The organism is Wolbachia endosymbiont (group A) of Cephus spinipes (assembly GCF_964026895.1).
In the GTDB taxonomy this organism is placed as follows: Bacteria; Pseudomonadota; Alphaproteobacteria; order Rickettsiales; family Anaplasmataceae; genus Wolbachia; species Wolbachia pipientis.
In genome coordinates, this window is record NZ_OZ034713.1 from 980,416 (window position 1) to 1,211,101 (window position 230,686).

A 230,686-nucleotide genomic window follows, 5' to 3' on the forward strand; every position below is an offset into this window, starting at 1 on the left:
AAGATAAAAGAGCTGCTTATGGCACACTTGCTCAAGAGATGATGGCTTGGCTCAATCAATTTCAACACATCAGAGATAAAGACATTATCATAGTTGGCACATTAGGTCAATATCTTGATGACTGCAATCGTCCAACTTGGTTACCTCAATGTGAAGGGGCTAAAACTGCTAGTGAAATTCCAGGTATTGTTGATGAAGTAATTAGTATGGTTGGAATCAAGAAAGATGATGGCACAGAGAAACGTTCATTTGTCTGTCAGACTATTAACTCTTGGGGATATCCAGCTAAAGACCGCAGTGGCTGCCTGAATATGGTTGAAGAACCGCATCTGGGTAAATTACTTGCGAAAATTAAAGCCAAAACTTTGGCTCCTATTGCTTAATTAAAAATTGGAGAATAATTATTATGGAACAAAGCTTTTTCAATATCGGTCAAAAAGTTCCCTTTTTCAGTGTGAAAGAATATTTGGATGATCAATCACCGATACCAGAAGATATAATCTCACCAAGGATTCTGACAAAAAGAGGTCTATTAGTACTGGGTGGCCCTCCTAAAATTGGCAAAAGCGATTTTCTAATTTCATGGCTCGTCCACATGGCTGCTGGTAGATCATTTCTCGGTATGACACCAAATAAACCTTTGAAAATTTTCTACATGCAAACTGAAATTGAATATGAATATATGAAAGAACGGTTGCAACAACTTCAACTGAATAAAGAGCTTTTGGACATAGCTGCCAATAACTTAATTATCACGCCAAGAGTGCAATTATCATTTAGCAGTGAAGAAATAGATGAAATCAAAAATGTTGTCAAAGAGCGTTTTAAACCTGATATTATTGCGATTGACCCTCTTCGTAACATTTTTAACTCAAGTGAATATGGCAATGAAAACGACAATAGCGCTATGTTATTCTTCTTGCAAAAAACACTTGAAAGACTGAGAAATGTTATCAATCCAGATTCAGGCATAATACTCACCCACCATACAAAAAAACTATCCAAAAAAATGTTAGAAGAAGATCCATTTCAGGGTTTAAGCGGTGCTGGATCTTTAAGAGGATTCTACAGTACTGGCATGGTGATGTTTTCTCATGATGAAGAAAGCACTACCCGTCAAATAGTATTTGAGCTTCGTAATGGTGAACGTGTACCAAACAAACTTGTCGATAAGATAAATGGCAATTGGCAACTCGTAGACCAATGGAGTTGATTCTTTTTTTACTTAATTTATAGGAGACAATATGCTAGCAGATTTTTTAACTGATTTTAATAACGCAAAACTGCAAAGCAGTTTAATACCGAAAGGTACAATAGTCAAGGTAAAAATGGCAATAAAGCCTGGAGGTTATGAGAATTGGTTCACGAAAAGCTACACTACTGGTAGCATCTATTTAAACGCTGAATTTACTGTCACTGAAGGTCCATATGCAAAACGTAAGATTTATCAAGTAATTGGTATTAAAAGTGGCAAAGCAAGCGTTGAAGGAGAAGATACTTGGGGAGAAATGGGTCGTTCTATGCTTAGAAGTATTTTAGAGTCAGCACGGAACATTCATTCAAATGACACTTCAGAAAAAGCAGTTATTGCTAGAAAAGTCAACTCTATAGCTGATTTTAATGGGTTAGAGTTTACTGCAAAAGTTGGTATTGAGGCTGATCGATATGGAGAGAAAAACAAGATTGCTACGGTTATTACTCAAGAGCAACATCAAAATACTGAGCGTGATTGGATACCTTTCTAAAGCTGCTGTGTTTATTTGAAACAATTTTTATAGATGAATAAATCCCAAAAAACACTATTGATTTAAAGAATGTCTGTCTTATTTATCGCCTGGTATTAGTGATATGAATGCTGAACAACAGGTTTCTAAAGATAAAAACGGGGATATAGCTGAATTTTTGAGTTCAATTATAAGTGACATAAACCTTGTTAAAGAATTACTTACTAAACATAAAGGAACCATACGCTGGAAGAGAGAATATGATACTGTTTTACAGTTAATTAATGAGGAAGCGAGTAAGAGACGCTTTTTTACTAAAACCCAATTTTGCTATTTTTTTGAATGGTCTTAAGAGTCATCATTCTATTCTTAGATATATTAATGCCTTAGTTACTGAAGGTTATATAAAATTTCGTGAAAAAGAAGTACCAAGAAATAACAGACGCGTTAAAGTTATGTTACCATTAGACTGTTTTTAGCAATAGGGCTAGCTAGCACTTAAGTTAATGGTAGATGGATTAAGCCGATAGCCTGACCAGTTACACGCTTGTATCACATCATCGCGTTTTATATTTAGTCCCAAGGTGCTAGCTAGCTTTTCTGCTATTGTTTTTTGCATTCTGTTAAGAGGTCTGCGTACTTGCTGTTCTGGGTCTTCAATACCTAAACTATCTGCTATTTGAATGATACTAAGAAATTTATATTCTTTAACTGCTTCCAAGTCACGCAAAAATTGTTTAAGTAATACTCTAAAGATGCGGATGCTCGAAATTGCTTGTTTGCCTATAATTTCAATGTCATTAACATAAATAGTATTATCTTCAACTTTTAATCGCAGTATCTTTTTTTCTGGAAGAGTTGTTTCTTGCAGTGGAACATAAGGGAATGCTTGAAAAGAAACATTAGGTAATAGCTCTGGTACTCCTTTTTCAACTGCTTCGCTTAGTATTTGATTTAGAGTTTGATGTTTACAAATTAAATCAGCCATGGAAACAGTGTATAGGCTTAACAATATTTTTAAGTCTGCCTTTCCAAAAGTTATAAGAACAGCAACATTAGTTCTTAACCTATCTACAGTTAAATATGACTTATCAGTACATAAAGTTGGTATAATAACGCTTACTATTTTACTTTTAAAGCTTATATGATATATCCCATTTGCCGCCTTTTCCCATATGAGCCCTATTAATAGTTTTTCAAACCAACTTATAATTTTTTCCGTATTAAGTTTAATTGAAAGCACAAGATAACGCTGTTTTTTATAAGTATCAGGAAAAATATCACGACCACAATCCTCGCAAGCTAGATCATCACACTCTTCATCAAAATCATGAGAAATGATAACCTCGTTTTTGCAATAAGGATTTTGTATATTTGGAAAATCAAGATCTAAATCATTAGCGCAAATAACGAAGTAATGCTTCTCAAGTTTAACAAAATCAATCTGGTTGAGATACTCTGCAGCATCTATATAGTTCTCATCAGGATCTACCCAGGACCTATTTACTAACATAGTATCAATATCTTGAGAGTGTTTTCGACAAAACGGTAATTCCATAGCTATCTCTAATTAAAGACTTAAAATCATCTCGTTCTTTTCTATTGAGAACATATTCTGAGTAATCAATTTCTATATAATTTGCGTATTGCGTGTCTGTCTGAAAGGATAAAGTAACTTTTTTACTTTTGAACAATACTTTGATATGCTGAACAAGCGAAACATCATGCAGTACACTACCAACCGAAGGCTCTATCTTCTGCAACCACTCTTCAATATTATCCGTGTTTAACGTAAGATTAGTTTTAGATTTAGATGGACCAAATTTCAATTCAAATAGGCGAATATCAGGTACATGTTGTTTTACACAGTCATTCAAAAAAGTACTCACTTGTGCTGTTGTATTTTGGTGGCGCATGTTAGTAAATGAACATTCTCGTTGAAAATAACAGCTTGCTATTCTATTTGCTATTTTTAATCCTTGATCAAAACTTTGAATAGATAGATTTACTTGGTTAGCATTTAAAGCAAAGTCAATAATAATTCTACTAGGTTTATAACCGTGTATTACCTTATTTGAACTCATTACCAAATCTTCATCTTTACTAGCACGTCGTATAAATAAGTAAATACTATTTTGGTAGTAAAAGAGTTCTTGAAACTGACTTTCAAAACTATCATTTTCGAATAGATCATGCTGTTTTAATATTTCCTGTATCGTACTTTTTGATAAAAAATCCTTAAATGAAGTGGACTTTTGTCTTGGAGGATTTTTTAATACGAAAGGTAAAAAACCTTTTTTCTGCACTTGATTAAAGCAGAAAATTTGTTTCAGTAAGTTATGATTAATTATAAAGAGAGTAAACAACAAGGACTTTTTGTCATATTTGTTATTTTGCAACAGAAATGATTTCAGAAGATCTTGGCTTAATACAGACTGTGCTACTTCAGCTATAGTTGTTTCTGATTTTGCACGACTAAAACGATTGACTAAGTAATAATCAAACAGAGATTCAGAAATTTTAATAAGCATCTTACGCTTTTGCTGAGTTGAAATATCATCGGATTTTTCGTAGTCTTTAAATAATTGCCTATTTTGCTTATTCTGAAAATAGTGGTTAAAAATCACACTTAATTGTCTACCAGAAAGAGAATTAAGCCAACTTTCACGTAAACTTGGATTTTGAAAGTCCTTAAGCAAAAAGGATACTGGCATTTCTAAATTATTTTCCCAAAATTCCTCACTAGCTATCATATATCTAAAAGTAAATATATTATGTCTAAAATAGATTAAAGATTAGTCAACAAAAATTTATTATGAAATAAAAGAAGAATTTTCCTAAAAAAACTGAACAGTTTTTGTAATTTTGGTGAATATATATACAGGGGTCAAACTTTAAAATGTCAATACTCACACAATCAGGAAGAGCAGCAATAGCAGCAAGTATAAAAGAGCAGTCTATCCACCTTGCTTGGGGAACAGGTGATACGAGCTGGGAAAGTAGCCATCAGGTCGAAAAAGTTTTTATTGAGGGTGAAATAGCTCTAGATTACCACACTATTAAAGATGTAAGGGTTTTTACAGGACAAACAGTGTATCAATCCAGTATTGACTATATAGTTGAGAGCAGTAGTGGTATAATAAAACGTACGAAAAACAGCTCTATTGTAGAGAATAGTACAGTAACTATAGAATACATTCAAGACACACCACCAGAGTCCATTACATCTCAAAAACTGCTCAATGAGCTTGGCAGACGTACTGCAGATGAAGTGCTATTCTGCACAGGTGATGAAAACGGCGAACTTATAACTCCTTCTGGAAGGTTTAGGCCCTCAAATGTACCAACTAATAATCTTTTTCTCAAATTTACTTTCGATTTCACGGACGCAGCAAATCAAGTTATCAGGGAACTCGGGGTTATGGTTGGTACAAAGGTAAAGGAGAAAGCACCTCCTGGACAGAGATATTTTGAGCCAAAAGACGTGGAAAATCCTGGAATTTTGTTAGTTTTAGAACACACGGTACCACTGATCAGAACCGCAGCAACCCGGGAAACTTTTGCCTTTGTCGTTACATTCTGAAGAGGGGAAAAGAATGACTTTGAATAGCTATTATAATCGCTTTAATCCTGACAAAGAATACGAAAAAAGCTTATTTCTTGCAGGAAGAGGTCTACAGTCTGCAGAACTAAACGAGACTCAGGAATATGCTCTCTCTAAGCTTAAAGGTATAGGCGATGCAATATTTCGTGATGGTGATGTTATAACAGGAAGCAATTGTATTATAGATAGAGAAACTGGTAAAGTTACGCTTGAATCAGGAAAAATCTATCTTCGTGGAGCAGTTAGAAAAGTCGAAAAAGAAGAATTTTTTATTCCACTGAGTACCACAGTTCGCATAGGTGTTTATTATGTAGAATCTACGATTACAGAACTTGAGGATGAAAACCTTCGTGATCCTGCTGTTGGTACAAGAAACTATCAGGAAGTAGGAGCAGCAAGGCTTAAAGTTTCCACCATTTGGGGTTATCAATCTGATGGTGTTTCTTCCCCTTTTTCTGTAAATGGAGAATTTTATCCAATTTACCATATTGAAAATGGAGTATTAATAGAACATTCACCGCCACCACAAGCAAATATAGTAACTACTGCTCTTGCTCGTTATGACAAAGAAGCAAATGGTTCCTATGTCGTAAATGGCCTTGAAGTAATGTTCCTGCAAAAGGAAGTGGGAGAAAGAGGAAAAAAAATATTTGTGATTAATGAGGGCAAAGCTCATGTTGATGGCTATGAGATTGAACTTCCTCACAGTATTCGTGTTTCTTTTGATGAAGATCCGGATATAAAATCAGTTGAATCAGAACCACATACTTTTCAGCCAAATAGCCAAAGAGTAATGGAACTGAAGGTTAATGATTTTCCAATAAGTGAAATTAAAAAAGTAGATATAACTGTTCAAAAAACCATTACCATTACTCATGGTTCATATTCTGGAGCTATTGATCCGATACCTGATTCTGCAGTACTTGAGATTATTCAAGTTAAACAAGGCAATGTTATTTATGAAAATAGTATAGACTATAAGTTAAATGCAGGAAACGTTGATTGGTCATTACCAGGCAAAGAACCAGCTCCTGGAAGTAGTTATCAAATAACCTATCGCTGCCGCACTCATGTAAGCCCTGAAGATATAAGTGAAGAGGGATGTAAAGTAAGAGGTGCAGTTGATAACAGCTTGGTTCTGGTTGATTACACCTGGAAAATGCCCCGCTATGATTTAATTACTATCGATAGCAAAGGGGTGGTAAGAAGAATAAAAGGAATTTCTCACCCTTGGCGACCATCAATGCCAAAAGCACCTAACGGACAACTTTTGCTCTGCTATATTCATCAGACATGGAAAGAAGGCGAAAAAGAAGGGGTAAAAATAGTGAATAATGCTATTCATGCAGTGCCCATGAATGAGCTTGAAGCAATGAAGAAGGGAATAAATGATCTTTATGCGCTGGTTGCAGAGGAACGTTTACGCAGTGATGCAAATTCAAGAGAACCTACCACCAAAAAAGGAGTATTTGTAGATCCATTCTTTGATGATGATATGCGCGATCAAGGAATCTCACAGTCTGCAGCAATAGTAAACAAGGAATTAATTTTACCAATAGATGTAACGATTGCTGATATTGATGGAGGAGAAAAAACTTATTTGTTGCCGTATGAACTTGAACCGGTACTGGAGCAGCTTTTACAGACCAAAGGAGAAAAGATCAATCCATATCAAGCTTTTGATCCAGTCCCGGCACAAATTACTCTAAATAAAAATATAGATCACTGGACAGAGGTTACCACGAATTGGAAAAGTCCAGTAACAAGAGTATTTAATGTTAAAGAAACAACAGAGCTGCTGTCAAGTACCTCATACGAAGCTGAATTTATGAGAGAAGCAGTACAGAATTTTGAAATTGAAGGTTTTGAGCCAAGTGAGGAGCTTAAAGAGATAAAGTTTGATGGAATTTTTATTCAACCTCAAGCATAGAAAATATTTGAAAGAAAAACATGAACGCAACATTCATTGCAGATAATCAGGGAAAAGTAAGAGGAAAAATAAAAATACCAGCGGATATTCCAGCCGGTACTAAATTAGTGCAGTTCTTCGGTGATAAAGGCAGTTATGGAGAAGCAACTTATACTGGTAAAAAAACTATTACCATAGAAGAAAGAAGAAGAGTTATCGCGGCAAGAAGAGTTGATCCTTTAGCGCAAACATTTACTTTAAATGAAAGTAGGCACATAGGAGGCGTGGAACTATGGTTTGTAAATAAAGGCAAAAAACGTGTTGTTGTGCAGATTAGAGAAACAGCAGTGGGAATGCCCTCGCAGACTGTCATTGCTGAAAGTTATGTTGAGCCAAAAGATATAAAGATAGATGGCACAGCAACACGTATAGAGTGGTCACCAGTGTTTTGCCATGCAGGACAAGAGTATGCAATAGTGCTACTCACTGATGATGCAGATACTGCAGTAAAAATAGCAGAACTTGGCAAATATGATACAGTAAATATTCGTTGGGTAACAAGTCAACCATATCAAGTAGGAGTATTACTTTCATCAAGCAATGCAAGTACCTGGACTCCACATCAGAACTTAGATTTAACGTTTCGGCTTTTGGCTGCAAAATTTAGCGAAGTTTCTCACATTATTGATCTTGGCAAGGTTACTGCAAATAACGTATCAGATTTAATTGTTTTGACGAACGTCGAAAAAGTAGCATTTGATACCAATGTGGAATTTATTTTAACAGATGAAGAAGGAAAAGAAAATTTTTTGTCTGATAATTTGCCGCTCGCACTGCGTGAAAGAATAAATGGGGAATTAACGGTAAAAGCAAGCCTAAAAGGAGGGCGAGAAAAAAGTCCAGTTCTTTATCCTGGGTTACAGCTAGTTATGGGTAATATAGGGGAAAAAGGAGATTATGTTACAAGAAGCATTACAGCAGGAGCTAACACTAAGATTACCATAACATATGATGCGCTAATACCTGGCACTGCAGACGTAAAAGCATATGTGCAGAAAAGCGTCAAAGAATGGCAGCTAGTAAATTTAACCTCGGGAAAACCAATAGGGGAAAATTGGGTAGAGAGAACTCATGTGCTAACAAACTTTAATGGTAATGAGACAAGGATAAAATTAGTTTTAAGTGGAACAGTTGTCTATCGTCCTAAAGTCAAAAATTTGCGAGTGATTATTACTTAAATCAATGCCAAATGACCAAAGCAAACGAGGATATACACTACCACATCCAGAAAATATTGCTGTGCAGGATGTTGTTCGTATCCGTACCACAATTGAGAAAATAGATGAAGATATTACCGAAAGAGAAGATGAGCATAATCAACTTAAGAGTAATTTTGAGCGGTTTAATTTTGAGACTTTTTTAAATTTTTGGAAATGAAAGAAGCAATATACCAAAGGATAAAGGATTTAGCAGCAAACAGCACACCTAATCAATTGGCATATCTTGCAAAATCGCTGGAATTGATAGCAGATAAAAAAGCTATTTCTAATATTGTGCAAATGGCTAAAATAAAAGAAATAATTGACGCACTACAGAGAAGGCTTAAGGATTTAGCGGCAAATAGTACACCAGATCAATTAGCATATCTTGCTAAAGCACTTGAATCAATAATCGGCAAAAGTTCAGTTTCTGAAATTGTACAGATGACAGATGGTAAGTTAAATGAACTTTTAAGCGCTGCAAGGACGCACTTAAGTGACATAAATAGCAATAAGGAAAATTCAATATCGGCGATAACTGTAGCAAAGACAAAGTCTGTAAATGAGATCAATACGCTAAAAACTAATACCTTGGATACTTTAAAAGCATCATCAGATTCACATATATCACTACTTGATACAAGAAAGAATGCCAATATTGCAGCAATAAACAGTGTTGGCAATGATCATAAAGATGGTCTAAAAGGTTTAGTGAATAACTTCCGTACTGTTAATGATGTACCAAGCGGCTCATCAATCATGAAAGAAGTAAGAAATCGTCATATGATTGAACCTGGAGCATTACCTTTTTTATTTGGTGTACTAAGTAGAAAAAATAATTACTTTGGCCACGGAACTTTTACAACTGAGCTTGGTCAGTGGAGTAGTGATGTAACAAAAACAGACTATATGCTACAACTACTAGCAGGTACTCACACATATGATACAAGCTATGTTAGTTTTTATCGGCCAAGACAACTCAGTTTTTTAGAAGGAAGTAAAGGTACATTTATCTATGGAGAATCATACCCAAGATTCATGTATGATGGATTTTCGGAGCAATTCAATATGCTGAAATACCCTTATGCTGCATTGGGAGTAATATTCGTAAAAAACACAAGTAATGTAGATATAAGTAAAACTCTAAACTTTGTTGGATCTGCAATGTGGTATAAAGATGAAGTTAATTATGGAGGAGCAGGATTATTTATAGGTACACCTGATAAAACTAATACAAGGAAGTCAGAGATTTCGAGAATTACTTGGACACGTATTTACCAGCATGAAATTAGCAGTCCTGAATTTATTGCATCAGGTAACATAATCATTCCAGCAGGAAAAACCGTTACAGTGTTACTTTATACGTCATCTAATCTTCACTCAGAAGGTGAAAGAGTTGGTGAGACACCTGAGTTCTTTGCAAGTGAGCACACGTATAGCACAATCTATGGTCAATTTATTCAGTGGGGAATATATAACTTTCGCAGCAATTTTCTGACTACAGGACTTGAAATAGATGTAGAGAGAACACTAAGAGCGTGGCAATGCCCAGGATTAGATGCCACTCATAAAATTTGGAATTAAAAACGGAGAAAACCAATGCCAATTTATATTAGATTTGAACATAACAAACAAGTAGAAACAACAACGCTTGAAAGTAAGCCAACTGGAAATGATTGGTATGAAGCGCCAAAGAATTTCGACTGGCAAAAGAGTTATCAGTTAACAGAAGGAGGAGAAATTGCTCAGCGTACTAAAGAAGATATACAAAAGGAGTTACTGGATAATGCGAAGCTTTGTGCATTTGATAGTATGCGTTTCTATTATGATAATCATACTCACCAATATGCAGGTTATTCTCACCAAAAAGCTAAATCTTATGAGATTCAAGCGGAAGCCGCAAAAAGCATTCTAGCAGCACCAGAATCTATAGATGAAAAGGATAAAGAAATTATAGAGCCTTTAGCAAAAGTCCGTGGTATTACAATTATCGAAATGGCAAGAATAATTGAAGAAAAAGTAAAAAAAGCAGTAAAAGAAATAATTAAATGTGAAGAGTTGGAAGACATTACCAAGAAGAAAATTGCAGAAGCCAAAAGTGAAAATGAGCTACAGACTTTGCTCGATGATTTCAGGAAAAAAATACAAAGAAATGGCTGAAGAATTTTTACACGGAGTAAATGTTATTGAGGTAACCTCAGGAGCAAAGACAGTACGTACAGCTAAATCATCAGTGATAGGTGTAATTGGTACTGCTCCTGAAGCAGATGAGCAAAAATTTCCACTGAATAAAGCCAGTGTTAATTGCAGGAAGCTTAAAAGAGGCTGCGAAGCTTGGTAAAACAGGTACCCTTCCACAAGCAGTAAGCTCTATCTTTACACAAGTTGGTGCAACAGTAGTAGTAATTCGAGTTAAAGAAAGTGAAAACAGTGATCCAAAATTAAAAGAAGAAGAGACGCTGAAGAATATAATTGGCGGTGTTGATAAAGAAACCGGAGAATATCAGGGAATTGAGGCATTTCTCAGCAGTGAAAGCATAGTTCATGTTGCTCCAAGAATATTAATTGCACCTCAGTTTACTCATCAGTTACCTGAAATAGATGGAGTAAATCCAGTAGTGAGTGCTTTAATTTCCATAGCAGAAAAATTAAGAGCAATTATTGTTGCAGACGGACCAAATACTGTTGATGAAGAAGCAATCAAATGGAGAAAAAGTGTAGGCAGCTCAAGAGTTTACGTAGTTGATCCATGGGTTAAAGTATTTATTGAAGAAGAAATTTTGCCTCCAAGTCCGTTTGTTGCAGGATTAATTGCAAAAATTGACAATGAGCATGGGTTTTGGCACTCACCTTCAAATCAAGAGATAAATGGTATTGTTGGAACAAGCAGGCCTATTGATTTTACGCTCGGTAATACAAATTGCAGAGCAAACCACTTAAATGAAAATGAAGTAACAACGATAATTCATCAAAACGGCTATAGGCTTTGGGGAAATAGAACATGTTCAAATGACTCAAAATGGGCTTTTCTGTCAGTGAGAAGGACTGCAGATTTAATCAATGATAGTCTACTTCGAGCTCATTTATGGGCAGTTGATCGCAATATCACCAAAACTTATATAGATGATGTGATTGAGGGGGTGAATTCTTATTTGGCCAATTTAAAAGCGCAAGGAGCTATTATCAGTGGAAAATGTTATGCAACTCCCGAACTCAATACACCGGCAAATATTGCAAGCGGGAAAGTGTATTTTGACTTCGAGTTTACACCACCGTATCCGGCTGAGCAAATAATATTCAGATCTCATCTTGTAAATATAAGTTAGGAGAAAGCAAAGTGTTACCAAAAATACTGAGAAATTTTAACGTATTCGTTGATGGTCGTGGTTATGCAGGAAAAATAGATGAAGTAACCTTGCCAAAGCTCACCATTAAAACAGATGAATATAGAGCTGGTGGTATGGATATTCCAATAAATATTGACATGGGTATGGAAAAGTTAGAAGCAGATTTCACTTTTGCTGAATACGATACAGAGCTCTTTCGGCTATTTGGGTTGATAAATGGAAATTCGGTATCTTTGACGCTCAGAGGTGGATTACAAGGCAGCGGAAGCAATGATATTGAAGGAGTAATTATCAACCTCAGGGGCATATTCAAAGAATTTGACTTTGGTAGCTGGAAACCTGCTGAAAAAGCAACGCTGAAGTGTACTGTAGCTGCTCATTACTATAAACTTACTATAGGTGGTAATGAACTGATAGAGATCGATGCTGAAAATATGATAAGAAAGATAAATGGTGTTGATCAAATGGCCTTGCTACAAACGATTCTAGGGATCTAATATGGTTGACAAAATTACATAAAAATGTTAAAATATAAGAAGTTGTAGGTATATAGTTAATATGGATTCTAAAGCTCATACAAATTCCATAGAGCAGCTAACTGGTTTACTTGTTAGTGTAGCACAATCTCAGGACAAGTCCGTTTTAAAGTTATTAACTGAATTAATGGAAGAAGAAATTGAAGATATGGAATTATCTAAGATTGCTGACGAACGCTATAAAGAAAAGAGGGTTAAACATCAAGATGCCTTCTGGGATTAAGCCTTACAATATAGACTATTCAGAATCTGTTATAAAGAGAGACATTCCGGCTCTTCCAGCAAAAGTAAAGTTAATGATTAAGAAGGCAATAATGGAGCGTCTAACAGTTGATCCAATTGGACTTGGAAAGCCATTAAAGCATAACTTAAGTGGACAACGTAGTCTACGGGTGAGGTATACTTTATTATATAGATGTACCAGAACATACAGTAGTTATTACTTCAATTGAACACAGAAAAGATTCTTATCAAAGCTAATCCTATTTATAGCACCATACAAAGAAATTAGTTATGTAAAAGCCGATATAGACTTTTATTTAATTAACTTTTTAAGGAGGAACATGCAAGCTATAACACTTAATAACCCAATAACAGTTGACGGGATTTCTGTCTCAGAATTATCGATGCGTGAACCTAAAGTAAGAGATTTACTTGCTATAGAACGCATAGAAGGCGAAGCTTTAAAAGAAGTAGCTTTAATTGCTAATCTAGCATCAGTACCAAAAGAAGTAGTTGAAGATTTATGTATTAAAGATTATGTAGAAATACAGAAGGTGCTAAAAGGTTTTTTGTCGCCGCTGGAACAGAGGAGTTAAGATTCAATATTTTAAAACTTAGCTCAACAACAGGAAGTGGAATTGAGCAAATTATTAATATGAGTATAAAAGAGTTTCTAAAGTGGTTAGAAGTAAGTGAAGGAGTAACAAAAAAATGTCAATGCTTTCAATAAAAATAGGTGCAACGTTAGATGGCAGTTTTAATAATGCAATGACAGGTAGTGCAGCAAAGCTTTCTAAGTTGGGTGATAGTATAAAGCAGCTTGATTCGTCAATGAAATCGGTTTCCAAATTTAAGCAACTAAATCATGATGCCCTTGAAGCTATGAAGAATTGGAAGGAAGCGGAGAAGAAAGCAAAAGAATCAGCCGCAGCAATTGCTAAAGAGAAGAAGGAAAAAAAAGAGCCAAGCAAAGCACTGAGAAATGAATTTGAAAAATTGAAAGCATCAGCATCAAAGGCAAAAGAGGCTTATATTAAAAAGAGAGATACACTTCACACATTGAATGAAGAAATCAGGAAAAGTGGAAAGGATATTAAATCTTTAGTGAGGGATCAAACTAAACTTGGTTCATCTATTGAAGTACTTAAAGGAAAATACAGTAAATTAGGATCTGTAATACAAAAACAGCAAAATGCTTTGGCAAAAAAAGCGCATTATAGATCACAAGTAATGGAAACTATAGGACTAGGTCTTTCACTTGCAGCACCAATTAAAGTTGCGATTGACTTTGAAAGTGCTATGGCTGATGTTAAAAAGGTAGTAAATTTCAAGGATGGAACAAATGAAGCCGAAGAATTTGCTCAAAAATTGAAGAAATTATCCCGTGAAATACCATTATCAGCTGCAGAGTTAGCACAAATAGCTGCAAGTGGTGGACAGCTTGGTATCAACAAAGGTAAGCTGCTTGAATTTACCACAACAGTAGCTAAAATGGCCACAGCATTTGATATGTCTGCCGAACAAGCTGGTGATTCCATAGCTAAACTCGCTAACATTTATGGAATTGCAGTAGAGAAGATGGAAGGAGTTGGTGATGTTATAAATTACCTATCAGATAATACTGCAGCTAAGGCAAACGATATGATTGAAGCACTTGCTAGAGTGGGTGGTAATGCAAAACAATTTGGTTTAGATATTAATCAGACAAGTAGTTTAGTAAATGCCTTCATTAGTTTAGGTAAACAACCTGAAAAAGCAGCAACTGCTGTCAATGCTCTGCTTTCTAAACTTCAAACTGCTGAAGGGCAAGGAAAAGAGTTCAAAGCAGCATTGGAATCGATAGGTATCACTGCAGAGGAAATGTCACAAAAGGTTGCTGAAAACGGGCAAAACGCTCTACTTTATTTTTTTGAAACTCTAGAAAAAGTAGATAGACAGGAACGTTCACAAATCCTTCTCAATCTCTTTGGTCAAGAATATCAAGATGATATTGCATTGATAGTTGGAAGTTTGGAAGAATATAAAAAAGCAATAGATTTTGTGGCTGATAAAGAAAAGTATAACAAATCTATGCAAAAGGAATTTAATAACCGTGCAAGTACTACAGCAAATAATTTACAGCTGCTTAAAAATACAATAGCAGAGCTAGGAATGAACTTAGGGTCAGTTATGCTACCTCCTTTAAATTGGATAAGTAAGATTTTGAGGTCTATATCTACAGGTATAGCTTGGTTCGCAGAGAAGTGTCCAATTTTAACTACAGGAGTTATGAGCATAATTTCAGCTCTTATTATTGGCAAGATTGCAGTGGTAGGTTTTGGTTATGCATTTGCATTGGCTGGAGGTGGAATATTAACTTTTAAGGCTATTTTGCAGGGAACACTCTTGCCAGTATTAACTTCGTTATCAGCTCGAGTAATTCCAGCAGTAATCATGGGACTGAAAGCCTTAACGTTAACCAATCCTATAGGAGCTGCTGTTGCTGGACTATCAGCTGGTGCAGCGCTTGTAATCTCTAATTGGCAAAAGGTGAAGGACTTTTTTTCAAGTATCTGGAAATCAATTGCAAAACCTATAGAAAATTGGATTAGTTTGGGAAAATTGTTTAATGATAATCCAATAAAAGCATTAGAGAAGCCAGTAAAAGCAAAAATAGGCGGTACAACTAGTAAAAATAATGTTTTTAGCAAAGGAAATCCTTTACTGCACAATAATGCTTTTAGTGGAATTTCGAATAGTAGAACGAATATTGAAAGTGCTAGCGTGATTACAGAAAAAAGTTCTGTAGGAAATAATTCAGAGAAAGTTTTAAAAGACTCTGAAAAGTGTGAACAAAAAATTTTCAATCAAACTTTTACATTTAATATAAGTATTAAAGCAGAACCTAACCAAGATGTACGTAGTCTTGCTGATGCAGTAATAAAAAGAATAAGGGAAAAATCACGTGACGTTCTATTTGATTCAATAGAGCCGATTTACTAATGCTATCGTTTGGTCAACATAAGCTTTCTCCAACAAGAGTAAGGTACAGTAAAGAAAATCGTTGGAGTACTATTGAGTGCATTGGTAAAATACCTTCATTACAAAATATTGGCCAAGGCACAGAAAATATAGACTTAGAAGGAGTAATTTATTTCCATAATCTCAATGATTTAAATCAATTAAAAAGTATGAAAGAAGCAGAAGAACCACATACTTTAGTAGACAGTTTAGGTAATGTTTTAGGGAGGTTTGTGATTGTACGGATAGAGAAAAAACAAACATCATTTTTTCCTTGTGGATTACCAAAAAAGGTTGAGTTTAGTTTAAGTTTGAGGAGATTTAACTAAAAATGGCAACATATTACTGGAGTAAGGAAGGAGAGATGATAGATCTAATTTGCTGGAGGCATTATGGAGCAACTAGAGGAGTAGTGGAAGTAGTTTTAGAGGCTAATCCTGGTCTTGCGGAGTATAGTGGTTCTTTGCCATCTGGGTTAAGGATTAAACTGCCTTTAATACAAAAGCAATTAAAAAAATCGAAGTTAAAAGTGTGGGAATAAATGAAACCTGAATTTAGCATTGAAGGAATAAAAGATCATGTAATATCGGTGCATCTTGCTGATGAATCTGGTACTATAGATGATGTCGCAGAGGTATGTGTTGATTATGGAAATGAAAATGTAGAAATTCCAAATGAATTGAACATAGCACTAGGTTATAAGGAAACGGGAATCTTTCCAATGGGTGTATATACAGTCAATGAAGTTACGATACAAGGCCCACCTAAGACCCTACTAATAAAAGCTCATGCAACAAATTTAAGAATATCTTTAAAAGCAAAGGTATCAAAAGAATGGCATCAAATTACCATAGAAAACTTAGTGAAAGAAATAGCTCAAAAACATGGATATGGATATAAAGTTGCTGAGGAATTTAAGAATGTATTAATACTCCATATTAATCAGGCAGATGAAAGTGATATAAGTCTGTTAACAAAGATCGCAACAGAGCGTGAAGCAATGGCAAAATTAGCTGGTGGGTATATATTGTTTATTTCAAAGAATATGGCAAAATCAGCCACAGGAAAAGCTTTAGGAACAACGACTATTAGACCTCAAGACACAATTAATTGGAAAGTGCATTTTACCGTACGTGATAAGTATAATTCAGTAGTAGCAAAATGGCACAGCTATGAAAAGGGTGAAACTATTAAAGAAACAGTTGGTAGCGGCGAGCCAAGTTATATTATGCTGGAACTTCACTCAAATGCAAAGTCAGCACTAAGTGCAGCAAATGCTAAGTTTAAGCAACTACAGCGTAATAATGAAACTTTAGAAATGACAATCCCAGGTAATCCGGAGTTATTTGCAGAAGCTAAACTTAATCTTATAGGTTTTAATCAAGCAGTAGATGGTGAATGGATAGTTAATAGAGCGGAGCATACTTTAAATAGCTCAGGTTACCTTACTATGTTGTCAGCATCTTTGAGTAAGTAATGTTAATAAAAAATGAGTAAATGATCTATTTAATATTAAAAAGATGTTGAATATGGATAAATTGGGTCAAGATACAAAAAACAAGCTGCATTTTTGGTGGCTTATAACAGTAATAGTATGTATTATTGCTACCTATTCCTACATGAAGGCAAAAGCTGAAGGTAATTATAAAACGATACTACGCATTGCTTCTCAAAATTGTAACTTAGATGTAGTAAAGTTTTCAGTAGAAAATTTATTAAGTGTGAACACACAAGTTCCTAAATTAACAGCATTACATCATGCATCTGATTCAGGATGCTTGAAAGTTACTAAATTTTTAGTATACCAAGGAGCTGACATTAGTGCATTAGGTGAAAATGAAAGATGGACAGCATTACATTTTGCTGCATTAGAAGGGCACTTAGAAGTAGTGAGTTTTTTACTGGAAAGAGGTGCAAATCCTAATGTTAGAGATAGAAGTGGAAAAAACCCTCGAGATGTAGCTGTAATAGAATCAAGGCAAAACAAAGACAAGCCCTACGATCAAATAATAAAGCTACTTGCAGAAGCAGAGAACTGATAACATAAAGAAATCACTAAAGCTGTAAGTTTTCTATAATCTATATATAAACTTCTCAAGCTATCCATAATAGATTAATACCTTCACATGAAAAAGCAAAAAATCCCAATAGCGGTAATAATAACAATAGTTCTACAGACTGTAGGATTCATATGGTGGTTGGCAACACTCGACCTACGTGTACATATCCATGATAAATTTGTAGAGAAGAACCAAGAACTAATAGAAATAGTCTATCGACTTGAAGAGAGAGTGAAAAACCTCACTGAAGAAGTCAACGAACTTGAAGCTATTCACAAACACAAATAAGAACTAAATTTTCAGTGACAAAGTACATTTTATCTGTAGATGGAGGTGGCATTAGAGGGATAATACCTGCCATTATTCTAGCAGAAATAGAAAAGAGGGCAAAGAAACCGATAGCTGAAATCTTTGATCTTATGGCAGGAACCTCAACTGGTGGGATTGTTGTAGCAGGATTATGTAAAAAAGATAAACCTCAATATTCTGCTAATGATTTAGTCAAGTTCTATCGGGAATATGGACCATATATTTTTAAGTCTTCATTCTTCAGGCGATCAATATTATCTTGGTTTAACTGTACACAATACCCACATAAAAATATTGAATTTGTACTGGATAAATATTTTGGAGAGGATATTCTAAAAAACACATTAAGTAAGGTACTGATAACAAGTTATGATATTAACAACAACTATCCTTTCTTTTTTAAGAGCTGGAGAGAAGACAGAAATTTTATCAGGCTAAAAGATGCACTCAGAGCTACAACTGCAGCGCCCACTTATTTCATACCAAAACATCTAAAAATTGATCAGATAGACAGAGTATTAGTAGATGGTGGGGTATTTGCCAATAATCCTGCGGCTTGCGCATATGCAAGTGGTAAGAGGTTATTTCCAAATGATGAGATTATACTGTTATCAATAGGTACTGGCAGAACAGATAGAAGCATAGAGTATGCCAATTCAAAGAGATTTGGAAAAATAGGCTGGATAAAACCTTTGTTAAATGTGATGTTTGCCTCTGGATTGGACTGCGTAAATTATCAGATGAATCAAGTAATAGGCAATAGATACGTAAGAATACAATCGCAATTGAAGCTAGCGTCGGCTGACATGGATAATATTACATCAAAAAATATCAAATCTCTTCAGCAAGAGGCAAAGGCAATGATAGAGGATAATCAAAAAGTGATAGAGAAATTCTGTGATGTTTTATCTTGATACGTCAAATTCTGCAGAGCTAAACAAGTTTTTAGAATAGATATATTAAATACATAACTATTTTTACTTATATCTTAATATATTATTTAACACAATTCAATTTTCAAACTCATCAGTAGTTAAGCCACTTGCTCGCACAATAATATCAATAGCAACACCTGCCTTTGCTAGATTTTTTGCAACTTTGATCCTTTCTGTTTTTTTAACTTTTTCCTTGCCACTTTTCATATCTTCAGATAGAGATTTGACTAATGATTCTTGTTCTCCGTACTCATCCATTAAACTCAATAGCTTTTTGCTTTCTCTTGTTTTAGGTAGCAGAACTTTAATATTCACTGATAATGCATCTGATATTTTATATAATTTATCAAATGTTATAGCAGTATACCCTCTTTCATATTCGTGTATTTCCTTGAGTGTTAAACCAACTTTATCAGCCAAATCTTTTTGAGTGTATCTCCTTATCAATCTCCATTCTCTTATTCTTTGTCCTATTCTGTAATATATAGAATCAGTGCAGATTTCTCTCTCTGTACTATCATACTCGTAAATAGATAAACCCGTTGCCTGGGAAATAACATCAGTAGAAACTTCTTCTTTCACTAGATTTTTTGCTATTTCCAACCTTGCCTCTTCTTGATTAATTTTTTCGCTAATATGAACAAACCTGACTAATGAAGGTACTATTTTGCCTAACTTTTGATTCTCGTATATTTTTGTTAGATAAAGTATTTCCTCGTCTTCATCTTCATACTCTCTTACTGTTATTGATTTAGGTAATAGATCTACAACATTAACTGACAACACTCTTGCTATTACATATAGTACTTCAATTGGAATAGCGCTATAGCCATTCTCATAGCTGTTCACTTCTTGGTATGTTAAACCTATTTGACCTGCTAATCCTATTTGAGTATGACCTCGCATTAACCTACAATTTTCTATTTTTTGCCCTATTCCATAGCTAACATTGCTTGCAGAAACAAACACATATACCTCCTTTTAAGAAAAAAACTTTATTACTATAATTTTTTTACGAGCTATCCATCTAAAACCATATCAATAGATAAACCTACCGCTTGCAAAATAATATCAATAGAAATTCCACCTTTTACTAGATCCTTTGCAGCTTTGATCCTTTCCGCTTTTCTCACTTTTTCTTCACAAATCCTTATACCTTCAAACAGAGACTCTCTTAATGCATTACGTAGTTCTTGGCTCTCAATTTCTTTGTATTCTTTAATCAAATCAGGTAGCTCATTTTTCACTTTACTCCCTTCCTCTATTAGTAGATCCGTAATATTAATCGATAATGCTTCTGCCATTTCATATAATTTATCAAGTGGAACAGCAGTCCTTCCTTGTTCATAGTTACTTATTTCGTCACGTGTTGTGCTCATTCTCTCTGCTAAGTCCTTTTGAGTATACTCTCTCACTAGCCTCCATTCTTTTATCTTTTTTCCTATTTGGCAGTAGATAGAACCAACTTTTTCTTCAACACATTCATCAGCAGAGAGACCGATTGTTTTTGCAACAACATCAACAGAAATTCCTGCTTTAACCAGATCCTTTGCAATTTTTATTTTTTCCGATTTTCTACTACTTTTTTCACTGACTTGGACAAATTTGGTTAGCAAACAAAACATTCTACGTAACTCCTGATCGTTAATCTTTTTATATTCTCTTACTAGATTTAATATTTCTCCTTCCTCATTCTTAAAGCCGATTTTCTCCTTTGATGCAGGAATGAGATCAGTGATACTTACTGACAATGCTTCTGCTATAGCGTACAACCTTTCGATTGAAATTCTACGGTTCCCTTTCTCATATTGCAGTATTACCCAGTACTTTACACCAATTTTTTCAGCTAAATCCTTCTGAGTATAACCTCTCTCTAACCTCCAATTTTTCACTTTTTCCCCTACTTCACAGTCTAGACTTTTTTCCACGAAAACAACCATGCGTATAATATTTTCTACTATGGCTCAATTTTGTTAAGGCTCCAGATATAATGGTAAGAAAAAACCTCTGGAACCTTAAAGTTGACTGTAGACACATTAAAGTTTTCTAAAAGTTTCTTTACTACCTTCACGTATCCTATTTACCCACGGAGACAATACTTCATCATTACTAATCTCTTTTATAGCATACTTTTCATTCCATATGCCACATCTAGTGAAATTACCTCTTTCTACCACTTCCTTAAGCTTCACTCCCCCAAAGAGGCAATTTTTTCCTATTTCTTCGCCTCTTTTTTGTAACTCAGCCCACATTTCCTTGTTTTCTACTCTGACTTGTACTTGATCATATTTTTTTACATCGTGGTACAATATAACATTTAGCTTACCAATGCTCGTAGGAAATTCTAATACAACAGAACTTCCATCTGACATATCGGTATAGTTTCTTACACCTCCTTTCTCACTTTTAACCTCAACTGCATCATTACCAATTTTTAAAATACTACTTCCTAATTCTCTCAGTATTTTGGCTACTTCTATCTTACTATTCCCAGAAAATTCTATATACGATGTTGTATTATCTATCTCAACATCTATTAATTCTCCTTCTTGCACAGCACTTTCGCTAGCCTTCTCTAGTTCTTCTAGTCTCTTATCTATCTGTGGCTGAACTTCTGGCTGTAGCTCATTATAGATTTCACCTATCAATTTATTCTCCAATAAAGTATCATGAAACTCTGCACCGTTTAGCATTAATTTACGCATTATCTTTTTTCGATCAGTCTTATCAAATTTATGAAAATGTGTACCCAATACTACATACTCTGCAATGCTCCATTCCCCATCATTACATGCATTTAGCCTTGCTCCAGCAGCTAGCGCTTCGTCTACAGCCTTGTGCAGTTCATTTAGACTTTTTGCTCTTACCACAGCACTTTGAAGCCAGCTCAACTTTTCTGCACTTGGCTTTATTTTTTGCAAAGCTGAAGCAAATGGATTCAACCCTTCTGGATAATCTGCTTGATTACTCAAAGGTTTTGTGCCATATATGTAGTCAAGTCCTTTTCCATAGTTGATTTTGTTTTCGTGAACGTTTCTGCTAGGGAAAGGCATTGTATCTTCCGGTTTTATCTCCTTCTGATTATTAATTTTGCTCACAAACTTAGACTGCTTTATATCAACGCCTTCAAGAGCACCAAATATTTTCTTCAATAACTTGTCTTTACTAGTCATATAACCCCCATATTAAAAATACTTTTTAAGTATATAAATCTTAGTTTATACATTCTATTACTCAGTATAAATTATAATGAGTAGATTTGCAAATACTTTCTACTATAACAATCCGTTCTCTCGAAAGCTGAAATAGCCTCCACTTGTGATGATAATATGGTCAAACAATTTTACGCTTGCAGTACTACATGCTGCTGCTAAGCTCTTCGTTACTGCTTGATCTTCTTCTGACGGCTCTAAGCTTCCTCCAGGATGGTTATGTGACATTATTATTAATGTTGCATTTTTTATTAATGCTTTTTTTATAATCTCCTTTATGTATACCGGTGCTTTTTCCATTTCACCAATATAGGATTCTTCTCCGATTAGTTGGCGCCTTTTATTCAAATACAGTATTTTTACACATTCCCTTTCTGAGTGGCCTATACTTACGTTCAAATACTCTACTAGCCCTTGTAAGTCCATTATTGGCTCACTCTTGAGCTTTTCTCTCAGTACTCTTTCTAGTGTTTCCTTAACACACATAATCATTGCTACTGCAGAATCAGTTACTCCTTCTATAACTTTCAGGTCATCCATTTCTCTACCTAAAATCTTTCCTACTCCCGTATAAGTATTCACCAGATTTTTAGCAATTTCTTGAGCCTGTGGCCTTTCATGTACTGCACTTAGAAATGTTTCCATTATTTCACGATCAAGTAGTGCTTTGCCTTTGCTTTCTAATATTCTGAATTCGATTTCTTCTTTACTTTTATTCATATAATTTACCCTTCACTAACAACAAACTTTTTTTAGATATTTACTGCTGTTTTTTATCAGCATTGGCATAGAGCCATAGCTTCCGAGTGAAGTCAAATCAATTTTTCAATCTTTTTTACTTATTTTTTCATGGATAGGTTAAGATATTAATATATGATGATTTTTTATTGTTGAATTTCGTCTAAAGAGATGCCTACCGCTTGCAAAATAATATCAATAGAAATTCCTCCTTTCACTAAGTCTTTTACAATTTTGATTCTTTCTTCTTCTCTAATTTTCTCCTCACAAATTTGTATGCTTTTAAACATAGATTTTATTAGTACATTACGTAGTTCTTGGCTCTCAATTTCTTTGTATTCTTTAATCAAATCAGGTAGTTCATTTTCCACTTTACTACCTTCATCTTCTTCTATTAGTAGATCTGTAATATTAATCGATAATGTTTCCGCTATTGCATACAATTTTTCCAGTGGAATAGCCACACGTCCTTGTTCATAGTTGCTTATTTCGTCACGTGTTGTATCCATTTTCTCAGCCAAATCCTTTTGAGTATACTCTCTCACTAGTCTCCATTCTTTTATCTTCTTTCCTATTTGGCAGTAAATAGAACCTCCTTTTTCTTCAACACATTCATCAGCAGAGAGACCAATTGTTTTTGCAACAATATCAACAGAAACTCCTCCTTTAACCAGACCTTTTGCAATTTTTATTCTCTCCGTTTTTTTACTATTTTTCTCACTAACTTGAACAAATTTGGTTAGTAAACAAAACATTCTACGTAATTCCTGATCATTAATCGTTTTATATTTTCTTACTAGATTTAGTTCCTCATCTTCAAAACAGATTTTTTCATTTGATACAGGAATTAGGTCTACAATACCAATCGACAATATCTCTGCTATAGCATACAACTTTTCAATCGAAATTTTACGTGTTCCTTTTTCATATTGTAGTACTATTTGATACGTTACGCCAATTTTTCCCGCTAAATCTTTTTGAGTATAACCTCGCTTTAACCTCCAGCTCCTTACTTTTTGTGCTATCTGATACTTTATCAAGGTATTTGCCATAAATATTATACAGGTTAATACTACCAAATAAAGATATACAAAAACTTCTACGTTTCAATTTTAGTTGAATATTTCTTCACAATTGTGTATAATTATTAATGCTTTTTAGGTTAATTTATCATGGCTTTTTCTAAATTTCTTGATGCACGCAATGATTATGCCTTCAAAAGAATATTTGGCACCGAGAAGAATAAAGATATCCTCATTCATTTCTTGAACGATATTTTAGGCTTCACTGGCTTAGCTGCTATTCACGATGTTGAATTCTTAGCTACCATTTTGGATCCTGAAATTGCCGCTAAAAAGCAAAGTATTGTCGATGTTCTTTGTAAAGACTCTCAAGGTTCAAGATATATTATAGAAATGCAGTTCACCAAGACCAAAGGCTTCGAAAAGCGTGCTCAATATTATGCTGCTAAAGCCTACTCAAGTCAAGCTGATCAAGGTGATAATTATCATAATCTCAAGGAAATTATCTTCATAGCTGTTGCTGATTGTATTATTTTTCCAGATAAGACTGAGTACAAATCTAATCATGTCATTTTAGATCAAAATAGCTTTGAACATGACTTAAAGGATTTTTACTTCGTATTCATAGAACTACCTAAATTTACAAAGACAAAAGAAGACCAACTAGAAAATATAGTAGAAAAATGGTGTTATTTTTTCCGATATGCAGCAGAAACAAGGGAAGAGGATCTAGATAAGATAGTTGGTAGTGACGTAATAATAAAACGAGCTTATGAAGAGATGAATAAGTTTAATTGGTCAGAAGAAGAGTTACTAGCATATGAACAAATGAAAAAACGCATAATGGATGAGATTGCTGCTTTTGCTCAAAAATTTGATGAGGGTCTTAAAGTTGGTCAAGAAAAAGGTAGACAAGAAGGTAGGCAAGAAGAAAAAATCGAAGTTGCAAAAAACTCACTCAAGGCCGGTGTCTCTATTGATGTTATAGCTCAAATTACCGGTCTCTCTCATTCTGAAATTTCACAACTCAAAGAAAAAACATAATACTCCTACTTATTCACTTTAACATTTATGAAAACCTTTTCTAAGTTAGACATATCCCCTAATTAAGAGTCTAATGAACTGTCTAAAATAGCTATAAAGATTACACATAGAATTACATAGATTACTATCATAACGAAACCCTCCTATTCAGCCTTCCATATCAAAAATAAATACTGTAAGTTTAATATGGAGAGTACATTACCACTTATTTCCTAATCCCAGTCTTGTACCTCTAATTTATGCTTCATCCATTTAGGACCCTCAAACTTGCTGCTGGTCTCCCTAATTTTTTGGCTAATTCTACAGCCTTTACTTAAAATTCTACCGTAAATTTTCTACTACTTGGCATATTATAGCTCCACCTCTTATATTATAACCTACCTATTGAGATTACCTCCGAGCTTGGTTATTCCTATCTCAGAAAGACAAGTTGATACTTTATCCTTTTTGGTAGGGACATTTGTACAAAAGCACTTCTTGCACTTTTCTAAAACATCATCTAACCCAACATTACCACTAAATTCAACTCCTCTTTCCAAGCTTGCTATTATTTCTGGATACGCACCTTTAAGTTCAACACGTATTCTAGCTTGTTCTTTTGAGTCTAGGTTTCTTATTTTACCTTCTACAAATGAATCAAATTTCCTAAGAGCAAACTCAACTGCAACTTTTCTACTTGGTATAACTTCTATTCCTTTACTTATTAAATTTTGATAGCGTCTACTTGGAGTATTATCTAACGCATCGGCAACACAATTCGCAAGAGCAATATTTTCATTATTTAGGAAATTATTCCAACCAACAGATGATGTACTTTTTGGTATGTTTTTATTATCACTTTTTACATTATTCTTATCTGCAATGTTGTATTGAGTAGGTAATCCAGGAATTATAGAAAAAGTGCTAGCTGCTAAGTTTTTTGCCCAAGAAATACAACTACCCATCCATGAAGATGGTCTTATGCCACTACTTGCTGCTATCTCAGGTTGATCACTTAAATCCACGGCAAGATGAAGGAGTTTGCGTTGTGCAGGGCTTCCTCTTTCTTGATTAAGCTCTTTCTCTAAATAATTGATAACATTATTATGTCCTCTATCTCTAGCAATATCTAGCGTTGTTTTACCAGCCTTGCACTTAGCATTAATGTTGGCTCCCTTACTTATAAGGTATTTTACTACATCTAAATAACCAACAGCAAGGTGTAGAGGGGTATCATCATTGTTATCTTTAACATTAACATTAGCTCCCTTGCTTATCAGATCTATAACTTTATTAAGATCACCACCTTTTGCTGCGATTAACAATTCTTTATTCAAATCTAATTGTGCTTGTTCTAGATATTTTACAACATCATTATGTTTTTGATCGATAGCAACATTTAACGGTATTTTACTGCCCTTATCTTTGGCATTAATATTAGCCCTTTTATCTACAAGATACTTTGCTACATCTAGATGACCACCCCAAGAAGCCCAATGTAGTGGTGTCCAGTAACCATTATCTTTTATATTAACATCAACTTTCTCTTCATCTATAAAATACTTTACCATATCTAACTTACCGTTGGAAGCAGCACAGTGCAGGGGAACTCTGCCACTATTATCTCTAATTTCTAAAATATTTCTATTACCTATAGAGCATTTCATTACATGTAAATGATTCTTTAAAGGAGCATTACATGGAAGAGTGCTACCATTATTGTATTTAAATATTGAATTAGCATATTCTTCTATCAAGAATTTTGCAACCTCTAAACGCCCTCTCCATGCAGCATAGTGCAGTGGTGTGTAACCTTGCTTGTCAGTATCATTAATACCTACTCCCTTGCTAAGAAAAAACTCTATGATATCTTTACTATTATTCTCAGCAGCAACATGTATAGGCTTTTTACCATAAGGGCCTTTATCTGCAGCATTAATATCAGCGCCTTTTTTTATCAAAAACCTTGCAATTTCTAAATGATCTTTAAATGTAGCCCAATGTAGTGGTGTCCAACTGTATATATCTGTAGTATTAACATTAGCATTCTGACTAACAAGATCCTCAACTTCATTGAGATTACCATCTCGTACTGCAGTCAACAATTCTTCATCTAAATCTGATTGTCTTTGTTCTATCATTTGTACTATGTTTGTGTAACCTTCTTGCTTAGCTAAATCTAAAGGTGTCCTATTACGGCTGTCTTTAACTTCAATACGAGCACCCCTATTAAGAAGAAGCTTGACTGTACTTGGTTTATTTCCTTGTGTAGCTACATGCAAAGGTGTTGAACCATTATTATTTACATCATTAATGCCACTAGCATTTTTATCTAAAAGAAATTCGACTATTTCAAGCTTACTATCATACTGAGCAGCCACATGTAAAGGTGTATTGCCATACACATCTTTAGCTTTGATATTAGCGTTCTTATCAAGAAGAAACTTAACTATGTCGAACTTGTTGCTAGAAGCAGCAAAGTGTAAGAGTGTCCAATCATTATTATCTTTAGTATCCAAGCTAGCACCTCGATTTGCAAGGCCTTCAACTTTATTGAGATCTCCATCTTGCACTGCAGTCAATAATCCTTTGTCTAAATCCAACTGTGCTTTTTTCAAAAATTCTATTGTATCTACGCAATTCTTTTGAACGGCTAATTCTAAAGATGTTCTACCGTCAGCAGTTAAAGCATTAATATTAGCACCTCTCTCAACAAAATACTTAACTACATCTAATGAACCCAATTGAACAGCCCAATGAAGAGGCATCCAACTTTCATTATCTTTGGCATTAATATCAGCACCGTTATTTACGAGAAGTTTAACTATATTTAAATTATTCTTTTGAATTGCCCAGAACACAGAGGCCCAACCCAGCCTACTTTGAGCATTAACATTAGCACCTCGTCTGATATTGTCTTTAACTTTGCCAAGATCTTCTTTTTCTACAGCAATCAATAACTCTCTATCCAGATTTAATTGTGTTTGTTTTAAAATTTCTACTATATCTGTGTAACCCTTTTGCTCAGCCAACTCTAAAGGTATTTTACCATCTTTATTTTTAGCCTTTAAACTAGCTCCCTTGTCGATGAGATATTCTACTACCTTCAAGTGACCATTACTACAAGCATTATGTAAAGCAGTATTATCGTTAGTCTCTAAATTGGCACCTTGAGCGATAAGATCTTTTACTTTATCAAGATTACCACCCCTTGCATTAATTAATAACCCTTGATCCAACTCCGCCTTCTTCAAAATTTCTATCATATTTCCTTTAGTAGCTAAACCTAAAGGCGTTTGGCTATTCATGTCCGTAACGTTGACACTAGCACCTCTATCAAGAAGGAGTTTGACTACACTCAACCTGTTCGCATCAACAGCAAGATGCAAAGGCTTTTTATTATCTTTGTCTTGAGATTCGATGACAGCACCTTCATCAAGAAGAAATTGAGCTATATCCAAATTACCCCCTTGAGCAGCAAAATGTAAAGGCGTTCCCTGATACGTTATCTCATTATTAAATTTTGCACCGTTACTAATAAGAAGTTTTACCACATTCCATTTACCTGACTGAGCAGCATAAAGTATTGGTGTCCAAGCAAGCTTGTCTTGAATTTCAATATTAGCGCTTCTGTCAAGAAGGAATTGAACCATATCTAAATTATTCCCTGACGCAGCAAAGTGTAAAAGTGTTTGACCTTTCTCATCTTGAGCATCAATATTAGCTCCTCTATCAAGGAGTAGTTTTACTATACTCCATTTACCTGACTGAGTAGCAAGAAATATTGGTGTGTACCCAAATTTATCTTGAACTTCAATATTAGCACCTCTATCAAGAAGAAGTTTCACCTTATCAAATTCACCCGCCTCGGAAGCAAGATGCAACAGTGTTCTGTCAAGTTTACCTTGAGCATTTATGTTTCCACTGTTTGGAACCTCTGAATGTATAGAACTCTCTTGTGAATTAACAATAGAACTCACATTATTTAATTTATCAATACTGTCTGAATTATTTATTTTATCTATTTCGTTACTTAATAATATCTCTTTGTCAGTAAATTTTATAGTTAATGTTTTCATTTTAGATTCTTTATAGAAATCCTTAAACCGTATAATACATAACTCGCTTGCTTCTACATCAGCATTAAAGGCATTGGTAACTATCAAGTCGTACTTATCATGAAGATAGGTATACTGCCCTGCTTTTTTAGATATTACTAATTTATTCTTTTCTTCTATGTCTTGAGGTGTTACTACAATAATTTTTTCATCAGAAATAAAGAATGAAGACTTTAAATCTAAATTATCATCTATTTCCACAGGGGTATTATCAAAAATAATTTGTAATTTTTTATACCACTTATTTATAAGTGCACCTTTCATCCTGACTGTTATTACATCTTGCTGCAAGCCAGTAGCCGATATAGATAACTTAATTAATAAATCACTTTTGTCTTTAATAACTGTTGGTATCGGTTTTATACTCAAATCCCTATTTACTTGTTTCACTAACTGATGCAAATCTAATGTTCTTTTTACACTTTTCTTTCCATTGACATCATCATTAATCACTACTTCTTGAATAGGGAAGTTTTCAATATCAAGTGTTTCATAACCTGAAGTAATTGCACATACATCGTTTCTGCTTAGAACAATATTTCTTCTCCCACTTGCATTGAGTTCACTACACACGTCTCTCCTCATAGAACCCGCAGCATCGCTTCTCTCTCTATTATTTAAATAACTATCTAAATCTAACTTATTTTTTGACTGATTTAAAAAGGTGTGCCTTTCAACATCTTCAACTATAGCAGATATTCTACTTGCTATTTGCTGACTATTTTCTTCAGTCAATATTGACTGATAGTTTACTACAGTTTGATTATAACCATTTGATTCTTGTATACTACGTCTATTGCGAGTAGATCCACAATTTTCAATTTTCCACTTAAATTGACCACCTTTTCCATTTGAAGGCCAGGTAAACACATACCGCCTATCCCTGTCACAATTGTTTAAGTGGTACATACAATCATTATTAGGTGAGTACAAGTACCTTCCATACTTAACATTTTTTAGATACACATTACCCCCATCAAGCTCAACTTTCCACTTAAATTGATCATTATTTCTATTTGAAGGCCAAGTGAACACATACCGCCTGTCGCTGTCACAATCGTTTAAGTGGTACGTACAATCATCATTAGGTGAATACAAGTACCTTCCATACTCAACATTCTTTAAATATACATTATCGCCATTAAACTCAACCTTCCACTTAAATTGACCATTTCTTCCATTTGAAGGCCAGGTAAACACATACCGCCTGTCGCTGTCACAATCGTTTAAGTGGTACATACAATTATTATTAGGTGAATATAAGTACCTTCCATACTCAACATTTTTAATACATATCGCTGAAGAAAATACTGCATTCCTCACTGATTCTGGTAATTTGTTTTTTAGCTTTTCAAGATAAGATTTCTCTTCTGAACTGACCCTAGGTATTTTCATGGTCTCTCTAATAAAGTAAGCTAATTTAAACATTGCACCATCATTCTTTGGTATTTTATCAAATACAGCTATATATCCTGGAATAAACTGGCCAATATAATGGTGACTGCTTATAAACTTTAATATTCCTTTTATACCTACACCTGCGTATGTGTCATTCACAGCTTCCTTAATTGCTTCATTAAACAACCTTTCATCGAAATTATAAACCTTATCTATAAGTTCAATAGTCGAAGCATTACGACTATGCAGCATACCATCCTTTAACACCTTTTTTGCTGCACTTTTTATTGAATCTCTTAAACTACTTATACAAGACTCTACCGATCTTTTTGGATTAGATGGAATATTTGCTTGGTTAACAACTTCCTTCTTTAAAAATTCAACCTGTTTTATCATTTTAAATGCATCATTACTTTTAGTCTTGATCCTGTTACAAAGAAGCTTGATTATATCTGAGTCATTATTGTAAGCGGCTAAGTACAGAGGTGTTTTACCATCGTTGTTTTTAGCCTCGATATCAGCACCTCTATCAAGAAGAAGATTAATTATGTTTTGCTTGGATTCTTCAACAGCCAAATGCAGAGGTGCCTTACCTTTCTTACTTCTAATTTCAACGTTAGCACCCTTATCTACAAGAAAGCTAACCATATCAAGATTGCCGTAATGAACAGCATAGTGTAAAAGTGCCCAATTATCATCGTTGCAACTAGTTAAGGCATTAATGTCACCTTTCTTCTCTAAAAATGATTTAAATATACTTTCGCTTAATTTCACATTACCGTTGTAAACAGCATAATGCAAAGGCGTCCATTTTTCCGAACACTGACTTTTATGTTCAACATCATCCTTACTTTTTTTAGCAGTTTTATCAAGAAGAGTTTTAACTTCATTCCATTTACCTTCATAAATTGCCGTGCTTACCAATGGTTTTAATACCCCCAATCCTGAAGTTATCATCCACTTATTGCACTGATCTATTATGTTTGAATCATAACCATTCAGCAAAAGGTTGTTTTCTAACTTTTCAAGCAATGTTAAAATCTGATTACTATTTGACGTTATATTTTTGAGTTCCTCAATTTGCTCTAAACTACAGGAATTTTCTGTAAAGCTAACCTGGTTTTGCAGTGAAGGAAAACCAAGACACTGATGTACTGGATCTCTATTTCCTCTTTCAAAATCGTCAACTGACATTAAACATTTAAAGTCGTTTTCTACTTTCAGAGTATATTTATCCCTATTCTGATAATTTTCTGAAGCTTTACCAATTAAATACTGTATTTTTCCTACCTCAGATAAGCTAAATCTACCTAATTTACGGAGTGTTATTGGTTCTAAGCCTGGATCAAATTCCAATGTAGAAATCCTATAAGATTCGTTATTATCCCAATCTTTTATATTGATCGTATGATTAGACTTCTTATCACGAAATATCAGATCTGTACCACTACTAGAAACTTCAACCTGATCCGGAGTAATATTCTTTAACATCATTACTCCTATGCGTTCTTTGTCTTCTCCTACGAAAGTAGAAACATTTTTTTCCAACTTTTGATTGTGCTGAATAACACTAGTAGAGTCACTAAAATCTTCAACATATTCTTTTACAATTCTTTCATAATCATCTCTAAGTTTATTCTTATGCTCCATTACATTATCAACATTTCCTAATAACTCAGGAGATGGAAAAAGATCATTGTTATTCCAGAGAGAATAGGAAATATTCTCCCATTTACTTCGATCAGTATAAAAACCTTCTATTCTAATGATAAAAGGATTTCCACTTTCTCTTATTAATAAAAGATCTTCTCTATCTTTATATTTCTCAATATCTTCAAGACGAGAATCTATTACTACATGATCACCTTGAAAATCCTTAGGTAACAAAAACATATTCTGAGTTTGTGTAGCCTGTAAAAAAGGAGCTAATTTACCCTTTCCCGAAGAAGAGGGAGAACAAGACATTGATTGTATATTGGGGATAAAAGTTTCTCCTTTTTTGTTCATAATTATAAGATGCCTATAATTAGGATCTTGAAAGTAGTTTTTCACTCGAATGTTACTATTATTGTATTTTAAATACAGATCACATTGCTGAATTGAAAAATCTTTCTCAACTGCCGACATAAATAGTGTATCTAGTTTTTTATCACTTGAGTTATTATCAATTTTAACTTCTCTACTATTTATATCATTACCAATAATGTATACATCACTTCCTTCTCCGCCTCTAGCAAACATGGTGCCTTGATCAAAGTTAATTACATCTTCTTCTAAAGAACCAAAAACCATATGTAGAACTGCACTATTACCCTGATTCTGTACTCTATCTCTGATAACACTAAAGACTTTGTAATCCTTGTTATTGTTTAGAATTTTCTTGTAATGACTTTCAACATTGTCAAAATTATCTAGGGAATGTTCTGAATGTAATTCAAATGAAGTAATTTTTATAGTTGATGAGTCTGATCTTTCAATCTTAGGAACAATATTACTACCATTTTTATCTATTAGTGCAAAGCGAGGTTTATTACTGCTTTGCTCAACATAATTTTTTACATCAAGAGTAAATTGATTGTTTTGACCAAAATTTATTTTTAAAGATAAAGTATTACTGTTTTTAAAGTAAGTTATTTGATCACAATCACCTAATAAATTAATTTCCGGAAAAATTACAGTTCCTGTTCCATCTACATCAATTTCTGAATGCAAACCCTTACCTTTGTAGTCTGCAGCTTTTACGTAAAAAGTATAGTTGCTCTTTCCACCCTTGACTGTAGTATACGGCAAAATAATTACTTTTTTGCAATTTTCAACTATATCTTTCTCATTGTTGTTAGAGCCACCACCACTATCTATGATAACCTCACGATCATCGATTCCTGTAAAGTGTTCAGAGTAACCCATGCACAAAATCTCATCCACCTTGTTCTTTCTTCCAACATAGTAGTAATTAAAGATGCCATTATTATCAATTTGATCATTGATTAGCCAACGACCATTTACTCTTGCCTTTAATGACCCAGAGGCACTAGGCTTAAAACGATAGTTAACATTCACTCCTATAACTGTATCTTTCAATTGGCTCAAATCAAGTATATTAACAGAGTTACTTTCACCAATAATTTTACCTGAGAAGTCAACGTTATTTACAACAAACCTATTTACTACCTTATTACTACCACCAGTTATGTTTGCTGTACCTGAGCCAATTAGAAAATTATTGTTCCACTCGTTACTTCCAACGACGATACCTCTGTCCACATTGCTTAAATCATAAATAATTGTTTTGTCCTTTTGCATCATATTTACTCTCTTATCATGGCTAATAACCATTGCATTATCACAATAGTACTTAGCCGATGGAACTGAGCTTTTAATACCCTTTTCGTAATCTTGACTAGTACTGTGTGGCAAACAAATCATGCTAGCACCTTCAATATAATCAGGTATAACACGCGAAAGATCTTGTGTATTGGCATTTTTCCTATTCATCATAATCGTTGCATAATCTGGACGAAGAGTATTACCGTTTATTTTTCCAAGACCAATACCATAAGCAACAACATTACTAGGGTCATTATTTAAAGCTTTCCAAACTCCTTTAGCTAGACTATTAACCATTTCCTTTCTTGCTGCAAGATGTTGTACATCTTGTGGTACAGGTTGAAAAGCAAATGTATGCCAAAAAATACGCCAATTTTCATCATGGGTTGTATCATACTTTTTCTCGTACTCCACGATATTGCTAACACCACTATAAACTCCGGAAGCTACCATCAATGCAACTCCAACTGCAATGCCGATTCCAGGCATACCAAGTGCTGTAAGAGCAACACCAGACATAAACGATATAGTGGAAAAAGATATAGTTGCTATATTATCTCTTATTTCTTTCTCTCCACATGGATTATCACTATTCTCTCTTTTTTTACAATCAACAAGATTGTTTGCTGACATGCCTATATCAACAATATCAAAGACGCCAGTTATAGCTCCTGCTGTACCTCTTGCTATTGTACTTCCAAATTTTACTCCCACAACTCGAATAGCAAATTTTGTCTGTTTACCTAAAGTACCTGGTATAATTTTTCCCACAACCTTTTCAGCTGATGCTACAACTTTTGGAGTAATTTTAACCATTACATTTTCAATCGGTTGAGATGCAAAAGACCATCCTATTCCGCCTAGATTTAATCCACAATCTGTGGCTGTCCCTTCCTTGCAAGATACGATAGCACCATGGATCCCTCTTATTAATTGTATCCCACCAGCAGCATTCATTAACCTGCCTTTTAATTTTGAGCCTTTTGTTGCACTGCTAGCTTGCTGTGAGATATCTCCATGCAAATTCTTAACACGTTCATTCTGAATATAACGTTCATATCCTTGATCTTCAGTTACCTTGTCAAGTAAGTACTTATGATCCCCTTCAATACTTTTGTCCCCAACAAACTCTATTAACTGAGCATTTTTCGCTTCATCTTGACTACTTTTAACATAAGTTAGAAATTTTTCGCTATCAATTATAATTTTGTCTGCATTATTTTCATCCACTTTGCCTTTACTAAACTTTTCTACATCACCCTTTGAAAATAAACAAGGATTAATACTTCTTCTACTTCCACCTCCTCCTACGCAACTATTTAGGTCGAATTTTGGTTGTTGTGTCCCAGCAAGTACAGCCTCTAAGTTAGCTATACGTTGTGGATCTATACTTAATGTGTTTGAAATACCTTCTCTCATACGTATAAAATGATTTTCTCTTCTTTGAATTCGCAAATGGTTACGTATTTCATCAGGAATATTACTTAATCTACTTCCTTGCAACACAGTATTAATATCTCTAGCGTTTTCTAACGCCCATAAGCCGCAATTATAACCATCTCTTTGTTGAGTAACAGAAACATCATTAACGGTAATTTGAGCCTGTTGTAAAACTTGACGAATATTATCTGGAACATTATTACCCAACGAGTCTACATAGTATCCATTATACTGCCCATTTTGATGGGAGATGACTAACGTAACCCAATGGTTATTATTTAAATTAACAATTAAAGTTAATGGCCTTCTTTCACCTCTTGTTGCTACGCTATCTTGAAACTGTTGCACCTGATTAACTATGTGTTCCGGTGATCCCACTATTTCAAATAATGTGTCAGCTCCATCAGTTCCATAACCATATTTTATTCTTGCAATATCAGCTATATCATGTTGTTGAAGCCAATAACGATAATCTTTTTCTGCTGTTGCAGATTCTAATGTACGTAAATTCTCTTCTTGTATACCAATATTTTTGAGCCTCTGCGTTACCTCTTGTATTTCCTCTAAATGTTTTCTCTTAGCTATGTCAATAGAACTATGAACTACTATAGCAGGAACAAACTCATCACTCGTTAATATTAAAGAATTTTTGTCTTTAGCCTTCACATTCACAACCACACCCATGAAAAGCATTTTATCACTATCTGTTATTGTTTTCAGCGCAGCCCCTTTAGCATATCTAATATTTTGTTCCTTTGTTAATTTATCAACCTCTTTTTTCATTCCTTCTTCATCTAAGTTTTTATCTATAAGCTTAAATTCCAGCGCTATAGGAGTGTATTCTTTAGCACCTTGAGACGAAGGACCAACACCTTGAATTACCATATCAACACGACCACCTGCTCCTACTTGAAATTCAGGTATAATTACAATTTTTGCAGAATCCTCTTGTTTCGCAGAAGTCTCTTTTAGCTTCAAATCACTGTAACTACTAAGCAAGCCATTAAGCACAGCTTGCAATTTGGCTTCATCAGTTATCAAACCTTTAATAGGATAAATTGTATCTGCTATATCAGTAAGTAGCTTTTTATAATCTAGTAATAAATCTTTACTATCAGAGGAAGTAGCATGCTGAGAAGTAATTGCTTGATCAAATTTTGCCTTTAATTCATCAGAATTAGGTATCTTGAGAAAATTGCCTGTAAATTGCTGGTCGTTACCACTTGGGTTATATTTACTTATTTGTTTTATCTCAAAAAGGTCTTTGAAAGGTGAGTTTTCTTTATACTTTTTCAAACCCATCGTAACTTCTATAACATTAACATTTTCTATTTTTCCAACTTCAGGTATATCCATAACTGGAATTTTTTTTGGGTTAAGATTTTGTATTTCTGTTTCTTGTTCAATTATATGAAAAACAAATGCTGTTTTATCTTGTTTCTTATCACCTTTGATAAATACTAAGGTAGTTACAGGCCTTTCTTTTGACTGTGCTCCGCCTCTTGTCTTAGATTCTAAAGGATACTCACCATAAGAAAAGACATACTTTTCTACATCAGTTCCATCAAATTTATCAACTAAGATTGATTGACCTACAGTATATCTGCTAAAATAGTAAATGTCCCTTGTCTCCTTATTTGCCGTGAAAGTATAGTATTCACTCGATAACAAATCTGTTGCCTGCTGCTTAAAAATTTCCTCAGAAACTTGTTGATCATTCCATTTGCTAGCTAATTCTATAAAATCTTCCATCAAAGATGATGGTTGTTTAATAGGTTCTACTTCAGTTTTAAATGGTTCTTTGAAATCTAAATTTAACCCAACAGCAATGGCATCACCTGCATTGGTTAAAATCCGCATCTTATTTGGTCTAAAACCTTTAACATAGTCTTCAGCTTGCTTCAGTGCATCACTTGTAGTAACTGGCCCTTCAGTTCCAGCTTTAAGTTCAATAAGAATTGGTACTGAATCAACAGCACGGTTAGGTCCACGAACAAGTAAAACAATATCAGCATAACCTCTACCAGCAAATTGCTCCAGGTAGATCTTGGTATTATCACGATATCGAAAGTTATCAAATATTCCTGCTACAAAACCATGTTGATCAGCTTCACGAGCCTCATGGCCGTAAACACTATCTTGTAAGTCTAAATTAGTATGAACTTCTTTAATATGATTTAGAATGGCTTTGAGATTTTCCTGAACTTGCTTTTCATCTGGACTAGCAAGCTTTTCAATATAACTTTCTAGATAGACAGACTTACCTAACTTTTTTGTCACTTTCTGAAACTTTACTGTAGGCTCGATGGGCTGATTTACGATCTTCTTTTTGCTTTCTACCTTAATGTTTATTTTTTCATCTTCTCCATCACTCTTTAAGGTATATCCCTTTGCTGACGTGATTCTTGATAACTCCTTCCTAACATCATCACTAAGATCTTTGCCTGACTTATCTAGAAACTGCTTGATTTCATCAAAAAATTTATCTTTAAACGCATTATTACCTTCTAATTCATCACGATTAATTTGTATTGTTTGAGTATTTCCACGTATGTCCTTAGCTTTACACTCTAATACCTCATTCTTCTTAAGGTATAAATGTAATTTCTTTGACTTAACATCCTTGTCTGATTTAGGCTTGCTTTTTACTAACTCATACTTATCTTTCAAAATTTTTATTACATCAATTTGAAGCTTACGTGAGTCTAATTCAGCATAATCTCTACCAATTACACTCTTAAATTCACCTGTAGTAAATTCAAAATGCTTAGTACGTGCTTGTTGAGATTCAGCATGTTGAGCTTCTATATCCTCAGTGAAAATAAAAACATGTATTTTATCTTTTGTTTCTGCTACAACCTTTAAAGTTCTTGATCCCTCAAAACGAAAGTGCAACTTCTTTATGCCTAGCTTATCATTAAGCTTAGTATCTAATACACTAGAAAACCAACCTAAAAATCTATGAGGAAAAAAACCAGCCTTTTCACTAGAATGCAAATAAGATTGTATTTGATCAATCAATGACTGAAATCTTGCTTCAAAAGATTTATCTAATTGATCTGCTGCATTGGAGCTCGTGTAGGGTACTTTCTGAAAAAGCAGCTCTATCAATTCAAAGTCTTGTGGTTTTTCTTGTTGTTGATTGTTATTAACCATAACTGCCCCCTGATTTCAACCTTTTACAACTTTTACTCTTACCTAAACTCTTTGCACACTTTCGTTTAAGTCTAAGTAACTGAATTTCCTAAAACAGAAACACTACACTTTGCTTACAACATCAGTCACCTCCTGCTGTATAGTTTCTACATCTAATAATGAACTTGGTAACTGACTATCACCTCTACCATCCAATTGCTTGTTTCTGACTCTAGTGAATACCTCATATTCTGACTTATTGAGTTCCATAATAGATTGCATTTGCTCTTGATTAAGAGAGTTAACGATTTCAGACAATATTTCAACAGCTTTGTTTTCCTTAATGAGAAAAACAACCAAATCTCTGGTTGATGAGAGTTGTTCGCTTAACTTATTTAAATAGTGTTGTCTATGAACTTCAAAGCCAGGACGATTCCACATAGAGGTAAGCATATTACTACCAGACTTAATAAAACTATCATCTGGCATGGAAACAATTGAGTCTAACGCTGCAAACATTAACGTAGAATACTTATCACGGGATAAATATTCTGGATTCAAACGCTCAAACAGCTTTTTGGCATTTTCAAAAAAATAATTTCCTTTTAATGTATTTAAGGTATAGTAATAACTATTTTTTCTAAAATCTCTTTTCAATAATTCAGGGTATTTGTCTTCATGAAGGTGACGTAGACAAAAGTCAACCATGCCAACATTATCAGCAGAAAAATGTCCTTTATTATATGCTGCTTCCATTAATAAATCTTCTTTCCTTTCCAAGGATACGGAATCAATTGATTGTAACTTATTCCAAAAGAACTCCAAGGCTTCTACGTGCTTTTCTATCATTGCACATCTAAAAGCATAAACGCATGGATGCTCATTATTTAGCTTTAACTGATGTTCCTGGTTATTCATAGCATGTGACCAGTAGATCATTAAAGCTCCATCATCAAGCTTTCTCACTAAATTCTTCCATGATTCATCACTTTGTTCTGATTTAAATTCTTCGAAAATAGCTTTTATCTCTTCTTCAAAGCAACACCAACAAGCAATCCTATAGCGATCAAAGCGACTGAGGAGAATTTTTTGCCCATCTTCAGCTTTTAATGTTAACAACTTTTTCCCAACAGTATATCTATTGAGTTTAACTTGACCTGAAGCACCTTCTACTTCCCAACAAGTTTCATTTTCTAAAATTTTCTTAAGAAAAGGTGGTATTATTGTTCCATCCCATCTACGCAGCAATGTCTGATATGCAATACAATACCTCTTAATCTCTAACCCTTTAAACCCTTTATGAGGATCATCCTCTTTGATGGAAGTTAGTAATACTCTTTGTACATTTTCGTAATCCATACTTACCCCTAACAAGATTTAATATATTTTAGGCATGTTGCTCTACCTTTAAAACTTTGTCAATTACTATTTTAGAAAAATTTTCTAACCCAAAATAACTTTCGATAAAAGCCTCTTAACAGGCTCAATACATAGCCTTTTATTACTTTTAAATTCTGTTTTATCATAAGCTTGTCTTAATTATTCTTCTGCAAGCAAATTAATATTAATTTAGCAACACATATTGCTAGTAACTTAAACAATATAACTATCTCCAGCGTTCAAAACCAAGGGCGGTGAGAACATTTTTCTTTGGGATGCGTTGGTCTACCGCTTAAACCGTTTGAACTTTTCTTTATAATAATTTTACTATACCGTAAAACCAGCTATATTAGCCTACTTTTGCCATATTTAGATATAAACTAATACACCTAACTTTATTGCAACAATTTTACGTTTTTATTTTTATAACGCCGCTTTTATTTAAATTATTCTCACAAATATACTTACTTTTTTGCGTTTTTGGGGAAAGTCAATAATTAAAAATTTTGTGATGCTGAAGAAAGGCATGTTTCTATTGAATTGCACAAATATGCTCCTTCTACCGATCAAGCAGAGCAACTAAAACAATCGCTCGTAATTTTCAGGAAGACATATAAAATTCTTGACTTTTGTATCAGGCATATAATGATTAAAGCGGTTTTAAGCTAAGGTAAAATTATGAATTTAAGTGAGTTGCAAGAGATATTAAGAGCAATAATACAAGATGGTGTAGATGAGAGTAATGTTATTGATAGAATAGAAAATCAGCTAAAAGAACAAGATTTTGACATAATATTTTCCGATATGGATGTAAAGACTACTTTACTGCATGTAGCTGCTTCCATGGATCGCTTAAGAATAGTTGAATATCTTGTAGGTAAAAAAAATGTTGCTATTGATTTACAAGACAAGGATGATCATACTCCCCTACACAGTGCTGTTCGCAAGAATAATTTCAGTATAGTTGAATATCTTATAAAAAATCATGCTGATCCTAATGCAAAGAACAATCACGGCTTTACTCCTTTGTACTTTGCTGCCTTTAAGGGTTACTTAGACATAGTTAAACATCTTGTAAAAAACGGAGCTACTCTTGATCTACAAGACAAGGATGGTGATACTCCTTTATATGCTGCTGCTTCAGAGGGTTACTTAGATATAGTTGAATGTCTTATAAAAAAAGGAGCTAATCCGAATATGAAGAACTATCGTGGCACTACCCCCTTACATGCTGCTGCTAAAGGTGGTTACTTAGACATAGTTAAATATCTTGTAGAAAATGGAGCTGACGTTGATGCAGTGGATGTTAACAAAAAAACTCCTTCAGATATCGTTGATGAGTATAGTCATCCAGGTGTAGTTGAGTTTCTTAATAAAAAGCGTGTTGCTTCTGATGCAAACAATAATGTTCCTTCACAGGCTGCTAAAAGAACTAAACTGGATAAAGTGCAAGAAGATAATATTGAGTTACTTATAACATCCATTTCAAAATTAGGTCGGACTGGAGGTATCACTAATAAGATGTAGCATTAAAGCCTAGTAATAGGCTAAGCGAGTCCAACGTAAGTAGGCAACATCCACTGATACATCTTGACAGTAGATGGGTTTTTGTATAGCTAATTGTGTTTAGTGACAAATTAAATATGGAAGAGCTAAAAAAATGTGGTTGTGAGACAAGTGCTGCTAGGTGTAGTGGTAAGAGCTAAATATAAACAATTCAATAGCATAGGGTAGAAATATGATACATTATAAGTGGTTAGAAATATTAAGTGCAATAAATTCTGACAATGATTTAAATAGGGATAACATAATTGAAAAAATAAAAGAGAAGTTAAAAGCAATAGATCCAACCACGTATAAAGAGTGGAAAAATTTTAATTTTAATGTGAATTATTGGATAAACAATTGCGCAGAGAGATGTACTCTATTGCATATCGCTGCTGGAAATGGTTATATAAAGGCAGTGAAGACTCTATTGGAAATAGGTGCAAAGGTCAATGCAGTAGATCTAGATAGGATGACTCCGTTACACTTAGCTGCCGAAGGAGGTCATGCAGAGGTAGTAAAAATCTTAATAAACGCAGATGCAAAGGTCAATGCAGTAGATCTAGACAGGGTGACTCCGTTACACTTAGCTGCCGAAGAAGGTCACGCAGAGGTAGTAAAAATCTTAATAAACGCAGATGCAAAGGTTAATGAAGTGGATAGAATGAAGCGTACTCCATTGCATATGGCTGCTAAAAATGGTCATATAAAGACAATGGATGCTCTATTAGAAAAAGGTGCAGAAATTAATATAATAGATAAAAAGGGGTTGACGCCATTATTTCTTGCTGCCGAAAATGGTCATAAAGAAGCAGTATGTGCTTTAATGGAAAAGGGAGTAGATTTTTTATTGGGAAATAAAAATAGAATCCTAAAGTACTTAGAAAAACTAACCAAAAGTGATAATTTAAAACAGTTTCGAAAAGAGCAAAGGGATGATGAATATGAATCACTTAAATACTCATTGCTATGTCGTGATGATCATTCTTTAGTTGATATTGTTGGAGGAGATATATTCAATAGCTTAATGCATATACGGCTTGCTGGCATATCTGGTCTAACACCAAGTCAAAGAGAATTAAATAAAGAATTATTCAGTATCCTCCAAGCATACCTGTCTTTTAGTGATGAAGGTGATTATAATGAACATGGTTATATTGTGAGACTTAGAAATTTTTTACAAGACAATGGAGATAATCAAGATCTAGAAAAAGTCCTTAATCTTAGAAGAGGAGAATCTAAATTAACAGTATTACACATAATATCAAGTATAGCTGGGGTAGAAAAAGAATATGACGATTCTGTAGCTTTACTTTTGAAGGCAGGAGCTAACCCTAATGTAAAGGATGATAGAGGAAAGACACCCTTGCATTATGCTACTGGACCTAATAGTATAGCTTCTCTTATGGAAAAAGGAACTAATCTTAATGAGCAGGATAATGAAGGAAAAACACCCTTACATTGTATTGCAAGCACTGATTACAATGATCTCATCTCTTCACTTCTGGATAGTGGAGCTAGATCTGATATATGTGATAAACAAGGAAAGACCCCACTAGACATAGCAATTGATAATTGTAACTACTATGCTGAAGGTTATCTTTTAACTGAGGATCACAAAAGGTTGCAGCAAGAATTAGACTGTATTCTTGGTGGTGTTGACAAAGATAACCCTCCTTCTCTAAGTAAAGGTCTTACTGTATTAGAAAAGTTTTTGAATGAACGCAAGGGTACTCAAGACTTAAAGAGAGTTTTAAGCCTTCATAACAATAAAGGGAAGTTACGAATCTTTCAATATATCAGAGATGTTTTTCATAGTGATGAAACTTGTTGTAAAGAAGCAGAAAGATTGTTGCTGGCAGCAGGAATAAAAGATTTCAAAGGGTTAGATAGTGAAAAGCATCTGCTTAAATCTAGGACTCTATGGGATAATTTAATACTAGACCAGCAGGCAAAGTTAGAAGTGTTTTTAGATGAAGTAGGTAAAGCGCAAAACATGAATCAATTAGAACAAGTTGTAAACGAAGCTATAAAGTCTGGAATAAGGTTTAATTTTCCTCATCAAGGAAAGCTATATGGAAAGATGTATGAAGATAAGTATAACTTTATGGATTGTGTGATGAAAAGAATAAAAGAGATTAGTGAATTAGAAAAGAACTCCAAGGTTGCTAGTGATATAATATGTAAATTAGTATCAAAAGGAGCGGTGTGGTATGTTGTAGATAGTATGTATGTGCTCAATACACTGGAATTAGAATTTGAAGATCATGAAACTAATATGATAAAAGCTCATGGAAGTTGTGCAAATCTTACTCTCAAGTTTATGGAAGTTGTTAGAGGTGCAACTAATGGTAAGTTAAAAGATGCAAAAATGGACAACTCTACTTTCTACTTAGAGTATTCAGAGGATAGCATAATAGATGTCGCAAAGATAACAGATGGGGCAAGGAGCTTAGGGTTAACTCAAGGAAAAATAGAATACGGAAGAGATATAGTAAAGATCGGTAAAAGTGAGGTAGAAATTATAACGGAAAATGGCATAAGGCATTACACTAATCTTGCAGACAATAGTAATATAGTGTTAACTTTCTCTACTAGTTTAGGAGAATTAGAAGTTAATTTGTACCCTGACAAGCAAGATAAAATAATAGTAGAAGTTAGTAACAAAAAGGAAATACTGGAAAAGTTCAAAAATTGTAAAGAAGAATTAGGTGAGAATTGCTCGCTTGGTGGATATTGGGTCTACGATGCTATTAAACAGGGATATTTTGAAAGGTCTGGAAAACTTTGTCAATCTTTTGAAACAATTAGTCTATCTAAAAAAGTCTCAGAAGGAGTCAAAGCAGCGGTAAAAGGTTTAAAGTGTGGTGATATAGTGAGTTCTTCATCCAGTAATATATTTTCTCCAAAAGCGATTATGTAGGAAGGTAAAGCAAGAGTACCAGGAGCATGAACTCAAAGTTGCTTAGGGTCAAGTTTTGAGTATTTTACTAAAATAGCTTTAACATTTTTTGGGGAATGTTTTAAATCCTATGGTGATGTTAAGTTAATAGCTTAAGAGATATTCTAAAGGAGTTATCTTATTTAAAAAATTACTTGGACGCTTATAGTTTTTTGAGCATAGCCTTTCATGTTAGATTCAAAGAAGACTGAATAGGCTGCTCCACACTTTCTACTTTCTCGAGCTTGGTGTTGGGCTTAAAGGTATTGACCTTACCCAGAAAAAGTGGAGAGAAAGTTTGGAATGTTTTTCACAAAGAGAATGATGAATCAAAATGCTCAAGAATGCAATAGTTAATAGTGACGTTGTTTGTTATAAAAAATTTCTATGTATTCAAATATTGCAGTTCTAGTTTGTTGAGCAGAGTGTTGTGAAGTATCAATAAGTATTTCTCTTTTCAATGAGCTAAAGAAGCTTTCTGCAACAGAATTGTCGTAACAACAGCCTTTATGACTCATCTATGTTTTTTATGGATAAGAGATATTGATAACCTTGCAAAGTATATTGTGAACCTTGATCACTATGTAATAGTAGATTTTTGGCAGGTTTACGCTTGTTAACGTCCATTAATAAAGAGTCCATAACCAATTGTTTATTTATTGAACTGCTCATTAACTACCATGCGTGAATATAGATCGATTATTGTTGCCAAATATAGCCATCCTTCTTTGGTTTTTATATAAGTAATCCCATACTTTATTTGGTTGATCGACAATAAAGTTTTGGTCTAATATATTGGGAGCTACTGTCCGTTTGTTGTTTCTTAATTTTAAATTTTCTTCTCAATATAGCCTGAATACCATTTTTCTGCATAATACTTTGCACTGTTTTTAAGTTGCAACTTTTACCCAAAGCCTTTAATTCAGCATGAATTTTAGGAGCTCCATATCTACATTTAGAAGCTTGATATATTTTTTGAATATCTGCTAATAACTCTTTATTTGCTGATTCTCTACTGCTTATTTTCCTTGTAGTCCACTTATAGTAGCCACTAGCAGAAAACCCTACATAATTCCTGCACTTTATAGTGTTTACTATGCTCTTTTATGAAAAAATATTTTACTCTTTTTGACTGGCCAGGGCTTTTTTTAAAATGTCTCTTTCTCTTGTTACTTTTGCTAACTCTTTCTGTAAATCAAATCTCTCTTTGTCATAAGGTGCTACATCTGGAAATGCATTTGCCGCTGACTTTTTTTCGTTATATTTCTTCATCCATTTTCCTAATACACTATCCCTTATTCCTAGATCTCTTGCTACTTTTGCAACTGGTTGACCTACCTTTCTTTGTTCATTTGTCAGCTTAACAGCTTCCAATTTGAATTCTGCCGTATATTCTCTTGCCATTTCTAATCCTCCAAAATTTTATTTTACCCGAAAAAACTCCTTTCTTTCTCTCCACTTTTTCTGGGTAAGGTCAAGAAGCCTATTGTCTAATTATGTACCTAAATTTTATTACGGCACTTTCACTACTACTTTAACGAGTGAGCTACCTTTCTATAAAAGACCTATCGACTGTTGCAATTATAGGCGTAAACAAGAATGATAAAAGAGTACGAGATTGAGTAACTATGTACACTTCTGCTGGCATACCAGGGTATAGGTATACGTTTTTAAACTGAGCAAGCTCTGGTTTTGGTATCACTACACGTACTGAATAATAACGCCCTAGCCTTGGATCATCAAGGGCATCGGGAGAAATATTGCTTACTATACCATTAATTAAACTTAAACGACGTGCACTGTAAGCACTTAAACGAACTTTAACCTTTAGCCCTTCTAGCCCATCAATAGAGACTATGTTGCTATCTTTCTTTTGTGCTGACAGTATCTCTTCTATGTTTCTGGTCTGAATTTTAGCATCTATTATTAGGTCATCATCCGATGGCACTACGCTCATGATCGGAACTCCAGATTGTATAACACCACCTTCAGTATGGTATCTTATATCTGTGACTATCCCATCTTGAGGCGATTTAATTATTGTACGTGCTAATGAATCTTCAGCAACCATCAGTCTCTCTTTCAAGTCTGCAATAGACGTACTAACTTCCTTAAGTTCAGCGTTTGCTCTTTCTTGAGAATCATTTCTCACGTTTATAATTTCTAATTCGTTCTCTCCAATTTTTTGCTGCACTTGAGATATTGCAGAACGGTAATGTCCAACTCTGCCTTCAATTTCAGCAAACTGCTTTTCTAAAGCTAAAATGTGTGGTTTGCTTATATGGCCACTATCAAGTAATTGTCTTTTTGTTTCCAACTCCTCAGTTATCAAGTCATATTGCTTATGAGCTGCATTTAGTTGAAAGTTTAGCCCCGCTAATTCATCATTTAACTGCTTTATACGTTGTTGCAGTATGTCTGTTTTTCCCAATATGCTCTTTCTCTGAGAGTTGAACAACTTTACTTGATTCTTTATCGCTTTATTTACAAGTTCATCGTGAGATAATTTTTTAACCTCATCAGGAAACTCGAGCGTGTCCAAATCTACTCTGATTGCAAGAAGCCTTGCTTCTGTTGCTAAAAATGATAAGAGCTTCTCTTTGATGATACTTAAATTCGCCTTCTCGTTAACATCACTCAACAAAACTAGAGGCTCATCTTTTTTAACTGCTTGACCCTCTTTTACTAAAATTTTGCTTATTATTCCTCCACCCAAGTGTTGAACTATTTTTCTATTTGAAGATACAATAACTTCTCCACTTGCATGCACCGCACCGTCAATTGGAGCTATAGCCGACCAAATACCACCTATCCCAAAAAAGATGAGTATTACTACCAGACCAAAAAATAGTGGTCCCCACGTTACTTTCAGGACTTCATTTACGTTATTACTTTCGCGTTTTAAAATAAAATTTATCACTGCATCAATCAATGCAAACGTCTTATCCAAAAATTTTGGGTACTTCTTCTTTTTATTTTTTGCTCCTTGCATATTTATATTATCACCATGGCCAATCAAGCCTGTCAAAGAAAATCCAGCGCTAAGCTTTTTTAACTTACTTATCATAATACTACTGTGAATTTGTGTTAACTCAAGATAACACACAAAAACAAAGAATCTATAATTTAAGCATTCCATTTAGACTGTAGAGCACCAGAATAAACTATTTAGTAACAATTCCTGCATCAACTATGTTTTTAAAATTTTTTGACGTTTAACTTTATTATAACTTTTTCTTTATTTTGTGAATATCTGAGTTACTTATATTATGTAAGAAATCTATTGCCAACTAGTCAATATTCTGTTAGGAATTAAGATAATATAAAGTTATTATGCTTAAATTGGAAAGCAGAAAGTTCCTGATTACTGGCGCATCAGGCGGAATAGGGCAAGCAATTGTAAAAATTATGCACAAAGCCGGAGCAACTTTATGTATTTCTGGCACAAAAAAAGAAGTGCTCGAAGAAGTTGCTAAACAATATGAAAAAAACATGCATGTACTCCCTTGTGATTTATCAAATGCTGAGGAAGTAAATCAACTAATAAATAGAGCAAGTGAGCTGATGGAAGGCTTTGACGGGCTCGTATGCAATGCGGGTATTACGCGAGACAGTTTATTATTGAGAATGACAGATGAAGCATGGCAGAAAGTAATTGATATTAACTTGAGCTCTACATTTAAGCTGAGTAGAGAAGCATGCAGAAAACTAATTAAGAATAATTGGGGAAGAATTATAAATATTTCCTCAATAATAGGGCTGACAGGAAACGCCGGGCAAGCAAATTATGCGGCGTCTAAAGCTGGAATAATAGCTATGAGCAAATCCATAGCAAAAGAAGTTGCAAGTCGTAATATAACAGTAAATTGTATTGCTCCTGGGTTTATAGATACTAAAATGACTGAAGTTTTAAATGAAGGACAAAAGGGAAAAATATTAGATAATATTCCAATGAAAAGAATGGGAACAGGGGAAGAAATAGCAGCAGGGGTCTTGTTTTTAGCAAGTGATGAAGCAAAATATATAACAGGGCATGTGCTTAACATTAATGGTGGGTTATTTATGTAGCAACACTTATGTATGGACAAATTATAATTTTTACTTTAAAATAAAAATATGTGTAGGTTTAGGTTTGCGTTAATTTATTATTTAGAGGCAAAAAAATGAGCTCTATAATAGGATTTTTTGGTGTTTTGTGTGTAGTATTGCTTTTCTCTTTCTCAGGTTATGCAGATAACCCTGGTGTTGATATGGATGACACAACTAAAGTAATATGCAATATTATTGGTTATGTTTGGGGGATAGGCGGTCCACTTATGACGGTAGTAATAATTGGTGCAGCTTTGCTTGCAATATTTGGCAGGATGCCGTGGCCAGCCCTCTTTGCTCTTGGCATGTTCTGTGGTGTATTTTTTGGCGCTAAAACTATCATAACGAAAATTATGCCCAACGTAAGCGATGAAGCAAAAACTATGTTGGAAAAGTGTGGACAAAAATAATCCAAAAAGTGCAGAAATGCTTTTTTGTTATCCATTAAACCGCTTCATATCTTCAACTTGCAACAAATAAGGGCTATCTTTTGGTAGAGTTTTAACAGCTAACTCAGCGTATTTCATAAATTGCTTTAAATCACCTTCAATACAAGCCTTTTTTGTCAAGGCAAAATAATGCATTGCCGTATCAGCTTCACATTTATATGCAATGCTTAAATATTTCCAGACAAAAGCGTTATTTGGTTCTACATTCAAAATCTGCTCCAGGTAAAAAATCGCCTTTTTTGCATCACCGTGTAATAATAAAGTATGAGATAATGCAAGTTTCACTAAATAACTGTTTTTCTCAGATAAATACCTAAGCGATTCCTCATACATTTTTATTGCTTCACTTAAATTTCCGGCCTTGTATAGCATTTCTGCTTTTAATTCATATAGGTATGGATCACTGTGTGATTCTTGAATCAATGAGTTAACTTTAGCAATAGCCTCTTCTATCTTTCCTTGCCTATAGCAAACTATAGCATTTACATACTCAGAATTATCTTCATATTTATTAGATAACACATGAATAGGAGCAAAGAAAGAGTCTAGCTTTGCAACCACACGCTCAAACTTTAGTAACTTATCCGCAAAAATTGGTTTTACGTTGTTTTTAACCTTATAATTTTGTACAGCAAATATGCGTTTCTCACTAAGTGGGTGAGTGCGGAAATATTCCTCGGTGTTCTCATGCTCAATACTTTTAAAATAATCAAAAATCTCTTTCATACCTGAATTATCATAGCCAGATTCATCAAGATACCTTAAAGCATAGCTATCTGCTACACTTTCTTGCTCTTGAGAATAGTTAAAAAATAGCCTTGAACTAAACGCTACACCACTAAGCAAAATTGCACCAGCAACCTGAGGGTTAATGATAATACTAGAAACTAATCCTACCATATAACTAATCATTGCTATCGATTGAAAATAACCCATAGCACTACTCATTTGCAATATATGACCAGCAGATATGTGAGCAATCTCATGTGCTAATATACCAAGCAGGACATAAGGTTTAGCCGAATATTGTAAAAGTCCTAAATGAATGAAAATACTGTTATTGTTAATTACAAAAGCATTAATCGAATTGTCATTAATTATAAAAACTTTTATTTGCTCATGATCAATATCCGCAGCAGAAAATAAAGGTTGCGCTAGCTCTTTCACTATTGCTTCCACTTCACTATCTCTAATAATGTTAATAGAGTAAGCATTATTACAATATGCAAAAAAGAACAATAAGGTCAAAAACTTAGCAACTCTAAACATGAAAATTCTGTGCTTGTATAATTTATAGAAATCCTATATTTTAACACTTAAATTATACAAATTTATAAACGCTAGTTTAAATTTTTAACGTAACTGATAAGTTTGTCGATGGTAGTTAACTTAATTTTATGTTGTTCAGCAAATTTAAGTAACTGAGGTAAGCGCATCATAGAGCCATCATCATTCACTAATTCACAAATAACTGCTGAATGATCAAACCCTACTAACTTCGCCATTTCAACACTCGCTTCAGTATGACCAGCACGTTGTGCCACCCCACCTTTATGTGCAATTACAGGAAAAACATGACCTGGAGTTATGATGTCATCCTGAGTACCATCCTTGTTGATAGCAGCATGTATAGTTTTCGTTCTATCCTCTGCTGAAACACCGGTTGTAATGCCATAACGTGCATCAATTGATGTAGTAAATGCGGTATGATTTTCACCAATATTTTTCTTTTCCATGAAATTAAGGCCCAACCTTTTCATGTGAAATTTAGTCATTGCTAAGCAAACAACCCCTGTACCGTACCTAACCATAAAAGCCATATGTTCCGGCTTTATTTTCTCAGCTAAGACAATCAAATCGCCTTCATTTTCTCTATTTTCATCATCAACTAAAATGAATAATTTACCGGAACGAGCATCCTCTAATACATCTTCCACAGAAGAAATACCTGGTAGACTCATTGAAGCATAAGTGGCCTGTACCATAATAATTTACTTAAATTCAATCTTAACTATTTTATACAATTTCTCTCCATTTGGCACTGTCACTTCCACATATTCACCGACTTTTTTGCCGATTAAGGCACTCCCAAGTGGTGAACTAGTAGATATTAACTGCTTTGAAACATCAGCTTCATATTCGCCTACAACCTTATAAACATATTCCACTTCACCGTTATTATCACTTAACATGCTTAATGTCACAGTTGCACCAAACATTACTGAATCACCAGACAAATTTTTTACTTCTATTACTTCCGCATGTGAGAGCTTACTTTCTATCTCCATTATACGGCCTTCAATAAAACCTAACCTTTCCCGTGCTGCATGATACTCTGCGTTTTCAGACAAATCACCTTGATCACGAGCATCAGAAATAGCCTGTATCACAGAAGGTTTTTCTTCCTTTAATTTTTCAAGTTCGGCTTGCATATTCTCAAAACCTTCCCTCGTCATAGGAAATTTATTAATAATGGATGAAGCCATAATCACCACCTAAACGCAATTAAATTGAGTAACGAAATTACTCACAATGTTAAAAATATCACCTTTTATATCATCACTCATGTCATTTGACAACTTTTTTAAAACCCCAGGGTGTACAGTATGAAAATAATTAATAAGATCATGTTCAAATTTATTAATGTAACTTATTTGTATTTTACTTAACTGATTATATAGGTTAGAAAAAATATACATCAGCACTACTTGCTCTTCTATTGACATAGGTAAATGTTGTTTTTGCTTTAATAACTCGACAAGATATTTACCCTTATTCAAGGATAATTGAACACTAGCATCAAGATCAGAACCAAATTTTGCAAAATCTTCTAATTCTCTATACTGAGCTAAGCTTAGCTTTATAGAACCAGCAACTTTCTTCACAGACTTTAGTTGTGCAGCAGAACCAACCCGTGAAACTGACAAACCTATATTTACTGCAGGTCGAAATCCTTTATAAAATAATTCAGACTCAAGAAAGATCTGCCCATCGGTAATTGAAATAACATTTGTTGGCACATATGCAGATACATCACCAGCTTGAGTTTCGACAATTGGCAAAGCAGTTAAAGAACCCTGCCCTTTTTTATCAGACATTTTAGCAGCTCTTTCAAGCAAGCGAGAATGTACATAGAATATATCTCCAGGGTAAGCTTCACGACCAGGAGGACGTCTGAGCAATAAAGACATCTGCCTATATGCCACAGCATGCTTAGATAAATCATCATATATAATCAAACAATGCATTCCATTGTCACGGAAAAATTCCCCAATAGTGCAACCAGCATAAGGTGCTAAAAATTGCATAGGCGCGCAGTCAGATGCACTAGCCACAACTACAGTTGTATACTCTAATGCTCCGCTTTCTTTCAGCTTATTTACCACTTTTGCTACTGTTGAAATTTTTTGCCCAATAGCAACATAAACACAGTAAACTTTTTGATTTTCGTTTACCTCATCGTTAATCTTCTTCTGATTGATAATAGTATCAAGCGCAATAGTAGTTTTACCAATTTGTCTATCACCAATAATTAATTCACGCTGCCCTCTACCTATTGGAATTAGCAAATCTATAATTTTAATTCCTGTTTGCAGTGGCTCATGCACAGACTTACGATCAATAATGCCTGGCGCTTTAGATTCTATATCCATTCTGTTTTTGGCTCTAATTTCCCCACCGTCGTCCATAGGATGGCCCAACGCATTTACAACTCTCCCTAACAATTCATGCCCTACAGGCACCTGCACAACATCACCACTACATTTTACAACGTCCCCTTCTTTCACATCACGGTCATTACCAAGCACAACTATTCCAGCCGTATCATGATCTAAATCGAGAACTATTCCTTCTACACCACTTGCAAAAAATACCTTTTCACCGAATTTTGCTTTTTCCAGCCCATAAACCAATGCGATACCATCTGTTACTGAAATTACTTCACCTATATTTTCCCGCTTTATAGGATTATCAAACGTCTCAACCTTTTCTCTTATTATACTTGCTATCTCAGAAACATTCATACTGTTCTTCATACAAAATTCCTTACTTTTAATATTTCCATTTTACTTAAGTCAACTAACCTATCCAAGTAACTTTTTAGCGAAGCATCGATCAAATTAAAACCATACCTAACTACGAAGCCACCTAGTATAGAAGGGTCAACCACATTGCTTACTTTTATTATTTTACCAAGAAAGCTCAAAGATTCAGTAATTATTTTTATATCAGATTCCTTTAAAGTTTCTGCTGACTTTATAGTAATTTCGAATTCATTTTCATTTTCTCTTGCAAGACTTAAGAATTTTTCTAATATAAGGATCAATAAACTAGAGCGTTTATTTGCAAATATAACCATAATAAATTTTACTAAATTCTCACTCAAGTGCTCATTTATAGAAAGCATCACTTCTTTTTTGTGTGCAAAAGAAATCATAGGATGAGATAGGTACACAAAAACATCACGTTGATCCTTAAAAAAAGCCAACAAAAATTCTACTTCTTTCCTTATAATACCTAACCTGCTTCCTGAGACATGAAATAGCACTCTAGCGTAAGATGAAACTAAATTATTGTATTGGGTCTTTTTCATATTAAATCCAGTAAATCTAAATTAATTCAGCTACAAATCTTTCATTCTTCAATCCAAGCATTTTTTATATAAACAGGCCTTCTCTTTAAGGAAAGAAAATATAAATCATATCTGACTGAATAATCTAAAAAACTAAGGTTTTTACTTAAGAAATACTTAGAAGAATTTATAATAGACTGACATTGAAGATGAGATATCGGTATTTCTTTTCCAAGTAAACTTGTTTTAACTTCTATAAAAATCAGCTCCTTTTTTTTAGATACAATTAAGTCAATTTCACCGAACTTACAACGGTAACGGCGTTTTATAACATTATACCATTTCAGTTTTAAATATACTAAAACTAATAACTCGCCAAAGTAACCTACAAAGTAGCGTAACCTACTTACCACAAGAAGAACAATTATGATAACAATTAACTTTGTGTAACTACTTTGCCTCCTTCTTTATTTTTACTATAAACCTTACCTCTTGCTGCAATATCCCTATCAACCAGTTCTATCACTGCCATTGAAGCGCAATCACCCTTTCGAGTGCTAAATTTTATTATTCTAGAATACCCACCTTTACGATCTTGATAACGGCTGGCTAAGACGTTTAATAACTTATCAACTGCTAACTTACTATTATGAAGGCGTGAAAGCAAAAGTCTTCTACCATGTAAAGTATTCTTACTCTTAGCAATTGTAATAAACTTTTCGACATATGGACGAAGTTCCTTAGCTTTTGGTAAAGTAGTTACAATCTGCTCATGGTTAATTAATGAGATAGATAGATTCTTTAACGTCGATAATCTATGTTCAGTACAACGAGATAGTTTACGTTTTTTTATTCCATGTTTCATATATCACCTAATCTTCATCAGTATGTTGTTTAGCCAACTCATCTATATCCTTAGGTGGCCAGTTTAGCACATTCATACCCAAAGACAAGCCAAAATTAGTCAAAACTGCCTTAATCTCATTCAAAGACTTTCTGCCAAAATTAGCAGTTCTTAACATTTCACCTTCTGTCTTTTGCACAAGATCACCTATATAAGTGATGTTTTCGTTTTTCAGACAGTTATGAGACCTGACAGATAATTCCATTTCATCTACCTTACGCAATAAGACAGGGTCATAACCCAAATCTTTAGCACCACTAGACGAAGAAACCTGCGATTTTTTATAACTTACATCAGAACTAATAAAGGGCTGAAGTTGCTCCTGTAATATTCTTGCAGCAGAGTCAACAGCTTGACTCGGAGAAATTGTACCATCAGTTTCAATTGACAATATCAGCTTATCCTTATCAGTCACTTGGCCAACACGACTGTTCTCTACCCTGTACGAAACCCTGTTGACAGGGCTATACAAAGCATTAACTGGAATAAAACCAATTAAATCCTGTTCACTCATAAGCTTCAAAAGTTCATTTTCTTTATATTTAGTTACAGGAAGATAACCTTTTCCGCTAGCCACATATATGGTCATGTTAAGCTCCACATTTTGCCCCAGCGTACATATTAACAAATCTTTATTAACAATAGAGCATTGATCATCAGTTTCTATCATCCCAGCTAATACCTGGCAAGGCCCTTTAGCGTTTAAATTTAAGCATTTATTAGAAGCACCATTTAATTTACACCTCAACATACCCATATTTAATACTATATCAGTTACGTCTTCTCTCACCCCTTGAATTGAAGTGAACTCATGAGTTACACCTTCAATTTTTATTCCATAAACAGCACTACCTTTAAGAGAAGATAACATTACACGTCTTAATGCATTACCTAATGTTAAAGCAAAACCACTTTCCAACGGTTCTAGCACTATATCACTTTTTTCACTTGAATCATCTGATATTACCTTAACTGAACTAGGTTTAATCAATTTATCTAAATTGCTACAGAGAGAAACATCATTATTATAATACATAAAACAACCTTTTCAAATATCCTATACTCTTCTTTTTTTTCTTAACCTGCACCCATTATGAGGAATTGCGGTTTTATCTGCAATTGAAGTCACAGTCAACCCACAGCTCTGAAGTGCTTTAACCGCAGCTTCGGTACCAAAGCCAGGACCGCGAATTATTACAGAGACAACCTTCATACCAAATCTCTCCATTGCGTTCTTCGCAGCAGACTCCGCAGCCTTACCTGCAGCATAAGGTGTGGATTTTCTCGAACCTGAAAAACCACATGCACCCACAGAAGTTTGACATAGCGTATTACCATGAACATCAGTTACATTTACAAAAGTATTATTAAAAGTTGCACGAATATGGACAACACCAGTAATAAACTCCTTCTTACTCTTACTAACCGTTTTGACTTTTTTCATTAAAACTCACAATAATAATAAATTTTATTTTTTCCCAGCAATAGGCAACCGAGATCTACCTTTACGAGTCTTAGCATTAGTATGAGTCCTTTGCCCTCTCACAGGTAAACCTTTTCTATGTCTCACCCCTCTATAGCATCCCATTTCCACTAAAGATTTTATGTTCATAGCCACTTCTTTTCTGAGCTCACCTTCTATAACATAATTTTGTCTAATGAAACCGCTGATCTTTTCTATATCTTCATCTCGTAATTCTGAAACACGTTTGCGCTTATCAACTTCGCAAGCGTGACAAATTACATTCGCAGTAGCAATACCTATACCATATATATAAGTTAATGCAAAAGGAACACATTTCCTCACTGGAATATTTATGCCTGCAATACGTGCCACTGGTACCTCGATACTTTATTAATAACAACTCTTAATTTATACCATAAAACAACTCAGAGTCAAACCAAATTACAAGAAATTTTACTTTCAATCTCTTGCGTTACCTCATCAACACTCAAATTAGCGTCAATTGTTAATAATTTGCCTTTATAATACTCGCGTAAACCTTTCATTTGAAGGTGATATTCACTTATTCTCTTATTAATTGCAGACATATCAGCATCATCAATTCTTTTCTCTAACCTCGTACTTTTACATTTAGCACAAGTAGTACTCTTAAAAGAAGATACACTATATATGCTTTTACAGTCCAAACACGCGAGACGATTTTTTAACCTATCGATTGCAATATTATCGTCAAGCTGCAGCTCAACTACAATGTCAACATCCCTATTATATTTTTCTTGCAAAACTTGAGTCAAAAAATGAGCCTGGTTTAAATTTCTCGGAAAACCATCTAATAAGCAATTATCATCCACTAATGCAAGCTGGTCACGTAATAATCCACATATAATTTCATCTTGAATTAAATTACCAGATTCCACGGTACCCTTTATTTTTTTACCTAACTCACTACTGCTAGATATAATATTCCTTAATAAATCCCCTACTGAAATTAATTTTAAATTATATTTTGCTATTAACAAGCTTGACTGAGTACCTTTACCAGAACCTGGAGGACCAAAAATCGTAATGATCATCTTACTTTCCTCGTTTTAGACTCATATTTCTTTATCCAGTTGTCGTACCTATTTGAAAAAATATAAGATTGTATTTGCATAATAGTATCAGTAATAACGTTCACTATAATCAGTAAGCTCGTCCCACCAAAAATAAATGGTATATCATAATAATATCTCATAACTTCAGGTACAGTACATATGACTACCAAATACGCAGAGCCAATGAATGTCAACTTAAAAACTATATCTTGAAGGTAATCAGAAGTATGTTTCCCAGGCCTTCTACCAGGTATAAAACCACCATTTTTTTTAAGAAAATCTGCGTTTTCCTCTGGATTAAATATAAAATTGGTATAGAAAAAATTAAAAAATACTATCAGCACCAAATAGGCTACAATATATACTACTTTATTTGCCATAAAGTAATTCAAAATAAAATCAGAAAAAGCGTGCCCCTTATAGAAATTTGCAATTGAAATAGGTGTCAATAAAATTGCATTAGCAAAAATGGTTGGTACTACACCAGATAAATTAATCTTCAATGGAATATAAGTAAAATCGTCATTATGTAATCTTTTAAATTGCTTTTTAGGATGTTGAACAATAACCTTTCTATAAGAAGACTCTACAAAAATGACTAAGAGTAGCAGCAAAAAAAACAATACCAAAACAAAAAGGATAATAAATAACGATACGCTACCGTTTTTATTTAACGTTAACAAAGATGACAAAGCGCTGTGTAACTCTGATATTATACCCGTGAAAATGATTAATGAGATACCATTGCCTATACCGCTAGCGCTGATTCGTTCACCAAGCCATATTAAAAGCATAGTTCCACCTAAAAGGCTGAAAACACCTATTGTACGAAACATAACACCAGGTTCGATTACAACCAATACCCCTTCCCTATTCATCCCTTCCAATCCAACCAAAATTGGAATTGATTGAAATACACAAATTACTATGGTCAGATAGCGTATATAAGAATTCATCTTTCTACGGCCTGACTCTCCATCATTCTTAACTTCCTTCATTCCTTTAATCGCAGAAGAAAGTAACTGAATAATGATAGAAGCCATTATATATGGCATAACGTTCAATGCTAGAATTGTCATTCTAGCCAATGCACCACCAGAAAATAAATTAAATACTCCAAAAACGCCTGAGCCATCTTTGGGAAATATATCATTAATTACATCAAGATTAATTCCAGGAATAGGCACATAAGTACCCAAGCGATAGCAAATTAAAGCTATTAGCGTAAAAAATATACGCTTTAATAAATCGCCTTTATATAACAACGTAGGATCCAAGCTATTAAATGCTGATTTATTGCCCATGACTTACGATAGTATTTCCACACTACCACAAACTGAAGCTACAGATTTTTTTGCAGCTTCTGACGCAAAATCAACATGAAACACAAATTTTTCGCTCAACTTACCTTTATTAAGAAGTTTAATTTTATCCTTAATAGACTTTATAAAACCTAATTTATACAGCCTCTCCTTATCTATAACAGAGTCTTTCACTATTTTTTTAGCTTCCATTAAGCGCTGTATATCGCCAACATTAATTATAGAGTATATGCTCCTACGTATAGGCTTAAAACCTCTTTTAGGCAAACGAGTATATATAGACTGTTGTCCACCCTCAAAACCATTTATAGAAACTCCACTTCTAGCCTTCTGCCCTTTATGCCCTCTACCGGATGTTTTACCTTTACCACAACCGATACCTCTACCCAGCAACTTAGGCTTCTTTTTCTTAGATAATTTAGTAAATATAGAGTTTAATTTTACAGCATTATTCATACTTTACCTGTTTCCAACTATCTCGCTAATCTTTTTGCCTCTTTTGCTTGCTACCTGACGAGGAGATAACATACTATCAAAAGCCTTAAACACCGCACATATAACGTTATGAGGATTATTTGATCTAGTGGATTTAGCTACCACATCCTTTATACCTAACACCTCAAAAACTGATCTAATCGCTCCACCAGCAATAATACCTGTTCCGGCTCTTGCGGTTCTTAAAACTATCTCACCAGAACAAAATTTAGCTTTAATATCATGATGCAAAGTTCTACCTTCACGCAAGTACACTCTAATCATTGATTTCTTTGCAGCATTTACAGCTTTGACTCTTGCTTCAGCAACTTCTGCGTGCTTACCTATTCCACACCCTACCCTACCCTTCTCATCGCCAACAACAACCAAAATTGAAAATGAAAATCTTCTACCACCTTTGGTAACCGTTGTCACTCTTCGTACCGAAACTAAAAGCTCTGATAAATCATTATTATTTTGTAAATTCTTTATAGCCATATTCAAAACCTTCTAAAATTCAAATCCAGAACTTCTTAAAGCCTCAGCAAATTGAGAAACTAATCCTGTGTATTTATACGCTCCACGATCAAACGTAAGCTGCTGCTCTAATTTCATGCCAGACAGACGCTCAACCATTAAAGAAGAAACCTGTTTTATAGTTTCAGCGTTGACTTTCCCTTTACATACATCCTTAATTTTAGCATCCAAAGTAGAAGCTGAAGTGAGAGTTATTCCTTTTACATCATTAATTAACTGGACATAAAAATGCCTATTAGATTTAAATATGGATATACGTAAACGTTCAGCGCTCTTGTCAAGCTTCGCTCTATTACGTAACTTCCTTTTTTCAGAATTACTTAAAAAATTATACGATCTTTTCATTTTTATTACTTCTTTTTACTTACAACCTTACGCAGCATAAATTTGCCTTTTATTACAACACCCTTACCTTTATAAGGATCATATTTTCTAATTTTGCATATATCAGACGCCACCATATAGACCTTCTGCTTATCCATACCACTAACTACTAAGTGAGTTGGCTTTATGCACTTAATCTCAACATCTTTAGGCACTTTATATTTAACATTATGGCTATAACCAAGATATAAAGTCAAATACTTACCATCACACTCTGCCTTATATCCCACACCGTTAATCTCAAGATTAACAGAAAAACCATCAACCATGCCGTTAATGATATTATTAATATTACTCCTATAAGTGCCCCACATAGGCTTTATTTTATCATAATTATCTTTATCTTGATCAACAGAAAGCAATAGCTGATTATCAATAATCTGACACACAACATCCCTGATCAAGCTAACTTCCTTTTCAGCCTTAGCGCTCTTTATTAACATACTACCATTATTATATTCAACTGAAACACCAGCAGGAATATTGATAGGAGCAGCACCTATACGAGACATGAATTTCTCCTATTATTTAAAACACACGACACAAAACTTCTCCACCAACCTTTAACTTATGTGCATTATAATCAGTCATCACTCCTTTGGGTGTCGATATAATAAAAATACCAAGACCATTATATGCTTTAGAAATGTCCTTATACTTAGAATAACGACGACAACCAGGCTTTGACACCCTAACTATGTCACTAATTACAGGTGACTTCTCATAATACTTCAATTTTACAATGAAAGAAGGTAAATTATCTACAACTTGCTTTTCATAATCAAGGATATACCCTTCCTCTTTTAAAATCTCCAATATAGAAGAATTCATCTTAGAAAATAGTACCCTTGTTGCCCTATGCATTGCCAATTGAGCATTACGTATCCTTGTTAAAAAATCACCAATACTATCAGATAACGCCACAATATACTCCTTATATTATATTTACCAACTAGACTTTGTAACTCCTGGAATTTGCCCAAAAGAACATAAATCACGCAAAACAATTCTACATAAACCAAATTTTCTATATACTCCTCTTGGTCTCCCAGTTAAAGCACACCTATTTCTAATTTTGGTTTTAGAAGAATTTCTAGGCAATTTTTTAATTAATTTATTTTGAGCTGTAAACCTTTCTACAATAGACAAATTCTTATTATTTATTATAGATTTCAATTTTTCTCTTTTTTCTTTATATTGATCGCACAACTTTATTCTGCGAAGATTTCTTTCTATCATAGATTTTTTTGCCATATATTTCTCCTCTCAATTAATCAAAAAAAGGAAATTTAAGAGCCAGTAATAATTCCTTTGCTTCCTTATCACTAACTGCACTTGTTATAATATTAATATCCATACCTCTAATTTTACTTATTTTATCATAGTCTATTTCTAAAAACGAGATATGTTCCTTTATACCAAAGGAAAAATTACCATTACCGTCAAATTGCTTCACACTAAATCCTCTAAAATCTTTTTCCCTTGGCAAAGCAATATATATCAATCTTTCTAAAAACTCATACATTTTATCTCTACGCAAAGTTACTTTGCAACCTACTGTAGCACCTTTTCTGATCTTGAAGCCAGAAATAGATTTTTTTGCAAAAGTTGATAAAGGCTTCTGCCCAGCAATCAAATATAGGCTATCAAGTGGTTCATTTATTGCTTTACTATCTGTAGCAGCATCTCCAACGCCCATATTGATACACACCTTGACAAGTTTAGGCACTTGCATTATATTGCCGTAATTAAACTTATCCTTCAAGGACTTTACTATGCTATCTTTATACAATTCTTTAAACATATCAACCTAATCTATCACTTCTCCAGAAACTTTTGCAAAACGCACTTTTCTACCGTCTATAACCTTAAACCCCACTCTAGTTGGAGTTCTATATTTAGGGTCCAATGTTGCAACGTTGGATATATCAATAGCTAACTCTTTATTTAATATACCACCACTACTACCAGCTTTTGGTTTAGTATGTCTCTTATGCACATTCACTCCAGAAACAATTACTTTCTTTTTAGCATCACGTGCTATAACTTTGATTACCTTACCAATTTTTCCCTTATCTTTACCAGTTAAAACTATAACGTCGTCACCACTTTTTATTTTAGCACTCATTATAAAACCTCAACAGCTAATGACATTATCTTCATAAAAGAACCAGATGATAACTTTTTTACCGGACCAAACACCCGAGTGCCAAGTGGTTCACCTTGATCATTAATCAAAACTACAGCATTGCTAGAAAAACGAATTACAGAACCATCAGATTTTCTAATAGGGCTTTTCACCCTCACCACAACTGCTCTATATACTTTTCCCTTCTCAACTTTCCCTCTTGGAGTAATAGATTTAGTAGATACAATAACTGTGTCACCTATAGATGCAGATTTTCTACCACCCAATAAACCAATACAAAGCACTGCACGCGCACCAGAATTATCAGCTACTTCCAACAATGTATTTTTTTGAATCATATAAATATCCTATTCAATGTGAGCTATTAACAATAACCCATTTTTTAGTAGTAGAAATAGGCTTGTGTTCTTGTATTAAAACCTTGTCCCCTTCTTTACAACTATTATTCTCATCATGTGCTGTATACTTCTTGTATTTTTTTATAACCTTTTTATACAGCTCATCCTTATACACTTGTAATACCGAAACCTTTACAGTCTTATCACACTTAGCCTTAGTTACAGTACCACAAAAAACCTTTTTAGGCATTCTTTTCCTCTCTTCTTCTTTTATTTAATGTAGTTAAAATACGAGCTATGCTCTTTCTTATTAAGCTAAAACGCGAAATATTGTTGCACTGGCCCAGCTTCTTTTGAAAAACCAAATTAACAAACTCTTTTCTCAAATTCACAAGAATTTCATGCAATTCTTGCGAGGACCTCGATTCAATGTCAGCTATATCCATTGCAACTCCATTTAATTATGATTAGATACAAATTTACACTTCATAGGAAGCTTAGCAGTTGCCTTTTCAAGCGCCAATCTTGCTAAATGCATGGGAACATCACTGCTAATTTCAAACAACATTCTACCGGGCTTAGCTTTAAATACCCAAAACTCAACACTACCTTTCCCTTTACCCATACGCACATCCGCCGGCTTTTTACTAACAGGGGTATCAGGAAAAATTCTTATCCACACTTTACCAGAGCGTTTTAATGTTCTAGATATTACACGCCTTGCAGTTTCAATATGCTTAGATTGAATCCTACCTGCTTCCATAGCCTTTAGACCATAATCTCCAAAAGATAATGTGCTACCACCTTTCGTGTTACCCTTAATTCGTCCTTTAAATACTTTTTTATATTTACTTTTTTTAGGAATAAACATTTCAATATACCTAATTAGTTACCAATATAAACCCAGACCTTAACTCCTATGATGCCATATATAGTTTTTGCTTCAGCAAAAGCATAATCTATATTAGCACGTAAAGTATGCAAAGGCAAACGGCCTTCTTTATACCACTCAGTACGAGCTATCTCAGCTCCGCCAAGGCGCCCAGAACAACTTACTTTAATACCTCTAGCACCCATCCTCAAACAACTTTGAATAGCTTTTTTCATCGCTCTTCTAAATGAAACCCTTTTTTCTAACTGCTGTGCAATGCTGTTTGATATTAAAACTGCATCTATTTCAGACCTTTTAACCCCTACTACATTCACTTCCACATTATTTTTTACTTTTTCAGCTATCTTTTGCTTTATCTTCTCAATATCCGAGCCTTTCTTACCTATTATCACTCCAGGTCTAGAAGAATGTATTATTACAGATACCAAATCGATCGTACGCTCTATAATTACTTTAGAAACACCAGCATGCTTAAAAGATTCATTTATATAACTGCGAATAGATAAATCTTGATGCAACCCTTGTTTATAACCCTTCTCAGCATACCAAATAGATGACCAAGTATTAATTATTTTTAACCTAAATCCTTTAGGATTAACGTTTCCCATATTTTTGCACTTTCCTTATTAATTTTCTATTTTTATGAATCATATAATTTCCCCCAATTTTACAGTTATATTACTATAACGTTTACTAACTCTATTAGCTCTACCCATAGCTTTTGGACATACCCTACGCAAAGTAAGAGACTTACCTATTAAAATTTCTTTTATATATAAATTATCGATATCCAATCCATAATTTTGAGCATTAGCAATCGCAGAATTTAATACCTTCCTTATAAGACCTGCAGCTTTCTTTTCACAAAATCTTAATTGCACAGTGGCAAAAGAAACTTTTTTATTACGTACTAAACCAGCAACCAAATTCAATTTACGAGGAGTTGATTTTAAAACCCTAGAACCAGCTTTAACTATTACATCTCTGTTTTTCATATCAATTACCTTCTTGTCGCCTTTTTATCACCACTATGCCCAGTAAATTTACGAGTGGGTGAAAACTCACCAAACTTATGACCTATCATATTCTGATCATTAACATTCACAGGAATGTAATCCTTACCATTATAAACAGCAAACTTTAAACCTAAACAATTAGGAAGAATTACAGAAGCCCTGGAATGAACTTTTATAGCCATGTTAACAAACCCCTTGTTTAAAGCATTATTCACCGACTTTAATATAGAAGGATGACAAAAAGGAGGCTTCCATGCAGATCTACTCATAAACTAACCTTTCAATTGTTTTATATACTTATCACTAGATTTATTTCTCCTTCGAGTTTTCTTTCCTTTTGTTGCAACACCCCAAGGAGTAACAGGATGACGACCACCAGAGGTTTTTCCTTCCCCGCCTCCATGAGGATGGTCAACCGGATTCATTGCAACTCCACGTACAGTAGGTCTAATCCCAAGCCACCTACTTCTCCCAGCTTTACCCAACTTTCTATTCTTATGGTCAGGGTTAGATACTACACCAATAGTAGCCTTGCAAGAAGATAAAATCAACCTAATTTGACCAGACCTGAGTCGTAATAAAACATATTGGCCATCACGACCAACGATTTGTGCATAACAACCAGCAGCTCTAGCAATCGCAGCACCATTACCTGGCTTCAGCTCAACATTATGAACGAAAGAACCAACAGGTATATGCTTGAGTAGTAAACAATTCCCTGGCAAAATATCAGCATCATTCCCAGCTGTAACAACATCACCTGGCTTCATACCTTGAGGAGCTAATATATAAGACTTAATATCATCTTCCTTATATGATATTAACGCCAAAAACCCACTTCTATTTGGGTCATACTCTATTTTTTCAACTATACCTTGACCACTTCTATTACGCTTAAAATCTATCACTCTATACTTCTTTTTGTGACCACCACCCCTATGACGAGTTGTAATTCTACCATGATTATTTCTTCCACCACTGGACTTTTTACCGGATGTAAGAGACTTTTCTGGCTCATCTTTTGATAAACCAACTTTACTTACTAACACAGTCCCACGAGAAGACGGAGTAACAGGATTAAAAAATTTCATACCCATACTAAACGCTCATTATATCTAATTTTTGACCATCCATCAAAGAAAAATAAACTTTCTTTTTCTGTTTTTCACAACCAATCACACCCCTAAAACGCCTATATTTAGGCTTAATTCTAACAACATTTATAGAAGAAATTTTAACATCAAATAGAGACTCTATTGCCAACTTTATTTGACGCTTATTTACATTTACAAAAACATACAAAGAATATTTATTAAACTTCTCCCTCAAAAAAGAGGCCTTTTCTGTAATTATAGGAGATTTTATTATATTATTATATTTGATCATAACAATCTACCTTCAAGATGCTTTAAAGTATCCTTTGTCAACATCACGCATTCGTGATTCAATATATCAAAAACATTTAACCCAATAGGTTTGATTAAGTCTACATAGTGCAAGTTTTTAGCCGCACGCAACAAATCATCTCCATAATCACCAACTATCAAAAAGGAAGAAAATTTAAAATTTTTAATACATTTACACATTTCAGACGTTTTCTTCACATCAATATTTAAATTATCCAGAATAATTACTTGATTATTTAAATACTTTAGAGATAAAGCAATTTTTAAACCAAATTTGCGTACCTTCTTATTAAGAGAATAAGTATGACTCCTCACAACAGGGCCGAAAATAATCCCACCACCTCTAAATTGAGGAGATCGCAAGCTCCCTTGTCTTGCCCTACCGGTACGTTTTTGATCATAAGGTTTAGCTGTTGTACCAGAGACATCACTAATACCTTTTGTTTTATGAGTACCAGCTCTTCTCTTCGCTAATTGCCATCTCACTATATCATGCAAAATACTCAATTTTTGCTTAGCAGAAAATATCAAAGGATTGAGCTGAGCAGTACCTACATTATCATTAGATAGATTAACTAAATTACATTCCATAACTAACTTACCAAATTACTAGCATCATCATTTACATCTAACAGTAAACCTACCGGAAAAGGAACATCTTTATGTAAAGATTTTTTAACTGCATCTCTTACAAAAACATAGGAATTTTTAAACCCAGGAACATTATTACCCTTCACAGCAATTATACTATTTTCATGATCAATGGATAATATCTTCATATTTTGTGCAGTTATCCTGCTGTTACCTAAATGACCAGCCATTTTCTTTCCTTTGAATACTCTACCAGGATCCTGACATTGGCCAGTGGAACCTTGTGATCTGTGAGCAATAGAAACACCATGAGATGCCCTAAGCCCACTGAAATTATGCCGCTTCATCACACCAGCAAATCCTTTACCTATAGAATAACCCGTAATATCAAGATATTGACCAACCACAAAATGATTGATTCCCACTTTTTTACCACATTCTATTCCCGACAGGTCATTTAATCTACTTTCGTATAACTTACATTTATTATTTATACCCTTTTTCTTTAAATATTCCAACTGAGGTTTTGCTATATTTTTAAAATCTCCTGTGCCTAAAATGACTGAATTATAGCCACATTTATCTTGTCCTTTTATATCAATAATATAAGTTTCGCTGAGATGCAATAAAGTTACAGCCATGCGACTATTGTCAGAATACATAGCAGTATGACCAATATTCATCATTAGTAAACCAATTCTCCTCAGCGAATTTATTCTCTTCATTTCCTTCTCCTAAACCTTAACTTCCTTGACTTTTAAATCCACTTCTACGCCAGCAGAAAAAGATAAACCTGTAAGCATCTGCATCATAGTAGGAGTAAGATCATGTAAAACAATCAAACGCCTAGAAGTTCTCATTTCAAACTGTTCACGAGATTTTTTATCAACGTGAGGAGATCTATTAACAATAAATTTAGAATCTTTCCTTGGCAACGCAATCGGACCAGATAATTTTGCACTGGACCGCTTTAATTCATCAACAAATTTTCGAACACACTCCTCCAATAAAGAACAATCGAAAGCCTTAATGTTAATATATATATCTTGCTTCATCTTAGTTACTACACTCACTCCAAAATTTCAGAAACAACACCAGAACCAACAGTTCTACCGCCTTCTCTTATCGCAAAACGCAATCCCTTATCCATTGCTATCGGTACTTGCAATTCTACTTCTACACTCACATTATCTCCTGGCATTACCATCTCCTTCCCATCTAGCAATTTTATGCTCCCAGTTACATCCGTTGTCCTTAAATAAAACTGTGGCTGGTAATTCGCAAAAAATGGTGTATGCCTTCCTCCTTCCTCTTTCTTTAATATATAAACCTCCGCCTTAAACTTTCTATGCGGTGTTATCGTCCCCGGTTTCGCTAATACTTGCCCTCTCTCCACTTCTTCTCTTTTTGTTCCTCTTAACAATATTCCTACATTGAGTCCTGCACTTCCCTTATCCAGCAACTTCTTAAACATCTCAACACCTGTGCATATCGTCTTTTGCGTCGCTTTCAGACCTATTATCTCTATCTCTTCTCCCGTCTTTATCTCTCCCTTCTCTATTCTTCCTGTTACCACTGTTCCTCGCCCCGATATCGAAAATACATCTTCGATTGGCAATAAAAATGGTAAATCCACAGGCCTTGGTGGAACCGCTACATATTCATCTAACTTTTCCATCAATTTGTCTATTGATTTCTTTCCATATTCGCTGCTGTCATCCTCCAGCGCCTTGAGCGCTGAACCAACCACCACAGGCACTTCATCCCCTGGAAATCCGTATTTACTCAGTAATTCCCTCACTTCCATTTCTACTAAATCTATCATATCAGCATCAGCAACATCAGCTTTATTTATATACACCACGATATATCCAACACCTACCTGCTTCGCCAGCAATATATGCTCTCTCGTTTGTGGCATTGGCCCATCAACCCCCGACACTACCAATATCGCCGCATCCATCTGTGCTGCACCTACTATCATGTTCTTTACATAGTCAGCGTGTCCAGGACAATCAACGTGTGCATAATGCCTTTTTTCCGTCTGATACTCAACATGCGCTGTTGCTATCGTTATCCCCCTCTTCCTTTCTTCTGGCGCTTTATCTATCTGATCGTACGCTACAAAATTTCCATAATGCTTCGTTATCGCCGCTGTTAACGTCGTCTTCCCATGATCCACATGTCCTATTGTTCCCACATTTACATGCGGCTTTCCAAATGCTTCCACTATTGCTGTCATAATTTAAACTTTTCTACCTAAAATACAAATACATCAATAAATAATATGTTGATTTTATAAAAATACAACAAAAAAAAGAGCGGATAGTGGGAATCGAACCCACGTCACTAGCTTGGAAGGCTAGAGCTCTACCATTGAGCTATACCCGCACAATGGAGGAGGTAGGATTCGAACCTACGTACGCTCACGCGGACAGATTTACAGTCTGTTACCTTTAACCACTCGGTCACTCCTCCGCAAAAATTTGTTAAGAGAATACTATTTTAGCATCTTAACTTAAGCTCTTATTGTATTTAATACTAAACGCCTAAAATTAAAAAATCAAGCAATAAAACCTACCCTGATTAAAATCACGCAGATTTCATTTTATACAACACAATATTGTCAATAAAACGTTTAAACAAATAATGCGAATCATGCGTACCTGGCGCTTCTTCTGGATGGTATTGCACAGAAAAGACTGGGTAATCCTTCATCATTATTCCCTCTACACTATTATCAAATAGAGAAATGTGAGTAATTTTAACATTACTTAGAAGAGAAGCTGAATCAACAACGAAACCATGATTTTGGCTAGTGATCTCAACTTTTCCACTAATTACATCATAAACTGGATGGTTACTCCCTCGGTGACCTATATCCATCTTGATGGTCTTTGCCCCCAAAGTAATCGCAAGTAATTGATGGCCCATGCATATGCCAAAAATTGGTATTTTAGATTTTATAATAATGTCTATTTCTGAAACTACACTTTCTCCTATTTCTTGCGGATCACCAGGACCATTTGAAAGCACTATCCCATCTGGATTCATACTCAACACTTTTTGAGCAAAACCTGTGCTTGGTCTGATTAATTCAACTGTACAACCAAGTTCTATTAAGCGTGAAACTATACTGATTTTTACGCCAAAATCAACGATTACAACCCTATATTTTGCATTAAGGTCACTTTTAAAATTACTATGCAAGCTGACTTTATTGGTTATTTCTATCCCATTTACAGATTTGTATTCCTTCAATTTGTCCAACGCATGCGCCTTACTCGATGAGCATATCATTCCATTTTGAGATCCATGTTCTCTCAAATGTCTCGTTAAAGCTCTAGTATCAACTCCTGATATCCCAATCACGTTATTTTTCTCTAACCAATCATTTAAACTGATATATGAAGAAGGGTGGGACATAGAAGAAAGTTCACGCATAACCACACCACTTGCAAAAATTTTCTTTCCTTCATTATCCTTATGGTTTATTCCAACGTTACCAATATGAGGAAAAGTGAACGTTATAATTTGATCGGCAAAAGAAGGATCAGTTATAGTATGCTGATAACCGGTCATACCAGTGGTAAAACAGACCTCACCTATGCATTTGCCTTTTTTACCTACTGATTTTCCCCAAAAGCACTTGCCATCTTGTAAAATTAAAACTGCGTCCTGCACTTCATTATCTATTTAACTGATTCAAAACAGTATACAAGAATTTCAAATAATACGTAACTCTTTCTAAAATTCCAAATTTAACCACGAAGCAGCAAAAAATAACATGAAAAACTTTTAATACAATCTTTCATATAAAATATATAGTTGACTACCTTCATATTTCGTATTAGATATAGGTAAATCATAAGTAAAGTGGAGGGTAATAATGAACACTGGTACAAATCAATCAAAAAAAATAAATGAGAAGTGGTTAGCTGGAGGAATTGGCGCGCTATTATTTGTAATGATGCTACCGTCGATTCTTCTTTTAGCAAAAATAGCTATAGGGCTAATTATGGTTTCAGTTGCAGCAATAGCGATAAAAGTTGCCTTAAAAACAATATCGAATGCTTTAGAGGATAAACAGGCAGATCAAAGCCAAGCGACGCAACAAACAACACAAAGTAAAATTATAAACCTGGCTATTGGATTAACATCTATATTCGTAGGAGGATTATTACTATTCATTATAGCACAAACTGGCTTAATTGCAGCATGTGCAGCTATAACTGCTTTAGCTCTACACGAATATGTTAAAAATCAAGAAATAGGAAAAGAGATAAATGATAAATTCGATAAGGTAGCTGACGATACAATCAATTTTATTGTTAGCAGTGTTGAAAAACTTATTCCAACAAAGCCGCCAGGCATAACAGCCTAAACTGTCTCCGTTCAGGGCATAAGTGTTACAAGTAGCATTATATAAAGCGATTAATGGCATCCTCCTGATAATAGAATAATTGTATCTGTTCAGGGGCATCGCAAATATTGAAGCAAAAGTGGTCAGTGCTTACTATACGAATATTGTGATTTGAATCCACTAGGGAGGATGTCATCCCAGTGCCCAGACACTGGGATCCAGGAATTTTGATTAGAGATTAAATTGGTGAGTATAAAAGTAGCTAATCCTACGTTAAAATACAACGTTTTTAATGGGACTGCGTAAAAGGGCTGGATTCCAGTGTCAAGCACTGGAATGACACCTTTGTGTTTGAGGCAAAACCTGCTATAACATTTCTTCGCAAACAAACGTTCGTACAGTTATGTATCAGCTACTTTCATGGCACCATTTGTTGTAAACTCACATTTCTCTATGATTATCTTTATTTGCCGCTTTCCCGAACGGATGCTCTACAGTTATTTCCTCATTAATAGAGCGAGGTGCACCGGAACCAGGTACAACGATATTCTCGTGCGATTGCATATCCTTCTTTTCCTCACATGGTGTTTGCTTAATGAAATGTGCTACTAAAACTTCATGTAAAGCTTTACCTTTTATAAGCACAGCCTCGTTTTGCTTAGCTAACTCTAAAATTTTCTTTGGTTCAACATCTTTACCGTCAATAGTTGATTTTTTAATACTAACTTGACCTAAATTTATATTTAGAACAACAGTACAGTTAAGGTCTTTTCCAGATTCATCTTTTGCACCCCAACTAATTTCGATGTCACATATTGCAAATTTTGTAAAGGAGTAGTTCCTCTATTGTTTCTCATTCTTCTCAATTGTTACTATTCTTTCACCATTGCTGTATATTTTTGCTCTTTTTACCTCGCTTTTCTCTTCTTCCATTCTTTTAGTTTTTTCAGTGAAAAGACGACTGGTTTCTAAACTTTGTTCAGGTTTAGTAATGTTGATATTAAGATGGTCATAATGATTAAGAAGACGGTTTGCATATGGACATGGCACATAACACCCATCAAAGAAAGCAATTGCACTACCAGTTTTTAGAAATTCTTGTCCATCGCTCATTCCTTCACCAATTCGAATAAGATATCTACCCAACCTCTTTTTAAAATTTTCTTTTAACTCCTCCTGATCTTTAGAAGTAAGCTTCTTATCCAATATACCCATTATTTCTTTTCGCTTACTCAATACCACATAATTGAAAAGGAAAATATCATCCTCTCGATAATAATTTGCTATCTTGTCAAATGGATCTGCCGGCCAACCGTTATTATAATTTACAGAATCAGAAGAATCTTCACACTTATTATCCTTAAAATCAAAATTCAATCTTTCAAAATCTGATAATACTTTTTCTGCCCTATCTTCAAAAGACCGAAGTCCATCTTGAAGTTCTTTTCCATAACTCATTCCTTTGTCAATTTGAAGAACATATTGACCATATTTCTTTCTAAACTCCTCCTGTTCTTCGAGGAGAGGAAGATTCCTATCTAATATATCGATTATTTCTTTCCGCTTATTCAATATTACATAGTTAAAAAGGGCACTCTCCCCCTTCTTTTCATAATCGTCTGCTATTTTGTCAAAACACTTATTATCCTTAAACTCCAATTCCTCAAAATCTGAGAGCACACTTTGTACCTGAGTCTCATCGAATTGAAGATTTGCTTGAGGAGATAGAAGAGTCAACTTTTCTTCACTTTCCTTGGTACTCGAATTTTTGAAAAAACCATTCAATAGATTTACAATACTAGAAAACATTTCACACCTCTATTGTTATAAGTAAACTTAATTATATCTTAATGCTAAATGTTGTAAAGCTAAAATTAGAAACTAAAAAAGCTAACATAAGTTCTGCATTGTTTGCAGCTTTATCAGGTTGTTAGGTAGAATTATTAAAGAACTAGTTGAACATATGTTATCAACTCCATCCACAAGTTCTCCGCTTGTTACTCCAGTTGCAATGAACACTGATTCACCTCTTGCCATATCTTTTACGGCGTAGACTTTTTCTGGGTCATCAATATTTAAATTTTTTGCTCTTTCTTTTAACTGATCTGTGTCAAATATCAATCTTCCCTCCATCTGCCCACCGATTGAACTCAGCGCTGCAGCCGCAAGCACCCCTTCTGGTGCCCCTCCTATTCCGATATACATATCATGATTGCCATTTACTAGTGAAACTACGGCCACAATATCACCATCATCTATTAGTTTAATTTTTGCTCCTAACTTCCTGATTTTTACTATTAATTCATTGTGCCTTTCACGATTAAGTATAGTTACCACGAGATCATTTACTTTGCATTTTTTTGCCTTGGCTAAATTGTCTAGATTCTTTTCAATGCTATTTTTTAGTGAGACTACACCCTCTGGAAGATTTTTTCCTACCGCTATTTTTTCCATATAAACATCAGGTGCATGTAAAAAATTACCTTTTTTCGTTGCAGCAAGAACAGACATTGCCCCTGGTTTGTAATGAGCACAAATCGTAGTGCCCTCAAGTGGGTCAACGGCAATGTCGATTTCAGGACCATTTCCAGTGCCAACCTTCTCGCCAATATATAGCATCGGTGCTTCATCTCTCTCACCTTCACCAATTACGATAGTACCATTTATTTCCATTGAATTTAATACTGTACGCATTGCATCAACTGCAACCTGATCAGCCTTTTTTTCATCGCCGAAGCCTGCTAGTTTATATGCAGCAAGCGCCGCAGCTTCGGTCACTTTAACTAATTTATAGGCTAAATCTTCCATCATTTGCTTTAAGAACTATATTCAATATGTATCATGATATATCATGCTGCTTGAAACTGCAATATGTCTTGACTGATTATTAGGGAGTTGATATAATATAAGCATTATAGTAGTGGGATTATAGTTATGGCATATAGTGATGATGATGTTAGAAATTTCTATCTAGATATAGATAGAATTACAGGACGTGATAACACAGTTACTAGTTTGGAAGAACTAAAAAAGAGGTTAAGGAAAGAAGTTAATTTTCAAGATGAATGTGAAGGAGGCAATTCATTAGGGAACCTACTTCTAAAACATGCAACCGAAAATAACAACCCACGCGTTAAGGATTTTCTCCTCCAAAATGGGTGTGAACCCCTTCAACAAGAGCAAATAACCGCAGCAATAAACAAGGAAGAAGAGGCACCTAATGTGGAAGAGAATAGAGCAGACAGTAATGAAGTAGATTCTAGTAACTTCATAAACCCTGGTATGACTGCTGAAGTACTTTACGAGCAACTAATACAAGGGAAAGAAACAAATCTGGCAATTTTTGACTCGTTTGCAAATGCTGTAAGAGAGTCCAATATTACCGGCGATCGTGGCATATTTCTAGATGTTGTAAAATTGTTTACAGATTTAGATGCTGTAATCCATCTTACAGATACTGCTTCCAGAACTATATTGGGCATAGCTACAATAACAAAACAAGCTGACGTTGTTAAGGTACTTTTGGATAGTGGCAAATTTTATGAAGAAGAAAAATTTAACGCTCTGTGTCTTGCTATTACTCAGGATAATGCCCAAGAAGCTGAGCTAATTTTAGGTTACGTGAGTCCTGCAAACAGGAAAGAGGCTTTACAAGTGGCCATACAGGTAGGTAAAACTGAAATTGTTAATGCGTTCTTGAATAGAGGTAAGCTTAATGAAGAAAATAGAGCAGAACCCAGCAGCAGTAATGGAAACATTGGTAGTAGACCTGTAGCAACAGTGCCTCCAGTTAGTACTAATGGTGATAATCGCAATCACGACAATGAAATACCTGTAGTAACAGAGACTAACCAAACTACCACGCCAAATAGTGATAATGTTAATGGCCAATCAAATCATAATAACAAAAATAAAACGCCTGTAATACCAGAGGCTAAGCAAACTGCCACACCAAATAATGATAATAAAGCTAACGGCTTTGTAGATGCTCAATTTTCTGTGCCAAATGAAAAAGAAGCTAAATATAAAAAAAGCAAGGAAAATTTTTACACCTCATTAACAAAAGATGTTGTTGGAGTTGTTATTACAGGATTATTCATTACTGCTGCTGTGATGGTTCCATTTGTAACTGGTGCAGTGATTTGTGGTGTTATAGCTGCTTTGGTTGCAATAGCTACCGGGTTGCATGTAAAAAATTCTACATTACCAAGCTATAGAGAAATGGAAGAAAATAAAGTTGAACACGTCCAAAAAACTGCAAAAACGTTGTGATTCAATTTCGCTAGGGAGGATGTTATGCCAGTGCGTGACACTGGCATCTAATTTACCCAACACACTTAGATTTTATGCTAAACTGTGCTGCCACTAACTTTGCAACCGGTACTCTATAGGGTGAGCATGAAACATAATCCACCCCTGATTCGATGAGAAACTCTATAGATTTTGGATCTGCTCCATGCTCTCCACATATACCCAGTTTTATTTCTTTTCGGGTTTTTTTGCCTCTTTCAATGGCCATCTTGATTAACTCCCCTACCCCTTCGATGTCCAGCACTTCAAATGGGTCGTTTTCGAATATGTTGCTTTCCTTATAAGAATCGAGGAAATTAACTGAATCATCTCTTGAAAGTCCCATGGTTGTTTGCGTTAAATCATTAGTGCCAAAACTAAAGAACTCTGCATGTTTTGCTAACTTATCAGCAATCAGTGCTGCTCGTGGTAGCTCTATCATTGTTCCAATTGAGTACGCCTTGTCTGATGTCATTCCAGCGCGTGACGCTGGAATCTGCTTCTTGATCCTAGCTGAGATGACAGAGGATTCTTTCTTCACTAACTCGCATATCAAAACAAACTCTTTCTCATTCATGATAAAGGGGACCATGATTTCAGGCTCCACTTCTATCTTCTTTTCTTTCTTTAATTCACTTGCAGCACTAAGTATTGCCCTAATCTGCATGCTATATATTTCAGGATGAGAAATGGCAAGTCTACAACCTCGATGGCCAAGCATTGGGTTCTTTTCTGATAACTGTGCTATTTTATTTTTTACTGATTCAACTGACTTACTAAGTGATTTGGCGATTTTTTCTATAGTAGACTGATTATTGGGTAAAAATTCATGCAAAGGTGGATCAAGCAACCGTATAGTGACCTCCCTGCCCTCCATAATAGAAAATATTTCTTTGAAATCAGACTTTTGCATTTCTTCCAGTTTAATGAGCGCATTTGCCCTTTCATTTTCATCGTCAGCCATTATCAACTTTTGAATGAATTCGATTCTATCACTAGCGAAAAACATATGTTCTGTGCGACATAAGCCTATACCTTCTGCACCGAATTCTTTTGCAATTTTTGCGTCTTTTGGAGTATCAGCGTTCGCTCTCACTTTGACCGTTTTGATTTCATCTATCCAGTTGATTATCGTTTTGAATTCTTGCGATAATTCAGGTGAAATTGTAGGAAGAATGCCAAGCATAACCTCCCCTGTTCCTCCGTTGATGGTAATTGGTTCACCTTTATTTACTTTTGTATCCCCCACAGAAAAGAAAGTTCCATCTTTATCGATATAAAGTCCACTTACACTGCAAATGCATGGCTTACCCATTCCACGGGTTACAACAGCAGCGTGCGAGGTCATCCCTCCCCGTGCTGTTACTATGCCACTTGCAGCATTCATTCCATTAATATCTTCAGGACTCGTTTCTGACCTTACTAAAACCACTTTTTTACCCTGCTCTGCAGCTTTTTCAGCATCACTTGCACTAAACACTACATATCCAGAAGCAACCCCTGGAGAAGCCGGCAGTCCCTTCCCTATTACTTTTTGGTCACTCTTAACGTCAAGAACTGGATGCAATAAATTGTCAAAAGTTTTTGGATCAATTCTCAATATTCCTTCTTCTTTTGTAATCGTTCCTTCGTTTACCATATCAACTATTATGCGAATAGCAGCTTCAGCCGTGCGCTTGCCAGACCTAGTCTGCAAAATCCATAATTTACCGTCCTGTACAGTAAATTCGATATCCTGCATGTCTTTATAATGCCTTTCAAGTTTTTCACATACCGCGCATAATTCCAGGTAGACACTTGGCAGCAACTTCTCCATGGTGTTTTTTTGCTCTCCGTCAATTGGCATAGGAGTATAAACACCAGAAACCACATCCTCACCCTGAGCATTAACCAAAAACTCACCAAAAAGCTTTTTTTCCCCAGTTGAAGGATTTCGTGTAAATATCACACCAGTTGCAGAATTATCATTTAAATTACCAAAAACCATTGCTTGCACGTTGACCGCTGTTCCAAGGTTTTCAGGAATATTATGTATTTTTCTATAGGAAACAGCCCTATCATTTTTCCAAGAAGCAAATACTGCATTAACTGAGTTTAACAATTGCTCTTCAACGTTCTGCGGGAAATGTTTCTCAGTTTTTTCATATACTATCTTTTTAAAATCGTTAACAATTCTCTTTAAAACATCAACATCAAGATCAGCTAAGCTTTTTGCTCCACTCTTTTGCTGCTCATTATCAATAACATCTTGAAATAGGTGATGATCAAGCTGTAGTACAACATTGGAGTACATCATGATGAAACGGCAGTAGCTATCGTAAGCAAAACGTTCGCCACTTTTTTTTGCAAGCCCAACAACGGTTTCATCATTTAGACCAACATTTAAAATAGTATCAAGCATGCCCGGCATTGAACTAACACTACCAGAGCGTATGGAAATTAATAAGGGATTATTTAAATCCCCAAATTTACAACCGATGTCATTTTCGAGCATCGTCATGTAGTTTTTAATTCCACTACATATGTCATTCCAGTGCGTGACCACATTTTTTTCTGGATCCGAGTAATCAGATACTTGGATGACAGAAGATCTATTGTCTTGATAATAGACTTTGCAAGCAGAGGTGGAAATTGTGAAACCAGGTGGAACAGGAATGCCAACATTGCACATTTCTGCTAAATTTGCCCCCTTTCCTCCCAGCAGATTTTTCATTTCTGCATTGCCTTCGCATTTACCCTGGCTAAAGTAATGTATTAACTTTTCCCCCATCATTTTCTCCGGATTTTCACTGATAAACACATTGTACATATAGTTCCAATAAACCTGTGAGAACTTGAAACCTTAGGATAATAAATTTTACAAAATTTTGCAACAACGTTCCCTCTGGCAACATCAGTAAAGTTAACAAAAAAGATGACAAATTATTGAATTATTATCAATAAGAATATATAATATAAAGATACATTTAAAAATTTTTTTATGGCTCTTTCTAAGTTTCTCGACCCCAAGAATGATGTTGCGTTTCGGCGTATTTTTGGTACTGAAAAAAATAAAGACATCCTCATTCACTTTCTCAATGATATTTTGGGGTTCACTGGCAAAGATGAAATAAAAGAAATAGAATTCCTCAGCACTATTCAAGATGCTGAAATTGCCTCTAAAAAACAAAGTATCGTTGATGTTCTTTGCAGGGATGAAAATGGGGTGCAAGTAATAGTCGAAATGCAAGTTGCCAAAACTAAAGGCTTTGAAAAACGCGCTCAATATTACGCTGCTAAAGCTTATTCAAGGCAAGCTGATAAAGGTGATCAATATCAGGGTCTTAAAGAAATCATTTTTATAGCTATTGCTGATTGTATTCTCTTTCCTAATAAATCTGAGTATAAGTCAGATCATGTAATGTTAGACAAAGATAGCTATGAACATGATTTAAAAGATTTTTATTTTACATTTATTGAGTTACCAAAATTTCCTAAAACTAAAGAAGACCAATTGGAGAGTATAGTTGAAAAATGGATCTATTATTTTAAATATGCAGATGAAACTAGCGAAGAAGAATTGGAAAAGATAATAGGTAGTGATGTAATAATTAAAAAGGCATATGAAGAACTAAATAGATTCAACTGGTCAGAGAAAGAATTTATTGCCTACGAACAGGAAATAAAACGTATTCGTGATGAACGGGCTGTTCTTGAACAAAAACTTGATGATGCTAAAAAGGAAGGAAAAATTGAAGTTGCAAAAACAATGCTAGCTAATAATGTTGATGTCACCACTATTGTTAAGTTTACTGGCCTCTCCATGAGTGAGATCAAAGAATTGCAGAATTAAGTGGACCCGCAAACGGTTACACGAAATAATGCTGCAGCCTGACCAGATGATAAGTACATTTAGCCTATTTATCTTTATACTTTCATGTCAATTTTATAAATCAAATTTATTTCTGTGAGTAGCTACAATTTAAAGACCTTGCTTCATCAATGTAATGGAACAAAACCTTTTTAGTAAGTTCAAAACCCTCTAAAGTCTCTCCTTCGCATCTTGCTGTAATGCAGTTTTGCGTATTTGATACCCTAAGAAGCCACCAACCTTTATTATCGGTTACCTTAACACCATCAAGATCTGAAAATACAATATTTTGCTGCTCCAGTGTTTTCTTTATTGACTCAATTATTTGAAACTTTTTCTCATCTTTCACTACAATCTTCACTTCATGAGTGATATATAACTTCGGTAAATCCTCAATCACCTGAGATAGGCTTTGGTTTTTCTTAAGCAAAATGTCAACTGCTTTAACAGCAGAATATAGCCCATCATCAAAACTTAGCTCAGAAAAGAAGAAGTGCCCGCTTAATTCACCAGCAAACTTTGCCTCTTCCTCTACCATCTTCTTCTTAACTAGTGAATGTCCAGTAGCACAGGTGATAACTTGCCCTCCTAACTTGCTAACAAAATCATGCACTTTCATACTCATTTTTACGTTAGCAATAACTTTGCTTTCTGGATATTCCTCCAACACTTCACGTGCAAAAATTATAAATAAATGGTCATTGGAAACAACGTTGCCTTTATTATCAATTAAGCGCACCCTATCGCTATCGCCATCTAGCGCAATGCCAAGATCACATCCATATTCCTTCACAATGTCAATTAATTGAGCAAGATTTTTTTCCTCTATGGGATCTGGATCATGCAGTGGAAATGCCCCATCTATAGAGTTATTGGTTACGATGTGCGTATGACCAGGCAAGATCTTTTCAATATACCTTATAATTCCACTTGCTGGACTATTTCCACAATCCCAGGCTATTTTTAATTTCTGTGTAGTATTATTCTTCACTGCACTTTTCAATATGCTAATGTACTCACTATATATATTTATGTTAATTAAGCTTCCAATTCTTGTGCTGTTTTTAATTGGACTGCTTATAATTTCCTTCATTTCTTGATCTGAGAAGACTTTTTTATTACTAAAAAATTTAAAGCCATTATATTCGCTGGGGTTATGAGAGGCAGTTATTATGATACCAAGATCCGCCTGTGTGATTTGTGTTGCAGCGTAAAGCATAGGTGAAGAGCATAGTCCAACGCGTATAACATTTGCACCGGATAAAGTTAAGCCCCTAATTAATTCTCTTTCTATACCTGGTGAATCTATTCTGCTGTCGTAGCCGACACAAACACTAGCTACGGTTTGGCCAAACTTTCTACCTATCTCGTACCCATCATTAATCTGCAAATCTTTGCCTACTATACCTCTAATATCGTATTTTCTTATAATGGTATTGTCCATACTGTACTTCTTGAAGTGACTACTATATAACATTTTGGCCAAATGCTCAAGTTTATTTATCCAACAATTAGTTGACTCTTTAAAGAAATCTGTTAATATTATAGTATATTTTTTAAAATGTAAAATTATGCCACAGGAAAACGAAAATGTATTTATAGCTGAAAGTCAAAGTTTAGATGTAGATGAACAGCAGAAAAAGGATATTTTAGATGTGATTGAATCTTGTAGCAGCTTTCAAGAAACTATAAAACAATTGGAGGAAAAAAATTTAATCTGGTATTTTATTGGCCCTTTACGCAAAGATGAGGACATTACAGGACAGATAAATTTAAAGTGGGAAAAGGAGTTCCAAAAATTTGAGCAATCAATAAATGAAACACATAGAGAATTTGAAGCATCTTTACCAAATCAAAATTTCTTAGCGTATTCAACAAAAGATGATGACTTCAAAATTAGATTTGAAAATGAAGAAAAACCAATAGAAATTAGCAATATTTTAAGAGCTAGCAGTGAAGGTAAGGTTTATAACATATCTTTAGGGAAAGATAGTCAAATAACTGCAACCAAAAAAGGCAGCGAAAGGCACTATGATTTTACTGGTTCAAGCTCATGTGAAATGACCATTAATTGGCAGGCTAAGGATTCTGAAGGTAACAGCATAGACTGTAGCATGACCGTAAAATTGGATTCTGGTGGTATACAGAGTGTTATTGGTGAGCCAAAATTTGGAGGAATAACGAGTTCAGAAGAAGTATTAAAGTTAGTTGGACAAAATAAAGAAGTTTTTATCAACAGAAAAACTCTGTATCAAGCTTTTACTGATATAGGTCAAGATATGGACAGTCTCGAGCCCACACAAGATCTATCATCGCAATTGCCTACACCAAGCAGCAGTGGGTATTCCTCTCCTAGCACACCTTCTTCACGTAGAAGTTCTATATCCACCAGCAGTGAATTTAGTGATGAAGATGAAATATTTGAGGATGATATGTCTGGTGATGAAGAAGAGTATGAGCAAGAAGGATTAAAAGATAAAGTAGATGAAATTATAAACGAAATTGAGGAATTAAAGGAAGGAAAAGAAACATTTGCTCAACATTTTGCAGCGCAGGCAAAGCAGCTTGAGGATCTAAGATTAGAACGTGACTCCTTGAGAGATAAAGTCAATGAACAACAGCGAGCGATATTTGAAAGAGGTCAAAGAATAAAGGAACAAGAGGAAGAACTACAGGATAAAAATGATGTAATAAAGAACTTAAATAATCAGTTGAAAGATAAGGAAGGTGAAACAAATGAGGCAAATAAAGAATTACAGAGAAAATTGAAGCAAAGTGAAGCTAATTTAACTGTACTAAAGGAAAAGAATGCAAATTTGGAGAATGACCTGAAGAAAATAGTGGAAGGTTTAAAGGATGATCATAAAAAGCAGTTGGCAGAACAGTTAATGGAAACAAAAAAGGAAAACAATACATTGGCTGAAACGGCGAGCCAATTGTCTGAAGAATTAAATGAATTACAGAGAGAAAAGGAAGACTTAGAGAGGGAAATTCGACAACTTGAACCTGGAAGATCACTTGCAGATGAGCTAAGCGAAGAAAATACGAAGGGGGAAATAGAAAAGCTTCAATATCAACTTAAGGAAAAGGAAGGGATGTTAACGTGTACACAGGAAGAGCTGGCATCTGTCAAAGAGAGTCTAGAGCAACTGCAGAACATATTACAGCAGGAAAAAGGTCAGGCAACTCAAACTGAAGTTGAATATGAAAGTAGAGGAACAAGCATGCAGCAGCAAGACCAAGGTATACAAGCTGTAAACAACAACTCAAGCAGAACAGCTAGTGGGTTAAGACAAGAAAACAAAAAATTGACTAGAGACAAACTAACTATATCTGAACAATTAAAACAAAAAATAAGAGAGATTGACGAGTTAAAGAAAAATTTAAAGCAACTGCAAGAAGAAAATAAACAACTCAAACAAGAAGTTACTAAAAATGCAGGAGTTGATGCATCATCTTCAACAGGTCAAAAAGAAGCTAAAGAAGCAGAAGTTATACCGCAAAACATTATGGATTGGCCTGTTCCAATTCCAGATGATAAACCGGAAGAGCAGAAAACTCCATTAGAGCCAATCAAGGTAAATACAGAATTATCAGATCCAAAATCAATCCCTGCTGAGGGTCCGGAAAAATCTCCTCCTCTTTCAAAATGATGAGTTTTGCTTCTATAGCTGACCCAAGCAACACGTCATCCCGCGATTTATTCGCGTTATCTCAGCCGCTAACACGTAGCGGGATACTTAACCGTCATACCGTGATTTATTCACAGTATCTCTTAGCCACTAACAAGCAGCGGGATGACAGCAATCCTACGTCATGCCGCCGCGGTACCTCTAGATCCCGCTAACTAGTAGCGGAATGACGAATTTTTGTTTTTCAAATTATAGCTAAACATACTGTAATTGCTATTGAATGATGGAGAGACATACTCCATTATTTTAGCACGAAGTAACAAATTCAATGAATTGGTTCTTCAAAAATAATTTAAACTTTTACAGTAGGTCATGAAATATTATAGCGATCTCATTAAAAGAAACTTTTATAAGTATCGTTGATGAGAAAGGAAAAGTTGTTAAGGAAGAAGTTGTTGCAAGCGAAAGTAAGGCAATAGCAGATTAGCCAAGGCAAAAAATACGAACCCATAGGAATAGAAAGTGGATAGTTGTCAATATCAATGTGCAAAGAGTTAAGGAGTTTTGGATTACCAGCAATTTGTGTAGATGCAAGGCATATGGCAGCAGCGTTGTCTGCAAGAATCAATAAGAATGATAAAAACGATGCGAGGGGTATAGCGCAGATGATGAGAAGTGTTAGTAAAATCAGTTGTCAAATTAAAATAGCGCTTGGAAGCAGAAGACAGCTAATGTGTAGCAAACAGCAGGTTATTGGAACAATAAGAGGGTTGTTGAAGATACATGGTCGGTAAAGGATCAAAATTTGAAACTTTCGCTTTAAGAATACAAGAGGCAATAAATAATTTGGATGAAATCAGTAGGAGTTCAATTGAAGCGTTAGTTTGTAGTTTGGAAGCAATAGAAAAGTCATTAAGAAAGCTTGACAAAATGCTTTCAGAACAAGGTGAAAAAGACGATGATTGTAAATTGTTAACTACTGTTCCAGGAGTGGGGATTATAGTAGCAATGACGTATAAAGCTGCAATTGATAACCCACATAGGTTTGAGAAATCTGATACAGTTGGAGCATATATAGGGTTGACACCAAGGCAATATTCTTCTGGAGAAGTTGATCGGCATGGCAGCATATCAAAGATGGGACCAGCGGAATGTAGAAGTATGTTATATGAAGCTGCACAAACAATGCTTACAGTTACCAAGAGGACATTTAAATTAAAAAACTGGGGTTGCGAAGAAAAAAGGAATGAAAAAAGCAATTGTAGCAGTAGCAAGAAAATTAGCTGTAATTATGCATAGGATGTTGGTTGATAAAACAGAATTTTATTATCAATAAACATCAAAAGAGCATAGGACAATAATTTTATTGAAAATAAAGATAGCAATGCCGATGGAAGGGACAAGCAAGAACTTAGTTAGACTTCGTGGTAAATATGTTGCCGTCCACTTCCGCCTAACAAGTATAATGCGGCTTGACAAATTTATTGTCATCTCAGACCGCGGAGAGAACCATATGCTACTTTTAACTTATGTAAAATTACCAAGGATTATGGAGAAGATATGCTGTTTTGATTTGTGTGAAAATTATTGTTGACTTATGTGCAATTAGAGAACCTAAGTCACTTTAGCTATAATTCAGAATTGAGAGCTTTTAATAACTTTCCAATTCCCACTTTGGTCTTGGTGCAAAATTAAGTGGATCTATATAATTTTTCTGTAACCTTTCAATTCCTGTCCATCCAACCATAATTGCATTGTCTGTACATAGGTCGTTAGGGGGAAAAAATATGTTTAAGTTTATGTGTTGTTTTAATTTTTCTCTCAAGAAATTATTTGCTGCAACTCCGCCGGTAATCACAAAGTCATTGATTTTGATATTTAAAGATTCGGCCATAATAATCGCATTACTAACCCTGTCCAGCAGTATGTCACTAATACACTCTTGAAACGAAGCACATACATCACACACATCTTGCTCGCTCATTTTAAGTTCTTGTACTAAGTTTTTTACTGCTGTTTTAATCCCAGAAAACGAAAAGTTACATCCAGAACGTTTTATCATTGCCCTTGGCAGTTTGAATCTTGTGCCATTGCCTTTTTTAGCCAACTTTTCAATTAATGGGCCTCCTGGGTAGCTTAAACCCAGCATCTTAGCAACTTTATCAAATGCTTCTCCTAGTGAATCATCGAGCGTTTCTCCAAGTTTAATGTATTTACCTACATCCTGTGCAATTAAAAATTGGCAGTGACCACCTGATATTAGTAGGACTAAAAATGGAAATTTTACCTCATGCAGTAACCTAATAACCAATGCATGCGCTTCTAAGTGATTCACTGCAATGAACGGTTTTTGTGCTACATGCGCAATTGCTTTAGCCATCATTGTACCAACTATTAATCCACCTATGAGTCCTGGTCCTGATGTTGCTGCAATTGCATTGAGGTCACAAAAGTTAAGGTTAGATTTTTCCACGGCGCTTTTTATTAGACCACTTAAATGCTTCATATGAGCACGTGAAGCTATTTCAGGGATCACCCCACCGCGTTTTTTGTGTTCTACTTGAGAAAGAATCTTGTGAGCAAGGACTTGCTTGTCACTATTTACAATCGCTACTGCAGTTTCGTCGCAGCTTGTTTCAACAGCTAAAATGGTTTTCATGTATATTTAGTTACTGTATTACCAAAACTATACTTTGAAACGCTGTAGAAGTTAACTGCAAAGTTAACTTCTATAGCTAAAAGATTTACCGACAACCGTCATTCCGCTACGTGTTAGCTGATGAGATACCGCGCACAACTGTACGAACATTCATTCTTAAAGGTAAACTGCACAGCAAATGGTGTCATTCCAGTGCTTGACACTGGAATCCAGCCTTGCCGTAATCTCATCAAGAACGTTGTGTTTTAACATAAGATCAGCCACTTTTATGCTCACCAACTTAGTGCCCAATCCAAATTCCTGGATTCCAGTGTCAAGCACTGGAATGACACCATCTACTACTCAAATTACCTGCAAATTGCAATGTTCGTACACCAAAAGAATGAATCGCGGTATGACGGTTCGCGGCGGCATGACGTAGGAAAACCTGCACTATAAGCTAATCATCATCTCCAAATATAGAGCTAATTTTTTTGCCCCCAGGAGAAAATTTATTAGTCCAACTGCTTTGCACTTTGGTTACGTCTTTAGTGGCAGTTTTATTGCTGTATTCCTTGATTTCCTTATCTATTCTCTCCATCATTTGTGAATCAAGGTAGCTCTTTTTCCATTGGCCAGTAGCAAGGAACACTTTGTTTAAGTCTTGAGTGCGGATTAAGTATTCTTTATCTTTAGGGTAAACCTCCTGCGCCCAAGCAAATAGCTCAAAATAGCGTGCAAATAATTCAGATGCACGTGATTTTGCAGTTTGATAAGCCTGTATCTCCTTAAATATAACTTGGCCGATAATTTTCTGCACAAGAATATTTGCTTGCTTTAGGTTCTGCTCAATATCCTGGTAAACTTTATGGAGAAATTCCTGTTCCAAACTTAAGTTCAGTTCATTTTCAACCATGTGTGAAAGTTCATGCACTATAATGTATGGGTTTGACTTCCTCAGTACAATAACATATCTATTTACACTGGAAGACCTGATTGTCTTACACACTCCCTCTTCCATATCCACTAATCCCTCTTGGTATATTTCAAATGAGAGCCTGTTTTGCTTTATTAGTGATAAAGTGAGGTTTAATGTGTTTCTAAACTTCTCAAATTGATAGAGATATTCGACATACCGTATTGCATTTTCACTGCTTCCTACTTGAGTTGCTTGTTTTATTAAATTCCTGATTAGCATACCTCATTATTAAAGGAATTCTTTTTATACTCAAGAATTGATTGGCTACAAAGTGTTTTTAGGAAGCCTGATTGCATAGCTAAAGTAATTCATGTTTACTGATAACCGTCATACCGCTGCTTGTCAGCGGGATCTATGGTGAGATACCGTGAATGAATCCATAGCTGTACGAACATTCATTTTTGAAGGTAAATTGCACAGCAAATGGTGTCATTCCAGTGCTCTTTTTTTGTCATCCCAGTCTGGGATCTATTTTGCATGTAACTCCAATTGTGTTTTGGCATAAAACGCGACACGTATTAGACTTATTTGCAAGCAAAGCTTGCTAGATCCAAGTAGTCAGGGCACTGGGATGACATTACAGGGGCACTGAAATGACACCATTTTCGGTCTCTTAAATTGCTTTAGCCATAAATATTTAAGAAATTTACTAAATAAAAAAAAGGCAAAAGAAGCCCCGTGGTGGTTGGCTATTTACTATGTACTAAAATATCGGCGTTTTTTTTATTCTAAAACGCTTGATTAAGAGCGATTTAGCTGCTTTTAACTTGCAACTAACCTACACCGCAAGTGTTTAAGAAATTTACTAAGCAGGAAAAAAGGCAAAGAAACCCCGTAGTAGCTAGCATTCAAATTCTCCCTTGTCAATTTGACGTTTTTTGCTGTCTTAAACGCTTTGTAAGCGCGTTTCGGCTTATATAGGTAAAAACCTAAAAATTTTTAAAGACATGCGATGCACGTAGTGCGAAAAATTAAACATGAGACGCCAAATACCCTAAGTTTTTTGTCATTAACCTGCACAGATTGCGAAGATAAATAAATAGCTTCACTGTTATGATAAGGGGGCTGGCGAAACTTGTAAAGGAATTTTTTACATCTAATTTATAGCTCCCTGCATGATATCACGTATTATCTATACCAAGGAGTTCTGCTTGTAGATATTATACCAACAATCCACTATTTTTTTTATGTCTTGTGGTTTAGTTTCTGGACCTATACTGATTCTAATTGAACACTCTGTTTGCTCTTTTGTTGCCCCCATTGCAAGCAAAACATGGGAAGGCTCAACTTTTCCAGAAGAACATGCGGAGCCATTACTAACTGCAATATAATTCAAGTCAAAATGCATGAGCTGCACATCACTCTTTACTCCTGGCATATAAATAAAACTTGTGTTTGGCAGCCTCTTAGAGTTTTTACCGAAGATTCTTATGTCACTGACAAGATTTAATAATTCACACTCTAATTGATCGCGTAGCTCCTTTACTTCATCCATTTTTGATAGAAGATCTGGAATATTTTGCAGTGCAGCAGAAAGGCCTGCAATCGCAACAATATTTTCCGTACCACCACGAAATCCCTTCTCTTGTCCACCACCTATTATAATAGGTTCTATCGCAAGTTCTTTATTGAATATTAAAACTCCACTGCCTGCTACACCGCCAAATTTATGGGCGGATAAAGTGAGTAAATCCACTCCTAAATCTTCCATATTAACTTTAATTTTCCCAACACTTTGAGCAGTGTCAGTGTGGCAAATTGCTCCAAATTTGTGGGCTATTTCAGCTATTTCCTCAATAGGTTGAATAACTCCGGTTTCGTTATTTGCCATCATAACTGAAACTATTGCTTTGTTTCCTTTAAGTTCGCTTAGAATTTTTTCTAGCTCTAAAAAGTCAACAATGCCCTCCTGATTAACGGGTATTATGTATGGATTACATGCAGAATTAAGAATTGAAGGATGCTCTATAGCTGAAATTACATGCAGGTAGCCTGCTATTCCTCTCATAACAAGGTTATTCGCTTCGGTTGCACCAGACGTGAAAACTATTTCTTTATCACTTGAGACGCCAATAGCACCACGTACGTTATCTCTTGCATCCTGAAGAATCTTCCTCGCTTCTTGTCCTCTTTTATGTAGTGATGATGGATTGAGCGTTTGTTTTAACAAGACCTCAAATATACTTTTTTTTACATTTTCACTAATTGGAGCAGTTGCATTGTAATCAGCATATACGCAACCACTATTTTCTAAAGAGAATGGACTCATCTGTCACTTAAATAAGTTTACCATCAACTATAGCCATAACTATGTACGTTAGCTTTAACACGATAAAAAATTTATTGCAAAAACAGCGAAATTAATACATAATTAATAACTCACGTCATTAATACCTGTCAAGCGGGTTCTTATTAGGGGTTACCATGGTTGAAGTTTTTTTGAATAATGCAACAAGAAAGATAGAAGGTGAATACCACCAAAGCAAAGATGCCAACGCGCCGGTTGTGCTGGTTTTACATCATCATCCTCAATATGGTGGTAATATGGATAGTAAAATTGTACATAGTACATATACGTCTTTTATCGATAACAATTTTTCTGCATTGAAGATTAACTTTCGTGGTGTGGGAAAATCTACCGGAACTTTTGATAAGGGTATAGGAGAATTAACTGACGCTGCGGTAGCCATTGATTGGCTTCAGGAACATAATCCTAGCAATGTTCCAATTTGGATCGCTGGTTTTTCTTTTGGAGCATGGGTGGCTATGCAGCTAACAATGCGCCGCCCTGAGATAGTGGGTTTTATTGGTCTTTCTCTTCCGGTAACTAAGTACGATTTTTCTTTTCTTTCTCCCTGTCCAGTTTCTGGGCTTATAATACAAAGCAGTAATGATACAATCTCAGAAGAAAGCGATGTAACAGAATTAGCAAAAAGGTTGATAAATTCAGTAAGAAGTGATCACATGAAATACCATATAATAGATGATACTAATCACTTTCTAAAGGATAAAGAAGAGGAAGTGACTCAAATCGTGGACAATTATATAAAACTGCGCTTGAATAGTGCAACTATTTCTTTTCAAAAGGTCAAAAAAGAGGTAAGGGTAAAAGAATATGCCTAATCTTTACAAACAAGAGAAATGAGTGTAGTAATATAAATGAAAAGGTTTTGTTATGTTTAAAAAGCTATTATTTTTTGTTTTAGCTGTGTTTATGTTATCGGGGTGTTCCCTAAGTAAACAGCGCAAGTTAAAAAGTCCGTGTATAAAAAGCAATGAAAGCATTTCATGCGAGTTGTACTCTGTTAATGATCATTGGTTAGATAAGTATAAGGCATAGAAATTGTGCTATTTTTCCTATTCACAACTTCACTAATGATCGATCTCTCAATTGGAAAATGCAGTCTGCCTTTTCTGCAAGGAGATGATTGTGTGTTACTATAAGCATAGAGCTGTTATTTTCCTTTACGTATGAATGTAGCAGTAAAAACACCTTAAAAGAATTTGTTGGATCTAAATTTCCTGTTGGCTCATCTGCAAGTAAAAGCTTTGGAGAATTTACAATGCTTCTTGCAATTGCAACTCTCTGCCTTTCCCCACCCGAAACTTCAGATACCATGCTACTTGCTTTGTTTTCCAGACCAAATTTTTCCAACATTGCTTGCGAATTTTTTTTTGCTTCAGCTTTGCTTTTTCCTGCAATGAGTTGAGGAAGCATAATATTTTCCAACACCGATAACTCTTGTAACAAATAGTGAAATTGATAAACAAAACTAAGAAAATTTCTTCTTACATGAGTTTTATGCTTATTACTGGCTTGTGTGCAATTTATTCCATCTATCGTAACTATACCTGAAGTTGGCTTGTCCAACAAGCCTGCGATTTGCAATATAGTTGTTTTCCCTGCACCTGAATTGCCAATCAGCGCTACTACTTGCCCTCTTGTAACACTTAAATTGATATCCTTTACAACAGCAGAATTGTCCTTGAAGCTTTTATCTACAGAAGTTAGTTCTAGTGCTACATTACCACCCATGTTTAAAAGATCCAGAAGGCATCTAAGTTTTAGTAATAATTAAACCGAAAAACTGTTACCACAACCACATTGAGACTTAGCAAAGGCATTCTTTATTTGAAAACCAGAACCACTGAGATCCTCAGTATAATCTATAACTGAGTTATTTAAAAATTTTGCTGAACAATTATCAACCATTAATACAGGGTTTCCATTTTCATCATTAATTACTATATCTTTACCTTTTTTGCTAAAACTGGAGTGGCTTCTATAGTCCTCACTTTCTTCATAGTCATCATCTTCGTCTTCGTCATCAAACTCATCATCGTAATCATCGTCTTCATCATCCAAAGATAGATTTTTATTCATTTGATCCATAAGAAAATTGTATTTGAAGCCAGAACATCCACCACCTGAAACTGCAACCCGTAAAATGGAACTCTTATCCCCTTCCTGCTCTGCAAGAGAGTGGATTTTTTTTAGTGCATTATCAGTTAAGTTGATGTTGTAATTTGTTGACATAGTAACCACCGTTTATTATTGATAACTTATTATAGTAGAAATTTTACATGTCAAACAATAATTTTCTATTAAATTATGCATGTTTTCCAAGCAAAACAAAAGGGAGATACTTCAAAGAGCCAGAAGATGAGAATCGCAGCTGCTTTCAGCGTGATAGGGACCGTATCATTCACTCTAATGCGTTTAGAAAGTTGGAGTACAAAACACAAGTTTTTATCAATTATGAGCACGACTACTATCGCACTCGGCTTACTCATAGCCTTGAAGTTGCACAAATTGCAAGGTCCATTGCGCGTAGACTTGGCTTAAATGAGGATATCACTGAATGCATAGCGCTCGCACATGATCTTGGTCATCCTCCATTTGGTCATGCAGGTGAAGATGCTCTAAAGAAATCAGTTCAAGATTTGAATCTTGATAATGAGAAGTATGAGTTTGATCATAATGTTCAAGCTATAAGGATTTTAACTTATCTTGAACAAAAACATGCTGATTTTGATGGTATGAATCTAAGTTGGGAGGTGATTGAAGGAGTTGCAAAACATAACGGTCCCTTGCTTGGTCAAAACGCGGAGTCTTCTACAAGTAATCAGCTGTTATTAGAATACAACAAAAAATATGATCTAAAACTTGAAGAATTTTCAAGCATTGAAGCGCAAGTTGCTTCAATTGCCGATGATATTGCTTACAGTGTTCACGATCTTGATGATGCACTCAGGGCGAATTTAGTAACCATCGAAGATTTGCTGAATGTTCCTTTAATTGAAAAAATGTTTAAAGACATAAGGAGCAGATATTCAGAATTGCCTCAGAGCAAACTCATACATGAATCACTGAGTGGAACTATAGGAACTATGATAAGTGATGTTGTTTCTCAGACTGAAAGAAATATTGAAGATCACAAAATAAAAAGCGTAGAAGACGTAAGAAGTCTAAATAAAATGCTAGTCACATTTTCACCAGAAGTTGCGAATGCTACAAAAGAAATGAAAAGATTCAACATGGAGAAAATATACAGAAGCTATAAACTGAGTAGAACGATGAACAAAGCAAAACGCATAATACAGGAACTCTTTCAATGTTTTTATGAAAACCCAGGATTACTTCCCACAGAGTGGAGCAAACTCGCTTGTGAATCTCAGCGTTCAGTAATAATATGTGACTATATCTCAGGTATGACAGATAGATTTGCTATACACGAGCACAGAAGAATTTTTGATACCTCATACGAAATGACTTCTTTCTAATGACTGATGATCATTTCATGTCAATTGCATTAAGGCTTGCAGAAAAAAATCTTGGAAATGTTGCACCAAATCCTGCTGTCGGGTGTGTTATTGTAAAGGATGGTACAATTGTTAGTGAGGGATACACAGGGATTGGTGGGCGTCCGCATGCGGAGGTAGTCGCTTTGCAAAACGCTAAAGATTCAACTCATGGCGCAACTATATATATCACTCTTGAGCCATGTTGTCATCACGGAGTCACGGGGCCTTGCACTGCAAAAATCATAAAAGCTAGCATAAAAAGAGTAGTAATTGCAACTATTGACCCAGATAGTAGAGTTTCAGGCAGAGGCATGAAAGCTCTGAAAGAAGCAGGAATTGAAGTTGAGCAAGGTATTATGCAAAAAGAGGCAAAAGAACTGAATGTCGGTTTTTTCACCACTAAAGAATTACATAGACCATTTATAGCTTGCAAAGTCGCAACAACTCTTGACGGAAAAATCGCAACATTTACAGGCGATAGCAAATGGATAACAAGTGAAAATACGAGAAATTGGGTGCATGAGCTTAGAGCAAAATATGATGCAATTATGATTGGCAGCAATACTCTTATTAATGATGATCCACTCTTAACTTGCAGATTACCAGGACTTGGAAGTAGATCGCCAATAAGGCTAATTATAGATAGCCAAGGGAGATTAAAGGAAGAGCATAACATTGCAAAGACTGCAGACAAAGTAATAACTTGGGTCATCACAAATAAAGAAGTAGAGAAAAAAATAAAAAACATTAACTACTTAGTAGTTAATTCAAGCAACGCAGGTAAGGTTTGCCTAAAGGACATGGCATTAAAACTTGTTTCAGAAATTGGTATAACAAGATTATTAGTTGAAGGTGGAGGAGTGTTAATCACAGAACTATTAAAGTGTAATTTAATCGACAGGTTGATAATATGCCGCAGTGGTAAAATTTTAGGCAATGATGCCACTCCTTTTGTAGGAGATTTAGGGATTCAATTCATTAACAACTGTTATCAGTTTAAAAAAACAAAGATAATAGAGTTTAGTGAGGATATAGTTGAGGTTTGGGATAGGTCGTCATAATCCTTACATACTCAAACAGTAAAAAAAAGGTATCCGTTCAGCGGAGCGGTAAAATAAAAAGTAGACAAGGAGTGCTAAAAACATAATATCACAAGTAGTATGTGTGGTAAATATGTCTGATCTACTAGCTAGTCTTCTCAAGCTCTGTGAAAGCTTTAAAATAGAGATAGAGCAACTAAAAGCAGAGATAAAGAGGTTAGAGATAGAAAACGAAAATTTTAGATCTGAGAATAAGGCGCTAAGAATCGAAAATGCTGAATTGAAAGAAAGACTAGGTCTGAATTCACAAAATTCATCGATACCGAGCTCAAAAGAGTTATACAAGCTAAAGAAGAAAAAGAAAAAAAGTGACAGGAAAATAGGGGCACAGATTGGGCATGAAGGAAAGTATCGCCCTAAAATGGAAGCAGATGAAGTGGTGAAAATAGAGTTCTTGCGAGTGCGGAGGAGAAATTGCGATATCGAAAGAGCCATACATTCATCAAAAAGTTGATTTGCCAGCTTATGTTGTGGAATACCAATGGCCGCTGTTGCAAGTGTGGAAAAAGAAAAAGTAGCAGGCTACCAGAAGGTGTTACTGCGGATACATTTGGTCCAAAAGTTAAGTCAACAATTGCGGCGCTGAGCGGATTTTACAAGAACTCGAAAAGAGAAGTAGCAAATATTATAAAAAATATTTTCAACCTGGACATCAGTGTTGGTAGCGTGTCAAATAGCGAGGCTAGAGTTGCAGAAAAATGCCAAGAAGCATATGAGCAAATCGAGCAAGAAGTAAGTAAAAGTGAAGTTCTGCATATCGATGAAACGAGCCATTATAACAAAGGTAAACTTGGTTGGTGCTGGATGTTTGCCAGTAATACAGCAAGTTTTATAAAATTGACAGAGTCAAGAGGAATGAAGGTTTTACAAAATAGTAAGTTCTGCAATCGCAATAGCTTACGACAGGTACGCAGCATACAACTACTTTGCCGATAAGAACAGGCAAATCTGTTGGGCACATTTATCAAGAGATTTTGAAAGATTAGCACATAGTTGAAGTTAAAGTTCTGGGCTGTTACTTAAGAAACGTAGCCACTGAATTATTTGCACTAAAAAAGGCCTTGCTAAAAAATGAGATAGATGTTTTTAGATTTACCAGACGTGCCAGAAAATTGCGAAAACGTACAAGGTATTACTTGAAGCCGTTTACCTGAAGCAATTGGAGCTTCTCGAGTTGCAAAAAATATTTTGAAATCTGAAAGAATAATGTGGAATTTTTTAGATGACCCAGAAAACATTCCGCTGACAAATAACCATGCTGAACGGCAAATACGGCATTATTCGTTTATCGCAAAAATTCATATTTTACCCAATCGAAGTGGGGAACTTGAACGGATAATTTCATTATACTTGACATGGAAACAAATGGGCTTTCCAAAACCTCTTATCTATCATCTCTCACACCGCTTAGCTGAACGGATACAACCCAAGAAAGGTTTTTCTACGTCATACCGCCGCGGTATCTCAGCATAGATTCCGCTAACGAGTAGCGGAATGACGAATTTGTTGTTTTTCAAATTGTAGGTAAACCTAAGCCACTTTAGCTATATAGGGTCACAACGATGGATTTTTAAGATCGTTTACGGCTTTCTTAATGTCTTCAGCCTTGAATATCGCCGATCCCGCAACTAAAATATCTGCACCTGCTTTTATTATATCAGCTGCGTTAGAAAAGTTAATTCCACCATCTACTGAAATTTGTGTTTTAAGATTACGCTCCTGTATCATTTTTTTTATAGTAGATATCTTGTTCAACTGTGAATGAATAAATTCCTGCCCTCCAAAGCCAGGGTTGACTGTCATAATCAGCACAATATCTAGCTCATGTATTATATATTCAAGCACACTTGGGGAAGTTGAAGGAACAATTGAGACTCCAGCTTGAATCGGTTTTTTTGCATCGTTTACATTTTTGTATGACTTTATCTTTCTTATCAACCTCTCAAGGTGTATCTCTGCTTCTGCATGTACAGTGATAATATCAGCACCAGCATTTATAAAGCTTTCAATGTGGTTACCAGGAGATTTGACCATTAAATGCACATCAAAAGGAAGATTGCTATATTTACGTATTGCAGAGACAACGCTAGGACCAATTGTAATATTTGGAACGAAATTCCCATCCATAACGTCTATGTGTATGTAATCTACACCTAAATCGCTAATTTTTCTTACTTCTTCTCCTAATTTTGCAAAGTCTGCTGAAAGTATAGAAGGTGCAATTTTAATACTCATGAGCTGCCTTTTTTACTAAAAAATAACTTATTTTTAAACTCTGTCACCCTAAACACCATCTAAGTAGCTAGAGAAGCTGGATACCGATATCGGTATGCCTATTTAACTAGATCTTAAATTAGATAAAAAAAGGTAGTCTTGATAAAACTTATTTACAGCAAGTTTTTTTACATTTGGACTTTCTGTTTGTTCTTTTTTGTACCCTAATTTATAGCTTATTGAATCCTTGTATAAACTGATCGTTTTGTATGCTTTGTTCATCTCTCTAGGAAAGATGCCATTAGCAATTACGACGCATAACCCTGTAGCTGTTGCAAAAGCTAGAGTGGTAAATGCTAGATTTTGTAAAAAATTCCTTCCACTAACTTTTTTTTCCTGTATATTAGCAGAGTGCGATTTGTTTGACACTTCTTCTAGATATTCATGCCATATGTGATTGCAGTTCGTACATTTTACCTTTCTTCCAGATGCACCTATTTGCTTAGGAGATACTAAGTAAGTTTTAGTACAACTATTACATTGTATTTTCATAGCACTTACATATAAGTAGTAACAAGCCCAAATGATACGAGCTACAAATTTAATATCAATATATATATAACAAATGGAAGGTTTGCAACTAAAAAAAACACAGAGTGAGATAGAAGATATTTGGAAAAATAGAGAAAAATTTAATGACTGTAATCTAAAGAAAACAGCAAGAATAGCAATTAAAGAGGTAATTGAGCTCCTTGATAGTGGCAAAATTAGAGTAGCAGAAAAGCTATCAAGTGGAGAATGGGTAGTACATAAGTGGATAAAGCAGGCAATATTATTACATTTTCTCACCGAAGAAAATAAAATAATAGATAATACTAATTGCTGGTTTGACAAGATCGGTAACAAATTTAGTGAATGGAATGAGGAGAAATTTCGCCAGTTAAAAATTAGAGCAGTTCCTGGGTGTTTTGTTCGCCGATCTGCTTATATAGGTACAAATGTTGTTCTAATGCCAAGTTTTATCAACGTTGGTGCATATGTTGATTCAGGAACAATGATAGATACCTGGTCAACGATTGGTAGCTGTGCGCAAATAGGAAAAAACTGTCATATTTCCGGTGGAGTGGGAATAGGTGGAGTTCTTGAGCCTATTCAAGCTTCACCTGTCATTATAGAAGATAATTGCTTTATTGGAGCACGTAGCGAAGTGGCCGAGGGTGTGGTAGTGAGAGAAGGATCAGTCCTTGGCATAGGTGTGTTTATTGGGGCATCAACAAAGATTATTGATAGAGAAACTAGCAAGGTATTTTACGGCGAAGTGCCACCTTATTCTGTAGTGGTACCAGGGTCTATTCCATCTAAAAATAATATTTCAACCTATTGTGCAGTCATAGTAAAAAAAGTGGATGAAAAGACGAGATCGAAAATCTCTATAAATGAAATATTGAGGGATTAAACTATCTTACTCCTTGTCGTCACTTTTTTTATCATTATTACTAACCACAGTAATGGCATACGCGCATAACTCTGAGAAAGAGACTCCATTTTCTTGAGATAGTTTATATAATTTTTGTAGACTTTCTTTTACTTTATTAGGAATATTCCCTCCACGTTCTTTTACAAGCCAGGAATCTTGATGATGAATTGGATGAGCATCACTTTTTGGATTTCCTATGTATATTGCAAAAGGTGAACTTTGTCCTTTGAAGTCACATTGTACAGTAAATTTTTTTATAGATTCAGCCATCTAAAGACCTCTACTTTTCTTTTTGGTCGATTTTATAGCAGGTGGAAGAGGTGGTTTCTTTATAAAATCTTGTCTATTGACAACACTTTCTCTACCTTCCAAAGCTCGGCGAACATCAGCTCTGCTTAATTGCGACTCTTTTGCTACCTTCATTCCATGCTTTGCCATAATATTAGCATATGCTAGTACTTTTTTTACCAATGCTAGATCACCATCTAGCATTTGAACTAGCACTTGAAACACTTCCGCTAAAGTTAGCCCATCAGCATTTATAACCTTGTTTTCTATAAAATTGACAGCTTCTTCAAATTTGTATTCAATACTATCATCTTGAGCTATAAGGACAACATAATCGGTGTTTTTGTCGTCCATAACTGAAGCACTATTACTCACAAACTTAAGTGTATACTATATATATAAATACTCTACTATTTTATATTATGGCACGCTATAGTTAAACATTTATTAATAACATGCTCACTTATATACACGAATTAATTGACAAAAGTCAAGGATCAATATCCATCAGTGATTTCATGAATGCCGTTTTGTACCATGAAAAATACGGCTATTATACAAGTAAATTACCGCTTGGTAAGGATGGTGATTTTACTACCGCACCTGAGATCAGCCAATTATTTGGTGAAGTAATTGCAGTTTGGATAATGCATACATGGGAAAAATTAGGAAAGCCATCAAAATTTTCTCTAGTTGAACTTGGGCCAGGCAAAGGAACACTCATTCACGATATAATAAGAGTCACTAAAAAATACAGCAGCTTTTTTAATTCAATGTTGATCCACTTAGTTGAAATAAGCCCTACTTTACGGAAGATACAAAAGGAAAAATTAAAAAGCTTAGATGTTAATTGGCACAAAAATATTGACAACCTACCAGAACAACCAACCATTTTTTTAGCAAATGAGTTCTTTGACGCTCTTCCGGTAGATCAGTTTGTTTACCGCGATGGGCAGTGGTATGAAAATATGGTGACAAAACAAGATGATGGCAGTCTCTTGGTGTCATGCCAGTGCGTGACACTGGAATCCAGAAAAAAAGAATCATGGATTCCAGTGTCAGCTACTCAGATGACAAATGGAAAATTCTTTAATGGTGCAGTGGTGGAAATATGTTCAGTTGGGGTTGAAATATTAAAAAAACTTGAGAAGAAGATATATAATAATAAAGGAGCTGCTTTGATTGTAGATTACGGTTATGTATACCCCGCATATAAGAGCACTTTGCAATCGATAAAACAACATAAGTATGCTAATTTTCTTGAGAATGTTGGTAATAGTGATATTACCGCACTTGTGAACTTTCAAGCGTTAAGAGATTCATTAAAGCATGTAGATTGTGAGATTTTAACTCAAAGGGAATTTTTATATCTTTTTGGCATAAAAGAAAGAACCCAGGCTTTAATGAAAAGCGCAAGTGATGAACAAAAGAATAGGATCTTTAGTGAATTCCTAAGGTTGACTGAAAATATGGGCACTCTTTTTAAAGCAATGCTATTGATATAGCTAACCCAAGAAAGGTTTCCCTACGTCATACCGCCGCGATATCTCAGCATAGATTCCGCTAACGAGTAGCGGAATGACGAGCTTATTGTCATGCCGCCGCGAACCGTCATACCGCGATTCATTCGCGGTATCTCAGCCGCTAACAAGCAGCAGTTCTACGTCATACCGCCGTGGTATCTTTTAGCATAGATCCCGCTAACACGTAGCGGGATGACGAGCTTATCGTCATGCTGCCGCGAACCGTCATACCGCCACGAACTGTCATACCACCACGAACCGTCATACCGCGATTCATTCGCGGTATCTCTAGATCCCGCTAACAAGCAGCGGGATGACGGTTGTCTCCTAGCTGTCATCCCAGTACTGGTAGACTCAAATCACAATGCTCGTATAGCTGCAACCCTGGAGGTACTGTTTCTCACCCACTGGAGATATTGCACGGTACTATCTACTTGATCATCGTGGCGCGTTTCTGGAAACATTAAAATTTCATACTCAAAATCATTTAGCCATACTGCTTGATGCGGCAAAATAATCCTGCCAGACTCTATCATCGGAGCAATCCGGTGGAATCGAGCGAGCTTACCATCATGTGGCACTATTTCGATAATGGGCAAATGACTGTTTGCCTTCAGCTCTTGTGCTAATTGCTGACCACTTGTTTTGGCTTCGATCAAAATCGCGTGTGGTGACCATCTTGCAGCTAGTGATAAAACTTGTTCTTTAAGCTTTGGATACTCAAGCTTTGCGCGATATACATCAAGTAAATAGAATTTATTATCTATTTTTGCCCAGGTGGTGCAGACACTAAAGTTGCTCATGTCGCTTGTTGAAACCGCAGTATCCCAACTTTGTGTTATATGCGAGAGATTATCAGGAAATTTTTTATAGCGTTTCAACCACTCTGGTTTAATTATACCACTTGAAAGCGGCAGAGGGTTTTGTTGATATTGAGCAGCAAAAGCGTAACTCCCAAGTTCAACCTTTATCATCTCAATTTCTTCTTTTCCTCCATCTAGGGGATATAGCAACTGACTTTCTTCTCTTGAATATAATATCCTTACAGGTGACGCTGGTTTATTATATAATCGCCTGGTCGCACAGTGCTGAGCTACTCGGATGACAGGAACGGGAGGCATTGGCTTTTTGATTGAATAAATAACCTGCTTATTTTCAGAAATCATTGGCAAACAAATATGATGCCATATGTTTTTTGGCTTGGAGAGAAGGTGTCCAGTTAAGTCCTCCTGGTGTAGCCTGTGCATTACAAGAACGATGACTCCTTTTTTTCTATCGTTCAGCCTGGTTACTAAAGTCTGATCAAACCAGTTTATGGCACGCTTTCTAAGCGTTTCACTCAAAGCTTGAGCAGAACTGAGCGGATCGTCCACAATGATAAAATCACCACCTTCACCAGTTAGTGTTCCACCAACTGATGTTGCGATTCTGTATCCTCTCTGCACTGTTTGAAATTTATATTTGGTATTCTGGTCTTTGGATAGTTCTATCTCTGGAAATAGCGCTCTATACCAACTAGACTGCATCACGCACCTGGTGTCGAGCGAGTGCTTTTCGCTGAGCCGCTGAGAATAACTTGCAACTATTATTCTCGCAGTTGGTTGGTTTCCCAGTATCCATGCGGGCCACGCAACGCTTATGCACATGGACTTCATCGAGCGCGGAGGCATATTGAATATTATTCGTTTCACTTCACCAGCGCTCGCTGCTTCCAGCCTATCTGCTATGACTTTTATATACTGATAATCGTTATACTCACACCCCGGCACTACCGTTTGAAAGCACAGTTCAATGAATTTTAGAAAGTTCATGATATAATGTTGAAACCAACGCGTGACGCTGGGATGACAAAAAAAGGAGCACTGAAGGCTATAGGTGAGACGTCGCGGTATCTCTAGATCCCGCTAACAAGCAGCGGGATGATGAATTACTATGCCGCCGCGAACCGTCATACCGCCGCGGTATCTCAGCCGCTAACAAGTAGCGGAATGACAACAATCCTACGTCATACCGCCGCGGCGCTAACAAGAGATCCCGCTAACAAGCAGCGGGATGACGAATTACTTAACCATCATCTACACCGTCATACCGCGATTCATTCGCGGTATCTCAAAGCATAGATCCCGCTAACACGTAGCGGGATGACGGTTGTCGTTTAGCCATAAACATTAAGAAATTTACCAAATGAAAAAAAAGGCAAAAGAAACCCTGGGGTTATTATCCGCTTTAAAATATTGGCGTTTTTTATGTTTTAAACGCTTGACAAGCGAGATTCAGCCGCTTTTAATTGCAACTAACTTACGCTGCAAATGTTTAAGAAATTTACTAAGCAGAAAAAAAGACAAAGAATCCCCGAGTTAGCTAGTCTTTTACTATCTCTGTCGAGTATTGGCATTTTTTGATGTCTTGTAACGCTTTATAAGCGCGTTCAGCTTATTTAGATAAAAATCTAGATGTAGATGAAGTTTTGTAAAGACATACAGTATCTATATACTGCAAAAAATTGAACATAAGACGCCGATACATTAAGTAATCCTTACCTTTTAATCTGCAGATCGGCGAAAGCAAATACAATAGCTTCAGTTTTATGATAAGGGGGCTGGCGAAGGGTGTCAAGTAAGTTTTTTCGTTTCTATTCCCAATAAAAGTTTGTTATATGGTTATGCAAGAAGTTTAATACTCATAGTTTCAAGCATATACTGAAATATCTCATTAGCAATTGCAACATCTTGGCGTGGGGCTTTGCCGTGTTCTATAAACACAGAGATTGCATAGCGCGGGTTATGGTAAGGGCCATAGGCGATAAATAACTTATGACTTTCGCCCTTAGAGTTTATTTCTGGTGTACCGGTTTTGCCAGCAATTTGTATACCGCTTAGCCCTTTCTTATAGGTTCCAGTTTTAGAATTCACCACATCAAACATAGCTTTTCGAACTATGCTAAGATGCTCACAATCCACATCAATATCGGGAAAATCTTGTATCGTTTTACTCATCTCAATGTGGGGAATTACCTCTTTTCCTGTTGCAATCCTCGCTGCAAGAACTGCAAGCTGTAGTGGTGTTGTAAGCATATACCCTTGTCCTATAACTAAGTTGATAGTGTCACCTAAATACCACTGCGAATATAGCTTTCGTGTACGCCAATCTCTATCTGGCAACAACCCTGGAGCTTCTTCTTTAAACGTTCCAATCAGTGGCCCACTTCCAATACCAAATTTTCTGGCCATTTCTACTAGAGAGTCTACACTTATTTTTTTCCCTATATTATAAAAGTAAGTGTTGCATGATAATGCCATTGCCTCATTTAAAGATACATACCCATGGACTTTGCTTTTCAGACAACGAAATTTCCGCTCACCTATTTTCATATAGCCCTTGCACGAGAATTTCTCTTCTGGTGTTATTATCCCGTCTTTTAAACCCGCAAGCGCAACTATTACTTTAAATATTGAACCAGGTGGAATTTGATATGATAACGCACGATTCACAAGCGGTAATGAAGGAGCATTCAAGTTTTCCCAAGTCTCATTTGATAGCCTGCTAGCAAAAAGATTATTATCGTAAGAAGGTGAATTATATAATGCTAAAATTTCTCCATTATTTACATCAATTACCACTGCGGAGCCTTGGTGATCTTTAAATACCTCTGCGGTTTTCTCTTGCAGATTAATCTCAATTGTCAGTTGTACATCTTGTCCGTCTTGTTGTGGTATGCTTGATAATTCTTTTATGACGCGTTTTTTAGAATTTATTTCCTGCTCAGATTTTCCTGACTTGCCTTTCAATATATGATCATATGTATATTCAATACCGCTGATTCCTACTTCGCTTATGCCTTGCTGTCTTTTTGTATATCCGATTACATGAGAACACATTGAACCAAACGGGTAATAACGTTTATAAAGAGCAGTTATTTTTTCTGACGATTTTGCTATTTTAGACTCGACTTCTGATAATGTCTGCAAATCAACTTCCTTACCAGAACCATCAAACAAAACAACATACGAAATTTTGTTTACCGCAAGTTCAATGCTATTCCTATCTAAAATTTTGCCCCGCTTAGGCATAATAGTAGCAACTCTTATTCTATTACTATTAGATAGTGCTTCGTACTTTTGTCTGTTTCGTATTTGTAAATTATATAACCTGCAACTAAAAACCGCAGAAATGGTAAGCTGAATACCACCTAATATGAATGCTCTGCGGTTAAAGACTTTGTTTTTTGTCCACATAACATTCCTTCAAAACACACTTTTTTCCCCTCTTTTATTGTTACACTTCTGGCTTTTACCGTATTACAAACCCTTTTTTCCCACTCACTTAAGGTCACAAACTTATAATCTGATTTTTTTAGTATTTTAATAATATGAGGTAAAGCTTCAATTGTGTTTGACCTGTTATTGTGATCATGAAACAGTATAACTGCTCCATTATGTACATTACTTAAAACTCTTTCAACTAAAGTTTCTGGCTTATCACCTTGCCAATCTAGCGAATCAACTGTCCATAATATTGAATACATATTTAATTGATCAGTATTTTCAATCAGATTATCGTCATAACATCCATATGGCGGACGAAACCATTTTACATCTTGTTTTATTGCATTTTTAATTGCTGTATTTGTCTTTTCCAATTCTTGCAATTGTTCCTCACTTGAAAGTGATGTCAACTTCCTATGCGACCAAGAGTGATTGCCTAACTCATGACCTGATTCATGAATTTTCTTTACTATTTCAGACGTTTTTTCATTTATACGTTCACCAAGCACAAAAAATGTTGCTTTTGCTTCATAGCTTTCCAGAACATTAATAATATCGTTTATTCTATTGTTGGAAGGTCCATCATCAAACGTAAGCGCAACAAACTTATCGTCGTTATTCAATAATTTTTTTATATTACTTAAATTTCTATATGATAGATCTAGATTACAACTGAGCCCACAGTATGGTAAATTAAAATTACAATCACTACAAAAAGCCGTACTTGAATATAGTAAGAAAAAAGTGATTATCCTTATAAACATTTGTAATCAGCAAAGTGATAGAATACTACACTTTTTTGCTAAGTTAAGCCATCTTTAATTGCTGTAGCCTTTACTTCATCGCTTCTTTAATATATTATATTAACAATTTTATATAATATATTATGATTGCAAATATAAATACCGTTGCGCTTCAGGGAATTAGCACAGTAAATGTCAATGCACAAATTCATATGGCAAATGGTATTCCAGCTTTTAAAGCAACAAGGACAACATTGCAAATTTAGAGTTCAAAAGGGTTATTCCTCGAGAACTACTGCGTCAGAAAGCTGGCGTTGAATTTGTATATAATGTTGACCTTGGAGGTTTTTATGAATAATAGTGAGAGAAAAGAAAAATTGGAAACTCGCATTTTATCAAGTAGAGGCAGGTCTTTACTTGACCATGAGCTACTGGAACGTACTCTATCTGAATGTGAAGAAGGAAGAGAAGTGGCCAAAAAGCTAATAGAGCTCTTTAGTAGTTTAGGAAGGGTAATTAACGCTGACTTTCATGAGCTAAAAAATGTTACAGGAATGAATGATGGAGCAATAGCAAGTATCTTTTGTCTGAAAGAGATTTTCGATAGGATACTGAAAGGTAAGTTAAAAAAGCTGTCGATTCTTGATAACAGAGAAGAGCTACTAAAATACTTTAAAACAGCAATAGGGCAGTCACGAAAGGAAAGCTTGCGAGTAATATACTTAGATCGAAGTGGTCATTTGATATACGAGTATATTCAAGACTGTGGAACTATAGACAGAGTACCTCTATATGTGAGAGAAATAATCAAACAGGGATTACTGATCGATGCATCATCTATTGCAATTTCACATAATCATCCAAGTGGAGATACAGAACCATCAAAGGAGGATGAGGATAACACACTTACATTAGCTGCAACCTGTGAAAATGTAGGGATGAAATTGATAGATCATATAATCGTAACACAGAAGAGCCACTTTAGTTTTTATGACAGTGGTTTATTGTAATCTGTAGACTGGAAGGAGAGTTCTCTAGCTCTCCTTCTTTTTTTTCACTTCATAAATTAAAAAATTCAATATAAGCTTGAACAGCTAAAATTAGTAATGAAAGGTGGAATTAGGCAAAAAAATAAAAGAACTTAGATTATACTGTGGTTTAACACAAACTGAGTTGGGAAAGAAAATAGGCGTTTCGTATAGACAAATACAAAGGTACGAAAATAGTTCAAACCAAATTTTGGCCAGTAGGCTATACGACTTAGCAAAAGCACTATCGATTAATGTGGCTGATTTTTTTACTGATGTGCATGTCGACTCACATGAAACTTATGATGAAGAAATACTAAAATTAGTCAAAGGATATAATGAAATTAAAAGCAAAAGGTTACGTAGCGTAGTTTATATATTGGTAAAATCTTTTTCTCAAAGTTACAATGAGAGTTAGTATTGCTTCAATACCTCAGTTAATATATTAATAAATGATTGTACAAGATGAACAACATCCTATTGATAAACAAATAGGTGAAAGAATAAGGAAGAGAAGGTTAATATGCGGTTTTAGCCAAAGAGACTTAGGAAAAAAGCTCGGAATTTCATTTCAGCATATACAAGGATATGAAACTGGAGAGGTAAGGCTTGTAATTGATAGATTGTATAATTTGGCAGAAGCTTTGTCCGTTGATATGTCATATTTTTTTACCAAAGCTTCTGAAGACTTACACGATAAGGCCTTTTGTAGCGATGTGGGTAGTGAAGAAATATCAAGGCTAGTGAGGGAATACAGGAAAATTAAGGATGAAACGTTGCGTGATATTGTGCATTCAGTGATAAAAGCGCTTGCCAATAAATAATATTGCCTGAATATATCTTCAATCCACTTCTACAAGCAATGCTAGTTAAGGTAAATTTTTTATGGTAATTTTGATTAAATTTCAAGAACTACTTTACTTTGCAATAATTATGGCTATGTAAAAACATAGCCACCAATCAAGAACGTCCTACAGATGTCGTTTTGGTATCTTTTAATTTGCTCACCCAAGAAAAGGTCTCACTACTTTTAGAATTTTGGTCGCCCCACCTTCCACATCTAGTAAAGCTGCCTTTTTCCACTACTTCTTTAACAGACATTCCACCAAATAAACAACCCTTTCCTACGATTTCTCCTATTTCTTGCAACTCGTTCCACATTTCTTCATCTTCTACCTCAACTTGTACTTGATGATAGTCTTCTGTGTCATGATATACCATTAAATTTAGCTCTCCTAGGCTAGTGCAAAGTGTTACTGTAAAAGCGCTGTTATCGGATATATCTACGTAATTTCTTTTACCGTCTTTCCCAGTTTTGACCTCAACTTCACCATCACCTATTTTTATGATACTACCGCCAAGGTTTAAGTCTCCTTTACTTAAGCCCAAATTTTTTGCACCTTCTACAACTTTGGCAACATCAACTATGCAGCTATGTGAAAATTCAATATAGAAGGTCTTATTATCGATTTCTACATCTTCAACAGTTCCTTCTATAGTAGCGTCTTCTCCAACTTCCCTAAGTTTCTTGAGCCTACTATATATTTGTGGCTCAATTTCTTTTTGCACTTTTTGATACATTTCAGCTATTTTCTTATCAACTTGTACATTAAAATCTGCTCCATGTAAGGCTAACTTTCTGATTATATCTTCTTGTTTATTTTCTTTGAATTCATCACGATACATCTTAAACATTGTAACGTTAGTGAAGCTAAAGCCATCTTCGTTGCGAGCGTTTACTCTTATTCCTAAATCCAAAGCTTCATCGACGATTTTACTTAATTTGTCTAGATTTTCAGCTGCAATAGCTTTTTCCAAGAATTCATTTAATTTCACATTTTCATATTCACTTAGCCTTATCTTGCATAAAGCTGATCGAAATGGATTGAGCTCCTCAGGATATGTTAAGACAGGTAATTTACTAATCTTTTTATTTGCTGTTGGAGCAGCTTTTATAAAATTAGGTAATAACCCTTCTTTTGCTATTCGCTCTACCGCTTTTAACATTTTACTAGACAATTTTTTACCATTTATTTTTTTCATTGTAACCCTCACTTAATTTCATTACTATTCGATCATATCGTGATAAATATTATTTAATTGTTAATATTATACGACTTATTGATTTACTATATATTATAATAACAAGTTTTGCGGGCATCTACACTAGAAAAACACATCCTATAAAAATTATTTCAGTTTCAACAAAAATGGGGTATCGTAATCGTAAAATTGAAAAAAATGGATATCCTATCTTACTCTACTGAAAAGCTGAAAAAGCATTGTCAGCTACTTGATGATGAAGAAAAAATAGTTCTATATGAGCAGCTGCTAGACAAGGCTAAAGATATACTTGAAAACTCAAGAGATGATATTGCAAAGTTGAAAGAGGTAAGCAAAGCAGTTGTAGCAATAGAGGAAACTACCGATAAGCAGTTACTAGAAAAGTTTAATGATGATCACCCGCTAAGAGAAGTGGACATTTTAATCTACTCTCCTCAAGGAAATACTGAATATCTATTCAGCATAGATAACTCATCAGAGCTTTATGATTTAAAAGAAGATAAAGAAAAAGCTCTTTATAATGCAGTAAAGTTAAATGATGTTGAGCTTGTAAAAAAGCTGCTAATGATCCTTTCACCTACAGAAGTAAGTAATTTTGACACGAAATACTTGGAAGAATTGAAAATATTGCTGTCAGGAATTCACAAAGAATTGCAATTATCACAAGATATGAAAAATTATCTTGAGAAGACGATAAAGTTCTATAGTTTTTTATGTAGTAATTTTAACTTACTAGTTACAAATCCTACTGACGTAAAAGCCATAATTGATCTATTTGCTGCTCAACCAAATATTGATTACCAAATAGATAAGCTTCTACTTTCTTTTATTGTAAGAGATGTTGAGGAAAAAAAGCTAAACTCTGAAATTAGTCATATGATAGAACTTCTTGAGCAACACGAAAGATTTGCTGAGCTCGAATACAAGGTTAGAAGATTAAGATCAGAGTTTGCAAGTGGCAAAAGCAGATACTCGGCTGAAGTAATACGAAATAGCATTGCAGAACGAGAAAAAGAGATGAGGGAAATTGAGAAAAAATACGTAAGGCCAAACGATTTAATTAGCGAGAGGCAGAAATTATTAAAGCAATTACTTTGCTAGCTTTTTTTCCACTTCATAAAATTTGTTGTAAATTTGAATAAGAGGTGAAAAGTGCAATTAGGTAAAAAAATAAAACAACTTAGGTTAGATCGTGCTTTGACACAGACCGAATTGGGAAAGAGAATAGGTGTTTCGTATAGACAGATACAAAAGTACGAAAATGGTTCAAATTGTGTTTTGGCCAGTAGATTATATGATTTAGCAAAAGCACTATCGATAGATGTTGCTAACTTTTTTACTGATATGCACACTGACTCACATGAAGCTTATGATGAAGAAATACTAAAGTTAGTCAAAGGATATAACGAAATTAAGAGCAAAAGGTTACGTAGTGCAGTTTATATATTGGTAAAATCTTTTTCTCAAAGTGATAATACATAGTTAATATTACCTGATACGTAAAATGACTATACAACATCCTATCGATAAACAAATAGGTGAAAGAATAAGGAAAAGAAGGCTAATGTGTGGTTTTAGTCAAAGAGACTTAGGAAAAAAGCTTGAAATTTCATTTCAGCATGTACAAGGATATGAAAGCGGAGAGATTAGGCTTTTAGTTGATAGGTTATATAAATTAGCAGAAGTACTATCGGTTGATATGTCGTATTTTTTTACCAAAGCCTCTGAAGACTTACATGATAAGGCCTTCCATAGCGATGTAGGCAGCGAAGAAATATCAAGGCTAGTGAGGGAATATAGAAAAATTGAGGATGAAACTCTGCGTGACATTGTTCATTTAGTGATTAAGGCTCTTGCTAATACAGGCTTTAAAGCATAAATTCTCTCCTTGAGTCGTTGAAGAAAACTTAAACTTTCATTTTCTTCATCATTTTGCTTTTCTTTCACTTTGATGCGTGTAGTTATACCCTACACAAAGTATAATGTTTTAAAAATCAAAACCTGCACCATAAAATATTGAGATTTAGAATATTAACTTATAAAGTCTTTTCGGCAGTTTTAGCGAGGGTTTATTAGCAAGGATGTTGGAGGTTAGCATCGGACAGATATAAAACCTGTCAAACCAGAAAGAAACTCCTATTTTCTACTTTTTTGAATATAATTTTACGGAGAAGCGCTTCTGCAGTTATAGCCGAATAGGCAATGGTGCCTTAGTGCCCGTAGGTTAGCATGGTTTTGGAAGGAACGATCAAACCACTGATGGAGTCTTTGAGACTACCTCGATTAGAAGAGCGTATAATTCAACCGTTCCAAGCTGAAGTGCTTTTCAACTATTATATGATGGAGGTTAGAAATGGCAAAAACAAAAAGTAAATTAGAGGTAATGAACCCTGATGCGGCAGGAATAGATATTGGTTCATCTGTGCATTATGTATGTGTACCAGAAGGAAGAGATAAACAGAATATACAAAAATTCTGCTGCTTCACAGAAGATCTTTATAACTTAGCAAAGTGGTTAAAGAGGTGCAAAGTTACTACAATAGCCATGGAATCAACAGGAGTGTATTGGATCCCTTTGTTTCAAGTACTTGAATCATATGGATTTGAAGTAAAATTAGTAAACGCAAAATATGTTAAGAATGTGCCTGGAAGAAAATCTGATGTTCAGGATTGCCAGTGGTTACAACAACTGCATAGCTATGGACTGCTTCAAGGGTCATTTAGACCAGATAATCAAATTTGTGTATTACGCAGCTACACTAGACAAAGAGATAACCTAATAAAAAGTGCAGCAGCACACATTCAACGTATGCAAAAAGCGTTAATTCAAATGAACATTCAATTGCATAAGGTGATAAGCGATATAACAGGAGTTACTGGCATACAAATTATTAAAGCAATACTTGAAGGTGAAAGAAATCCAGAAAAATTAGCTGAATTAAGAGATGGACGAATAAAAAATGATAAATCTACCATTGCAAAAGCATTAGCAGGAGACTATAGAGAGGAACACCTGTTTACACTAAAACAAGAGTTTGAGCTATACAATATTTATCAGGAAAAAATAGCAGAATGTGATAGAAGTATTGAAGGATATTATAAAACATTTGAGACAAAGTCAGGTGGGAACAAGCTATGTAATAAAATAAAGCGTAAGTCTACAAAACATGGGCCAAACTTTGCTATACACGAAGAACTGCATAGAATTACAGGTAGGGATTTCACAAAAGTTCCAGGACTTGATGTAGTAACCATACAAACAATAATTTCAGAAACTGGCATAAACCCTAATAGATGGCGGACAGAAAAACACTTTTCATCGTGGTTAGGGCTCAGCCCTGCCAATAAAATTACAGGAGAAAAAGTGTTTAGCACAAGAACGCGTAAAGTCATTAATCGTGCTGCAAATGCATTTCGAATAGCTGCTCACTGTGTATCAAGAAGCAACAGCGGAATAGGTGCGTACTGTAGAAGAATAAAGAGACGACTAGGTGCACCAAAAGCAATCACGGCTACCGCAAGAAAACTAGCATGCATTTTTTATAGTATGCTAAAGTATGGGCAAGAGTATGTTGAAAAAGGAATGAACTATTATGAAACACGTTACAAAGAGAGAGTTAAAAAAAACTTGATCAAAAAAGCACAGGAATTTGGCTACATCTTAGTTCAAAAAGATGAACTGGTTGAGGGAGTTTCTTAGAAGCAATGACTATATCTGAAGGTGTAATACAGCGTATAAGGCATAATGATAAGAACGCGATAGGGGGATGATTTTTTGGTCAAGGTGGCTGTGCACCATCCAGCTAAGTTTGATAGCTTAGAAGTAACAAAATTTTTAGTAAATAATAAAGGTGTAAGTTTTAACGCTAAAACTAATGACGAAAACAAGCCTATTCATATTGCAGCTGATTTTTGAAATATCGATATTGTAAAATTTTCTCTTAATAAGGGAGTAGAAGTTGGTACAAAAGGTAAAAACAATTGGACTCCTTTGCATTATGCTACCAATAAAGGATATCTAGGAATTGTAAAGCTTCTAATAGAAAAGCAACAACAAGAATCATTTATTAATAATTCTAATATTAATAATTCTAAAACTACAGATCAGTCTACTATGCTGCCAAGGAAGGCCATTTACCATCTGTAGAATTTCTCATAGAATATAATGCACCCCATAAACTAGACCAAAAAAAATGGTTGATCCGAGTAGGAAAGTAAAGGGGTAAAAGTATGGCAACAAAAAAATATGAACCAGAGTTAAAAGCAAAGATAGCTTTGGAAGCAATAAAAAATCAAAGAAGCACAGCTGAGATATGTAGTGAATATAAAATACCATCAACAAATCTATATGATTGGCGTGATAGAGTATTGGCAAGGTTAAAAGACCTATTTGTTGAAGAAAGTGAAAGTGCGAGAAAACAAAGAATCTTAGCGCAAGAAATAGAAAGTTTACATAAAGTAATAGGAGAATTGACAGTGGAAAATAGTTATTTGAAAAAAAAATTACTGAAATAAGCAAAAAAGATAGAGTAAGATTTATAGAAAAAGATTCTGATCTGTCAATTAGGAAACAGGCTGATTTACTGGGGATTTGCAGATCTAGCCTATATTATAGGCCTATAATTAATAACGAAAGTGAAATTTGATTCAAGAAGTATATTTGGCTTCTGATTGCCGTTATGGATATCGTAAAATTACTGCTGAGATCATAGCGAGTGGGGTAGTAGTCAATCACAAAAAAATCTTAAGAATTATGAAAAAAATGAAGATTAGTGGGCTGTATTGTAGAAAAAGATGTAATACAAGTATTAAAGAAAAAAAGCATAAAATATATCCTTATTTACTCAAAGATTTGATTATTTGTAGAGTTAATCAGGTATGGGCTACTGATATAACATATATTATGGTAGAAGGTAAGTTTGTCTATTTTGTGGCAATAATGGACTTGTATAGTCGCTATATTATTGCTCATTCATTATCACCATATCTCGATGCTGGATTTTGCCTTTATACTCTCAAAGAAGCTCTAAAACAAGGTAAACCTGAGATTTTTAATAGTGATCAAGGGGTGCAGTTTACTAGCTACAACTTTATTATGGGTGCTAATATTAAAATCAGTATGGACCATAAAGGACGTTGCTTCGACAATATATTTGTTGAGCGCTTATGGAGAACTTTAAAGCAAGAAGCTATATATTATTATAGACCAAATAGTATCAGAGATTTGAATCTTATAATAAACGATTTTGTTGCTTGGTATAACTATAGAAGGCGACATCAGACTCTACATTATAAAGTTCCTGCTGATCTCTATTATCATAAACAGTAAATGAATATATTCATAAATACTTTAAATATGTGTCGACGTATTTATCAACATATTCATTTTAAAAATCGGATCACTTTGAAAAAAATGGTCTAGACAAATGGGTGCATTATAATGTATAACAATGTTACAAAAAATAATATCATAGAATTCAGTAGGATAATTCCTAGAAAACCCCTACATACTAAAAAAAGCAAAATGCTGTTAAAATGAGCTTAAGATTCAACCACTATGGATTAAAATCCAAAGATTGAGAGAGAGCATAGAATGCTAACTTTTGACTTGAAAGTCACCAAATTTATCTTCTTTTTTAGAGTGATTTTCAATATAATTTTTTATCATTTCGTCAGTTACATTTCCGCTAGTCCTGACAAAGTAGCCTACTGCCCACAAGTGTTTTCCCCAGTATCTCTTTTTTAGCTCTGGAAAGTTTTGCTGGATTTTTCTGGAACTTTTTCCTTTTATTAACTGCACTAACTTACTAATACTTAAGTATGGGGGTACAGAAACGTATACATGTACATGACTTGACGCAACTCTACCTCTGATAATTTCTACTTGATTATTTGCACATACTTCTTGTACAACTTCTTTAGCTTTCTGTCCAATATCTCCAACTAGTACTGGGTATCGATATTTTGTTATCCACACTATGTGATATGTACATTCATATACAGAGTGACTGCTTTTTCTATAATATTCCACATTCTTTCAGATTTTTCACCTTAAAATTATATTCTTAAAAGGATGGACTTCAAGTCCAGGGTTTTTCTCCCAAATTTGGGACAATAAATAGCAAACATCTAACATAACAATTCTATTTGTAAATCAGGTGAGGCTTATCCTATAGAAAGCTTTCGAACTACGCAAGCGTATCTTTTGCCTTTAGTATTTCTTTATTGTTTAAGATAACTGTCTGAGCTCCTCTGCCTTAGCATTATATCTCCACTTTCTGCAAGTTATTCCATTAAGTAGTAAAAATATTAGACTTGCCGCAAAACTAAGAAAAAAAGACCAAAGATAGAGCAGATTGAACTTACAGTAAAAATAGAACAAAAAAACTCCAACAATAAATTATACAAACTTCATCAGGTTAACTTTAACTTAAGAAAACATAAATCAAATTTTCTTGCTCAAAGACCTTGCTTTTTCTCCAACCTTACTCAAACGTACTCTAGCTTAATGCATAATTTTACCCATAAACAACCTTATCTTTGGTACTTTTATTAGTTACAAGTCATCTAGAAAACCCAGATGCTCTACGAAGCCCACCAATCAATATCAGATCCTGCTCTTGTCCTACAGCATTTAATATAGCGTATAACAAAACCATCGCATCTCCCCCAGTAATACGCTTGCATCCTCCACAAAATTCGTATTCACTTAACTGTCGATTTGCCTCCACCCTTTTTCGTTCAACTTGTTCTGCGGTGTTAGCATACTTCAACTCTATTCCAATTGGATGAGTATCATCATTTTCCGCAGATTTTGATAATACTAGGTCTATTTTCCTTCCTCTCTGTAGCTGGAACTCAATAATTACCTTGGCAGGATTATCGCAACTTTGAAATATCCCACGCAACAAAGCCTGAAATTTAGCTTCATTGTTCACGAGTAGACGGGTTCCATTTAATAACGGAGACAACAGACGAGAAATCTCATTAAATAAAACTTCATACCTAGCCCTGTACTCACCATTAACATTACCATCATTACCAAAATTAGGCTCAGCACTCATCAACTGATCTGCAAGTTGATGTAAATTCCTAACATTACCCATTTGTTCTGAAAACCTTCCCTCGAAATAACCTTCACTATGAGAACATGAGTAAGCACGTAGTGATTCGAATTTCTTTGCAGAAGCCACTTCCAGATGACCCTGGACATCTACTTCACAAAGTACTTGACGCACCTTAGCATCATCTGTGGCTTGAGGCAGTAACGACAGGTTCAATGCCTTGTCTGGTAAAGTCTGCCACTTTAAACGACGAAAAATGTGAAGCACAACAAAACCAATATTTGATAAAAATAGAGCTAAAGTTAACGCATGGCTTACAATATCTGCTGCATCTCCCCTACCACCTGTACGTTTCATTTTCTCTCCCTGAGAGTGGTTAAATAGATACTTGGTAACCCTTACCTCCCGCCCATCATTTGTTTCTAAGTCCCTCCTTGTAGATAAAACATTTCCAAAAACAAACGATGACGTACAGGAAAAAGTGTTACAATGAGGCGATTGAGTGAACTCTGATGCTATGGGTTGTAAAAAACGTTTTACATTTCCCCTAACTCCATTTCCATGAGGATGTAGTAAACCCGGTATTAAGGAAAGACCACCTTCTGAAAAGGCCTGCACAGAAGTTCGGAGACCAGCACCTCCACGTAATTGAAAATTTAACGCTACACAAACAGCACTTGGTGATGAGGTATGAATAGGCAAAGACGAAACAGAACAACTTTTAGCATAATCTTTAGCTTGCTCTAATCCTTCCTCATCACCAACCTTCAACTCAATTATAATTGGAACCGAATCATTTGTCTGATCAACACCACGAACAAGCAAAACAACATCTGCATAACCTTTTCCTATAAGTAGCTCTGGGTAGAAATCAGCCACAGCTCGGTATCTAAAATTTACTAAAAACCCACACAGAAAACCGTGGTAATCAGACTCTGCACGAAACACTAAGCTATCTTCATGTTCATCATGGATATCAATAACATATTCCAAAATTCTTTTAACATTAGTACGCACTTCTCCTGTATCATCATTTGCCAACTCACTCATCAGGTCTAACAATTCACCTTGTTCTCTGATTGGGTTAATTTCATGAAAAATTGGAGCTCCAGGTTCATCACGTTGAGGAAATCTATCTATTTCATGAATAAACCTACATTCTTCTCCAAACCGAAATATTTTATACTCTTCCCAATCCAGATCCTCATCTTCCTGTAATTCTTGTGGAAGATTCTCTTCTACCTGCTGCTTCTCTTCTGCACTAAACCTTGACCCAGGGCTGTTCTCATTATCAGCAACAGTATAACACCTGACTATTCTTCTATTTTCTTTATTAGTGAGAACAGCAACTTTTAGATTTCCATAATTGTCAAAACGAAAATAGACTCTTTCATCTTCAACTAATATACCTGCATCATGTGCAGTAGAAAACATACCAAAAAAGAATGTAGGAAAAAAGCCAGGCTTATTAGCCGAATGCAAAAAAGATGGACAGTTGTTTAAAAAACCTACAAATTGTCTACTAAACTCATCACAACCTCCACTTAATAAAGCCCTAACTAATTCACGATCTTCATTATTACCATGCATAAATACTCCTATTTGTTAACAACTGCAGCAGGCGAAATACTAACATTAGTACCCACTAACGTAGATTGAGGACCTTCAGTGCTAGCAGAGAATAAATTCAAATTTCTCGCTGACTTACACAACTCTTCTATTAAATTGCAGGAGCTAGTTGCATCTATCATCTTAGAATTCCTTGTTTTATCTAAACTATTTGCTATCCTCTCTTTTAATGATTTAAAGCTTTTGTCTGAACAACAATCTTTAGCAAACTTTAAAATACTCAAGACCAAATCAACTTTTTCACCATCGCCAGCACTTTGAGTATCCTTGCTCTTCTCCTGATCTACAATCAAATTTGAAATTGCATTTTCCATTGCAACAAAAGCAATCCTATCTTTAAAAGGATCGACAACATTTATTTTATTTTGGTTAAATACACTAGATTCCCAAAGACTGCTAATAGCTGACCTTGCTTCATTCCTGTTATCCAAGTCATAATCTTTAGAAACTACAACAAATGAAAGCGATGAGAGAAGATGTGCATATCCTCTAGGTGAAAGCATTTTCTCTACTTCAGATCTTGAACATCCCTCGCTCAAGTACTGGATAACATACTTAGTTGTGCAAAGAAAACCGTGCTCTACTAAGTAACTAAGAGGACGATAGATCACACCCCTATCTTTCTTATTCGGTAGCCCAAGTAGTGACTTATGATCTACTTTTGCGCTTATGACTTTACCTAGAAGGGAACTTAAGGTAGAAGCAAGTTTATAGCTAGATTGCAATGGAGATAATTTTGCAATAGCAGAAACTAGCAATTTTTCTCTCTCTTCTTTCACTAATTTTTCTTCAGAACACAGACGATTATAGAAGTGTTCCACTCCCTTACTCCACTTGAAATCTACAGCCTTATTAAATCCATCTTCTGCTTCTATATTTTCTCTAAGGTTACCTGATTCTTGATCAATCCAGAAATTGAAAACAGGATCACGTCTTCCCATGGAACTTAACAATTCAACTCTTGCAAGCTTATCACTGCAAGCTAAATTCCTATCTTCCTCACATGCACCTTTATGAGATAAGTCAGATCTAAAAGACTCTAACGCCTTGTCAAATAATTGCTTAATTTCACTCTCTACACACTCAATACATGCTATTTTATATATAGCAAATGGATTCAACACACCTGATTTAGCTAATTCTCCTACCAATTTAGCAACATCTAGTGTCGCACCTGACCAACAAGATTCATCACGAAACGCATTACATAAGAGGTCCGATTGCTCAACGGTTAGACCCTCTACTGTTACAGGGTGAGCCTTGACCCATTCCTCAATAGCTGAAGTTCTATCACCTTTAACAACATCCTTCAGCTTACTTATTACTTTGCTAGAGATAATCTCTTTATTTTTTTTAGGATCAGAACTGAGACGAGATCTTTTGCTTGGGCCTGCATTACCCTTCAAATCTTCCGTTCCACGTTTAGTTTTACTTTTTGGCATCTAATTACCTCAAAATCAAATATTCAATGAAGGTATTATACAAGCATTAGAATAATATATAAATCGAAAAATTAGTGTGCACCTAAATTTAAGCAGTAATTATAGACCTGCTGCAAAAGAGGAGATATTTAAAGAGAGATGTAGCAAGAGGGAATGAGCTTAAATTATCAAATCAACGTTATTCTACTTTACCTCACTAGCATTTTCCTTACCTTGAGCCTTACTATTACTCACAAATATAAACGTTCGTTACATAGCTCTTAATATGTCTAAAGAGACGAAATTTCCCGAATTATTTATAATGAACCCTTACGATCACATTCTGGGGACGTACATCAGAAAACTTTTATATTATTAGTTTTGTAGTAAAATTATATGAGTACATCGTATCTATTAAATCAGAAGCTTTATGGATTACAGATTGAGAGCTTATTTGTTTGGGGTTATCTGGTTTATACTTAGCTTACTTAGTAGTGTAGCTAATGATACTATATCAAAATATCTAAGTTTACATCTTCAGAGTTTTGAAATAATTTTTTTCCGCTTTCTGTTTACCACTATTACCCTTGTACCTTTTATGTTTTACTATGGAATAGAAACTTTTAAAACAAGTCAAATATCTACTCAAATAACCAGGGGTGGGTTGTTGTTTTGTGGAATGACCTTATGGACTTACGGGTTGGCTGTTTTCCCCATAGTAACTGCAACGATTATAAGTTTTTCTATACCATTATTTGTTATACTTCTTGCAATCCCTTTGCTAAACGAAAATATAATTTGGCAAAGATGGATAGTAACTGTTATTGGCTTTGTTGGTATTGCTATTACTACCAAAGCTCATAGTGAAGATTTTAATCCTAAAATTCTTATTTTTATTGTATCTGCATTAATCTTTGCTATATTAGACATACTTAATAAGAAACTTGTAATAAAAGAGTCAGTAATAAGTATGTTATTTTATTCAGCTCTAACGACAACTATTTTTTCTACTCCACCTTTGTTATTTTATTGGCATATGCCTTCCTTGTTGGAGTTAGTATTACTGCTGATTTTAGGAATAAGTTCAAACCTAATTCTGTTCTTCATGTTAAAAGCTTTTGCTCTTACTGATGCTACTGCACTTGCACCGTATAGATACATAGAGCTAATAATTTCTGCAATAGTAACATACGTTATATTTAATGAATTACCTGATAAAAGTGCTTTATATGGTACTTTGATATTAATACCATCAACCTTATTTATAGCTTATTCGGAAGGTAAGGCAATTAAGAAAAATAATGTAACAACAAAAGTTTATAATTGTTAATGGTATTTATTTTAGATGCTAAGCTATATTTTTAAGGTGATAATAAAATGCACATAACTATTATAGGAGTAGGGTATGTAGGATTAGTATCTGGTACAATGTTATCTGAGCAGGGCCATAAAGTTGATTGCATTGACATAAATACTGAGAAGATTGAACTTTTGAAATCAGGGAAAATTCCTCTATATGAACCTGGATTAGCAGATTATTTAGAGAATAATATAAAGTCACAAAGGATAAGATTTTTCGATTCGTATTTTCAAATAAATCCCAATACAGAAGTAGTATTTATAACTGTAGATACTCCATCAGACTCCCTAGGAAATGCAAATTTAAAGAATGTATATAATGCAGTAAGTGAAGTTTCTGAGAGAGTTAATCAAGATTGCTTAATAGTGATAAAGTCAACTGTTCCTCCTGGTACTGCAGAAAATATACATAATTATTTATCTAATAAGGGCTATAACTTTGATTTAGGAGTTAATCCAGAGTTTCTCAAGCAAGGCTCTGCAGTATCAGATTTTTTATACCCAGATAGGATAATAATAGGAGTAAAAACTAAGCTAGCTAGGGCAAAACTAGAAGTTATATATAGATCATTTATAGATAAGAATATTCCGTTAATAGTCACTGATACAGTTACTGCTGAAATGATTAAATATGCTTCTAATGCTTTTCTAGCAACAAAGGTTGCTTTTATCAATGAGATGGCAGGTTTATGTGAGCTATTAGGAGCAGACATTGACCTTTTAGCTAACAGTATGGGAATGGACCATAGAATAGGTAAGGAGTTTCTCAAAGCTGGTCCAGGATTTGGAGGATCATGTTTTCCTAAGGATTTGTCAGCTTTATTAAGGCTTGCTGAAGACCACAATGTTAAGCTACAAATTTTAAATTCAGTTAAAGAATCTAACTATAATCATATAACAAACATTGCTAAAAAGGTAGAATATGTATTAAATGGAGTCCAAAATAAAAAAATAGCAATATGGGGGCTAACTTTTAAGTCTGGTACTGATGATGTAAGAAATAGCCCAGCTATAGATATTGCACAATTGTTAGTGAATAACAAGGCTAAAATTACTGCATATGACCCAATGGGGATGGATAATGCTAGGCAAGTTCTAAAGGATATAGAATACGCGGACAATGCTATAGGGGCTGCAAGGGACGCGGAAGCCTTGTTATTGTTAACGGAGTGGAAAGAATTTAAAAATCAAGATTTTGCAAGTTTAAAGAGTATTATGGCTGCACCTAATGTTTTTGATTTCCGTAATTTATTAGATAGCGAGCTATTACTAAGATATGGTTACCATGTTTATTCCTTGGGTAAAAAATCTATCTACAAAGTTTAACTGTTGAGAAATTTTTTTTACACCGCTTTACTTAGTTTTTTTAGATCTTTGCTTGATAGTATGGAAAAGCAAACGAGTGCAACAACAGAGCAAATGGAAAAAAATGAAAACATAATACTGTTACCACAGTGCTTAACAAGTACTCCTAAGAGCACGCATGAAAATATTGAACTTGCAATATACCCAAATAATCCTGTTAAGCTTACAATTGCACATACATTATTTTGTGGAGCAATTTCTACAGCTATAACACCTGTCAGTACTTGCACTCCAAATATAAAGAATCCTGATAAGATTGCACCAAGGTTTATAAGAATTATGTTTTGACCAAAGTTCATTGCAATAAAAGTGAGTGCTATACCCAACATATAAAGTGATGCCAGCAAGCTTCTATTTTGAAAGAAGTACATATCACTAATTCTTCCTGTTATTAAAGTTCCAAGGATTCCACCTAAATCATATACGCCTGTTATTAGTGAGGATTGTACAAGAGAAATTTGTAATTTATTCTTTAAAATTATAGGAAACCAAAAGAAGATTCCCATTTTTATAATATAAGCACAAAAAGTAGCACAACATAGAAACCATATGGAACTTGTTACCTTGATACCTATTTGAGATTTCTGCACCTTATAATAGGTAATAAAGTTGGCACTTTCTTTGTAATATGCCTTTAATATTATATAAATTCCAAAAAGTAAGCATAAGAAACCAGAGTACAAAAATGCACTTTTTGCATCATATATTTTAATTATACTTGGTAATACAATTAAAGTAATACAAGAACCAAGTTGCTGAGATGCGCTCATAACTCCCCATGATGATGCAATTGAAGAGATGCTAGAGTTTGTAACCATAAACTTGGTAATAGCTGGCCAACCTAACCCTTGTGTCCAAGCTAATAATATTAATGTTAACAGTAATAAAGTTAGATTATTATATGATAAAGTTATACCAATGGTTAATAATCCAGTTGCAATATTGCATAGCCCAAACATAAATAATGGATTATTTTTGGAGTCCATGATTATTCCATTAACAAATTTTGATACTCCATAAAAAAAAGAAAAGCAGGCAAAAAAATAGCTTAATTTTACATGGTCAGTATCTATTAACAGTGGTAGAGCAATTGGTATACTTTGTCTTGATAAATAAAGCAGCATATATCCACAGAAGAATAGTAAATATTGAAAGAAGACAAAGTTCACACCTATTCCCAAATAGCTCCATGCAGATGCTAGCATAATACTATATTGGTATAATATTGTTTGACAAGAAGTTTGCAAACAATTAGTGCAGAAAATTACTTAGTATCTTTCTTATAGCAGATACAGTAGTATTAATATCTTCATAGCTTATATCTCTATGTGTTATAGCTCTGATTTTACCTTTGATGTTAGCCATTCTAATTCCATAATTTGTCATTAGTACGTTTATTAATTCTTGAGTAGATATACAATTAGTACGTAATGAAAAATACGCTATATTAGTTTTATACAGGTCGATATCAATTATAACTTGATCTATGGAGTCTAGGCCTTCTATAAGGTGCTGCATTTTTTTATGATCTTCTTCTAAAGAATTTACATTATTACGTAGAGCATATAAACATGCAGCTGAAATAATGCCAGCTTGGTGCATACCTCCGCCAATTTGAAACTTATAGTACCAAGCTTTTTCAATAAAATCTTCACTTCCAAGCAATATTGCGCCCATTGGAGCACCTAATCCTTTACTAAAATCAATGAATACCGAATCAAAATAACTTGCATACTCCTTTGGAGATATTTTAGTATAAGCACAAGCGTTGAACAGTCTTGCTCCATCTAAATGAGTGAATACGTCATTCTCTTTGCAGAGACTTGAGATCTCTTGAATATATTCTAAAGGCCACACAGCTCCACCACCAAAATTTGTCGTTTGTTCGATAGAAACAAGCCCAACTCTCGGAATATTTCTTAAACTAGGACGAGTAATAAACTCAACAATTTGTTCTCCAGTAAATATTCCTCTCGTACCTTTGATGGGCAAAGGAGTGGCATGTGCCTGGGCTGCGATCAAGCCAGATTGTACTATGAGCGGATGTGAAGTTTCATCAAGCAGCAAGTAATCACCAGGTCTTTGAATGTGTACTTTATAAGCAATTACATTGGACATCGTTCCTGAAATCAAAAAGATTCCTGCAGGTTTACCTAATATTTTACATGCGGTTGCCACTAATTCGTTCACAGTTGGATCTTCACATGCAGCTTCGTTTCCAACTTTTGCTTTAGCCATCGCTTCCCTCATTTTAGCTGAAGGGTCAGTGTTTGAATCGCTAAAGAAATCTATTTTTATTCTCATATTAAATTTAACACAACCTCCTTTATAATTTCAGCAGCTTTCATGATATCTGTTTCCTTTATGCCAAGGTGAGTAACTGCTCTTATATGAGACTCGAGCCAAGGAAAAAGCAATAAACCATAAGCTTGGCACTTACTCAAGAAAACCTCATTAGTTACATTTAGTGCTTTTATACTAAAGCTTACTATATTAGTTTCTGGATAAGGTAGTACCAGTTTTATGTGTGGAATTTCCTTAATCTTGTCTGCAAACAGTTTGGCGAGTTTATTGTCTTCTTTAAGCCTAGAAATATTGTTCTGTAGTACATACTTTGCTGCATTAGCACAATACCCTATCTGATGATAACCACTACCTAGCCAAACCTGTAGCTTTTTAGCCCTTTCAATTATCTCTCTTTTACCCATAAGCATTGAACCAAAAGGAGCTCCAAGTCCTTTGGTAAAAGAAAAGCTCATTGTATCCACATATTTAGCATAATCTGCTAAAGCAATATTTGTTTCGACATGAGCATTAAATATTCTTGCACCGTCTAAATGAAGATTTACATTGTGAGCTTTTAAAAAGTGATATAACTCGACTTGTTTTTCAAAAGGATAAATTTTACCATTAAACCCGTTTATACTATTTTCTATAGAAACAAGACTCACCTGAGCAAAAATTTTGTACCTTGGCTTAGAATTAATAGCATATTCTACTTCAGCAACATCTAAGATTCCGCTATTATTTCTAATACAATTAAATACGATATTATTTACTTTTGCATTGCCTGCGCTATCGAAAAAATTAACGTGATAATTATAATGAGTTATTAGTTCATCACCAGGACTTGTTTGACTGGCAATGGCTAATCTATTTGCAAGCATACCGCTGGTTGCAAATAATGCTTCTTCTACTTTGAATAATTGTTTGCAATATTCTGATAAGTCATTACAGCTTTTGTCTTCACTATAAGCAAAATCTCCAACAGTTGCATTACTTATTGCATGTATAACGTTGGAGCTCTGCAGAGTTGTAGTGTCACTTCTCAGATCAATAATTTTTTCCATCTTATTTTTTGCCATTCAAACAACCAATTTGAGCATTCCAAAGTTCCTTGTAAAGACCTTGCTTAGAAACTAGTTCAGCATGTTTACCATCTTGGACAATTTTTCCTTTGTTAAATACTAGAATTCGGTCCATGTGTAAAAGTGTAGAAATACGGTGTGCTATAGTAATCGTAGTTTTATTTTGCATCAGTTTAAATAAACTCATTTGAATTGTTTTTTCTGTTATAGAATCTAACTGACTAGTTGGTTCATCAAGAAATAATATTGGAGCGTTTTTTAAAAATGCCCTTGCTATTATTATTCTTTGTCTTTCTCCTCCAGATAGTTTGATGCCTTTTTCTCCGACTGTAGTTCCATATTGATCTGGTAGAGTCATAATGAAATCGTGAATACCAGCCAGCTTTGCAGCTCTCATTATTTCTTCGATAGTAGATTGAAGTCTACCATATATGATGTTTGCTAAAATAGTATCATGAAATAACAATGGGTCTTGAGGTATTACAGATATTTGTTGCCTCAAAGAACTCTGTGTAACTTCTGATACTATTTGATTATCAATCTCTATATTACCTTTTTTAACATCAAATAGCCTTAGGATTAAGTTTATAAAAGTAGATTTACCACCTCCAGAATAACCAACTAGACCTACCTTTTCGCAAGGATTAATGGTAACTGAGAAATCTTGAAATAATGGCTCCTGACCTTCATAAGAAAAAGAAACATTGTTAAACGTTATTCTTCCACTTAATAAATTTAATTCTTTAGCATTTTCCTTATCTTGAATTTCTGGTACGGTATTCAAGATTGGCAATGCATCTGAAACTTTGCCGAAATGAGTAGAAAATTGGGTAAGATTTCTAGTTAGATGGTTAAGAAACTCTATAATCGATATATTAATTCCAAGTACAAGGGCAATATCTCCTATTGCGATCTTGTTCAATTGATAATCATGAATTAAAAAATACAAGTTTACTGCTTGGAGTATATCAAATGAATAGCCATATATAAACCAAAGCCAAAAGTATGCCCATTGTAATTTTCTCTCTGCAATAGTTCTTTTCTTGCATATTTGAAAAAATTTGTGTCTCTCATGTGCTTGCTGAGAAAATAACCTTACTGATATAACATTTAAAATACTATCTGCTATACTAGCTATTACTTTTGAATTTTGTTTAGAGTAATTATCAGCTAGTTCAGTAAGTACACGAAAGCTGAAAATCGAGACTAAAATAAAAATGCTTACCCAAGTGAATGTAGCGATTGCAAACTTTATGTTTACTAATGATAAGGTATAAATAGCTAAGACTAATGCTATACTGTAACCGAAAAAACAATCTATAAGCAATCTTATTAACTCTATCACACTATCCATTAAGCTACTGACCTTATGTACTAAGCTTCCAGATAAATTGTTCTGATAATAGGAATGGTCTTGTTGGAGTAGCCTACAAAAAGATATATCAGCTATTTTTTGACGCATTAAGGTAAACATTCGAATGTCAACAAAATAGCCATAGAATCTAAAAGCAGTAGTGATAAGTAATGCCATGCCAAGATAAGCGCTTACAGGTAATAAAAGATTTTCAATTACATTACCTTCCTGATATTTTACAGCTGTATCTAGAATATTTTTTACTAAATACTTTCTAAAAGACAAATCAACAGCTACCACCAGAGCAACTAAAGACATTATAAGTACATTAAGCTTGAATTTAGATACTATATTCAAGATGAACATCAATACACATTTGAAGCTATCAACTCTACTTCTGTTCATTTACAATGCTAGCTCCACTACTTTGACTTTTTTATTGAGAAATACAAGTAGTGAAAACCATAAATTTTTGTATATTTTTCCTGAGATGTCTCCAGCATCATGTAGTGCTGATGCTCGATTCAGAATAAGTAGCTTATATAAATCTCGCTTAGCCTCAGTAGTGTCGATCTCAGAAATATTTGTAGTTGTGTCTGTAATAAAGGCTAACCAGCTCTTGATAAGTTCTTCCATGTTTTTTGCTTTTACACTTTCCTGGTAGCCAAACAATGACAAGCATTCTCTCAGTACAGATTCTGTTAACTCACCACAATTGAGTATACCAAAAACTGAAGGCTGAGGTTTTGGCACATAGGGAAGATCTTGATCTTTTATAATCCACCTTGTTACATAAGCAAATCTATCTTTAGCATCTGTATTCTTATCACTACCATGCCATAACCGTGAATCAAAAACTATTGCATCTCCTGCTGAAATAGGTAATGACTTAATTTTGTAATTTTCCCGATTATTTGAGTACTGATCAAAAAAATATGGGTACCAAAAATCAACTAAAGGCTGTATTTCCCATTTATGACTGTTTTCTATAATTTGCAGTGCACCTGAAGTTTCACTTACATTATTCAAAGCTAACCAAACAGAAAAGTGGTAAGGATCATTGAAACTATAGGAGATGTCTTGATGGAAGGGAACTGCATCTATTAAATCAGCAGTTTTACATATAACATTTGATTTTTTCTGCAGTATCTGACACTGAAGTGACTTTTCAAGGTAATTTTTAATAATTTTATCTAATGCTTGAGAGATAATTCTAGTTACTCGAGATGACGTGCCCCATCTACCGGTACAGTTTAAGTAGTCAGAAGTTGAAACACTTAGTTCTTGGGATAGCTCTGATATCTTATTTGTTATATCACTTAAAGACTGAGTTATTAGCTTTAAAGGAACCAGATTTTTGATAATAAAAAAACCATTTTTTTGTAGTATTTCCATATGATTAACACCTGACATCAATGACTGATAAGTAATCTGTTAAAGGTACAACAGAAGAAATTTTGAATCCTTTTACTTGTTTGAGTATTTTTTCCCAATCGTTTAATGTTCTTAGTTTACCTCCTGTTTCAACCATGACATTAATATCTACAGAGCCTCCAGTTGGAGAGCGGTAATCTAAAATAGTTTCTATCAATAAAATACGAGATATTCCTTTGACCAATTTTAAATAAGACAATACTTTATCATCATCATAGTGCTGTAGAAAGCGGCAAAAGACACCTAATTCATAATTTGTAACTGATAGTTCTTCCTGAGTTATAAGTTTGACTTTTAAATTTTCTACTAACTGTCTTGGTACTTTATGTTCGTTATATAGGCCTATAGAACCTTTATTGTGTATATCAGAATAAGCAAGAAATAAAGAGTGTACACCAAATAGCAATATATTCTTAGCACCATCTATATTAATCCTAGAATTAAACTCTTTAGTATCAAACCTAGAATATCCTAGCAATGCTTGGTAAAATGCTATTTTCTTATCTTCTAATGCTTCTCTTTCCTTAAAAGATTCAAATGAAGAGATTGACTTCTGTTTTAGTATATCGGCAATATTTAACCAATTCTTTTCAGCGGCAACTCTTGCCCACATCGTTGCTGCTTTTGGCAAAAATGGTATTCCCTTAAAACACTTACCTTTTGATGATAGTTGCCATAAATCCTTGTCCTTATCGTAATCAATAAACCCTATTTCCCACAACGCCCTTAACAGCCTTTCTAGATTTGGTACGATAATGTTTAACTTTTTAGATAAAACCGGCATAGTTGCAGGTAAAATATTTAACAAATCAAGTTCAATAGCAACGTTTGTTAGGTACGTTTTCCAAAAGGCTGAAAGTTCTGCAGAAATCCTATGCACTTGAGATTCTTTACCTAAATCAAAAATATTAAACTTTACATTTCCGGTAATATCGATTTGTCCTAACACACCTTCAAAAGTTTCAACTTTTGCCATCCCATTATAGAATGCTTCTACCATTTTAAATCTCTGCTGGTAAACAGGATCACCATTAATATCTATATGAAACCAACCATGTTGATCTTCTGCAATAGAATACCCTTTATGAAAAACATTAAGTTTTTTATACCATTTATTATGTACTAACTTTCCATGATGATTAATATGTGTAGCTTTGCCATCCTTATAGACTACAGCGATACCATCCTTAAAATCTCCAACATAATCATATTCCTCTTGATAAATCCTGTTGCCATTTAAATTAATATGAAAACATTTATCATGTCTTCTAACTACACAAGCATCTTCCTGATAATTTCCAATCCATTGATACGACTGTTTGTATACTCTACATCCAGATGAATCAATATGGTAACACCCTGTATCATCTTCTACGGCCGCTCTATTAAAGTAGAATCCAAAAGTTTTTAGAAATCTATGATGATAAACTGCTTCTCCTCTCACATTGATATGATAAGCGCCTGTCTGATCATAAACCGGTGCAAGACCGGGCTCATGAAATTTACCAACCTTTATAAACCTATTTTCATACAAAGGATTTCCTAGCAACTCGTGAAACCTCTCACACGGTGAAATTTTAATAGATCTAAGATTATCTTTGATTAATTGATCAAAGGTTTTCTCATGTTGCATGTTTTGCATAATTTGTAATTTAAATAATTCTTTTGTAAGCTTAGGTACTCACTACTCTGCCATATTTCCTCGAGTTTAACCTCATTAACATTACCAAAATTTCCTAATGTCTTACGGAGTTCATCTGGGGCACAGCAAGGACTAAACTTTCCTTCATTGTTTATCCATGCTTCTTTACCTAAAAATGGGCATTGACCACCTGGAGCCAAATCCTTAATACCTTCTTGAGAAAGAATTGTAAAATTTTCTAATTTTATCTTTTTACCATTTGGTAATAGCATATTATCTCTAAGCTCATATAACCTTCTCACCTCTGTATTCCATCTACTAATTGCTAACTCATCTCTTCTCATAGATAGATCCTTAATTTCCTCAAAATGTGCCCAAAGATGATGTCCTTTAACTCTATCTATGCCGTTTTTTATGGCCATCTTAACTATGTCATAGAGTTCATGTAAATTACTTTCCAAAAATGTTAATTGTAAAGTAACGGTACACCTTTCACCTGTATCGCTAAAGTATTTATCTCTAACTTCAAGGAAAGTTTTTAAATTTTCTGTCACTACTTCCCATTTTGAACCTTTCATGATTCTTTCATGAGTTTCTTTAGTTGCCCCATTCCAGGAAATCTTAACATCAGATAAAATTGGTACCAATAGTTCAGCCCATTTTCTAGCTCCTTTAATAGGAAAAGAACCATTGGTTGTGAGGTTAAGCTTAAGGCTGAACTCATGGCACAAATTGATTATTTCATCAAAGCTTTTATACATTAAAGGCTCACCCATAGTAGAAGGAATGATTTCCCTTAAAGGTGTGCCAGCTGCTTCCTTAATTACTTTTCTGATAGTTTCTATCGACAGTATCTTAGGTTTTATTCCTTTAGATTTCTTTTCTTCTTTAACTTTGCTGTATGGTGAAAAACATTCGCACATTATACAAGCAAAATTACAGTAATCTGGATTAGTATCAAAAGTAATTCTCCAAGGACCGGGTTTAACAGCTACTGATTTGCCTTTCTTTTCAATAGCATTACGGTAAATCTTGTTAAGTTTTTCAGTATGCTCACTTATAGAAGGTATATTTCCATTTTCAGTATAAGGATAGCCTTTTTGGGTAAGTTTATTGTATAACTCCTGATTTGTAGATAGGACTTGCATTTTTTCTGACAAACTACTTGCATCTCTGTGCTTAAATAATAGTCCATCTCTTACATATTCTGCCATGCCACCATAATCGGCTGTTATAACTGGTATTCTAAGTTGCTGTGCTTCATGTATTACTAACGGTGAATTTTCACCCCAAATTGAAGGAACGACTATTGCATCGACTTTATTAAATACGTCAGTAACTATATTCTTATTATCATAACTTCCCATCCATTCTATTCTTTCTTTAACAACAGGTGAAAACTGATCGGCAATCGCTTTTAAAGCTTTAGTTTCTTCTCTTGCTGCTCCCCAAATTCTAAGTTTTGCTTTAGATGATAAGTGAGAAAAAGCTTTCAATAATAGATTAACACCTTTTTCGGGAGTATGAGTACCAATATAACCGAAAATAAACTCTTTTTCTTGTACTCTATTTCTATTCTTAAGACGATTAAGATCAAAACCATAATCAAGATAAGAAATTTTGCTTATTGGAACATTAAAATCCTGAGTAAATTTATCCATCAAGAATTTCGATGGGGAAATAAAGTAATCTATATAGTCTATTATTTTCCTTGTGTGCTTCATTCTAGTTGCAACCCATTGTTCCCAATAATTTATGTCTAAATTCAGGAATTCTTTATCTCCTGTAAAATATCCCTTGTAACATTGAGTTGCACATTTTTGATCCTTTTGTCCATCACAAAGCCGTAACAAATCTTCAGAATTGCGTTGAATAAACCTTCCTCTTGGACACATTAACCAAAAGTCATGTAGCGTAAAAATTGTAGGTATATTTTCTTTAAAAGCAATTTCTGGTAAAGTAATTGATAGATGATTAAGATGACCAAAATGTATAAGATCCGGTTGAAAGTTATCTATTACTATTTTAAATTGTATATCTACTTCTTCATTGATAAATTTGTAACGATATTTAGCTGTGGGTATATTAATTAAATGCAGTAGGATTCTGGAATCACTACGATCTAGTACTGTAGTGTAATAAAAATCAGGTAAAAAGCTATTTTCATACCTAGTAAATACTTGTACCTCATTGTTATTTGCTAGTTCATGAGCAAGAGTTTGGCTATAAACCTCTGAACCAGCACTATAATAAGGAGGGTAACCATGAATAACTTTTAATATTTTCATATATTACCATATCTATATTGTTAGGATATTCTTGTGTATTGTTTTGTAGACTTTTTATAAATTTACTTAATCCTACTTCTAATGAATGTTTTGGAGACCAACCAAGTAGCTCTTTAGCTCTAGTAAAATCACCATGGAACTTAGTTACATCAAAATTTCTTGGAGGATAAAAATCAATTCTAGAATCACTTTTCGTGACTTTTAATATTGTTTTTGCTAAGTTTTCTAAAGTACATGGGCTATTAGTAGTAAGATGAATAGCAGGAAGAGAAGATTTTTCACTTTGTAAATATTTAACAGTTAAGCATATACCCTCTATAACATCATCCAAGTAGGTAAAATCAAAAACACATTCTTTACCTTCTATTTTAATTGGATCACCTCTTAATGCATTAATACAGAGTGCAGGAATTACTCTACTGTTATGATCTAGTAAACCACCGTATACATTTGAAAAGCGTAATATTGCTACATTAAAATCTTTTGAACTTGTTATTTGTTCCTCAATAAATGCTTTACCTTTTGCATAATTATTTATTGGATCGATACTAGCAGATTCTGTAACTGGCAGTTCCTTCTGCTCTCCATAGACTTCCCTACTACTTGCATATATAAACCATGGTTTATTTGGAAGTGACTTACATAACCCTAAAAACCGCATTGTACCATCAACATTAATTTTTTGACACAGTTGAGGATAAAGTTCACCATGTATAACTCGAGAAATTGCAGCCAGATGAATAATTCCTGTACACTTAGCAAGTAGTGGTACTACATCTTCTAAAAAAAAACTGAGTGGATTATCGCGAAACCTAATATCGCAGCTTATTACTTCATGGCCTTGGTTTTCTAACTTTTTCACCAAGGTTGACCCTATCAAACCTGCAGCACCTGTTATTAATATCCCCATGTATACCCTCTACTACAACTAGGAAAATTTGTCATACCAATTATCTTACAAGTAAGAATTAAAGGGTATTATAAAACCAGTATAAAACAAATGTCAACTTAAATTAATGAATAAAAAAATGTAGTTATGAAAGAAAAGTTGGCTGCCTTCTTTCTTGAAAATAGTGTTCGGCTTTAATCAAATCCTCCTTATTATTTACTCCCATTGCTTCTCTTTCATCAGAAACTACATAACCTACACTCAAGTTATTGGTTGCTGCAATGGGCACTATATCATTAAGACAATATTCATTGGTCGAATTATTAAATTTTATTTCTTTTACTAAGGTAAAGAGATCTTTAGCATATGAAACCATTATTCCAGAGTTTGCAAGAAGCATTTTATCTCCATTTTTTAGGATTTTTTGAACATTGCCGTAATTATCAATTACTAATCTTCCATATTGTTCATCTTGACTATTGAATCCAAGAAGAACTAAATTATTATACTTTAAACAATCAGTCATTTTCATAACTGTATCACTAGATATAAAGGGAGTGTCTCCATACTGTATTAAAACTATGTCTTGATCAGATAACTCCTCCAGATTTTCTAGAGCAATTTTAACTGCAGTGCCAGTGCCTGTAATATCTTCTTGCATTATTAGTTTTATATTGTATTGATCGATTATACTTTTTAGGCTATCAAAGTTTTCTAAATCTTTTAGAAGGGAGTTGTTAACAACAATTGATAAGCTTTTTAGACTCAGCAATTTTGCATTAGAAATTATATGTTCTAAAAGAGTAAGATTTCCCACTTGGTGCAACGCTTTTGAATATTCAGAATTCATTCTACTGCTCTTTCCTGCTGCTAATATTATCAAAATGTTACTCATACATAACTCAGGAATTGATTAGGTAGTAAGTTAATTCATAATTAGTAAGATGTAAATCCCACTGTAATTTTTGTATATTTTCTAGATCTTGGCACCCTCATTAGAGTTTCATTTAAGAGAGCTATAACTTTAAACTCTTTACTCTATTTTCTACGCTGACATCTTGTAAACTCTGATCTGGACTTTTTAATATTTCTAATAATCTACTTGCAAGGTTTGAGTGTTTATTGATTACTGCAACCTGGACTAATGACTTGTCTTGATCATTACGAGCATTTGTTACAGCTACGCGCTCATCAGGTTTTATTGCTTTCAGCTTACTGATAATTTCAACATTACCATTTTTTGCATTCTCAAACAGCTCTTCTACTAATTTCAATAGGTTAGTAATATTTTGGTCTCGAGAAAGATCAAGTGGTGCTTTACCTTCTTTATTCTTGATGTTATAAATTGCACCATGTTTCAACAAAGACTTTACAGCTTCAAAAAAGCTATTTTCAGTAGCAACATGCAACGATGCAGTGCCTTTAACTATTGTTTTAGCATTAATAAAATCACTCAATTTATTGTGGCTTACACGTTGTAACAAAGCTTCAATAATTTCTTTATGACCTTTGGAAGCAGCAGTGTGTAATGGTGTATTACCTTTGTTAGTAACTTTAGTAGCATCAGCTCCATTTGCTAGCAAGATATTTACAACTTTTATGTGCCCATTATTAACAGCATAATGTAATGGCGTTCTTCCATCCACGTTTTTCGAATCAATGATTGCTCCATCTCTAATGGAACTCTCAATTCCTAAATAATTATTATCTTCTATAGCCTTAAATAACTTCTCAACCAATTTTAGTAATTTTATTACTTCTGGGTTTCCTCTTCTTTCCGCAAAGTGTAATGGTAAAACATATCTACCTCCTTCAGCTCTAGCATTAAAGTATGCTCCGCTCATAAGTAGAGACCTAACTATATCTAAATTACCAATTTGTGCCCCTAAGTGTAAAGGCGTAGCATTTTTATCCATTTTTGCATTAACATCCGCTCCATTTATAATAAGAGTTTTAACTACCTTAGGATGACCATATTGAGCTGCAAGATGTAGGGCTGTGCCTTTATTTTGATTTTCTTTTACATTTACATCAGCAACATGTTTCAATAGAACGGTTGCTATCTGATCATAACCTTTTTCTGCTGCAAAATGTAAAGGAGTCCAATTTGTGTGATCTAAAGCATTAATATCTGCTTCCTTTTCTAAGAGCAATTCAACCACCTCTAAATGATCATGGTCTACTGCAAAGTGTAGAGGTGTAGTACTTTTAACTGTTTTAGCATTAATGTCTGCTCCTTTATCAAGCAAAGATTTAGCAACTTCTAAATTACCATCATATGCTGCACAATGTAGAGGAGTCCAACTTCTGTTATCTAGAGCATTAATATCTGCTCCATTTTCAATCAAGAAATTCATTATTTCCAAGTGATTATGTTCTGCTGCCAAATGTAGAGCTCTTCTACCATCATCCATCTTTGCATTTATATTTGCTCCTTTTGCAATTAAGCTCTCTACTATTTTTAAAGAAAAACCATTATATGCTGCATTATGTAAAGGAGTCCAATTCTGATCATCCACGGTGTTAATGTTTGCTCCATTTTTAATTAAAAAATCACTCACCTCGAAATGACTTTGCTGAATTGCTAGATGCAAAGGTGTAAAACCTTCGTTTTTTTTAGCATTAACATTGGCTTTTTTCTCTATTAGTAGCTTCACTACTTCTAAGTGACCATTCTGAGATCCTATATGTAAAGCTGTGGAATTATCGTGGTCCTTAGCATTAACATCAATTCCCCTTACGAGAAGAAGAGACTTAACTACTCCAAAGTGATTACGTTCTGCTGCTAAATGTAGAGGTGTAAGATTCTCATAATCCTTAGCATTAACATTAGATTTTGCTTTTAGTAAAATGTCTACTAACTCTAAAAAGCCATTTTGAGACGCTAAATGTAGAGGTGTAATCTTATCATCTGTTTTTGCATTAACGTTTGCTCCCGCTTCAAGCAGAACTTTAACTATATCTAACCTACCAGTTTGTGTTCCCAGATGTAAGGGTGTAATGTTTGCATCAACTTTATGATTACCTATGCCTGAAGATCCAGCGTTAATATTAGACCCTTGTGAAATAAGAGCTTTAACTACTTCGAGGTTGCCATTTTGTACTGCAGAATGCAAAGGTCTTGCTCGATCATTATTTACAGCATTAACATCTAATCCCTTTTCAATAAAAACATTTACTATATCTAGATGACCATTCTCTGCTGCTAGGTGTAAAGGTGTATTAAGTTTATCTGTTTTAGTACTAAGATCTGCTCCATTTGCAATCAAGGTGTTGACTATATCTAAATATCCTTGCTGGGATGCAAAACTTAAAGGTGTAAAGCCTAGAATGGTCTTATGGTTTACATCTGCTCCATGAGCAATAAGAAAGTTAACCATCTCTAAGCGATTTTTTGCAATTGCAAAATACAGTGGCGTAAAGCCATCGTATTTAATCTCTGAGTTAATATCTAAACCCTCTCCTAATAAAGTGTTGACTAAATCCAACTGACCATTTCCTGCTGCTAAATGTAGTGGTGTAAGACTAAGATGTTTCTGAGTTTCATAATTTTCATTTAAAAACTCTACAAAAAATTGTAGCTGATCCAGATTATTAGATATTCTATTAGTAAACATAAAGGCCTCGCATGAAGAATTTATGTAAAATATAGTATCTACAAGTTTTTAAGCAAGATAAATCTTCTTCTTAAAAAAGATACTGTAATCCAATCTGTGTGCTTATAACTTTTTTATTTGATCATGAGTGATCAGCTGTCTCAGCTGCAATAGAGACACCTTCCTTAAGTAGTTACATCAATTTTCTCTGTTTTTTGCCCTTTTTTTTCGCTGATGATGATGTCTTCATTCTTCTCAGTAGCCAATATTTTTTTTAAAGTATAATCGTTACGTGCACCAAAGCATTAATAATTATACACAATTGTGAAGAAATATTCAATCTTTTTATTGTTTTGAATGTGTTGATGAAAAAAACGTCTGTCAGAGATCATCTGAGAATTGCATTTTAGGCTTTAGATGTAGAAGGGGTCTTATCGTCTTTTTATAAATACTCTAAAAATAGGCTTAAATCGCCAAGAGATGAATATCATGAATTTAGTAGCGTAAAAACATCAAAGATACCTCATATCATAAAGTTTAATGTCAACATTTGGTAGCAACATTCCCGATTTACAAAGCAGAGTCAATAAAGGTTGCAAATAATCTACGTATGTTGGACGTTTCTGTTGATGCTATTTCTAAAATAACAGATTTATCTATTGAGGAACTTGAAAATCACGCTTCCAAAACTTAACCTGAATTAAAAGCAACATTAGTTTACTGATTTCTACACAATATATTAAAATATCAACAAAGATGATTACATAATTAATTATCTGCATTGCTGGATGAAATTCTTGTGCTTCTGTATTCAATATATAATATTAAAAAAATATTTTAGTAAATTTATTAAAGTAGATACTAGAAACTCGCTTATTTCGTTTTTCTAGCTCAGTTATAGTTTTGGATTTTGCTTGCAGAATTTGTCTATCACTTTCTGGTTATCCTCTATCATTTTACTTGCCTCTTGCTGAAGAAATTTGATATTTTTGAGTGTAATATTGTCCATCTCAGTCGATGCTACTTTCAATTGCGATTGTATTCTTATGTATTTATCATCTATTACTTGTTCTAGTTGATAATCAACGCAATCCAATCCAGAAGCAAACATCACATTCAGTAGTGGCTTGATCCACCCTATTTTGCCAAATCTCCTTGAGTTAGCATACTTTATACTTCTATTTGTTCCACCAGTACCTATTGATAGTAGTATAATCTCATCATTTGGAAATAACCTCTTAGCACTTGCATATGCACAAGCCGCTGGATTATTGGCAAACACTCCGCCATCTATCAACACTCTCTCTGTTTGGCTAATTTTCAGACGTTTTGGTGTGAAGTACGTTGGAGCAGCTGTTGTAGCTCTGAGTGCATCTTTCAACTTAATGTTTTTTTCTTTCCAACTTTTGAAGAAAAATTCACAACTATTGTGAATGTCATAACTGGTGAGCAGTAGATTACTCGCAATATCGGCCATAGTACTTTCACCAAAGTATTTGTTGAGAATAAATTCCATATTTCTATACGAGTACTGAGAACCACTCAGCCAAGAAGCAATTGATTTTCTCCAAAATGATGATTGAAAGATATAAGCTCCATACTCTTGGTAAAGTCCAACTAAATCATTGGCAGAGTATTGAGGTTTATTGCTTTTACAAAGTCCAGCAACAATAATCCCACCGGTTGAGGTGCCTGCCATTAAATCAAAAATCTGGGAAATTGGCTTTTTTGTCCTAGATTCAATTTCTGCTAGAATAATGGCAGGAATTATTCCTCTGATTCCACCTCCATCAACAGATAAAATATACTTTGCCACTTTTTTATTTTTGTCTCTGCTCAAGTTCATTAACTTCCTCAGCAAGGTTTTTGACCCTTTCTTCAAGGCGATAGATGATTTCTGTAGTCCTTTGATTTTGCTCTATAAATTTATCATGCATATGCACTCTTAAGTCGAGCTTAGCTAGCCACCAGATCAATGCTATTGTTTGTATCACCATAGTAGCAATTACTGCTACAGGGATCTTTCCTGTGTTTGTCATCTTTTTTAAAGGAAAAGTTGTATATATACATATACAAGATTCATCAAAAATACGTCCAAAAAATCTTTTCTAAAATAAAGTTAATTAGTTGCACTAAACAAGCGATGTAAATAATATAATCAACATGAAATCTAGCCTTTTTTGGAAATTGTTAACAAGTTCAATAATACCGATAATATGTGTTATTGTTCTGTATCAGCACTTTAGTACAGACCAATTATCAAAAGATGTGCCAATAAAAAGTAAGGCAAGTGGCAATGATCTGGAAACATTATCTACTGCAGCTGAAAAATGTAATTTAGATACTGTAAGATCCTTAATAAAAAATGTAGTAGATATCAATGCTACTCATCATTTTGGTGCAACATCATTACACTATGCTACAAGCGGAGGCTGTTTAGAAGTCGTAAAATTTCTAATTGAAGAAGGCATTGATGTAAATACTACTGATGCTTTTAGCTGGACAGCTCTGCACTATGCTGCACGAAAAGGACATCTGGAAATTGCTAAATTTCTACTGAAAAATGGAGCAAATCCTTCTGCTAAAAACAAAGATAAAAAAACTCCTTTAGATCTTGCTGTAGAGGAATTAAACAATAATAAAGAAGATATCTATGAGGAAATTATCAATTTACTTTCCAACTATCAATTATTCCCGTAACAATAGTACGATAGCCAAGGTTATCAATTACATGCTCAGCCCTATTTATTATCCATTTACCATAAACTCCTTTGCGAAATCCAGAAAGATTAATCTTTGCTTCAGCAAATAATTCAGGATTTCCTGGCATTGTGACATTGAGTGTTGCTGCATTACTCATCAGCTGATTCAACTTCGCAGATGCTGCACTTTGTGCCAAATCACTACTTGCATAAATATCTCGCAAAATATAGCTTGGTTCTTGATCACCTACTTTTTCCGTTATTGTCTCTGCTTTTTCATAATCATACCAGTAAGCAATAACCGAGCCATATTGATTACGCTCATTAAATTTTACTTTCCAATTTGTAATATCTCTAGGTGTTAAAGTAATAGTGCTTAAAGTTTTTCCGGTAACTGATTTTGCTTTTCCTTTTGAAACAAACAGTAAATATCCTCCTGCAGGTTTTGCTATTGCTCCATAAATTTGAGCAAGCCTGGTTAAAAAATGCATATCGCTCTCTGCAGTTTGATCAATATGTGATATCATGATATTTACAAACTCTGCAGCAACTTTAGCTTGATAGCCATGTTTGTCTGCAATCTTTTTTACCAAATCATTTAAGGTGATTTGATGCCACTCATTAAACACTTGTTCCTTTAATGACTCTTTTAGATCCGCTGCATGACTTTTAATCTTTAGTGATTGTGGCGGGCCTTGTAGCGTAATTTCATTTACTATATAATCTCCCATTGGCACAATGCCAGTTTCCTTATACCCGAGTAAAATATTTAGCTTTGCCCCAGTTCTAGGAATCTCAAATAATGAATCACGGTCATCAAGATGAATTACAGCAGTATCACTTATTACTCCTGCTTCATCAGTAATATGCATTGATACCAATCGACTTTTCACCAATTCAGTGATGGAAATGCCCTCTACTGAAATACTAAAGTCTGGTGTCATTTTAATCCCATAGTTTTACTACTTGCTTTTGTGTCTCTTTTTGAATAACAGGAAGTTTAATGATTAATCCTGCAGGAAGACTTTTATACTCTGCAAGTCCAGGATTAGCTCTTAACACAATCTCAACTGCTTCTGAGCTGAATCCATAGTAGTTCCAGCAGATTAAATCTAACATATCATTTTCCTTAGTTTTGTAGTACATCATTGTCAGCTGCAGTAAAGTCAGTAGTGTTATTTTGTGATGATAAATTGCTATAATGTTTTAAACTTAAATGAAACTCAATCTTTCTTGGTTCACCATTTGGAAAAAAATATTTCTGCGTTTCTTCTATTTTCACAATAACAAAATGGCCTAAAATGTTACCTTGGCCATCAATAAGTAAAAGAGGTTTCGATGAATTTCGCATATTATTTATTTGCTTCAGCCCTCCTGAATAGATTACTCCTGCAAGCTCAACAATGTCCTCTCCAGGACCAATACTTTGAAGCAATGGCTTTTCCCCAATACGCTCAAGTGCAGGCCAGCGATATTCACTTCTGCGTGTAAAGCCTTGCTCAATTAATGAAAATCTATATGGACCAAGAGATAACATAATTTAATTTATATCGTAAAGTGCGCCACTAAATTGCTCTCTAATTCGCTCCATTACTTCATCAGCAATGCTACGTGTATCTTGCCCAGGGGTTGAATGAATATTAATACTGAAGTGATTATTTTGAGTTTTATTCTCTACAGCTTTACTGTGTGCCGCAATGGGGTACTTAAGAGAATCACTTATAACGTTATTTACAGACTTAACTTCTAGTTTAGACTCATTTCTTTTATTCCACAGATTACTGATTGTTCTAAAGGGCTGAGTAATATTATTCCAAAATTTTCCTACCCAATCAGAAAAAGATTTCCATACAATTTTCACTGATTCCCAGATAGTAACAAAAAAGTTCTTTACCACTTGCCATTTGGTAATTATCAAAGTTGCAGCAACAGCAAGACCGCCAATAACGAGTCCCATAGGATTACTCATTAAAGCAATTGTCAATGCTTTAAATCCAACAATAATTGCTGGAAAAACTGCAGAAAGACCTATTTTTACTAAAGTAATAACAGATCCAAACATTTTCCAAGTAGACAAAAAAGCGAATAAGGAACCTTTTACAAAAGTCCAAGCATAGCCAAGAGATATAGCTGCTATTTTAATGCTAATCAACGCTGTAGTAGTACTCATGATTACTGTAGTCAATACTGGATATTCCTTGGCATAAAGTGCTACTTGTGTAGTTGCTGACCTCAGAAGATTAACAGTAAAATTTAAAGGTGGTAATAATACAGAACCAAGATTCATTCCTACTTCTGCTATTGAATTCTTAAGTAGCTGAAGATTATTTGCTGTAGTATTTGCTCTATTTTCAAACTCTCTTTGCATTGAGCCCTTATATTCCCCGTTTATTAATCGTAAAGATTTTTTGTACTCGTCAAGACTACCAATGAGTAGTGCTATATCGTCTTGATATTCAAGACCAAAGAGATCAAAAAGAACGCTAGAACGTTCTTGCTTACCTAGTTTTGCAATTGTTTCTAAAAACTTAACTAACGTGCCTTGTGCATTCTTGCCAATTGCTTTTTCAAATTCCTTAGCATTTATTTTTAGCTGCTGAAAAGCTTTTTGAAAATTGCCACCTTGCTTACTTGCTGTTTGCAACTTACTGAGCATCGCATTAATTGCTGTACCTGCTTTTTCGGGGGTCTTACCAAGACTAATGAAGCTACTTGCTAAAGCTCCCGCTTCTACTGCAGTTAAGCCAAATTGCCTTGCTGTACCACCGATTCTGTTTAATGCAGGAACAATGTCTTTAGCTTTTGCTGCAGTGTTATCAGAGATATGGTTTATTGCATCACCAATGCCTTTCATTTCACCAATTTCAATTTGATAAATATTAGAAAGTTTAGCAATAGCGTCTCCTGCTTCTTCTGCTGACATATCAAATGCAGTTGCCATTTTGGCCACAGTGTCTGTAAAAGTCGTAAGATCTTTAGCTTTAATACCAAGTTGACCACCACTTGCAGTGATTTGCGCAAGTTCTGCCGCAGATAGCGGAATTGTACGCGACATTTCCTTTAATGTTTCCCCAAGTTTTGTTAAGCCATTTACATCTGTATCTTCAAACTTTACAACTTTCTTTACATCAGCCATGGCACTCTCAAAACTAATTGCAGCCTTAAGTGGTGCAGCAAGTGTGAGGCCAAGTGCTACAGCATCCATCATTTGAGCTCTAAAATTTGCTCTTTGCGCTAAAACTCCTTTACGTTTTTGCATTACGGAATTTAAAGCCGTATAGTTATTTTTAAGCTTTTCAATAGAAGAGCCAAGTTTAGCTTGGTCTCCAATAAGAGATTTTATATCTCTACCACTTTTACTGAACTCCGTGCGTAAATGGTGGAGAGCACTTCTTTTTTGTAAATAAGCTGTTTTAGCTTTCAGTGCTGCAGTTTTAGACCTTGTAAACTCGTTTTGCAGGCTCTTACTTGGTGCTCCTGTATTTTTTATCTGCTGAGCAAGAGATTTTGTTTTTATTTCTAGTTCATTCCAAGAACGCCTAGCAAGCAGAGCATCGTGGCTTAATTGTTTAAACTTGAATACTGATTTACTTGATGATTCAAGTTGTTTTATCGTACTACCAATACGAGAAAGTTGCTTCGTGCTACCTGCTATCGTACTATTAAAACTGCTTTGCAGTGTTGCTCCAATTACTATAGAAATTGCCTTCATTTGTATAATTTTCCGCTACTTTCAAACCAAGTAATAAATTCTTCAATATCCATATCAAGCCACTGATTGATTCCACCACCAACCATTGAGCTAAGTGATAATATGCTCAACCTCAATTCTTCTGCTGAGACAAAAAACCTTGTAACGTTTCTTGAATCTTATTGTAGTCTGCTAAATCAAATTCTTCTACTGCTTCTCTTGAAATACTTGCAAGATTTGCAATCAGTGCTACTTCTTTCTCTGCATCGCTATTACCCATACGTTCAACAGCTAAACGATCTCGAACTTTTGGACGGCGTAGAGTTAGCTCTGAAACTAAAATTCCATCGATTTTTATTGGTTCAGTTAATTTAATTTTTTGCATTGTTTTACCCTTTTAGTTAAATTCCTAAAGCTGTGCGCATAGAAGTCATTTGATCAACACCATCGATCTTGCGAATCATATTCTCAGCGTCAATTTCAATCAATTCTCTGCCATCAATGGTAAGCTTATAATAGTTGGCAGCAATTATACATTTTAGTGTTGCTTTTTCAGCAGCCTTCCAGTTACCAAAATCAAGTTCCTTAAAGAGCCCTCTTAAGTTAATTACTACTGATTCGGCATCACTACTTCCCTGCAAACCTCCTCTTAAAGTAAGAGAAACAGCATTATTGTTTATCAATCCGAAAAGTCTAAAGAGCTCAGAGTCATATTCAGAAAAAGTGAAATCTGCTTCAAGCTTTTCCATGCCCATATCAATATTTATTGGAATATCCATACCACCAGCTCTGTATTCTTCTGTTTTTATGGTAAGTTTTGGCAAGGTTACTTCATCTATTTTTCCTGCATAGCCACGACCATCAACAAATACGTTAAAATTCTTTAGGATCTTTGGTAACATCTCTCTTTCTCCTTTTACAATATTGCGCCACTCACAAGGTGTGACCTGAAAGTAATCTGTTCAGCTGGATATGGTGGCGTGAACTCAAAATCAAAAGACACTTTTCCGCTTGCAATATTTGTTGGTGTATTGAGCTCTGGAGTTGCATAACATTTTCCGCTAATAATCGCCCCTTGCGCTTTTAAATTTGCAAGATAAGAATTTACCCCCTCAATCACATCATCTATATAAGTTTTGGTAATATTGCGATCAACTGCCCATAAATGAGCTCGAAGTAGACTATCGTTGATTAAATCTGCAGTCCTTCTCACTGACAAAAAAGCCCATTTTGAGTCATTTGAACATGTTCTATTTCCCCAAAGCCTATAGCCATTTTGATGAATTATCGTTGTTACTTCATTTTCATTCAAGTGGTTTGCTCTACAATTTATATTACCGAGCGTAAAATCAATAGGCCTGCTTGTTCCAACAATACCATTTATCTCTTTATTTGAAGGTGAGTGCCAGAAGCCTTGCTCGCTATCTATCTTAGCTATTAAACCAGCTACAAATGAACTTGGAGGGAGAATTTCTTCTTTTCCTTCAATAAAAACCTTAACCCACGGATCAACAACATAAACTCTTGAGCTGCCTACACTTTTTCTCCATTTTATTGCTTCTTCATCATTGGTATTTGGTCCATCTGCTACTATTATTGCTCTTAGCTTTTCTGCTATAGGAATTAAAGCGCTAACCACTGGATTTCCAGCATCTCCAGATAATTGATGAGTAAACTGAGGTGCAATTAGTATTCTTGGCGCAACATGAACTATGCTTTCACTGCTTAAGAACGCTTGAATTCCCTGATATTCTCCAGTTTCTTCGTTAACTCCACCAATGACATTGCTGAGCGTCTCTTCTACTTTCTCCTCAACTCGAATAACTACTACTGTTGCACCAATTTGGGAAAAAATTGCATTAATAGCTGAAGGCAAAGTCCCAGATTGACCAAGTTTTGCTGCTTCTTTTAAGCTTCCTGCTATTAATATTGGTTTATTTAGTGGAAACTTTTGCCCGTCAGCATCAGGTGCAGTACCAATTACTCCAATTACCGATGATTTAGCTGTTCGTACTGTCCTCGCTCCTGAGGTAACCTCGATAACATTTACTCCATGTAGAAACTGTTCTGTCATTTCTTTTTCCTATGATTATTGTCCAGTAAAAATTTCAAATTTTGTAAAATCTTTAAAAACCCAGTTATTTTTAAGAGTGTAGAAAATAGTTATAAGAAATTTCCTAGCAGTAGCAGTTATAGCCTTAGCAGAACCACGCTTCTTTTTTATATGTTCATAAAAGCTTTTCAAGTAAGGACTGTAACGTACAGCAATCCAAGTACATTGAACTAAAGAAGTACGCGCTATTTTTGACCCTCGTTTGGTAATTCTTCCAATTGTACATTGCTGATTAGATTGAGAAACTCTTGGCACAACTCCAAAATATGCAGTAAGTTTCTCAGGTCTACGGAAATCATTAATGTCTCCAATTGTTACAATAAAAACAGCTGCAGAAATTGGACCTATTCCCTTTATGCTGATAAGATTGCTGAACCCAGGAAGTTGTTTAGCGAAAGCTATAATTTCCTTTTCAAGCTTTTTAAGGCTTTCTCGGATAGCTTCTAAATGATAGCTAATCACTTCAATTTCAACTTTTTCTAAAGGATCCCAATTATGCTTTTGAGTAGCACGTTCAAATCCTACTTTAGTTGTAAGTACTTCTTTTTTAATTTTTATTCCATGGTAATTAAAAAGACCATGAACTTTATTGATTAAAGATACCCGTGACTTTACTAACTGATCTCTCATTTGAAGAAGAGAAGCTAACTGCTGGCATTGTTTGTTTTTGCACCTTGCCTCAGGCAACATATCTTTGCTGAGAAAGAAAGCAATAGCTCGTGCATCATGCTTATCTGTTTTGTTCACAGAGCGACGAACAACTTCAAACTGCCCAGGAGCAATTATTACTATGCGTTTAACGTAAGGTGAAACTGCATCATAAAAGAAACAGCTGTTACCTGTTGCTTCTATGGCTACTTCATCTGTTTCTTGAAGATCTTTGGTGAAATTATCCAAGTCTTTTAAGCGAAACGTTTGAATATGCTCAGGTTTCCCTTCCTGTAAGTAACAAACAGTAAAACTATTGGTATGTAAATCAACTCCAATGTGACGCATATTTTTTCCTCCAATTGCATATTTCAATATATCAGAGTAGAATATTGCCGGTTGTTCCAAACTCCTATACGAGGTCATCACATTTTGTGAGCCTCACGATGATTTTCGGTGGCAGGGGCAGTTAATCTCCCCTACGAAGTCTTCTTTCTACTCCCTGAGCAGAAAGTGCTTCAGAAAAATATCCAACCTGCCACCTATCCACTCTGAGAAGTCATTATCTTCTCTTGCTTCCAACCAAGCAATACTTATTCATACCATCTCCCCTTTTCAACTTTCTTGCATTTTTTGTTTACAATCATCTAGCAAAGTTTGCAGCTCTTCCTTACTTTTAGCTTCACCGATTTCCCTTTCAGCTATATCCACCAATTCTTCGCACTTGATTATTGCTTTTTTCGCTCTTTTTGCTTTTTCCTGAATTATTCTTGCCATTTCTACTACTGAAATTCCTCGGACTTTTGCTAATGGCTCTATAATTTCTGCATCTTTTTTGTCTATAGATTCTGGTGCTGCTAAAATGTTCTCTGCGGCTTTTGCTTGTATTTCGTACGACTTAGACTTCTGATGAGAATATCCTGCGTATTGGTGAGTATAGTTATCATAATAAGCATGAAGATTAGAAAGTGCAGAAAACTTCGCATTTTGTAGTAACTCCAATTCAATATCTTCTTGATTCCGCTGAGCAATTTTGCCTCCTTCTGTTAAACAATAGCTTTTTTGCCAATCAAAATCTTCTGGTGCTTCATACCAATCATTTTCAGTTGGCTTGCTTTCAAGTGTTGTTGTTTCTACTTGTTTATCATTTTCAAATCTAATGTAGATAGACATTGTTTGTTACCTCCAAATCTCATACGTGTTAGATAATCCTGGACATTGCCAAGCTTTTAGCGTTCTCTCCACATCTACTTCAAGTCCTGTAGTTAGAACATTGCTACGTATGTTATAAATCCCCCACTGAATAAATTGACCATAGTTGTGTACATAATTTGATGCAAGCATACCTTGACTAACTTGTGTTCTGGAATACAGGTAAGATGATGTGTAAAGTAATATTGCAACTGTTTTTCCTGCTGGAATCTCCACATTACCAGATCCAGCTAATTTGCTATCAGAACTCGTGTATTGGTAAACATTTTTCCATATTATTCTTGAAATTCTTGATTTATTAGAATTGGTATTATCTGGCGTTCCCACAAATAATCCTGCACCTCCATACTCCGTACTCGAATACGATGATCCAACAAATTCTATTGTTTTATTTATGTTCACATTCGTTGTATTTTTTATAAATACTACTCCAAGTGCAGCATATGGGTAATAGTATATCTCATCATAACTACCCGAAAAGCTTTTTGTGCATAACTCTCCGTAAATAAATGTTCCCTTGCTTCCCTCTATAAAACTTAGTTGTCTTGGCCGATAAAAACTAACGTAATCTGTATTGTACGTATGGCTACCTGCTAGTAGTTGTAACATATAGTCAGTTTTTGTTATATCACTACTCCACTTTCCAAGCTCTGTCATAAAAGTTCCGTGGCCAAAATAATTATTTTTTCTGCCAAGTACACCAAATAAGAAAGGTAATGACCCTGGTTCAACCATGTTGCGCTTTCTTATTTCATTTATAAGAGACACTTTTAACTGTTCATCCCGAGTTTTTACCTCATTAGAGATGTTTTCAATTCGAGTTTCTATTTCCCCAATAATTGATGAGCCAGATGGTACATTATTAACAGCACGAAAATCTTCTACTAAACCTTTAAGACCATCTTTATGACTGTTACTAATGCTATTTATTGCTGCAATATTGGCATTCTTTCTCGTATCAAGTAGCGATATATGCGAATCTGATGATGCTTTTAAAGTATTTAAGGAATTATCCCTAAGCTTGTTAATTTCATTGACAGAATCTGTTTTCGCTTCAGTTATTGCAGATATTGAATTTTCCTTATTGCTATTTATGTCACTTAAGTGCGTCCTTGCAGCGCTCAAGAGTTCTTTTAACTTACCATCTGTCATCTGTACAATTTCAGAAACCGCACTTTTGTCGATTATTGATTCCAGTGCTTTAGCAAGATATGCTAGTTGATCTGGTGTACTACTTCCTGCTAAATCTTTAAGCCTTCTCTGTAGTGCATCAATTATCTCTTTTACTTCAGTTATTTGTACAATGTCAGCAATAGCTCTTTTATCTGCTATCAATTCCAGCGATTTTGCAAGATATGCCAGTTGATCAGCCGTGCTATTTGCTGCTAAATCCTTTATCCTTTGCTGTAATGCTTCTATTGCTTCTTTCATTCCCAAAAATTCAAAAAAGTTTCAAATCTAAATCGTTCAAAATTATTTTTAAGTTCATCTTCTCTTTCACTCATATCTTCATCTATCTTTTCTATGGCTCTGCGAATACGTACTACATCTTCTACAGCTATGTTCTCTGGATGCGGCAAAGGATATCCTCGTTTGGTTTGATCAAAAGTCATTTAAATTTTATGTTACTATTACTCTGAGATTTTTGACTTTAGGACGATAAATAACCGTTCCACTTAAAACTAATTTTATCCTTGTCTCATTAGCATTAAAATTTGTCAGCACATGAGTTCTCTCTACCCAATTTTCTCCAATTGGTTTTCCTGATGTTAAATTTACTAATTGCCAATCACTGTTGCTTTTTTGTACATAAGCTTTAACATCTGCAGTGCCAGGTATCAGCGCATCATATGTTATGGTAATCTTAGTGTTAGCTCCTGCTGTAATACTTCTTGTAACATAATCTCCTTTTTCCCCTATATTACCCATAACTAGCTGTAACCCAGGATATAGCACTGGACTTTTTTCTCGCCCTCCTTTTAGGCTTGCCTTTACTGTTAGCTCTCCAGATAGTCTTTCACGCAGTGCAAGTGGCAAATTATCAGACAAAAAGTTCTCTTTTCCCTCTTCATCTGTTAAGATAAATTCCACATTGGTATCAAATGCTACTTTTTCGACGTTCGTCAAAACAATTAAATCTGAAGTATTGGTTGCTGTAACTTTTCCCAGATCAATAACGTGAGAATTTTCGCTAAATTTTGCAGCCAAAAGCCGAAACGTTAAATCTAAATTTTGATGTGGAGTCCAGGTGCTTGCATTGCTTGATGACAGTAATACTCCTACTTGATATGGCTGGCTTGTTACCCAACGGCTATTTACTGCATCATATTTGCCAAGTTCTGCTATTTTTACTGCAGTATCTGCATCATCAGTAAGTAGTACTATTGCATACTCCTCTCCTGCATGGCAAAACACTGGTGACCACTCTATACGTGTTGCTGTGCCATCTATCTTTATATCTTTTGGCTCAATATAGCTTTCAGCAATGACAGTTTGCGAGGGCACTCCCACTGCTGTTTCTCTAATCTGCACAACAACACGTTTTTTGCCTTTATTTACAAACCATAGTTCCACGCCTCCTATGTGCCTACTTTCATTTAGAGTAAATGTTTGCGCTAAAGGATCAACTCTTCTTGCTGCGATAACTCTTCTTCTTTCCTCTATGGTAATTGTTTTTTTACCAGTATAAGTTGCTTCTCCATAACTGCCTTTATCACCGAAGAACTGCACTAACTTAGTCCCAGCAGGAATGTTTCTTGGTACAGTAAATCTTCCTTTTATTTTTCCTCTGTTATCAGCAATAAATGTTGCAATCATGTTTTTCTTTCAAATATTTTCTATGCTTTAGGTTGAATAAAAATTCCATCAAACTTTAATTCCTTAAGCTTTTCACCAGTTGCAAAACCTTCAATCTCAAAATTTTGAGTTGCTTCTCGCATAAATTCAGTTTCGTATGAGGTGCTTGACAGCAGCTCTGTTGTTTCTTTAACATTAAATACTCTAGTTACTGGACTTTTCCAATTCGTGGTAACCTCCGTCCAGTGGTCAATGTTTTTATTTAGAGTAATTTGCGCCGGGACTGGATCAAAAGCTTGATATGGATTGATCTTTTCTCCTTTAGTCTGTAAAAGCTGCTCCAGTACCGGTTCAAGTTTATAAGGCAAAAGATATCTTTCCCCACCTTTTTCAATATCTGCAACTTCTACATCTATTGGCAGAACTAGCTCTCTATTTACTATTGCTGCAGACTGCGAAATTCCTTGATCACGCATATCATCATCAAAGAACGAATCAACAAATACTCCTTTTTTGGTGGTAGGTTCTCTTGAATTTGCATCATTGCGTAGACGTTCCTCTGCAACCAGCGCATAAAGATCATTTATTCCTTTTTTCATTGCTTCAAGCTCATTCATCGGTACAGCATGAATAGCATTATTCACTATTTTTACCCCTTCTTTTTCTCCGTTTTTCCACGTCTGATGAATGTAGCAGAGCAAAAGTTGTCCGCTAGGTGCTTTAGGCATTGATGGTCGCCAAGGGTGAGCTATACCTTTTATTCTCCTTACTACTCCTTTGCTATCGATAGTAATTAAATCATAGCGGGGCATTTTCCAGGTGTAATCAATCAGAACCAAGCTGTTATCAACTGCTCCTTTTACTTTGCATCCCTCTTCACTTATATCTTCAGGACTTACATGAGTACGACAGCGATAGGTTATCAGGTAACTACTTCCAGGAGCTGGCTCTTTACCAGGTAATGACCAATCAACGTTTCCTGCATTTAACTTATAGTCTATACTATTTTCATAAATAACATTGCCTTGTTTAACTTGAATAATCTCAAGTACTGCAGAGTCAGGTATTGGATCAACAGCTCCTGAGTATGAACCATGAGTAACGGTAATGGTTTTTTGAACAGTTATATCTACTTTTTTAATTTCACTTATTGGAAAATCATTAACTTTAAGTTCCATTACTCTTTGGCTATTTGGCTGAAAAGTATGTGGTTCTGATTCAACTGCTTTTATATCTGGATCTTCATCAAAAGAAACACGAATACTGTGAGGTAGCTCAATCTCATAGCCATCAACATGAGCTTTGCCCTCATTAATCACAAATATTTTTTTTCCTCCTTCTCCCTCTTCCTTTTGCAGGAACATTACTTCAAGACCATTTACGACATAGGAACCATTTGCTTCTTTGTCATAACGAGCAAGAGCAGTAGTTACTATATTTGCTTGTGGTGGCGGTGAATGTTCTATCAATACTCCATTTTCAATGTTATAAATTGGATAAAATTCTCCTGAAGCATTAGTAGTCACACCCTCAGCTTGATAACTCCAAGTGGTGGAAACTTTAAGCCTTGCAGCCCCTACTTCTTGATAGTTACGTGTACCAACAGCAGGATCACGAAGGTTTTCATCCTCAAGTTCTGTAATGGTAGATTCTACGTAATAAACACCTATACGCACTGTGGTACTCAGTGGAATAACAAACTCTTCTTTTTCAACTTTTCTAACCGCTCCACGAAGATAGATTTTTCCTGATTCAAGCGTAACTTTACCAGTTTCTCTATCTATAATACAATTGCTTCCTATTATAACATCACCATCACGAAATATTGCATCGCCTATGCCTTTAAGCTTAGAGAGAGCATACTCCTGAGTCTCGTTTAATTCTGCAGATTGCAAACCTCTTCCAGCAAGAAATAAGCTTTTTTCGTATTCTTTGTCAGGATTAAAGCGGTTATAATAGGTGTTTAAAGTCATTTTATTCTAAAAGGTTACAACAAATGAAAAAGTCTCTCTTGTGGCAGCAGTTCTGATAAGTGGTACAGTGTGTTCTAAAATCAGCAAGATTCCATGGTCTTCTATATCTTTTGGTTCAAAATATCTCTGTCCAGGAGGCAATTTTTCTACCACCTTTGTACCAACCATAACTCCAAGCTCTCTTATTACTTGATTTGCTGCGTCCGTGAAATCGAAAGTAAATTTAAGATACAGATTATTGATTGGTACATTCGATGGTTTAAACCTTCCAGATGGAGTCACAAGTTCTCCATTCTCATCACCACTGCAAAAGAGCACCTCATCAACAACACGACGTCCAACTTCCTTAATTAATGTTGCAGAAGTAATTAGTTCCGGTGGTGTGTCTTGAGTATACTCTATAGTGATTACGCTATCTGCTATAATTGCACCATTTTCTACACGCTCAATAGCGCCTGAGCTACCATCAACTATATAATCTATGCTTGACTGATAAATTGTTTGCCCTGTATAAACTTTTACATCTTTAATAGTGTGGTGATCTAAACTTATCTTGCCCCCTGCTGTAAAAGTTTTTTCAACTTTGTAGCTGCTTTCCCAGGTAGAATCTCCAGATCCCCAAGCAAGATGTATTGGTTGCTCTTTTATGCTCGCAGCAATAGCTGCTCTGCCTGATTGTGTCAGTATTGACATGTCTGATTGCGTGATTGATATTATATATATACAAGATTCGTAGAAAAAACGTCCAATTTTTTTGTAATAATGGGCTCAAAATTTTTCCAAGGGCGATTTAAGTGGCGATGTTCATGCCAAGTGACCATACCTGGGTAAAATACTGCTACGTAATTTTCTAGCTCATGAATAGGATCTTTCTGTTTTAAATCTGAGTCATTTTGACAATCAATATGATATTCCCTTAAATTAGACTCTATTATTCTTTGATCAGTAAAACTCTTTGCTTCGTAGTAATAAGTTATACTAAACCGCTCTAAAATTGGTGTACGTCGAAAATTCCAAATCTGCTCAGAGAGTTTATCTTCACTTAAGTAAAATGTATGCTCTATTTCTTTATAAGCAGTTGGTGCAAAACAAGCATTGATATCTCCCAAATTCCAACTATCTGATAATACTATCAACGCTTTAGCAAACTTAATTTCTGGCAATAAACCCTGTGGTAGAGGATATAGTGCTTTTAAGTTATACCACTCGTGACTTCTTTCATATATACCGTTGTAATTCTTGGTGTGAGGCTCTGTCTCTCCTAATACTGCAACATCCAACCTATATAAATCATTACTGTAACTTCTATCATAATGTGATCTAAAAGTGCTAAATTTAAATCTTGGATTTCCTATTTTTAGCTCAAATGAGTTTTTTCTTCCAAACGATAATACTGGCCCTTCTTTTGCTATTCTTACACCCGAGTAGTCTGAAAGAAGATCTCCAAAAATACTTTCATCTAACATAAACCGCTGAGCATTGTAATAATCATTGAATATTCGCATTAATCGAGATCTTGCCGGTGCAGAAAGTTTTGCCAGAGCAATTACACTATCGACAAAAAAGTCATTAGGAACATCAGAGATGCCAATTTGAAATTCAGCAAAATGCTCTCCTGGTGGTTCTTCTTGAATGGTAATATTATCAATGTTTGCCCATTTCAGCGCCATCTTCAGTGACTGTGGTGTACCGCGCAAACGTTGAAATCTTATTCCGTTTTGCTTAGCTAAGACCCATTCTTTTAATGCACTCTTAGTAGCTTTCTTACCCCAGGATAAAATTTCTCCCAAGCCGTATTCCGCTACTAGCCACGGCAACATTTCAGTCTGTGGGTTAAATTTAAATCCCCGTAGAGAATTTGCATCAAGAGAATAATTAATTATGTCTGTAAGTATTTGCTCTTGCTTTGAAGCATTTGGAGGAAGTATCACCAATTTTTACCTAACACTTAAATCACTTAAAGCAACGCATTCATTATTTTGTACAATTATGTCTTCTATTGGCTCTGTAAGCTCTATATTTTGTATACCTTCTGTAAAAAGATGAGCAATAATCCAGGACCTGGTTACATTCCACCCTAAACCTTTAGTAGACTCAAGACCTTTGATAAATTGTTCCTTTGCAGCTTCGATAACATCTTTTGATGCAGTAGGGTAAATATGCACTTTAGCATGAATAGTAATGGGAATAATACCACAGCCAATAACTGTAAGCGTATCTGTTAATACACGAATATCATCGCGAATAACGTGATTTCTGACGATCTCTAGCAATTCTTCTGAAGGTACTCCACCATTTTCTGTGGAAAGTATTGAAATCTGTACACTTCCTGGTATAGGTGATACCACTTGCGCATCTTTTACTCTCGTGTCAGCAGATAATGCATGATAGCGATAATGCTCTTTACTCCCTGCTGTTGACCAACCAACAATTTTGGCTTTTACCCGCTTCCTTAAGGATTCATCATTCTCTGACTCCTTTCTCAGCACACCATAAAATTCAGCCAAGTGATCAAGGTCATTACCTCTTGCAAAAGCAAGTAAATTTGCCTGTGCTGCATCATTAATCCTTTGCCTAAGCAAAAGTTCACGCCAGGCTGCTACTTCCAGTATCTTTATTGCTGGATCACTCTCAGTTAGTGCAGAAAAACTTGCATTCCGACGCACTAACTCTTCTTTCATTCGCGAAAAGATTTCCTCAAATTTTAATGTTTCGACAATATTTGGTGTTTTCATCCTACTACCTTATACTATAATACCATCAAGGCGGATCGGCTTTCCATTTGGCAGATAGATTCCTTCTAAAATGAGAGTTACTTTACCTTCTTTTATTTCTGTTATTTGTACACGTTTAAGCTTAAATCGACGCTCCCACTTTTCTAATGCTTCTGCAACTGCTGCATAAAGCTCTTGTGCAAAACCAGGTACAATTGGATGATCAATCAGCTCAAATAACCTTGATCCATAATCTCGGCGCATAACACGAGCACCAATTGGTGTAGTTAAAATATCAACTATTGATTGTTTTAAATGCTCTATACCACTTATTGTTTTACCAGTTTCAGAATTCATACCACGCATATCACTTACCCTGCAAAGACATCATTGCTTCCTTGTTCTGCCACTGCTCCACAGGAAATTAGGTCACCAGTACGAGCAATGGCTTTGCCATTTACAAACACTGAATCTGACCCCTCAAGAAGGGATTGACTAGTATGTGGTGGTTTATAAGGGTCTGTTGATGCATGTTGTGACCATTCATCTCCTTGACGATGCACAGGCCTACCATTTACAAACACATTACTGCTTCCTCCTATGCCAGGGCTTTGTAAATAATCTCCATGTTGGTTACACATATCACCAAAACGAACAACTTTTCCCTGTTTTGCCAAACTTAAATCTTTGTCTGATTCTGAAAGTCGTTTTTGCCCTAACAATGAACCTCTTGTTTCCTCCTCTCTTCTTGACTCATCTTCACATCCTGATTCATATCCACTTAATTCTGATGTTTGAGAGGTATACTCAATATCACCAATCATAATACCCTTATCATTATTAGCTCTAACATTTTTCTCCGGCTAGTTTAAATCTATTTTTTTCGCATTTAACTTAATGCCACTCTCAGTAATCTCTAGACTTGAGTTCCCAACCTGTAAGACAATCTTTTCATCAGTTATATTTGAACTTGATTTTCCCGTTTTTAAAATAACTTCCTTACTAGTTACTTCCATTTGCGTTTCTTTCACTGCAAAAACAAGAGCTCCTTCTTCTTTGACAGAAATTGTAAACTTATGACCATTTCGGTCATAGTAAATAACTGTTCCATCTTTAAAAACAAAACCGCTTACTTCTTCCTTACTTCCTTCTGGAATAGGATATTTTTTATAATAAATTGCAGGTAAGACAATCCCTTTGGCAATTTCACCAGATGGCGAAAGTACTATCACCTGTTCTCCAATACTTGGTGCAGACCAACTTCTGTCTTCTCCAGCTCTTGCTGTTACCCATGGCAACCAGTCTGTTAATATATTACCTATCATTTTTACACGTACCTTAGCCGTTCCACAGCCTACTTCTTCGACTGTGCCAACTCTAATCAAGTTATTAAGTTTTATTAGTAAGTTCGCATCTTCAAAACTATTCATCATTTTTGCCAACCTTTACATATTTATGCTTATTAGCAACTCCAATATCAGGCGTAAACCCAATGTAAACAGTACTTGGCGGAATACTACTCTCTGCCCATACTGAATCACCAAGATGTACTTCATGCACCCACTCTACCATCCACACTAAATATGCATCGAGCTCTGGCCTAAAATCATCTCCTCCTCCTGAGATAAATTCTCCTGGTGAAATTTTCTCCACTTTCCAAGTGTTTTTATTTACCACTCTTGCTACTTCTGCCGCCAATGCTCTGACAATAATAGGTGCATTTTCTATTGTGCTATCAATCACAATTCGTGCTTCAAATTTTGCTCTCAGCGCTAATTCTTCTGTTCCTGGATCATGTCCTTTTTCAAAGCCACTAAGTTCTATAAATACTGCTGGTGCTATCAATTCTTTCCTGATTGCTGGATAAACCTCACAAGTTTGAATTGCTGGTATCTCTGCCTTTAGCGTATTACAAATTGCCTCATGTAAATTAGTCCAAAATGCCGTCATAAAATAACTCATGTGTAAAATATTTTTCAAATATCCTTTCAACTTCATAATTAACAAGATTTTCTATTATCCTTGAAGCCTCAGGTTCAAGTGGTAGTTTAACCTCCTGTATCGGTAGTGCTGTTCTTCCTACACGTTTAAAAATACCACGATAGCCTCTTGGCATTGTTGCCATAAATTCATCATTAAATGCTGTTCTTATTTTTGCTTGTTTTATATTTATATCATACAGATATGCTCTAATTAAAACTTTCAAAGTGCTTTTTCTTGACTTGATGATTCTTAGTCTTTTTCTAATTACTTTCAGCCTAATTTGCTTTTCTTCACTGATTTCTCGGACAGCCTGAGATTTTAACCATAGTGCCGTTTTGTTTAGCGCTCTTACCGCTGCCAACTCTACTTTAGCTTTGTTAGCATCAATGTCGTGAGTAATTCTCTCAATGTTTTCATTAACTTCAATTTTAAACATCTTTCTCTCCAAGTACTGTACAGTTTATATTCCAAACTATTCCTGAATTACCTCGCAGTGGCGGAGAATATACTTTATATTTACAACCATCAATAACAAAAATATCTCCCACCATTGGCCTGAGTACATCAAAAACGCTTACCTCAAGAAAAAGCATCTCTCCCACAAATTGTCCTTCACCAATCTCGTATAATTTATCTGGCTGTTGCTTTAGTACTTGTACCATATATGACTTATCCTTTGATTCATACAAAGCTACTTTTCCTAAATGAGCAAAACAATCTTTAAATAATCTCTTAATATTCTCTTGCACATTTCTCCGCTATATACTAACATTTATATGCTAAGAAGAGGTAAAGCATTCTTCTGCCTCACACCGCTTTATATTTGCTCTACCTATGTTGCAACGATCTTGACTAGTATTGCTGGACGGTGGCACATTGGCAGAGGGTTTGACTGCGTATGCAAATCAGTCCCTCTATCAAATCTTCTTGGCTCTTGTTTTGCATAGAGTGGCTGTCCAAGAGTATTCACTGTTTCATTAAAATCTGCTGGTGCAAAATATGTTGTAAATGTGCTTGCTGTTCCTACTGGAAAACAGTGCCCCGTATCCCTTTCTATAAATCTTCTCACGGTTCCTTCAGGATCAGTTGCTTGTCCTCTATATTCCTCAAACGTTATTCCACAGAACGTAAATCCTGACCTCATATCATTTCTTAGCGCTGCTCCTTCTTGCCATCTCTCATATGCTTCTTTCACTTTAGCATGAGAAGTAAGTGCATCAAAAAACTCAGGGCTTACTAAAGCATGAATTCCTGTCATATATTCACCACTTAGATTATCTTCTATGTGCCTCAATACTTCCAGACACTTACGTTTTACATCAGTTATCGCTGCTCCCAGTGCAAAATTTACTACTTTTGGTGTTATTTCAAATTCGTTGTACAGATTTAACAATTCACTGCCATCTGCGTCCAGAATTATTCCTTTCAGCGCTCCCATACGCAAATGCTCCAACGTTATTGCATGTTTATTTCTCATTAGCTGCAAATGGTCAGTTATTACATCTGCCAGCGCTTTAAGTTCACTTTCTGATCCAAATGCTCTTATTCCCTGTACTTCTTCTGGTAACACTACATCATCATGCGGAATATGTGGAATCGTAAATGTTCTTACCTTTCTTTTTCCTCTTTTTCCTACTGTTGCTGGTGCTCCGGGTACTTGCGTTGGTAGTAAACTTAATACTCCATTTTGCTCTTCTATGGTAATATGTCTAAATCTTACTGACCTACTTGGAAATAAATTTAAATTTTCAACCCGTCCATAATTTATCGGCAATATATTCATCGCATTAGTTAGTGCCGTCATACTAAATGCTGTATTTGTAAATGGATTTTGCATTTTTTCTTTTCCCCCTTTGTGTTTTTTATTGTTTAATATAGCTTTAGACTGCTTTACGGATAATGATCCCTCGTGTTTCAAGTTGCTTTATTGCTGCATTTTTCTGCTCTTCAGTGATATTTGCTGGCCATACAACTGCATGATCTGCTAGCATTGCACCGCGAGCAATAATTACTCCTTTAGCATTTTCCTTTGCGTTTACATCACTTGAAATTACTCCTATTGCCGTTTGTGTGCCATCGGTTGCTGTTAGATTTAAGACCCTAATAAAACCATCTTCAGTCTTTTTAGCAACTACTGCACCAAGCTTGAGATTCTGTCCTTTGGCAACAGTTATTTGATCTCGTGAATATAAATTTGATGCTTCATATTTTAGAAGATCACCAAGGTTATTTTGTTCTGTTATACTACTCATTTTGCTTTTCTCCTTTTGTTATATATTTTAAATGCCTACGACTTTTCGCTACCTGCATCATCAACTCTTCTCCTGAATTCTGTGGTATTGTACTTATTATCTCTGTCTTCTTTGTTCTTTCTGCAAGTAATTCCATTAAAACTTCCCTTGCTTGCTCAACACTTACACTCTGCTCAATAAATTCTCCTATTTTCTCTGGCATCTTTGATATATTACATAAACGTATTAATTCAAGAACTTCAGTACGATACTTAGTTAAATTATTAGTTTCTTCTTTTAGGTCAGTTATAGTTTGTTCGTTCATAGTAATACTCCTGTTTTTATTAATATATTTAAACTCTGAAAGAATTGTAATTCCATCTGCAAGACCTATTTCTACTGCTTTCTCGCCAAAATATAGCCCTGCTTCTGTTGATTTGATTGCCTCTACAGAAAGGTTTCTATTGCGTGCTATTAGCTCAACCAGCATTCCATATAAACGATTCACTTCGCTTTTTAGGTTTTCTAAACTCTCAGAAGTTATTGGCTCATGTGGATTTAAATCATTTTTTCTACTTCCTGCAAATACTGTCGTATATTTTATTCCCTGTTTTTCATCAAACCCACTTTGATCTATATGACTTGCTATTACTCCTATGCTTCCTACTCCTGAAGTTCTACTCACAAATACCTTTTCAGCGCTAGAAGCTATAGCGTACGCTGCAGAATATGCATCATCATTTGCTATCGCTATTATCCTCTTTTTTCCCCTTGCACTGTAAATAAAATCAGCAAGGTCAAACACTCCATTGACCTCTCCTCCAGGACTGTCTATATCCAACAGGATTGTTTCTATATCACTATCTTCTATTGCTTGTGTAATTTGTGCTTCTATTTGATTATAGGAAGTCATTCCAAAAATATCATCAAAAGTTTCTGACTTTTTTGTCAAGATTCCATGTATCGGTATTATTCCTCTTTCACTATTTCTTACTGCATGTTTTATATTTTTAAAGATAGGCTGCTTTCCTGTTTGTAGTGACAGTAATTCAAAACTCCTTGGTTCTACCATTACACATCTGTTTAGCCATTGTTGTTTCATATCACCTCTTGATTGGCCGTAACGTCAGAATCAAAACTTAAGCCCAGTTCACTTGCACGTCTTTGATCTTCAGCAATTTCCTGCTCAATTTCTTCTACATCGTAACCCATTTCTGATACTACTTCTGATCGACTCTTAAATCCATTTCTTACTGCCATTTGCTGTGCTTGCTGATCTTTTAGCGGATCGACCCAATCAAATCCCTGTGGTATCCATTTTACTTCTTTTTTTGCTCCTTCTTTTCCCTTTGTCCATTCTTCACCTATGTCTAGTTCTCCAGAAAGTAGTGCTAACTCTAACCATCTATCCCATACAGGACGGCAAAACTGAAATACCATTATGTTATGCTGTAACATTGTACATCTCCTACGAAACTCTATTAATCCTGCTCTGATTGATGAATAATTAACGCCACTTAGATCCCCAGTTAGTTGCTCATATGTTATTCCTGTACCTATTGCTATTGCTCTCAGCTGCTGTCTCATGAATGCTTCATAACTTCCTCCAACATCCGATGGTTCTGAAAATTTTATATCTTCTCCTGGGTCTAAAAGCTGCATTGTTCCAGGCTCTAAACCAGATAGTGCTACTCCTTGCTCATTACTTTCACCTTCTCCTAAAATATTTGCTTCTGGATCGAGTCTCGTAATAAATCCTGCAAACATCGCCGCTGTCTTTTTTCTCACTAGCTCTGCATCATCGTATTGATCAAGCTCATAGAGCTTTAGCAGTATATTAGAAAGCCATGGCTCTCCCCTAATTTGCCCAGGTCTTAGTGGTCTATAGATATGTAAAACATCGTTTGCTGGTACTCTTACTGATTCTCCAAACGTACTTTCACCAGGGTGTTCTTTAAATAGGTAGTATGCTTCCCTTTGCCCAAGTCTATTGAACTCAATCCCGTTTCTTATTACATTACCATTTGCTAAAGTTTGATTTGTTTTATTATCTAAGTGTTCAGATTCAAGCACTTGTAATTGCAACGGTACACACAGACCATCTCCAGGTTTTCTTGTTCTTAACTGTATGAAACATTCCCCGCCTTCTATCATGCTCCTACAAACCAGTGCTTGCAGTCCATAAAAATCATTTACTCCACTACTGTCTGCTTCATCTGTCCATCTCAGCCATAACTCTTGCACTCTTTTCCGAAACTCTGGATCTTTAGCTTTTGATTGCGGTTTTATTCCTGTTCCAATCGAGTTACTTACTATTGTATCAATGATATTTGCTGCATATGGATTTTTTCTTACCATATCACGAGAGCGGCTACGCAAGTGCTCAAGGCTTTGAGAGAGTAAATTATTTATGCTTCCCGTTTCTCCTTGCCAATACATTACCCTTCTTCCTGAGCCAGATGCATCCCAGGCTGAGCTTTTGATTTTTGGCTTGCTAAATAGTTGTTTGAATGATTTTAGTAACATTACAAAACTCCCTTGTTAGTAGCAAAAATAATTTTCCTCTTCGGCTTCATTCCAACAATCTTTAGTTCAGCCTTAATACGTTGTCTTAAGCTTAGTAAATCATTTATATCTACTTCTGCATATCTCACCACATGGTCACCATATGCAATTGATACCACTCGCTCTCCGTTTTGCAGCTTCTTTATCGCTTCTTCAATTTGAACTAAATACTCTTCGTTATACATTTACTACTTGCTGATCCATTTACTTTTCACTATTTTCTTTGATTTTTTACTTTCTGGTTTTTCACTTAAACTATTCCATTTACTCTCTGGCCATCTGTCTACTCCCAGTGCTATCGATGCTGCTCTTGCGTAAATTCGGCAATCAAGTACTTCATTTCTTTCTCTTACCTTCTGCCACTCCTGTTTGGTGTATCCTTTTACTACCTTGCTGACTAATTGCTCTGCTGTTAGCTGCTTAAAATATTCAGGTGCATACTCCGGAAAATGACAATACCCTGCTGGCACTTTCTCTTCTTCTTTTAAAACATTAAGTAATTGAAAAAGCTCTGATTTTAATATCGATACTCCAACTGGCCAGAGCTTTATTCCTTTTTTTAGCTTTTGACCACCAACTGTTATATCAACTCTACTTGGGCTGCTAAGTGGTACTAGTGCTTTATTTACACCTTTGACTGCCATCACTCTTCCAGATCCTTGATGACCTCTTACCCAGTTGTATACTTCTTGCGTTGCATATCCAGCATCAACTGCCATCATGCTTATCATGTATTCAAGCCCATTTTCACCAATAAAATGATGATTTAAGAGCTCAGAGAGTTTTCCCCATACTTCTCCTCCTCCAGTATCACCTTCAAATACTCGGTAGTCTATTGACCAATTTTCACGGCTTCTTCCCCAGGCTACAACTTCTACTTCTAAGCGGTCTTTTTGAACATCTACTCCTGCTGTGAGAACTACTTCGCCTTTTGGTACTGTGCCAATTTGATAAAATTCTCTTCTGTTAAATAATTGCTTCCAATCTGGTACTTCTCCTTTATCTACACAGGTTTCTCCTAAAGTGGTATTTATCCAAACCTTCAGTAATTGTTCACTCTCTTTTGCATGGAGAAAATCCTCTACTGCTTGTTGCCAACTATACCAGCCAACTGGACTATAAAGACTTGAAAGATGAAATCCTTTTTTCTCACCTTTTACTCTATTAGTAGGCCTCCATTCTCCACGCTCAAGCATCTCTGTTTTTTGATGATTTTCTATTTTGCCGCTACATTCAGTGCAGACATAATGTGCTGTTCTTGAGTCGTTGTTTTCCCATTTTATTTGTGCCCATTTTAGAACTTGATAGTAATTACAATGCGGACATGGTACAAAAAAATATCTCTTATCTGTTGCTTCAAACTCCTTCTCAATTCTGCTTATTCCATGAATCGTTGGTGTTGATACTAAAAAAATCTTTCGCCGTGCAAATGTATTAGTACGGGCTATGCTGAGTAAAACTGGATCTCCTTCACCTCCTGAATCTCCTGGATAGGCATCAATCTCATCAAGAAAGAGATATTTTACTGGCATAGATCTCAGTGCTACACTGCTATTTGCTCCGGTTATTACTACTATTCCACCTGGAAATTCCTTACTTTGCACAGTATTGCCCGAATCTCTTGACCTTGGGTCTTTTACTTTATTTTTTAAACATGGCGTACTCTCTATTAACGGTGCAAATCTTCCCTTCGACCAACGCTTTCCCATTTCAACTGTTGGCTGTACTACTAACATTGGACCTGGTGTTTGATCTATGATATAGCCAATCCAATTATTTCCTGCTTCTGTTCCTCCAATCTGCGCTCCTTTCATGAATACTACTTTCTCCGCTGACGAAGATGGAGAAAGTGAATCCATTATTTCTTTTAAATAAGGAGTTCTTTCTGTTCTCCATTTACCTGGCTCTGATGCTGCAGTTGGCGCTAAAACTCGATACTCATTCGCCCACTCTGATACTTTAAGCTCTGGATCTGGTCTTAAACCTTCAGAAAAAGCTCTAGCGTATATCATTGTCTGCATCTACTCATAATTTGTTCTATCTCAATATTGTTAACAGTAGAGTTTATTCCTCCACACTCCTCCAATTCCATAAACATCTTTTTCTGAAATTCGTTTTCTATATATCTTTTGCTCATCTCACTTATCATTATTGCTATAATAAGCGCAAATATCCCTGTTATTGTTGCAAAAATGATTGCACTGCTTATTGTTGTTGCTGTTAACCCTATACATACCGCTATTGCTACTGCACTTACTGAGGTAAAAACACAGATCACATTGGTGTATTTTCTTACTTTTGCATCTCTATGTTCTATACACCTATAATAAACTGGTACAGACTTGCCTATCTCGTCTGGTAATTTGATGCTCTTTTCTTTAAATAAAGTTTTTAGCAACTCTAAATTATTTGACTTGATTGCTAAGTGCAGAACAGGTGTATAATTTGCTCCTTTTGTCAGCAATAACTTTACTACATGTAAATGCCTTTTTTCTGCAGCAAGGTAAATCGGTGATAGACCTTTATTATTTGAAATATCAATATCAATTTCTTCTTTTAAAATTGCATCTACAATCTCAATTTCTCCTCTTTGTGCAGCTAAATGGAGTAGACTATTCTTTTCAGAACCGTATTTATTACTCACCAAAGCCTTCTTTATCTCAGGTTTAGCGTAATCAAATGGTGTCTTGCCGCTATCGTCTTTTACCAGAGGGTCTATATCTTCTCGTGTTAGTAAAACCTCTATTGTTTTAAGTCTTTCAGCGTAATGTAGTGGCGTTTTATTTTCGTAATCTTGTAAATTGACTTGAGCATTAGGCTCCCTTATTAAGCATTTGAGAATATCAAGACATAAGTCTCTTTCATCGTAATTAGTATTACTTACAGCTATATGAACAGGCGACAATTTCATTGAGTTTTGTCCCATACGTGCACTATTTACATCTGCTCCAAGTTTCAGCAGTAACTTTACTATCTCTAACTTTTTATTATTAACTGCATAGTGCATTGGTGTCTGATTTCGCGCATCAAAGACATCTATTTCAGCTTTTCCTTCTCTTATCAAAATCTTTACAACTTCTGCATGTCCTATTCCTGCTGCTAGATGTAATGGCGTATGATGCAGAGCATTTCGTACATTAACGTCAATACCTTTTCCTATCAAATATCTGACTGCATTAACTTCACCTATCATTGCAGCTAAATGAAGTAAACTATCTTGTTCTGACCCGTATTTGTTACTAATTAACGCTTTCAATATTTCTGCTTTTTTCTCTTCTTTGGCGTAATCAAGAGATGTTTTACCTTCATTATCTTCCACAAAAGGATTAATGTTCTTCTTCGTGAGTAACAAATCCACCATACTTAATTCATCAAACTCTATAGCGCAATGTAGTGGGGTTTTTCCGTTTAATCCTCTAACATTTACATCTAATCCAGGTTGATTAATGAGACACTTTATTAACTCTAAACTTAAGTTATCAGCCATTTTATATTCAAAATCTTTCTTATATTTGAAATTTAGTATTAGATAATTCTTGTAATGAGTTTGTAATCTCTTCAGTTAGCACCATATGAATCTTTTCAGTGTCACTCAGTGATGCAAGCAATGCTGAAACTCTATTTGGAATATTAAGCAAATTATTACGGACAACTCTTGCTACGTTAAATGCTTCAGTTTTTACCTCTTCAATTGACACAAATTTGCCTATTTCAGCTTTCACTTTAGCTTCCAAAAGTTTACCACGTTCGGTTTCATTTTTTATTCGCGTTTTTAGCAATATCGTTGAAAGTGTTTCTCCGCACTCTTTTCTCCTCAGTGGTTGACTTGGATCTCTTATTGCTGCTACCGCTTCATTTGCTTGTTCTCGGTCAATAAGTCCATCTTCCAGCTCAACTATTCCTTTTTTTACTAAAGAACAGACATATTGCCTCGAAAACCCTTTTTCCCTTGCCCATTCTGCTTGCGTAATTCTCACCTTTTTTTTCTCCTTATTTTAGCACTGCTCAGCTATAATTTCGTAAGTAGTTAACATTTGAAATATGTCTAACGCTAAAGAAGGTCCGAGGTCAGGACCACCAAACCCGCCAGCCTGGCCAAAAGGACCCACTTTTTATGATATTTCTAACATATTAAAATCTTTACTAAAATTCATAACATAGAACATTAATGCTAAAGAATCTGCTTCATTATCATCTGTTGGACAAAAACCCTTTTCCTGCACTGCTTCAATTACATCAGCTTTACTTGCATTGCCCTTGCCAGTTATAAAACGTTTAATAGTCTTAACCGAAACACCTTGATAGGGAATATTACTTTCTTCGCACCAAGCAGAAAGGTGTGCTAAAAACCCTCCATAGATATGTGCAGCATCAGTTCCCAAGTGTCTTCTCACTTCTTCAAAGTATACAACTTCAATGCCTGGAAATTTATACTTAAGTGAATTAAGCCAATTACGAAAATTTAAAAACTGCATTCCACCACCACTAAACCTGCTAACATGAAAACTCTTACTTCCACTTTGCACTATTCCATCATTTAAAATAGTCCAGCCGGTTTGTTTGCCAAGATCTAGGGTGAGCATTTCCTTTCAATTGCCGAGTACATATATATACAAGATTTGAAAAAATTACGTCCAAAAAATCTTTAATTTTCGAAATTTAACAACTAACATAAAAACTCTTTTACAGCCAGTTTGTTTACCAAGCCTTTCAATTGTTGTGTACATATATATACAAGATTTGAAAAATTTTCGTCCAAAAAATCTTCAAATTTTTAGGAATTTTTTTTATAATTCTTGAATTTGAAGACCTTTCAAACGGGTTTCTCTACTTTTAGAGGTTTTTATTATTCTACTCTTATATTTTATATGTTTTTATATATGTGTATATTTTTATATATGTATTATATATATATATTATATATAAGGGTTTCAGGAAGCTAGAATCCTCCATATTGGCGGACTTCAGATATGCCGTTCCTAGGAACGGTTTTAGGAACGCATGGTGAAAACCTGCCATACAGGCTAATTCTAGATTCCTGCTTCCTAATTCCTGATTTAGGAAGCCAGTAATTAGGAACGGAACTTAAGGTTATAGAGAGCATACTTTTCAACTATTTTCCTCTTAAAAATTTAAGCTATTCTTTTAATAGCGAAATCCACATTTTTAGCTCTTTAGGTGATATTGAATTTCAAAATATGAAATTCTTATATGTTTTTAATATAACTTTAGGAAGCCTGAGCTACCCATTCTTAAAAATATTGAAATCCATTCAAAATAGGTTCCAAAAACCTGAACTGTATTATTTTAAATTGCATCAGTATTATTCTCAAAAAAAAACAATAGAATATCAATAGATTAAAAATTGCATCAGTATTATTTATTTTTGCTCCTGTCCTACATAAGGGCATTAATAACTTCCATCCTTAAAGCATTAATTTGTTTTAGGGAAAACCATGAAATTAAAAAATATAGCTATAATTGTTAAAAACGTAAAATACCAAGCCTATAGACTAAAACTTGCTAAGTGCTTTATTGATGAGAATAACGAAGACCTTGAGCAAGAACTCTTCTGTGAAATTTGGCCATGCCTTGATCAGTATGATGAAGATAAAAGTAGCTTTAACACCTTTGTAGCAAGATTAACTGAAAATAAAGCTATTAACCTGTTAAAGAAACAGCGATGTGCAAAACGCGATATCAATAACTATATTAGTATCGATGTAACAGAGCTACTTGAGGGTGAAATAACAAAACGCATTGATGTAGACTATATGATCTCGGTTTTACCAAAGGAATGGCAAAATATATGTGAGCAACTTAAATTTTTTAACTTACATGAAGTTGCCAAAATGAACAACGTTTCAAGAACCACTTTAAACAATATTATCAAGAAGATACGTGCCAAACTTTCTCCTATTTACTACGAAGGCAAAAAGAAAAATTGAACAAAATTTTTGCCTTTCTTGTATATATATACATCGTAGCATGGATAAATAATGGTTCTTAAAATTTTGAATAATAATGAAAGATTGCAAACAATATCAACTGTAAAAATGGTCATCTTTGGTCCTTATGGTATTGGTAAAACAAGTCTCCTAAAGACCGTAGATGAACCAACACTTTGCCTTGATTTTGAAGCAGGGCTTCTTGCTGTTCAAGATTGGCAAGGAGATTCAATTAGTCTTCGCACTTGGAATGAAGCTAGAGATATTGCTTGTCTTATAGGGGGGCCTAATCCTGCGCTGAAGTATGATCAAGCATATAGCCAAAGACACCATGAACATGTATCTGGTAAGTACAAAGATCTTTTCCCTGAGTTTTCTAAATACCGATGCATCTTTGTAGATAGTATAACCGTTGCTTCACGTTTATGTCTATTATGGGCAAAAATGCAACCTGAAGCTTTTTCTGAGAGATCGGGAAAACAGGACATGAGAGCTGCCTATGGATTACTTGCTCAGGAGATGATGGCTTGGCTCAATCAATTTCAACACATCAGAGACAAAGACATCATCATAGTTGGCACTTTAGGTCAATATCTCGATGATTTCAATCGTCCAATTTGGCTACCTCAATGCGAAGGGACTAAAACTGCTAGTGAGATTCCTGGAATAGTTGATGAAGTAATCAGTATGGTTGGAATCAAGAGAGATGATGGAACGGAGAAACGCTCTTTTGTTTGCCACACTTTAAACCCTTGGGGATACCCAGCTAAAGACCGCAGTGGACGCCTGAGTATGGTTGAAGAACCGCATTTAGGCAAGCTGCTTACAAAGATTAAAAGCAAGTTTTAAAATTTAAACATGGAGAGTGATATATGTTACAAAACCTATTAACTGATTTTAACACTGTAAAACCGCAAAGTAGATTGATACCAAAAGGTACAATAGTAAAGGTAAAAATGACAATCAAGCCTGGAGGTTATGAGCATTGGTTTACTAAAAGCCCCACTACCGGTAGCATTTATTTAAATACAGAATTTACCGTTATTGAAGGCCCATACGCAAAGCACAAAATTTATCAAATAATTGGTATTAAAAGTAGTAAAGCAGAAGATACTTGGGGAGAAATGGGTCGTTCTATGCTTCGCAGTATCTTGGAATCGGCACGTGACATTCATCCACATGATAACTCAGAAAATGCAATCCTTGCTCGTAAGTTAAATTCAGTTGCAGAATTAAATGGCTTAGAGTTTACAGTAAAGGTAGGTGTTATAACTGATGAATATGGAGAGAAGAACAAAATTGCCTCGGTAGTTACTCCAGAATACCGCAAAAATTATGAAATTGACAGAGTACCATTTTGAAGTACGACGAGGAAAAGCTTTGGTCTGCTGTCGTTACTAGAGGTATTCAGGACGCAGTAGGAAAAAACCCAAAGCTAAGAGAAGAAGCAATTAATTGGCTGAATTCAAAATCTTTTGAAACTGTTTGTGAGCTAGCTAATCTCAACTTTACACGTATGAAAAATATGTATGGGAATTTTATGTCTAAAAAGCAAAAAGAGTTAAAGATGTTATTGATTGATAATATCAAGGAGTGTGTTTCTTACCTACTTCCAAATGGTGAGTTTTACCGAGAAAAAACTTATATTGGAGACTTAAATGGAAATACAATTACAGTTAAAATAGTAGGTAAGGAAGCTGGTGATTGGCGTAATTTTACTGAAGGAACTGGTGGTGATATTATTGATCTTTGGATTTTAATTAAGGGTGATATATATTCTGCTAGAAAGTGGCTCAATAAAAAATCAAAGAGTGGAGAAAAAAAAGGGCGGAAAAGAGAAGAAAAAATATTTTCTGTAAAGCAGTACTTAAGTGATCAATCACCAATACCAGAAGATATAATAGCTCCACGAATTCTCACTCCAGGTGGTCTTTTAGTCATTGGTGGTACGCCAAAGGTTGGCAAAAGTTATTTTCTTCTCTCTTTGCTTGCACATCTTGCAGCAGGAGTGTCGTTTCTTAAGATGAAGTCAGCAAGGCCACTAAAAATAATCTATCTGCAAAATGAGATGGAGTACAATTATATCAGGGAACGCATACAACAAATCATAACTAATCAAAGGCTGCCAAATCTAGCAGAGGAAAACTTGATTGTTACTACAAAGATGAGATTAACTTTAAATGATGAAGGTATAGAGAGAATAAAAGATATAATAGGAGAAAAATTTAAAACGATAGATCTTATCGTTTTGGATTCTCTTGACTATGAAAATATGTTTTCTGGCCTGCAAAGCAGAGTAGAAAAACTACGTTCTGTAATTAATCCTATGGCTGGAATCATTATTACACGTCATACCAGAAAAGTATCCACAGCTACACTCGCAAAAAGTCCTTTTCAAGCTTTAATTGGTGCTAATGCTTTAAGAAGTTTTTATACATCTGGTATGGTAATGTTTCAACCAAATAAACGTGCAAATGTCTTGCAAGTAGTATATGAGCTAAGAAACGGTAAATCAATACCAGCAAAATTCATTAGCAGAGTAAATGGGCGTTGGCAGAACTCTAAAGTTATAGCTACGGCTTAATTTATCCACAAAAACCGACACTATGCTAGAGCTAAAAACTCAGCTTTTGCAAAACATCAGATCTTGTCTTTTTCATCTTTTACCAAGAGGGACATTTCGTGGTGATAAGTTTTATGTAGGTGATGTACAGGGTAACAAGGGCAAAAGTACTGTAATAGAGTTAACAGGCGAAAGAGCCGGATTATGGAAAGATTTTGCAACGGGAGAAGGTGGTGACATTATTGATCTTTGGGCAACGGTACACGGGAAGAATGCGAAAACAGAATTTCCTGAAGTAATGCTCTCAATAAGTGAATGGCTTGGCATCAAAGAAAAAAATAATATTAGAGATCTAGAACAATATCTGACTTGTAGTTGGAACTACTACGATGAAAATAACCAATTGATTGTAATAGTCTACCGTTATGATCCTCCTTTAGAGAAAAAACAGTTTAAACCATTTGATGCTAAAAAGCAGAGATTCAAAGAGCCAGAGATAAGGCCGCTCTACAACATTCCAGGTATCTTAAAATCAGATAAGGTTGTTCTGGTTGAAGGAGAAAAATGCGCAGAAGTACTTATAGAGAAAGGAATAACTGCAACAACAGCAATGTTTGGAGCAAATGCACCTATTGATAAAACAGATTGGACTCCGCTAAAAGGTAAACATATTATCATTTGGCCAGACAATGATGAAGCAGGTAATAAATATGCTAAAAACGCTGAAAAGAAACTTTTAGAACTTGGTGTTGCATCACTTGCTACGCTTAGGATTCCACCAGATAAACTAAGGAGTTGGGATGCTGCTGATGCTGTACAAGAGAATATAGATATTTTTGACTTCATCGAAAAAAACTCAAGAAAAATAATTATTAAATCACCGCTTGATATTTTTAGCTGGAGTGTGGAGCGTTTTGTAGGTCCAGTACCAAAGCAAAGATTCTTAGTTGAAGGATTATTTCCTTTGGGTGTCACATCTATTTTAGCTGCAATGGGTGATACTGGTAAAGGTATGCTTCTTCTTGACCTAGCCCTCAAGGTTGCAGCTAGCATAGATCAGGTATGCGGATTTGGCCAACTTGTTACTGAACACGGATCTGTTGTGGTATTTTCTGCAGAAGATGATACAAATGAAATACATCGTCGCTTAGAACGACTTGATCCCAAATGTGAAAGATTAAAATATAAAGATAGGCTATTTATTGTACCACTGCCAAATATAGGAGGATCTTTTGCCATACTTAAGAATGTTCGCGGTAAAGTTGTAGAAATATCTCCAGAATTTGAGTCTGTAATGAAGCAGCTGAGCAGGATAAAGGATTTAAAGCTCATTATATTTGATCCCCTTGCTTCTTTCATTCATGCAGATTTAAATGCTGATCCAGCAGTAGGGGATTATCTCATGTGTTTATTATCTGATTTAGCATGTAGCACTGGAGCTTCAATAATTACTGCCCATCATATGAGAAAGCTGAAGGGAGAAAAGCCTATATCAACAGTAGAGCAAGCACGAGATGCTATTCGAGGTACTTCTGCTCTCGTAAATGGAGTCAGGTGTTCTTTTGCTTTTTGGCCTGTTGAGGATATAACTAAACCAATGATTTTTAGATCAATTGGAAAAATCCCAAGACAAAATGCCTTATTTTATGGAGCTGTTGTTAAGGCAAATGGCCTGGCTGATCGTATTGTACGTACTTATCTGAGAAATGAAGAAACAGGACTATTGGAAGACATTACTGAACAATTAAAAGCTCAAAATATTAGCGATAAAGATCTAAAAATATATCTTATTGACTCAATTGCGCGAGCTGCTATTTCAGGACATCCATTTACTCATACAGGAAGTGCAGGAATACATAAACAACGACATAGACTGCCTGAAGTTTTTCATAGTATGGGAAGAGATAGATTAGAGCGTATAGTGCAAGAGCTTTTACAGGCAAAGCAAATAGTTAAAGGAATGGCTAATGGTTCAAAAGAGGATAAATGGCTTGATATTAAAACAGGACCATTTGCACGTGGAGTGGGAAAATTTATTCATGGAGCTGAAAAAAACTATTTTTGATAACAAAAAACTCTATTTTTTTATAGTCAAAGTAAAAGGGTTAATACGATAACCATGTGATGATCTTTGCCAACCAAGGGTTTGTATTACATCATCACGTTCAATACTTAATCCTAATTTCTCAGCCAATGTAGCTTTGATCGTTTTTTGCATCTTGTTTAATGGTTTTCTGATTTGATGTTCTAAATCTGCTTCTAAACTAAGTCCCAATAGTTTTTCTAACTGATTAATATTGAGAAGTGTATGTTTTTCAGGTGGTAACTCTTTCTCACAGTCATGTAAAAATTGCTTGAACAATATTCGAAAAATATTAAGGCATGATGCAGCTTTTTTATTTATAACTTCAACGCTATTAACATATACCATACCTTTAACTACCTGTAACTCCAAAAGCTTTGTTGGCACAATTGGTTCAACACGTTTAAGCGAAATATATGAAGCTGGTAAAACTTGCAAAGAAGTATTTTCTACTACCTCTGGTACTTCTCTTTTAGCTGCTTCTTGAAATATCTCAGTTAAAGTCTTAAGCTGACAAAACAGTTTCACCATTGGCACTACGTATAGATTCAGTAATAGATTCGGTATATCTTTTTTTAGAGTAATTAGAACTGTCGGATGGACTCTAAGTTTATCTATAGTGAGAAATATTGCATCAGTACAAAAATCAAGAATTATTAGATTTACAATACGACCTCGATTACAAATATAATAAACTCCTTTTTCCACTTTTTCCCACATAAGTCTTGAATCATTCAACTTAGTTTCAAACCATTCTATGATTCTCTCTGTATTTAAGTATATGGATAAGAGATGAAATCTCTGTTTTTGATAAGTATTAGGCAGAATATGACGAGAACAGTTTTCACAAATAGCGTCATCACATGCTTCATCAAAGTCTGGATCAATGAAAATCTCATTGCTACAATTTGGATCAACTACATTTGGCCAATCAAGATGATCTTCTTCACGGGAACAAACAATATAGTACCTTTCTTGCATTTTTATCAATCCAAGGTCGAATAAGTATCTTGCTGTTTGAATGTGATTTCGACTTGGATCAACCCAAGAACTATTTGAACTTAAAAGATCAGCAATTTGCTCGTGAAAGGATTTTAAGACCATAAGATTGTTCCATATGTTTCTTCAGGTCCTCTCTTTCTTTTTTATTGAGTGGATGCTCTGAATAATAAATTTCCCCACTTATTTTGAAAGAAAATGTTACCTTTTTGTTTTGGAACATTACTTTAGCTGATTGAATAGATTGTAGTATGTTGCCAATAGCTGGCTTTAAAATATGTAACTCTGGTGCAATAGGATCATACGGCTTTACACTTAAAGTAAGATATGTATTACTATTTTTAAAATAATCTGACTTAAAATTTAACTCAAATATACAAATGTCAGAGTCAGAACCATCTATACATGCTTGAAGAAATTTGTGCACTTGTAATGGAAAGTTCTTATCTTGTATATTTACAAAAGTACATTCGCAGTCAAAATACCCACTTACAATGCTATTTGCTATTTCCACAGCCTTGTTAGTATTTTTAGCACAGAGATTAACCTGAGTGCCATCAAGAGAAAAATCTAAAATCATCCACTCAGGTTTATGACCATGAACAACTTTGTTTGAATTAAGCAGTAAATCCATGTCACTTCCTCGACGTACAAACATATATATTCGATCTTGGTGATGGAAAAAACCCTGCAACTGGTCATCATCCTTAAGTATCTGCTCTACAGTTTCTTGTGACATAAATGCCTTAAATGAAGTATTTATTTGTCTTGGTGATTTCTGTAGAGCAAATGATACGAAACCTTTCTTTTGTACTTTATCAAAGTGATAAACAGATTTTAGAAGTTCGCAATTTATGTGAAATAGTAAAAACAATAAGGATCTTTTATCATACTTGGTATTATTTTTTACCAGGTACGATCTCATTAACTTCTCAGTCAGAGCAAATCTTGCCACTTCACTGACCGTAGCCTCAAGTTTCGTACGATCAAAGTAGCTAATTAGATAATAGTCAAAAAGAGAGTCAGAGTAACTGGTAACTATCTTACGTTTTTGTTGAGTGGATCTATCGTCATAATCTCCGTCCTGAAAAAGCTGTCCATTTAAATGATTTTTAAAGCAATGCTGAAAAATGATACTCAATTGTCTACCAGAAAGAGAATCAAGCCATAGTTTACGTAATTCTAAATCTTGAAAGCGATCTAGTAAAAGATTAACGGGAACTTCTAAATCACTCTCCCAGAATTCATTACTTGGATAAACATTCATAACAGATTAAATAAGCTATATCATACATAATATGATAATTTAAGCAAAGATTTTTTGGACATAATTTTTTCAAATCTTGTATATTTATTAGGGAGAATTTCTTGTTTGCGCAAACTAGACAGCTTTTTTAAATAAGGTGTTTAGTTTAAAATGGTAAACGTTTTCTTTTAGCTATGGCAATAGAAGTCTCCTAACCTATAAGAAAATTCACAGGAAGAAAAACATGCAAAAAGGGGATTTAACTATTTATTGCCGTTATGAGCCCAGTCGGTTGGCAGGTACATATTTGGCAGATGCTTATGAACAATTATTGAAATATAAAATAAAGGAGGTAGAAGAAAATGACAACCGTAAGCTTGTATGCAAGAGTTTCATCAAGACAACAGGCACAGGAGAATACGATAGAGAGTCAGATTGTAGAATTGGAGCGTCGCATTAGTAGCGATGGACATGAATTATTAGATGAGCATAGGTTTGTTGATAATGGTTACAGTGGATCAAACTTAGAACGTCCTGGCTTAGAGAGTTTACGTGATAGAGTAGCAGAAGGTAAGATTGATAAGATATACATTCATTCACCTGATCGGCTATCACGGAAATTTTCATATCAAATGATCTTACTCGAAGAGTTTAAAAAGGCTGGATCTGAAATAGTATTTTTGAATCATAAGTTTGATGATAATCCTGATTCCCATTTATTTCTACAGATTCAGGGAGCAATAGCAGAATATGAACGTGCAAAGATTATGGAACGAAACCGTAGAGGTAAACTTCATGCGGCCAAAGCTGGGTGTATAAGTGTGATGGGTAGGGCGCCTTACGGTTATCGCTACATAGCAAAACATGTAGGTGAAGGAAGTGCTCAATTTGAGGTTGATGAAGAAGAGGCAAATATAGTGCGTAAAATATTTAGTCGGGTTGGCCAAGAAAGAGCAAGCATAGGAGAAGTTGTACATGAACTGAATAAGATACCGGTAATAACACGAACAGGAAAAAGGTATTGGAAAAGGAGCACTATTTGGAACATGTTAAAAAATCCTGCTTATATAGGACAAGCAGCTTATGGTAAAACTAAGACATGCTCAAAACCACAAGTAAAAAAGTCAAAAAAAGGAACTTGTGGTAAACTTAAAAGTGGTCGCTTTAATAGTGATAAAGAGAACTGGACTTATATTCCAGTACCAAAAATAATCAATGAAAATTTATTTGATTCAGTGCAAACACAATTAGCTGAAAATAGACAAAGAGCAAGAGTACGGCAAAGAAGAGAAACATATTTATTGCAAGGTTTAATGGTATGTCAACGTTGTCAATATACTTATTGTGGTACAAACCACGTTCATAAAAAGTCGACATATTATTACTATCGTTGCTCTGGTACAAACTCTAGCAAATTTAATGGCAATAAAATCTGCGATAATAAATCAATACGCACTGATATATTAGATGGAGTTATATGGGAAGAAGTCAAGAGTATCTTGAAAGAGCCAGATAGGATTGCAAATGAATATCAACGTAGATTATCAGAGAACAAAAAACCTTTACATAATCAAACACGTGAAAAGCAAGAAAGTAAGTTAAGATTAAGTATCAAAAAATTTATTGATAGCTATGCTAAAGGGTTTATAAGCCAAGAAGAATTTGAACCAAGAATCACAACAATGAAACAGCATTTGAAAGAAATTGAAGAAGAGAAAGAAAGAACGCTTGATCAAAAAAAACTACAACAAGAATTGAGCCTTGTTACAGATAGCTTGAAAAACTTTTCCTCAAGTGTTGAATCAAAGCTTGATCAAGTGGATTGGCAGACTAAGCAAAATATTATTAGAATGTTAATTCATCAAATTGAAATCAATCACAATCACTTGTATATAGTATTTCGCATAAAAAGTCTTGCAAATTTTGATCAAAATAGCCATAATAGAATTATGCAATGTTGTACTAGCAGTCAATATTGTTGGCTTGCCGGATAAAACTGTTGCAGAATCCAGAGAGCGCATCAGAGCAGCGTTAAATTCAATCAATCTACTACTACCTCCAAAAAGAATTACAGTTAATCTCTCCCCTGCGGATTTGCTGAAAGAAGGCAGTCATTATGACTTGGCTATTGCTATTGGACTACTTGTTGTAATGAATGTGATACCAGTTGAAAAAGTTCAGTCTTATATAATCATGGGTGAACTGGCTCTTGATAGCAGAGTTATTCCAGTTTCAGGTGTGCTGCCAACAGCAATTAATGCAAAAAAGGACAATAAAGGAGTAATTTGCCCGAGAGGAAATGGTGTAGAAGCTGTATGGGTGAAGAATGTTTCAATTCTGGCTATAGAGAAATTAACTGATATTATCAGACACTTTAAGGGTGAGCAATTAATTCAGCCAGTAATTTTTAATTATAGTGATGCACCCAAAGAAAAAAGATTGGTTCCCGATATGAAGGATATCAAAGGCCAAGTTGTTGCAAAAAGAGCAGCTGAAATTGCAGCAGCAGGTGGGCATAATATGCTTCTTGTTGGCCCTCCTGGTACTGGAAAATCAATGCTTGCTAAGCGCTTTATAGGATTGCTGCCTGATTTAACCGAACAGGAGATAATTGATGTTAATATTATTTCCAGCATAACAAAAACTGGTAATGAAATATTCAAAGTAACTCGTCCCTTTCGTGAACCTCATCATTCATGCTCTATGCCAGCGATGATAGGGGGAGGAAAGAATGCAAAACCTGGAGAAATTACCATGGCTCACAATGGCGTGTTATTCCTTGATGAGTTGCCAGAATTTCCAAGACTTGTGCTTGATTCTCTGCGCCAACCACTTGAAGATAGAAAAGTTACCGTTGCAAGGGCAAATGCTCACATAACCTACCCTGCAAATTTTCAACTGATTGCTGCAATGAACCCTTGCAGGTGCGGTTATTTAGGTGATGCAAGCAGATCGTGCAACAAAGCTCCAAAGTGTGGCACAGATTACAAAAACAAAATATCAGGCCCATTGCTTGATAGAATAGACATATGCATTGAAATGCCAAACGTTAGCATACTCTCTCCTGAAATCTCTGTGGAGGGAGAAAGTACTAAAATCATAAGAGAAAGAGTGATAGCAGCAAGAAAAGTTCAAACTGAGCGCTATAGTGAATTAAATATTCGTTGCAATTCAGAAGTAAGCGGTGAAGCATTTAATAAATTTACTGAACCAGATCAGGCAGGGTTAGAATTGCTAAAATACGTACTGAAAGAAAATTACATTTCCAATCGAGGCTACACACGCGTATTAAAAGTTGCAAGAACTATTGCAGATCTTGCAAAAAGTGAAGAAGTAAAAAGAGCACACATTGCTGAAGCGCTCAATTACAGAATAAAGGTATATTAAAAAATTAGTTTACTTGACAGGCAATTTTTTTTACTATATGCTTCCTTAATGAAATTTTAACATTCTATTTAAGGAGTAGAGTTATGGCATTAACAAATTATGAGTATAGAAAAGGGGGTGGCATTTTTCATGCTATTTCAGAAGGATATATACGAGCTGAAAAATACTGGGGAATTCCTGGTGCTGCTGGTGGAGCTGGTCAGTACGCTATGCATAATAAAGGGAGAACAGCATTATTTCCGCTTGCAGTTGCAAGTGTTGTCTTTACAGCAATGCATATGAAAGCAGGCTTTGTTAGTGCAGCAGAAGCTTCTGGGTTTCTTGCTAAGACTGCCAGTTACTTTGTTGGAACAAATCAAGCAATAGCTGCTTCATTACCTGGATTTATCGGAACAGGTGTTGCTGGTCAGATAGTTGCGGGTGCCATAATGGCAATTGCTGCAGCTGCTGTTCTTTATGGAACATATCAAATTGCCTCAAAATTAAAAGATGTTGCGGTTGAAGCATTGAAAGGGGAAGAGAAAGATAAGGAAGCTAATAATCTTTAACAAAATAAAAAGGGATAGGTTTCTGTCCCTTTTTATAAACGTTTTCTATTTTTTGCATCGGTTAAGTGATGTCATCTAAGAATCTAGTTATTATAATTAACGGCACTTATTAGTATAAATGTTAAGAATAAGTAAATCCCGTTTACTGTTTACGCCTATAGAAGTGAAAAGTATTTGCATATTATTAAAAAAGCGGTAACTTATTATCAAGTGAATTCGCTAAATTTGAGTAATTTAAATGTCTATTGATCTTAGTCTGCCGGAGTTACCTATATTGCACCCAAGGATTACCGTTGTGGGAGTGGGTGGTGCTGGTGGAAATGCTGTGAATAACATGATCCAATCTAATTTGCAAGGAGTGAATTTTGTTGTCGCAAATACCGATGCTCAAGCACTAGAAAAGTCGTTATGTGATAAAAAAATTCAGCTTGGCATTAATTTAACTAAGGGTCTTGGTGCTGGTGCTTTGCCTGATGTTGGCAAAGGTGCAGCAGAAGAGTCAATTGATGAGATTATGGAGCATATAAAAGATAGTCATATGCTTTTCATCACAGCAGGAATGGGCGGTGGTACTGGAACCGGTGCAGCACCGGTAATTGCAAAAGCAGCCAGAGAAGCAAGAGCCGCAGTTAAGGATAGAGCGCCAAAAGAAAAAAAGATATTGACTGTTGGAGTTGTAACTAAACCGTTCGGTTTTGAAGGTGTGCGCCGTATGCGCATTGCAGAGCTTGGACTTGAAGAACTGCAAAAATACGTGGATACACTTATTGTCATTCCAAATCAGAATTTATTTAGAATTGCAAATGAAAAAACTACATTTTCTGATGCATTTAAACTTGCTGATAATGTTCTGCACATTGGCATCAGAGGAGTAACTGACTTGATGGTCATGCCAGGGCTTATCAATCTTGACTTCGCTGATATAGAAACAGTAATGAGCGAGATGGGCAAAGCGATGATCGGCACCGGAGAGGCAGAAGGAGAAGATAGAGCAATTAGTGCTGCAGAGGCTGCAATATCTAATCCATTGCTTGATAATGTATCAATGAAAGGTGCGCAAGGAATATTAATTAACATTACTGGTGGCGGAGATATGACTCTGTTTGAAGTTGATGCTGCAGCCAATAGAGTGCGTGAAGAAGTAGATGAAAATGCAAATATAATATTTGGTGCTACTTTTGATCAAGCGATGGAGGGAAGAGTTAGAGTTTCTGTTCTTGCAACTGGCATTGATGGTCGCAATAATAAATCAGAAACTTCACCTATAAGTCAGAGCGAAGACTCAGAGAAAGAGAAATTTAAGTGGCCATATAGTCAAAGTGAAAGTACACAAGACAAAACACTGGAAACAAAACCAGCTGAACAGGTAAGCGAAGGAGCTAAGTGGGGCAGCAATATCTATGATATACCAGCTTACTTAAGAAGAAAAAAATAATGCAATTTTGGCTACTTAAGTCAGAGCCAAGTGAATACTCATGGCAAAAAATGGAAAAGGAGCAGGTAGTTGAGTGGGATGGTGTGCGCAATTATCAAGCTCAAAATTACATGAAAATTATGAAAGCAAGCGATCTTGCGTTTTTTTATCATACAGGTAAAGAGAAAGCAATACTTGGAATCGTTGAAGTATTTAAAGAGTATTATCATGTTAATGATCCCAAGTTCGGATTAGTGAATGTAAAGTTTTTGAAACCTTTAAATAACCAAGTAACGTTAAATAATATAAAACAAAACCCACTTTTGAAAAATATGACTATATTAAAACAACCACGTTTATCAATTGCCCCAGTTTCGGAAATTGAATGGAATGAAATAATAAGGATGAGTGATGTGTAATACCTGTCATTTCAGTTCCTAAATGATGTCATCTCAGCACACAACGCACAGCTGTATGAATATTTGTCTCGAAGGCAGTGCATTAAACGTTATAGCCGATTTTGCATCAAACACAAAGGTGTCATTCCAGTTCTTGACACTGGAATCCAGCCTTAATGCAACCACATTAAAGCCGTTGTGTTTTAATATAAGATTAGCTACTTTTATATTCACTAACTTGATGTCTAATCAAAATTCCTGGATCCCAGTGCCTAGACACTGGGATGACATCCTTCTAGTGTACAATATTCGTACAGTTGTGTACATGACACAAGGGTCTATAACTCTTCTTTTTTGGATTCCAGTGTCAGCTATTTGCATGACACCCTTACTGATGTGTCACTCATGTTAGAAGTAAATATTCTTGACAAGAAATGGTGCAGCATTATAGAAAATCCTAAAAATTTTGTATTAGGTGTCATCAATGCTTCTCTAAAAGAATTAAAAATAGACCACTATAAACCAAATATATCAATAGCTCTGGCTGATGATGACTTGCTACATCAACTTAATTTAAAATTTAGAGAAATGGATAAGCCAACTAACGTACTATCATTTCCGTATGAACAATTGTCTAATGAGTGCGATTTAGGAGACATAGCAATTTCAATAGACACAATAAAAAGAGAATCGCATGAGTATTATATACCCATTCTTGCTCACATTGCACACATGTTAGTGCATGGATTACTGCATTTACTTGGTTATGATCACCAAAAAAAAGATGAAGAAATTATAATGAAAAATCTAGAAAGAGAGATTTTAGCTTCGCTTGGCTACAATATGTGTGCGATTTAAAAGGAATTTAATAAAAATATAGTAGATGATAATAAAATATGTTATCTACAAAGGGTTTTAGCTATAAACAATAAAAGGTAAGTGATATGGTTCAGTTTTCTTTGCCAAAGAATTCTAAAATTAATCAAAAGGGCAAAATTTATCCTATTCCTGCTAGAGCAAAAAACATCAGAAGATTTCAAATTTACCGTTGGTCTGCTGATGACGAGAAAAACCCTAGAATAGACACATTTTTTATTGATATGGATAGTTGTGGCCCTATGGTACTTGATGCATTAATAAAAATAAAGGATGAAATAGATTCGACTTTAACTTTCAGACGTTCTTGTAGAGAAGGCATATGTGGATCTTGTGCCATGAATATTGACGGAACCAATACTCTTGCATGTACTAGATCTATACATGATATAAAAGGTGACGTAAAAATATATCCATTACCTCACATGTATGTAATAAAGGACCTAGTCTCGGATTTGAGCCAATTTTATGAGCAATACAAATCAATTAAACCTTGGTTACAAGCAGATAAGCCTGCCCTACCAAATAAAGAATACTCTCAATCTTCTGAAGATAGAAAAAAATTAGATGGCTTGTCCGACTGTATATTATGTGCTTGCTGTTCGACTGGTTGCCCAAGCTACTGGTGGAATAGTGATAAATTTTTAGGACCAGCAATACTATTACAAGCTTACAGATGGATTGCTGACAGCCGTGATAATAAGACAGGTGAAAGACTTGATGTTTTAAACGACCCATTCAAGTTGTATCGTTGTCATACAATAATGAATTGCACAAAAACTTGTCCTAAAGGACTTAATCCAGCAAGAGCAATAGCGAAAGTAAAACAGCTCATGGTAGAGAGAGAAGGAGTTTAAGTATTATCTTTTGCATTCTTCGTAAGAGAACAGCAAACCTTCCGAAGCGTAGGGTATTGTTAATACCCTGAACGCTTTTCCGTTTGTGAAGTGCATCGTATCATCGTACGATTCAAATAATTTTTTGAACAACTCATGTCTTTGGTTACTAATAGTTTGAAAATCCTCTTTTTCTAAAAGCTTTTTAGATTCGAAGAGGTAAAGCATAACTTCGTGATAAGTTGGGTAAGATGCCAAAAATTTTGGGTCAAATTGAAAGGTTTTTATAAAAGCATTATTATAAAATTTTAGCTTTTGATTCTTACTATATATTACTATAGCAACCGGTAACCTCTCAAGCAAATTTTTCTGTGTAGCTAAATAACTGTTTAATTCAGTATATAATTTCTCTGCATCACTAACATCTTTCCCATACATTACTATGCTACCAGAACCTTGTATTGGAATTTTAACAAAATCGAAAACCTTAGGTTCGTTCTTATAAGTTATGACATGTCTTCCTGGTTTTGTGCTATGAGCGCTACCGGTAATAGCAAATTTCTTAGAACCATCTACATATTTATCATAAAACAAGTTATAAAATTCCACCTTTCTACTCTTGTTATATCTTAGTATTGGAAATGGTAAAGAGTTGAAAACGTTTTTATAGCTCTCCACTTCCTGTGTAAGCTTACTATTTTCTAACTCAAGTCCGTTAGCCTTTATCTTACAGTCTGAGACATTCCTTATCCATAACAGCACACCTATCACATTGTTAGAATCATCTATTATGCTTCTACCGTAACATATGCAATAAACCTCACTGTCTTTTGACTTTAAATCTAGAGTAAAAGATTTATTTATTTCCTTTGCCTCAACAAAATTTTTGATTAAGCTTTCTGATTGCTCAAAAAAATTCACAAACTCATTAAATGAGTAAAAAACAGTATTAAGCAAAATTAGTAAATTGGGAGAGAACTTTTCTATACGTTTTTTTGCATCCCAAATATAAAACCCATCATTCACAGTATCAATCAAATTATTTATGATAACATTTTGATGCTGTAAGTTCTTAATCTTATTACTAATTTTTAATTTAGAATAAGAGAGAAAGAATAATATTAGAATCAATATTAAAACCACTTCATACAAAAAAAACATAGCACTTTTAAAACAAATGTAAAAATTTGTAACCGCTCAGAATTATGCTGAAGAGGTATATAAGTAAAGATTGCCTAACATTTGAAAGCCCAATCTCTTATAAAGGTTCACAGAAGATTTCATACAATGTGCTACTATATATTTGCATTCAAGCTGTTTAGCTATCTTTATTCTTTCTAAAACCATTTGGGTACCTATTCCACGATTCCTGTAAATTGGTAAAACTCCATCACTATAAAAACCAGCTACGCTATCTTGAACATAAAGACCGCATGTCCCAATAATTTCATTATTTAGTGTTACAAGAAAAAATCTTAATCTTGAGTTCTTATCATCATAATTTGATAATCCGCGAAAAAATGTGCTGACAATTCCAACGCCATGATAAAAAATTTTAGAAGTGTGTAGATCTAACTGTTCTAAGAGGTTGCTACCATTCACAGCATTTAACCTCAAGTTTGGAATAACATCAGCAGGTAAAAAGTAATTTTTCATATTAAGTAAAGCTTTTTTTGGTGTGCTAACGTGTTTTATTTCACACTTTTCTAAAATATCTCTTATTTTCATATGTGAATTTATTACCCATGTTGCTTCTATATCTCTTGTTCTGAGATAATCTAGAGTTTTTTGTATAGAAAGCTCGGTACATTGATCTCCACAGAACACAAAATTAAATAATGACTCCCTGGTACCATTTATTGTAAATATGATGTTATCAAATTCATCGTGTACTTCCCACTCAGATAAATTCGCTGTGTACAGTATATAATCCTTTAGATTTTGAACAATTAAGCTTGAATAATAAATTTTTTTATCCTGCATACACCAACAATAAACAATAAAAGGCTCCTATAAGAACACAGGCTAAAATTGCAGCTATAACGTCATCTAGCATAATACCTAAAGGACCTTTGGTATTTTTATCGATTAAATTTATAGGCCACGTTTTTATTATATCAAAAAACCTAAAAGAAAAAAAGCACAACAACAATGAAGAATAATTCATCTCTTGGCTTAACAATATCGAAACTAAAAGTATCGTCAGCAATTGACCAACCACTTCGTCAATTACTACCTCTTTTGGATCACATGAAGTCTTGTAATGTTTTATATAATTACCTGTAGACCATAATCCAATTAAGAATAAAAAAGAAATAATTGCTGCACCTAAAATTTTGTTGCTCAGGATTACAGGAACAAGCGGAAAAGAAGCCAAACTACCCACAGTACCTGGCATTTTTTTTACTGTTCCAGACAGCCACCACGTTGATATTAATTTATATAAAAATTTCACAATATATCCAAATACAAAATTAACTTATAAGAACAGAAATAGTATCCTCTATAGAGGCGCTTTCATACAATAATCTATAGACCGCTTCACATATAGGCATTTTTATCTTTAGCTTTCCTGCTAAATTAAATATGGACTCAGCAGTGCTAAAACCTTCAATCACTGACTTGCCTTCTGACAAAATCTGCTGAACATTAAAGCCATTATCACTATTACCTATTTTAAACCCAAAAGATAAGTTTCTTGAATTCAAGGATGTGCATGTCATAATTAGGTCACCCAGACATGCTGGCCCAAGTAGTGTATTTATATCCACACTACCGTCACCAATTTTTGCTGAGTATAAAGCCTTAATTTCGCTCATACTTTTCGTAATCAATGCTGCATGAGCATTAAACCCAAGTTTACTACCTAGAACAATCCCACACGCTATAGCAAAAACGTTCTTTAACGCTGCACAAATCTGTACTCCTATAATGTCGTTACTAAACTCCAATTTAACATTTTCTTGTTGCAGCTCTGATACTAGCTTTGAACCTAATGTGTTATTTTGGCATGCAAGAACCATTGAATAGGGTAATTTTCTTGCAACTTCTACAGCAAAGCTAGGACCTGAAAAAATAGCAATAGGATTGTTAGGTAAAATTTCATTTACTATTTCACTAGGTAATTTTAATGTAGACTTTTCTATTCCCTTACAAGCTAAAATTATTGCTACATCTTTTTTCAGATTACAATTATGCAATTGCTGACATACCTTCCTCAGAGACTGAGTGGGAACAGCGAGGATTGTTACTGAAGCATTAATTGTGTCTTCAATAGCCAATTTTACTGACACATTATCAGAAATTCGACAACCGGGTAGCTTGTCACTTTCTCTTTTCCCGTTGATTGATTCAAATGTAGTTTCATTGCGAGTCCACAAAATCACATCTTTCTTACTACCTAATGAAATTGCGATTGCTGTACCCCATGCACCAGCACCTAAAATTGATATTGCCACACAATATTCCTGAAAATATTACTTATACTTTAAAATAGTAGGATAAGTAAATTAAAAATATAACACAGACATATAGAATAGTTAAATATTTATTAACCGAAGTATTCTTTTAATAATAGTAACTTTAATTCAATATTTACTAAAAATATTATTACTATCATGGTATGTCTATTATATTTTAGATCTATTTATATAACTTTGGAACAATATATTTACTATTAATTAATAAGTGTAATTTTGATCATTTGTTAATAAAAATTTGATTTATTACTTTCCTTAGTTATATATATTACTAAAATTATAAATTATTTATGGGGTGTAAAATATGCGTATATTATTAATTGAAGATGATCAAGTAAGTGCAAAGACTGTGGTTAACGCCTTAACTTCTGATGGACATTTCTGTGACGTTGTTACTTCTGCACAAGATTATAACAATAATATGGTTTCCTCAAACGGAGATTACTATGACCTAGTTATTTTAGATATACACTTGCCTGGTGATATTGACGGATATGATATATTGCTAAGACTAAGAAGTGCAAAAATCAAAGTTCCTGTCTTAATACTTTCATGTATATCCGCTGTCAATCACAAAGCTAAAGGACTCGGGTATGGTGCCGATGATTACTTAACCAAACCATTTCATAAAAGTGAGTTATTAGCTCGAATTAAGGCCATAGTGCGTCGTACTAAAGGCCATCCTGAATCGGTGATAAAGATTGGTAATATAAATATCAATTTTGATCACAGGATTGTTGAGGTGAAAGGTAAAACGGTTCACCTTACTAATAAAGAGTATTCTATGATAGAATTGCTAGCACTGCGTAAAGGAACAGTATTAACAAAAGAAATGTTCTTAAATCATCTTTACAATGGCTTAGATGAACCTTCAGATAACAAGATAGTTGATGTTTTTATGTGCAAATTACGTAAGAAACTTGAAAGTGCAAATGATGGAAAAAGCCACATAGAAACCGTTTGGGGCAGAGGGTATGTTCTGAAAGAGTATATTGATGATGATGAATATTCTAATGTTAATGTAGGCGAAAGTAGTGATGGCTATCAAGCAGAACAAGTGAAGGACAACGCATGAAATGCCTACACATTTAAATATAGCATGGCTTATATCGCACGTATCATGTGAACGCCTAGGTGAAATATAAGCCGAGTTCTGTTTATGTAGCTATTTATCTGGAGTAAATGTTACCATTTACCGCATGCGATTTACCCGAGTAGATATGAGGAAAACATAAAATCTACTTCTATTTAATCTTGCTCCTAGTGTTGGTTACTCGACTACCAATGTTGCCATTGCCATGGTGTGCTCTTACCACACCTTTTCACCCTTACCTAAAAATATTTTAGGCGGTAATTTTCTGTAGCCCTATAACTGGAGTTACCTCCGGCGGGCATTACCCGTCACTATTTTTCCTTGGAGCCCGGACTTTCCTCTGCTATGTTTATCACACAACAGCAGCTACTTATTTCACCTAGGAATTATACTTTAACATGAAAATCACAAAAGCAAAAGACAATTTCCTAACAGTCTACATATTAAAAACATTTAGACAAATAGCTAAAGGTGATATTCCGGCACATCATCACTATCCCAAGATAAGCTTTTTTCACTTTTAGACTCCGCTTCAGTTAGTCAAGAGCCTGGTCCACCGCTTGAAGACGATGAGCTACTTCTTGATCGACTACTACTTTCTACTGATATACTATTTAGCACTGTTTCAGATTGATATATAGTTCGCATTCTGTTACCAGTGGTAAAAATTTCTTCATCGCTACTTGAAGATGATCGCCTTCTATAACCCAAATCAGTTAGTTCTAATACAGAAGCAGCATTACGACCCTTAACATATCTATATGCTATGAATCCTATAATTCCAACAATACCTATTGCTCCAACCAAAGATCCCCCTATCATTCCTGCCTTATTAGACCCTATAGCAAGTTGAGTAGGTTGTGGTGAAGAAGTAGACTGAGGAAGTAAAGTCGTGGTGAATATAGGAGTTGTTGACTCTTTTGTTCTAGTACTTGGTATACTAAATACTGTTTGTGTAGTTTTCTCTGAGCTTGTTGTTGGCGCAGTTGGTTCCACTGTTACTGTGCTTGTTTGAGTCGTTGACTCTGTTGAAGGTTTACTCATCGTAGAAGTCGACGCACCAGTCGCTGCTGTAGGTTTTACAGTACTTGTCTCAGTCCCTGAAGTTACTATCGGCACACTAGTTGACGTTGTAGCAACCGTGGTCGCTTGTGAAGTAGTAGTTGTTTTTGCTACTGTCGTTGACTCCGTTGAAGGTTTACTTATTGTAGAAGTAGGTGCAACGGCTTCCGTTGTCAATTTAGTAGTCTTCACAGCGTCGGTTTCTGCTGTGCTAGTAATTGCAGCAGTCGGCGTTTTCTTAGAAGTCACAACCGTTTCTGCAACAGTTATAGGAGCCACGGTACTACTAGAAATAATATCTGGCGTTAATCGACCGTTAATGATATTAACAAAATCACTGAGAGTTTTGATGCTATTTGCCGGTATTATTGTTGCTTCAGAAGATTTTCCAGAGCCGTTTTGATTAAAAGTTACAATATTTTCTCCACTTACCGCAGTTACGATAAAACCACCCTGACCGTTGCCCTTAATATATAATTGCTCTATAGGATCTGTAAATTGATAGATAGGAAAATCTGACACTGATCCATTTTTAAGTAGAGTTGCTATATGTAACCTCTGCTCATTAGCTGATTGGTCATTTTCAAGAAAAGCAACTAGATCATTTCCTTCCGTTTGTTCAACATACTGCAAAAAGCTTATTTCATGTTCTCTAGAAAGAGATAGTGCTTTATTATCTATTTGACCTTTTCGATTACCAAGTAAAAAGCCATTAACTCCATCCTTCAGACCCTGAATCACTTTAGCCATATCAAATTTAAAAATACGTGTTTTTCTCACCTCTTGATTTTCCTTAGTAATCCTTTTGCTCACTTGCGAATAAAGCATCGTGTTTCCATTTAATGCCAATTGCCCCTGATTATCAAAATTGAACAATTTTCTTTCTGTAACACCTTTTTCTCCAGTCAATACCTTAAATTTTCCGCTCTCGCTTGACTTTAAGTACCAAGAAACTAAAGTTTGATCCTTTAAGTTATGGGCGATTACAATTACGTCACCATTACCAACTTTCACTGCTCTTGGTTGAAAGTAACTATTGCCCACATTTGCAAGACTATTATTATCAATATTCTTTTGTAATTTTCTTTTATCTAATATCTAAATGTTCAACTGAAGGAGTATTAACTGATTGTTTAATTCCGTAAGTGTTAAAAGATAAGCCTTTAACGCATTTTTCTCCTTCTTCGCTAATTCCTTCTTCAGGAAAGATAACTCCAACTTTATCTATTTCAGCTGAATCTTCTATTAATGTGAGAGATAATTGATCTTTGAATTCATTTGCTACGCTGATATTTGTACCACATTCGTATGTTTTTGATTGATATAATGGACTAATAAGTAATTTTACTTTACTGCTCCCATTACCATTATCTTGATAGCTGAGTCCGTAAGCAACTCCATTCCCCTCAATTAATTCTACGTTTGTTGGATTAAAACCTATCGCTTCTTTAATTTCCGGTGTATTTGAGTTGATCCCGAGCAATCTTCTTAATATAGACATAATTTTATTTAAAATATTAATAAAATGCTATTATGATTACTCCTGTGTGTTAATGTCAATGAAAATTTTAACTAAAATTAAAAAATTAATATAATATTTTATACTAAAAGGTAAATATAAGCTTGAAGAGGGCTAAGAAGCTTTATGCTATTTCTCAAAAAACCAACAATTGCAATCATTGGTTCTACAGGTATAATCTGTTAAAGTTTACACGAGTCTCATGAATGATAGAAAAAGAAGAGCAGTTTAGTTTTACATCAGAAAACCTCAAGAAAGCGGGAAAGTTTATAGAGATGTATCCCAAAGGTAGAGAAGGTAGTGCTGTTATGCCTTTACTATATCTGGTTCAAGAGCAATGCGGATGGGTTTCTGAATCTGCTATGCGTTATGTTGCTGATATGCTGCATATTCCACATATTCGTGTATATGAAGTGGCAAATTTTTACACCATGTATAATTTAAAACCAGTAGGCAAATATCTAATACAAATTTGTAGAACAACTCCTTGCTGGTTGTGCAATAGTGAAGAAGTTTTAAATACCTTTAAAAAAAAACTTGGAATCAATATCGGTGAGACTACTAAAGATAATTTGTTCACTTTAAAAGAAGTTGAATGCCTAGGTGCATGCGTTAATGCTCCCGTTGTGCAGATCAATAATGACTTCTATGAAAATCTTACTCCTGAGAAAGTAGAAAACATCATAACAGAACTTTCAGGCAAATAGATGAAAGAAGAATTTTCATTCAAGAGAATCAAGCAATCAGGTTCTGCAAGAGTTGGAACAATTAAAACTCCAAATGGAAGCGTAGAAACCCCCGCTTTTATATTCTGCGCAACAAAAGCTGCAATTAAAGCTGCAGATATTGAAAGAATAAGTGAAGCTGGTACCCAAATCATACTTTCCAACACCTATCACCTAATGCTTCAACCAGGAGAGAATACTGTTGCAAAACTTGGTGGTTTGCGCAAGATGATAGGATGGAATGGGCCAATGCTAACTGACTCAGGTGGATATCAGATATTTAGCTTAGGCCACGGATCAGTTTCGGAAGAGATAAAAGGAATAAGAAAAAAACAAAAAACTTTGATCAAAATTAATGAGGATGGGGCAATTTTCCGTTCTTACATTAATGGTAAAATTTATTGCTTAACTCCTGAAAAATCTGTACAAATTCAACAGAAATTAGGTGCAGATTTAATCCTAGTTTTAGATGAATGCACTCCATTTCACGTAAGCAAAGAATACACAGCAAAATCAATGCTCATGAGCCACAGATGGGCTGAACGTTCTTTAAATGAATTTGAAAAAAACAATAATGGCAAGCAGGCACTGTATGGAATTAGTCAAGGCGGAATATATCACGATCTGCGTAGAGAAAGTTGTGATTTTATCAACAATTTACCATTTTTCGGTCAAGCAATAGGTGGATCACTTGGTCAAAGTAAAGAGCAGATGTACGATGTAGTTTCTTTCACTATGGACCACTTGAAAAAAGACAGGCCTACTCATTTGCTTGGTATTGGTGGAATTGTGGACATCTTTCGCGGAGTTAGTCTTGGAATTGATACGTTTGATTGCGTGCATCCAACCCGTTTAGCAAGGCATGGTGGTGCGCTGATTAAAGTAAAAAATAGAGATTCTATTTCTTCAAAGTGCAAAGAGCATATCAATTTGCGAAATCAACAATTCGAGCTGGACGATAACCCAATTGAAAGTGACTGTTTATGTTTTACCTGCAGAAAACATTCAAGAGCTTATATACACCATTTACTGAAAGCTAAAGAGCTCCTGGCTTACACGCTCGTTACCATTCATAATATTTTCTTTATGAATAAGTTAATGGCATCAATAAGGCAGGCAATATTAGATGATAGGCTAGATCAGGAGAAAAATAATTGGATTAGTGAAATACCATTGCACTTTGATTTGGCCTCTCTTTAAGTCTTTTCTTCATTAGACTTCTTGCATAACCATATAACGAACTTTTATTGGAAATAGAAACGAAAAAACTTACTTGACAAACTCCGCCAGCCCCCTTATCATGGTACTGAAGCTATTTATTTATCTTCGCAATCTGTGCAGGTTAATGACAAAAAACTTAGGGTATTTGGCGTCTCATGTTTAATTTTTCGCACTACGTGCATCGCATGTCCTTAAAAATTTCTGGGTTTTTACCTATATAAGCCGAAACGCGCTTACAAAGCGTTTAAGACAGCAAAAAACGTCAAATTGACAAGGGAGAATTTGAATACTAGCTACCCTAGGGTTTCTTTGCCTTTTTTCCTGCTTGGTAAATTTCTTAAACACTTGCGGTGTAGGTTAGTTGCAAGTTAAAAGCAGCTAAATCGCTCTTAATCAAGCGTTTTAGAATAAAAAAAACGCCGATATTTTAGTACATAGTGAATAGCTAACCACCACGGGGCTTCTTTTGCCTTTTTTTTCATTTGGTAAATTCCTTAATATTTATGGCTAAACGACAATCGTCATCCCAGCGGGATCTAGAGATACCGCGGCGGTATAGCTATACCTTTTTTCTACTTAGTTTGGGTTATGCAAGAAGTCTATTCTGTTAACTCTTCCTTTTATTATTTTTCCTTCAGAAGTGCTATAATAAATAATTAATCTATTAATGTTAGCCTTTGTCTTGAATTTGTAAATGTTAGAGATAAAGATATGAATATAAAAAATAATGTTCTATTAATATTTGACTTTGATAATACTATTACTAATGGGCACATGCACAATGCTCTTTCTAGGTTAAGCAAAAGTGACTTTAATTCTACTCAAAATAATGCAGCAACTGATAACGACATAAAAAATTTTCTAGAAAATACAGACGGAATAAAAAATAAAGAGGGGTTAAAATCTGTACTGCAATCTGCACTTTCAAGTGGAATAGAAGTTAATATTGCATCATATACAAAATATCCGGATGCTGTAAAAGAGGTTGTAAAGGATCACTTGGGTTTATTTGAAGAACAAACAGGTAGCATTTCTGTATTTGGTGGGTTTCCAGGAGATTATGATAATCAGTTGCAAGAGTTAGATGTTAGAGAACAACAAAGTCAAGTCGGAAAGAATTTGCACATCTGTGAGGCAATTGTGAAGTATAAGAATAAACACGGTGAGTTGCCAAAAACTGTCATGCTAGTTGATGATGATGTAAAAAATATTCAAAAGATTAATGAGTTTGTTGCATCAATGAGCAAAAGAGGGGGATGGCTTAAAGAAAATGGGCTGAGTGTTGAAGATATAAACAATATTAAATTTGAAGGCGTTCAAGTACCTAAAGAGGACAAAAATGTTGGTTATCTAGAAAGAGTACAGGAGTTTGTCAATGCTAACTTGGTACAAGAACCAATTTATGAAAATTTAAGGAAAGAAGAACCTATATACCAAAATCTTCAAGACACTCAGAGACAATCACCTGAAGAAAAGCCACCACAATTACCTCCTAAACTTAAGAATTTAAATGCAGTATCCCAGAATAATGAGGAGCCACCATCATTACCTACTAAAAAAAGGAAATCAAGTGATGGTGTGGTTGTTGATGATGAGAGTAAAAAACAAGATATTAAAGACATGTCATCATCCAAAGCACAACCAACACGCTCAAAACGTCATGCAATGATGCTTGACCCTCAGCAAATAGAATCTATACACCAGAATGCTGAAGAGCCACCACTAGGTAAAAAATACGCACATACTGAAACCATCTCCTTATTAGAGGCATTTGAGACAATCAGAGATTTTTTTCAAGATTGTGGTCAAAAAATAATAAATACTATTCATAGATTATTAAAGAAGGAAGTAATAACAGGAGTTAAAGAGCAAGGCTATGATGTGAATAGTGAAAAAGGTAAAAGTGAAATTACGATTTATGGTAATAAATCGATAGATATTGACAAAATAAAAACGGATTTTATTGATACCTCTCTAATTCGAATAATGGAATTGGGTGAGGAGAAAATCAAAGATCTTAACAATAATTATAAAGGTGATCAGCTAGGGCGAGAGATATCGAAATTATTGAACGCTGGTTCGCAAAAGGAAAATATAAACTCAAACTATAATGATGGGGAGCCTATATTTCAGACTCGTGAAGAAGCATGGAATTATCCTCAGCAAAAGAAAGACATAAACTCAAACTCTGTAAGAGGAAACTACAATAATGGAGAGCCTATATTTCAGACTCGTGAAGAAGCATGGAATTATCCTCAGCAAAAGAAAAATATAAACTTGAATCCTGCAAGCAGCACTACACCTCAAGGTCAAGTATCATCATCTCCTCCTAGAAGCAATATAAAAGAAGCGTGTAGTTCACAGCACACCGCTTCAATTGTAAAGTAGCCAAATTAATGTAATAGAATGCGCTAAGCTTTAAGCATAGAAACCACTTTATCGTAACTTGGTAATGATTCAATTTCTCCAATTGCAGCTAGAGTGGTTTTTTCATGCTGAGATAACAATTCTTCTGCTGCTTTTTTTACGTTAGCAGTGGTAACTGCACTAATTTTTTCTATTAATTCATTTTTACTGATGTACCTATTATAGTTACCGTAGTAGTGTCCCAATGTTTCAGCACGTGAGCTAACACTTTCGCGTGACATTAAAATTTGGGATTTTACTCGCTCTTTCACTCTATTTACTTCTTCTTCCTTCAGATCATCTGTAGACAACTTCTTCAACTCTGTCGTTATAGATTTTAAAAGCTTATCTAAGTTACTACTGTCTGTACCAGCAAAAATGGAAAACATTCCTGTATTAGTATAGCTGGAATTAAATGAATAAACAGAGTAAGCTAATCCCTGCTTTTCCCTTACTTCCTGGAATAAACGTGATGACATTCCGCTCCCTAATATAGAATCAAGCACTTGAAACGTGTGATATTTATCGTCATGGCGAGAAACACTAGGTAGACCAATTAGCAAGTGTACCTGATCTAATTTACGATGTTCTAAATACTCACCACCAGTACAGCTCGCATTTTGGCTTTTTTTCAGCTTTTTAGAATGAATCTTTGAGAGAAAATCTTTGGTTAATGCAACAACTTCTTCATGTTCAACATTTCCTGCAACGGCAAATAGCATATTCTCACCAAAGTAATGCTCATTTATGTAATTATCTAGATCTCCTCGAGTAAAAGATTTTACAGTATTTTGCGTGCCTAAGATTGACCTACCAAATGGTTGGTCTTTATAAGCTGCCTCAAAATATTTGTCGAAAATAATGTCACTTGGTGAATCATTAGTTTGAAAAATCTCTTGTATTACAACACCCTTCTCACGTTCCAATTCATCTTCTGGAAACGTGGAATTCATCAATATATCTATTAATATATCAATACCAGTTTTTATGTCTTTCTTGAGGACTTTTGCATAATAGGTGGTGCTTTCCCTACCAGTGCTGGCGTTGAAAACCCCACCTATGTCATCAAAAGCTTTTGCAATTTCAAAGGCAGTTCTTGTCTTCGTCCCTTTGAAAGCCATGTGTTCTAAAAAATGGGATATTCCATTTTGCTTTGCACTTTCTGCTCTACTGCCAACACCAACTCGTATGCTTAAAGCTACGGAATCAATATCACGCACCTGCTCAGTTATTATGCGCAGACCATTATCTAATTTTGTTACCCGGGGTATATTCATCTCATATATTCTTCTAAGTTCTCTTCTGCAAAATCCCAATTAATCAAATGATCAAGGAAAACTTTTATGTAGTCAATTCTACGGTTTTGACAATCTAAATAATAGGCGTGCTCCCACACATCCATAGTGAGTAGTGGCACTTGGCCATAAATTATTGGCAAATCTGCATTTGGAGTCTTGGTGATTTTGAGCTTTCCTAACCTACCTTTTTCGAGCACTAACCATACCCATCCACTGCCAAACTGGCTTACTCCATGACTCGAAAATTCTTCATAAAATTTATCAAAGCCACCGATATCGTCCTGAATTTTTTTTGCTAAAAGACTACTATCTTTAGGCTTACCACCACCATTTTTTTTCATTGAGTTCCAATAAAAAGTGTGGTTCCAAACTTGTGCTGCGTTATTAAATATAGGCAAGTTGCTGCTATTACCATGAACTTCTGTTATTAATCCCTCAATTTTCACATGCTGATAATCCGTATTTTCAACCAGCTCGTTGAGTTTATTTAAATACCCTTTATGATGCTTATCATAATGAAAGTCTAAAGTTTTTGCAGATATGTAAGGCTCTAAAGCTGTTTTATCATATGGTAATTCAGGTAAAGTAAAACTCATAAAAACCTCTTTATTTCTAACCTACTTGGATGGTAGGGCAATATATGCTTTTGTGCAACATATAATTAATAGCTAAAACATTTAGGTATCTATTGCATTATTCTAAATTATACTACAATAACGATTATTATATAAGCCATAGAAATGGATTAAATGCAAAAGTTACTTGACACCCTTCGCCAACCCCCTTATCATGAAACTGAAGCTATTTATTTATCTTCTCTGTACAGATTAAATGACAAAAAAACTCACGTATCTGGCGTCTCATGCTTAATTTTTTGCACTATGTGCACCTTATGTCTTATAAAATTTCTACCTACATAAGCTGAAACGCGCTTATAAAGCGTTTAAAACATAAAAAAACGCCAACTTAAAAAATGGATAGTGAATAACTAGCTACCCTAGGGTTTCTTTTGCCTTTTTTTCTGTTTAGTAAATTTCTTAACGTTTATAATTTAGATTAGTTGCGGTTTAAAAGTAGCTGAATCGCGGTTATTAAACGTTTAGAATAAAAAAACCCCATACTTGAAAGTATAATGTAAGTAATTAGCCAACCACGGGGCTTCTTTTGCCTTTTTCTCCGCTTGGTAAATTTCTTAATGTTTATACGGAAGGTGTCATTCCAGCGCGTGACGCTGGAATCCCAAAAAAAGGATGATGTCATCCGAGTAGCTGACACTGGGATGACAAAAAAAGGAGCACTGGGATGACATCATAGGGGCGCTGGCCTGACAATCGTCATTCCGCTACGTGTTAGCGGGATCTAGAGATACCGTGACGGTATGACAAGGGAGAACAGTTGTATTCCTGCACAATTTATTCTCATGACAAAAACGTCTTAACTTTCTCTCTACTTTTTCTGGGTAAGGTCAATTTTGTGAAAAAATGGATTGAATTATAGGCAGATTTGGCTATTATTTGTAATACATGGGTATTAGGTAAAATGTTTAAATTTGATCCTTTATTATTAGCTCGAATTCAGTTTGCCTTCACAATAGGCTTTCACATTATATTTCCTGCTTTCACGATCGGGCTTGCAAGTTTTCTAGCCTTTTTGGAATGGTGTTGGCTTAAGACTGGTGATACACGTTTCCGTGATGTTTATAAATTCTGGATCAAGATTTTTGCCGTTGCTTTTGGCATGGGAGTGGTATCTGGAGTTGTAATGTCATATCAACTTGGTACCAATTGGTCGATTTTTTCTGACCGCATAGCCAATGTTCTCGGCCCTCTATTTTCCTTTGAGGTTTTAACAGCCTTTTTTCTGGAGGCATCTTTTTTGAGTATTATGCTATTTGGATGGAATAGAGTAAGTTCTCGTATGCACTTTGCTTCTACTTGTATTGTTGCAGTGGGAACGCTTATTTCAGCTTTTTGGATTATTGCGGCCAACAGTTGGATGCAAACACCCGCTGGATTCACGATTGGTGAGAATGGTCTCCTATATCCAACCAATTGGTTAGAGATTATTTTTAATCCTTCTTTCCCTTATCGCTTTATTCATATGGTAACAGCAGCCTATCTTACAACAGCTTTTGTGGTTGGTGGTGTAGGAGCATTTTATCTTTGGAGAAAACGACATGCTCCTCAAGCAAGAATTATGCTTGGTATGGCAACCATTATGGTAGCTTTAGCTGCACCATTTCAGCTGTTCATGGGAGATAGGCATGGATTAAATACACTAAAGCATCAACCTGCTAAGATTGCTGCAATGGAAGGTATATGGGAAACCGAAAAAGGGGCTGGCTTACTTTTATTTGCTTATCCGGATCAGCAAAATGAAATTAATCACTACGAGATAAAAATTCCTAATCTTGCCAGCTTGATCTTAACACATGATTTTTTAGGAGAAGTAAAAGGATTAAAGGAATGGAAAAAAGAAGATAGACCACCTGTAGTATGGGTATTCTGGTCCTTCCGTATAATGGTTGGAGTTGGAATTTTAATGATCATAATTGGGTCAGTAAGTGTTATACAGTATCTTCGTGGCAAATTATTCCAAAGTTGTTTCTTACATGGATGGTGGATATCAATGATGCCGTCTGGGTTCATAGCGTTACTTGCAGGTTGGTTTACTACTGAAATTGGCCGTCAACCTTACACTGTATATGGAATTATGCGCACAATTGAATCATTTTCATCTGCGATTACCGGTCCTCAGGTTGCATGGTCTTTGATTGCATTTATCGTTATGTATACCCTTATATTTGGAGCAGGTAGTTACTATATTCTGAAACTTATATACAAAGGAATTCCTGTCATTAAAGAAGAAGAGCAATTTTATAAACACGGTATTGGAGCTTCAGTGATTGATGCTGGTACATCTGGAAAGGACAACAATCATGTTTGATTTTTCTTCCTTAATTAATTTACCCCTAATCTGGGGATTACTAATTGCCATAGCTGTTTTACTGTATATTTTAATGGATGGGTTTGATTTAGGTATTGGTATTTTACTTCCTTTTGCACCGTCAGATAAATGCCGTGATCACATGATAAGCTCAATTGCACCATTTTGGGATGGAAACGAAACATGGTTGGTATTGGTTGGTGGAGGGTTGTTTGCTGCTTTTCCTCTTGCATATTCAATATTAATGCCTGCTTTTTATATTCCAATCATTATTATGCTGCTTGGCCTTATAGTGCGCGGAGTATCCTTTGAGTTTCGTTTTAAGGCAGAAGGAAAATACAGGCGATTATGGGATTATGCCTTTCATTTTGGGTCACTTGGTGCTGCATTTTGCCAAGGCATGATTTTAGGTGCATTTATACATGGTGTAGAAGTAAACGGACGCAACTTTTCTGGTGGCCAATTTGATTGGGCAAGTGCTTTTAGTGTAATGACAGGCATTGCTGTGATATTTGGATATGCACTTTTAGGTTCTACATGGCTCATAATGAAGACAGAAAATATAACACAAGAATGGGCACGCAAGGTTGCTTCTTATACGCTTGGTTTTGTAGGTATTTTCATGGGACTAGTGAGTGTAGTGACACCATTTTTAAATGAACGTATTAAAAACTTTTGGTTTAGCATGCCAAATTTTTATTATTTATTTTCTATTCCATTACTCACATCTTGGCTATTTTTCATGCTGTGGTTTGATCTTCAGAATACTAAACGGGAGTACCGTCCATTCTTTCTCAGTATTGCTATTTTTTTTATGGGATATTTAGGTTTAGGAATTAGTATCTACCCATGGATTATACCTTTTCAATATACCATTCTGGATGCAGCCGCTTCTGGGCCAAGTTTATCTTTAATGCTCATTGTTATAATACCGCTTTTACCAATCATTTTAACTTATACTGGTTATTGCTATTATGTCTTTCGTGGAAAATCAAATTATGAACACACATATTAAGGAGTTAGTGACCTTATGGTTAAAACGTTACCCTTAAATCAAGCAGTCATTCAGGCAATGGCGTCAACTCAAGAACCTTCATTAGCAAACCCTCCTATGGATTTTCTGAAAAGTTTTTGAGTATATTGTATTTTTAATTTGTAGAATAAGTTTTTTTCCTTTTTGCATGCTAACCAAAAAGGGTTCTGTCATCCTTCTTGTCATATAAGTAGCTTGACGCGGGCATTCAGTTTTCTTTATAATTTTCTTTGTGAAAGAACAAAAATGCTTATTTGTAACCATAGCTGGCTTACCAAATGCTGGGAAGTCTACATTAATTAACAGCATCATAGGCAAGAAAATTGCAATTGTCACCCCTAAAGTGCAAACAACAAGGACGCAAATAAGGGGTGTTGCAACATGCAACAACACACAAATTGTCTTTACTGACTCCCCAGGAATTTTCTCAGCAGAAACAAAACTTGAAAAAGCTTTAGTCAAATCTGCATGGTCGGCAGTTAAGGATAGTGACATCACTTTGTTGCTTGTTGATGTAAGCAATTATTTGAAAAATATAGAAAGAATTAAGACTATATTTATGCGGCTGCAGCGCACAAAAGGCAGATGCATTTTGGTTATCAATAAAACTGATTTGGTAAAAAGGCCTGAATTAAAGATGGCGCATGAGCATCTGAATTTGCTTTATAAATTTGAAAAGGTTTTTATGATATCAGCATTAAAGAATGATGGACTTTCTGATTTGATGAATTACTTGTCTGAAGTTGCATCGGTGAGCCCCTGGTTTTATGAAGAAGATCAAATAACCGATTCCTCGACAAATTTTTTATCAGCAGAAATTACGAGAGAAAAATTATTCTTGAACTTGCGTGAAGAATTGCCATACTCTACAGCTGTTATAACTGAACAATTTGAGGAAAAAAAAGATAAGAGTTTAGTCATCAAACAGATCATATTTGTGTTGAAAGATAGTCATAAAAAAATAGTGCTAGGAAAAGATGGCAGTAATATTAAAAAAATTAATATCGAAGCGCGTGCTGAACTAGAAAAATTATTTGAGTGCAAGGTACACCTCTTTTTATTTGTGAAAGTGCGACCTTGGATCGACCGTCCGGAGGAGTATATAGGCAATGCTTAATTCTTTATTGGTATTTGATATTGAAACTATACCAGATGTAAATTCCTGCAAAAATTTACTCAATATTAGTGATGATAGTAGTGTAGAAGAGAAGAGGGATGCATTAACAAAATATCATCTTGAAATAACAAACGGGCAAAACTCTTTTCTGCGTCAGCCTTTTCACCTTGTTGTAGTTATTAGTTTTTTACTTTGCAATATAAGCTACCAGAGTGGTTATGAGGTGTTCACACTGCAAGAAATAAGATCTGGAGGCACACTAAATTCCAGTGAAAAGGAGCTAGTGAAAGGATTTTTTAACTACATATCAGAGAAAAAGCCAAGATTAGTTTCGTTCAACGGACGCACTTTTGATATACCAGTGCTGAAGTATCGTGCTATGGTCCATGGCATTCAAGCGGAATATTTTCATAAAGCTGGCGATAAGTGGAATAGTTACAATCAGAGATATAGCAGTGATTGGCATTGTGATTTGCTTGAATCCCTCTCTGATTTTGGAGCTTCTGCGAGAGTAAAAATGAACGAAGTTTGTGCAGCATTTAATCTTCCTGGTAAGATTGGAGTTGATGGGTCACAAGTTATGGACTTATACGATAGCGGCAAGATACAAGAGATTCGAGATTATTGTGAAACAGATGTAATTAACACTTATTTGATTTACTTAAGGTTCATGCATCATCAGGGAAGGATTACTACTGAAAGCTACAACAAAAGTGCGGAAGAGCTGCTTTTAGAGTGCGAAAAAAAAGAATACCTAAAGAAATTTAAAGAAGAATGGCAAATAACTTGTGGTGGAAAAATTTTACTTCCATAGAATAAATAGTCGAGTTATAATGCACTAACAAGCGAACCTCTGTACTAAATTTTGGTTAATATACACGTTGAGCATATTAAGAAAGTTGCTTTTAAGGTATTGCATTTTACTTTTATTTTCGTTATAAGGTTGCTTTAAGTTGAATTTTCAACATTTTTATACTATTTACATTTAAGATATGATTTCGAAATTTTTTGGGGGCACTTCATGAAAAAGTCTATGTATACTAGAACTGCTCTAGTTTCTTTATTAACTTTATGTTCTTTCAGCAGTTTTGCAGCTGACTTTCCTGATGAGAGTATGAAGGAAATAAAAAAGCAAGAGAGCACAAAAACTTCTGGAAAAACAGAAGTTATGAAAACATCAAATAAAAAACTGAAAGAAAAGATGGACAGAATATGTAATGCTGATCCAAGAAAAAAAGCTGAAGAGCTTAAGAAAAAAGAGGAGCTAAGATTAGCAGCCGAGCAGAAGAAAAAAGAGGAGATCAGGCTAGCAAATGAGAAAAAAGCAAAGCTTATAGAGGATTCAAAAGCGAAAGCTCTAAACGCTAAGAATTCTAATATAGAAAAAGGTAAAGTTTCAAAAACTAAGCGTTCTAAAACTAAGAATGCTAAAGTTGAAGCTAAAGATGTAAAGAAGGATATAAAAGTTGTTAACAAAAATACAGAGGAAAAAGGTAAGGCAAGTCCTGTTGTTTCAGTTGGTGGAGTTGATATTATCGATACCAATCAAGGGCAAAGTAATTTAAGAATAACTTTTGGTGGTGTTGTTGATGCTCAAGGTTATGGCAAAGCTGGACCAAGTGGCGCAGATTATAAACGTTATAACGTTATGCCAAACAGATCTACAGAGTATTATAATGCCACTCCAGATATAACAAAAGGAGCAAATCCAATATTCTATGAAGGAATAGGAAATATTGGTGATTACAGCAACGATATGGGTATGATTGCTGATGCAATATTGCACCTCAGAGCAGAAAATAAGAATGAAGATTTAGGTCTTCTTTATGGTGCTGACGTGCAGTTTCATGTCCCAGTGACCGAAGGTAAGGGAGCTTCACAGGGTGTTTATGCTGCAAAAGGCAGAAGTGCGCATGTGTTTGTTAACTCAAAATATGGTGACGTGAAGCTTGGTTACCAATTTGGTCCTGAGGCTCTGATGAGGCTTGATGCAACAAGAATTGCGACTGTTGACGGAGCTGCAGATAGTGACTGGTTCAGAAAAGTGAACTTAGAAGGAAGCGCTGCTAGCTTTCCATTTTATGTAACACCACGTCTTTACACTGAAAGTTTTTCGAGTGAAAGTGAAAAATTCTCTTTCCGTATGGCAGGGAAATATAACAAAGGCGTTATGACTACACTGCCATTTAGAGTTGCTTACTACTCACCAAATTATATGGGCGCAAGATTTGGTATCAGCTACTCACCTCGTTATGATAGTGGTTTGTTTACTGTAAAAGAAACAGTTTCAGAAGATAAAGGCGGTAAGATAGAACATAAGGAAACGATAAAGCATGTCGGCCCAGACTATGAGCACATAGTAAGTGCTGGTGCATCATATGAATATGACTTTGATAAACATAACATAAAAGTTAAAACTTCTGCAGTTGGTGAATATGGCTTTCCAAAGCAACCAAGTAAAGATAAGCATCTTTATAAGGAATTTGTGGAGTATAATGACCTGATGGGTGTTAATTTTGGTGTAAGCGCTGATTATAAGATTAATGAAGATCAAGGCGTAAAGTTTGCTGCCTCTTTTGCATACTTGGGCAAATCTGGTCAACCGAAGGGTATTAAAAAATTAATTGGTGATACCTATACGGAAATTGATAGTAAAGATGCTACTGATGGCAAAAGAGTGGAAGGGCTGAAAGCTCAATTTGGTAAAGATAGTATAGATACCATGTATTGGACTGTAGGAGCTGGGTATCAACATGAGAATATCTACACAAGTTTGACGTATTTTGGCAGCAGAATGAATGACAAAGATATGCTTCATGATGGTGCACTTGGCGTTCAATATGATCTGTCTCCTGCATGCAGTAAGAACAAATTTGTTCCTTACGCAGCTCTCCATTATTTTATGACTAACGAAACAGGTAAGCTGAAAGATGAGTCTGATGCTGATGTACCTTCTAACCAAGGAATTCTCCTTCTTACTGGTGTGAAGTTTTCTTTCTAACCAGCCAGTACACACCACAGTTAATTGTGGTGTATTCTTGTCTGTTAGTGTTTATTTGTCGATCAAATAAACATATGGTGTCCTCTCTCCTGTCATCCCAGTGCGTGACACACAACTGTACGAACATTGTGATTTGAGGACACTCCACCAAGAAGGATGTCATCCCAGTGCCCAGACACTGGGATCCAGCTTTCCATGCAACTTCATCAAAAGCGTTTATTCAGCATAAGATCAGCCACTTTTTATGCTCACCAAATCAGTTTGCTTACTTACAAGCAAAATTTCCTGGATTCCAGTGTCAAGCACTGGAATGACACCCTATGGTCACCGGAATGACGCTTTATGGCTACTTAGATGATGAGAAAAGAACACACTGCCCTTATTCTACTGGCCGTATAGCTACTTTCAAATTTAATCAATTAAGCAGGAGGCCCCTATGCAAACCACACTAAAAAATCATTTAGCTGGAGAATTACTTACCACTGCTACGTGCTGGAAATTAACGCTTGCAGGTGGAGAAGTAATGGGATTCACTGACTATGATGAAGACTTAAATATTGATAATATACTCTATAAATCTTCAAGTGGATTTACAGCCAGTAGTATAATATTAAACAGCGATTTAAAGACTGATAATTTGGAAATTGAGGGAATATTAAATAGTGTTGATATCAAAGAAAAAGATGTTTTATCAGGAAAGTACGACTTTGCAAATATTGAGATATTTCTTGTGAATTATAAAGACTTGACCCAGGGAACAATGAATCTACATTCAGGAATTTTTGGTAAAGTGACATTAAGTAGTGGAAGATTTATTGTTGAAATTAGAGGGCTTTCAGCAAAGCTTGAGAGAAGCATAGCAGAATTATACTCTCCTGCATGCAGAGCACAATTTTGCGATGATAAATGTAAAGCCGATACTAAAAAATTTAGTAAAATAAGTACAATCACTAAAGTAATAGACGAAAGAAGATTTGAAGACACGAATTTAACTGAGAGTGATGAATATTATAAGCACGGAGTAGTAAAATTCTTTGGCTCAATAGCGTTTGAAGGTGTAGTAAAAGAATATAAAAATAAAGTAGTTACGTTGTTTACTTCGCCTCCATACCAAATTTTTGCTGGAGATAAATATTCAATACTCGCAGGTTGCGATAAAACATTTCCAACTTGCAGAAGCAAGTTTAACAATACTGTGAATTTTCGTGGTGAACCCTATATACCAGGTTTTTATATTGTTTAGCAGTACAATTTTCAATATTATGAATAAGCATGGAAAGGTGGCTGAGTGGTCTAAAGCACACGCTTGGAAAGCGTGCACATATGAAAATATGTCGGGGGTTCGAATCCCCCCTTTTCCGTATGTTACTTCTAGAATAGTATAAAACCCCCGGTCGCGCACACAACTGTACGAACATTGTAATATGGTACAATGTTACAACTATGCGGTGGTAATTTACGATAAATTCATGTAGCCATTTCAAATTTAGCCATACCAATGTCAGTAAATTGATTAAGCAAATAACACTTGAGTAGCAGTTCCTTCCCACGATTAATTTCAGATTTGTTCCGAAAATTAAACCCGAATGTTTGTTTCAGTCGCGAGAAAAAACTTTCTACATAAGATCTTTTTCCGTAGTTTGTTTGCCTTTTCCACCTCTTCATTCCATCTTCGCTGTATGACTTTATTAGTCTAATTGCAGCATTTCTCTCTGCCATACTTTGGATGCTCTGCTGCATTGTTTTTTTGGAGGAATTTTTGTCTTTATGCCGCATTCATCACACAATTTATAGAGTTTATGTCTGTCATATGCTCTGTCTGCATATAGTGCTTTTATGGCATGCTGAAAATTAACTCCTTTAAGTAAATCGCAAGCTCCATAGTGATCAGACCGTTACTGTATTTTGCAGCTATGGCTTTTTTGCTGTTTATATTCAACATTACATGCAATTTTCTTGTCTGTTCATAGCCACGATATTTTCTATCAGCGCTATTTTCCTTGCTGTGTGTTGTTATAAATGCTGATGCTTGTGCTATCTATGGCAATTTCGATATCTTCCATATTATTTTTATCAATTCTGCAATCATTGATCTTAATATTAAGTTTTTTTTGAAGCTTGCGAATAGCTGATAACTGCCAAATCTCTTCCTATTTGTTGCAAATATCCTTTTATAAACCCGACTATTTGTCTTAAGCCAATTCTAAAAAGATTAACGATTATATGCACTAAAATCACAACTTTATCACTATAAATATAGTTGCCGCCCTGCATTTTTGGACTATTTTCATACCAATTTTCGATAGCTTTATCGATGTAACGAAAAATATTTCCTCTTTTTTCTAGAAATTTGTTATATTCATGGCAGTTACTAACTCTCATTTTTTGTGGCATATTTTTTCTTCAACAGTTAAATAGCTATTTATAATGAATTTTGTCAGTAGCCACCAGATTTTTTCAGTTGCTATGCAACAAAGCTATCCCAGTGTCAAGCACTGGGATGACAGGAAAAGAGGCTATTTGGATGACATCTTTCTTCTTGGTATAAATTATTTTATATCTCAATGTTCATACAGCTATGCACGTTGCTGCATAGTGGATGAGGTGTACTACCTCTAAGAATATACATTATCTCACATAATAATATAATATTTCGTTCATAAATCAACGTTTTTAACATGCAGCAAGAACATTTCCGTTGTAATTAAGGTTCTTAAGATGTATATTAATGAATCTTGTTTTCAATAAATAATGAAAGTAATAATTGTCATGATAATGTTATTGTGTAGCAGTTACACAATGGCAAGCGAGAGAATAAGTCTAGTGGATAAAAAACTATCTCAAGGATATGTAGCTCCAGTGCTTATAGAAAATAGCGTTATTTTATCAGACAAGCACGGCGCTTTATATTCCTTTGATATTGATAACTCAAAGGCTATGAATTGGAAATTACACCTCTCACATAGGAAAAAAATTGGTAACATGAGCCTATCACATTATGAAAAAAATGTTTTCTTTATAGTGGATAACACTTTACACGCAATAGGCGCAAAAACTGGCAAGATTGAGTGGGAAAAAGAATTGAGAGCTCCAGTAAGAGGAAAAGCAGCAGTAATAAATAATAAATTGGTAGTATTGACTATTGATAATTATCTGTACGTGTTTGATATAAAAGATGGCAGCTTCGTTTGGACTTATCAAAACGGCATCAATGAGGTTCGAGGTTTGTATTCCATATCGCCAGCAATTTCTAATGATAAAATAATAGCACCATTTTCAAATGGTGAGTTAATAGCTTTTAATGAAGACGGTAAAAAATTGTGGAGCCAAAAATTGGCTACAAACCTTTTGGATACACAGCTCACAGATGTAACTACTACACCGAGAGTGCTTGGCGATACTTTAATAGCTACAAATAATTCTTATATTTATAGCATTGACGTGAAATCAGGAAATATTTTATGGTCAAAGTCACTGCAAGTAAAAAGTGTATCAGACATTGAGTCATATTATAGTCCTCTTATTCCTGCAGAGAAACAAAAAGAAGGCGGCAGAATTTTTATAGTTACTAAAGACGATAAAATAATTGGCCTGGATATAAAAAATGGAGAAACAGTCTGGACATCTGATTTAATAGAAAATACGCAATTGTTTGCTCCAATTATGCATGCCCATATACTGTGGGTGACAAGCAATAAAGGTTCAATGTTTGCTTTTCCGGGATCTGAAAGTGCAGGAAAGGTAGTCAAAGTACCTGGTAATGTGTTTCACACTCCAGTGTTTACTCGCAATAAGATATATGTAACAACTGAGGGAAAAGGTGTTTATTCTTTAGAAAATAGGTTTGTTTTTTATGACTGATTATGATTTAATTGTTATAGGTGGTGGCCCAGGAGGCTATAAGTGTGCTATCGCTGCTGCAAAACTTGGATTGAAAGTTGCCTGTATAGATAAAAATAGCATTTTTGGTGGCACATGCCTCAGAGTTGGGTGCATACCCTCCAAAGCATTGCTCCATTCTTCCTATCAGTATGCTCACACGAAAAATGATCTGTCGAAGCTTGGCATAAAAATTAAGGACGCAAGTTTCGATTTAAAAGAAATGCTAGGCTATAAGGACGCCAGAGTTCAGGAACTTGGAAAAGGTATAGAATATCTGTTTAACCTTCACAAAATCACTAAAATCAATGGGCTTGCTTCTTTTGACCAAGGTAATCTTGAAGTTTCAGTTGAAGGTAAGGTGCTGAAGACAAAAAATATAGTAATTGCAACCGGTTCTGATGTTATTTCTTTGCCAGGAATTAATATCGATGAGAAAGACATTATTTCTTCCACCGGTGCACTATCTTTAACTGAAGTACCAAAAAAACTTGTCGTAATCGGAGCCGGGGCAATAGGGCTTGAAATGTCTTCTGTATGGAGAAGGCTAGGGTCTGAAGTCACTGTAGTAGAATTTTTTGACAGAATCGCTGCAGCAATGGATGGAGAATTAAGTAAGTCTCTACTTTCTAGTCTACAAAAACAAGGAATAAAATTTTTACTTAGCACTAAAGTCGAGGAGATAAAACAAAGTAGCAACTCTTTGAGTGTGAAAGTTTGCTCTGTAAAAGATAACCAAACAAACGTTATAGAGGCAGATAAGGTGCTGGTTGCAGCAGGACGCAAACCATGCACTGAGAATCTTGGTATTGATGAAAAAATAGAAAAAGATAATCGCGGTTTCGTTCAAGTTAACAACAGATATGAAACTAATGTAAAAGGAATATTTGCTATTGGTGATGTGATCGGTGGAGCAATGCTTGCTCATAAGGCAGAAGAAGAAGGAGTGGCAGTTGCAGAGATAATCGCTGGGCAAGTACCTCACGTTGATTATGAAATCATACCATCTGTCATTTACACTCACCCTGCGGTTTCTTCAATCGGTAAAACTGAAGAGGAGTTGAAAAGTGTTGGCCGTAAGTACAAAGTTGGTAAATGTCAATTTGCTGCAAACGGCAGAGCAAAAATCACTGATGATGCTGAAGGATTCGTGAAAGTGCTGACTTGTAGCAGAGCAGATACAATACTAGGTGTGCATATCATAGGAGCATACGCTGACACGCTAATAAACGAAGCAGCGGTTGCAATGGCATATGGCGCAGCAGCAGAGGATATATACAGAATTTGTCACTCTCATCCTGATATAAATGAAGCCTTTCGAGATGCGTGCATCGATGCTTTCTTTAAAAAATAATTGTGGACCTCGGTTCAATCATTGAAAAATGGTATGAGTGGCTGAGGTGCAACAGATCTTATTCACCAAATACTTTAGAGTCATACATGAGGGACTTGAAGGATCTTATAAGTTTCCTAAATACTCACATTGGCGGAGAAGTAAATGTTGGTACTCTGAAAAATTTAAGCATACCTGAGTTAAGAAGTTGGCTTACCTCTCGTTACGCAAGAGGTGTAAACGCAAGATCCAACACTCGAGCACTCTCAGTAATCAGAAATTTCTTCAAGTACATAAAAAATAACCACAATATAGACAATGAAGCTGTATTTTCCTTATCAAGGCCAATTCAGAGAAGAACTCTGCCCAAAGCATTATCAATACCTAATATAAAAACTTTATTGAAAGAAATGAAACTATCCGACCTGGGTGAACCTTGGGTGGTAAAAAGAGAAATTGCGATTATCGTCCTGCTATATGGTACAGGCTTAAGAATCAGTGAAGCGTTGAACCTTAGGGTTAGTGATATCAGTAGCGAAAACTTAATAATTACAGGTAAAGGAGATAAACAAAGGCAGGTATTCATTCTCCCCGTAGTAAAAAAATGTATACAAGAGTATATAAAAGCTTGCCCTTACCTTGATGAAGCACAACATCTTTTTTTGGGAGTAAGAGGAAAAAAATTGGGAAGAACTTATGTGGCCAATCGTTTGCAGAAAATAAGGAGAATGTTAAATTTACCAGAAATTTTATCTCCACATGCATTTCGCCATAGTTTTGCTACTCATTTGCTTCAGGAAGATATTGACATAAGATCAATACAACAACTGCTTGGTCACTCAAGCCTGGAAACTACTCAAATTTACACTCACCTCAATTATCAAGATGTTTTTAACATGTACAAAAATTTTCAGCAGGGCCTGGAGAAGAAATCAAAACTTTAACTTCGTTCTAAACCACCAAGCTGAGTGCTTTCAACATCACTAAGTATTGTGTTTGCTTTATATAAATTACAACATCCTAATAAAAAAAAAGCCAGTGCAACTGCTGTAAAGAAAGCACTTATTATCCCTGGATAATCTTCTATTACTAAACATGCAACAACAGTATATACTCCAAGCAATATAAAACATGCAGAAGCGTAGTTGCTTAGTTTTCTACCAGAAGAAATTGCTTGCGAGGATTTTTCGTTTTTATTACTACGGAGCAGTCTATTTTCTGATGAAAGCCTATCTCTTTCTTCCCTTACTTGTTTCAAATCTCTTTTTAATTGTAAAATTTCGACAGTGTCGCTTGCTCTTCCATACACAATTCTATTAAGTCGAGTTACTTCACTATTTAGATCATTGATTTTTGTTTTTTGAGCCGATTTTTCCTGTCTTACTTGCCCTAAATCTCTTTCTAATAGTGAAATTTTGCTAGTTTTATTCGTTAGCTCTTGCTCTTTTTCTACAAGTTGAGCTTTTGTTCTTTCAAGCCCTTGTAAAAACTTCTCAAAATCTTCTGGTATATTATTCGTATTTGCAGGAAATTTTTCATTTAAATAATCTTTAATAGAGTTAACTGGATTATCAACACCCCAATGCAGCAGTAACAACTGCACGATTTATAAAACAATTATCTTCTACTAATTTTTTCACATCATCTAAATCTTTTCTATTAATAGTATCAGTTAATCGGCTCTGAATAGCTTGTTCAATTGTTTGCTTTAATTGTGCATACTGCTCGTAACTAAAATCTAGGTCTTTATGTTTTAAAAGTTTTGTCAATACTTCTTTTTCATCTTCTGTTATCGTTCGTAAACATAATCGAATAATTAAGCTAAGTGGTGTTTTTATTCTTCCATCTTGGGTTCTTCTCCAGCAATTAGGATGAAGCTCTTGATTCAATAGTCTTTTCGCTTGGCAAATATTTCCGCTAGAAAGAGCAGCTAATAATTCTTTTCCTTTCTGTGCTTTTTGTATTTCTATTATCAAATGCCCAGCACGATTTTGTCTAGCACATTCCTCAGGATTTTGATGGTTTTTATTGGTTAGATAAGTGTTTATGTTTGGATGACTTAGTAAGAGTTGTAAAGTTTTCTTTTGTTGAAAGCACATTGCTAGATGCAAAACTGTATTGTTATTATTTTGTTCAGAAATATTAACATCTATGCTCCGGTGCAGTAGGAGCAACCTAATCATATTCTGATATTCTTTTTCTGTTTCAGAGCCTGCAGACAAATTAGTAACTATGGACATCAAAGGTGTCATGCCTTCTTTATCAAACGCATTAACATCCGCACCCTCTGCCAGAGCTTCTTTAAAATCTTCTAGGTTTCCATCATCAATAGCCTTAAATAGCTGTTTTGTTGATTCACTTAGCTGTCTTGAAGTTGTCGGATTTCGAGCTTGCGATGCCGTGTTATCACCACCTCCATAAGCTCCATAACATGCTACACCGTTTCTATAAGGCATACTAAACCCTCTTTATTAATGATTTACTAATATAATTATGTAAAAGAAAAGGAAAATTGCAAGCAATTTATCTAAAATCCTAGAATTAACTACGACTCCAAAAACTTTTCTGCATCAAGCGCAGCCATGCATCCTGTTCCTGCTGCAACTACTGCTTGACGATATACCTTATCTTGAACATCACCTGCAGCAAACACTCCTGCCCTACTAGTTAAAGTTGTTCCAGGTTTTGTAATGATGTAACCCTGCTCATCCATTTCAACAAAGCCTTTAAAAATACCCGTATTTGGTGCATGCCCGATTGCAATGAACACTCCATCCACTTTTAATTCTTGGGTTTCTGCTGATTTAATCGCAATACCAGCAACCCTTTTTGGATTTTCTTCTCCAAGAATCTGCTCTACGGTATGGTTCCACATTACTTTTATTTTATCATTTTTAAAGAGCCTATCTTGCATTACTTTTTCCGCTCTTAATTTATCACGCCTGTGTATTAATATCACTTCTTTGGCAAATCGAGTTAAAAATATTGCTTCTTCAACAGCAGTGTTTCCACCACCAATCACAGCTACAACTTTATTCCTAAAAAATGCACCATCGCAAGTCGCACAAGCTGAAACCCCATAACCCTGAAATTTCTTTTCACTTTCTAAACCAAGCCACTTCGCTTGCGCACCAGATGCAATGATAATTGCATCTGAATAGTAGTCATTGATATTACCAGAAGATCTAAACCTATACTCATTAGAATCCTCAAGTTGTTCAACGCTTTTTATCTCATCATCTATTATTTTTGCTCCAACCTTTTCTGCATGCAACCTCATTTGCTCCATTAGTTCTGGACCCTGTATTGAAACAAAACCAGGATAGTTTTCAACATCTGTAGTAATTGTAAGCTGACCACCAGGCTGCATTCCCGTTACTACAATTGGCTCTAAGTTTGCACGTGCTGCATATATAGCAGCAGCATAACCCGCTGCCCCAGATCCAATAATAAGAACTTTTGTACTAAATTTATAATTCTTCACTGTATGAGTTTAGATAATCAGCTACTCCTTCATCGCTTGCCTGCATTGCTGGCTTACCTTTTTTCCACCCTGCTGGACACACCTCACCATGCTCTTCATTATGTTTAATTGCATCAACGATTCTAACGAATTCATCGATATTACGCCCTAAAGGCAAATCATTTATCGATTGATGACGTACAATAAATTTATCATCAATAACGAAAGTTGCTCTCAGCGCAATTGAGTCATCATATAAGACCCCATAGTCTCTTGATATAGACTTTTTGATATCAGACACTAAAGTGTAGCTAATCTCTCCAATACCACCATCATTAACTGGAGTGTTTCGCCATTTATAATGTGAAAATTTTGAATCTACACTTATTCCTATCACTTCAACACCACGCTTTGCAAACTCATTTATTCTATTATTGAGCGATATCAATTCAGTTGGGCAAACAAAAGTAAAATCAAGTGGATAGAAAAAAAGGACAGCATACTTATTTTTTATGCGCTTACTCAGACAGAAATCATCAACAATTTCTCCGTCAGAGAGAACAGATGAAGCAGTAAAATCGATAGCAGATTTTGTTACAAGATTCATAATTAACCTATTCTTTTAAAATAACTTTAATTTTACATCTTGATAAACTTATATGCAAGTTTTCTTTGGTTTTAGTCCTATAAAAACTTCCTAAAATAGCTCTTCTTTTTTACCGATAAGATACAATCCAGGTTGGAATACTGAGTTGGTGAGTATAAAATTCTACGTCATACCGCCACGAACCGTCATACCGCGATTCATTCGCGGTATCTCTAGATCCCGCTAACAAGTAGCGGGATGACGAGGTTATCGTCATGCCACCGCGAACCGTCATACCGCGATTCATTCGCGGTATCTCGGCCGCTAACACGTAGCGGGATGACGGTTGTCGTTTAGCCATAAACATTAAGAAATTTACCAAACGAAAAAAAAGGCAAAAGAAGCCCCGTGGTTGGCTAATTACTTACATTATACTTTCAAGTATGGCGTTTTTTTATTCTAAACGTTTAATAACCGCGATTCAGTTGCTTTTAAGCCGCAACTAATCTAAATTATAAACATTAAGAAATTTACTAAACAGAAAAAAAGGCAAAAGAAACCCTAGGGTAGCTAGTTATTCACTATCCATTTTTTAAGTTGGCGTTTTTTTATGTTTTAAATGCTTTATAAGCGCATTTTAGCTTATATTAGGTAAAAACCTAGAAGTTTTATAAAGACATAAGGTGCACATAGTGCAAAAAATTAAACATGAGACGCCAGATACGTGAGTTTTTTTGTCATTTAATCTGTACAGAGAAGATAAATAAATAGCTTCAGTTTCATGATAAGGGAGTTGGCGGAGTTTGTCAAGTAAGTTTTTCGCTTCTGCGGGCTACTTGAATAACGGCTACAATGTTCATACAGCTATGTACATAGCTGGAACCCAAAAAAAGAACCAAGTAGCCAAGGCTACTTGGATGACAAAAGGTAATACAAGAAATCTATTGGCTCTCGTATATCTTAGTGAAACTTAACAAGTTTATCTATAGTTTTAGTGATGATTCTTGGAGTATCCGGAGAAACTGCTGAGCTCAGCCTATTTAACCGCTCTATAGCGAACTCGCTATTCTCATTTGCTATGAAATCACATAAAATATTTTCTATATCCTTAGTAACACTTTCATGCTTTCTCAGAGGATGATTATGTGGATACCTACTGATGGTTTTGATACTGGAATACTCAACAAAAGCTTGATCCTTAAAAGCAAGTTGTCTCAATTTCTCTTTGAATTTTCCTTCTTCCTCTTTTGCTAAAAGGCGAGACTTTATCAGTGATTTTATAATCAAATTTATAGCTTGATGTATTTCAGAATGCACTATAACTTTAATGGTATTTTCTTCTACTATACAATCATAAATATTTTTTTCGCTCTGTAACGACTCTATTAATTTCTTGCTACTTTGTGAATTCAATTCCAAATTCTCCTCACTCATAGGAGTTATTATGAAGGTGTTCTTACTCACTCTGATGTTAAATTGTGGAGAGCCTTCAGAAAAGGAAAATGCTACATCCTTAAATTCAAGTGCATGATTGTATGCAGCAAAAAGGGTGTGTGCTATAACACTGCTGGGCACCTTCATTCCATGTTTACTCAGGTGGTTCAATACATTTTCAACCTCATGATATGTAAAGTCTGTATCTTTTAGCAATTCAACAACTTCTATGCCGTTGTGTTGTTTATACTCTATTCTCACTTCTTCTGTAAAAAGTGTTTTAGCTGCTATATGTTTATCAAGCACTGTGAAAATCTTGATGAAATTCTCTAAATCTTGTTTGTTAACTAATTCGATACTAATTAAGTTTCTGCTAATAATTGAAATATTTTTTGTCATTTTTTCCCACTAAAAAAACTCACTGAATGAATTGTATTTTTAATTCATTAAGAATTGTTTAAAGTGAGCATACTAGTTTTCATTTACGTATTACACGACAAAACAAGATAAAAAGTTACATAAAATCATCATGTGGTATAACACACTCTCCACATTCATCATTGCTGTTTGTGTAGGTTGTGACATCAGTGTGATTGTCATTATTATTTAGCATATCATCCAACTTTCCTTCTTTTTCAAGATCCATCAATTTGTCACACCCCCCAATGTGCTTATCGTTGATAAAAATCTGTGGAACTGTTCTAACGTTATACTTTGATTTTATGTCGTTAAATAGATCTGAGTTTTTGAGCACATCAATTTCTTCATACTTCACACCTTTTTTATCTAGTAAATCCTTTGCCCTTATGCAGTATGGACAGCCCTTCTTTACATATATCACAACATTTTTCACAATTTATCTCCGTAGCTTACTAAAATATAGTTATTATATATAAGAAACATATCAAATTGTATGAAAATTATTTATAATTGTGAGCAAGGAATAGAAAATAATATAGCACTAACCTTCGGAAATTTCGATGGCATTCATTTAGGACACGAGTTTGCAATTTCTACTCTAAAGAAGGTAGCACAAGAAAGAGGATTACCCTCTGCAGTTTTAACTTTTGAGCCTCACCCATCAACTGTTTTATTTGGTAGAAACAATTTTAGGTTAATAGACCAAGAACAAAAAAAGGAACTAATCAGCAGCTATGGTATAGATTACTTATATATTATTAATTTTAATAGAGGTTTTTCTGAGGTTAGCTGCGATGACTTTATCAGTGAGATTTTAATAGATAAATATGGCGCTAAACACATAATTGTCGGAGAAAATTGCACTTTTGGTCATAAACGATTGGGTAATATATTAACTCTAGAGAAATATTCTGAAATATATGGATACTCTTTGACTAAATTAGAGCCATTAACAATTGACGGCAAAATTTGCTCTTCTTCTTCAATAAGGGAGTATGTACAAAGGGGCGAAATAGAAATTGCTAATAAATTGCTCGGCAGGCCTTATCAAGTTTCTGGTGTTGTGACAAAAGGTGCATGTAGAGGTAGAGAAATAGGATTTCCAACCATAAATATTCCTATAGAAGATTGCATGATAAAACCTAAGTTTGGCACATATTACGCTAGAGTGACTTTTCCTGATAGTAATCCAAATTGGTTATATGGAGTAGTCAATATTGGTATGAGACCTACTTTTAAGGATCTGAAAAAGCCTATAATAGAAATGCACATATTCGATTTTGATGAAGACGTATATAGTCATAAAGTCAATATACAACTTTTAAAATTCATAAGGTCAGAAAAAAAATTCCATAGTATTGAGGAGTTAACAAAACAGATAAATTATGATATACTTAAAGTTTATAGGTTAAAGGCAAATTTATGAAAAAGTTATGCTTAGTTGTTATATTAATTATAGTATTGATTGACCAAACGAGCAAATTGTACATAAACTCATTGATTGATGAAGGAGAATCAATTGAGATCGCTAGTTTTATAAAACTAGTTGAAGTTTGGAATTCAGGTATTAGTTTTGGAATGTGTAGCGCTTTACCACATGGCGGTTTCTTTTTTTCAGCATTTTCAATACTAATAATTGGTATACTTGCATATTTGATATACAAGTCTGACGATCAGTCAACTTACCTTGGTTTTTCTCTGATGATTGGTGGAGCAATCGGAAACGTAGTTGATAGGATCTATTGGGGAGCTGTATATGATTTCATATATTTTCATATTGATGATTGGTATTGGCCAGCCTTTAATTTAGCAGATTTATCTATAGTTTGTGGAATGTTTACATTGTTATATAAGTGGTATATATACGATATGCTTATTTCTAAACAAAATGAGGAATAAAATAATTATATTCACATAATGTTGACATCGCTATATAAGTGGTATACATACGATATGTTTATTTCCAAACAAAATGGGGAATAAAGTAATTATGTTTATATTAGGTTAGGATAATGCTTCATAAGCTTTTTAGTTTTCTTATACTACCTGCATTTTTTTTTACTTACCCAATTTCTTCGAATGCTTTAAACATAGAGCACAACATAAAACATGCTAAACTCGATAACGGTTTGGATGTTTATATTGTTCCTAATCATCGGATTCCAGCCGTTTTACATGCAGTAATATACAAAGTTGGGGGAATGGATGATCCAATCGGCAAAGCAGGATTGGCTCACTACTTTGAACATTTAATGTTTGAAACTACAGGAAAGTTCACAGATATAGAAGCCACTATGAGTAGCATTGGGGCTCAATTTAACGCGTTTACCACTAAAGAATATACCTGTTATTTTGAGTTGATCCCCAAAAAAGATTTACCACTTGCAATGGAAGTTGAAGCAGATAGAATGGGCAGCTTTAATGTTACTCAAGACAAAATAGATAGAGAAAAAAACATTGTGTTGGAAGAAAGAAAAATGAGATTTGATAATCATCCTAACAACTTGTTATGGGAAGAAATGAATAGTGCATTTTACCGTACTGGCTATGGTAGGTCTGTTATCGGCTGGGAGAGCGATATCAAAACTTACAATTTGGATGACATAACGAGGTTTCATGATAACTATTATCACTCCGGCAATGCAATATTACTGATTGTGGGTGATGTGGAACTTGATGAAGTAGTGAAATTAGCAGAAGAAAAATATGGCGAAATTAAAGCTAAGCCTGTAATGAGAAATTACCCAAATCAGGATCCAGTGCATAATGCAGGTCTATCGGTGACCTTAGAGAGCACTGAAGTAAAAGAACCAGTTTTATATTTTCGTTATCGTGTACCCTTATTTGAGCATATAAATGAAGCTTCCGCTGCTCATTTAGCGGTTGAAATTTTAGGTGGCGGCAAATCCAGCAAACTGTATAATGATCTGGTTTTAGATGAAGATGTGGCAGTATCAGTGTTTGCTTATTATAATAGCCTAGCTTTTAGTGATGGCTACATTGATATTCAGGTCATTCCAAAAAGCGGAGTTAATTTAGATATTGTTGAAAGAGAGTTAGATAATGCTATTAATAACTTCATGTCTAAAGGAATAACGGATGAGGAGTTGCAAAGCTCGAAATATAGATACAAAGCAGCACAGTTTGATAATCTATCTGACTTAACTCATATAGCGATGTTCTATGTGCCACACCTTGCACTTGGTATTCCACTTGATGAAATAGATATTTCATATAGCAAAATAGATGATGTTAATTTAGAGGATGTAAATAACAAAATTCGTACTATCTTTTCTTCCAATAAGTTAATTGGTCGTTTATTACCAAAAGGAGATAACAATGAGAATAAGTAAATTTGTACTTCTGTTTTTTTTCTGCCTAAGCTTTAATTTACAAGCAAGTGGTAGCTTAAATATAGAGGAGGTCACTACCCGTAAAGGATTTAAGTTTTTATTTGTCGAAAACTGTGCTTTACCAAAAGTTTCACTGAATATATCATTTAAAGATGCAGGTTATGTGTATGAGAATGCAGAAAAACAGGGACTTACCTGGTTTACTTCTCTTATAATTCAAGAAGGGGCAGGAAAAAATGATGCCAAAGATTTTGCGAAAAAGCTTGAAGATAAAGGGATTAGTTTAAATTTTATTGCTGATTTAGAAGCATTTAGGGTTTCATTAAATACTTTGTCTGACAATCTAGAGGAAGCAATTTCATTACTGAGCGATACTATAATGCGTCCTAAAGTTGACCCTGAAGGGTTGAATAGAGTTTTCGAGAAAGCCAAAGTTAATTTTAATAATCTTGAAAAAAGTCCTTATTTTGTTGCTGGAAAAGAATTAGATACGTTATTGTTTAAAAAACATCCTTACTCAAAAAGTGTGTACGGTACTCTTGACACTATAATGAACATTACTAGAGATGATGTTTTAACATACATAAAGCGTAATTTTGCTAAAGATAACATAGTTATCAGTGTTGCTGGTTGTGCAAAAAAAGAAGAAATTATTACATTATTAGATAAATATTTATCTAAATTGCCGTCAAAAAGATCAAAAGTTAGAAAAATACCTGTAAAAAATAATTTTGGTTCTGCAGAAAGTAAGAATATTTTTATGGATATACCACAGAGTGTGATACTTTTTGCTCAAAAAGGTATAGCTTATGAAGATCCTAATTATTATAACGCTGGTGTCTTAATTGATGCACTTGGTGGCATGAGGCTGAATTCAATATTAATGACAGAACTGAGGCAAAACTTGGGTATTACTTATGGTGTTTATGCAAGTATTATTTCCAATAAACATGGAAATATTATATCTGGATTTATAAGTACTGATAGTTCTACTGCTGGCAAAGCTATATCAGCAGTAAAAGATACATTTAGCAGAATAAAAAAGCAAGGAATTGACGAACAATTGTTCAAGGATGCAAAAATTGGCTTGGTAAATAATCTTGTCCTTTTCCTGTCCAATAACACAAATACAGCAACGCTGCTAGATAATATGCAGATAAATGATCGTGATGTTAACCGTATAAATAATTATGCGAATATCATTAATGATGTTAAATTAGAGGAAGTAAACGAACTGGCAAGTTCTTTACTGGAACCTGAAAATTTATTTTTTGTTGAAGTTGGAAAAAACGCTCAAGGTCAATAATTATTACAGTCATATATCTTCTGCTATTGACCTTACTGCTTCTACATAACACTTATGCTCCTTAGCTAGAATGCGTTCTGAGAGGCTTTGAATATCATCAGCTGGTAACACTGGTACAACAACTTGAGCAATTATGGCTCCAGCATCAACTTCAGGAGTGACATAATGTACAGTACAACCTGTAATTTTTACACCTGCTTTTAGAGCTTGCTCTTGAGCGTTTAGACCTTTAAAAGACGGAAGTAAAGAGGGATGAATATTTATAACCTTGTTATGCCATTTACTCAGAAAATCAGCTTTGAGAATTCTCATAAACCCTGCAAGGCAAATTAAATCAACCTTATGTTGAACAAGTATTTCGTGAATTTTACCAGCATCAAGCGGTTTATCTTTAACAATAAACGCTGAGATTCCTGCTTGCTCTGCTATTTTCAGACCAGCAGCTTCGCTATTATTTGTGATAACACATGCAACTTCTGCGGAAAAATTCTGATCTTGACATGCTTCTATTAAGGCCTGCATATTCGACCCCCTACCTGAAATTAGTATTCCGAGTTTTATCTTTTTCATTATAGCACAGTTAGTTTAGAATTTAGTTAATACTAACAAAACAGCTCAAAAGGAAAACTTATTTTATAGCAAAGAAGGCAGACTAAACTCTTTATATAAGTGGACCTCTAATTTTGAACCTCACTGGACAACACAAAATAACGAATAGCCCCATGTACCCAGCTTAAACTAGCTTTAATGCTTAGATATTGTGCTATTTTTGTATAATATACTACTATAAGTATATATTTTTGTAATCGCGTTATTATTTATTTAACAAAGTATTAGTATAATTTATTACACTGGATTAAATGGAGAAAGTTCAATGAGTAAATTACCGAACAATGCAAAAATAGGTAAATCTCAGGTTACTCAGTGGGAGGTAATAAAAAATTGTGAATATGCTGATAATTGCTTGTCAAAAATAGTAACTTTGTACGTTATTAGAATAACTCAGCTATCAGATTTTTATACGAGTGACGAACCTGAAATTAACACTGTTTTAGCAAGAATAAGCGTGACAAGTGAAAATGTATTTTTAAACAAGGCTACTACTATTGAAGTTATGGAAGGTATTTTTCCGTATAAATTCAACAGCAAGAAGAGAAATAACATATTAAGGTTAGAAGATTTGTATAATTATTTATGTTCTATTGTTAACAATAGCCTTCCAAAAGAAATGCTTGAAAGTCTTGTAAGGGAATATAAGGATGCTGTTAACTTATTTAAAGCAATTACTTAACTGAACGTAGTATTTTTAAGATTTTATTTTCTATTTCAGAAATGCCGCTTTCAAGATCTTTATCTATCAAATACATGGTAGAGAAATATGTTTTCTGCTTACTTTCAACATTGATAGTTAAAGTTCCGGGAGTGATTGTGACTGAATTGGCAAATAACGCAATGCTTTCATCATTATGCCCTTTGCATTTTCTTAGAATAATGATTGGCTCAAGCTTAGATTTGAGTTGTAGCACCTTTTTTGTTACATAAACACTTGATAAAATGATTTGGTACATTAACCATGGTATATAACTTACTAACTTATAAAACGACAGTCTACTCGTACTATTTAAAATCTGGCTAAGAGCTCTTTCAGCGTTTATCAACCTTCTAAAGATAAACGATGTGAATATAGAGGAAAACACTCCACAAAAAATAAAAAACGGCTCAAAATAACCAGACAATACAGTCCATAGAACAAATAAAATTATAAATGACAGAGAAAAAAACTTGATTTCCTTCCTAAAGTTGAGGTTTTTCATAGTCTGTAATATAACTTAAATGACTCTTTAAGGAAAGATAATAACGAATATTTAGGTTCTTGACTTCTATGTTAAAAGATATAACAACTAAGTTATGTATTTTAAGTGAGGAAGTTATGAAATATGGCAAATTTATGGAAATATTAAAAAAAATAAATGACCTTTCAGATTTGAGCAAGGACAATATAGTTGAAAAAATAAAAGCTAAGTTACAAGAAGAAGATCCAGATTTATGTCAAGAGTGGGAAAAGAGTAAACCTGACAACGATAGTGGATCTGGCATAAATTACATATTTACTATATCTTGTGGTCAAAATTCTAAGAAAGTCAAATTGTTACATCTTGCTTCTTATTGGAACTATGCAAATGTAGCAAAAGCTCTGATTGAAAACGGGGCAGATATTAATGCAGAACATGATAATAAAATTACTCCTTTACATATTGCTGCTCACTATGGCCACGAAGATGTAGTAACCATTCTAACTGGAAAAGGAGCAATTGTTGATGCAAAAAATGGTGATGGATGGACTTCTTTACATTTTGCTGTTGAAAAGAACCACAAAAATGTAGTAAACACTCTAATTGGAAAAGGAGCAAATGTTAATGCAGAAAATGATAAAGGATGGGCTCCTTTACATCTTGCTATTACAAATGGCCACAAAGAGATAGTACAAGTTCTATCAAAAGCAGAAGGAATCAACGTTGATGCAAAAAATAGTGATGGGTGGACTTCTTTACATCTTGCTGCTGCAAATGGCCGCAAAGATATAGTAGAAACTCTAATTGAAAAAGGAGCAGATGTTAATGCGAAAGACCATTATAAATGGACTCCTTTAACATTTGCTTCTCAAAAAGGCCATGAAGTGGTAAAAGGAGCTCTATTAAAGGCACAAGAGAACATCAAAGCTTTGCATTCAGCTGTTAAACATAATAATGAGGAGGAGGTGAAAAACCTATTAAATAAAGGAGTAAACGTTAATGCAAAAGATGATGATGGATGTACTCCTTTACATCTTGCAGCCAGAGAGGGCCATAAAGATGTAGTAGACATTCTAATCAAAAAAGGAGCAAAGGTTAATGCAGAAAATGATGATAGATGTACTGCTTTACATCTTGCTGCTGAAAATAACCACATAGAGGTAGTAAAAATTCTAGTTGAGAAAGCAGATGTTAATATAAAGGATGCTGATAGATGGACTCCTTTGCATGTTGCTGCTGAAAATGGCCACGAAGATATAGTAAAAACTCTAATCGCAAAAGGAGCAAAGGTTAATGCAGAAAATGATGATAGATGTACTGCTTTACATCTTGCAGCCAGAGAGGGCCATAAAGATGTAGTAGACATTCTAATCGCAAAAGGAGCAAAGGTTAATGCAGAAAATGATGATAGATGTACTGCTTTACATCTTGCTGCTGAAAATAACCACATAGAGGTAGTAAAAATTCTAGTTGAGAAAGCAGATGTTAATGCAGAAGGTATTGTGGACGAGACTCCTTTACATCTTGCAGCCAGAGAGGGCCATAAAGATGTAGTAGACATTCTAATCAAAAAAGGAGCAAAGGTTAATGCAGAAAATGATGATAGATGTACTGCTTTACATCTTGCTGCTGAAAATAACCACATAGAGGTAGTAAAAATTCTAGTTGAGAAAGCAGATGTTAATGCAGAAGGTATTGTGGACGAGACTCCTTTACATCTTGCAGCCAGAGAGGGCCATAAAGATGTAGTAGACATTCTAATCAAAAAAGGAGCAAAGGTTAATGCAGAAAATGATGATAGATGTACTGCTTTACATCTTGCTGCTGAAAATAACCACATAGAGGTAGTAAAAATTCTAGTTGAGAAAGCAGATGTTAATATAAAGGATGCTGATAGATGGACTCCTTTGCATGTTGCTGCTGAAAATGGCCACGAAGATATAGTAAAAACTCTAATCGCAAAAGGAGCAAAGGTTAATGCAAACAATGGTGATAGACGTACTCCTTTACATCTTGCTGCTAAAAATGGCCACGAAGATGTAGTAAAAACTCTAATCGCAAAAGGAGCAGAGGTTAATGCAAACAATGGTGATAGACGTACTCCTTTACATCTTGCTGCTGAAAATGGCAAAATAAAAGTGGTGGAAGTTCTGCTACACACTGAAGCAGACCCTTCATTAAAAGATGTTGATGGAAAAACGCCAAGAGACCTTACTAAATATCAAGGTATAATTCAGCTTCTAGAGGAAGCGGAAAAAAAGCAAACGTTAAAAAATGAGAATAAAAAAACGCCAAAGGATCTTACTGAAAATAAAGATGTAATGCAGCTTCCAGAGAAAAAGGAAGAAAAACAAATTGGAAAAAATGCAATTGTGAAAGAAAAAGAACAATCTGCAAAAAATGCAATTGTAAAAGGTATTATTGTGTGTTTTGTAACTGCAGTGATAGTTGGTGTTGCACTTGCATTTGCTACTGCCCTATCTGTACCAGCAATAATTGGACTAGCTGCAGGATCTGCGCTCATAGTTGGTGCTGGTCAATATATAATGTCAAAGCCTAAAACTGAAATGAAAGAAGTAAAGGAACTTGTGCCTAGAGAGACAGAAAAAGCACTTACTTGATTTTTGTTATCCTGTTGCTATCAGACTAGCCTGGCACCTTATATTTATTGGGATAACTGTTTTATTATGAATTAAGTCAAAAACTCTGTAATATATTGAAGCTTAAAGATATCTTTAGATATGGAAGTTATTGCAGAAAATAGGAAAGCAAGGTTTGAATATTTCATCTTAGAAGAATTTGAAGCGGGTATGGTCTTATTAAGCAGTGAAGTTAAATCGCTAAGAGAAAGAAAAGTAAATATTTCCGACGCCTACGTTGTTGAAAAGAATAGCGAAGTATGGCTGCACAATATGCATATTGCAGAATATAAAGCTGCGAACCGCAAAAATCATAAACCAAAAAGGGAACGTAAATTACTCTTGCATAAAAAGGAGATAAATAAACTAATTGGTCAAATCAAGACTGCTGGGATAACTGTTGTGCCGCTTTCGGTCTATTTTAACGATAAAGGATTTGCAAAAACTAAAATTGCCATTGTAAAAGGAAAAAAACTCTACGATAAGAGAGCAACCATAAAACAGAGAGAGTGGGATCGTGAAAAAAGTAGATTGTCTAAAAATAATTTATAGCAAAATATGTCTTTAAATCCAGTAATTTTCAGCATCGGTCCTGTTTCTATATATTGGTATTCCTTAGCCTACGTTTTGGGTATAGTGTTTGCATATTGGTATTTACATAGGCTAGATGACCAAAAAATATTTACTAAGAATTTTTACGATTCGTTATTAACAGCCACTATTATAGGTATTATCCTTGGAGGTAGACTTGGCTACGTATTGATATATGATCCAGTTCTTTATATAAGCAACCCTATCGAGATATTGAAGACCTGGGAAGGAGGGATGTCATTTCATGGCGGTGCTATAGGAGTTTTGCTTGCAGTAATAATCTCCTGCAGAAGACATAACATTCCTATATTTTATGCACTGGACCTAGTTTCTTGCGGAGTTCCCATAGGTTTATTTTTAGGTCGCATAGGCAATTTTATAAACGGAGAGTTATTTGGCAGAGTTACAACTATGCCATGGGGTATGGTATTTCCAGAGAGTGGTGATAATTTGCTGCATCATCCAAGCCAGCTTTATGAGGCACTTTTTGAAGGACTGCTACTTTTTGCAGTTGCAAATTCACTGTTTTTCTTAACTAGAATAAGACTGTATCACGGTGCGTTAACTGGTATTGCAGTTATGTGGTATGGAATAGCACGTTTTTTCGTTGAGTTTTTTCGCGAACCAGACTATCAAATTGGCTATTTGTGGCTTGATTTAACTATGGGGCAGTTGCTTTCTATACCTATGGTTTTGCTAGGAATGCTTGTATATCTAGGCGCATTAAATTTAAAATTTAATACGAAATCTGTCACATAGAGAAAAGGTGAGTTCAATAGAAAAATGTAGCCAGAAGCCCCATATTATGCACAATTGTACGAATTTTCTGCGTTGCAGTAGAATGAATCGGTGGGCTTTGTTGCATCGCTAGCTATGATGGATTAAAGATAAAAAAGGTGGAGAATATCAGTAGCTTATTATTCTGGTATTTATAACAAGAACGGTCAGTGAATACCTAAATTTGAGTAAAAGAAATTTCACTACCACTCACTAATCTGGCTAAAATTCAAGAATTTCAATGCTTTAGCTATTTTCAATAGAATTAAATTTATTAATATAAATAACAAATTACTATTCTTAAATTTGATCAGATTGATTGCAAAAAAACAAGATTTTCAATAAGTTGCTTATAATCCTAATTATAGTTAGCCTTTCATAAGTAGCGATGCAACAAAGCCATCCCAGTGTCAGCTACTTTCATGACACCATTTGCTGTGCAGTTTACCTTCAAAAATGAATGTTCGTACAGCTATGGAATGAATCGCGGTATGACGTAGCTTCGCTATAGGCAATGAAGGAAATATTAACTATACTTCTTTTTACCATTGTTTATATTTCCTATTCACATATATTAATATTTTACTCACTTAAAGTAAGCTAACTACCGTTATTAATATTTTTGTAATAAAAATTGTATATGGTGCATGTAATCAAATTAAGAGGAAGATTGTGGAAATTACGCCATCAATAAAAAAAGAATTGAAGCAAAGTACTCTATATGTTTGCCTAGAAAAATGCAAAAGTGCATTTTGGTTTATCTTTTGGTTTAGTGCGGGAATCAATTTATTAATGTTATTCCTACCACTTTATACCTCTCAAGTGCTTGATCGGGTGATATCGAGCGAAAGTGTATCAACACTAACTATGCTGACAATTATCACTTTATCTGCATTTGCATGTTCTGCAATGCTTGAAACTTGTCGATATTTAGCCATGGCAAAAATAGGTGATTGGATCGATAAAACTGCAACACCAGATCTGATAGTAAGGTCAATCAGGCTAACGTCAGTGCAGAGCTCAACTTCAAGTGGTGAAGCAATACGAGATCTCGGAGTGATAAAAAATTTCATTACAGGAAATAGTATATTCTCACTGTTTGATACTCCATGGTCGTTAATTTACCTTGTTGTGATTTTCATGATACATACCTCCACGGGGTTTATAGCTATTACTGGAATTATTATATTAGTCTCTATGGCAATATGGAATGAACTTGCCACTAAACGAATATTACAAGAAACCAACGAAGAAACTATACGGAATATCAATGCTATAGATGTTGCAACAAGAAATGCAGAAGTGGTTGAAGCTATGGGCATGTCAGAATTCATAGTCTCTGATTGGTGTAAACGAAATGATCAGAACCGAGCAATGCAAATTAAAGCACAAAATCGCTCTAATGTAATTACTGGAATCACTAAATTTTTGCGCTCAACTCTGCAAATATCAGTGATTGGAACAGGTGCATTACTTGCAATCACAGCTCATAAGACTGCCGGTAGCATCATCGCTGCTTCAATTTTAATGGGTAGAGTATTAGCACCATTTGATGCTGCGGTTCATACTTGGAAGTTTTTAAATCAGGCTAGAATGTCATATGGAAGGCTACAAAGACTTATATTAACATCGCCAAAAAGAGAGCAAACGATGGCTCTACCAGAACCTGAAGGAAAATTGGAATTTGATAGAGTATTTTTTACTCCTTATGGAAGCAATAAGCCGACAGTAAAAGGAATATCATTCATTATAGATCCTGGAGATGTAGTTGGTGTTATTGGTGCAAGTGCTTCTGGTAAATCCACTATCGCAAAATTAACTGTTGGTGTATGGAAGCCAATATCTGGTGTAGTCAGACTAGATGGCGCTGATGTATATACTTGGAATCGAGAAAATTTTGGTAATTATGTTGGCTACTTACCTCAGGATATTGAGTTATTTAACACTAGTGTCAAAGCTAATATTGCTCGCATGAGGCCAGATCCAAATCCTGAAGAAATAATCAAAGCAGCAAAAATTGCAGGAATACATGAACTAATACTAAGCTTACCAAATGGATATGATACAACAATAGGAGGTCCTGGAGGAGTAACGCTCTCTGGCGGCCAAAAACAGCTTCTTGGACTTGCCAGAGCTTTTTATGGTCACACAAAACTTTTAGTACTTGATGAACCAAACGCTAACTTAGATAGCAATGGAGAGGCATGCTTAATTAATGCAATTGGCATTGCAAGAAAACAAAATACTACTACTGTTATCATCACTCACAAGCTACCGTTATTGTCCGTAGTTGATAAGGTGATCCTCATGTCAGATGGTGTCATTTACGCTATGGGACCAAAAGATGAGATTTTGAGCAAATTAGTTGCTCCATCATCAAGTACCACAGAAGATGAGCGCTCTTCAGCAAATGGTTAGTTTATAGCCTTTCTTATAATAGTCCGAATGCGATAAGATATGTGTTTATGGCTATAGCAGGCCAGTAGCATATTACGGTCTGTTCGGATTATTGTAAAAAGAGCTATACTTACAATAAATTCTGTATCTGAAATAACAACTGTTCCAGAAAAATATATATTTCTTTACCATTAGAAATAATATTACAAGAATAGTAAATAGATTAATAACTCTTATTAATTAAAGTCAATCGGCAGATATAGCCAAAGTGGCTTAGGTTTACCTACAATTTGAAAAACAACAAATTCGTCTTAATGAATTTTCTTAATTTGTTATCTAAATAACTTAATATTAGTGGTAATTTTATAAAAAAAATTATAATATAAATAATGTTGCTGCGAAAATTTATAACAATATTTCCCTCTAACGTTTAATGAATTTCAATAAATTGCCTTTTTAATTCTAGATAAGTATATGCTTTGTTAATATGTTTAGTTCAAAATCCAAAAGTAAGTTTATGCTTTCTATTGGAGAAGAAGGCATAATGTTACTATATTTTAAAAATAATACTTTAAATAAAAGGTATTTTGTTAAGGGCAAAAACGATAAAGCAGTTTCCGATTTAATTTCATGTCTTTCGTCAGATAAAAAAGCACCTTTATACCTGGTGCTTAATCATGCAGATCAAAATTACTCGCTACAGTTTATTACAAGGGCAAACAAGATTAGTGCCTATCTATCAGCAAAAACAAAGATGGAGCATTTTTCTCGTAATAATGACATAAGTTCAGTTTTTTTGGTTGAGAAGCCAAACAAATTCAATCAAAACTGGTGCTATCTTCTTGTTTCATCAAAAGCAAAGCATTTAGTAGAATATTGGTTGAATGTGTTTATTGAGATAGGCTCCAACTTTAAGGGAATATTAATGTTTCCTATAGAAATAAGTAATATAACAAAAAAGATTCTACATAAAGATCCTAATAATTGGAAAATTATAGTTGCTGCAACTAAAACGGGAGGCTATAGACAAGTGGTTCTTAAAGAGAATAAAATGGTATTTACGCGCTTAACATCATTTACTAATGATAATTTACCAGGAATTATCGCTGGTGGAATATATCAGGAAGTGCAAGATACTATTCGATCCTTAACTAAGTTTGGGTTTGAAAAAAATAACCCTATCGACCTTTGTATCATAGTGTCAGAAGATATCAAAGCTAGTTTATCAGTCATAAATTTTTCAGAGAACAGTGTGAACATATTAACTCCATATGAGTTAGGCAAACTATTAGGAGCAGAACTAGCTATAAGTGAAAAAGATAACTTTTGCGATACCATAATTTTGTTTCATAGCTTTAAGAATAAATTAGCAGCTATTTTTAATACAAAGGAAACTAAAGAATTTTATCTATTCAATTACCTTTATTTAAACTCTCCTCGAATTTTTCTATACTTCGCCCTGGTTTTAGTTATAACAAACACCCTTTGTTTGCTAAATTTGTATTCAAATTTCAATGTCGCTGATAATTTATCAGCAAAGCAGAACACCTTAAATAACCAATTAACAAAACTTAGCCAAAGCTATAATGTAAAAAAAATAGATGAAATTTATGATTTTATTAATATCAATAATATTTTATCAAAAATAGAATACTCTCCTCTTACACAAGTTAAGTATGTAGAAAAGTTAAAAATACCAGGTATAGAGCTTCGATCATTTGAATGGAATTATAATGAGGCAAAAAGTTATATTACCACAACTTTAAAGTTTAATTTTCAATCCGGTAAAAATATTTCTCATCAATACGAGAAACTACGAAAAAATTTAAACGATAATTTTCGTACCTATGACATTAATATTTCTAGCTTACCTGCTGCTAAAGAGCAAAATCTATCTATTGATGTTGAAATAGGAGAGGCAATGTAGATTAATGACTATCTCTCAATTAAAAAGAAAAGCTACAATTCAGTTTATATCGTATTTGTTATTATCTGTTGGATTAATAGGGTTATTAACATATGTTGTTATCTATAACGAAAAGATTTATAATAAAAACCAAATTGCGATTGATAAAATACGTTCTATTAATTTACAGATTACTGGAATTCAAAAAAAGGAAGTTGTTCTAAATAAAAACCTAGATTTATGGAAAAAAATTTCTTCTTCAAATTTACATAGTAGCAGATACATTGCAAATTTAAATTTCGAGCTTAGCAAGTTATATAAAAAGCACTATATATTAGAACCTGAAATATCAATTTCTATACCCGAAGAAGTTGAGCTCCACAACAAAAGTGAACGCACAAAAGTAATAAAAAGTGAAGTGGTCCTAAATTTAAGCTCAATCAGCGATAAGCATATTTTTTTATTTCTACAGTCTATTCCAAATCTGCCCGGTTATGTTATGATCAAATCTCTTATTTTAAATAAGCAGAGAAATATTGATGCTGCAACTATGAATCAGATTTTGAATGGTAATATGATAGAGATAGTGAGAGCTAATATAGTCTTTGATTGGTATACTATATTAAGTAGATAAGGTGATGAACATAAAGCTGTTTTTTATTTTTACGCTACTCATTTCCAATGTTAATGCATATTGCAGTTGTGAAGATATCATAGAAAGCATAGAAATTTGTAAGGAGTATTCTTGCCGACAATATATTGGCAATGAAGATTTTATTGAGCATAAAATATTAGGATTAAATAGTGGAAATTTATGCGTATATATAGAAAAACAAGGTAATGATGAAATGGTTTGTCATCATTCTCAGTATGGAATGATGATAGAAAAAAGATATTTTGAAAGTATTCTTAAAGTTGGCAATCAAGAAATCGACGATTTTATTGATATAGCAAATTTGCGTGCAAAAGAGTGTTTCTTTATCAACAATCAAAAACTAAGCTATACAGATCGGGACGATATAATAAGAGAAGCAGTGGAAAGTGACTTTGACGTTTTGTCACAATATAGTAACGTAAAAAGCATTTTTTTTGATGAAGAGCCAGTTAATAGAATGGTCAATGAAATGGAAAAGTTCAATTTACGATCTTCAAGAGCTGTAAAAGAGGAGGTATCAGATAATTTCAACTGTAAGGTAGTGAGTTTAGACTCAATTTTATATCTTTCTCCCGATACATGGAAAATATGGGTAAATGGAAAACTGTTTATAAATACTAAGGATTTAAAAGTGCACTCAGTCACTGAAAATTATGTAACTTTTGTATGGACCGTAGATCAAAAAGCAATAAAAAAGCATGCGAATGATTCTCAAAATGTATATTTTGGATATGGGAGTATTATGTTTACGCTTTATCCAAAACAAAAATTTGACTTGGATGGCTTATCTATTAAATAACTTAAATATATATGCGCTTGTAGCTCAGTTGGATAGAGCGTTGCCCTCCGGAGGCAAAGGCCGTGGGTTCGAATCCCTCCAAGCGCACTTTTAATTAAATTTGACAATAGTATTTTCACATAAGATAATAAAAGGATTTATTTAGAGCATAATTATGTCTGGTGGTACCATAAACAAAGTCATACTAGTTGGTAATTTAGGAAAAGATCCTGAAATTAGGACTACACAAAATGGAAAAGAAATGGCAAGTTTTTCAATAGCCACGTCTGAAAGTTGGACTGACAAACTTTCCGGTATGCGCTCTGAAAAGACAGAGTGGCATAATATCGTAATTTTTAGTGAAGGATTAGTAAAAATCGTCAAAGATTTTGCACGCAAAGGCAGTAAAGTTTATGTTGAAGGTTCTTTGAGAACTAGAAAATGGACTGACCAAAACGGTGGTGAAAGATACACAACAGAGGTGGTTCTATATAATTTTAATAGCGCTCTTACTCTCTTGGATTCACGAAATAGTGCGCCAAATTCTGATTACAAGCCAAGTGAATACAAACAAGGTGAAACAGAACAAAAAGATAAACACGAAAGTTTTGACAACGATATAAAAGATGAACTACTCGACGATGAAATACCATTTTAACAATTTAAATTGAAATCTACATTTTTATGGACTGCTTGTGTTACTCCTTTTAATTGCAATGGAGATAGTATAGATTATAGCAGTTTGCAGCGTTTACTGACAATGCAAGTTAAAGCTGAAAATGGCGTAGTGTTGCTGGGTAGCACAGGTGAGAGCCTATCGCTTACTGATTCTGAAAAGCGTACATTAGTTGAATTCGTATGTAAGCTAAAATTAAATACGAAAATTATAATTGGCGTACCAGGAGTGAATCTATATCAGACTCTTGAATGGCTTGATTTTTGCAAGGGTATGCCTATTCATGGCTATCTAATGACAACTCCCATTTATGCAAAGCCCGGAATTATGGGGCAGACTTTATGGTTTGAAAAGCTGCTTGAGAAAGCACATGTGCCGGTTATGTTTTACAATATTCCATCAAGAGCAGGAATAAATCTTCACGCTGAAACTGTACGCAACTTATCTAGTCACGAAAAATTTTGGGCTATCAAAGATTCAAGTAGCACTGTTGATACTTTAGCTCAGTATAAGAAAGTTGCACCAAATATTGAGGTCTTTTGTGGAGATGATAATATGATATCCGATATGGCCGCTTATGGTGCGGCTGGCCTGGTTTCCGTTGCTTCCAATGTTTGGCCATATGTAGCACATGAATATGTTAAGAAGTGCCTCAATGGCAGGAACCCTCAGGCAGATATCTGGCAACAGGCTTGCGAAGCGTTATTTACTGCCAGCAACCCAATACCTACTAAAGCACTTTTGCATGATATTGGTCTTATAGAACATCAAACTGTCCGCCTACCGCTCAGCACAGAAGACTTGCCTTCTGTTGAAAAATTGAGGCAAGTCAATAAAATGATTCTTGGATGGAAAGAATTGGCTACTCTCTAAATAGTCTTGCAACTTTGATTTAATATACAATCCAAGTTTCATTTGAACACTCCCAAACTTATCACTTTATGCCACTGGTCTTCATCTAAAATTTCTACACCTAATTCCACTGCCTTTTTATATTTGGATCCTGGTTTTTCTCCTGCAATTAGGTAGTCAGTTTTAGCAGAAAGATGTGAGCTGACCTTTGCTCCCAGAGTTTTGGCTCTTACTTTTGCCTCTCCTCTACTCATAGCAAGTAGCTTACCAGTAAACACTATAATTTTATTATTTAAAACAGAGTTACTAGAGTTGGAGCTCACAGGAAGAATTTGAAGACAAGCAGTAAGATCATTTAACATTTTGATGTTATGTTCCTTAGAAAAAAATGATTCCAAAGATTCAGCCACTTTTTTTCCTATGCCGTCTATACTGACTAGCTCAGTATTATCTGATGACAGTTCAATCATCGAATTATACCAGTTATTATAAGAAACATAATAATCTGCAAGCAATTCTGCTGCAACTTGACCAATAAATCTAATACCTAAAGAAAATATAAACCTATCTAGAGTTATTACCCTTCTGCTTTGTATAGAATTTAACAAATTAGCTATAGATTTCTCGCCCCAGCCAGACTGTCCTTCCAGATTAAATTCATCCAATTTTTCTTCTAAAGTAAAAATATCATGGATTTGTTTTATCAGACCAAGGTCGTAAAAAAACTCTATCTGCTTATCACCAAGGCCAACAATGTCAAATGCATCTTTCGATACAAAATGCTTTAGTTTTTCTATTATTTGAGCTTTACAGGCAAATTCCTCAGGACATCTTACTGCCGCCTCTCCCTCAACCTGACGTACTTTACTACCACATTCAGGGCATACTTCAGGAAACACAAATTCAGGTGTATTTGGAAGACGAGAATCTCTGCTTACTTCAACGATCTGGGGAATTACATCACCTGCTCTTTTGATTGTTACAATATCTCCCTCTCTTATGTCTTTACGTTTTATCTCATCTTGGTTATGCAGACTTGCTCTACTAACTAGCACCCCACCAATATTGACTGGCACTAAATCTGCAACTGGAGTTAAAACCCCTGTTCTGCCCACCTGTATAAATATCTTATTTAACTTTGTTTTTGCATAAACCGCAGAAAACTTGTATGCAAGTGCTGAGCGCGGTGCTTTGTGAGTATTCCCTAGACGATTTTGTAGTACCAAATCATTTACTTTATAGACTATTCCATCAATATCATAATCCAAGTTATAGCGACAGTTATAGACCTCGTTATAGAACTTCAGCATTCCATCTAAACTACTCGTTAAGGACTGATGCTCATTTACGCAAAAACCAAGTGCCTCAAGCTTATTTAGTACCTCACTTTGACTTTTCTCTGCTCCACCAATTAAAGAATAAGCAAAATATCTAAGTGGTCTACTTGCTGTAATGTTTGCATCCAATTGCTTCAGAGAACCAGCGGCTGCATTTCGAGGATTGGCAAATTCATCGTTTTCATTTAACTTTAAAAAGTCGCTGTTACCGATGTATATTTCACCTCTTACTTCTAGTCTTCCTTGCACACCTTGCAAAAACTTAGGAAAGCCTTTTATTGTTGCAACATTGTGAGTGACATCTTCCCCTACAAAACCATCACCTCGAGTTGCAGCTTTAACAAATCTTCCATCCTCATAAATTGCAGAAAACGACAACCCATCAATTTTTGGCTCACATAATATCTCTATTTTGTCCTCAATTAAAAACCTCTTTATTTTAGACAAAAATTTCTCTACACCTTGTTCATCATAAGCATTCTCAAGAGAAAGCATAGGTTCTTGATGTTCCACCTTAGAAAACCTCTCATCAGGTGGAGCACCAACACTATCTTGTGTTGCATAAATTTCTGGCTCTATTTCAGCTAACTTTTTCTTCAGTTCATCATATTCAGCATCACTTATTTCTGGCTTATTTTTTTGGTGATACAAAACATTATGATAATTTATTTGATCTTGCAGTTTTTCTCTCATCTTTTCTAAGTTAGTCATGATACCAATATAATGCTACATTAGCCTTTGTCGTCAAGCTGTGAATTTTCTTGAATTTATCATATGGTCTTAATCCATCAAATATCAAAGGTGCCACAATGCTATAGCCATACTTATTCTTCTCTCGCTCAATTGTATTAGCAGATCTCACTTGCTTTAGCCATATATTTATATAAAATTAAAATAAATTAGAGTAAACAATATTGCTGTTTAAATGCTAACAAGATTCGCTCCAAGCCCAACTGGCTACCTCCACGTAGGAAACGTACGAACTGCCTTGGTTTGTTGGATGTACACACGCAATCAAAATGGAAAATTTTTACTCCGTTTTGATGATACTGACCTTCAGCGTTCAGATGTCAAATATATAAATGATATCATACAAGATTTGAAATGGATTGGTATCAATTGGGATGCAAGTTTCAAGCAATCAGAGCGC

General features: G+C 34.8%; 223 protein-coding genes, 4 tRNA genes, 1 other RNA gene and 3 pseudogenes (2 of these 231 running past the window's edge). 93 read left to right on the plus strand and 138 right to left on the minus strand.

Annotated elements, in window-relative coordinates; translation table 11 throughout:
- The 4 genes from AAGD59_RS04635 to AAGD59_RS04650 form a co-directional block, all read left to right on the plus strand.
- Positions 1-383, plus strand: the end of a protein-coding gene (locus tag AAGD59_RS04635; protein ID WP_265024760.1) for an ATP-binding protein. 427 nt of this gene lie to the left of the window's left edge; only the last 383 of its 810 coding nucleotides appear in the window; its start codon lies off the left edge, out of view; the stop codon is at positions 381-383.
- A 23-nt stretch (positions 384-406) separates the two neighbouring features.
- Positions 407-1,213, plus strand: a complete 807-nt coding sequence (locus tag AAGD59_RS04640; protein ID WP_265024761.1) for a helicase RepA family protein — start codon at positions 407-409, stop codon at positions 1,211-1,213.
- A 31-nt stretch (positions 1,214-1,244) separates the two neighbouring features.
- Positions 1,245-1,745: a hypothetical protein gene (locus AAGD59_RS04645; RefSeq protein WP_265024762.1), complete on the plus strand. Its 501-nt coding sequence runs from the start codon at positions 1,245-1,247 to the stop codon at positions 1,743-1,745.
- A 103-nt stretch (positions 1,746-1,848) separates the two neighbouring features.
- A complete protein-coding gene (locus AAGD59_RS04650) occupies positions 1,849-2,076 on the plus strand; it encodes a hypothetical protein (protein WP_265028026.1) in 228 nt (75 codons plus the stop codon).
- 135 nt (positions 2,077-2,211) lie between these two features.
- Here AAGD59_RS04650 and AAGD59_RS04655 read toward each other — a convergent pair whose 3' ends face one another.
- Positions 2,212-3,282, minus strand: coding sequence for a hypothetical protein (locus AAGD59_RS04655; RefSeq protein WP_265024763.1), 1,071 nt, complete (start codon positions 3,280-3,282; stop codon positions 2,212-2,214).
- On the minus strand, positions 3,242-4,477 hold the full coding sequence (locus tag AAGD59_RS04660) for a hypothetical protein (RefSeq protein ID WP_264375672.1): 1,236 nt from the start codon (positions 4,475-4,477) through the stop codon (positions 3,242-3,244). The genes AAGD59_RS04655 and AAGD59_RS04660 overlap by 41 nt, the downstream gene beginning before the upstream one ends.
- A gap of 146 nt (positions 4,478-4,623) precedes the next feature.
- On the opposite strand from AAGD59_RS04660, the gene AAGD59_RS04665 reads away from it, so the two are divergent.
- The 17 genes and pseudogenes from AAGD59_RS04665 to AAGD59_RS04745 all read left to right on the plus strand — a co-directional run bounded on the left by AAGD59_RS04665 (position 4,624) and on the right by AAGD59_RS04745 (position 18,884).
- Positions 4,624-5,307, plus strand: a complete 684-nt coding sequence (locus AAGD59_RS04665) for a hypothetical protein (protein ID WP_265028025.1) — start codon at positions 4,624-4,626, stop codon at positions 5,305-5,307.
- A 13-nt stretch (positions 5,308-5,320) separates the two neighbouring features.
- Positions 5,321-7,258, plus strand: a complete 1,938-nt coding sequence (locus AAGD59_RS04670; protein ID WP_265028024.1) for a DUF4815 domain-containing protein — start codon at positions 5,321-5,323, stop codon at positions 7,256-7,258.
- A 20-nt stretch (positions 7,259-7,278) separates the two neighbouring features.
- Positions 7,279-8,475 carry a hypothetical protein gene (locus tag AAGD59_RS04675; RefSeq protein ID WP_341812889.1) on the plus strand — a complete coding sequence of 399 codons (1,197 nt, stop codon included), beginning with the start codon at positions 7,279-7,281 and terminating at the stop codon, positions 8,473-8,475.
- 4 nt (positions 8,476-8,479) lie between these two features.
- Positions 8,480-8,674 carry a hypothetical protein gene (locus AAGD59_RS04680; RefSeq protein ID WP_065094988.1) on the plus strand — a complete coding sequence of 65 codons (195 nt, stop codon included), beginning with the start codon at positions 8,480-8,482 and terminating at the stop codon, positions 8,672-8,674.
- On the plus strand, positions 8,671-10,080 hold the full coding sequence (locus tag AAGD59_RS04685) for a hypothetical protein (protein WP_265028023.1): 1,410 nt from the start codon (positions 8,671-8,673) through the stop codon (positions 10,078-10,080). Before AAGD59_RS04680 ends, AAGD59_RS04685 begins: the two co-directional genes overlap by 4 nt.
- A gap of 15 nt (positions 10,081-10,095) precedes the next feature.
- On the plus strand, positions 10,096-10,656 hold the full coding sequence (locus tag AAGD59_RS04690; RefSeq protein WP_063631162.1) for a hypothetical protein: 561 nt from the start codon (positions 10,096-10,098) through the stop codon (positions 10,654-10,656).
- A pseudogene (locus tag AAGD59_RS04695) lies at positions 10,649-11,822 on the plus strand (phage tail sheath subtilisin-like domain-containing protein). The gene AAGD59_RS04690 and the pseudogene AAGD59_RS04695 overlap by 8 nt, the downstream one beginning before the upstream one ends.
- Positions 11,823-11,833: 11 nt before the next feature.
- Positions 11,834-12,340: a phage major tail tube protein gene (locus tag AAGD59_RS04700; protein ID WP_265028022.1), complete on the plus strand. Its 507-nt coding sequence runs from the start codon at positions 11,834-11,836 to the stop codon at positions 12,338-12,340.
- A gap of 61 nt (positions 12,341-12,401) precedes the next feature.
- A complete protein-coding gene (locus AAGD59_RS04705; RefSeq protein ID WP_007303020.1) occupies positions 12,402-12,602 on the plus strand; it encodes a hypothetical protein in 201 nt (66 codons plus the stop codon).
- 340 nt (positions 12,603-12,942) lie between these two features.
- On the plus strand, positions 12,943-13,197 hold the full coding sequence (locus AAGD59_RS04710) for a phage tail assembly protein (RefSeq protein WP_265028020.1): 255 nt from the start codon (positions 12,943-12,945) through the stop codon (positions 13,195-13,197).
- Between the two features lie 115 nt (positions 13,198-13,312).
- Positions 13,313-15,583 carry a phage tail tape measure protein gene (locus tag AAGD59_RS04715; protein WP_265028019.1) on the plus strand — a complete coding sequence of 757 codons (2,271 nt, stop codon included), beginning with the start codon at positions 13,313-13,315 and terminating at the stop codon, positions 15,581-15,583.
- Positions 15,583-15,930: a phage tail protein gene (locus AAGD59_RS04720; RefSeq protein WP_047759116.1), complete on the plus strand. Its 348-nt coding sequence runs from the start codon at positions 15,583-15,585 to the stop codon at positions 15,928-15,930. The genes AAGD59_RS04715 and AAGD59_RS04720 overlap by 1 nt, the downstream gene beginning before the upstream one ends.
- Positions 15,931-15,932: 2 nt before the next feature.
- The gene (locus tag AAGD59_RS04725; protein WP_265028018.1) at positions 15,933-16,142 is read left to right on the plus strand and encodes a tail protein X; all 210 of its coding nucleotides are present in this window, start codon (positions 15,933-15,935) and stop codon (positions 16,140-16,142) included.
- Positions 16,143-17,078 (plus strand): phage tail protein, encoded by a 936-nt coding sequence (locus AAGD59_RS04730; RefSeq protein WP_341812890.1) that lies wholly within the window; start codon positions 16,143-16,145, stop codon positions 17,076-17,078. It begins immediately after the preceding gene.
- A gap of 52 nt (positions 17,079-17,130) precedes the next feature.
- Positions 17,131-17,640 carry an ankyrin repeat domain-containing protein gene (locus tag AAGD59_RS04735; RefSeq protein ID WP_265028016.1) on the plus strand — a complete coding sequence of 170 codons (510 nt, stop codon included), beginning with the start codon at positions 17,131-17,133 and terminating at the stop codon, positions 17,638-17,640.
- Between the two features lie 87 nt (positions 17,641-17,727).
- Entirely contained in the window at positions 17,728-17,949 is a 222-nt protein-coding gene (locus AAGD59_RS04740) for a hypothetical protein (protein WP_265028015.1), read from the plus strand.
- Between the two features lie 14 nt (positions 17,950-17,963).
- Positions 17,964-18,884: a patatin-like phospholipase family protein gene (locus AAGD59_RS04745; RefSeq protein WP_341812891.1), complete on the plus strand. Its 921-nt coding sequence runs from the start codon at positions 17,964-17,966 to the stop codon at positions 18,882-18,884.
- A gap of 96 nt (positions 18,885-18,980) precedes the next feature.
- On the opposite strand, the gene AAGD59_RS04750 is transcribed toward AAGD59_RS04745, so the two are convergent.
- The 5 genes from AAGD59_RS04750 to AAGD59_RS04770 all read right to left on the minus strand — a co-directional run bounded on the left by AAGD59_RS04750 (position 18,981) and on the right by AAGD59_RS04770 (position 23,907).
- Positions 18,981-19,874 (minus strand): helix-turn-helix domain-containing protein, encoded by an 894-nt coding sequence (locus tag AAGD59_RS04750; protein ID WP_341812892.1) that lies wholly within the window; start codon positions 19,872-19,874, stop codon positions 18,981-18,983.
- Between the two features lie 50 nt (positions 19,875-19,924).
- Positions 19,925-20,845, minus strand: coding sequence for a helix-turn-helix domain-containing protein (locus AAGD59_RS04755; RefSeq protein WP_341812893.1), 921 nt, complete (start codon positions 20,843-20,845; stop codon positions 19,925-19,927).
- 96 nt (positions 20,846-20,941) lie between these two features.
- Positions 20,942-22,078 carry a hypothetical protein gene (locus AAGD59_RS04760; RefSeq protein ID WP_341812894.1) on the minus strand — a complete coding sequence of 379 codons (1,137 nt, stop codon included), beginning with the start codon at positions 22,076-22,078 and terminating at the stop codon, positions 20,942-20,944.
- A gap of 102 nt (positions 22,079-22,180) precedes the next feature.
- The gene (locus AAGD59_RS04765) at positions 22,181-22,837 is read right to left on the minus strand and encodes a RadC family protein (protein WP_341812895.1); all 657 of its coding nucleotides are present in this window, start codon (positions 22,835-22,837) and stop codon (positions 22,181-22,183) included.
- 164 nt (positions 22,838-23,001) lie between these two features.
- Positions 23,002-23,907 carry a helix-turn-helix domain-containing protein gene (locus AAGD59_RS04770; protein ID WP_265028008.1) on the minus strand — a complete coding sequence of 302 codons (906 nt, stop codon included), beginning with the start codon at positions 23,905-23,907 and terminating at the stop codon, positions 23,002-23,004.
- 120 nt (positions 23,908-24,027) lie between these two features.
- Here AAGD59_RS04770 and AAGD59_RS04775 point away from each other — a divergent pair, with 120 nt between their 5' ends.
- Positions 24,028-24,921 carry an Rpn family recombination-promoting nuclease/putative transposase gene (locus tag AAGD59_RS04775; RefSeq protein WP_265028007.1) on the plus strand — a complete coding sequence of 298 codons (894 nt, stop codon included), beginning with the start codon at positions 24,028-24,030 and terminating at the stop codon, positions 24,919-24,921.
- A 377-nt stretch (positions 24,922-25,298) separates the two neighbouring features.
- Here AAGD59_RS04775 and AAGD59_RS04780 read toward each other — a convergent pair whose 3' ends face one another.
- Both AAGD59_RS04780 and AAGD59_RS04785 read right to left on the minus strand, forming a co-directional pair.
- Positions 25,299-38,339, minus strand: a complete 13,041-nt coding sequence (locus AAGD59_RS04780; protein ID WP_341812896.1) for an ankyrin repeat domain-containing protein — start codon at positions 38,337-38,339, stop codon at positions 25,299-25,301.
- A 102-nt stretch (positions 38,340-38,441) separates the two neighbouring features.
- A complete protein-coding gene (locus tag AAGD59_RS04785) occupies positions 38,442-39,677 on the minus strand; it encodes a hypothetical protein (protein WP_265027957.1) in 1,236 nt (411 codons plus the stop codon).
- 699 nt (positions 39,678-40,376) lie between these two features.
- On the opposite strand from AAGD59_RS04785, the gene AAGD59_RS04790 reads away from it, so the two are divergent.
- Together AAGD59_RS04790 and AAGD59_RS04795 are read left to right on the plus strand one after the other, a co-directional pair.
- A complete protein-coding gene (locus AAGD59_RS04790) occupies positions 40,377-41,225 on the plus strand; it encodes an ankyrin repeat domain-containing protein (protein WP_015589133.1) in 849 nt (282 codons plus the stop codon).
- Positions 41,226-41,436: 211 nt separating this feature from the next.
- The gene (locus tag AAGD59_RS04795; protein WP_265027847.1) at positions 41,437-44,166 is read left to right on the plus strand and encodes an ankyrin repeat domain-containing protein; all 2,730 of its coding nucleotides are present in this window, start codon (positions 41,437-41,439) and stop codon (positions 44,164-44,166) included.
- Positions 44,167-44,537: 371 nt separating this feature from the next.
- On the opposite strand, the gene AAGD59_RS04800 is transcribed toward AAGD59_RS04795, so the two are convergent.
- The 4 genes from AAGD59_RS04800 to AAGD59_RS04810 form a co-directional block, all read right to left on the minus strand.
- Complete coding sequence (locus AAGD59_RS04800; protein ID WP_081600759.1) at positions 44,538-44,702, minus strand: IS3 family transposase; 165 nt, start codon at positions 44,700-44,702, stop codon at positions 44,538-44,540.
- 238 nt (positions 44,703-44,940) lie between these two features.
- On the minus strand, positions 44,941-45,282 hold the full coding sequence (locus tag AAGD59_RS07005) for an IS3 family transposase (RefSeq protein WP_095866567.1): 342 nt from the start codon (positions 45,280-45,282) through the stop codon (positions 44,941-44,943).
- Positions 45,283-45,303: 21 nt separating this feature from the next.
- Positions 45,304-45,588: a transposase gene (locus tag AAGD59_RS04805; RefSeq protein ID WP_039964423.1), complete on the minus strand. Its 285-nt coding sequence runs from the start codon at positions 45,586-45,588 to the stop codon at positions 45,304-45,306.
- A 142-nt stretch (positions 45,589-45,730) separates the two neighbouring features.
- On the minus strand, positions 45,731-47,251 hold the full coding sequence (locus AAGD59_RS04810) for an HlyD family type I secretion periplasmic adaptor subunit (protein WP_174516815.1): 1,521 nt from the start codon (positions 47,249-47,251) through the stop codon (positions 45,731-45,733).
- Positions 47,252-47,517: 266 nt separating this feature from the next.
- Between AAGD59_RS04810 and fabG the strand changes: the two genes are divergently transcribed.
- Positions 47,518-48,252 carry a 3-oxoacyl-[acyl-carrier-protein] reductase gene (fabG, locus tag AAGD59_RS04815; RefSeq protein WP_015589136.1) on the plus strand — a complete coding sequence of 245 codons (735 nt, stop codon included), beginning with the start codon at positions 47,518-47,520 and terminating at the stop codon, positions 48,250-48,252.
- Between the two features lie 95 nt (positions 48,253-48,347).
- Positions 48,348-48,683 carry a TrbC/VirB2 family protein gene (locus AAGD59_RS04820; protein ID WP_007550269.1) on the plus strand — a complete coding sequence of 112 codons (336 nt, stop codon included), beginning with the start codon at positions 48,348-48,350 and terminating at the stop codon, positions 48,681-48,683.
- A gap of 27 nt (positions 48,684-48,710) precedes the next feature.
- Here the strand turns inward: AAGD59_RS04820 and AAGD59_RS04825 are convergent, their stop codons facing one another.
- The 36 genes from AAGD59_RS04825 to carA form a co-directional block, all read right to left on the minus strand.
- Positions 48,711-49,991 (minus strand): M48 family metalloprotease, encoded by a 1,281-nt coding sequence (locus tag AAGD59_RS04825; RefSeq protein WP_012673175.1) that lies wholly within the window; start codon positions 49,989-49,991, stop codon positions 48,711-48,713.
- Positions 49,992-50,062: 71 nt separating this feature from the next.
- Positions 50,063-50,707 carry a 3,4-dihydroxy-2-butanone-4-phosphate synthase gene (ribB, locus tag AAGD59_RS04830; RefSeq protein WP_007549343.1) on the minus strand — a complete coding sequence of 215 codons (645 nt, stop codon included), beginning with the start codon at positions 50,705-50,707 and terminating at the stop codon, positions 50,063-50,065.
- Between the two features lie 6 nt (positions 50,708-50,713).
- Complete coding sequence (greA, locus tag AAGD59_RS04835; protein WP_007549342.1) at positions 50,714-51,208, minus strand: transcription elongation factor GreA; 495 nt, start codon at positions 51,206-51,208, stop codon at positions 50,714-50,716.
- Between the two features lie 9 nt (positions 51,209-51,217).
- The gene (atpA, locus tag AAGD59_RS04840) at positions 51,218-52,759 is read right to left on the minus strand and encodes a F0F1 ATP synthase subunit alpha (protein ID WP_012673176.1); all 1,542 of its coding nucleotides are present in this window, start codon (positions 52,757-52,759) and stop codon (positions 51,218-51,220) included.
- Positions 52,756-53,316, minus strand: coding sequence for an ATP synthase F1 subunit delta (gene atpH, locus AAGD59_RS04845; RefSeq protein ID WP_010962742.1), 561 nt, complete (start codon positions 53,314-53,316; stop codon positions 52,756-52,758). Before atpH ends, atpA begins: the two co-directional genes overlap by 4 nt.
- Positions 53,317-53,357: 41 nt before the next feature.
- A complete protein-coding gene (locus tag AAGD59_RS04850) occupies positions 53,358-53,708 on the minus strand; it encodes a YraN family protein (RefSeq protein ID WP_012673177.1) in 351 nt (116 codons plus the stop codon).
- Positions 53,709-53,731: 23 nt separating this feature from the next.
- Positions 53,732-54,160 (minus strand): 50S ribosomal protein L17, encoded by a 429-nt coding sequence (gene rplQ, locus AAGD59_RS04855; RefSeq protein ID WP_341812897.1) that lies wholly within the window; start codon positions 54,158-54,160, stop codon positions 53,732-53,734.
- Positions 54,161-54,167: 7 nt separating this feature from the next.
- Positions 54,168-55,235, minus strand: coding sequence for a DNA-directed RNA polymerase subunit alpha (locus tag AAGD59_RS04860; protein WP_012673178.1), 1,068 nt, complete (start codon positions 55,233-55,235; stop codon positions 54,168-54,170).
- 21 nt (positions 55,236-55,256) lie between these two features.
- Positions 55,257-55,643, minus strand: coding sequence for a 30S ribosomal protein S11 (gene rpsK, locus AAGD59_RS04865; protein ID WP_015589137.1), 387 nt, complete (start codon positions 55,641-55,643; stop codon positions 55,257-55,259).
- 24 nt (positions 55,644-55,667) lie between these two features.
- Entirely contained in the window at positions 55,668-56,036 is a 369-nt protein-coding gene (gene rpsM / locus AAGD59_RS04870; protein ID WP_010962745.1) for a 30S ribosomal protein S13, read from the minus strand.
- A gap of 59 nt (positions 56,037-56,095) precedes the next feature.
- The gene (locus AAGD59_RS04875; protein WP_007550178.1) at positions 56,096-56,737 is read right to left on the minus strand and encodes an adenylate kinase family protein; all 642 of its coding nucleotides are present in this window, start codon (positions 56,735-56,737) and stop codon (positions 56,096-56,098) included.
- On the minus strand, positions 56,734-58,062 hold the full coding sequence (gene secY / locus AAGD59_RS04880) for a preprotein translocase subunit SecY (protein WP_010962747.1): 1,329 nt from the start codon (positions 58,060-58,062) through the stop codon (positions 56,734-56,736). Before secY ends, AAGD59_RS04875 begins: the two co-directional genes overlap by 4 nt.
- Positions 58,063-58,065: 3 nt before the next feature.
- Positions 58,066-58,536 carry a 50S ribosomal protein L15 gene (rplO, locus tag AAGD59_RS04885; protein ID WP_141456930.1) on the minus strand — a complete coding sequence of 157 codons (471 nt, stop codon included), beginning with the start codon at positions 58,534-58,536 and terminating at the stop codon, positions 58,066-58,068.
- Between the two features lie 3 nt (positions 58,537-58,539).
- On the minus strand, positions 58,540-59,052 hold the full coding sequence (gene rpsE, locus AAGD59_RS04890) for a 30S ribosomal protein S5 (protein ID WP_010962748.1): 513 nt from the start codon (positions 59,050-59,052) through the stop codon (positions 58,540-58,542).
- 12 nt (positions 59,053-59,064) lie between these two features.
- The gene (gene rplR, locus AAGD59_RS04895) at positions 59,065-59,436 is read right to left on the minus strand and encodes a 50S ribosomal protein L18 (RefSeq protein WP_006279867.1); all 372 of its coding nucleotides are present in this window, start codon (positions 59,434-59,436) and stop codon (positions 59,065-59,067) included.
- 5 nt (positions 59,437-59,441) lie between these two features.
- Complete coding sequence (gene rplF, locus AAGD59_RS04900) at positions 59,442-59,987, minus strand: 50S ribosomal protein L6 (protein WP_007551152.1); 546 nt, start codon at positions 59,985-59,987, stop codon at positions 59,442-59,444.
- A 16-nt stretch (positions 59,988-60,003) separates the two neighbouring features.
- Positions 60,004-60,399 carry a 30S ribosomal protein S8 gene (gene rpsH / locus AAGD59_RS04905; protein ID WP_007551150.1) on the minus strand — a complete coding sequence of 132 codons (396 nt, stop codon included), beginning with the start codon at positions 60,397-60,399 and terminating at the stop codon, positions 60,004-60,006.
- A gap of 21 nt (positions 60,400-60,420) precedes the next feature.
- Positions 60,421-60,729 (minus strand): 30S ribosomal protein S14, encoded by a 309-nt coding sequence (gene rpsN, locus AAGD59_RS04910; protein WP_006279345.1) that lies wholly within the window; start codon positions 60,727-60,729, stop codon positions 60,421-60,423.
- A 16-nt stretch (positions 60,730-60,745) separates the two neighbouring features.
- Positions 60,746-61,279: a 50S ribosomal protein L5 gene (gene rplE, locus AAGD59_RS04915; RefSeq protein WP_010962750.1), complete on the minus strand. Its 534-nt coding sequence runs from the start codon at positions 61,277-61,279 to the stop codon at positions 60,746-60,748.
- Positions 61,280-61,285: 6 nt separating this feature from the next.
- Positions 61,286-61,603, minus strand: coding sequence for a 50S ribosomal protein L24 (rplX, locus tag AAGD59_RS04920; protein WP_410529960.1), 318 nt, complete (start codon positions 61,601-61,603; stop codon positions 61,286-61,288).
- Positions 61,603-61,962 carry a 50S ribosomal protein L14 gene (rplN, locus tag AAGD59_RS04925; RefSeq protein WP_006279348.1) on the minus strand — a complete coding sequence of 120 codons (360 nt, stop codon included), beginning with the start codon at positions 61,960-61,962 and terminating at the stop codon, positions 61,603-61,605. The genes rplX and rplN overlap by 1 nt, the downstream gene beginning before the upstream one ends.
- Before the next feature lie 13 nt (positions 61,963-61,975).
- Positions 61,976-62,212, minus strand: coding sequence for a 30S ribosomal protein S17 (gene rpsQ, locus AAGD59_RS04930; RefSeq protein ID WP_007549925.1), 237 nt, complete (start codon positions 62,210-62,212; stop codon positions 61,976-61,978).
- On the minus strand, positions 62,205-62,408 hold the full coding sequence (gene rpmC / locus AAGD59_RS04935) for a 50S ribosomal protein L29 (protein ID WP_006279350.1): 204 nt from the start codon (positions 62,406-62,408) through the stop codon (positions 62,205-62,207). The genes rpsQ and rpmC overlap by 8 nt, the downstream gene beginning before the upstream one ends.
- Positions 62,409-62,419: 11 nt before the next feature.
- Complete coding sequence (rplP, locus tag AAGD59_RS04940; protein WP_010962752.1) at positions 62,420-62,833, minus strand: 50S ribosomal protein L16; 414 nt, start codon at positions 62,831-62,833, stop codon at positions 62,420-62,422.
- Between the two features lie 14 nt (positions 62,834-62,847).
- Positions 62,848-63,462 (minus strand): 30S ribosomal protein S3, encoded by a 615-nt coding sequence (gene rpsC, locus AAGD59_RS04945; RefSeq protein WP_010962753.1) that lies wholly within the window; start codon positions 63,460-63,462, stop codon positions 62,848-62,850.
- Positions 63,463-63,501: 39 nt separating this feature from the next.
- Positions 63,502-63,849 (minus strand): 50S ribosomal protein L22, encoded by a 348-nt coding sequence (gene rplV, locus AAGD59_RS04950; protein WP_007549821.1) that lies wholly within the window; start codon positions 63,847-63,849, stop codon positions 63,502-63,504.
- Between the two features lie 5 nt (positions 63,850-63,854).
- Positions 63,855-64,139, minus strand: coding sequence for a 30S ribosomal protein S19 (rpsS, locus tag AAGD59_RS04955; protein ID WP_006279181.1), 285 nt, complete (start codon positions 64,137-64,139; stop codon positions 63,855-63,857).
- 3 nt (positions 64,140-64,142) lie between these two features.
- Positions 64,143-64,967, minus strand: coding sequence for a 50S ribosomal protein L2 (gene rplB / locus AAGD59_RS04960; RefSeq protein WP_015589143.1), 825 nt, complete (start codon positions 64,965-64,967; stop codon positions 64,143-64,145).
- A gap of 1 nt (position 64,968) precedes the next feature.
- Positions 64,969-65,256: a 50S ribosomal protein L23 gene (locus AAGD59_RS04965; protein ID WP_015589144.1), complete on the minus strand. Its 288-nt coding sequence runs from the start codon at positions 65,254-65,256 to the stop codon at positions 64,969-64,971.
- The gene (gene rplD / locus AAGD59_RS04970) at positions 65,253-65,867 is read right to left on the minus strand and encodes a 50S ribosomal protein L4 (RefSeq protein WP_015589145.1); all 615 of its coding nucleotides are present in this window, start codon (positions 65,865-65,867) and stop codon (positions 65,253-65,255) included. The genes AAGD59_RS04965 and rplD overlap by 4 nt, the downstream gene beginning before the upstream one ends.
- Positions 65,868-65,869: 2 nt before the next feature.
- On the minus strand, positions 65,870-66,592 hold the full coding sequence (gene rplC / locus AAGD59_RS04975) for a 50S ribosomal protein L3 (protein ID WP_006279218.1): 723 nt from the start codon (positions 66,590-66,592) through the stop codon (positions 65,870-65,872).
- 9 nt (positions 66,593-66,601) lie between these two features.
- Positions 66,602-66,922, minus strand: a complete 321-nt coding sequence (gene rpsJ, locus AAGD59_RS04980; RefSeq protein WP_012673184.1) for a 30S ribosomal protein S10 — start codon at positions 66,920-66,922, stop codon at positions 66,602-66,604.
- Between the two features lie 14 nt (positions 66,923-66,936).
- A complete protein-coding gene (tuf, locus tag AAGD59_RS04985; protein ID WP_010962759.1) occupies positions 66,937-68,109 on the minus strand; it encodes an elongation factor Tu in 1,173 nt (390 codons plus the stop codon).
- A gap of 78 nt (positions 68,110-68,187) precedes the next feature.
- A tRNA-Gly gene (locus AAGD59_RS04990) sits at positions 68,188-68,258 on the minus strand.
- Between the two features lie 4 nt (positions 68,259-68,262).
- A tRNA-Tyr gene (locus AAGD59_RS04995) sits at positions 68,263-68,345 on the minus strand.
- A 114-nt stretch (positions 68,346-68,459) separates the two neighbouring features.
- The gene (gene carA, locus AAGD59_RS05000; RefSeq protein WP_265027848.1) at positions 68,460-69,551 is read right to left on the minus strand and encodes a glutamine-hydrolyzing carbamoyl-phosphate synthase small subunit; all 1,092 of its coding nucleotides are present in this window, start codon (positions 69,549-69,551) and stop codon (positions 68,460-68,462) included.
- 205 nt (positions 69,552-69,756) lie between these two features.
- Between carA and AAGD59_RS05005 the strand changes: the two genes are divergently transcribed.
- Complete coding sequence (locus AAGD59_RS05005; RefSeq protein ID WP_015589147.1) at positions 69,757-70,251, plus strand: hypothetical protein; 495 nt, start codon at positions 69,757-69,759, stop codon at positions 70,249-70,251.
- Positions 70,252-70,671: 420 nt separating this feature from the next.
- On the opposite strand, the gene AAGD59_RS05010 is transcribed toward AAGD59_RS05005, so the two are convergent.
- From AAGD59_RS05010 to glpX, 3 genes are all read right to left on the minus strand, one after another.
- Positions 70,672-70,875, minus strand: coding sequence for a hypothetical protein (locus AAGD59_RS05010; protein WP_265027849.1), 204 nt, complete (start codon positions 70,873-70,875; stop codon positions 70,672-70,674).
- Positions 70,876-71,073: 198 nt separating this feature from the next.
- Positions 71,074-72,039 (minus strand): hypothetical protein, encoded by a 966-nt coding sequence (locus tag AAGD59_RS05015; RefSeq protein ID WP_255498608.1) that lies wholly within the window; start codon positions 72,037-72,039, stop codon positions 71,074-71,076.
- Between the two features lie 81 nt (positions 72,040-72,120).
- Positions 72,121-73,038 (minus strand): class II fructose-bisphosphatase, encoded by a 918-nt coding sequence (glpX, locus tag AAGD59_RS05020; RefSeq protein ID WP_041573528.1) that lies wholly within the window; start codon positions 73,036-73,038, stop codon positions 72,121-72,123.
- A 126-nt stretch (positions 73,039-73,164) separates the two neighbouring features.
- On the opposite strand from glpX, the gene AAGD59_RS05025 reads away from it, so the two are divergent.
- A complete protein-coding gene (locus tag AAGD59_RS05025; RefSeq protein ID WP_015589149.1) occupies positions 73,165-74,502 on the plus strand; it encodes a hypothetical protein in 1,338 nt (445 codons plus the stop codon).
- Positions 74,503-74,554: 52 nt separating this feature from the next.
- On the opposite strand, the gene ppdK is transcribed toward AAGD59_RS05025, so the two are convergent.
- On the minus strand, positions 74,555-77,290 hold the full coding sequence (gene ppdK / locus AAGD59_RS05030) for a pyruvate, phosphate dikinase (RefSeq protein ID WP_265028063.1): 2,736 nt from the start codon (positions 77,288-77,290) through the stop codon (positions 74,555-74,557).
- A 210-nt stretch (positions 77,291-77,500) separates the two neighbouring features.
- Between ppdK and AAGD59_RS05035 the strand changes: the two genes are divergently transcribed.
- A complete protein-coding gene (locus AAGD59_RS05035; RefSeq protein WP_015589151.1) occupies positions 77,501-78,352 on the plus strand; it encodes an Rpn family recombination-promoting nuclease/putative transposase in 852 nt (283 codons plus the stop codon).
- A 106-nt stretch (positions 78,353-78,458) separates the two neighbouring features.
- Here the strand turns inward: AAGD59_RS05035 and AAGD59_RS05040 are convergent, their stop codons facing one another.
- Positions 78,459-79,814, minus strand: a complete 1,356-nt coding sequence (locus tag AAGD59_RS05040; protein ID WP_227738550.1) for a phosphomannomutase/phosphoglucomutase — start codon at positions 79,812-79,814, stop codon at positions 78,459-78,461.
- A gap of 127 nt (positions 79,815-79,941) precedes the next feature.
- Here AAGD59_RS05040 and AAGD59_RS05045 point away from each other — a divergent pair, with 127 nt between their 5' ends.
- From AAGD59_RS05045 to AAGD59_RS05055, 3 genes are all read left to right on the plus strand, one after another.
- On the plus strand, positions 79,942-82,023 hold the full coding sequence (locus AAGD59_RS05045; protein WP_341812898.1) for a hypothetical protein: 2,082 nt from the start codon (positions 79,942-79,944) through the stop codon (positions 82,021-82,023).
- A gap of 509 nt (positions 82,024-82,532) precedes the next feature.
- Positions 82,533-82,796: an IS110 family transposase gene (locus AAGD59_RS05050; RefSeq protein WP_144054592.1), complete on the plus strand. Its 264-nt coding sequence runs from the start codon at positions 82,533-82,535 to the stop codon at positions 82,794-82,796.
- Positions 82,786-83,301, plus strand: a complete 516-nt coding sequence (locus tag AAGD59_RS05055) for an IS110 family transposase (RefSeq protein ID WP_010081946.1) — start codon at positions 82,786-82,788, stop codon at positions 83,299-83,301. Before AAGD59_RS05050 ends, AAGD59_RS05055 begins: the two co-directional genes overlap by 11 nt.
- Positions 83,302-83,653: 352 nt before the next feature.
- Here AAGD59_RS05055 and tsaD read toward each other — a convergent pair whose 3' ends face one another.
- The 3 genes from tsaD to AAGD59_RS05070 form a co-directional block, all read right to left on the minus strand.
- Complete coding sequence (gene tsaD, locus AAGD59_RS05060) at positions 83,654-84,661, minus strand: tRNA (adenosine(37)-N6)-threonylcarbamoyltransferase complex transferase subunit TsaD (protein WP_015589155.1); 1,008 nt, start codon at positions 84,659-84,661, stop codon at positions 83,654-83,656.
- Positions 84,662-85,100: 439 nt separating this feature from the next.
- On the minus strand, positions 85,101-85,838 hold the full coding sequence (locus tag AAGD59_RS05065; protein ID WP_010081987.1) for a hypothetical protein: 738 nt from the start codon (positions 85,836-85,838) through the stop codon (positions 85,101-85,103).
- A gap of 913 nt (positions 85,839-86,751) precedes the next feature.
- Positions 86,752-87,888: a cysteine desulfurase family protein gene (locus AAGD59_RS05070; protein WP_151808057.1), complete on the minus strand. Its 1,137-nt coding sequence runs from the start codon at positions 87,886-87,888 to the stop codon at positions 86,752-86,754.
- Positions 87,889-88,043: 155 nt separating this feature from the next.
- Here AAGD59_RS05070 and AAGD59_RS05075 point away from each other — a divergent pair, with 155 nt between their 5' ends.
- The gene (locus AAGD59_RS05075; RefSeq protein ID WP_341812899.1) at positions 88,044-88,742 is read left to right on the plus strand and encodes an alpha/beta hydrolase; all 699 of its coding nucleotides are present in this window, start codon (positions 88,044-88,046) and stop codon (positions 88,740-88,742) included.
- Positions 88,743-88,980: 238 nt separating this feature from the next.
- Here the strand turns inward: AAGD59_RS05075 and AAGD59_RS05085 are convergent, their stop codons facing one another.
- Entirely contained in the window at positions 88,981-89,655 is a 675-nt protein-coding gene (locus AAGD59_RS05085; protein ID WP_015589159.1) for an ABC transporter ATP-binding protein, read from the minus strand.
- A gap of 39 nt (positions 89,656-89,694) precedes the next feature.
- Positions 89,695-90,156 (minus strand): HesB/IscA family protein, encoded by a 462-nt coding sequence (locus AAGD59_RS05090; RefSeq protein ID WP_141456915.1) that lies wholly within the window; start codon positions 90,154-90,156, stop codon positions 89,695-89,697.
- A 47-nt stretch (positions 90,157-90,203) separates the two neighbouring features.
- Between AAGD59_RS05090 and AAGD59_RS05095 the strand changes: the two genes are divergently transcribed.
- From AAGD59_RS05095 to tnpC, 3 genes and pseudogenes are all read left to right on the plus strand, one after another.
- On the plus strand, positions 90,204-91,403 hold the full coding sequence (locus tag AAGD59_RS05095) for a deoxyguanosinetriphosphate triphosphohydrolase (protein ID WP_065106726.1): 1,200 nt from the start codon (positions 90,204-90,206) through the stop codon (positions 91,401-91,403).
- Entirely contained in the window at positions 91,403-92,485 is a 1,083-nt protein-coding gene (gene ribD / locus AAGD59_RS05100) for a bifunctional diaminohydroxyphosphoribosylaminopyrimidine deaminase/5-amino-6-(5-phosphoribosylamino)uracil reductase RibD (RefSeq protein ID WP_015589162.1), read from the plus strand. The genes AAGD59_RS05095 and ribD overlap by 1 nt, the downstream gene beginning before the upstream one ends.
- Positions 92,486-92,597: 112 nt before the next feature.
- Positions 92,598-93,935, plus strand: a pseudogene (tnpC, locus tag AAGD59_RS05105) (IS66 family transposase).
- A 143-nt stretch (positions 93,936-94,078) separates the two neighbouring features.
- Here tnpC and rpe read toward each other — a convergent pair.
- On the minus strand, positions 94,079-94,759 hold the full coding sequence (gene rpe / locus AAGD59_RS05110; protein WP_015589163.1) for a ribulose-phosphate 3-epimerase: 681 nt from the start codon (positions 94,757-94,759) through the stop codon (positions 94,079-94,081).
- Between the two features lie 102 nt (positions 94,760-94,861).
- Positions 94,862-95,290, minus strand: coding sequence for a zinc-ribbon domain-containing protein (locus AAGD59_RS05115; protein WP_010962781.1), 429 nt, complete (start codon positions 95,288-95,290; stop codon positions 94,862-94,864).
- A gap of 73 nt (positions 95,291-95,363) precedes the next feature.
- On the opposite strand from AAGD59_RS05115, the gene dapD reads away from it, so the two are divergent.
- Entirely contained in the window at positions 95,364-96,194 is an 831-nt protein-coding gene (dapD, locus tag AAGD59_RS05120) for a 2,3,4,5-tetrahydropyridine-2,6-dicarboxylate N-succinyltransferase (RefSeq protein ID WP_015589164.1), read from the plus strand.
- 6 nt (positions 96,195-96,200) lie between these two features.
- On the opposite strand, the gene AAGD59_RS05125 is transcribed toward dapD, so the two are convergent.
- Positions 96,201-96,485, minus strand: a complete 285-nt coding sequence (locus tag AAGD59_RS05125) for a DUF2610 domain-containing protein (RefSeq protein ID WP_010962783.1) — start codon at positions 96,483-96,485, stop codon at positions 96,201-96,203.
- Complete coding sequence (locus tag AAGD59_RS05130; RefSeq protein WP_041573529.1) at positions 96,486-96,857, minus strand: hypothetical protein; 372 nt, start codon at positions 96,855-96,857, stop codon at positions 96,486-96,488.
- A 101-nt stretch (positions 96,858-96,958) separates the two neighbouring features.
- On the opposite strand from AAGD59_RS05130, the gene AAGD59_RS05135 reads away from it, so the two are divergent.
- Positions 96,959-98,008 carry a class I SAM-dependent methyltransferase gene (locus tag AAGD59_RS05135; RefSeq protein ID WP_015589166.1) on the plus strand — a complete coding sequence of 350 codons (1,050 nt, stop codon included), beginning with the start codon at positions 96,959-96,961 and terminating at the stop codon, positions 98,006-98,008.
- Between the two features lie 377 nt (positions 98,009-98,385).
- Here the strand turns inward: AAGD59_RS05135 and terL are convergent, their stop codons facing one another.
- The 3 genes from terL to AAGD59_RS05150 form a co-directional block, all read right to left on the minus strand.
- The gene (gene terL / locus AAGD59_RS05140) at positions 98,386-99,837 is read right to left on the minus strand and encodes a phage terminase large subunit (protein WP_265027851.1); all 1,452 of its coding nucleotides are present in this window, start codon (positions 99,835-99,837) and stop codon (positions 98,386-98,388) included.
- Between the two features lie 849 nt (positions 99,838-100,686).
- Positions 100,687-102,261 (minus strand): penicillin-binding transpeptidase domain-containing protein, encoded by a 1,575-nt coding sequence (locus AAGD59_RS05145; protein WP_015589167.1) that lies wholly within the window; start codon positions 102,259-102,261, stop codon positions 100,687-100,689.
- Positions 102,216-103,055 carry a polysaccharide deacetylase family protein gene (locus AAGD59_RS05150; RefSeq protein ID WP_015589168.1) on the minus strand — a complete coding sequence of 280 codons (840 nt, stop codon included), beginning with the start codon at positions 103,053-103,055 and terminating at the stop codon, positions 102,216-102,218. Before AAGD59_RS05150 ends, AAGD59_RS05145 begins: the two co-directional genes overlap by 46 nt.
- Before the next feature lie 329 nt (positions 103,056-103,384).
- Here AAGD59_RS05150 and AAGD59_RS05155 point away from each other — a divergent pair, with 329 nt between their 5' ends.
- The 3 genes from AAGD59_RS05155 (at position 103,385) to AAGD59_RS05165 (ending at position 104,886) form a co-directional block, all read left to right on the plus strand.
- The gene (locus tag AAGD59_RS05155) at positions 103,385-104,044 is read left to right on the plus strand and encodes a RadC family protein (protein ID WP_012673223.1); all 660 of its coding nucleotides are present in this window, start codon (positions 103,385-103,387) and stop codon (positions 104,042-104,044) included.
- Positions 104,045-104,147: 103 nt separating this feature from the next.
- Positions 104,148-104,480, plus strand: coding sequence for a helix-turn-helix domain-containing protein (locus tag AAGD59_RS05160; protein WP_041582615.1), 333 nt, complete (start codon positions 104,148-104,150; stop codon positions 104,478-104,480).
- Between the two features lie 34 nt (positions 104,481-104,514).
- Positions 104,515-104,886, plus strand: a complete 372-nt coding sequence (locus tag AAGD59_RS05165; protein WP_041582616.1) for a helix-turn-helix domain-containing protein — start codon at positions 104,515-104,517, stop codon at positions 104,884-104,886.
- A 136-nt stretch (positions 104,887-105,022) separates the two neighbouring features.
- Here the strand turns inward: AAGD59_RS05165 and AAGD59_RS05170 are convergent, their stop codons facing one another.
- Entirely contained in the window at positions 105,023-106,105 is a 1,083-nt protein-coding gene (locus AAGD59_RS05170; RefSeq protein ID WP_012673224.1) for a hypothetical protein, read from the minus strand.
- A 198-nt stretch (positions 106,106-106,303) separates the two neighbouring features.
- On the opposite strand from AAGD59_RS05170, the gene AAGD59_RS05175 reads away from it, so the two are divergent.
- From AAGD59_RS05175 to AAGD59_RS05200, 7 genes and pseudogenes are all read left to right on the plus strand, one after another.
- Complete coding sequence (locus AAGD59_RS05175) at positions 106,304-107,227, plus strand: hypothetical protein (protein WP_012673225.1); 924 nt, start codon at positions 106,304-106,306, stop codon at positions 107,225-107,227.
- 51 nt (positions 107,228-107,278) lie between these two features.
- Entirely contained in the window at positions 107,279-107,608 is a 330-nt protein-coding gene (locus AAGD59_RS05180) for a helix-turn-helix domain-containing protein (protein WP_007549995.1), read from the plus strand.
- Positions 107,609-107,630: 22 nt separating this feature from the next.
- Positions 107,631-108,005, plus strand: coding sequence for a helix-turn-helix domain-containing protein (locus AAGD59_RS05185; protein ID WP_265027852.1), 375 nt, complete (start codon positions 107,631-107,633; stop codon positions 108,003-108,005).
- A 474-nt stretch (positions 108,006-108,479) separates the two neighbouring features.
- Positions 108,480-109,826 (plus strand): IS110 family transposase, encoded by a 1,347-nt coding sequence (locus AAGD59_RS05190; RefSeq protein ID WP_341812900.1) that lies wholly within the window; start codon positions 108,480-108,482, stop codon positions 109,824-109,826.
- Between the two features lie 84 nt (positions 109,827-109,910).
- Complete coding sequence (locus AAGD59_RS05195) at positions 109,911-110,042, plus strand: ankyrin repeat domain-containing protein (protein ID WP_007551899.1); 132 nt, start codon at positions 109,911-109,913, stop codon at positions 110,040-110,042.
- A 9-nt stretch (positions 110,043-110,051) separates the two neighbouring features.
- On the plus strand, positions 110,052-110,273 hold the full coding sequence (locus AAGD59_RS07010) for an ankyrin repeat domain-containing protein (protein ID WP_353278965.1): 222 nt from the start codon (positions 110,052-110,054) through the stop codon (positions 110,271-110,273).
- Positions 110,274-110,356: 83 nt separating this feature from the next.
- Positions 110,357-111,455, plus strand: a pseudogene (locus tag AAGD59_RS05200) (IS3 family transposase).
- 267 nt (positions 111,456-111,722) lie between these two features.
- Here AAGD59_RS05200 and tnpA read toward each other — a convergent pair.
- The 3 genes from tnpA to AAGD59_RS05215 all read right to left on the minus strand — a co-directional run bounded on the left by tnpA (position 111,723) and on the right by AAGD59_RS05215 (position 116,261).
- Complete coding sequence (gene tnpA / locus AAGD59_RS05205; protein ID WP_265027853.1) at positions 111,723-112,157, minus strand: IS200/IS605-like element ISW1 family transposase; 435 nt, start codon at positions 112,155-112,157, stop codon at positions 111,723-111,725.
- A 532-nt stretch (positions 112,158-112,689) separates the two neighbouring features.
- On the minus strand, positions 112,690-114,780 hold the full coding sequence (locus AAGD59_RS05210) for a PD-(D/E)XK nuclease domain-containing protein (protein WP_265027762.1): 2,091 nt from the start codon (positions 114,778-114,780) through the stop codon (positions 112,690-112,692).
- 8 nt (positions 114,781-114,788) lie between these two features.
- Positions 114,789-116,261, minus strand: a complete 1,473-nt coding sequence (locus tag AAGD59_RS05215; protein WP_341812901.1) for a hypothetical protein — start codon at positions 116,259-116,261, stop codon at positions 114,789-114,791.
- A gap of 409 nt (positions 116,262-116,670) precedes the next feature.
- On the opposite strand from AAGD59_RS05215, the gene AAGD59_RS05220 reads away from it, so the two are divergent.
- Positions 116,671-117,570 (plus strand): DMT family transporter, encoded by a 900-nt coding sequence (locus AAGD59_RS05220; RefSeq protein ID WP_265027763.1) that lies wholly within the window; start codon positions 116,671-116,673, stop codon positions 117,568-117,570.
- 47 nt (positions 117,571-117,617) lie between these two features.
- Positions 117,618-118,925: a UDP-glucose dehydrogenase family protein gene (locus tag AAGD59_RS05225; protein WP_264374470.1), complete on the plus strand. Its 1,308-nt coding sequence runs from the start codon at positions 117,618-117,620 to the stop codon at positions 118,923-118,925.
- A gap of 17 nt (positions 118,926-118,942) precedes the next feature.
- Here AAGD59_RS05225 and AAGD59_RS05230 read toward each other — a convergent pair whose 3' ends face one another.
- The 12 genes from AAGD59_RS05230 to AAGD59_RS05285 form a co-directional block, all read right to left on the minus strand.
- Positions 118,943-120,169, minus strand: coding sequence for an MFS transporter (locus AAGD59_RS05230; protein WP_265027764.1), 1,227 nt, complete (start codon positions 120,167-120,169; stop codon positions 118,943-118,945).
- Between the two features lie 46 nt (positions 120,170-120,215).
- On the minus strand, positions 120,216-121,268 hold the full coding sequence (locus AAGD59_RS05235) for a threonine aldolase family protein (RefSeq protein ID WP_265027765.1): 1,053 nt from the start codon (positions 121,266-121,268) through the stop codon (positions 120,216-120,218).
- Positions 121,265-122,314 carry a threonine aldolase family protein gene (locus AAGD59_RS05240; RefSeq protein WP_265028056.1) on the minus strand — a complete coding sequence of 350 codons (1,050 nt, stop codon included), beginning with the start codon at positions 122,312-122,314 and terminating at the stop codon, positions 121,265-121,267. The genes AAGD59_RS05235 and AAGD59_RS05240 overlap by 4 nt, the downstream gene beginning before the upstream one ends.
- Position 122,315: 1 nt before the next feature.
- Positions 122,316-124,091, minus strand: coding sequence for an ABC transporter ATP-binding protein (locus AAGD59_RS05245; RefSeq protein ID WP_264687712.1), 1,776 nt, complete (start codon positions 124,089-124,091; stop codon positions 122,316-122,318).
- A complete protein-coding gene (locus AAGD59_RS05250; protein WP_341812902.1) occupies positions 124,092-125,081 on the minus strand; it encodes a phytanoyl-CoA dioxygenase family protein in 990 nt (329 codons plus the stop codon).
- A 4-nt stretch (positions 125,082-125,085) separates the two neighbouring features.
- Positions 125,086-126,762, minus strand: coding sequence for a WG repeat-containing protein (locus AAGD59_RS05255; RefSeq protein ID WP_341812903.1), 1,677 nt, complete (start codon positions 126,760-126,762; stop codon positions 125,086-125,088).
- Positions 126,723-129,050, minus strand: coding sequence for a glycosyltransferase (locus AAGD59_RS05260; protein ID WP_341812904.1), 2,328 nt, complete (start codon positions 129,048-129,050; stop codon positions 126,723-126,725). Before AAGD59_RS05260 ends, AAGD59_RS05255 begins: the two co-directional genes overlap by 40 nt.
- A complete protein-coding gene (locus AAGD59_RS05265) occupies positions 129,007-129,960 on the minus strand; it encodes an NAD-dependent epimerase/dehydratase family protein (RefSeq protein WP_265027855.1) in 954 nt (317 codons plus the stop codon). The genes AAGD59_RS05260 and AAGD59_RS05265 overlap by 44 nt, the downstream gene beginning before the upstream one ends.
- A 124-nt stretch (positions 129,961-130,084) precedes the next feature.
- Entirely contained in the window at positions 130,085-130,834 is a 750-nt protein-coding gene (locus AAGD59_RS05270) for an NTP transferase domain-containing protein (protein WP_265027770.1), read from the minus strand.
- A 121-nt stretch (positions 130,835-130,955) separates the two neighbouring features.
- Positions 130,956-133,556 carry an ankyrin repeat domain-containing protein gene (locus AAGD59_RS05275; protein ID WP_265027856.1) on the minus strand — a complete coding sequence of 867 codons (2,601 nt, stop codon included), beginning with the start codon at positions 133,554-133,556 and terminating at the stop codon, positions 130,956-130,958.
- 874 nt (positions 133,557-134,430) lie between these two features.
- Positions 134,431-135,351 carry a patatin-like phospholipase family protein gene (locus tag AAGD59_RS05280; protein WP_265028064.1) on the minus strand — a complete coding sequence of 307 codons (921 nt, stop codon included), beginning with the start codon at positions 135,349-135,351 and terminating at the stop codon, positions 134,431-134,433.
- Between the two features lie 4 nt (positions 135,352-135,355).
- Complete coding sequence (locus tag AAGD59_RS05285; protein ID WP_012673232.1) at positions 135,356-135,574, minus strand: hypothetical protein; 219 nt, start codon at positions 135,572-135,574, stop codon at positions 135,356-135,358.
- 124 nt (positions 135,575-135,698) lie between these two features.
- Between AAGD59_RS05285 and AAGD59_RS05290 the strand changes: the two genes are divergently transcribed.
- Positions 135,699-136,235, plus strand: coding sequence for an ankyrin repeat domain-containing protein (locus AAGD59_RS05290; protein WP_007549904.1), 537 nt, complete (start codon positions 135,699-135,701; stop codon positions 136,233-136,235).
- Here AAGD59_RS05290 and AAGD59_RS05295 read toward each other — a convergent pair.
- From AAGD59_RS05295 to AAGD59_RS05445, 31 genes are all read right to left on the minus strand, one after another.
- Positions 136,201-137,181, minus strand: a complete 981-nt coding sequence (locus AAGD59_RS05295) for a phage late control D family protein (protein WP_208571645.1) — start codon at positions 137,179-137,181, stop codon at positions 136,201-136,203. The two genes, AAGD59_RS05290 and AAGD59_RS05295, sit on opposite strands and share 35 nt — an antisense overlap.
- A gap of 1 nt (position 137,182) precedes the next feature.
- Entirely contained in the window at positions 137,183-137,386 is a 204-nt protein-coding gene (locus AAGD59_RS05300; protein WP_208571644.1) for a tail protein X, read from the minus strand.
- A complete protein-coding gene (locus AAGD59_RS05305) occupies positions 137,367-137,774 on the minus strand; it encodes a phage tail protein (RefSeq protein ID WP_208571643.1) in 408 nt (135 codons plus the stop codon). Before AAGD59_RS05305 ends, AAGD59_RS05300 begins: the two co-directional genes overlap by 20 nt.
- 3 nt (positions 137,775-137,777) lie before the next feature.
- Positions 137,778-139,949, minus strand: coding sequence for a phage tail tape measure protein (locus AAGD59_RS05310; protein WP_265027857.1), 2,172 nt, complete (start codon positions 139,947-139,949; stop codon positions 137,778-137,780).
- Between the two features lie 112 nt (positions 139,950-140,061).
- On the minus strand, positions 140,062-140,313 hold the full coding sequence (locus tag AAGD59_RS05315) for a phage tail assembly protein (protein ID WP_015588509.1): 252 nt from the start codon (positions 140,311-140,313) through the stop codon (positions 140,062-140,064).
- A 16-nt stretch (positions 140,314-140,329) separates the two neighbouring features.
- Positions 140,330-140,830: a phage major tail tube protein gene (locus AAGD59_RS05320; protein WP_065094343.1), complete on the minus strand. Its 501-nt coding sequence runs from the start codon at positions 140,828-140,830 to the stop codon at positions 140,330-140,332.
- Positions 140,831-140,844: 14 nt separating this feature from the next.
- Positions 140,845-142,002, minus strand: coding sequence for a phage tail sheath subtilisin-like domain-containing protein (locus AAGD59_RS05325; RefSeq protein WP_208571641.1), 1,158 nt, complete (start codon positions 142,000-142,002; stop codon positions 140,845-140,847).
- Between the two features lie 15 nt (positions 142,003-142,017).
- Entirely contained in the window at positions 142,018-143,037 is a 1,020-nt protein-coding gene (locus AAGD59_RS05330; RefSeq protein ID WP_253303708.1) for an IS110 family transposase, read from the minus strand.
- Positions 143,038-143,304: 267 nt separating this feature from the next.
- Positions 143,305-143,862, minus strand: coding sequence for a hypothetical protein (locus AAGD59_RS05335; RefSeq protein ID WP_264330657.1), 558 nt, complete (start codon positions 143,860-143,862; stop codon positions 143,305-143,307).
- Between the two features lie 6 nt (positions 143,863-143,868).
- A complete protein-coding gene (locus tag AAGD59_RS05340) occupies positions 143,869-145,332 on the minus strand; it encodes a hypothetical protein (RefSeq protein ID WP_265027858.1) in 1,464 nt (487 codons plus the stop codon).
- On the minus strand, positions 145,329-145,514 hold the full coding sequence (locus tag AAGD59_RS05345; RefSeq protein ID WP_174517025.1) for a hypothetical protein: 186 nt from the start codon (positions 145,512-145,514) through the stop codon (positions 145,329-145,331). The genes AAGD59_RS05340 and AAGD59_RS05345 overlap by 4 nt, the downstream gene beginning before the upstream one ends.
- 7 nt (positions 145,515-145,521) lie before the next feature.
- A complete protein-coding gene (locus AAGD59_RS05350; RefSeq protein ID WP_264336323.1) occupies positions 145,522-146,718 on the minus strand; it encodes a hypothetical protein in 1,197 nt (398 codons plus the stop codon).
- Positions 146,719-146,738: 20 nt separating this feature from the next.
- Complete coding sequence (locus AAGD59_RS05355; RefSeq protein ID WP_265027859.1) at positions 146,739-148,670, minus strand: DUF4815 domain-containing protein; 1,932 nt, start codon at positions 148,668-148,670, stop codon at positions 146,739-146,741.
- A 6-nt stretch (positions 148,671-148,676) separates the two neighbouring features.
- Positions 148,677-149,363: a hypothetical protein gene (locus AAGD59_RS05360; RefSeq protein WP_208571636.1), complete on the minus strand. Its 687-nt coding sequence runs from the start codon at positions 149,361-149,363 to the stop codon at positions 148,677-148,679.
- A gap of 20 nt (positions 149,364-149,383) precedes the next feature.
- Positions 149,384-150,601, minus strand: a complete 1,218-nt coding sequence (locus tag AAGD59_RS05365; RefSeq protein WP_012673240.1) for a phage tail protein — start codon at positions 150,599-150,601, stop codon at positions 149,384-149,386.
- Between the two features lie 6 nt (positions 150,602-150,607).
- Positions 150,608-151,405 (minus strand): baseplate J/gp47 family protein, encoded by a 798-nt coding sequence (locus tag AAGD59_RS05370; protein ID WP_015588499.1) that lies wholly within the window; start codon positions 151,403-151,405, stop codon positions 150,608-150,610.
- Between the two features lie 9 nt (positions 151,406-151,414).
- Complete coding sequence (locus tag AAGD59_RS05375; protein WP_015588498.1) at positions 151,415-151,750, minus strand: GPW/gp25 family protein; 336 nt, start codon at positions 151,748-151,750, stop codon at positions 151,415-151,417.
- 5 nt (positions 151,751-151,755) lie between these two features.
- Positions 151,756-152,208 (minus strand): PAAR domain-containing protein, encoded by a 453-nt coding sequence (locus AAGD59_RS05380; protein WP_318010167.1) that lies wholly within the window; start codon positions 152,206-152,208, stop codon positions 151,756-151,758.
- 39 nt (positions 152,209-152,247) lie between these two features.
- Positions 152,248-152,817 (minus strand): phage baseplate assembly protein V, encoded by a 570-nt coding sequence (locus tag AAGD59_RS05385; protein WP_205517798.1) that lies wholly within the window; start codon positions 152,815-152,817, stop codon positions 152,248-152,250.
- Entirely contained in the window at positions 152,807-153,334 is a 528-nt protein-coding gene (locus AAGD59_RS05390; RefSeq protein ID WP_224721422.1) for a hypothetical protein, read from the minus strand. Before AAGD59_RS05390 ends, AAGD59_RS05385 begins: the two co-directional genes overlap by 11 nt.
- A complete protein-coding gene (locus AAGD59_RS05395) occupies positions 153,315-153,803 on the minus strand; it encodes a phage tail protein (RefSeq protein ID WP_164224822.1) in 489 nt (162 codons plus the stop codon). The genes AAGD59_RS05390 and AAGD59_RS05395 overlap by 20 nt, the downstream gene beginning before the upstream one ends.
- A complete protein-coding gene (locus AAGD59_RS05400; protein ID WP_174516711.1) occupies positions 153,796-154,116 on the minus strand; it encodes a hypothetical protein in 321 nt (106 codons plus the stop codon). Before AAGD59_RS05400 ends, AAGD59_RS05395 begins: the two co-directional genes overlap by 8 nt.
- Positions 154,117-154,199: 83 nt before the next feature.
- Positions 154,200-155,204 (minus strand): major capsid protein, encoded by a 1,005-nt coding sequence (locus AAGD59_RS05405; protein WP_164224824.1) that lies wholly within the window; start codon positions 155,202-155,204, stop codon positions 154,200-154,202.
- Positions 155,205-155,247: 43 nt separating this feature from the next.
- Positions 155,248-155,619: a head decoration protein gene (locus AAGD59_RS05410; protein WP_164224825.1), complete on the minus strand. Its 372-nt coding sequence runs from the start codon at positions 155,617-155,619 to the stop codon at positions 155,248-155,250.
- On the minus strand, positions 155,612-156,700 hold the full coding sequence (locus AAGD59_RS05415; RefSeq protein WP_236515170.1) for a S49 family peptidase: 1,089 nt from the start codon (positions 156,698-156,700) through the stop codon (positions 155,612-155,614). Before AAGD59_RS05415 ends, AAGD59_RS05410 begins: the two co-directional genes overlap by 8 nt.
- A complete protein-coding gene (locus AAGD59_RS05420; protein WP_265027861.1) occupies positions 156,697-158,124 on the minus strand; it encodes a phage portal protein in 1,428 nt (475 codons plus the stop codon). Before AAGD59_RS05420 ends, AAGD59_RS05415 begins: the two co-directional genes overlap by 4 nt.
- The gene (locus tag AAGD59_RS05425; protein WP_187297528.1) at positions 158,124-158,348 is read right to left on the minus strand and encodes a gpW family head-tail joining protein; all 225 of its coding nucleotides are present in this window, start codon (positions 158,346-158,348) and stop codon (positions 158,124-158,126) included. Before AAGD59_RS05425 ends, AAGD59_RS05420 begins: the two co-directional genes overlap by 1 nt.
- Before the next feature lie 3 nt (positions 158,349-158,351).
- Complete coding sequence (locus AAGD59_RS05430) at positions 158,352-160,175, minus strand: phage terminase large subunit family protein (RefSeq protein WP_341812905.1); 1,824 nt, start codon at positions 160,173-160,175, stop codon at positions 158,352-158,354.
- Complete coding sequence (locus tag AAGD59_RS05435; RefSeq protein WP_265027863.1) at positions 160,172-161,650, minus strand: ankyrin repeat domain-containing protein; 1,479 nt, start codon at positions 161,648-161,650, stop codon at positions 160,172-160,174. The genes AAGD59_RS05430 and AAGD59_RS05435 overlap by 4 nt, the downstream gene beginning before the upstream one ends.
- Positions 161,651-161,669: 19 nt before the next feature.
- Positions 161,670-162,140, minus strand: coding sequence for a hypothetical protein (locus AAGD59_RS05440; RefSeq protein ID WP_265027864.1), 471 nt, complete (start codon positions 162,138-162,140; stop codon positions 161,670-161,672).
- 135 nt (positions 162,141-162,275) lie between these two features.
- Positions 162,276-162,746 carry a Holliday junction resolvase gene (locus AAGD59_RS05445; RefSeq protein WP_264377345.1) on the minus strand — a complete coding sequence of 157 codons (471 nt, stop codon included), beginning with the start codon at positions 162,744-162,746 and terminating at the stop codon, positions 162,276-162,278.
- 873 nt (positions 162,747-163,619) lie between these two features.
- On the opposite strand from AAGD59_RS05445, the gene AAGD59_RS05450 reads away from it, so the two are divergent.
- From AAGD59_RS05450 to AAGD59_RS05470, 5 genes are read left to right on the plus strand one after another with little or no spacing between them, the layout of a single operon-like run.
- Positions 163,620-164,111 carry an RNA polymerase sigma factor gene (locus AAGD59_RS05450; RefSeq protein WP_077188249.1) on the plus strand — a complete coding sequence of 164 codons (492 nt, stop codon included), beginning with the start codon at positions 163,620-163,622 and terminating at the stop codon, positions 164,109-164,111.
- 51 nt (positions 164,112-164,162) lie between these two features.
- Positions 164,163-164,960, plus strand: coding sequence for an ATP-binding protein (locus AAGD59_RS05455; RefSeq protein WP_077188248.1), 798 nt, complete (start codon positions 164,163-164,165; stop codon positions 164,958-164,960).
- Between the two features lie 23 nt (positions 164,961-164,983).
- The gene (locus tag AAGD59_RS05460) at positions 164,984-165,472 is read left to right on the plus strand and encodes a hypothetical protein (protein ID WP_015587751.1); all 489 of its coding nucleotides are present in this window, start codon (positions 164,984-164,986) and stop codon (positions 165,470-165,472) included.
- Positions 165,469-166,695 carry an AAA family ATPase gene (locus AAGD59_RS05465; protein ID WP_077188246.1) on the plus strand — a complete coding sequence of 409 codons (1,227 nt, stop codon included), beginning with the start codon at positions 165,469-165,471 and terminating at the stop codon, positions 166,693-166,695. The genes AAGD59_RS05460 and AAGD59_RS05465 overlap by 4 nt, the downstream gene beginning before the upstream one ends.
- Positions 166,696-166,717: 22 nt before the next feature.
- Complete coding sequence (locus AAGD59_RS05470) at positions 166,718-168,739, plus strand: AAA family ATPase (RefSeq protein ID WP_341812906.1); 2,022 nt, start codon at positions 166,718-166,720, stop codon at positions 168,737-168,739.
- Positions 168,740-168,751: 12 nt separating this feature from the next.
- Here the strand turns inward: AAGD59_RS05470 and AAGD59_RS05475 are convergent, their stop codons facing one another.
- Positions 168,752-169,861 carry a hypothetical protein gene (locus AAGD59_RS05475; RefSeq protein ID WP_265027866.1) on the minus strand — a complete coding sequence of 370 codons (1,110 nt, stop codon included), beginning with the start codon at positions 169,859-169,861 and terminating at the stop codon, positions 168,752-168,754.
- Complete coding sequence (locus tag AAGD59_RS05480) at positions 169,827-171,023, minus strand: hypothetical protein (protein ID WP_265027867.1); 1,197 nt, start codon at positions 171,021-171,023, stop codon at positions 169,827-169,829. Before AAGD59_RS05480 ends, AAGD59_RS05475 begins: the two co-directional genes overlap by 35 nt.
- A gap of 341 nt (positions 171,024-171,364) precedes the next feature.
- On the opposite strand from AAGD59_RS05480, the gene AAGD59_RS05485 reads away from it, so the two are divergent.
- The 5 genes from AAGD59_RS05485 (at position 171,365) to AAGD59_RS05505 (ending at position 176,770) form a co-directional block, all read left to right on the plus strand.
- Complete coding sequence (locus tag AAGD59_RS05485; protein ID WP_265027868.1) at positions 171,365-172,996, plus strand: recombinase family protein; 1,632 nt, start codon at positions 171,365-171,367, stop codon at positions 172,994-172,996.
- Positions 172,926-174,389, plus strand: a complete 1,464-nt coding sequence (locus AAGD59_RS05490; protein ID WP_265027869.1) for a YifB family Mg chelatase-like AAA ATPase — start codon at positions 172,926-172,928, stop codon at positions 174,387-174,389. The genes AAGD59_RS05485 and AAGD59_RS05490 overlap by 71 nt, the downstream gene beginning before the upstream one ends.
- Positions 174,390-174,472: 83 nt before the next feature.
- Complete coding sequence (locus AAGD59_RS05495) at positions 174,473-174,937, plus strand: hypothetical protein (RefSeq protein ID WP_265027870.1); 465 nt, start codon at positions 174,473-174,475, stop codon at positions 174,935-174,937.
- 238 nt (positions 174,938-175,175) lie between these two features.
- On the plus strand, positions 175,176-176,372 hold the full coding sequence (gene ftsZ / locus AAGD59_RS05500) for a cell division protein FtsZ (RefSeq protein ID WP_010962790.1): 1,197 nt from the start codon (positions 175,176-175,178) through the stop codon (positions 176,370-176,372).
- Positions 176,372-176,770: an EVE domain-containing protein gene (locus AAGD59_RS05505; RefSeq protein ID WP_007549395.1), complete on the plus strand. Its 399-nt coding sequence runs from the start codon at positions 176,372-176,374 to the stop codon at positions 176,768-176,770. The genes ftsZ and AAGD59_RS05505 overlap by 1 nt, the downstream gene beginning before the upstream one ends.
- A 228-nt stretch (positions 176,771-176,998) precedes the next feature.
- On the opposite strand, the gene AAGD59_RS05510 is transcribed toward AAGD59_RS05505, so the two are convergent.
- On the minus strand, positions 176,999-177,130 hold the full coding sequence (locus tag AAGD59_RS05510) for a hypothetical protein (protein ID WP_255322244.1): 132 nt from the start codon (positions 177,128-177,130) through the stop codon (positions 176,999-177,001).
- Positions 177,131-177,154: 24 nt separating this feature from the next.
- Between AAGD59_RS05510 and ybeY the strand changes: the two genes are divergently transcribed.
- Entirely contained in the window at positions 177,155-177,607 is a 453-nt protein-coding gene (gene ybeY, locus AAGD59_RS05515) for an rRNA maturation RNase YbeY (protein WP_010082473.1), read from the plus strand.
- Positions 177,608-177,693: 86 nt separating this feature from the next.
- Entirely contained in the window at positions 177,694-178,482 is a 789-nt protein-coding gene (locus tag AAGD59_RS05520; protein WP_010082472.1) for a succinate dehydrogenase iron-sulfur subunit, read from the plus strand.
- Between the two features lie 3 nt (positions 178,483-178,485).
- Here AAGD59_RS05520 and AAGD59_RS05525 read toward each other — a convergent pair whose 3' ends face one another.
- Genes AAGD59_RS05525 through AAGD59_RS05540 form a run of 4 tightly spaced genes read right to left on the minus strand, consistent with a single transcriptional unit; the run spans position 178,486 to position 181,919 of the window.
- Entirely contained in the window at positions 178,486-179,622 is a 1,137-nt protein-coding gene (locus tag AAGD59_RS05525; RefSeq protein WP_010962793.1) for a hypothetical protein, read from the minus strand.
- A gap of 42 nt (positions 179,623-179,664) precedes the next feature.
- Positions 179,665-180,444 carry a GNAT family N-acetyltransferase gene (locus AAGD59_RS05530; RefSeq protein ID WP_006280097.1) on the minus strand — a complete coding sequence of 260 codons (780 nt, stop codon included), beginning with the start codon at positions 180,442-180,444 and terminating at the stop codon, positions 179,665-179,667.
- Positions 180,434-180,916, minus strand: a complete 483-nt coding sequence (locus AAGD59_RS05535; protein ID WP_141457025.1) for a phosphatidylglycerophosphatase A — start codon at positions 180,914-180,916, stop codon at positions 180,434-180,436. Before AAGD59_RS05535 ends, AAGD59_RS05530 begins: the two co-directional genes overlap by 11 nt.
- A 19-nt stretch (positions 180,917-180,935) precedes the next feature.
- Positions 180,936-181,919 (minus strand): NAD(P)H-dependent glycerol-3-phosphate dehydrogenase, encoded by a 984-nt coding sequence (locus tag AAGD59_RS05540; protein WP_006280098.1) that lies wholly within the window; start codon positions 181,917-181,919, stop codon positions 180,936-180,938.
- Between the two features lie 325 nt (positions 181,920-182,244).
- Between AAGD59_RS05540 and AAGD59_RS05545 the strand changes: the two genes are divergently transcribed.
- Positions 182,245-183,015, plus strand: a complete 771-nt coding sequence (locus AAGD59_RS05545) for a response regulator transcription factor (RefSeq protein ID WP_006280099.1) — start codon at positions 182,245-182,247, stop codon at positions 183,013-183,015.
- Positions 183,016-183,066: 51 nt separating this feature from the next.
- On the opposite strand, the gene rnpB is transcribed toward AAGD59_RS05545, so the two are convergent.
- The 3 genes from rnpB to AAGD59_RS05560 form a co-directional block, all read right to left on the minus strand.
- Positions 183,067-183,416: RNase P RNA component class A (rnpB, locus tag AAGD59_RS05550), an RNA gene on the minus strand.
- A gap of 157 nt (positions 183,417-183,573) precedes the next feature.
- Positions 183,574-185,139, minus strand: a complete 1,566-nt coding sequence (locus AAGD59_RS05555; protein WP_242049602.1) for a hypothetical protein — start codon at positions 185,137-185,139, stop codon at positions 183,574-183,576.
- A gap of 43 nt (positions 185,140-185,182) precedes the next feature.
- Positions 185,183-185,596: a hypothetical protein gene (locus tag AAGD59_RS05560; protein ID WP_341812907.1), complete on the minus strand. Its 414-nt coding sequence runs from the start codon at positions 185,594-185,596 to the stop codon at positions 185,183-185,185.
- Between the two features lie 224 nt (positions 185,597-185,820).
- Here AAGD59_RS05560 and nuoE point away from each other — a divergent pair, with 224 nt between their 5' ends.
- The 3 genes from nuoE to AAGD59_RS05575 all read left to right on the plus strand — a co-directional run bounded on the left by nuoE (position 185,821) and on the right by AAGD59_RS05575 (position 189,948).
- Positions 185,821-186,321 (plus strand): NADH-quinone oxidoreductase subunit NuoE, encoded by a 501-nt coding sequence (nuoE, locus tag AAGD59_RS05565; protein WP_010962799.1) that lies wholly within the window; start codon positions 185,821-185,823, stop codon positions 186,319-186,321.
- On the plus strand, positions 186,322-187,539 hold the full coding sequence (tgt, locus tag AAGD59_RS05570; RefSeq protein ID WP_015589173.1) for a tRNA guanosine(34) transglycosylase Tgt: 1,218 nt from the start codon (positions 186,322-186,324) through the stop codon (positions 187,537-187,539).
- Between the two features lie 732 nt (positions 187,540-188,271).
- A complete protein-coding gene (locus tag AAGD59_RS05575; RefSeq protein ID WP_255498713.1) occupies positions 188,272-189,948 on the plus strand; it encodes a hypothetical protein in 1,677 nt (558 codons plus the stop codon).
- A gap of 23 nt (positions 189,949-189,971) precedes the next feature.
- Here the strand turns inward: AAGD59_RS05575 and AAGD59_RS05580 are convergent, their stop codons facing one another.
- Both AAGD59_RS05580 and AAGD59_RS05585 read right to left on the minus strand, forming a co-directional pair.
- Positions 189,972-191,243, minus strand: coding sequence for a M16 family metallopeptidase (locus AAGD59_RS05580; protein WP_010962800.1), 1,272 nt, complete (start codon positions 191,241-191,243; stop codon positions 189,972-189,974).
- Complete coding sequence (locus AAGD59_RS05585) at positions 191,240-191,860, minus strand: superoxide dismutase (RefSeq protein WP_197907379.1); 621 nt, start codon at positions 191,858-191,860, stop codon at positions 191,240-191,242. Before AAGD59_RS05585 ends, AAGD59_RS05580 begins: the two co-directional genes overlap by 4 nt.
- Positions 191,861-192,803: 943 nt before the next feature.
- Here AAGD59_RS05585 and AAGD59_RS05590 point away from each other — a divergent pair.
- The 7 genes from AAGD59_RS05590 to AAGD59_RS05620 all read left to right on the plus strand — a co-directional run bounded on the left by AAGD59_RS05590 (position 192,804) and on the right by AAGD59_RS05620 (position 200,722).
- Positions 192,804-194,210, plus strand: coding sequence for a cytochrome ubiquinol oxidase subunit I (locus AAGD59_RS05590; protein WP_006280502.1), 1,407 nt, complete (start codon positions 192,804-192,806; stop codon positions 194,208-194,210).
- Positions 194,203-195,225 (plus strand): cytochrome d ubiquinol oxidase subunit II, encoded by a 1,023-nt coding sequence (gene cydB, locus AAGD59_RS05595; RefSeq protein ID WP_015589177.1) that lies wholly within the window; start codon positions 194,203-194,205, stop codon positions 195,223-195,225. The genes AAGD59_RS05590 and cydB overlap by 8 nt, the downstream gene beginning before the upstream one ends.
- A 250-nt stretch (positions 195,226-195,475) precedes the next feature.
- On the plus strand, positions 195,476-196,360 hold the full coding sequence (gene era, locus AAGD59_RS05600; RefSeq protein WP_010082484.1) for a GTPase Era: 885 nt from the start codon (positions 195,476-195,478) through the stop codon (positions 196,358-196,360).
- On the plus strand, positions 196,353-197,174 hold the full coding sequence (locus AAGD59_RS05605; protein ID WP_015589180.1) for a 3'-5' exonuclease: 822 nt from the start codon (positions 196,353-196,355) through the stop codon (positions 197,172-197,174). Before era ends, AAGD59_RS05605 begins: the two co-directional genes overlap by 8 nt.
- 207 nt (positions 197,175-197,381) lie before the next feature.
- Positions 197,382-199,361, plus strand: coding sequence for a porin (locus tag AAGD59_RS05610; protein WP_012673252.1), 1,980 nt, complete (start codon positions 197,382-197,384; stop codon positions 199,359-199,361).
- 436 nt (positions 199,362-199,797) lie between these two features.
- On the plus strand, positions 199,798-200,604 hold the full coding sequence (locus AAGD59_RS05615) for a DUF2163 domain-containing protein (RefSeq protein WP_141457018.1): 807 nt from the start codon (positions 199,798-199,800) through the stop codon (positions 200,602-200,604).
- A 31-nt stretch (positions 200,605-200,635) separates the two neighbouring features.
- Positions 200,636-200,722, plus strand: a tRNA-Ser gene (locus AAGD59_RS05620).
- Between the two features lie 106 nt (positions 200,723-200,828).
- On the opposite strand, the gene AAGD59_RS05625 is transcribed toward AAGD59_RS05620, so the two are convergent.
- The 3 genes from AAGD59_RS05625 to AAGD59_RS05635 all read right to left on the minus strand — a co-directional run bounded on the left by AAGD59_RS05625 (position 200,829) and on the right by AAGD59_RS05635 (position 201,755).
- The gene (locus tag AAGD59_RS05625) at positions 200,829-201,080 is read right to left on the minus strand and encodes a hypothetical protein (protein ID WP_022626339.1); all 252 of its coding nucleotides are present in this window, start codon (positions 201,078-201,080) and stop codon (positions 200,829-200,831) included.
- The gene (locus AAGD59_RS05630; protein ID WP_285520262.1) at positions 201,050-201,199 is read right to left on the minus strand and encodes a hypothetical protein; all 150 of its coding nucleotides are present in this window, start codon (positions 201,197-201,199) and stop codon (positions 201,050-201,052) included. The genes AAGD59_RS05625 and AAGD59_RS05630 overlap by 31 nt, the downstream gene beginning before the upstream one ends.
- Before the next feature lie 262 nt (positions 201,200-201,461).
- Entirely contained in the window at positions 201,462-201,755 is a 294-nt protein-coding gene (locus AAGD59_RS05635; protein WP_265027871.1) for a transposase, read from the minus strand.
- 357 nt (positions 201,756-202,112) lie between these two features.
- Here AAGD59_RS05635 and AAGD59_RS05640 point away from each other — a divergent pair, with 357 nt between their 5' ends.
- Genes AAGD59_RS05640 through AAGD59_RS05650 form a run of 3 tightly spaced genes read left to right on the plus strand, consistent with a single transcriptional unit; the run spans position 202,113 to position 205,517 of the window.
- Positions 202,113-203,222, plus strand: coding sequence for a PQQ-binding-like beta-propeller repeat protein (locus tag AAGD59_RS05640; protein ID WP_341812908.1), 1,110 nt, complete (start codon positions 202,113-202,115; stop codon positions 203,220-203,222).
- Positions 203,215-204,594, plus strand: a complete 1,380-nt coding sequence (gene lpdA / locus AAGD59_RS05645) for a dihydrolipoyl dehydrogenase (protein ID WP_015589183.1) — start codon at positions 203,215-203,217, stop codon at positions 204,592-204,594. Before AAGD59_RS05640 ends, lpdA begins: the two co-directional genes overlap by 8 nt.
- 2 nt (positions 204,595-204,596) lie before the next feature.
- Positions 204,597-205,517, plus strand: coding sequence for a tyrosine recombinase XerC (locus AAGD59_RS05650; protein WP_015589184.1), 921 nt, complete (start codon positions 204,597-204,599; stop codon positions 205,515-205,517).
- Here AAGD59_RS05650 and AAGD59_RS05655 read toward each other — a convergent pair.
- The 6 genes from AAGD59_RS05655 to grxC all read right to left on the minus strand — a co-directional run bounded on the left by AAGD59_RS05655 (position 205,514) and on the right by grxC (position 210,909).
- Positions 205,514-206,170, minus strand: a complete 657-nt coding sequence (locus AAGD59_RS05655; RefSeq protein WP_265027873.1) for a hypothetical protein — start codon at positions 206,168-206,170, stop codon at positions 205,514-205,516. The two genes, AAGD59_RS05650 and AAGD59_RS05655, sit on opposite strands and share 4 nt — an antisense overlap.
- Positions 206,145-207,029: an ankyrin repeat domain-containing protein gene (locus AAGD59_RS05660; RefSeq protein WP_265027874.1), complete on the minus strand. Its 885-nt coding sequence runs from the start codon at positions 207,027-207,029 to the stop codon at positions 206,145-206,147. Before AAGD59_RS05660 ends, AAGD59_RS05655 begins: the two co-directional genes overlap by 26 nt.
- A gap of 89 nt (positions 207,030-207,118) precedes the next feature.
- Positions 207,119-208,057: a thioredoxin-disulfide reductase gene (gene trxB / locus AAGD59_RS05665; RefSeq protein WP_015589186.1), complete on the minus strand. Its 939-nt coding sequence runs from the start codon at positions 208,055-208,057 to the stop codon at positions 207,119-207,121.
- Complete coding sequence (locus AAGD59_RS05670) at positions 208,044-208,643, minus strand: peroxiredoxin (RefSeq protein ID WP_012673206.1); 600 nt, start codon at positions 208,641-208,643, stop codon at positions 208,044-208,046. Before AAGD59_RS05670 ends, trxB begins: the two co-directional genes overlap by 14 nt.
- Before the next feature lie 939 nt (positions 208,644-209,582).
- Entirely contained in the window at positions 209,583-210,455 is an 873-nt protein-coding gene (locus tag AAGD59_RS05675) for a hypothetical protein (protein WP_007550039.1), read from the minus strand.
- Between the two features lie 115 nt (positions 210,456-210,570).
- On the minus strand, positions 210,571-210,909 hold the full coding sequence (gene grxC / locus AAGD59_RS05680; RefSeq protein ID WP_007550037.1) for a glutaredoxin 3: 339 nt from the start codon (positions 210,907-210,909) through the stop codon (positions 210,571-210,573).
- Between the two features lie 60 nt (positions 210,910-210,969).
- On the opposite strand from grxC, the gene ribF reads away from it, so the two are divergent.
- The 4 genes from ribF to AAGD59_RS05700 all read left to right on the plus strand — a co-directional run bounded on the left by ribF (position 210,970) and on the right by AAGD59_RS05700 (position 215,135).
- Entirely contained in the window at positions 210,970-211,902 is a 933-nt protein-coding gene (gene ribF, locus AAGD59_RS05685; protein ID WP_010082493.1) for a riboflavin biosynthesis protein RibF, read from the plus strand.
- Positions 211,899-212,375: a signal peptidase II gene (lspA, locus tag AAGD59_RS05690; RefSeq protein WP_006279329.1), complete on the plus strand. Its 477-nt coding sequence runs from the start codon at positions 211,899-211,901 to the stop codon at positions 212,373-212,375. The genes ribF and lspA overlap by 4 nt, the downstream gene beginning before the upstream one ends.
- A gap of 113 nt (positions 212,376-212,488) precedes the next feature.
- Entirely contained in the window at positions 212,489-213,829 is a 1,341-nt protein-coding gene (locus AAGD59_RS05695) for a M16 family metallopeptidase (RefSeq protein WP_264723515.1), read from the plus strand.
- Positions 213,816-215,135: a M16 family metallopeptidase gene (locus AAGD59_RS05700; RefSeq protein ID WP_015589188.1), complete on the plus strand. Its 1,320-nt coding sequence runs from the start codon at positions 213,816-213,818 to the stop codon at positions 215,133-215,135. The genes AAGD59_RS05695 and AAGD59_RS05700 overlap by 14 nt, the downstream gene beginning before the upstream one ends.
- Before the next feature lie 9 nt (positions 215,136-215,144).
- Here AAGD59_RS05700 and purN read toward each other — a convergent pair whose 3' ends face one another.
- Complete coding sequence (gene purN / locus AAGD59_RS05705; RefSeq protein WP_015589189.1) at positions 215,145-215,705, minus strand: phosphoribosylglycinamide formyltransferase; 561 nt, start codon at positions 215,703-215,705, stop codon at positions 215,145-215,147.
- A 304-nt stretch (positions 215,706-216,009) separates the two neighbouring features.
- Between purN and AAGD59_RS05710 the strand changes: the two genes are divergently transcribed.
- Positions 216,010-216,426, plus strand: coding sequence for a hypothetical protein (locus tag AAGD59_RS05710; protein ID WP_006279382.1), 417 nt, complete (start codon positions 216,010-216,012; stop codon positions 216,424-216,426).
- Here the strand turns inward: AAGD59_RS05710 and AAGD59_RS05715 are convergent.
- On the minus strand, positions 216,419-216,949 hold the full coding sequence (locus AAGD59_RS05715) for a Na+/H+ antiporter subunit E (protein WP_010962821.1): 531 nt from the start codon (positions 216,947-216,949) through the stop codon (positions 216,419-216,421). The genes AAGD59_RS05710 and AAGD59_RS05715 overlap by 8 nt on opposite strands.
- 68 nt (positions 216,950-217,017) lie before the next feature.
- On the opposite strand from AAGD59_RS05715, the gene AAGD59_RS05720 reads away from it, so the two are divergent.
- The 10 genes from AAGD59_RS05720 to dapA all read left to right on the plus strand — a co-directional run bounded on the left by AAGD59_RS05720 (position 217,018) and on the right by dapA (position 228,220).
- Positions 217,018-219,549, plus strand: coding sequence for an ankyrin repeat domain-containing protein (locus tag AAGD59_RS05720; RefSeq protein ID WP_341812909.1), 2,532 nt, complete (start codon positions 217,018-217,020; stop codon positions 219,547-219,549).
- Between the two features lie 120 nt (positions 219,550-219,669).
- A complete protein-coding gene (smpB, locus tag AAGD59_RS05725; RefSeq protein WP_007548863.1) occupies positions 219,670-220,119 on the plus strand; it encodes an SsrA-binding protein SmpB in 450 nt (149 codons plus the stop codon).
- 6 nt (positions 220,120-220,125) lie between these two features.
- A complete protein-coding gene (gene lgt, locus AAGD59_RS05730; protein WP_015589191.1) occupies positions 220,126-220,917 on the plus strand; it encodes a prolipoprotein diacylglyceryl transferase in 792 nt (263 codons plus the stop codon).
- 690 nt (positions 220,918-221,607) lie between these two features.
- Positions 221,608-223,353 carry a type I secretion system permease/ATPase gene (locus tag AAGD59_RS05735; protein WP_265027876.1) on the plus strand — a complete coding sequence of 582 codons (1,746 nt, stop codon included), beginning with the start codon at positions 221,608-221,610 and terminating at the stop codon, positions 223,351-223,353.
- Positions 223,354-223,819: 466 nt separating this feature from the next.
- Positions 223,820-225,259, plus strand: a complete 1,440-nt coding sequence (locus tag AAGD59_RS05740; protein ID WP_015589193.1) for a hypothetical protein — start codon at positions 223,820-223,822, stop codon at positions 225,257-225,259.
- A gap of 4 nt (positions 225,260-225,263) precedes the next feature.
- On the plus strand, positions 225,264-225,872 hold the full coding sequence (locus AAGD59_RS05745) for a hypothetical protein (protein WP_015589194.1): 609 nt from the start codon (positions 225,264-225,266) through the stop codon (positions 225,870-225,872).
- Between the two features lie 4 nt (positions 225,873-225,876).
- A complete protein-coding gene (locus tag AAGD59_RS05750; RefSeq protein ID WP_065094808.1) occupies positions 225,877-226,692 on the plus strand; it encodes a hypothetical protein in 816 nt (271 codons plus the stop codon).
- Between the two features lie 13 nt (positions 226,693-226,705).
- Positions 226,706-226,779: transfer RNA gene (locus AAGD59_RS05755), tRNA-Arg, on the plus strand.
- A 67-nt stretch (positions 226,780-226,846) separates the two neighbouring features.
- A complete protein-coding gene (gene ssb / locus AAGD59_RS05760; RefSeq protein WP_010082448.1) occupies positions 226,847-227,329 on the plus strand; it encodes a single-stranded DNA-binding protein in 483 nt (160 codons plus the stop codon).
- A 9-nt stretch (positions 227,330-227,338) separates the two neighbouring features.
- The gene (gene dapA, locus AAGD59_RS05765) at positions 227,339-228,220 is read left to right on the plus strand and encodes a 4-hydroxy-tetrahydrodipicolinate synthase (RefSeq protein WP_015589196.1); all 882 of its coding nucleotides are present in this window, start codon (positions 227,339-227,341) and stop codon (positions 228,218-228,220) included.
- Positions 228,221-228,258: 38 nt separating this feature from the next.
- Here the strand turns inward: dapA and ligA are convergent, their stop codons facing one another.
- Positions 228,259-230,247, minus strand: coding sequence for an NAD-dependent DNA ligase LigA (gene ligA, locus AAGD59_RS05770; protein WP_015589197.1), 1,989 nt, complete (start codon positions 230,245-230,247; stop codon positions 228,259-228,261).
- Positions 230,240-230,398, minus strand: a complete 159-nt coding sequence (locus AAGD59_RS05775) for a hypothetical protein (RefSeq protein ID WP_187470058.1) — start codon at positions 230,396-230,398, stop codon at positions 230,240-230,242. Before AAGD59_RS05775 ends, ligA begins: the two co-directional genes overlap by 8 nt.
- A 63-nt stretch (positions 230,399-230,461) precedes the next feature.
- Here AAGD59_RS05775 and gltX point away from each other — a divergent pair, with 63 nt between their 5' ends.
- Positions 230,462-230,686, plus strand: the beginning of a protein-coding gene (gltX, locus tag AAGD59_RS05780; RefSeq protein ID WP_015589198.1) for a glutamate--tRNA ligase. Its footprint extends 1,098 nt past the window's final position; the window shows 225 of its 1,323 coding nt (coding positions 1-225); the start codon lies at positions 230,462-230,464; its stop codon lies off the right edge, out of view.

Coding starts and splice junctions, on each gene's coding strand:
- AAGD59_RS05305 (WP_208571643.1), bottom strand. CDS start 137,774: ATGTTATCTCTTGGTCCATATAGATTTTCATTAATTGAGCAAGGCTTT.
- AAGD59_RS05075 (WP_341812899.1), top strand. CDS start 88,044: ATGGTTGAAGTTTTTTTGAATAATGCAACAAGAAAGATAGAAGGTGAA.
- AAGD59_RS05375 (WP_015588498.1), bottom strand. CDS start 151,750: ATGCGTGGTATGAATTCTGAAACTGGTAAAACAATAAGTGGTATAGAG.
- AAGD59_RS05495 (WP_265027870.1), top strand. CDS start 174,473: ATGGCATTAACAAATTATGAGTATAGAAAAGGGGGTGGCATTTTTCAT.
- AAGD59_RS05395 (WP_164224822.1), bottom strand. CDS start 153,803: ATGTTTAAAATTGAAGTTAATGAAAACATTGAGAGAATTACTCACGAC.
- AAGD59_RS05065 (WP_010081987.1), bottom strand. CDS start 85,838: ATGCTAATCAGGAATTTAATAAAACAAGCAACTCAAGTAGGAAGCAGT.
- AAGD59_RS04650 (WP_265028026.1), top strand. CDS start 1,849: ATGAATGCTGAACAACAGGTTTCTAAAGATAAAAACGGGGATATAGCT.
- fabG (WP_015589136.1), top strand. CDS start 47,518: ATGCTTAAATTGGAAAGCAGAAAGTTCCTGATTACTGGCGCATCAGGC.
- ribF (WP_010082493.1), top strand. CDS start 210,970: ATGAAAATTATTTATAATTGTGAGCAAGGAATAGAAAATAATATAGCA.
- rplC (WP_006279218.1), bottom strand. CDS start 66,592: ATGAAGAGAATAAATTCGCTGAGGAGAATTGGTTTACTAATGATGAAT.
- AAGD59_RS05310 (WP_265027857.1), bottom strand. CDS start 139,949: ATGAAGGCAATTTCTATAGTAATTGGAGCAACACTGCAAAGCAGTTTT.
- rpsQ (WP_007549925.1), bottom strand. CDS start 62,212: ATGCCTAAAAAGGTTTTTTGTGGTACTGTAACTAAGGCTAAGTGTGAT.
- AAGD59_RS05470 (WP_341812906.1), top strand. CDS start 166,718: ATGCTAGAGCTAAAAACTCAGCTTTTGCAAAACATCAGATCTTGTCTT.
- AAGD59_RS05635 (WP_265027871.1), bottom strand. CDS start 201,755: ATGCCACAAAAAATGAGAGTTAGTAACTGCCATGAATATAACAAATTT.
- AAGD59_RS04720 (WP_047759116.1), top strand. CDS start 15,583: ATGCTATCGTTTGGTCAACATAAGCTTTCTCCAACAAGAGTAAGGTAC.
- AAGD59_RS04730 (WP_341812890.1), top strand. CDS start 16,143: ATGAAACCTGAATTTAGCATTGAAGGAATAAAAGATCATGTAATATCG.
- AAGD59_RS05670 (WP_012673206.1), bottom strand. CDS start 208,643: ATGAATCTTGTAACAAAATCTGCTATCGATTTTACTGCTTCATCTGTT.
- AAGD59_RS05430 (WP_341812905.1), bottom strand. CDS start 160,175: ATGATATACGCTAGAGCTTTTTCTGAAGGTTTAAGACCAGATCCAGAG.
- AAGD59_RS05615 (WP_141457018.1), top strand. CDS start 199,798: ATGCAAACCACACTAAAAAATCATTTAGCTGGAGAATTACTTACCACT.
- AAGD59_RS05350 (WP_264336323.1), bottom strand. CDS start 146,718: ATGATTGCAACATTTATTGCTGATAACAGAGGAAAAATAAAAGGAAGA.
- glpX (WP_041573528.1), bottom strand. CDS start 73,038: ATGGAAGATTTAGCCTATAAATTAGTTAAAGTGACCGAAGCTGCGGCG.
- lgt (WP_015589191.1), top strand. CDS start 220,126: ATGTCTTTAAATCCAGTAATTTTCAGCATCGGTCCTGTTTCTATATAT.
- AAGD59_RS05125 (WP_010962783.1), bottom strand. CDS start 96,485: ATGGCTGAATCTATAAAAAAATTTACTGTACAATGTGACTTCAAAGGA.
- AAGD59_RS05510 (WP_255322244.1), bottom strand. CDS start 177,130: ATGCAAATAGCTGACACTGGAATCCAAAAAAGAAGAGTTATAGACCCT.
- AAGD59_RS05070 (WP_151808057.1), bottom strand. CDS start 87,888: ATGAGTCCATTCTCTTTAGAAAATAGTGGTTGCGTATATGCTGATTAC.
- rpsJ (WP_012673184.1), bottom strand. CDS start 66,922: ATGAAGCAAGATATATATATTAACATTAAGGCTTTCGATTGTTCTTTA.
- AAGD59_RS05745 (WP_015589194.1), top strand. CDS start 225,264: ATGACTATCTCTCAATTAAAAAGAAAAGCTACAATTCAGTTTATATCG.
- rplN (WP_006279348.1), bottom strand. CDS start 61,962: ATGATTCAAAAAAATACATTGTTGGAAGTAGCTGATAATTCTGGTGCG.
- AAGD59_RS04785 (WP_265027957.1), bottom strand. CDS start 39,677: ATGGATTACGAAAATGTACAAAGAGTATTACTAACTTCCATCAAAGAG.
- AAGD59_RS04875 (WP_007550178.1), bottom strand. CDS start 56,737: ATGATCATTACGATTTTTGGTCCTCCAGGTTCTGGTAAAGGTACTCAG.
- greA (WP_007549342.1), bottom strand. CDS start 51,208: ATGGCTTCATCCATTATTAATAAATTTCCTATGACGAGGGAAGGTTTT.
- AAGD59_RS05530 (WP_006280097.1), bottom strand. CDS start 180,444: ATGCAGGATAAAAAAATTTATTATTCAAGCTTAATTGTTCAAAATCTA.
- AAGD59_RS04775 (WP_265028007.1), top strand. CDS start 24,028: ATGGCTTTTTCTAAATTTCTTGATGCACGCAATGATTATGCCTTCAAA.
- rplB (WP_015589143.1), bottom strand. CDS start 64,967: ATGGGTATGAAATTTTTTAATCCTGTTACTCCGTCTTCTCGTGGGACT.
- AAGD59_RS05660 (WP_265027874.1), bottom strand. CDS start 207,029: ATGCCTTATAGAAACGGTGTAGCATGTTATGGAGCTTATGGAGGTGGT.
- AAGD59_RS05115 (WP_010962781.1), bottom strand. CDS start 95,290: ATGAAAATACAATGTAATAGTTGTACTAAAACTTACTTAGTATCTCCT.
- AAGD59_RS05285 (WP_012673232.1), bottom strand. CDS start 135,574: ATGACAAACACAGGAAAGATCCCTGTAGCAGTAATTGCTACTATGGTG.
- AAGD59_RS05585 (WP_197907379.1), bottom strand. CDS start 191,860: ATGAGTTTTACTTTACCTGAATTACCATATGATAAAACAGCTTTAGAG.
- AAGD59_RS05370 (WP_015588499.1), bottom strand. CDS start 151,405: ATGAAAACACCAAATATTGTCGAAACATTAAAATTTGAGGAAATCTTT.
- AAGD59_RS05155 (WP_012673223.1), top strand. CDS start 103,385: ATGAATAATAGTGAGAGAAAAGAAAAATTGGAAACTCGCATTTTATCA.
- AAGD59_RS05290 (WP_007549904.1), top strand. CDS start 135,699: ATGAAATCTAGCCTTTTTTGGAAATTGTTAACAAGTTCAATAATACCG.
- AAGD59_RS05210 (WP_265027762.1), bottom strand. CDS start 114,780: ATGCATGGTAATAATGAAGATCGTGAATTAGTTAGGGCTTTATTAAGT.
- rpsE (WP_010962748.1), bottom strand. CDS start 59,052: ATGGCTATAAAGAATTTACAAAATAATAATGATTTATCAGAGCTTTTA.
- AAGD59_RS05270 (WP_265027770.1), bottom strand. CDS start 130,834: ATGAGTAACATTTTGATAATATTAGCAGCAGGAAAGAGCAGTAGAATG.
- AAGD59_RS05185 (WP_265027852.1), top strand. CDS start 107,631: ATGACTATACAACATCCTATCGATAAACAAATAGGTGAAAGAATAAGG.
- AAGD59_RS04660 (WP_264375672.1), bottom strand. CDS start 4,477: ATGATAGCTAGTGAGGAATTTTGGGAAAATAATTTAGAAATGCCAGTA.
- AAGD59_RS05625 (WP_022626339.1), bottom strand. CDS start 201,080: ATGGCAGAGAGAAATGCTGCAATTAGACTAATAAAGTCATACAGCGAA.
- AAGD59_RS05575 (WP_255498713.1), top strand. CDS start 188,272: ATGAATATAAAAAATAATGTTCTATTAATATTTGACTTTGATAATACT.
- terL (WP_265027851.1), bottom strand. CDS start 99,837: ATGAACTTTCTAAAATTCATTGAACTGTGCTTTCAAACGGTAGTGCCG.
- AAGD59_RS05260 (WP_341812904.1), bottom strand. CDS start 129,050: ATGAAAATATTAAAAGTTATTCATGGTTACCCTCCTTATTATAGTGCT.
- AAGD59_RS04645 (WP_265024762.1), top strand. CDS start 1,245: ATGCTAGCAGATTTTTTAACTGATTTTAATAACGCAAAACTGCAAAGC.
- AAGD59_RS05320 (WP_065094343.1), bottom strand. CDS start 140,830: ATGTTACCAAAGATCCTAAAGAATTTTAACGTATTTGTTGATGGTCGT.
- AAGD59_RS05255 (WP_341812903.1), bottom strand. CDS start 126,762: ATGCAAAACATGCAACATGAGAAAACCTTTGATCAATTAATCAAAGAT.
- rplE (WP_010962750.1), bottom strand. CDS start 61,279: ATGTTTAAAGAATTGTATAAAGATAGCATAGTAAAGTCCTTGAAGGAT.
- rpsK (WP_015589137.1), bottom strand. CDS start 55,643: ATGAAAAAAGTCAAAACGGTTAGTAAGAGTAAGAAGGAGTTTATTACT.
- rpsN (WP_006279345.1), bottom strand. CDS start 60,729: ATGGCAAAAAAATCTATGATAGAAAGAAATCTTCGCAGAATAAAGTTG.
- AAGD59_RS05340 (WP_265027858.1), bottom strand. CDS start 145,332: ATGAAAGAAGCAATAGAAGCATTACAGCAAAGGATAAAGGATTTAGCA.
- AAGD59_RS05295 (WP_208571645.1), bottom strand. CDS start 137,181: ATGACACCAGACTTTAGTATTTCAGTAGAGGGCATTTCCATCACTGAA.
- AAGD59_RS05520 (WP_010082472.1), top strand. CDS start 177,694: ATGGTTCAGTTTTCTTTGCCAAAGAATTCTAAAATTAATCAAAAGGGC.
- AAGD59_RS05220 (WP_265027763.1), top strand. CDS start 116,671: ATGGATTACAGATTGAGAGCTTATTTGTTTGGGGTTATCTGGTTTATA.
- AAGD59_RS05095 (WP_065106726.1), top strand. CDS start 90,204: ATGTCAAACAATAATTTTCTATTAAATTATGCATGTTTTCCAAGCAAA.
- AAGD59_RS05135 (WP_015589166.1), top strand. CDS start 96,959: ATGCTCACTTATATACACGAATTAATTGACAAAAGTCAAGGATCAATA.
- secY (WP_010962747.1), bottom strand. CDS start 58,062: ATGGGCAATAAATCAGCATTTAATAGCTTGGATCCTACGTTGTTATAT.
- AAGD59_RS05505 (WP_007549395.1), top strand. CDS start 176,372: ATGCAATTTTGGCTACTTAAGTCAGAGCCAAGTGAATACTCATGGCAA.
- rplV (WP_007549821.1), bottom strand. CDS start 63,849: ATGAAAAACAGAGATGTAATAGTTAAAGCTGGTTCTAGGGTTTTAAAA.
- rpsC (WP_010962753.1), bottom strand. CDS start 63,462: ATGGGAAACGTTAATCCTAAAGGATTTAGGTTAAAAATAATTAATACT.
- AAGD59_RS04685 (WP_265028023.1), top strand. CDS start 8,671: ATGAAAGAAGCAATATACCAAAGGATAAAGGATTTAGCAGCAAACAGC.
- rplR (WP_006279867.1), bottom strand. CDS start 59,436: ATGAAAAGATCGTATAATTTTTTAAGTAATTCTGAAAAAAGGAAGTTA.
- rpe (WP_015589163.1), bottom strand. CDS start 94,759: ATGAGTATTAAAATTGCACCTTCTATACTTTCAGCAGACTTTGCAAAA.
- rpmC (WP_006279350.1), bottom strand. CDS start 62,408: ATGGATATAGCTGACATTGAATCGAGGTCCTCGCAAGAATTGCATGAA.
- AAGD59_RS05460 (WP_015587751.1), top strand. CDS start 164,984: ATGTTACAAAACCTATTAACTGATTTTAACACTGTAAAACCGCAAAGT.
- AAGD59_RS05040 (WP_227738550.1), bottom strand. CDS start 79,814: ATGGACAATACCATTATAAGAAAATACGATATTAGAGGTATAGTAGGC.
- AAGD59_RS05710 (WP_006279382.1), top strand. CDS start 216,010: ATGAGTAAATTACCGAACAATGCAAAAATAGGTAAATCTCAGGTTACT.
- AAGD59_RS05545 (WP_006280099.1), top strand. CDS start 182,245: ATGCGTATATTATTAATTGAAGATGATCAAGTAAGTGCAAAGACTGTG.
- rplF (WP_007551152.1), bottom strand. CDS start 59,987: ATGTCTCGTATAGGTGCTGCTCCTATCAATATTCCTGCTGGTGTTTCA.
- AAGD59_RS05335 (WP_264330657.1), bottom strand. CDS start 143,862: ATGTCTATCTACATTAGATTTGAAAATGATAAACAAGTAGAAACAACA.
- AAGD59_RS04965 (WP_015589144.1), bottom strand. CDS start 65,256: ATGATCAAATATAATAATATAATAAAATCTCCTATAATTACAGAAAAG.
- rplD (WP_015589145.1), bottom strand. CDS start 65,867: ATGGAATGTAATTTAGTTAATCTATCTAATGATAATGTAGGTACTGCT.
- AAGD59_RS05420 (WP_265027861.1), bottom strand. CDS start 158,124: ATGTTACTAAAATCATTCAAACAACTATTTAGCAAGCCAAAAATCAAA.
- AAGD59_RS05355 (WP_265027859.1), bottom strand. CDS start 148,670: ATGACTTTAAACACCTATTATAACCGCTTTAATCCTGACAAAGAATAC.
- ribB (WP_007549343.1), bottom strand. CDS start 50,707: ATGGTACAGGCCACTTATGCTTCAATGAGTCTACCAGGTATTTCTTCT.
- AAGD59_RS05715 (WP_010962821.1), bottom strand. CDS start 216,949: ATGAAAAACCTCAACTTTAGGAAGGAAATCAAGTTTTTTTCTCTGTCA.
- AAGD59_RS05560 (WP_341812907.1), bottom strand. CDS start 185,596: ATGTCTATATTAAGAAGATTGCTCGGGATCAACTCAAATACACCGGAA.
- AAGD59_RS05085 (WP_015589159.1), bottom strand. CDS start 89,655: ATGGGTGGTAATGTAGCACTAGAACTAACTTCTGTAGATAAAAGCTTC.
- AAGD59_RS05445 (WP_264377345.1), bottom strand. CDS start 162,746: ATGCTCACCCTAGATCTTGGCAAACAAACCGGCTGGACTATTTTAAAT.
- AAGD59_RS05720 (WP_341812909.1), top strand. CDS start 217,018: ATGTTAAAAGATATAACAACTAAGTTATGTATTTTAAGTGAGGAAGTT.
- ftsZ (WP_010962790.1), top strand. CDS start 175,176: ATGTCTATTGATCTTAGTCTGCCGGAGTTACCTATATTGCACCCAAGG.
- AAGD59_RS04805 (WP_039964423.1), bottom strand. CDS start 45,588: ATGGCAAGAGAATATACGGCAGAATTCAAATTGGAAGCTGTTAAGCTG.
- rpsS (WP_006279181.1), bottom strand. CDS start 64,139: ATGAGTAGATCTGCATGGAAGCCTCCTTTTTGTCATCCTTCTATATTA.
- atpH (WP_010962742.1), bottom strand. CDS start 53,316: ATGAAAAAGACCCAATACAATAATTTAGTTTCATCTTACGCTAGAGTG.
- AAGD59_RS05145 (WP_015589167.1), bottom strand. CDS start 102,261: ATGTGGACAAAAAACAAAGTCTTTAACCGCAGAGCATTCATATTAGGT.
- AAGD59_RS05045 (WP_341812898.1), top strand. CDS start 79,942: ATGCCACAGGAAAACGAAAATGTATTTATAGCTGAAAGTCAAAGTTTA.
- AAGD59_RS05695 (WP_264723515.1), top strand. CDS start 212,489: ATGCTTCATAAGCTTTTTAGTTTTCTTATACTACCTGCATTTTTTTTT.
- AAGD59_RS04675 (WP_341812889.1), top strand. CDS start 7,279: ATGAACGCAACATTCATTGCAGATAATCAGGGAAAAGTAAGAGGAAAA.
- ybeY (WP_010082473.1), top strand. CDS start 177,155: ATGTTAGAAGTAAATATTCTTGACAAGAAATGGTGCAGCATTATAGAA.
- ppdK (WP_265028063.1), bottom strand. CDS start 77,290: ATGGGGGAAAAGTTAATACATTACTTTAGCCAGGGTAAATGCGAAGGC.
- AAGD59_RS05740 (WP_015589193.1), top strand. CDS start 223,820: ATGTTTAGTTCAAAATCCAAAAGTAAGTTTATGCTTTCTATTGGAGAA.
- AAGD59_RS04670 (WP_265028024.1), top strand. CDS start 5,321: ATGACTTTGAATAGCTATTATAATCGCTTTAATCCTGACAAAGAATAC.
- AAGD59_RS05170 (WP_012673224.1), bottom strand. CDS start 106,105: ATGAAAAAAATAAATGGTAAAAAATTGTCTAGTAAAATGTTAAAAGCG.
- AAGD59_RS04680 (WP_065094988.1), top strand. CDS start 8,480: ATGCCAAATGACCAAAGCAAACGAGGATATACACTACCACATCCAGAA.
- AAGD59_RS04665 (WP_265028025.1), top strand. CDS start 4,624: ATGTCAATACTCACACAATCAGGAAGAGCAGCAATAGCAGCAAGTATA.
- ligA (WP_015589197.1), bottom strand. CDS start 230,247: ATGACTAACTTAGAAAAGATGAGAGAAAAACTGCAAGATCAAATAAAT.
- AAGD59_RS05640 (WP_341812908.1), top strand. CDS start 202,113: ATGAAAGTAATAATTGTCATGATAATGTTATTGTGTAGCAGTTACACA.
- AAGD59_RS05230 (WP_265027764.1), bottom strand. CDS start 120,169: ATGCTAGCATCTGCATGGAGCTATTTGGGAATAGGTGTGAACTTTGTC.
- AAGD59_RS05475 (WP_265027866.1), bottom strand. CDS start 169,861: ATGGTCTTAAAATCCTTTCACGAGCAAATTGCTGATCTTTTAAGTTCA.
- AAGD59_RS05225 (WP_264374470.1), top strand. CDS start 117,618: ATGCACATAACTATTATAGGAGTAGGGTATGTAGGATTAGTATCTGGT.
- AAGD59_RS04820 (WP_007550269.1), top strand. CDS start 48,348: ATGAGCTCTATAATAGGATTTTTTGGTGTTTTGTGTGTAGTATTGCTT.
- cydB (WP_015589177.1), top strand. CDS start 194,203: ATGTTTGATTTTTCTTCCTTAATTAATTTACCCCTAATCTGGGGATTA.
- AAGD59_RS05410 (WP_164224825.1), bottom strand. CDS start 155,619: ATGAGTAGTATAACAGAACAAAATAACCTTGGTGATCTTCTAAAATAT.
- AAGD59_RS05485 (WP_265027868.1), top strand. CDS start 171,365: ATGACAACCGTAAGCTTGTATGCAAGAGTTTCATCAAGACAACAGGCA.
- AAGD59_RS05610 (WP_012673252.1), top strand. CDS start 197,382: ATGAAAAAGTCTATGTATACTAGAACTGCTCTAGTTTCTTTATTAACT.
- AAGD59_RS05330 (WP_253303708.1), bottom strand. CDS start 143,037: ATGCGTCACATTGGAGTTGATTTACATACCAATAGTTTTACTGTTTGT.
- AAGD59_RS05005 (WP_015589147.1), top strand. CDS start 69,757: ATGAACACTGGTACAAATCAATCAAAAAAAATAAATGAGAAGTGGTTA.
- AAGD59_RS04690 (WP_063631162.1), top strand. CDS start 10,096: ATGCCAATTTATATTAGATTTGAACATAACAAACAAGTAGAAACAACA.
- rplX (WP_410529960.1), bottom strand. CDS start 61,603: ATGAGTGCTAAAATAAAAAGTGGTGACGACGTTATAGTTTTAACTGGT.
- AAGD59_RS05090 (WP_141456915.1), bottom strand. CDS start 90,156: ATGTCAACAAATTACAACATCAACTTAACTGATAATGCACTAAAAAAA.
- AAGD59_RS04710 (WP_265028020.1), top strand. CDS start 12,943: ATGCAAGCTATAACACTTAATAACCCAATAACAGTTGACGGGATTTCT.
- tgt (WP_015589173.1), top strand. CDS start 186,322: ATGAAAGAAGAATTTTCATTCAAGAGAATCAAGCAATCAGGTTCTGCA.
- AAGD59_RS04780 (WP_341812896.1), bottom strand. CDS start 38,339: ATGGTTAATAACAATCAACAACAAGAAAAACCACAAGACTTTGAATTG.
- AAGD59_RS05415 (WP_236515170.1), bottom strand. CDS start 156,700: ATGAAACAACAATGGCTAAACAGATGTGTAATGGTAGAACCAAGGAGT.
- AAGD59_RS05605 (WP_015589180.1), top strand. CDS start 196,353: ATGCTTAATTCTTTATTGGTATTTGATATTGAAACTATACCAGATGTA.
- AAGD59_RS05390 (WP_224721422.1), bottom strand. CDS start 153,334: ATGACGGCATTTTGGACTAATTTACATGAGGCAATTTGTAATACGCTA.
- ribD (WP_015589162.1), top strand. CDS start 91,403: ATGACTGATGATCATTTCATGTCAATTGCATTAAGGCTTGCAGAAAAA.
- atpA (WP_012673176.1), bottom strand. CDS start 52,759: ATGAAGAACAGTATGAATGTTTCTGAGATAGCAAGTATAATAAGAGAA.
- smpB (WP_007548863.1), top strand. CDS start 219,670: ATGGAAGTTATTGCAGAAAATAGGAAAGCAAGGTTTGAATATTTCATC.
- AAGD59_RS05315 (WP_015588509.1), bottom strand. CDS start 140,313: ATGCAAAAAATTAAATTAACTGAACCAATAAAAATCGATGGAATTTTA.
- AAGD59_RS04655 (WP_265024763.1), bottom strand. CDS start 3,282: ATGGAATTACCGTTTTGTCGAAAACACTCTCAAGATATTGATACTATG.
- AAGD59_RS05035 (WP_015589151.1), top strand. CDS start 77,501: ATGGCTCTTTCTAAGTTTCTCGACCCCAAGAATGATGTTGCGTTTCGG.
- AAGD59_RS04795 (WP_265027847.1), top strand. CDS start 41,437: ATGATACATTATAAGTGGTTAGAAATATTAAGTGCAATAAATTCTGAC.
- AAGD59_RS05435 (WP_265027863.1), bottom strand. CDS start 161,650: ATGGCTGATAACTTAAGTTTAGAGTTAATAAAGTGTCTCATTAATCAA.
- AAGD59_RS04640 (WP_265024761.1), top strand. CDS start 407: ATGGAACAAAGCTTTTTCAATATCGGTCAAAAAGTTCCCTTTTTCAGT.
- AAGD59_RS04770 (WP_265028008.1), bottom strand. CDS start 23,907: ATGGCAAATACCTTGATAAAGTATCAGATAGCACAAAAAGTAAGGAGC.
- AAGD59_RS05175 (WP_012673225.1), top strand. CDS start 106,304: ATGGATATCCTATCTTACTCTACTGAAAAGCTGAAAAAGCATTGTCAG.
- AAGD59_RS04755 (WP_341812893.1), bottom strand. CDS start 20,845: ATGGTTGTTTTCGTGGAAAAAAGTCTAGACTGTGAAGTAGGGGAAAAA.
- AAGD59_RS05525 (WP_010962793.1), bottom strand. CDS start 179,622: ATGTTTTTTTTGTATGAAGTGGTTTTAATATTGATTCTAATATTATTC.
- AAGD59_RS04705 (WP_007303020.1), top strand. CDS start 12,402: ATGGATTCTAAAGCTCATACAAATTCCATAGAGCAGCTAACTGGTTTA.
- tsaD (WP_015589155.1), bottom strand. CDS start 84,661: ATGAAAACCATTTTAGCTGTTGAAACAAGCTGCGACGAAACTGCAGTA.
- AAGD59_RS05130 (WP_041573529.1), bottom strand. CDS start 96,857: ATGGACGACAAAAACACCGATTATGTTGTCCTTATAGCTCAAGATGAT.
- AAGD59_RS04790 (WP_015589133.1), top strand. CDS start 40,377: ATGAATTTAAGTGAGTTGCAAGAGATATTAAGAGCAATAATACAAGAT.
- AAGD59_RS05215 (WP_341812901.1), bottom strand. CDS start 116,261: ATGCCAAAAAGTAAAACTAAACGTGGAACGGAAGATTTGAAGGGTAAT.
- rplQ (WP_341812897.1), bottom strand. CDS start 54,160: ATGAAACATGGAATAAAAAAACGTAAACTATCTCGTTGTACTGAACAT.
- AAGD59_RS05240 (WP_265028056.1), bottom strand. CDS start 122,314: ATGGAAAAAATTATTGATCTGAGAAGTGACACTACAACTCTGCAGAGC.
- tuf (WP_010962759.1), bottom strand. CDS start 68,109: ATGACAGCAATAGTGGAAGCATTTGGAAAGCCGCATGTAAATGTGGGA.
- AAGD59_RS05190 (WP_341812900.1), top strand. CDS start 108,480: ATGGCAAAAACAAAAAGTAAATTAGAGGTAATGAACCCTGATGCGGCA.
- AAGD59_RS04765 (WP_341812895.1), bottom strand. CDS start 22,837: ATGAATAAAAGTAAAGAAGAAATCGAATTCAGAATATTAGAAAGCAAA.
- AAGD59_RS05675 (WP_007550039.1), bottom strand. CDS start 210,455: ATGACAAAAAATATTTCAATTATTAGCAGAAACTTAATTAGTATCGAA.
- AAGD59_RS05150 (WP_015589168.1), bottom strand. CDS start 103,055: ATGTTTATAAGGATAATCACTTTTTTCTTACTATATTCAAGTACGGCT.
- AAGD59_RS05590 (WP_006280502.1), top strand. CDS start 192,804: ATGTTTAAATTTGATCCTTTATTATTAGCTCGAATTCAGTTTGCCTTC.
- AAGD59_RS05405 (WP_164224824.1), bottom strand. CDS start 155,204: ATGCAAAATCCATTTACAAATACAGCATTTAGTATGACGGCACTAACT.
- AAGD59_RS04715 (WP_265028019.1), top strand. CDS start 13,313: ATGTCAATGCTTTCAATAAAAATAGGTGCAACGTTAGATGGCAGTTTT.
- AAGD59_RS05245 (WP_264687712.1), bottom strand. CDS start 124,091: ATGAACAGAAGTAGAGTTGATAGCTTCAAATGTGTATTGATGTTCATC.
- AAGD59_RS05055 (WP_010081946.1), top strand. CDS start 82,786: ATGGTCGGTAAAGGATCAAAATTTGAAACTTTCGCTTTAAGAATACAA.
- AAGD59_RS05385 (WP_205517798.1), bottom strand. CDS start 152,817: ATGATGAATAGTTTTGAAGATGCGAACTTACTAATAAAACTTAATAAC.
- ssb (WP_010082448.1), top strand. CDS start 226,847: ATGTCTGGTGGTACCATAAACAAAGTCATACTAGTTGGTAATTTAGGA.
- purN (WP_015589189.1), bottom strand. CDS start 215,705: ATGAAAAAGATAAAACTCGGAATACTAATTTCAGGTAGGGGGTCGAAT.
- AAGD59_RS05325 (WP_208571641.1), bottom strand. CDS start 142,002: ATGACAGAACAGTTTCTACATGGAGTAAATGTTATCGAGGTTACCTCA.
- AAGD59_RS04810 (WP_174516815.1), bottom strand. CDS start 47,251: ATGATAAGTAAGTTAAAAAAGCTTAGCGCTGGATTTTCTTTGACAGGC.
- AAGD59_RS05750 (WP_065094808.1), top strand. CDS start 225,877: ATGAACATAAAGCTGTTTTTTATTTTTACGCTACTCATTTCCAATGTT.
- AAGD59_RS05700 (WP_015589188.1), top strand. CDS start 213,816: ATGAGAATAAGTAAATTTGTACTTCTGTTTTTTTTCTGCCTAAGCTTT.
- AAGD59_RS04860 (WP_012673178.1), bottom strand. CDS start 55,235: ATGTATTATAATAATGATGTTTCTCTCTGTAGCAATTTAGATAAATTG.
- lspA (WP_006279329.1), top strand. CDS start 211,899: ATGAAAAAGTTATGCTTAGTTGTTATATTAATTATAGTATTGATTGAC.
- AAGD59_RS05455 (WP_077188248.1), top strand. CDS start 164,163: ATGGTTCTTAAAATTTTGAATAATAATGAAAGATTGCAAACAATATCA.
- rplO (WP_141456930.1), bottom strand. CDS start 58,536: ATGAATAATGCTGTAAAATTAAACTCTATATTTACTAAATTATCTAAG.
- AAGD59_RS04735 (WP_265028016.1), top strand. CDS start 17,131: ATGGATAAATTGGGTCAAGATACAAAAAACAAGCTGCATTTTTGGTGG.
- AAGD59_RS05300 (WP_208571644.1), bottom strand. CDS start 137,386: ATGATGTACTACAAAACTAAGGAAAATGATATGTTAGATTTAATCTGC.
- AAGD59_RS05380 (WP_318010167.1), bottom strand. CDS start 152,208: ATGATTGGTGATATTGAGTATACCTCTCAAACATCAGAATTAAGTGGA.
- AAGD59_RS04760 (WP_341812894.1), bottom strand. CDS start 22,078: ATGACTAGTAAAGACAAGTTATTGAAGAAAATATTTGGTGCTCTTGAA.
- nuoE (WP_010962799.1), top strand. CDS start 185,821: ATGATAGAAAAAGAAGAGCAGTTTAGTTTTACATCAGAAAACCTCAAG.
- AAGD59_RS05025 (WP_015589149.1), top strand. CDS start 73,165: ATGGCATATAGTGATGATGATGTTAGAAATTTCTATCTAGATATAGAT.
- AAGD59_RS05580 (WP_010962800.1), bottom strand. CDS start 191,243: ATGAATATACCCCGGGTAACAAAATTAGATAATGGTCTGCGCATAATA.
- AAGD59_RS05345 (WP_174517025.1), bottom strand. CDS start 145,514: ATGACTTTTGATCAAACCAAACGAGGATATCCTTTGCCGCATCCAGAG.
- dapD (WP_015589164.1), top strand. CDS start 95,364: ATGGAAGGTTTGCAACTAAAAAAAACACAGAGTGAGATAGAAGATATT.
- AAGD59_RS04825 (WP_012673175.1), bottom strand. CDS start 49,991: ATGTTTAGAGTTGCTAAGTTTTTGACCTTATTGTTCTTTTTTGCATAT.
- AAGD59_RS05480 (WP_265027867.1), bottom strand. CDS start 171,023: ATGAATGTTTATCCAAGTAATGAATTCTGGGAGAGTGATTTAGAAGTT.
- lpdA (WP_015589183.1), top strand. CDS start 203,215: ATGACTGATTATGATTTAATTGTTATAGGTGGTGGCCCAGGAGGCTAT.
- AAGD59_RS05265 (WP_265027855.1), bottom strand. CDS start 129,960: ATGGGGATATTAATAACAGGTGCTGCAGGTTTGATAGGGTCAACCTTG.
- rplP (WP_010962752.1), bottom strand. CDS start 62,833: ATGTTTATTCCTAAAAAAAGTAAATATAAAAAAGTATTTAAAGGACGA.
- AAGD59_RS04800 (WP_081600759.1), bottom strand. CDS start 44,702: ATGAGTCATAAAGGCTGTTGTTACGACAATTCTGTTGCAGAAAGCTTC.
- AAGD59_RS05450 (WP_077188249.1), top strand. CDS start 163,620: ATGAAATTAAAAAATATAGCTATAATTGTTAAAAACGTAAAATACCAA.
- AAGD59_RS05235 (WP_265027765.1), bottom strand. CDS start 121,268: ATGAGAATAAAAATAGATTTCTTTAGCGATTCAAACACTGACCCTTCA.
- AAGD59_RS05360 (WP_208571636.1), bottom strand. CDS start 149,363: ATGTCAATACTGACACAATCAGGCAGAGCAGCTATTGCTGCGAGCATA.
- AAGD59_RS05425 (WP_187297528.1), bottom strand. CDS start 158,348: ATGTATAACGAAGAGTATTTAGTTCAAATTGAAGAAGCGATAAAGAAG.
- AAGD59_RS04725 (WP_265028018.1), top strand. CDS start 15,933: ATGGCAACATATTACTGGAGTAAGGAAGGAGAGATGATAGATCTAATT.
- AAGD59_RS05165 (WP_041582616.1), top strand. CDS start 104,515: ATGATTGTACAAGATGAACAACATCCTATTGATAAACAAATAGGTGAA.
- AAGD59_RS05275 (WP_265027856.1), bottom strand. CDS start 133,556: ATGTTTACTAATAGAATATCTAATAATCTGGATCAGCTACAATTTTTT.
- AAGD59_RS05015 (WP_255498608.1), bottom strand. CDS start 72,039: ATGTTTTCTAGTATTGTAAATCTATTGAATGGTTTTTTCAAAAATTCG.
- AAGD59_RS05250 (WP_341812902.1), bottom strand. CDS start 125,081: ATGGAAATACTACAAAAAAATGGTTTTTTTATTATCAAAAATCTGGTT.
- AAGD59_RS04740 (WP_265028015.1), top strand. CDS start 17,728: ATGAAAAAGCAAAAAATCCCAATAGCGGTAATAATAACAATAGTTCTA.